Origin of the sequence: Bradyrhizobium sp. 215_C5_N1_1 (assembly GCF_052075935.1) — a bacterium.
GTDB lineage: Bacteria > Pseudomonadota > Alphaproteobacteria > Rhizobiales > Xanthobacteraceae > Bradyrhizobium > Bradyrhizobium barranii.
In genome coordinates this window covers 1,928,425-2,153,263 of the sequence record NZ_CP197228.1, presented here as the reverse complement: position 1 = coordinate 2,153,263, position 224,839 = coordinate 1,928,425, and the positions used below count along the sequence as shown (strand labels likewise).

Here is a 224,839-nt window from a genome sequence, read left to right as displayed (position 1 = left end):
CTACTCGCTGCGCGGCCGCAGCCCGGACGAGGAGATCACCCGCGACTTCGTGCTCGGCAAGGCGTCCGGCGAGACCGTGCCCGACCTCGTGCTGTGCGTGGCCGACTCGACCAATCTGCGCCTGACCATCCGCCTGCTGCTGGAGCTGAAGCGCACCGGCCGGCCGATGATCCTCGTGCTCAACATGTTCGACATCGCGAGCCGGCGCGGCATCACCGTCGACGTGGAGCGGCTCGCCAAGGAGCTCGGCGTGCCCGTGGTCACCTCGATCGCGGTGCGCAAGAGCGGCACGGCCGACCTGTTGGCGCTGACGGACGAGATCTCGGCGAAACTCGCCGCGGAGCCGCGGGAGAACAGCTGGCGCGCGCTCAGCGTCGCCGAGCTGCGCGCCACCCAGCGCGAGGCCGACCGCATCATCGCCGACTGCGTCAGCCTGCCAAGCCGGCCCGACACCTGGACCGCGCGGATCGATGCCGTTGTGCTGCATCCGGTCGGCGGCCTGATCGTGCTCGCTCTCATCCTGTTCGTGATGTTCCAGGCGGTGTTCGCCTGGGCGCAGCCGCTGATGGACCTGCTCAACAACGGCTTCGACGCGCTCGGCGAATTCGTGCACGCCACCCTGCCCGCCGGCCTGCTGCAGAGCTTCCTTCAGAACGGCGTGATCTCAGGCGTCGGCAGCGTCATCGTGTTCCTGCCGCAGATCATCATCATCTTCCTGTTCATCCTGCTGCTGGAAGACTTCGGCTACATGGCGCGCGCCGCGTTCCTGATGGACCGCATCATGGGCGGCGCAGGCCTGCACGGCCGCGCCTTCATTCCGCTGCTGTCGAGCTTTGCCTGCGCCATTCCCGGCATCATGGCGACGCGCGTGATCGACAACAAGCGCGACCGGCTGACCACGATCCTGATCGCGCCGCTGATGACCTGCTCGGCGCGCATTCCCGTCTATACGCTGATCATCTCGGCCTTCATTCCGGCCAGGGACGTCTGGGGCTTCATTAACCTCCAGGGCCTCGTGATGTTCGGCCTCTACGCCGCCGGCATCACCAGCGCGCTGGTCGTCTCGTTCCTGATCAAATTCTTCATGCTGCGCGACTATGCGCCGGCGCCGTTCATGCTGGAGCTGCCGGACTACAAGATGCCGCGGCTGAAATCGATCGCGATCGGCGTCTACACGCGGGCGAAAATGTTCCTGCACCGCGCCGGCACCACGATCTTCTCGATGATGGTGCTGATCTGGTTTCTGGCCTCGTTCCCGCAGCCGCCCGCGGGCGCCACCGAGCCGGCGATCGACTTCAGCCTGGCCGCGATCATCGGCAAGGCGCTCGAGCCCCTGCTCGCCCCCGTCGGCTTCAACTGGCAGATCGCGGTCGCGCTGATCCCGGGCATGGCGGCGCGCGAGGTCGCGGTCGCAGCCCTCGGCACCGTCTATGCGATCGAAGGCGGCAAGGAAGCGGCCGAGCAGATCGGCCAGGTGTTGGCGACGAAATGGTCGCTCGCGACCGCGCTGTCGATGCTGGCCTGGTACATCTTCGCCCCGCAATGCGCATCCACGCTCGCCGTGATCCGGCGCGAGACCGGAAGCTGGACCTGGATGGCCGTGACCTTCTTCTACATGCTGGTGCTCGCCTATGCCGCGAGCCTCCTGACCTACAACGTCGCGGTCGCGTTAGGGGCGGGATAAGGCCCCCTCAAACCAAAACTGCGAAAACAACCCCATGCACAGTAGACGTGGGTTGTGAAATCAATGGCTTACGCATTTGCAAAAACCACCCGGGCCAAGGACTAATGCGCGCCGGTTGCACCGTCGGGCAAAACACTGGCACAATGGTATCGTCGAAGAATTGCCAAGACCGGGATCAGGATCGGGATAGAGATCCGCTAGCGCGGATACCACTGACCGCGAGGGTCATACTGATGCGCGAAGGCGTAGCTCGGATTGACGCCGCAATAGGCACTGATCCCTGAAGCGGTTGCCATGCACTGCTCATAGGTCGCGAATTGGCAATTGCCTGGGTATCCCCAGATCCGCCCCTGCAAGCAGTAGCTATTAGGAACACCCGGGGCGACGTTGCCATGGCGATACTGGCGTTCGGCCGCGGACGAGATCGAGGCTGCCGACACCAGAATTGAGCTAACCGATAGAATTGCGAAAAGCGGGCGGGTCATCTTCATCTCCTGATTTAAGTTCCGTCGGATGCTGCGCGCCAACCTGCCTTCTGGCTGCGAACATCAAACCCAATTGGGCGCGCGCGGTCCCAACGAAAATCAACGGATCTAAGGCAGGGGGCACGAGGCCGCACACACGAATGCGGCTGCTGCCGCAGTAAGTCGTCTTGCATCCATAGTTGTCTCCGTGAGCTGGTGAAGTCCAGCCATCGAAGCATGGAAACCTTACGAGGCCTCACGTTGCGCTAGATCAAGGCGGCGTATCGCGACATGCCAAACCTCGTCCTGTCCGTTGGTACAATGAACCTTAGGACGATAGTCACTCGTCCCGCTTTCGAACAAGCTCGATATCAGGAACAACAAGAGCCGCGCGACACTGTCCCCGTTTCAGCACATGCTCCGCGACTGACGAACCCGATCGCTATGAGATTGAGGAGTTGGTCCAATGCTGATGCACGCAACCCCGGTCTCCCTTCCCCGCCCGCATTCTCTTAGCGAACTCGGAATGACCGCCGCCTCGAATCCGGTGGTCAGCCTGCGCGAATTCACCTACAGGCGCGACAGCGAGATCTACGGCGAGAAGGAGCCCGCCGAATACATCTACCAGGTCAAGTCAGGCACAGTACGAAGCTACAAGCTGCTGTCCGACGGGCGCCGGCAGATCAATGCGTTTCATGTTCCCGGCGACACCTTCGGGCTGACGAATGGCGGTGTCCATCGCTTCACGACGGAAGCGGTGACGGACACGACCGTGCGGCTGATCAGGCGGGAGAGCCTCGACGCTGTTGCCGGGAGCGACGGCACCTTGGCCGGAAGCCTGCTCCATATGACCACGACGAATCTCCGGCATGCCGAGGACCACATGCTGCTGCTTGGACGCAAGACGTCGCTGGAGCGGGTTGCTGCCTTTCTGATCGAAATGGACAGGCGGCTCACGGCCGCAGGCGTCCTCGCGCTGCCGATGTCGAGGCGTGACATCGCGGATTATCTCGGTATGACGCTCGAGACCGTCTCGCGATCTCTCTCGCATTTGCGCGCGCTTGGGATCCTCGGTTTCATCGACAAGAACCAGCGTCACATCGTGCTCTTGGACAGACAACAACTCGCCGGGTTCGACCGTCGGAACTGACGCCGGAAGCGGCGGACATCCTCGCGTTTTCGCGCTTCCCATGAAAAAGGCCCCGGTCCATGCCGGGGCCTGAAGTCACTGGGAAGACACAGGCTCAGTAGCGAGCACCATAACCAGCACCATAACCGCCGAAGCGATAGTTCACGCGAACCGTGACCATGTCGATATCCTGGGTGACACCGCTGCCGGTGAGGGTGAACCCACCGGGTGTGACCACGCCTGCGAAGGAGGTGTTGTCACGCCCCATCCAGAGGTGGTCGTATTCGACACCGACCGTCCAGTTCGGGCTGAAGCCATACTCCCAGCCGACACCCAGGGCACCGCCCCAGCGCGTGTGACCTGCCGAGGCGAGGCCGACGCCGGTGACATTGTTGAAGATGTCAAAGCGATTGCGCGTCACGGCGGCGCCGCCCTTCACGTAGAGCAGTGAGGCGTTCCATGCCCAACCGAGCTGAGCCGTGAACAGCCCGATCGCATCGGTCTTGCCCGTGGTCGAGATAAACGGATCGATCACGCTGACGCGTGTGTTCTTGATCTCGGCCCAATCACCCTGAGCTTCCAGGCCGAGCACGAACTGATTGGTCTGCCAGCGATACCCGATCTGTCCACCGACGAGGCCTCCGGAGCGATCGGCGCAACCACTTGCGACGTTGCCTGCGGGCGTTATCAAATCGACGCAACCGTGGCTCTGCCCCCAGCCTCCGTTGGCGCCGATGTAAAATCCGGTCCAGTTGTAAACCGCCACCACCGGTGCCGGCGGCGGCGCCTTGACGGCCATATCGGCCGCCATGGCCGGAGCCGCCATGCTCAGCGCCGCGAAGCCGATCGCCGCGATCGAAAGCTTTTTCATCGTTTCGTCCCCTTTGCTCAAATTTCTTTCGTCAGAAGCGAGCCCTAATGCAGGCTGGCGTGCATAAAGCTTGCGAACATCCTGAAGTTTACGCGCGAGGGGATTTTGGGCCCGTACCAAAATGGCAACACTCAAACGCCATCGCTATGCACAGAAGAGTGCTTAGTCAGTCTTTGAAGTGCCGTGCGCTCCAGCACCGTCCTGTTCGTCAGCAAGCCACGCGCCGATGCCGGAGGATGGGATCACCCGCTTCGGCAGGTGCGGGTTGATCGTGCCTGCAAAGACGGAAAGTCCCTCATCGCGCTTGGCGCGCGCAAACAGCTTGGCTTCATGCTCAGTCGCGAAGGTCTTCGTCTCGCGCGGACTTCGTTGTCTCGGCAGAACGCCTCGCCGTTGCACTTCGAAGGTGACGTACCAGGTCGGACTCATTGCGCACACCAACATGTCACCAGTCCCTGGACTCGCGTTGTGGTGCGGCTGTCATCCGCCTGTTTGATTCAGATCAAGCAGCGACTTGACTGCGAACGCTTGACGCGCCGGGTCGCGAACTGAGGGTCGGTTGACCCGTCGGGCAACACAGGAGCACGATGGCATCATCGGCTTCAGTGACATCCGGCTCCCGACCTTCTCCGTCCCGCGAATGGCGATGCGATACCGTCTTCGGGCTGGATCGGCGCCGTGATCAGGGCCGACCGCCACCCCATCAGCAGGGAACCCGGCGCCGATCTGAGAGTTCGTTCCAAGGCCGTTCGGCTTAACCGGGCGCGAGCCCTGGGACTCGCGCAGGGGCGGTGGCGCCCTTCTCTCGAAGCGTCAAAGGGGATCAATGAGCAGTCCATCCAGCACTGTTACGGACAGTGCGCCCCGAGAGCTGTCCAGAATATCGACCGGCAGCGCCGGGCTGGACGACATCCTGGGTGGCGGCTTCGACGCCAACCGGATGTATCTCTACGAGGGGCAGCCCGGCACGGGCAAGACCACCATCGCGCTTCAGTTCCTGCTGAGGGGGGTGCGGGACGGAGAGCGCGTGCTCTATATTTCGCTGTCCGAAACCAAGCGCGAGCTGGACGTCGTGGCGCAGCGGCACGGCTGGACGCTGGACGGCATCGACATCTTCGAACTGGTTCCGCCGGAGACGACGCTCGATCCGGAGCGCGAGCTCACGGTGTTTCATCCCGCCGAAATGGAGCTGAGCGAGACGACCGGCCTGATCTTCAGGGAAGTCGAGCGGGTCAATCCCAACCGCGTCGTGCTCGACAGCCTGTCCGAACTGCGCCTGCTTGCCCAGAACCCGCTTCGTTACAGGCGCCAGGTGCTGGCCCTGAAACATTTTTTCACCAACCGCAATTGCACAGTGGTCCTGCTCGACGATCTTTCGTCATCTCAGGACGATTTGCAGCTCCATTCCATTGCGCACGGCGTGGTGATGCTCGAACAGGTCGCGATCGATTACGGCGCCGAGCGGCGCCGGCTCCGCGTGATCAAGATGCGCGGCATCCGGTTTCGCGGCGGGTTTCACGATTTCACGATCGAGCGAGGCGGCCTGCAGATATTCCCCCGCCTGGTGGCGGCCGAACATCACAAGACCTTCGTCGGCGACTTCACCCCGAGCGGCAACGCCGAGCTCGACCAGCTCCTGGGAGGCGGCCTCGAGCGCGGCACCAATGCGCTGCTCATCGGCGCCGCCGGCGTGGGCAAATCATCGGTTGCGCTCACCTACGCGATCGCGGCGGCCGAACGTGGCGAGCACGCGGTGTTCTTCGCGTTCGATGAAGGCCGCGGCACGGTCGAAGCGCGCGCCCGGACACTTGGCCTGCACCTGCAAGAACACGTCGATTCGGGGCTTGTCCGGTTTCAGCAGATCGATCCCGCCGAGCTGTCGCCGGGTGAGTTCGCCGCAAACGTGCGAAAGAGCGTCGAGGCCGACAATGCCCGCCTCGTCATCATCGACAGTCTGAACGGCTATCTGGCCGCGATGCCCGACGAGCGATTTCTCATCCTGCAGATGCACGAACTCTTGAGCTACCTGGGGCAGCAGGGTGTGCTGACCATCCTGGTCCTCGCCCAGCATGGCCTCGTCGGTCCGATGGATACGCCTCTCGACATCAGCTATCTCAGCGATTCCGTGGTCATGCTGCGCTATTTCGAGGTCGGCGGAACGGTGCGGCGCGCTCTGTCTGTCGTCAAGAAGCGCAGCGGCCGACACGAGCATACCATCCGGGAATTTCGGCTTAGCAGCGCCGGCATCACGCTCGGCCCGCCCCTGAGGGAGTTCAGCGGCATCTTTTCCGGCAATCCGCATTATACCGGGGCACCTAAGCCCGAAGGGTCGGTTGAATGAGCGTTGAGCGAGATCACCATGTTCTCGTCTTTGCTCCGATCGGGCGCGACGGACTTGCCTCCGCCGAGCTGTTCCGGAGTTCGCACCTGGAAGCGACCAGCTGCCGCAGTCTGCCCGAACTCGTCAGCGAGATGGCAGCCGGCGTCGGCGCCGTTTTCGTTGCCGAGGAAGCTCTGTTCGGGAAAGACACCTCGCCGCTGGCACAATGGATCGAGAGCCAACCGCCCTGGTCCGACCTGCCCTTCGTCGTCCTGACCAGCCATCGCGAGCAGCCGGCCGTCCTTGCCTGGCGCCGCAGCATTGTCGCGCTTCTCCGTAACGTCTCGCTGCTCGAGCGGCCGGTTCAGCCAATGACGCTGACTAGCGCCGTTCAATCGGCACTGCGCGCGCGGCGGCGCCAATACGAAATCCGGGCTCTGTTCGCGGCGCGCGAACAGGCGGCTCAGGAGCTCGAGACGCTGGTGGTCGAGCGCACGCGGGCCCTTGCGGAAGCCGTCGAGCAATTGCGCGTCGAGATGGACGAGCGTGCCCGGGTCGAGGAGACGCTTCGGCAAGCCCAGAAGATCGAAGCCATCGGACAGCTGACCGGCGGGGTGGCGCACGACTTCAACAATCTGCTGATGGTGATCTCCGGCGGCCTCGACATGCTCGACCGCCAGACCGATCCGGACCGTCGTCGCCGGCTCATGGACGGGATGGTCCAGGCCGCCCAGCGCGGGGCCAGCCTGACCAGGCAGCTTCTCGCGTTCTCCCGCCGGCAGACGCTCCGGCCGGAGCCTGTCGACGTAGCCTCACAGATGGGCGGCATGCGCGAATTGCTCGATCGAAGCCTGAGAGGCGACGTCCATGTCGAGTTCGATTTTCCGGACACGCTCTGGCCGGTGGAGGTCGATCCCGGCGAGCTCGAACTCGTGATCCTCAACCTCGCCGTCAACGCCCGCGACGCCATGCCCAATGGCGGCACGATTCTCGTGCGCGGGGAAAATCTGCCCAATCTGAATGACGAGCAGATCGCCGGAGACTATGTGCGCCTGTCCGTCGTCGATACCGGTGTCGGCATGAGTCCGGAGATCCTGTCACGCGTTTTCGAACCATTCTTCACGACCAAGGAGGTCGGAAAGGGCTCGGGGCTCGGGCTCGCCCAGGTCCATGGATTCGCGACGCAGTCACGGGGGACGGTCCGCATTCGATCGGAAGTCGGCCGAGGCTCCAGCATCGAACTCTATTTGCCGCGGTCGCTCAGCATTCCTTCCAGGGAGCGACACCTGATCGATCTCAACATGGTGCGGCCGAAGAAGAGCAATCATGGCCGCATCCTTCTGGTCGAGGACGATGACGAGGTTGCCGCACTGGTGAGCGAGATGCTGGGCCAGCTCGGTTACGAGGTCACGCACGCGGCGAGTGGCGCGGCCGCGCTCGGTGCCCTGGCGGACGGCCGCGCCGTCGACCTCGTCTTTTCCGATGTCATGATGCCCGGTGGCATGAATGGGGTCGAGCTGGCGCGGGAGATCAAGAGAAGGCGAAGCGACATACCCGTGCTTCTGACCAGCGGATACTCCGAAGCCGCAGTTCACGACGCCGAATTGGCCGGTCTGCAGATTCTGCCGAAACCCTACCATATCGACGAGCTGGCCGCGGCGCTCAGCGCGGCAAAGGCAGAACCCGGGCGCGACATGGAGTCCAAGCGGTCCAGCCGCTGCTGACGCGTGCGGTGTCGCATCGCGAAAGCGATCGACGACCGGCCTCCAAAGCGGCTATCAGTCTCCATGGACCGCTTCAGCACCGACAGATTGACCGCCGAGAGGCTTCGCGAAGACCACCTCGACGACCTCGTCACGCTGCATCTCGATGCCGAGGTGTCCCGCTATCTCGGCGGCGTGCGTGCACCCGAGGTCACCAAGACCTATCTCGCGACCAACATGGCGCATTGGGACCAGCACGGTTTTGGGCTGTGGGTGCTGCGAACGAAGGACGGCGCCTTCGCCGGGCGAGCGGGCATCCGGCACATCCTCGTGGACGACATCGACGAGATCGAGATTGCCTACGCATTTAAGCGCGAGTTCTGGGGCCGCGGATTTGCGAGCGAGGTCGCAATCGCGCTGACGGACATTGGGCTGTCGCACCACGAACTGCCGTCTCTCATCGGCCTTGTCTATGTCAGCAACGGCGCATCCCGCCGCGTGCTGGAGAAGGCCAATTACATCCTCGAGAAGAGCACGACGCGTCATGGCAATGATGTCGTGATTTACCGCGCTCGGCGGTGAGATGCGTCTCGCAGGATGGGTAGAGCGAAGCGAAACCCATCCTTGCTTCCGGGCGCGTTGAAGCGTGATGGGTTTCGCTGTGCTCTCCCCGTCCTACGGGCTATCGCAAAGCCGCTTTACGCTCAGCCGGTGCGGAGCCGGACAACCGACTGCGGCAACGAAGCGAGAAACAGCACAACGCACACACACAGCAGGACGATGTCCTTGAACAGGAACTCGCCGGCCAGATTCCACGCCATCGGATCGGTTGAAAGGCTCCATGTGACGACGCCCGGCGTCGTGAAGAAGAACGACCACGTGATCGCGAAGGTCATCATGCCCATGAACGAACCCAGCGCCGACAAGACCGGACTGAAGCTGCCTGCCACGAGCAGCGCCGCGATCACGAATTCGGCGACACCGAGAACATAGGCCTCGCCCCTCAGGCCGAATACCGACAGCCAGGAGATGAACGGGCTGTGGCTGATGAACTGGGCGATACCCTGTGCGGATTGCAGTGTGAATTTCTGCATTCCAAACGATACGAATATGACCACCATGACCCAGCGCAGAATGGCGAGCGGACGATAAGAGCCTCCACCATTCTCCGCGACGTTGAATCCCATCATGCGACGATTTCTCCCCGGATTGCGCATCCATCTATTGGCGAACGAAGCGTCCGCTACGGGCTATTCGGAGGGGAGCGTCTGTCGTTACATCCGCGGCGGGGTTCCACGATCACAGCTGCGTGCAACGCGCGTGTTCGCGCCGCGGTCGAGACTCGCGCATTTCGGATCGACAGGCTCTAGCCGTCGCCGCAATTGCGGTGACAGTGCATTCAATTGATGCGCACGGGGTCTCCTGCTTCGAGTTAAGTGCACTGTCACCGGCTACCCGGGTGCCGGGCCGACAAGGCCTGACCGGCAGGTAAGGCCCGCAGATGACGAAAGCAGACAAGGCGGTTTATGCGGCCGTTGAGTTTTCTAGTCCTCGCGGCGAGCGAGAACTCTGTCAGCAGATCCGCACATTCACGGACAAATCAGTACGGGAGTTTTCGCCTGTGCCAGCACCTTGTTTGTCACGCTACCGATGAGAAGCATGGAGAGTCCGCTGCGGCCATGGGATGACATCACGATGAGATCGCAACCTTTATTCTCGGCTGCTGCGATGATGGCTTGATGGGGTTGCCCGTTCTCCACTTGAATCGGTTCGCAGGAAACGCCGGCCTCCTTGGCCGCATTTGCCGCGCGATCCAACGCGCTCGTGGCCTGTTCCTTGCGCAGCTCGGCATATGTTGCGACTGCTTCACGGAACCGCCCTGTCATTTCTGAAAACGGCTCCACAACGAAGATTAGAGATACCTTGGCTCCAAGGGATTTCGCCAGCGCCAACCCATGCGCCACTCCGTGCTCCGCTAGCTCCGACCCATCTGTCGGAATGAGAATATGCCGGTACATGCTTCACCTCCCGCCTGTCTGGACGTATCGCTGCCTTCCGAATGTAAGCTGGGCCCGCGTTTCGGATGCGGTCTTGAGATAGATCAATCTCTCGACCCAGCTCGTACGATGGATAGAGCGGAGCGAAACCCATCAACACGCCTGGATGGAACGATGGGTCTCGCTGCGCTCTACCCATCGTACAGGCCGCGAGCTACCGCTCGCCCGGCCACATCGCCATGGCCGCCTTCGCTACGCCTCTCAACTCCTCAGGCGTCGCGTCGTCCTTGGCCTGGATCGCCATGCCTTCGAAGACGCTGAGGTAGAACCGGCTCAGCGCATCGATGTCGGTTGCGGCAGGCAGTTCGCCGCTCGCGACCGCAGCCTCCAGCCGCCCGCGCAAATTGCCAAGCATGTCGAGCCGGACCTTCTTGATCTCGCGGGCAATGGTGGCCGGCCATTCGTCGCTGACGGCGCCCAGCACGGCCATGCAGCCGGCCGGCGCTCTCCGGGATTTCGGCAGGGTCTCGGCCGCCCCGATCAGCAGATTCTCGATGCCGGCGCGCGCGGTCGCGCCTTCCGCAAGCCGGTCCCAGACCGGCTGGCCCTGGGTCTCGACGTAATGCTCGATCGCGGCAAGGTAGAGTGCCTCCTTGCTTTCGAAGGCCGCATAGAGGCTGGGCGAGCTGACGCCCATGGCGTGGCAGAGGTCGTGCATCGAGGCTGCCGCAAAGCCCTTGCGCCAAAACAGCAGCATGGCGGCCTCCAACGCCGCGTCGCGATCAAATTCCCGTGGCCGACCTGCCATCGCCCGTCTTTCTGTAATGATCAACACATAATTCACTTGACCGCGGCAATCAAGACTCCACATATTCTGTGTCGATCATTACAGAATTGGAGAGATCACATGACACTGGCAGGAAAACGGGCCCTGGTGACGGGCGCAAGCAGGGGTATCGGTGCGGCCATCGCGAAGGCGCTCGCCGCGGAAGGCGCCGATGTCGCGATTACTTACGAGAAGTCGGCGGAGATCGCCGCCAAGGTCGTGGACGCGATCAAGGCGACGGGCCGGAAAGCCGTAGCGATCCAGGCCGACAGCGCCGATGTCGCTGCCGTTCAGGCTTCGGTCGACAAGACCGTCAAGGAGCTGGGCGGGCTCGACATCCTGGTCAACAATGCCGGCATTCTGCGATTGGGCGGCCTCAACGACATCTCGCTCGCCGACATCGACGCGATGCTGAACGTCAACGTGCGTTCGCCGATCGCCGCGAGCAAGGCGGCGCTGCCGCACCTTGGCAAGGGCGGCCGCATCATCACCATCGGCAGCTATTTCGCGGACCGCGTGCCCTCGCCGGCGCTCGGCGTGTACGCGGCGTCGAAGTCGGCGCTAACCGCATTCACGAAGGCGCTGGCGCGGGAGCTTGGCCCGAGGGACGTCACGGTCAACCTCGTGGCACCGGGCTCGATCGACACCGACATGAATCCGGCGCACGGCCCGACCGCCGAGACATTGAAGCAGTTCATGGCGCTCGGCCGGTACGGCGCGACGGATGACATCGCGAACGCGGTGGCGTTCCTGGCGAGCGCGAAGGCAAAATACATCACCGGCTCGACCTTGACCGTCGACGGCGGCGCGAACGCGTAGACATTCCGGCGCTTGGTGTTCGTCCAACAGGAGGTCGAGAAGCTGGCGATGACTGCGATGGCAAAATAAGATGATGTTCGCGATCATCATGGCGGGCGGCCGATGCCTCGGCCGCCCCGCGAGCGTTAGATGGAGCGTGTCGCGTGCTTCGTCCCTCGTCCAGCTTCGAGCATGACAGCACGACTGTCACTTTGGCTTGAACGTCAAAATGCCGTTTGCACTCATCGTTCGTACCCGTCATTGTTTCGCAACGCCGCCCGGATGTTGAGCGGGTTCCGGTGATCAAACGGGAGGCCTTGCCATGCAAGACGTCGAGAAGCGTGTCATTGGCAAGGTTATGTGGCGGCTTATACCGTTCCTGATCGTCTGCTATTTCGTGGCCTATCTTGACCGCGTCAATGTCGGCTTTGCCAAGCTGCACATGAACCAGGCGCTGGGTTTAAGTGAAGCAGCGTTCGGACTGGGCGCGGGCTTGTTCTTCGTCGGGTATTTCCTGTTTGAAGTCCCCTCCAACATCTTCCTGGAACGAGTCGGCGCGCGCGTCTGGATCGCCCGCATCATGATTACGTGGGGAATCGTCTCGGCGGCCTTCGCATTCATCCCATCGATATCGGCAGCAACGGGACTACCGACAACGGGCGTCTTCTACTCTCTTCGTTTGCTGCTCGGCGCCTGCGAGGCGGGATTCTTTCCAGGCATCATCTTCTATCTGACCCTGTGGTTCCCGGCGGTTTACCGGGCTCGGGTCATCAGCCTGTTCATGCTGGCGATCCCGATTTCGTCCATCATCGGATCGCCCATCTCCGGGCTTCTGCTCGGCGTGACCGGTTGGGGATTGGAAGGCTGGCAGTGGCTGTTCATTCTCGAGGCGCTGCCCTCGGTCGTGGTAGGCATCTGCGTCCTGCTCTATCTGACCGATTTTCCGCGCCAGGCCCGCTGGCTGCAACAAGACGAGATTGCCTGGCTGGAAGACGTGCAGGCCACCGAGAAGCGGAACAAGGAGAAGGTCGAACACCTGTCATTGGGGCAGGCGCTCACCGATTACCGCATTTTGTTGTGCGCTCTGGTGTACTTCTGCCTGAATGCTGCAAGTTATGGCGTGGCGTTCTTCCTGCCAACCATCATCAAGGGTTTTGGCGTCAGCGATACCCAGACCGGCCTGCTCGCAGCGCTGCCCTTTATTTTCGGGGCCGCGGGCATGGTGCTGCTTGGTCGTCATTCCGATCGGACCATGGAACGAAAGGGTCACGTCGCCGCGGCACTGTTGATGGCAGCGGTGGGGATCGGAGTGGCAGGTCTCGTTTCCAACTCCGTCCTTGTCATGGCATTGCTTTGCTTCGCACAGATCGGCGTCTCCGCGGTCCCCCCGATGTTTTGGCCGCTGCCGGCGAGCTTTCTAACGGGAGCATCGGCTGCCGCCGGCATCGCCGCGATCAACTCGCTTGGAAATCTTTCCGGTTTCGCCGGTCCTTACGCAATGGGCTACCTGAAGGATTTAACCGGCAGTTTTACCGCAGGTCTTCTGTTGCTGGCGGGTTGCGCGCTGGTGGGCGCAGTCGTAGTCGTGCTGCTACGCATCGATGCAAGGCGCGAGCAAGTGTCCGGCGAAATCGCGATGGCGCACTAGACGCGGGTGATCGTCGCTACCTGAAATAACCGAGCACGAGATCGATATCCGCGCTGCCCGCCACGGTGCCGTTGAGTTCGGCGTCGATGACGCGGCGGCAGGCCGCGATCGCGGCGTGATCGCCGAGATCGTTGGCGGCTTCGAGCACGAGCCAGGCGGCGTCGACGGAAGCCTTCTCGGGAGCCGAACCGCCGGCATCGACGGGCAGGCTCTTGTTCTTGCGAATTGCGGTGCCGAATTGAGGCAACATTGCAAATACTCCCCTCTCGCTCAGTGCACCTGGAGTTCGGGCTGACGGCCCGTATCGGCACCCGCGCCGGTCTTGCGCGACTGGTAGAACTTCAGAATGCTGCGCGACGTCTCGATCTTGAGCTTGCCGAACTCGCGCTCGCTGTCATGGAGCTCGCGCGCCGTGATCAGATGATCCTTGGCGCCGAGGAACAGCAGCGACATGGTCGTGTCCCACGAGAAGTCGAGCGCCTTGCACAGCACCAGAAGTATCTCGCGATTGCGGTCCATCATCGCGCGCTCGATCACGTCGACCGGAAGCGACGACAACAGCGACAGGCCGATCTGCACCTCGTCGAAACGGTGCTGGCGCGCATAGTTCGAGATCGAGTCCTGGTTGAGGTTGCCCTGGCGGTACTGCGTCGTCACCACGCGCTTGGCGACGAAATAGCTGCGCGAGGACGGACCGAACTTGGACTGGAGATCGCCGGTGACGTCGGTCACCGAGCTCTGGATCTGCGACATCATTTCGGGCCGCTCGCTCGCGAGGCGGCGGCGGACGTCTTCCGACGCCTTGGAAATGAGCTGCTGGAAGATGTGGCGCGGGACGTCCTTGCGCAGGCCGAGCTGCTCGGCGAGGATCGAGTCACCCTCGGCGCGCCGGACCATGTGCAGCAGGCCCGAGCCGGAGAAGCGCGCGCCCTCGTTTTTGGCGACGGAGGTCACGACCTCCTGGTCGCCGCGCTTGACCAGCACGTCGGTGACGGCTTCGCCGATCGACCTGCGCTGGGCGATCGCAAGCAGATGCGCCTGGCCCTTGGTCATGGCGCTCTCGACCAGCATCTTCTCGTCGATACGGCTGGAGTCGCGCAGCACCGGACCGGCCACGTCGATCTCGTCGTCGAGGGCGAGCTTTTCGATGACATTGAGCGGAGCGTGGTCGCAGGCCGACATCAGCTCGGAGAGCTGCGCCCGCGCGGCGACCTCGATCTCGTCGGCGAGCCGCCCGATGACCTCGCCGAACATGCTGATCTCGTCGTCGCTGTAGCGGCCGGTGATCAGGATGTCGGTCGCATGCCACAACGCCTTCGCCCGGCTCTCGTCGGTGCCGCGCGCGATCGCGTCGTCCAGATCCTGCAGAAGCGATTTCGCCCCGTTCATCTCGTTACCCCAGTTCTTGGTTAGCCATCCTGCTTGTGCTGGCAGGACGCCGAATTCCTCTGGGAACCGACACTAGAGATCAAACGCGAGAATCCAGTAAAGTCGGCAGATCAGTTTTGCCGAGCAAAATTCGTTAAAATGCGCGGGAATGGGTTTACCGGCGGGCAAGGGCCAGCGCTTGCCGAACAGGCTGCCGCGTTCACGGATTCGACGGCGTCAGCACCAGCGGTGGCTTCGGCTTGGGTTTTGCGGGCGGCGGGCCCGGCGCCGGCCTCACCTCGATCGGCGGTGGCAGCGGGGCGATCTGCTGGCTCGCGAGCGGCGGGCTTGTGAGTGGAGGACTTGGCGCTGCAGGGGCGGCCAGCGGCGCCTTCGGCGTCGGCGCGGCCTTTGGCTTCGGCGGCGCGCGGCGCGGATCGCGGCCGGGCAACGGCACGTCGGTCAGCGACGGCTCGGGCACCGGATCGGGCGAGACCAGCGTCGGCAGCGCCGCAGTCGCCGGCGGCGGCTCGCCACGCTCGATCGCGTCCAGCCGGCGCGTCTCGCGATCGATCGTGCGCACCGCGAGCCAGGACGACAGCGGCGCGAGATCGACGGTGCGGTTGAGCCTGTCGGGGGGACCCGCCGCGAACAACTGGATCTCCGGCGGCGCGCCCGAAAGTCCGGTCATGATCGGCGTCAGGCTGGCGCGGATGTCGGCCTGGTCGGCGGGAATATCGTAGCCGCCGGAGACGATGGCCCGCGCGTTCTTGGCTTCCAGCGGTGTCGCGCCGACGCGCAGGCGCCCGTCGCGGATCGTGAACGGGATCTGCGCCGAGGCGACCGCGATCGGACCTGCCAACAGCGCGGGTTCGACGAGCTGCCGCAGCCTGTTGTCGTCGGCAACCTGGCCGCCGTCGCTGGCGCGGATGGCGATCTCGAAGGCGCGCGGATTGAGGCCGCTGATTTCCGCGGCCTCGAGCGTCACCGTGCCATTGCCGGCGAGCGCACCGGTCAACGCCGCAACGCTGCGGCCCTGGCTGGTCAGGGCCATCTGCACCGAGGCGCGTCCCTTGGGCAATGCGAGATCGCGGTAGCGCAGCGCCGCCGCATCGACATTGCGCAGCTCGATACGTGCATTCAGCGCAACGCCATTGGCGCCATTGCGCGCGTCGAAACTCGCCGACATCTCACCGCCGCCGACACCGCCCTTGAGCGCGTCGAGCGCGAGCGACTGGCCATCGCTCCGGATCGTGCCGCCGACCGGGCGCAGCTCGATGCCGTCAGGCAACGTGCCGCGCAAGGCCTGGAAGGCGATGCGGCCGCGCCAGCCGCCGAGCAGCCCCGCACTCAGGGGATCACCGGCATCATGTCCGGCGGCGCCGATGGCCATTGCGAACGCGGGCGCAAGATCGAGCGCGTCGAGGCCGATTTCACCATCGACGCTCTTCTCCTGATCGAGCGTCACCGCGAGATGCCCGCGCAGATGCGAGCCGGCCGCACTGCTGTCGAGATCGTCGAAGGTCAGGCGGTTGCCGGAGAGGCCGACGCGCGAGGACAGGTTGACGCTCTGCACTGACTTGTCCGCCGGGCTGGTCCCGAACAGCGGCGCCAGATTGGCATTGCGCACGCGCAAATTCACGCTGGCCTTCGGCTGGAACGAATTGGGGTCCGACAATTCGATGCTGCCTTGCGCATCCGCATCCAGCCCGCCGCCACTGAGCTTTGCGTTCAATTGCAACGGCCGGCGCCAGGCGCCGCTCAACCGGCCCTCGAACTGCGAAGGGCCCTCGCCCACGGCGGCGACGCGATCGAGGCCCAGCAGCGCCAGCAATGCGCCGGCCTTCGGCGTCGAAATTTTCGAGTCCAGCGTGAAGTCGCTGTTGCGCAAGCGGTCGATGTCGATGCCGTTGACCGCCGCGACCGGCGTCTGCCCGGCCAGCGTCGCGGTAGCCTTGAGCTGCGGCGCATCGAGATCGAGCACGGCGCGCGCGTCGTTGCGATCGGCATGGTCGGCGTTCTTGTCGAGGCTGAGGTCGAGCTTCAGCCGCGTCGCGCCGGGCAATGACGGGATGGCGTCGAACCGTGCGCGCACCGAAGGCGCGATCGGCTCGAGCAGCGCGGTGAGCTCGCGCAGCGAATTGGCCGAGGATTTCAGCGCGAGCTTGCCGGTGGCATGAACGCGGTCGAAGCTGCCGCTCGCTTCGGTGGTCACGCCGCTCGCCTGACCAAACCGCAACTGCTCCAGCGACAGCGCCGCGGGGCCGTAGCCGAGTTTCGCCGTGAACGGTCGCAGCTCCTGTCCGGCCGACATCGCGCGGCCGACATCGAGCGCGAGCCTGGCTTCCTCCGGCCATTCGCCCTGCGGCCCCGCGAGCGCGCGCACGAAGCTTGCGGCGGCATCGAGGTCGAGACGGTCGGCCTTGAGCTCGGCGTCGATCCGCGAGCCCTTGCTCGCGCCGGTCTGGACGAAGGCGATGCGGCCCTCCACCGCGCCGCCCTCGATCTCGGCCTTCAGCCTGTCGACGGCGAGATGGTTGGCTGCGATGGTCACGTCGCCGGCAAGGCGCAGCGGCCGCGTGCTGCGACGGTTGATCTCGCTGCGGCCCTGGAGCCAGGCCACCAGCGTATCGGGGTCGGACGACTCGACGCTGAGCCGGCCGCTAAAGCTGTCGGCGCCAGGCGTTGCGCCGTTGAGCGAGAGCTGCGTCATGCCGGGCGCGCGCAGCTCGAGCCGCTGGAAAGTCCAGGACCTTCCGTCGGTCTGAAGCTCCGCCGTGATGTTCTGGAGCGGACGCCCGCCCAGCATGATCTGGTCGGAGTTGAACTCGATCTGCGCCGGTATCGGCGCCTGCGGGATCGCCGCAAGGCCCGCGCGCAGGGCCGGCAGGACGCGCTGCGGCTCGGCATCGTCCTTGCCCGCCAGCTTGTCGGCATCGACCTGGCGCGCCGACAGCACCGCGCGCAGCAGCGGCGAGGCGCCGAACCTGACATCGCCGACACCACCAAACTTGAGCGCATTGTCCTCGGCGCCGAAGCTCGCGTCGATCTGCTCGAATTTGGCGCCGGCCGGATCGGCCTTGAGCTTTGCCGTGAGCTTCCAGGGTGTCGGCCCCGCCGTGCCCGCCTTCTTGACAGGGGGCACAGCGAGCGTCAGTGCGCCGTCGAATTTCGGCAGGCGGTTGTCGAAGGCGAGCACGCCTTCGAGATCGGCCAAGATCGCGCGCTCGCCGGGATCGATGTTGAGGTGGAGACGGGTGGCGCTGCCGTCGGCGCTCGGGCCGGAGGAGACGCGGAACGGATAGCGCACCCCGGTGGCGGTGAAACTGCCGTCGCCGCGGACCGAGCCGGCCAGCGAGCGCACGTCGCCCGAAAAGGTGATGTCGTTCAATTCCAGCGTCGAGCGGCTGGCGGCATCGTGCAGGGCGATGCGGCCGGTGAGGTTCAGCCGTTCGATCGCAAGCGAGGCCAGATTGAAGGTGCCGCTCGCGGTGGACGGCAAATCGACCCGGCCCTTGGCATCCAGGCCGAGATCCACCGCCATGCCGTTGACGGTCAGCTCGGTGGCGCGCCATTCGCCGCGCATCAGCGAGCTCAGGCTGAACTCGACGTCGAGCTTGTCGGCGCGCAGGCGGCCGAGATCGTTGTTGCCGCCGAAGGTCACCGAGCGCAGCCGCAGCGTCGGCGCCGGCAGCAGCCGTGCATCCAGCTCGCCCGCCACCCGCACCGGCACGCCCATGATCGTGCCCGCCTCCGCCTCGAACTGGGGCCTGAACTGGTTCCAGTCGATGAAGTAAGGCCCGATCAGCGCGGTCAGCAGCGCAATGATGAAGGCAATCGCCAATCCGAGCAGCGTCGTCTGCACGGGTCTCCCCTCGGCCAAATCGGCCCGGGCCGAACCTGAGGGCCTCAGGCGCGCCGGAACAGCCCCTTATATAAGGGGAAGTGTGGCGAAGTCACAGCGACTGTTGCGCGCGGAGGTTAACGCTGGCGGCCGTCACCAGCTCGCCGGCAGGCGTTTCAGGCCGCGCAGCACGAACGTCGGGCGCCATTCCGGGTTCTCGACGTCGTCGATGCGCAGATCCGGCAGCCGCCGCAACAGCGTCGCGATGGCGATTTCGGCCTCGATGCGCGCCAATTGGGCGCCCAGGCAGAAATGGATGCCGCCGCCGAACGACAGCGGCTTGACGTTGGGCCTGGTGACGTCGAGCCTGTCGGGGCGATCAGGGTAGACCGCCGGATCGCGGTTGGCCGAGCCGAGCAGGCACAGCACGGTCTCGCCCTTTGGGATGCTCTTGCCGCCGAGATCCGCGATGTCCTCCAGCGCCACGCGTCCGGTCATCTGCACCGAGGAATCGTAGCGCAAGAATTCCTCGATCGCGTTGACCATCAACTCGGGCCGCGCCTTCAGGAGCGCGAGCTGATCCGGATTGCGGTGCAGCGCGAGCAGGCCGTTTCCGATCAGATTGACGGTGGTCTCGTGGCCGGCGCCGAACAGCAGGATGATGTTGGCGGTCAATTCCTCGTTGGTGAGCTTGTGGCCGTCTTCCTCGGCCTGCACCAGCTGGGTGGTGAGATCGTCGCCGGGATTGCGGCGGCGCAGCTCGAACAGCTGCTGGAAATACATCTGCGCCATCATGTTGCCGGCGTTGCCCTTCGCGATCTCTTCCGGCGTGAGGGGCACGGGGTCAAGCAGCCGCCCGCCATCGCGCGAGCTGTTGTAGAAGGTCTCGCGATGATCCTCGGGGATTCCGAGCATGTCGCAGATGATGGTGACCGGCAGGCGGAAGGCGAAATCCTCGATCAGGTCCATGTGGCCGCGCTCGATCACCGCATCGATGGCCTGGTCGACGATCGCCTGGATCCGCGGCCGCATGTCCTCGACGCGACGGGCGGTGAAGGCCTTCACGACGAGGCCGCGCAGGCGGGTGTGGTCGGGCGGATCGGATTGCAGCATCCAGTGGCTCATGCTGCGGAACACCGGCTCGTCCATGATGGCAGGGCTATAGCGGCGCTTGGAGCGCTCGACAAAATCCTTGCCGAAGCGCTTGTCGCGCATCACGAGGCTGACATCGGCGTGGCGGCTGGTGACGAACTGGCCGAACGGCGTCACATGGATCGGCTCGATCGTGCGCAGCCGGTCATAGTGCGGATAGGGATCGCGGATGAAGTCCGGCGACAGCGGGTTGAACAGCGGTCCGCCTGCGGGTTGCACTTGCTCGTTCATGGTGACCTCAATCGGTTGCCGCATGACACGAATACGCCGGCAGCCCCTTGCGCGCGCGGCGTAACCATCCCCAAGATTATAAACTCGATACATTGTTGTATCGAGTTGCATTCTGCCCTAACCTGCGCCGATGTCAAGGCTGAGAACCAGGCCGACCAGGGACCACACACGCGACAAACTGTTCGAGGCGGCCGCGCGCGTGTTCGAGGCGGACGGCATCGGCGGCGCCAGCATCGAGGCGATCGCGGCCGCCGCGGGCTTCACCCGCGGCGCGTTCTATTCCAACTTCAAGAGCAAGGACGAATTGATCATCGCCATGCTCGAGGATCACGTCGAGCAGTCGATCCGGCGCAACCTCGACATCCTCGCGCAGCACGACAATCTCGACGATTTCATCGCGGCGCTGAAGACGATGGATCGCAGCCGGCAAGACCCGCTCGGCCGCTCGCCCCTTCTGCACATGGAGATGATCCTGTTCGTCGCGCGCGCCGAGAAGCGCCGCCCGGAGCTTGCCAAGCGGCTGCGCGCGCGCCGCAAGCTGGTCGCCGACATCGTCGAGGCCACGTTGAAGAGCAACGGCAGGAACGACACGCTGAATCCGCCGTGGATGGCCTCCGTCGTGCTGGCGCTGGAAGACGGCTTTCGCCTGCACCGCCTGATCGATCCGGAGACAACGCCGGCCGACAGTTTTCTGCGCGCGATCACGGATTTGAGGCGCAGGACCGGATTGTCGTCGAACTAGCCTGGATCGCCGATATCAGGTCCACGACCGGACCGTCATCCGACCGGCGTTGAATTCTCCGACAACTCGCCGCCCGCCCCAATCGTGCGTTTTTGAAAACGTGCGCCTGATTGCAGCAGGATCGGACAAGGCATTGCCGCTTCGGGAAATACGCCGGGCCTCCGCGCCGCTAACCGGCTAGGCGCCGAGCGATTGGCGCAGGCGCGTGGGTTAGCAGCAATCTCTCGACAGGGACGGCAATCGCTCTGGCGCAGCCGACGATCCGATTGGCTAAACATCGCAACGTCACATCATGGGGACGGAGACAAACGATGGACAGGAAACGGCTTGCAATCGCGCCACGGCGGAAGGCCGTCTCGACGGCGCTCATGTACGGGCTTTCACTGACCGTGCGTTTCACCTCGCCGACGGCCGATGAGGCGCCGCCACAGATCGCACAAGACGCCAAGGTCTCGACGTCGATCCTGATCGATCGGGGCTGGACCAACAAACCTGCGCTGCCGGTCGCCCTGCGCGGCTGGCCATCGGGCCCGCGAAGCTGCCGCGCAGGATGTGAAGGCCCTGCGCTGCTGTCCTCGCTGCCGAACTGCACCGCGCCGTAAAGGCCCGGCGGTCTCCGTCTCACCTCTTCGCGTCATCATCGCTCGCAACAGGCTCTGCTCGCATCGAGCGGCGGCGATGGCGCGCGTTTCGAACCAACAACCCCAGAACCAAATCCAGGAGTGAACCACATGCGACTGCTCATCATTGGCGCCGGCTTCGCCGGCATGTACGCCGCCCTCTCCGCCGCCCGCCTGCGCGACATTCAGGGGGTCTCACCGGAAGAGCTCGAGATCGCGCTCATCGCACCGGAGCCGACGCTGGTGGTCCGCCCTCGGCTCTATGAGCCGAAGCCGGAAACCCTGACGGCGCCGCTGCTCGGTGTCCTCAAGGCGATCGACGTCGACTACATCCAGGGGAGCGCCGAGACCGTCAACACCGAGGCGCTGACGGTTCAGATCTCGACTCCCAAAGGCACCCGCAAGACCCTGTCCTACGACCGCCTGGTGATCGCCACCGGCAGCCGCCTCTTCCGACCCAACATTCCCGGCCTCGCCGAGCACGGCTTCAGCGTCGACTCGCTCGACGACGCGGTTGCTCTCGACAAGCATCTGCATGGCCTCGCCGACCGGCCGGCCGTCAATGGACGCGACACGGTCGTGGTCGCCGGCGGCGGCTTCACCGGCATCGAGGCGGCGACCGAGCTGCCCGCACGCCTGCGCGCCATCTTCGGACAAAACGCCAGGACGCGCGTGATCATCGTCGAGCGTAACGGCGCAATCGCTCCCGACATGGGCGAAGGCTCCCGCCCGGTCATCGAGCAGGCGCTGCGCAAGCTCGGCGTGGAGACAAGGCTCGGCACCGGCGTTGCCTCGCTCGACAAATCCGGCGTGACGCTGTCGACCGGCGAACACATCGAAACCGAGACGGTGGTCTGGGCAGCCGGCATTCGCGCCGCGCCCCTGACAGCGCAGATTCCCGCCGAGCGCGACAATTTCGGCCGGCTGCTGGTGGACCGCGATCTGCGCGTGCCCGGCATCGCCGGCGTCTTCGCCACCGGCGATGCCGCGCGGGCCGCATGCGACGACGAGGGCAATTACGCGCTGATGTCGTGCCAGCACGCCACGCGGATGGGCGCCTTTGCCGGCAACAACGCGGCCGCCGAACTCCTGCGCGTCCCGACCAGGCCGTATCACCAGAAGGCCTACGTCACGTGCCTTGATCTCGGCGAAGCCGGCGCGCTGTTCACGCGCGGCTGGGAGCGCAAGGTCGAGATGGTCGGCGACGTCGCCAAGAAGACCAAGCAGGAGATCAACACGGTCTGGATCTACCCGCCCCGTGCCGAGCGTGCCGCAGCGCTCGCGTCGGCCGATCCGGAGCGTGTGACGAGCCTCTAGAAGCACGAAACGATCACGGCCGCACCTCCCTGGCTGCGCGGCCTGCTCAACCAAGACCAGCCGGGAGCCCTACCTTGAAACAGGAGACCAACATGAACCTGCACAACACCTCATACCCCGCGACATCGAAGCCGGAAGAGCTCGTTCCATCGCGCTACGCGCTGAAGGTCGGCGAAATCGACGTGCTGGTGGTCAGCGACGGCGTGCTGCCGCTGCCAACCACGATGCTGGCGCACAATGCCGACCCGGCCGTCCGGGCGACCTGGCTGCACGACATGTTCCTCCCGCAGGACGCTTTCGACTGGGCGCTGAATGCGGTCGTGGTCCGCAGCGGCGACAAGACCATCCTGATCGATGCTGGACTGGGGTCAGACCCGGATCTGCACTTGCCGCGCGCCGGCCAGTTGATCAAGCGACTGGAAGCCGCCGGCATCGATCTTTCGTCCGTGACCGATCTGGTGCTGACCCACTTGCACATGGATCACATTGGCGGACTGCTCGTCGACGGGGTGAAGGAGCGGCTGCGCAAAGACCTGCGGATCCACGTGGCGGCCGCCGAGGTCAAATTCTGGGAGGCGCCCGATTTCTCCCACACCGCCATGCCGCCGGGCTTCCCGGACGCGCTTCGGGCGACCGCTAAGCGGTTCGTCAAGGAGTACGGAAGTCAGCTGCGGCAGTTCGATGAGCAGCACGAGGTTGCGCCGGGCGTCGTCGTTCGTCGCACCGGCGGTCACACCCCCGGACACAGCGTGGTTCGCGTGGCATCCGGCGGGGACGGGCTGACATTCGCCGGCGACGCCGTGTTTGCCGTCGGGTTCGATCAACCCGACTGGCACAACGGTTTCGAACACGACCCCGAGGAGGCGGCGCGCGTTCGGGTCGGTCTGTTGCGAGAGATTGCCGCGAGCGGCGAGATGCTGGTGGCAACACACATGCCGTTCCCCTCCGTCGGCCATGTGGCGGTCGCCGGCGACGCCTTCCGCTGGGTGCCGGTCTTCTGGGACTACTGATCGCTCGCTGAGCCAACGTGAGACCAGGGCGCGCATTCATGGCGGGCCCTGGTTTCGATGCGCGAATCGAGTCAGCGCGGCGCGCTGCCGATATCAGATCCGATCGTTGATCAGGACGCCGGACAACGACGGATCGTTCGCATCGGTCGTATCGCCTGCTTTCGTCGCGCTATAGGTCGAGTCCGCAAGCGAGCTTTTCAGCTGCTGGAGAAACTGTTGCAGCAGCTCCGCCGTCGAATTGCCGCTTGACGAGTCGTCCGTGCCGTTGACCGAGGGAGGCTCACCGGATGGCGGTGGCCCGTCCGGCGGCGGTCCACCCGCTCCGTGCGGTCCATGCGAGAGCGCCGCCTTGAAAATTCCTTGCAGCTCGGTGGCCTGCTCGTCCGTCAACTTGCCGGCCGACACTTGCTGCTGGATGAGGCCATTAATCTTCGACGCGAAGGCGTCGGGCGAAGATGTCCCGCCGCCGGATTGATCGCTTGCACCGGTTGACTGCAACGCGGAGCCGATGCTGCTGAGCGCGGCCGACAGCGCCGACTGATCCGACGCATCGATCGTGCCGGAACTGACTTCCGCTTGCAGCTCGTCTTGTAATTGTTGCAACGGTGATGAGCGGTGGTGATTGGAGGAGAGCGCAGAAATCGAGGTCATGGTGGCTTTCCGTGCTTTTGGCGGACCCGAGGTGACGTTGCCCCGAGTCCCATCCAGTCCTGAGTTCGCCCTGGCAGTTGGATTTGCCCGGTTGCGCGGTGGTAGGAACGGGAGCTGGCGCGGAGCATTTGGCAGGGCGCCGCGCCGGTTGCTCGATATTGCCGATCGGCAATTGGAAATATCCAGAAACAAAAATCCGACCAGCCGATCATCAGCTGGGGCTGGGGCTACCCGTTGAAAGGGATGACTGCCGGATTGTACGCGAACGCCCTGGAGCCGACTATGCCGACCGCTTCACCACGTCGCGACCGGCCGGCGTAACATCGAGCCGCCCCAGCATTGCCCTCGCCTGCTCGGCGCAGTGCTCGATCAACCAGCGTTCGAATGCGACCGGCGGCAGCGCGGGCGCGTAGAGGAAGCCCTGGACGACGTCGCAGCCGAGCTCGGCCAGCGTCTTGCGCTGGCCTTCGGTCTCGACGCCTTCGGCGACGACGGTCATGCCGAGGCCCTGTCCGACGCGCACCACGGCGGTGGCAACCGCGAGCGCGCCCGCGTCTCTCTCGATGTCGCGCATGAAACTGCGGTCGATCTTCAGCTCGCGGATCGGCAGATGCGCGAGCCGGCTGAGGCTGGAATAGCCGGTGCCGAAATCGTCCACGGAAAGCCCGACGCCGAGCGCGCGGATCGCGTTCATCGTCTCCAGCGCGGCGACGCTGTCCCGCATGAACGTGCCCTCGGTGATCTCGAGCATCAGCGCATCCGGCGGCAGATCGTATTCGGCGAGGGTGTCCTTGAGCCGCGCCGCCAGCGTGACGTTGCGGAAATTGATCGGCGACAGGTTCACCGACACGCTGGGAATGTTGAGCCCGGCGCGGCGCCAGTCCGCCATCTGCCGGCAGGCCTCACGCACCGACCACAGGCCGATCTGCTCGATCAGGCCGCACTCCTCGGCGAGCGGGATGAACTTCGCCGGCGAGACGTCGCCGAGCACGGCATCATGCCAGCGCGCCAATGCCTCGACGCCATGGACGGCACCGTCGCAACTGCGGATCTGCGGCTGGTAGCTGAGGGTCAGCGCGCCCTCGGCGATGGCGCGGCGCAGCGCGGCGATCAGCGCCAGGCGCTGCTCGGTGAGCCCGTTCATTTCGGCGCTGAAGATGCGATGGGTGGAGCGGCCGGCCTGCTTGGCCATGTACATGGCCGCATCCGCCTGCTGCATCAAGGTGTCGATGTCGGTCGCATGGTCGGGATAGAGGCTGATGCCGATGCTCGCCGACATCTGCAGCTGCCTGGAGCCAAGCCGCAGCGGCGCGGCGAGCGCCTCCGCGACCCCGGCCGCGACGCGCTCGGCGCTCTCGGCATTGCGCTGCGGCAGCAGGATGACGAACTCGTCGCCGCCGAGCCGTCCCAGCATGTCCTCAGGGCCGATCTGCTCGCGCAGGCGCTGCGCGAGCTGGATCAGCAGCTCATCGCCGGCAGCGTGGCCGAACGTGTCGTTGACGTCCTTGAAATGATCGACGTCGAGGAAGGCCAGCGCGACGTGGCTGCCGGTCGGGCAGGCATCGATGGCCGTGGTGATCAGGTGCCGCAGTTGCGCGCGGTTCGGCAGCCCGGTGAGAATGTCGTGATAGGCGAGCCGCGCGATCTCGGCGCGAGCTTCCTTGCGCTCGATCGCGAAGGCGCCGAGGTCGACGCAGGCGTTGACGATGCGGCGGTGCCAGTTGCTCGGCGCGCGCGTTTCACGGAAATAGAAGGCGAAGGTGGCGATGACCCGGCCGTCCTTGGCCTTGATCGGTGTCGACCAGCAGGCGCGCAGGCCCACTTCGAGCGGACGCGTCTTGTAGGGCTGCCAGCGCGGATCGGTGTCGAGATCTTCGGCCAGCACCGGTTCACCGTAGAAGGCCGCGGTGCCGCAGGATCCGACATTCGGACCGATCGCGATGCCGTCCAGCGCACGCGAATAGTCCTCGGGCAGGCTGGGCCCGCCGAGCGGATGGACGAGGCCTGCGGCATCGACGTGAAGCAACGAGCAAACCACGTCAGGCGCGATCTCCTCGACCCTTCGGCACAGCCTGTCGGCGATATCGGTGATCGGAACCTCGTCGGCCAGCGCACTCATGATGAGCTGCTGGAGCGAGCGCAGCTGCCTGGTCTCGGTGATGTCCTCGAGCAGCGCGAAGATGTGCCTGGCACGGCCCTTCTTGTCGCGGAAGACGTCGATACGGGCGCAGACCCAGATCTCCTCGCCGCCCTTGTTGTAGACCAGCGTCTCGATTTCGCCGCGGCGGCCGCCGGTCATCAGGCGCTTGACGAGCTTCGCGACGGCCTTCCGATCGGTGTGGCGGCCGGCGATCAGCGCGCCGGCGCGGCGGCCCTCGGCCTCCTCGCTGGTGTAGCCAAACAGCGTCCCGAAGGTGGAATTGACGTAGACGATGTTCTGGTCCGTGTCGGTGATGAGCACCGCGCGGTTGGTCTGGTCGGAGACGGCGTGGAGAAGCCCGATTCTGACGCGGCGCTCGGCCTCCGCGGTGACGTCACGCGCGAACACGACGTGATGGGTGGCGCCGCCACGCGTGACGGATGAAAGCGAGATGGCCGCCCGGATCCGGGTGCCGTCGCGCCGCACGAGGCTGATCTCGTCGCGGAACTCCGCGACCGGATCGGCCCGAAGGCATTTGAGCGTGAGAAGTTCGGCGTCGCAGCCGAGCACCTCGGCGCGCGCGAGTTTCCAGATCCGCTCTGCACCGGCATTGAAATGCGTGATGCGACGCGCGCTGTCGACGATGACGATACCGCCGTCGGCACATTCGAGCGCAGCCAGCAGCACGTCCGGAATTTCTGTCATGGGACAATCGGCGGCAGACATCGTTGGACCCGGATGCATCGGGAAGATGGCAAGGGGGGCCGAGGCTAGCGCCGCGATGGTGTCCAAGACGTTTTTGCAACCGGGTCGCGTCCGGCCAAGACGCGACATGCTTAACGGCTCGCGAAAGCTGCGAAGGCAATCCGATGCATCGGAACCTATTCGGCCGCGCTTGTGGGCTTGAGCTTGTGCAACCGGCCGGCCACCGCCCGCACCTTGCGTGGAGCGGCCTGCCAGACCGAGAGCGCAGACAGTCCGCTCACGACCATGGCGATGGCGAAGGCGAGCGTGTAGTCGCCGGTGCGATCATAGAGGAAACCCGTGAGCCAGGGACCCGCCGCGCCGCCGGCCAGGGCCGCCAGCATGATCGTTCCAAAAATGCTGCCCTGGTGCCTGCCCTGGAAGATCTCGAACACCACCGCGCCCATGATCGAGGTGAGGCCGTAGCCGAGCGCGCCTTGCGCGAACACCATGACATAGACCAGCCACAGCGACGGCTGGAATTTCAGCGCCATCAGCGCCGCGAAGCAGATCGCAAAGCCTGCGCAGCTGATCGCCCACACCCATTCCCGCCCGATCCGGTCGGAGACGTGGCCGAGCAGGATCTGGCCGGGAATGCCGAGCAGGCTGACGATGCCGAGCGCCCACACCGCGACACCGGGGCTGAAGCCGATGTCGAGCAGGAATTTGGTCTGGTGCACCTGCACCGCGTACCAGATGTACAGGCCGCTGAAATAGCCGAGCGCGATCCACCAGAAGCGCGCGGTCGCAACCGCGCGCTTGAGCGTCCAGTCGGTGCCGACCCAGACGGGATCGACGATGTTGGACACCGGTGTCGCCGCGCCCGCCGCCGGCGTGGCATCGCCGTCCGGCTGGAGGCCGATGTCTTCGGGCCGCTTGTGCAGGAACAGATTGATCGGCGCCAGCACGACGAGGATGAGCAGCCCCATCGCGGTACAGGCGGTGCGCCAGCCGGTCTCTTCGATCATGTGCTGCACCCAGGGCAGCAGCGTCACCGAGCCGATGCCGACGCCGGCAAAGGCAATGCCGATGGCGAAGCCGCGCTTGCGGATGAACCAGTTCGGCAGGAACAGCGACTGGCCGGAATAGCCGAGACACACCGAGCCGGCGCCGACCATGACGCCGATGGTCACGTAGAGATGCCAGGGCGTGCTGGTGAGTGGCGCGAGCAGCAGGCCGCCGCCCATCAGCACGACACCGAGTTCCATCACCGCGCGCGGGCCGGCGCGATCCATCAGGCGGCCGATCAGCGGGCTGACGATGCCCGACACGACGAAGCCGAAGGAGAACGCGCCGGCAGTGACGCCGCGTTCCCAGCCGAATTCGGAGATGATGGGAGGAAAGAACAGCGAAAACGCGGTGCGTGCGTTGACGCCGATCGCCATGGTCACGAAGGTCACCGCGACCACGACCCAGCCGTAGAAGAACGGAAGCCGCATGTTGTGCTTATTTCATCCCTAGATGGTGCTACCGACCATCCAGGGCCGTCTGGGTCAAGCGATTTTCACGAGATGCCCCTTTGGGCCGCGCGCTCAGGCCGCGTTGCGCTGCGAAGGCTGAGCGGTCTCGTCGAATGCGATCTGGTCGACCGGCTGCGGGCGTCCGAACAGATAGCCTTGCGCAAAATTGACGCCGAGCGCCGTCAGCCGCTCGAACTCCTCAGCTGTCTCGACGCCTTCGGCGGTGACCGACATGTCGAGGCCGCGTGCGAGCGTCACGATCGAGGCGATGATCGCGGAGCTGCGCGGCTGATGCGTGAGGTTGCGGATGAAGGACTTGTCGATCTTGATCTTGTCGAACGGGAACGTGGTCAGATAGCTCAGCGACGAATAGCCGGTGCCGAAATCGTCGAGCGCGAGCTCGATGCCGATGTGCTTTAGCCGCTCCATGAAGGCAAGGTTCTCGACGCCGCGTTCCAGCAGCACGGATTCGGTGATCTCGATCTCCAGCCGCTGCGGCGCCAGGCCGGAATCTGCCAGCGCCGCGCAGATCGTCTCGAACAGCTCGGCTTCCTTGAACTGGATCGGCGACAGATTCACGGCAACCATGAGATCGCACGGCCAGGCGGCGGCGTCCGCACAGGCGCGCCGAAGCACGAATTCGCCGAGCGGCACGATCAGCCCGGTTTCCTCGGCAAGCCCGATGAACTGGTCCGGCGGGATCAGGCCGCGGCTCGGATGCCGCCAGCGCACCAGCGCCTCAAAGCCGCGACGGCAACCGCTGGCGACGTCCATAAAGGGCTGATAGTGCACTTCGAGCTGGCACTGCGCGATGGCATCGCGCAAATCGCCTTCCAGCGTATTGCGAGCCTCGAGCTCGGCCGACATCGCCTCGTCGTAGATGGTGAAGCAGTTGCGGCCGGCCGATTTCGAGCGGTAGAGCGCGAGGTCCGCCTTCTTCAGCAGCTGCTCCTGGTCGCTGCCGTGGTCCGGTGCGATCGCGATGCCGATGCTGGTGCCGATCTCGACGCGATGGCCGGGCAGCAGGAACGGTTCGGCGACCAGCTTCGCGATCCGCGCGGCGAGCTCGGTCGCGCAAGTCCGCTGATCGTCGCAAGCCTCCTGGATGATGGCGAACTCGTCGCCGCCGAGCCGCGCCAGCACGTCGGTGGCGCGCAGCGCAGATCTCAGCCGCAGCGCCACCTGGCGCAGCAGCACATCGCCCGCACCGTGGCCGAGCGAGTCGTTGACGTTCTTGAAGCGGTCGAGATCGAGCATCAGGATCGCGAACGGCAGGCCCCGCACGCTCAACTGGCTGTTCATCATGTCGAGCCGGGTCAGGAAGAAGGCGCGGTTCGGCAGCCCGGTCAGGATGTCGGTCTGGGCGAGTTCCAGCACCCGCCGGTTCGCCAGCGAGAGCCGCCGCGAGTTGCGGCTTGCGAGCATCAGATAGGTCGCGAGCGACAGCGTCAGCAGCATGCCGACGACGATGACCGCAACCGCGCGGTCGTAGGCCGTCTCCAGCGAACCGCCGGCCGTCGGCATGGCGCGCACCTGCCAGTCGGTATCCCCGATCTTGAGGCTGCCCGACCAGTGCAGCGCCCGGGCGACGTCCCGCATCGACTGCGGCGACGTGGCGGCCGACGAATAGTCCGGCAGGGTCTGTTCCAGGCTGACGATCTGTCCCGTGAAGGGCGGATAGACGTTCACGCTGACCGCGGGGCTTGCTCCCGTGGTCACGCGAATGGACTGGATCAGCAGCGGCAGGTCGAAGACGCCGACGACGAAGCCCGCCAGATTGCGGCGCCGGTCCGCCACCGCCTCGCGCGAGGTTCCCTTGGCGTAGACGGGAATGGCAACGAGCACGTCGGGCTGCCGGCCGCCCTCCTTCGGTTCGTAGAGGCGCGTGCGAATGGCGGCGACGCGGTCGTTGTCGCGCGCGCGCTCGAGGGCTGCGCGGCGCTCTGGAACGGTCGCGTAATCCATGCCGTAGACCGACGACGTCTTCGGCTGGGTCGAGTAGAACACCGGGAAATATTCATCGGCTTGCGGCGCGGTCGCGAAGGTCTCGCCCTGGAGCGACTTGATGCGATAGCCGGACACGCCGTCCGTGGCCGCGGCGGCCTCGTATTCGGCGCGCTCTTTGCGGTTGACGCGCGGCAGCCAGGAGATGCGTAGCATGCCGGGATGACGTTCGAACAGCCGGGAGCTGAAGGTCTCGAATTCGCTGCGGGTGATTTCCTCGTTGGTCGATTCGAACAGCGTACGCAGCGCGACGAGCCTGGAGATGTACTCGCTCATGCCGTTCTGCATGACGATGGCTTCGGTTTCAGCGGCGTTCTCGAACTCGATCTTGTTGACGCGATTTTCCCATCGCGCCACGGCGGCGGCGCCGACGAGCGAAAACAGAAGACCGACGCCGATTGCGACGAGCGCAGGGCGATAGAGTCCGAGCAGCGGCGCGGCGCGCCACCATCCGGTCATACGTTCTCTATCCTGATCGTTCCGCCCCCGACCGCCCATCTTGATCCGCAAGTCCCCTCGTCGCGGCAACCCACTTCTGGTTGAGCTGCCGGAACGCTATCGGACCAGGATCGCGGTTAAGAACCGCACAATTTCGAAACCGGGTCGTCGCGCATTGCGTGGCTTAGTTAACGATTGGCCTGCAAGCAGGGCCCATTGTGCGAGCAATTTGCCGCTTTTCCCCGGAGTCCTACGGAGCACCGTTACATCAGGGGTTAGCGAGCTGTTCAGGACGACGGGACTATCGTTTCCGGCAGGTATTCCCTTATCCGGCAAGCATCCTCATGACACGATCGCGATCAGCGGCCTGCGTCGCTTTGGCCGTCGCGCTACTCGCCGCGGCCAATCCTGCAGCGAAAGGCGACGAGGTCGGCGTCAGCGACGATACAATCCTGTTCGGCCAGGCCGCCGCGCTCGAAGGCCCCTCCTCCGCGCTCGGACAGCGGATGCGGCAAGGCATCGTCGCGGCATTCACCGAGATCAACGAAAAGGGCGGCGTCCACGGCCGCAGGCTCCAGCTCATCAGCCGCGACGACGGCTACGATCCCGACCGCTCGGTGGCGCAGACGCTGCGGCTGATCGAGGACGACAAGGTGTTCGCGCTGATCGGCGCGGTGGGCACGCCGACCGCGATGGCGACGATACCGATCACCAGCACCAGGAACATCCCCTTCATCGGCCCCTTCACCGGCGCTGAATTCCTGCGCGACCTCGAGCTTGCGAACGTCGTCAACATTCGCGCAAGCTATGGCGCTGAAGCGGAGGCCTGGGTCAAGCACCTCACCGAGGATCGCCACTTCACCCGCATCGGCATCTTCTATCAGGACGATTCCTTCGGACGCGACGGTCTCGCCGGCGTGAAGCGCGCACTCGCCAGGCGCGGCCTCGAGCTCGCCGCCGAAGGCACCTTCGAGCGCAACACCCGCGCGGTCGGCGCGGCCTGGCGCATGATCAAGCGCGCCGAGCCCGAAGCCGTCGTCATGGTCGGGACCTACGGCCCTTGCGCGGAGTTCATCAAGCTCGCGCATCGCAGCGGCTTCCATCCGACCTTCGTCAACATCTCCTTCGTCGGCGCCAATGCGCTCGCCCGAGAGCTCGGCCCCGACGGCGAAGGCGTCATCGTCTCGCAGGTCGTGCCGTTTCCCTGGGATCGCTCGCAAAAGCTCGTCGCCGACTACCAGGCGGCGCAGAACGCGTTCGACCCGACGCTGACACCGGACTTCGTCTCGCTCGAAGGCTATCTCTCCGGCCGCCTCGCGGCCGCGGCGCTGGAGAAGGCCGGGCCGCAGCCGACCCGCGCGAGCCTCCTGCGCGCCATCAACGACGTCGGCCGCTTCGACATCAGCGGCAGCATCGTCACCGTCGGCGCGCGCATGACCGACGCGCCGCTGAAGGTGTTCTTGACCGTGATCCAGAAGGACGGGACGTTCAGGGCGGTGGACCGGCTGTAGGCTAGCCCCGACTAGCGCCACGAAAAAGGTGCGCTCCCTCCCCCCTTGCGGGGGAGGGTTGGGGAGAGGGGCAGCCCAGGAAAAGGTGCTTGTTGCCGACGATGCACCGCTCGGTGCGCGACGGAAAGAATCCCCGTGCGGCACCCCTCTCCCTGCCCCTCCCCCGCAAGGGGGAGAGGGAACGGAGAGAGCTGTGCTGTCGGCTAGTAAGTCTTCAAGGCCGCCGCGTCCAGCGGTCGGCGTTGACGGCGCCTTGCGGGACCTCGCCTTTGACGATCGCTTCGACCTGCCGCACCGTTTCCAGCGACTGGTATTCGATCGCCTGTGGCGTCAGCCCGCCGACATGTGGCGTCGCGATAACGTTGGGAAGCCTCGCCAGCTCCGGGCTCGGCATCTGGTCGGGCGCGCGGCCGACATCCATCGCCGCGCCGGCGATGCGGTTTTCGCGCAGCGCGCGTGCCAGCGCAGCCTCGTCGACGAGATTGCCGCGCGAGAGATTGATGAACACGGCATACTTCTGCATGCGCGCCAGCGCCGCCTCGCCGATCAAATTCTCGGTCTTCTCGTTGGCGATGGCGAGGCAGACGACATAGTCGGAGGCCCCAAGAAGCTCGTCGAGACTGACCTGTCGGATCGCGCTGTCGCTGACATCAGCGAAGGGATCGGAGACCAGCACCTCCATGCGCATCACCTTGGCGATTTCGGCGAGATAGCGCCCGATGCTGCCATAGCCGATGATGCCGATCCGGCTGCCGGCGAGCTGGCGGCCCATCCGCGCCTCGACCTCGCGGCCGGCCTGGTAATCCGCCGTCGCCCGCGAGACGCCGCGGGAGAGATCGACCATGTAGCCGATCGCAAGCTCGGCCACCGCCTGCACGAAGCCGGGACCGGCCCGCGTCACGAGCACGCCGGCTTGCGAGGCCGCATCGACATTGACGTTGCGGATGTCGACGGCACAGCGGACGAAGGCACGCAGGCGCGGCAGTTGCGCAAAGATCTCGCCGCGCCCTTCCGTCATGCGGTCGGCGACGATAATGTCGGCATCTTTCGCCGCACGCACGAGGGTAACCGCGTCCAGCGTATCGTCGCTCTCGTGCAGGATCACCTCGGCGGCTGCCCGCAGGCCGTTCAGGCTGCGGTCGCCGTAGTAATTGCGACGCATCTCCGGCGTATGGGCGAGCAACACTTTCAAGACGAGACTCCCTTAATAGCCGAATGCCCGCGGCAGCGCGGTCGAGAGCCATGGCACGAAGGCTATGACGAGCAGGCAGAGGAACAACAGGCCGAGATAGCCCATGATCGGCTTCACCGTCTGCTCGATCGGCACGTTGCCGATCAGGCAGGCGCCGTAGAGTCCGAGCCCGAGCGGCGGCGCGAACAGGCCGATGCCCATCGCGATGACCAGCACGACGCCGAAATGCAGGGGATCGACACCGAGCTGCACGGCCACCGGCAGCAGCAGCGGCCCGAAGATGATCAACGCGGCCGCGCCTTCCAACACCGAGCCCATCACGATCAGCACCGCGATCGCGAGCAGGATGAACAGCCAGACGCCTGAGGTCTTGGACAGTCCCAGCATGAAATCGCCGACCGCATGCGGCACCTGCTGCAAGGTCAGCGTGAACGCCAGCGACTGCGCCGCGGCGACGATGAACAGCACGAGCCCCGCGCGCGTCGCGCCCTGCACGAAGCTGTGTGCGGCCGACCTAAAGGTGAGCTCGCGGAACACGACGCTGCCGACGACGAGCGCATAGGCCACGGCAAACGCGGAGATCTCCGTCGCCGTCGCAAATCCGCTCTTGAAGCCGAAGAAGATCATGAAGATCAGGCCGAACGAGGCGATGGCGCCGCTCCACAGGCCCGACACCGGCATCTGCGGCGCAACGTCCTCGGTATCCGCCGGCCGCTTGCCGAAGATGATGGACACCGCGATCAGGACCAGCGCCATCAGCGCCGCCGGCAACAGCCCCGCGACGAACAGGCCGCCGATCGACAGGTTCGCGACGAAACCCAGGATGATCAGGTTGATGCAGGGCGGAATGGTCTCCGCCATCACCGCGGATGCGGCAAGCAGCGCCACCGCGCCGCCCGGGTTCTGCTTCGAGCGTCGCGCCGCCGGGATCAGCACCGAGCCGACCGCGGCGACATCCGCCATCTTCGAGCCCGAGATGCCGGAGAACAGCACCATCGAGGCCACCATCACGACATTCAGGCCGCCGCGCATACGGCCGACGCCGCGCTGTAGCAACTCGATCAGCCGCACCGACATGCCGTTGGCTTCCATGAGGTAGCCGACGAGGATGAAGAAGGGAATCGCGAGCAGCACGAAATTGTCGATGCCGCGCGCCATCTGCTGGGCGAAGATCACGCCGGGCAGCGCGCCTTCGACCCAGATGAAGATCAGCGCGGCCAGCGCCAGCGCAAAGCCGATCGGCAATCCGCCGAACAGGGTTGCGAAGAAGCCGATAAACATCAGCGTGCCCGCCGACGGCACCGTGGACGGCGACAGATAATCCCAGGCGAGATAGAGGCCGCTGACGATGACGACGGCAACGAGGCCCCTGACGATGTCGGGCAGCGGCCGCGCGCAGAGCTGGTCGATCGCGAACACCGTCATGAACAGCGCGCCGATGCCCATCGGGTAGAAGGTCAGCTCCAGCGGCAGGCCGGACCCGGTGGTCTGGCCTGAAGTCAACGATCCCAGCTTGATGGCGTTGTAGGCGACATAGCCGGAGATCAGCACGACCAGAAGCGCACTCGCGGCATCGACCAGCGTGCGCAGCCGCACCGGCAGCAGATCGCGGAAGAAGGACACGCCGACATTCTCGCCACGCGCGAGCGCGCTCGCTGCGCCGAAGAAGGCCGAGCCGACCATCAGGCCGCGCGCGACGTCGTCAGACCATTCGACCGGCGCATTGAAGCAGAAGCGCAGCAGCACCGACGCGCAGACGACCACGAGATCGGCGGCCAGGAGGATGGCCGCAATCGCGTCGCTGAGGCGAAGCAGCAGCGTAATGCTCCCGTGGCGGCCGCCCGAGAGGGGCACGGCGGCTGTCAACGCCATCTCAGACTTGGTCATCTCAAGCTTGCGTCGCGCGGATGATGTCGATGACCGGCTTGGACTCCGGCCGCGCCTTGATGAAGTTCTCGTGCTGCGGCGCGACGCGCTTCTTGAAGGCTTCGCGGTCGCATTCGGCCACCGTCACGCCCTTCTCGGTCAAAGCCGTCAGCGCCTCCTTCTCGACCGCAAGCCCATGGGCACGCGTGTCGGCCGCGGCCTTCTTGGCGGCATCGAGGAAACCCTCGCGCAGCTTCGGATCCATGCGGTTGTAGGTCACGTCGCTGAAGTAGATCGCGAGCGGCGAGAAATTGTGCTGCGTCAGCGAGTAGAATTTTGCCGTTTCGAAGAACTTGCTGGCCAGGATCGTCGGCGGATCGTGCTCCAGCCCGTCGAGCACGCCGGCCTGGAGCGCCGTGTAGATCTCGCCGAAGGCCAGGGGCGTCGCGGCGGCGCCCATCAGGCGCAGGCATTCCGTGATCACCGGATTCGGCAGCGTCCTGATCTTGAGGCCGGCGAGATCCTCCGGCGTCTTCACCGGCTTCCTCGCGAGCACGCTGCGTGAGCCGAAATTATAGGCCCAGGCGATGATGCGGATGTTGCCACTCTTGAGCAGCGCGTCCTCGATCGGCTTGGCGGCGCCGGAATCGAACGCCTTGGTCTGCTGCGGGAAGCTCGAGAACAGAAAGCCGAGATCGAAGGTGCCGACCAGCGGCACCAGGTTGGCGGAGATCGACGAACCCGATACCATGAGGTCGATGACGCCGAGCTTCACCGAATTGATGACGTCGATCTCCTGCCCGAGCTGGTTGTCGGGAAAGAAGGCGACCTCGACCTGCTCGCCGAGCCCGTTGCCCTTCAGGTTCTTGACGAGGTTGTCGTAGTAGACGCGGCCGTTGGCGTATTTCGGATCGTTCGGCAGCGAGGAGGAGCATTTCAGCTTCAGCGTCGCCGCTTCGGCGCGACCGATGATGGCGGGAGAGAGAACGAGGCCGGCGGTAACCGCCGTCGACGACTTGATGAACGTGCGACGGCTCACGGGCACGATGGTCATGGCGCGGTCTCTCCCCGAATATTCTTGTTTACGGCCGAGATCGCTGCCGCGGCCTGTTGCGCGGACTGTATGGCCAAAGCGACGGGGCAGGCAAGGGTTGCAGCCGGCCGTCGCAAAGCGGCGTGTCGCGAGCATCGACGGCATCGGCGCCGTCAAAACAACCATGTTTGTCCGGGATTCTCGATCGGATCGGCCTGGTGGCCGATGTGCGACAGGACGCTTCGCGCAACAGCGGGGATCAATCCAATTGGTGCATGGATCAATGCGCAATTCACATGGATGCCGCCGGAGCGATACCCGGCGGCTCCGGCAGACGCCCTGCCCCATTTTGCCGCAGCTTGCTGCGTGATCCAGTGCACAGACAGACGCGTGGCCGCGACCTAGAAAAGGTGACATCATCGCGCGCATTGCCGATGGAGGTGACACTATGCGCCGTCCAGTCCTTCGCAATTTGTTTCTTGCCTCCAGCCTTGTCGCGCTCGCGCAATTGATGACACCGACGGACGCCGACGCCGAGGCGCGGCTCGCACTCGTGATCGGTCAATCGGCCTATCGCACCGTGCCGGAGCTGCCCAACGCAGCCAACGACGCCAGGGGCATGACGGAGCTGCTCGGCAATGCCGGCTTCACCGTCACCACGGCGGCCAATTTGGCGCAGAACGAGATGCGCGCTGCGATCTCCGATTTCGCCGGCAAGGTCAGCGCCAGCGGCGCCGACACCGTCGCACTGGTGTTCTATGCCGGCCACGGCCTCCAGATCGACGGCGAGAACTATCTGGTGCCGGTCGATCTCGATCCCAAGCGCGAGGCCGATATTCCGCTCCAGGGCGTACGGCTGAACGATCTGCTCAACACGCTCGGCGCGCTGCCGACGCGGGCACGCATCTTCATGCTCGACGCCTGCCGCAACAATCCGTTCCCGGCGCTCAGCGGCGCCGGCCACGGGCTCGCGATCGTCGACACCAAGGCCGGTGCACCCGGCTCCTTCATCTCCTATTCGACCTCGCCCGGCGCGGAAGCAGAGGACGGCTCCGGCGTCGACAGCCCCTACACCACGGCCGCGCTGACCGTCGCCAAGCAGCCCAACCTGCCGATCGAGGAAGTGTTCAAGCGCATCCGCATCGCCGTGGCGCAATCGACCGACGGGCGGCAGATCCCCTGGGAAAGCTCGTCGCTGACGACCGACTTCAAGTTCTTCGGCGGCGAGAGCAGCGGCGGACAGCCTGCTCTCCCGGGCGCATCCGCCATGGCACTCGCCAGCGGCACGCGCAGCGTCGCGGACTGGCGCAAGGATTTGCAGGGCAAGGAGCCGAAGGCTGCCTATGAGCTGGTGATCGCCGACGACACCGTCGAGGCGTATCAGGCCTATGTCGAGCTCTACGCACAGGCCTCCTACACGCCGCGCCTGCGCACGATCCTGGAGCGCCGGCGCCAGATGCTGGCCTGGGAGCGCGCCACCGCCATCAACACGCGCGCTTCGTTCGAGGCCTATCTGGCGAATTGGGACAACAGCGACCTCGCCGCAACCGCGCGCCGGCTGCTGCTCCGCGTGCAGAACCGCAACTATGCCTTGCCGGTCGCGGCCGCAGCGGCCCCTGCTCCGGTCGCGGTCGCAATGGCCCCAACCTGCCCGTGCTCGGCGCCGTCGACACCGGCAACGCCGGTCAATCCGGCGGTGGCGCCCGTCATCAAGAAGCGCGTCGACGACACGCCGCCGAAGCGAAAGGTGGTCGAGACGCCGCCGAAGCCGCGCCGGCCGCCGCCCGACGAAGTGATCTACGAGCGCGCGCCGCCACCTGGCCCGCCACCTGAAGCCGTGGGCGTCGGAATTGGCGTCGGGATTGGTCTCGGCATGGGTATGGGCGGCCGTGGCGGAGGCGGCTACGGACGCGGCGACTACAACCGCGGCAGGTATTGAGCCCCAGTTCACCAAGCGAATGGATGTCCGCAGGCCCTGCCTGCGGACATTTCTGTTGATGGTGAGCGGCCAGCAACTCTCGTGCCCCGGACGGAGCGCAGCGCTCCCGGCGATGCGACGCATCGTCCGGTGCGGTGCGCTGCAGAGCCGGGGCCCATGTACCAGCGAACTGTGCGGCGCGATGGGTCCCGGCTCTGCGCAGCAACGCTGGGCGTTGCAGCGCGTCCGGGACACGAGAGTTGCGGATATTTCGCCTTCTGTGGCCTTCCGGAAGTACTGTAGGCTGATCTGCTGACGCCAGCCTTTCCGGGGATTCCATATCGATGCCGCACGACGCGCCCGCCAAGAGCTCATGGCCGCTGTTCCGGTCACTCGCGTCCTATGCCCTGCCCGGCGACCTCATGGCGGGCCTGACGCTGGCGGCGATTGCGATCCCCGAGCAGATGGCCACGGCGCGGCTCGGCGGTTTTGCGCCGCAGATCGGCTTCTTCGCGTTCATGGCGGGCTCGCTCGGTTTCGCGCTGCTCGGCGGCAACCGCTTCCTGTCCTGCGGCGCGGATTCCACGATCACGCCGATCTTCGCCGGCGGACTTGCCGCGCTCGCTGCCACCGGCTCGCCTGAGTATCAGGGGCTTGCGATCGCGCTGGCGCTGATGGTCGGCGCGATGATGCTGGCCAGCGGCGCTTTCCGCCTCGGCGGCATCGCCAATCTTCTGTCCGTGCCGGTGATGGTCGGCTTCCTCGCCGGCATCTCCGTCCACATCATCGTCTCGCAACTGCCGGGCGTGCTCGGGCTTCCATCACCAAGCGGGCCGACACTCGAACGCATCGGCGTGCTCGCGACCGAACTCGGCCGCACGAACCCCTTCACGCTCTGCATCGGGCTTGGTGTGCTCGCCGTGGTCTTCATCGCCGAGAGGGTCAGCGCGAAAATTCCGGGCGCGCTGATCGGGCTCGTCGCCGCGACGCTGGCCACAATCGCGCTCGGCCTCGAAAGCAAGGGCGTCAGCGTCGTCGGCGCGGTGCCGGGCACGCTGCCGCGGCCGACCTTGCCTGACCTGGCACCGGAGCTATGGGTGCGCCTGGTGCCGCTCGCCTTCGTCATCACGGTCGTGGTGATGGTGCAGACCGCGGCGACGACGCGGTCGTTCCCGTCCGATCCCGACAAGCCTGCCGATGTCGACCGCGACTTCCTCGGGGCGGGCGCCGGCAGCGTGCTATCCGGCCTGTTCGGCGCGTTTCCGGTCAATGCCAGCCCGCCGCGAACCGGGATCGTTGTCGAGACCGGCGGACAATCGCAGCTCGCGGGCCTTGCGGCCGGGGCAATCGTGCTGGCGCTGCTCGCGTTCGGGACGGGGCTGCTGCAGCACGTTCCGGACGCCGCGCTCGGCGGCATCCTGCTGTTCGTGGCGCTGCGGATCATCCGGGTGAAGCAGATCGCCATGATCTACCGGCAATCGTTCAGCGAGTTCCTGCTGATCGTCGCCACTGCCGCGCTGATCATCGTGCTGCCGATCCAGCAGGGCGCCTTCCTCGGCATCGTGCTGTCGCTGCTGCACGGCATCTGGAGCACGACGCGCGCGCGGCTCGTCGAGTTCGAGCGCGTGCCGGGCACCACGATCTGGTGGCCGGCGCATCCGCACATCACCGGCGAGCGCGTCGCCGGCGTCGCCGTGATTGGGCTCCAGGCGCCGCTGTCCTTCCTCAACGCGCCGGGTTTTCGCAGCGACGTGGCCAAGGTGCTCGGCACCTCGACGCCGCAACTGCTGGTGCTGGAGGCGAGCGGCATGGTCGAGATCGACTTCACCGCCGCGCAGATCCTGCTCGACGTCTTCAAGGCGTGCAGCGAACAGGGCGTCACCGTCGCGCTGGCGCGGCTGGAATCGGTGCGCGCGCAGAACGCGTTCGAACGTTTCAGACTGTTCGACGCCCTGCCCCGCGAACACGTCTTCCACAGCGTCGATGAGGCCGTGCGCAAGCTGGCAAAATAACCACCGCCTTCACTCGGTCCGCCGCCCCAAAGGGAGCGATACTTTTGGTCGCCGGCCAGTTCGCGGAGTGAGCCCATGGCCGCCGCGTCAAAGCTAGCACTTGATTTCCTGCCGCGACGGGCGACAATGATGTCGCGCCAGCTTCCGGTACCGAACTTCATATAAGACGGGGAAAACCCGCTTGGCCGCGGCTATACCGTCGCTGCGCGGGAGGGATCGTTATGACGGTAGGGTTCAAGCGCTGGCTGCAGCGCCGACATGATCCAGGCCGCCGATCGTATCGCCGTTACGATTGGGTGCGATGCAATCGCGCCGCTGCTCCGCGAAGAACGCCCCCTGGTTCGCGGCGAACTCGCCACCCCGGCGCTGCAAGTGGAAGGCCACCAAAGGATCATCGAGCCAATGCAATGCGCACGTTGTCGCGGGCGCATGCGTTGAGCCACGGAGGCGCGATAGACTGAAAGGCACTCCAGGCCGGCGTTAGACTGGCCAAAGGATATTAGCTCAGACACACCGAGGGAGGAATGCATGACGACGGTAACCCGACGTAACATCCTCAAGGGCGGCACGGCGCTTGTGGGCGGCATGGCCGGCATCCTGGCCACTGGCAGGGCTCCCGTTTTTGCACAGGGCACCACGGTACACTGGCTGCGTTGGAATGACTTCGTGCCAGCTTCCGATCAGCTATTGCGCAAGGAGCTGCTGCCTGCTGCCGAGAAGGCGCTGGGAATCAAGATCAATCTTGAGACTGTGAATGGCAATGACCTGCAGCCGCGCATCACCTCGGCGATCCAGTCGGGCTCAGGTCCCGACATCATCATGCTCTTCAATAACCACCCGCAGATCTATTCGGAGAGCGTCATCGACCTGTCCGACATCGCAGGTCGTGTGAGCGAGGCCGAAGATGGCTATTATGATCTGTGCAAGTCCAACTCCGCCGACGGCCAAAAATGGATCTCTTTGCCGTGGACCATCGTCGGCGCCATGATCGCCTACCGAAAATCCTGGTTCGATGAGATCGGCTCATCGACCTTCCCGGACACTTGGGAGAAGTATCGCGAGGTTGGCAAGAAGCTCAAGGCCCAGGGCCGGCCGATCGGTCAGACGCTCGGCCACACGTTCGGTGACGCGCCGACGTTCAGTTACCCGTACATGTGGTCGTGGGGCGGCACTGAGGTCGAGAAGGACGGCAAGACTGTCAACATCAACAAGAAAGAGGTCATCGAGTCCGTCAAGTTCATGACGGCTTTCTGGAAGGAAGCCCACGACGAGGGCGGGCTTGCCTGGGATGACACCAACAACAACCGTGCGTTCCTGTCGCAAACCATCTGCGCCACCCTCAACGGCGCTTCGATCTACATCGAATCGCTGCGCAACCCCGACAAATATATTACTGAAAAAGGCGCACAGCTGAAGACCGACATCCAGCACTCGCCGTTGCCCAAAGGCCCGGCCGGCCAATTCGCCATGCACACCTATTTCTCTCACGTCATTCCGAACTATTCGAAGAATCAGGACGGTGCGAAGGCGTTGTTGAAGTGGGTCCATACCAAGGCGAACTACGAGCCGTGGTTCGTCTCCCAGAAAGGTTTCGCGACACCGCCGACCCACGAATGGGAGAAACACAAGTTGTGGGAAGAGGACAAGGTCATGGCGCCCTTCAAGATCGCCGGCCTCCTGGGTCAGACGCCCGGGTACCCTCTGCCCTCATCAGGCAAGAAGGCTGCCGAAGTGCTCACCAAATACATCATCACAGATATGTACGCCAAAGCGATCCAGGGCGCTCCGGCGGAGGATTCCGTGAAATGGGCGGAAGTCGAACTCAAGAAGGTCTATTCTTGAAAGTACGTGCGCAGCACGTCGCACGGCTGCGAAGTGGCTGCCGCGCGCCCCGCGTCTCGGACTTGTACGGTGCGCCGTCTCTCTGTGAGGCGGCGCGATCAAAGTTTCGCATGACGCGTCTGTTGGCGTGCGCTTAGAGGTGAAGCGAGATGGCGATCGCCGAGACCCAAGTCTACATGCCGCAGGCGCCGCGGCCCAGAATCCGGCTGCTTGAGGACGAGCGTTGGCTCGCATTCGTGCTGCTGGTGCCGACCCTGGCGCTGCTCGGTACGTTCATCGCCTATCCGTTCTTGCGCGGCATCTTGTTGTCGGTGACCAACTCGCGCGTCGGCGTTCCAGGCGAGTTCGTCGGCCTCGCCAACTTCTACAAGATCTTCAATGACGGGATCTTTCGCACCTCCGTCTACAACACGTTTCTTTATACGGGCGTAACCACCGTCTTCAAGCTGGCGCTCGGGCTGTGGCTGGCCATGCTGCTCAACCGGAATTTCCGCGGCAAGGCTTTCACCCGTGCTTTCATCCTGCTGCCCTTCATCATCCCGACCGTGCTCTCGACTTTCGCCTGGAAGTGGATGTTCGACCCGACATTTAGCGTCCTCAATTGGCTCCTCTACCATCTCGGTTTGATCAGCGGTCGGATCAATTGGCTTGGCGATCCAGACCTCGCCATGATCTCGATCATCATCGTCAACATCTGGCGCGGAGTGCCATTCTTCGCCATCAGCCTGCTCGCCGGCCTGCAGACCATCAGTCCCGAACTTAGCGAGGCCGCCGCCATAGACGGTGCCAGGCCGTGGCAGCGGTTCTGGCACATCACCTGGCCCCTGCTGCTGCCCGTGACCATGGTCGTGGTGCTGTTCTCGGTGATTCAGACGTTCGCCGACTTCCAGATCGTCTATGTGATGACAGGCGGCGGACCAGCCAATGCAACGCACCTGTTCGCCACCTACGCCTATCAGATCGGCATCGGCACCGGCCTCCTAAGCGAGGGCGCTGCCATCTCGCTCGCCATGTTTCCGGTCCTGTTTCTGGTCGTTATCATCCAACTTCTCTACATCCGCCGCGTGGAGGTCCGCTGAGCCATGATCGAGGGCGCAAGGTGGCGAAAGTGGGCGTTCTTCTACGTCCCCATGGCGATGTTCCTGCTTTTCCTGCTGTTCCCGTTCTACTGGATGGTGATCACTTCGGTGCGGCCGGACGGCGAGCTTTACCGACCCTGGAATTCGATCAACTACAATCCGTTCTGGACCTGGAACCCGACCTGGGACCATGTCAGGTACCTGTTCGAGGAGACGCTGTTTGCATCGTGGCTGTGGAACACGACGTTCATCGCGCTCGCGTCAACCGCCATCTCGCTCGTGTGCGGCGTGTTCGCCGGCTATGCTCTCTCGCGGCTGAACTTTCCATTTGCAGGCAGCCTGGGCACCGGCATCTTCATCACCTATCTGGTGCCTCAAACGCTGCTCTTCATTCCGCTGGCAGAGATCATCCGCAACTATCGGCTGGGTGACACGCCCTGGTCATTGATCCTGACCTATCCGACCTTTCTCATTCCGTTCTGCACCTGGCTCATGATGGGCTACTTCAAGGCGGTGCCCAAGGAGCTCGAGGAATGCGCGCGCATTGACGGCGCCTCGCGCTGGCAGGCCATGCTCTACATCGTCATCCCGGTGGCGATCCCGGGCATCCTCTCGGCCGGCATCTTCGCTTTCACCCTGTCGTGGAACGAGTTCATCTACGCACTTGTCTTCCTGTCCTCGCCTGGACAGAAGACCGTGCCGGTCGGCGTCACATCGGAACTGATCCGCGGCGATGTATTCTTCTGGGGACCGCTGATGGCTGGCGCCCTGCTCGGATCGATCCCGGTTGCTATCGCCTATTCGTTTTTCGTCGAGCACTACGTCGCAGGACTGACTGGATCGGTGAAGGGCTGACAGCACCCCGGATCATCAGGAAAGTGGGCATGCGGAAGGCGGGTGGAGCGAATGGGCCAGGTCGTCCTCAAGGGGATCAACAAGTTCTACGACAGCGTGCACGCTGTCAAAGACGTCAATCTGCAGATCCGCGACAAGGAGTTCGTGGTGTTCGTCGGACCGTCCGGCTGCGGCAAGACCACGACGCTGAGAATGATCGCCGGGCTTGAAGCGATCAGTTCCGGCGACATTTCCATCGACGGAAACGTGGTCAATGAATTGGCGCCGATGGACCGCGACATCGCCATGGTGTTCCAGAACTACGCCCTGTACCCGCACATGAGCGTGCACGACAACATGGCGTTTGGCCTGAAGATGCGCAAATTCGAAAAGCCCGAGATTGACAAGCGCGTGCGGGAGGCGGCCGACATCCTCGGCATCGGTGAATTGCTAACGCGCAAGCCGCGCCAGCTGTCCGGCGGCCAGCGCCAGCGCGTGGCGTTGGGTCGTGCCATTGTGCGTCACCCCCGCGTGTTCCTGTTCGACGAGCCGCTGTCGAACCTCGATGCCAAGCTGCGGGTACAGATGCGCGTTGAGCTCAAGAAACTGCATCTCCGTCTCGGCACCACCGCCATTTACGTTACCCACGATCAGGTCGAGGCCATGACGCTGGGTGACCGGGTCGTCGTCATGAAAGACGGCGTGGTCCAGCAAGTGGGGGAGCCGCTCGAACTGTACAATCAGCCCGCCAACAAGTTCGTCGCCGGCTTCATCGGCTCCCCGGCCATGAATTTCGCCGCCGTTACGGTGACCGAGGCGAACGGATCGCTGATTGCCGAGAACTCCGGCCTGCGCATCAAGCTGCCGGACGAGACCGCGCAGCGGCTGCGCGGCCATATCGGACGCGAGGTCATGCTCGGCGTGCGGCCGGAGGACCTTACCGTGGCGGGTAGCGCTGATCTCGGCCACTCATGCTTCGATGCTGTGATTGAGGTGGTCGAGCAACTCGGCTCGGAAATCCTGCTCGATATGAAGGTCGGCGAGAGTATCATGGTGGCGAGCGTCGAGCCGACCGCGAGGGTGAGGGTGGGCGACAGGCTGCGCGTTGCCATGCGGCCTTCCAGGCTTCATGTTTTCGACGCGCAGACCGAGGCGGCCATCTAACCCCGGCAGAGGATCAATTCCACCGGTGAGCGGGAATTCGCCTTCTTGTCACCAGCTTCGATGACGCCCGGAGAGCGCGATGGCACTTGGCTCGTTGCCGGGCACACCGGATTTACGAGTACACGCCTCTAGGCCAGGGTCGGATGATCCCGCTGCACCGTCTCCCGGATCCAGCTAGCATGGATCGCGCGAAACAGGATTTGCGCGGTCTTGAGGTCGTTCGCTGTCATGCAGAGATCGACGATGCGATGGACTGCGTCATCGCGCATCAGCCCGTCGGAGATCTTCATCGCGATTTCCATCGCGACCTGGGCCGCGCGTTCATAGCGCTCACCTTCGCGCGTGTCGTTGCGCGCCGAACCGGCCGCGCTCGCGGCCGCGGCGTCACAGATCGCGCGGATGCGCTCGGCGGCCTCGATGTCGCCGAGCGGTCCTTCGATCGTCTCGTCCCAGATGTCCGCCGGCTTCTGCTTTGCGAACCACTTCATCGCCCCGTCACCAATGGTCTTCCAGCCGCCGTAGTTCCGCGCTCCCGCCTCGCCCAGCATAGAGAGGCCGATCGAGATCGGCGAGGCGATTTTTCCGCCACGTATTATCGATATGCAGTCAGGGCGTCCGACGTGGTCCGATGGCCTCGAACTGCGCCTTCTGCTCGTCGTTCAGCGTGGCGTAGAAATCCTCCAGCGCCGCGCGAACCGACTTGACGCCGTCGAGCATCGTGTCGAGCCGCTTGCGAACCGCCGCCATTCGCGCCGGCGGCGTCATCACGTCGCTGGGCTCGCAGGCCGCCTTGAGCGATGCGCTGACTTTGGCGCTGGTATCCTGGAGCACCTGTAGCGCAGCGCGCTGGGTGTCGTTGGGATGAAGCCTCGCCTCGATGTCAGTGCTGGGCCAATCGAGCGCAGCAGGCGTCGCGCAATTCTGGACCAGCGATCCGCCGGTGTTGTTGGAAGCCGTCGCACGACGCTGATCCTCGGCCAGCGCATTGAAGCGCGCCTTCTGCTCGTCGGTGAGCGAGCCGTAGAATCGATCGAGGGCGGGCTGAACGAGATCGACGGCTTTCTCCATCGCCTCGATGCGCTGCTGCATCGCCGTCAGCCGACCTGGCGCTGTCGCCGCGACCTGCGACGGGCAGGACGCGCGGATCATCTCGGACGCCTGGATCGATGCGTTGCCGAGTTCGTCGAGGCTTGCGCCTTGCGCCTCGGTCGGCTGCACCGCGGCGGCGATCTGGTCGATCGGCAGACCGACGATTTCGCGGCGGTCGCTGCCGCAGAGCCGATCCAGCGGGACGCCGCGCGCCTGGCGCCGTCCCTGCGGCCGCTGCGGCAGATAGGCCGAGAGACCGTTATAGCCATAGGGCCCGAAGATGCCGGCATAGATGTCCGGATAGCCGTAGCCCCAGAAGCCGAGACCGTCGCCCCAGATCGTGTAGTCGTAGAGATCGTTGTAGGCGAACGGCCAGAACAGCGGTCCGACCCAGCCATAACCGCCGCCCGCATGTTGCCACCACCCGCTGCTGGCGCCGTGCCAGCCGGCGAGTGCGGCCGCCGCCGCGATCTGGGCTCGCGCGGCCGGATTGCTGATCAGACGGCCGTTGCGGAAGGCGCTGGAATGCACGTTGAGGGCGTTGCGAAAATTCGCAGGACGGACGGCCGCATTGCGGATCTGGCCGAAGTTCGGGCCGCGATGTCGCGCGCCCGTTGCGAAGCGGGGCCCGCCATGATGCCCGCCGCCATGCACGTGTCCGAAGCCATGACCGCCAAAATGGCCGCCACCATGATGACCACCACCATGACCGCCGCCGTGATGGCCGCCGCCATGCCCGCCTCCGTGCCCACCACCATGGCCGCCACCGTGCCCGCCCTTGCCCAGAGCCGTGCCCGCCAGCATGCAGGCAAGCGCCATCACGGCAATTCCAATGACAGGTCGCAACATCGCATCCTCCCGCAGAGCCGCGCCATCGAGGCATCGGAAATTGACGGGATTGGAACCGGCCTGACTGCCGAAAGTTCCGCGACCGCGACGCAGCCGCCCGCGCGCTATGCCTCCGGCACGATCTTGCCGGGATTGAAGATATTCAGCGGATCGAGCGCCTTTTTCAGCGCCCGCATCGCGTCGAGCGCTTCGGGGCCGAGTTCCGCCTTGAGATATTTCTGCTTGCCCTGGCCGATGCCGTGCTCACCGGTGCAGGTGCCGTCCATCGCCTGCGCGCGCTCGACCAGGCGATGCATGAACTCCTCGCCGCGCGCCATCTCGTCGGCATCGTTGGTGTCACAGACCAGCGAGCAGTGGAAATTGCCGTCGCCGACATGGCCGACGATCGGCGACAGCAGGTTGAGGCGCTTGAGGTCTTCCTCGGTCTCGCCGACGCAATCGGCAAGCCGCGAGATCGGCACGCAGACGTCGGTCGCAACCACGCCGATGCTGTCGCCGGGCCGCAGCGCCTTCACCGACCAATAGGCGTCGTGCCGCGCCTGCCACAGCTTGGTGCGATCCTCCGGCTTGGTGGTCCAGGAGAAATCGCCGCCTCCGCAATCCTTTGCGATCTCGCCGAAGGCCTTGGACTGCTCGCCGACCTCGACCTCGCTGCCGTGGAATTCCATCAGAAGCAGCGGCGTTTCCGGCAGCGTCAGCTTCGAATAGGCGTTGCAGGCCTTCACCTGCGCGGCGTTGAGCAGCTCGATGCGCGCCACGGGAATGCCGGTCTGGATCGCCAGGATCACCGCCTGACATGCCCCGTGCACGGTCTCGAACGACACCGCACCGGCCGCGATCGTGTCAGGGATTCCGCGCAGGCGAATGGTCAGCTCGGAGATGATGCCGAGCGTGCCTTCGGCGCCGACGAACAGATGCGTCAGGTCGTAGCCGGCGGATGATTTCTTGGCGCGCGTGCCTGTGGTGATGATCTCGCCGTCGCCGCGCACGACCTTCAAAGCGAGCACGCTGTCGCGCATGGTGCCGTAGCGCACCGCGTTGGTGCCGGAGGCGCGGGTCGAGGCCATGCCGCCGAGCGAAGCATCCGCGCCGGGGTCGATGGGGAAGAACAGGCCCTGGTCGCGCAGATGCTCGTTCAGCGCCTTGCGGGTGACGCCGGGCTGGATCACGCAGTCGAGATCCTCGGCATGCACCGCGAGCACCTTGTTCATGTCGCGCAGGTCGATCGAGATGCCGCCGGCGGGCGCGTTGACCTGGCCCTCGAGCGAGGTGCCGGTGCCGAAGGCGATGACGGGCACGCGGTTCCTGGCGCAGATCCGCACCACGTCCTGGATGTCGGCGGTCTCCTGCGCCATCACCACGCCGTCCGGCGGCTGGTTGACGATCCACGTGGTGGTATGGCCGTGCTGCTCGCGAACGGCCTGCGAGGTGATGAGGCGGTTGCCGAACCGTGCGGCAAGCTGCTCCAGCGCGCTTGCGAGGGCTTTCGGCTCGACCCGCGGCGGATTATTGGTGATGGTCGTACCCACGGACATTCCTCCCGACAGAAGAACCGTGGCAAAGGACATCTGACCGGTCAAGTCAAGCGACCGCGCGCATAGCAGGAAAGACACATGCCGGAGACCGCCGCTGCCGAGCCGTTCCGCTCGTCGATCATGCAGATCGAGCCGCAATGGATCGACTATAACGGCCATCTCAACATGGCCTATTACAACGTGATGTTCGACCGCGCGATCGACCAGATGTGGTTACAGCTCGGGATCGGGCCGGGCTACATGAAGGAGCGAGGCGGCTCGACCTTCACTGCCGAATGCCATGTGCGGTATCTGCGCGAAATCCACCTCGGCGATCCCGTGCAGGTGTCGGTCTGGCTGCTCGAAGCCGACGACAAGCGGCTGCATACGTTCCAGGAGTTGCGGCACGCGACCGAAGGCTGGCTGTCGGCGACCTCCGAAAACATGTCGCTCCACATCGACATGGGCTCGCGAAAGGTGGCGGCCTTTCCGCCCGATATCCGGCAGCGCATCGCAGCCGTCGTGGGCGCCCACGGCGCCGTGCCGCGGCCCGAGGGCATCGGCCGGAACGTGGCGATGCCCTCGAAGCGGTAGTGCATGATCCGGAAAAGTGTGAAGCGGTTTTCCGGTAAGATCATGCACCCATCAGACCGCGCTATATCCTGTTGCGGCCGCGGGCAAGGCCCACCACGGCCGAGACCAGGAACAGCACGACCGCGATGAAGAAGATGATCTTGGCGATCTCGATCGAGGCGCCGGCGATGCCGCCGAAGCCCAGGATGCCGGCGATCAGTGCGATAACCAGAAACGTCACAACCCAGCCTAGCATGGTCAAACCCTCGTCTTGATGTCTGTCTGCGTCGGCGCGGCTGGCCGCGCCACCTGTCCAGACAATCTCGACGCGGGAACGATGGTTCCGGCCCACGCAAGCTGGAAATTCGCCCTCGCCGATGGAACAAATCAGCCCGCCGCGCACGTGGAAAACCTCGCCCCGGCGCCCCATATAGGCAGCAATCCCTGTTAAGAAGGCTCCCTTCCACCACCCCGCGGTGCCATCGTGGGGCCAATGATTCGCATGACCGAGCCGAGCAAGATCACCAGCGTACCCGACCACCAGCCCGCAGCCGGCGGCATCGCCGCGCGTGCGCGCGCCTCCGTGGGCCCGAAATATCTGTCCGGGCTCAATCCCGAGCAGCGCGACGCCGTGGAGACGCTGGACGGCCCGGTTCTGGTGCTGGCCGGCGCCGGCACCGGCAAGACGCGCGTGCTGACCACGCGCATCGCCCACATCCTCAGCCAGGGCCGCGCCCGCCCCGCCGAGATCCTGTCGGTGACCTTCACCAACAAGGCCGCGCGCGAGATGAAGCATCGGCTCGGCCAGATGCTCGGCCATGCGGTCGAGGGCATGCCGTGGCTCGGCACCTTCCACTCCATCGGCGGCCGCATCCTGCGCACCCATGCCGAGCTGGCGCAGCTCAAGTCGAACTTCACCGTGCTCGACACCGATGACCAGGTGCGGCTGCTCAAGCAGCTGCTCCAGGCCGACAATATCGACGACAAGCGCTGGCCGGCACGCATGCTGGCCGGCCTGATCGACGGCTGGAAGAACCGCGGCCTGACGCCGTCGCAGGTGCCGTCAGGCGAAGCCGCCGTGTTCGCCAACGGCAAGGGCGGCAAGCTCTATGCGAGCTACCAGGAGCGGCTGAAGATCCTGAACGCCGCCGATTTCGGCGATCTGCTGCTCGAGGACATCCGGATCTTCCGCGAGCATCCGGACATCCTGCGGCAATACCAGCAGCGCTTCAAATTCATCCTGGTCGACGAATATCAGGACACCAACGTCGCGCAATATCTGTGGCTGCGGCTGCTGTCGCAGGCGCCGACGTCTCCCTCCTTCACCTCTCCCCGCGTGCGGGGAGAGGTCGCATCGCAAAGCGATGCGGGTGAGGGGGACTCTCCGCAGACTGAACTCGTGGAGACAGCCCCTCACCCCGACGCTCTCAGCGCGAGCGAAGCTCGTCGCGACCCCGCAAGCGGGGCGAGGGAGCAGACGCCCCACGTCAAAAACATCTGCTGCGTCGGCGACGACGACCAGTCGATCTATGGCTGGCGCGGCGCCGAGGTCGACAACATCCTGCGCTTCGACCACGATTTCCCCGGCGCCAAGGTCATTCGCCTCGAGCGCAATTACCGCTCGACCGGCCACATCCTCGCCGCCGCCTCGCATCTGATCGCGCACAACGAAGGCCGGCTCGGCAAGACGTTGCGCACCGAGGACCATGACGGCGAGAAGGTCACCGTCACCGGCTCGTGGGATTCGGAAGAGGAAGCCCGCGGCATCGGCGAGGAGATCGAGCAGATCCAGCGCCAGGGCGACAAGCTCAACGAGATCGCGATCCTGGTGCGTGCCTCCTACCAGATGCGCGAGTTCGAAGATCGTTTCGTCACGCTTGGCCTGCCCTACCGCGTGATCGGCGGCCCGCGCTTCTACGAGCGCGCCGAAATCCGCGACGCGCTGGCTTATCTGCGGGTCATCAACTCACCGGCCGACGACCTCGCCTTCGAGCGCATCGTCAATGTGCCCAAGCGCGGCCTCGGCGACGCCACCGTGCAGATGCTCCACGACCACGCCCGCAAGCGCCGCATCCCGCTGTTCGAGGCGGCGCGCGCGGTGGTCGAGACCGACGAGCTGAAGCCGAAGGCGCGCGGAAGCTTGCGCGACGTCGTCGCCCAGTTCGACCGCTGGCGCGCCCAGCGCGAGGTCACCGCGCACACCGATCTCGCCCAGATCGTGCTCGACGAGAGCGGCTACACCGAGATGTGGCAGAAGGACCGTTCGGCAGACGCCGCGGGCCGGCTGGAGAACCTGAAAGAGCTGGTGCGCTCGATGGAGGAGTTCGAGAACCTGCAAGGGTTCCTCGAGCACATCTCGCTGGTGATGGACCGCGACAGCGGCGCCGACGAGGACGCGGTGTCGCTGATGACGCTGCATTCGGCCAAGGGCCTCGAATTCGACAACGTGTTCCTGCCCGGCTGGGAGGAAGGCCTGTTCCCGAGCCAGCGCACGCTGGACGAGCAGGGCCGCGCCGGCCTCGAGGAAGAGCGCCGGCTCGGCCATGTCGGCCTGACCCGCGCGAGGCGCCGCGCAAAGATCTACTTTGCGACCAACCGACGGATCCATGGCACCTGGTCGACCACGATCCCGTCGCGCTTCCTCGACGAATTGCCGTCCGCCAATGTCGAGATCACGGAATCCAAGGGCGGCTCGGCCTGGGGCGGCACCGGCGGCTACGGCGCCTCGCGTTTCGACGACATGGAGGCGTTCGGTTCCACCTATTCGACCCCGGGCTGGCAGCGCGCCCAGGCCAACCGCAACCGGGGCGGCGGCCGCAGTGGCGGCGGCCAAGGCGGCTTCGAGGAACAGGCCTCGTCGTTCTCCTCCTCATCCGGCCCGGATTTCGGCAGCTTCTCCTCACGCCGCCGCGGGCCGATGACGATCGAGGGCGAGCTGGTCGCCAAATCCACCGGCACCACCTCGGAATTTTCCCTCTCCGACCGCGTCTTCCACCAGAAATTCGGCTACGGCCGCGTCACCAAGATCGACGGCAACAAGCTCACCATCGCCTTCGACAAGGCCGGCGAGAAGAAGGTCGTGGACAGTTTTGTGCAGCGGGCGTGAGGCCTGATATGCCTCAGTACGTCGCCATCATCGAGGACGCAGGCCCGGACGACGCCGTCGGCTTGTGGTTTCCCGACCTGCCGGGCTGCATTTCCGGCGGCGACGACGTCGACGAGGCCCTGGAGAGTGCGCCCGAGGCGCTCGCATTTTATGCGCAGGAGCTGAGCGCGGACGGCCGCCAGCTTCCCCCGCCGCGGACATTGGACGAGCTCAAGGCCGACCCTGCTGTGGCCGACGACCTCAGGAAACACACGGTCGCCCTGATCGAATGGCCGCCCCTCCCTGAGGCCGAGTGAGGACTGTTCGCCGCACTGGCCGGACGTTCGACAGTTCTCACCCGAACGCCCCTTGACCACCGCGAACTTCCCCGTATCAGATGCGCCCATGGTCCGGGGCTCCATCACACTGATCTTGCTGGCATTGGTTATGCCGTCGCTTGCGGCGGCGGAGACCATGAGCTTTGGCGATTCGATCGGGCTCCTGGCCAAGAGCTGCGGCGCGGAAATCGTCGCCAATTGCCGCGGCGTCAACCCGGACTCGACCCGGCTGAAAGAGTGCCTGTCCCGCAACCGCGACGTGCTCTCCCAGCAATGCCAGAGCGACTATCTCGGCGCCTTCGATGCCATCCAGAAGCGCGTCGCCGCGCGCGTCACGGTGGCGAACGCCTGCCAGCGCGAGATCGTCAAGGTCTGCGGCGGCTCGACCAAGGAGACCAGCAAGTCGATCCCCTGCCTGGTCACGACGCCCAAGGGCATCAGCAACAACTGCCTGAAGGCCGTCGACGACGCGGGGTATCGGTGATGCGCGCGAACGGAATCGCCATCACGCTGGTCGTGGTCCAGGTCCTGGCCCTGCTCGCGGGCGCAGCAAGCGCGCAGACGGCGGCGCCGACGCGTGACGACATCGTCGGCAAGCTGAACCATTTCGAACAGGCCGCCGAGGTCGACCTTCCCGCGCTGAAGCAGCAGGTGATGGAGCGCGCCAAGGCCAGGATCAAGAACGATCCGGGTCCGGTGAACCGGCCGCTGATCGCGCCTGATCTCGCCAACCTGCCCGCCTTCAACGCGCAGATCCAGTTCGACGCCGACACGCCGATCATCCAGCCGACCTCCTACCAGACCGTCGGCCGCATCGCGGACGCGCTGGTTAACTCCTCGCTGCTGCCGTACACGTTCCTGATCGTCGGCCATGTCGAATCCAATGCGAAGACGCGCGAGGCCAATGCGATCCTGAGCCAGCGACGCGCCGATGCGATCCGTGACGTCCTGGTGAACACCTTCAAGATCTCGACCAAGCGGCTGCATCCGATCGGCCTCGGCGAGGAGCAGTTTCTCGACCGGGCCAAGCCGACCTCGGCCGCCAACGGTCAGTTGCAAATCCTGACCTATGCCAAGGTGCCGGAGGAGGCGCCTGCGCATCCAGCTGCGGCGCCTGGGCCTGCGGCGAAAAAGCCCGCCAAGAAGCGCTGAACGAGATCACCTCCCCTGACGGAACTCTTTGAAGTTCCGACCGTTTTGCGGCCTGTCGAAAGCGCAACAGCCATGCTTTGCGCGACACGCGAGCCGGTTTGTGCACTGCCCTATCAGGTGCTATAGCCTGTTCTCGCCCTTCCCAGACCCCATGCTGCACGAGACCGAGATGGCTGGTTATTTTCAACGCCAACTGGCCGATTACGTCGAATATCATCGCGATCCCTGGAACTGCGCGATGCACGTGGTCGGAATCCTCCTGCTCTTCACCGGCGCCGTGCTGCCGCTCACTCTCGTGCGTTTTCCCATCTTCGGGATCGAGGTGAGCTTGGCCGTGGTTGCGGCCCTGCCGGTGCTGGTTTACTGGCTGATGCTGGACGCCGGGATTGGGCTCGGCATCCTCGCCGCGATGATCGTGCTGCTTTCGGTCGCAACCGCAATCGGCAATCAGGCCTCGATCGTCATGATGTGGTCGATTTTTGCGCTGCTGATCGGATCTGGCGTCGCAGCGCAGATCGTGGGCCACAGGGTTTTCGAGGAACGGCAGCCGTCGATGGTCGACCACCCCGCGCATTTCCTGCTTGGACCGATGTTTGTCATGGCGAAATTATTCATTGCACTGGGCTTCCGTCGCGACCTTGCCGCGATTTTGGCGCCTGTTCCGACCAATTCCCTTTCAACCCGATAGCTCTAGAAGCGAAACAGTAAACCTTCTGCATGGCTCTCGTACTGGTTACCGGTGGCAGCGGCTTCATCGGACATCATCTCGTAGAAGCGCTCCGCGCCCGTGGGCAGCGGGTACGCGTTCTCGATGTCCGTGCGCCGGCCGCGGCGAACGCGGACGTTGAACACATCCACGGCTCGGTGCTGGACGGTACCGCGGTGGACGCGGCGATCGCCGGTGTCGATCAGGTCTATCACCTCGCCGGCCTGCCCGGCATGTGGGTCGCCAACAAGCAGGACTTCCACGACGTCAATTGCCGCGGCACCGAAATCGTGCTTGCCGCGGCGATGAAGCGCGGCGTGTCGCGCTTCCTGCACTGTTCGACGGAATCGATCCTGTTCCCCTATTCCGACCTCAACGGCGTTGCCGCCGAAGAGGCGCTGCAGCCGGCCGATGCGATGCCCGGCGCCTATACGCGGTCGAAGTCGCTCGCCGAGCACCACGCCGCGAAGGCGGCGGCCGCGGGCTTTCCGCTCGTGATCGGCACGCCGACCATGCCGATCGGCGCCGCCGACCACAACCTGACGCCGCCGACCGCAATGCTGTGGTACTTCCTCCAGAAGAAGGTGCAGCCGCATCTCAACTTCCTGGTCAATCTCGTCGATGTCCGCGACGTCGCGATGGGCCTTGTGCTGACCATGGAGCGCGGCCGCATCGGCCAGCGCTACATCCTCGGCGGCGACTGCGTCCCGCTCGGCAACATCCTGCGGATGATGTCGGCGATGAGCGGCCGCCGGCAGTTCCCGGTCGTCGTGCCCGGCAAGATCGCCGAGCTCTCCGCGATCATGCTCGAATCCATCTCCGATCGCATCACGCGCCGGCCGCCCAACGGCACCGCCGAGGGCGTGCGCATCGCGCTTGCCGCGAGCGACCTCTCGATCGGCAAGGCGCGCACCGAGCTCGGCTACGCGCCGCGCCCGATCGAACCGGTCTTGCGCGAAACCATCACCCATCTGCTCGCCCGCAACGGCCAGCGGCCCTCCGGCGCCATCGAGCATCACGCGCTTTCCTCGCGCGCGAGCTAAGGCCTCCGCCCAAACGCAAAGAACCTTCATGTCCTTCGATTTCAGCAAGCTTCTCTCCGTGGCCTGGGGTGGCTGGACCACGACCTGGCCGACCGAACTCCTGGCCTTGATCTGGCTCGCCTTTCTCGCCAGCTGGGTCGGCGCCTCGTTCTGGCAGGGCCGCACCCAGAAGCAGGTCATGACGCTGGAGTCGCAGCGCTATCGCCTGCCGATCCTGGTCGGCGGAATCCTGTACACGCCGTGGGTTGCACAGGTCCTGGGCTGGAAGCCGCTCTGGGTGCTCGGCAACACCGGCATCTACATCGCCGCGGTCCTCTCGGCCGCCGGCATCGCCTTCGCCTGGTGGGGCCGGCTGCATCTCGGAAAATTCTGGTCCAACACCATCACCCACAAGGAGGACCACCGCGTTATCGACACTGGCCCCTACGGCATCGTGCGTCACCCGATCTACACGGGACTGATTGCAGGCATGCTCGTCACCGGCATCGCGATCGGCCTCGTAACGACGATCCTCGGCGCCATCCTGATCTCGCTCGGCATGTGGCAGAAGGGCCGGATGGAAGAGGTGTTTCTGTCCAAGGAACTCGGCGAAGACGCCTACGGCGCTTATTGCCGCCGCGTGCCGATGATCATTCCGTTCCTATCGCCGCGGTGAGCGTCCTGAAGGCGCGGTCGCTGCGTTCCGCTTTCTCTGCACGAAGTTACTGCTAGTGTCGGACTTGCGCTCGATCCAAGCTTTACCATCAGTCGCTTGCTTGTCAGCCAAGCAAGCGACGATACGAAATATCTCGCAGGACGAGAGCGGGTCTGCGAGGGCATGCGCCTAGCCCTAGCCGGGGTGCCAGAGGAGTGATGTCCGTAAACTGACAACGCTACGGAGAAGCCGATTATGCAGTTGTCAAAGGTCGCCGCGTTGGCGCTCATCGCTAGCTGTCCAAGCCTACTGTCTGTATCTCGGGCGGCGGCCGTTTCTGAATGCTCAATCTCAGGCACACTAGCGGATTGGGGCGAGAACTCGACGGCCGACATTGACCTCACGTCCGGAGGAAGTTGCCAATTCCAATCAAGATACGCGGCACGGTGAGTGGCTCGGACATCTCTCAAAAGCCGTCACACGGCAAGCTGAAAAGGCTCAACCTGTCTACGTTCGAATACAAGGCGAAGGCCAAATATAAGGGTAGCGATACCTTTGCCATCAAAGCGACGGGTCAGGGACCGACAGCTTCTGGCACGTCGGTAATCACTGTGCACGCGACGATCAAATAGCGTTCCTCGCTCGATTGCATGGTGAACGCGGAAGCAACAGCCGCCCGATGTCTCGCGCCAATGGCACCACAATGAAAAGGGACCATCGGAGTAACCGATGGTCCCAAAAGCCTCAAAGGCTCTTCGCTGGCAAAGGCCTTGCCGTGTCTTGCCAAGTTGGGCTGCGAGCAGACTTGGCGGGCTGCTTGCAGGGTTGATGCTCGCTCTACGCTGGCCTTCTGGACCCTGGCCTCCTTGACGCTGGCCTTATGGACGCTGGTCCCGTCGGACACTGGTTGCCATCGGCTCTGGTCACGTCGGCGCTCGTCGCTCTCGGCGCTGGATGGTGCGAGAAACCGACTCGATCAACCAATGCCAATTGAACTGCCGACCCGACGAATAGTCTAGGTGTTGTTGTCTGTTCCTCTCGAAGAAATTTGGGTTAGCGAGGCTGCCAATTCCCGCATCGTTGGATGTCATTTCTAACGACGACCGGCAGCCCGCCGACCGAATTGCGAATGGCGCACGTCCTCGCGCTGGACCCGTCAGCGCGAGTTTTGCTTTTTCGGGGATCGCACCCTTCTGGCGGGTTTTGTCAATGCGATGTCAGCCACAGCAGGGTTTGCGACTGACGCTTCGAGAATTTCGTATTGAGCATGCTTCCAATGGACTTCCGCCTTTCCGTCGGGTTGCCCATCGGCGACCCAGAGGTGGTAGGCGCGCTCGCGAATTGCCTCTTCCAGATTTGGCATGGGATTTTCCTTGCGAATGATCCGCCCGGCCCCAGCCAAAAGACTTGCTCTCGTAGGGTTAATGAAATCTTAACGGGGCAGCGGAAGCCAAGCGTCGCGCGGGTGCCGCTAAAGGGCGGTCGGCGCTCATTGCGAGAGATCTCGGCAGCGCTCGCGGACGCAGGTCGCAACGAACGGTAATCCGCATGCGGCGACCGGCATCAAACTCATGCTTACCGAGGGTCGACGAGGCCGTGCACGGGCCGCCTCTTTGGGGGCTCGTGGCCCGATTGACACCAGCGCAGCGAAACTAGTCAGTCGATTGGCGCGAGCCGTTCGTTCCACCGCGCCGCAAGGTTTTTGATCTGCTCGAAATGCAGGATCGCCGGCTCACCCTCGCGGACGATTGTCGTCCGCTTGCGTTCCTTGGGTGGCAACGTCATCGCGCGCGATACTGCCGCGCGCAGTTTCATCGAGCCGTGATCTGTCAGGGTGACGAGTTCTTCCGGGTCAAGGGCCATGGGTCCACGCCTACGCTACCGGCTGGCCCGCAAGCCAGCACACGCGCCCCGAATGCCCAATTCTCCAGATAGCTCAACATGGTTAATAGTTCGTTATCGTTTGGCTCTGTCATTTGGATTGGCGCGCGGGTCACGCGGCGTCTTGTCCCGCAAGTCAAATGAGCCTCTCAGGCCGCACCAGCCCCTGTTTGGGTCGAACCCAATCCCACCCGATTTCAAATGCTAAAGGAGGTGGCTACCGCCAGGCTCGCAGCAGGGGTAGTTCGCCCGTGCCGCGCCGGTCCGCGCGGTAGCCCCCAGTGAGCCATTGCAGTCGCAATTGATCAGGCTACCGCTGCCAACCTGCCATCGGCATGCGGATTTGCGCAAAGCAGACGCTTGCGAATGGCCTCTTCAACGAGCGCGAGCGCTTCCTTGGCTTGTCGCGCTTCGGCTTCCGCAACTTCGGCGCGAAGCTCTACGGCCGTCAACTTATCCTTCTGAGCTTCAATGCAGCACTGGGCCAGCTCCAGCGCTCGGCAAGCATCTTGCAGCTTACGTTCGGTGGTTACGGTGAGTTCACGCTGTGCCCGCTCGGCGGCCTCCGCTCGCCCTTCGGCCAGCCGCAATCTTTCTATGGCGCTCGTGCAAAGTGATTGGGCACGGGCTTCGGTCTCGCGGGCGTGCTTCTCCATATCGCGGAAGACATCGGCCGCTTGATATACCAGATCGAGAGCTGTTGCTCCCTTATCTGGTGCCAGCGGTGAGGGAAAGCTCAAGATGCCCTCATCCCCTCCAACTGGCGCTCTGGAACTACGCTGCGCCATGCAGTTCAAGCTCGTCGCGAACACACATACACGGGCAGTATCATGAATAGCTATGGTTAACGGATGGTTAAACAGTTGCATGCCTGGAGATGTCGTAACGGCGCGCGGCGGGCAATGGCACCGAAAATCAGTCAGTTCTTTGGGCGTGCCTAGCGTAGCAGCAGAGGCTCGCGCCGGCGGCTGGACCGGCACATCGGCCGCTGACTTTCCTCTCCATGCAAATTTGGTCGGCTGCCATTCCTCGGGAATAGGCGCTGATCGAGTTCCGTAACGGTTGACCTTTTTGCCGCTACCCAGTTGGATGCGCGCGCAAAAAGGCACGACGACATCCCATCGTGGATCTGGAGAGGTCGACGATAAGGTCTGAGCCCGCGCGGGGCTTTGGGCGATCCGTCGTTGGACTGTGCCGTACGTTCAACAGGGGATTTCCATGACCTTTTCCAGCATCTTCGCGCAGTTCGTCGCGCTGATCGGCGGTGCCGCGCTGCAATGGCGGCGGCTGTCGGGGACCGCGCCCGCGCCGGCCTGGGGCCAGGCGCCGGCGATCCCCGAAGCGAAGCCGCAGGGGGCGCTGCCGACCTTGAAGATGCCGACGGCCAGGGGCTGGAGCGAGGGCCACAAGCCGACGGTCGCCCCCGGGCTCAAGGTCAATGCGTTCGCGGCCGGGCTCGACCATCCGCGCTGGATCGAGGTGCTGCCGAATGGTGACGTGCTGATCGCGGAGGCGACGCAGATCGCGGGCGCGCCGAGGTCGGTGTTTCACTATGCGATGCAGGCGACGATGCGGCGCGCCGCAGCGCTCGGCGTCAGCGCCAACCGCATCACGCTGCTGCGCGACAAGGACGGCGACGGCGTCGCCGAAGTGCGCGGCGCCTTCATGGAGAACCTCAGCCAGCCCTTCGGCATGGCGCTGGTCGGCAACACATTCTATGTCGGCAACACCGACGGCGTGATGGCCTTCCCCTATGTCGCCAATGCCGACCGCATCACCGCACCGGGCAAGCGGCTCACGACGTTCAAGCCGAGCGGCCACTGGACGCGCAGCCTGCTTGCAAGTCCCGACGGCAAGAAGCTCTATGCCGGTGTCGGCTCGCTCAGTAACATCGCCGAGATGGGCATGGAGGTCGAGGAAGGCCGCGCCGCGGTCTATGAGCTCGATCTCGCCGCCGGCACGCATCGCATTTTTGGTGCGGGCCTGCGCAATCCTGTTGGTCTTGCCTGGGAGCCCAATACGAACGTGCTCTGGACCGTCGTCAACGAGCGCGACGGGCTCGGCGACGAGACGCCGCCGGATTATCTCACCTCGGTGCGCGACGGCGGCTTCTACGGCTGGCCCTATTGCTACTGGGGCAAGACGGTCGACGATCGCGTGCCGCAGGATCCCGCGATGGTCGCCAAGGCGCTTCAACCGGACTACGCACTCGGCGGCCACACCGCTTCGCTCGGCCTGTGCTGGATGCCCGCAGGGACCCTGCCCGGCTTCCCCGACGGCATGGTGATCGGCCAGCACGGCTCGTGGAATCGCAGCACTCTCTCGGGCTACAAACTGGTGTTCATCCCGTTCGAGAACGGCAAGCCCTCCGGCCCCGGTCGCGACATCCTGTCGGGCTTCCTGTCCCCGGACGAGAAGGAATCCTACGGCCGTCCGGTTGGCGTCGTGATCGGACCCGACAAGAAGTCGCTGCTGATGGCCGACGACGTCGGCAACGTGATCTGGCGCGTCACGGGCGCGTAGAGGTTACGTCCCGACACAGAGCGTGGCGCGCTGCTTGCGTAGCAGCGCGATCACGGAGAGCGCCGTGATCAGGCCCGTCTTGGGATTCTCCGACGGGATGTTCTCGATCGACATCGAGAAGCGCGCCGAATCCGCCTCGACCTCGATGCGGTGAACGTTGCGCGTCACGGTCGGATCGGCCCAGATCTGCACGGAGGTGCGGTCGGGTCCGACGCCCGCGAGCGACAGCGCGACCGCGACATTGAGATTGGCCGGAAAGCCCTTTGCGGCCTCGCGCGCGGTGCCCTCGAACAGTTTGAGCGGCTCGCGCAGATTGTCGATATCGATGTTGTTGTCGACGATGAAGGGCGCGCCCTTCAGACCGTCGATCGGCTTGCGCGTCACCATCTTCACCGAATGAATGGTGCCGATTGCGGCGGCGTTGACGGCGTCCAGCCCGATCAGCGCGCCGGTCGGCACGATGATGCGGCCGCCATTGGCGCGGGCAAGATCGACGAGATCGAAATTGTCGAGCAGCCCGCCGACGCTGACGACGACCGCGGCCCTGCCGCGCTTCACCGCGGGCTCGACGATCGCGCGCAACTGGCTGCTCGGCGCGCATTCGACCACGATATCCGCGGCGTCACCGAGCTGATCGATCGGCAGCACGGATGGCGCACGACGCAGGCCGCCCAGAAACGCCTGATGCTTGGCGGGATCACGCACGGCGACAGCGGACAGCGTCAGCCCCTCGATACCCTGATCGAGCGCCGACGCGATCTTGGTGCCGATCGAGCCCAGGCCTGCGATGGCAACCCGCAATTCGTTCGAAGCTTTCTGTCCAGTCATCGCATCCCGCCTTCTCGCCAGGCCCATGTCATAGCCGCTCACGCCTCCCGCGCATAGCTGCGCAGGCGCGCCTCCAGCACCGCCAGCATGGCATCGCGGGCCGGGTCGCGCGAACCGCGCAGCCATGCGGCGGCAAGCGGCAGCCGGCCGATGGGGCCGCTCTGCTTCGGCCGCAGCGGCACGAAGCGCACGCCCGTCACCGCCATCCGCGTGGTCCAGCGCGGCACGATCGCAACACCGAGCTTCGTTGCCACCAGATGGATGATGGTCTGCTTCTCGTCGGCGACCTGCACGATGCGCGGCGTCAGCCCGGCCTGCTCGAACAGCTTGATGGTGAGGTCATGGCTGTGCGGCCGCGAGCGGCGGTCCGGCACCAGCATCGCCTCGTCGGCGATCTGCGCCAGCGTGATCGACTTGCGCTCGGCGAGCGGGTGGCGCTGCGGAAACGCGACGATCGCGGTCTCCTGGAGCAGATCGCGGAATTCGAGCCGCTTGTCCGCACTGTCGGGCGGGCGGACGAAGGCGAGATCGAGCGCACCGGTCAAAATCTTCGGCAGCAGCCGGACGGTCTTGTCTTCGAGCAGCTGCACCGCGATCTCGGGATGCTTGTCGCGGAAATCGCGCAAGAGCGGCGGCAGCAATCCCGCCGCCGCGCTGTCGATGGCGCCGACCCGCAGCCGCCGCGCGGCGCCCGCGCGCGAGCGGTTGCGCAGATTATTCTCGACCGCCTCGACCTTGGCGAGGATGGCGCGGGCATCGCGCAGCAGCGTCGAACCGTCTTCCGTCAGCGACACCGCGCGCGTGGTCCGTGCGAACAGCCGCGTTCCCAGATCTTCTTCCAGCAGCCTGATCTGCCGGCCGAGCGCGGAGGGCAGCATCTGGAGCTGCTGCGCCGCATGGCCGAAATGCAGCTGCTCGGCCGCCGCCACGAAGCATCGCAACTGATGCAATTCCATCCAAGGTCCTCTCGTCTCGCCAGGCGAGGATTATATCATTTTTTTGTATAAACCAGCGCCAATTGAGTATGCCTCCTTCCCCCGCCTAGGCTCGTTGCCGGCGTGGACCTCAGGGTCCGCCGATACAACAACAAGCCGGAACTCGAGGAGGCCAGGGTGGCGAGCGAGATTCAGACGCGCGTGCTGCGCAAGATCACTTGGCGCATCGTTCCCTTCATCATGCTGCTGTACTTCGTGGCCTTCATCGACCGCGTCAATATCGGCTTTGCCTCGCTGACGATGAACAAGGACATCGGCCTGTCGCCCACCGTCTACGGTTTCGGCGCCGGCATCTTCTTCTGGGGCTATTTCCTGTTCGAGGTGCCCTCCAACATCATCCTGCACAAGGTCGGCGCGCGGATCTGGATCGCGCGGGTGATGATCACCTGGGGCCTCGTGTCGGCCGCGATGGCGTTCGTGCAGGGCCCGACCAGCTTCTATGTGCTGCGCTTCCTGCTCGGCGTCGCCGAAGCCGGCTTCTTCCCCGGCATCATCCTCTATCTCTCCTACTGGTTCCCGGCGCGCCAGCGCGCCGCGGTGACCGCGCTGTTCATGGCGGCGGCGCCGCTGTCGACCGTACTCGGATCGCCCGTCTCCGGCGCGCTGCTGGAAATGGATGGCCTGTTCGGCTTCAAGGGCTGGCAATGGCTGTTCGTGCTGGAGGCACTGCCGGCCGTGCTGCTTGGCTTCGTTGTGCTGGCATTCCTCACCGACCGCCCGGAAAAGGCAAAATGGCTCGCGGACGACGAGCGGCGATGGCTGGTCGACGTCATGAATGCGGAAACCACGAGCAAGGCCGCGACCGCGAGCCACAGCATCTGGCGCGGGCTCGCCGATCCGCGCGTGCTGGCGCTCGCGCTCATCTATTTCGGCACCTCGGCAGGCCTCTACACGCTCGGCGTCTGGGCGCCGCAGATCATCAAGCAGTTCGGCCTGTCCACGCTCCAGGTCGGCTTCCTCAATGCACTGCCGGCAACCGCCGCCGTCGTCGCCATGGTGCTGTGGGCGCGGCATTCGGACCGCACCGGCGAGCGCACCTGGCACGTCGTGCTCGCCTGCCTGCTCGCGGCCGTGGGGCTCGCCTATGCCGGCCTTGCGACCGGCGTCGTCGCTGTGCTGGTCGCGCTGACGCTGGTGAACATCGGCATCTCTTCGGCCAAGCCGCCACTGTGGAGCATGCCGACGCTGTTCCTGTCCGGCCCCGCGGCCGCGGCCGGGATCGCCACCATCAACTCGATCGGCAATCTCGGCGGCTTCGTTGGTCCGGCCATGATCGGCTGGATCAAGGACCAGACCGGCAGTTTTGTCGGCGGACTCTATTTCGTCAGCGGCCTGCTCGTTCTCTCGGCGGTCCTGACCCTGCTATTGTCGCGCGCGCAGACCGCGCCCGTCGAACCCGTCCCGCAATCCCACTGACATCTCAAACGGAGCATCTTCATGCGCACTCATTCGATCGCAGCAATTCCGGCCGACGGCATCGGCCCCGAGGTCATCTCGGCCGGCGTCCGCGTGCTGGAGGCTCTGGCAAAACGCAGCGGCGACCTCGCCTTCAACGTCAAGACGTTCGACTGGGGCTCGGACTATTACAAGAAGCACGGCGTGATGATGCCGGCCGACGGGCTCACCGAATTGAAGAAGTTCGACGCGATCTATTTCGGCGCAGTCGGTGCGCCCGACGTGCCCGATCACATCACGCTGTGGGGCCTGCGCCTGCCGATCTGCCAGGGCTTTGATCAATACGCCAATGTGCGGCCGACCAAGATCCTGCCCGGCGTCGCCTCGCCGTTGCGCAATGTCGGCATTGGCGATCTCGACTGGGTGATCGTGCGCGAGAACTCGGAAGGCGAATATGCCGGCATGGGCGGCCGTGCCCACAAGGGCCTGCCGGAAGAGGTCGGCACCGAGGTCGCGGTGTTCACCCGCGTCGGCGTCACCCGCATCATGCGCTACGCCTTCCAGCTCGCGCAGTCGCGGCCGCGCAAATTCCTGACCGTGGTGACCAAGTCGAACGCGCAGCGCCATGGCATGGTGATGTGGGACGAGATCGCAGCCGAAGTCGCGACCGAATTCCCCGATGTGACCTGGGACAAGATGCTGGTCGACGCCATGACGGTGCGCATGACGCTGCATCCGAAGAGCCTCGACACGATCGTTGCGACCAACCTCCACGCCGACATCCTCTCCGATCTTGCCGGCGCACTCGCCGGCAGCCTCGGCGTCGCGCCGACCGGCAACATCGACCCGCAGCGCCGCTTCCCCTCGATGTTCGAGCCGATCCACGGCTCTGCGTTCGACATCACCGGCAAGGGCATCGCCAACCCGGTCGCGACCTTCTGGACCGGTGCCCAGATGCTGGAGCATCTCGGCGAGAAGGACGCGGCAATACGGCTGATGTCGGCGGTCGAGCGCGTCTGCGCGGCCGGCGTGCTGACGCCCGATGTCGGCGGCAAGGCGACGACGAAGGAAGTCACGGACGCCGTTATCGACGCGATCCACGGGACGAACGTGTAATCGCTACCCGACGTCATGGCCGGGCTTGTCCCGGCCATGACGAGTTGTGGATCAACTACTTCCGCCCTTGCGGCGGAGGCGCCGGCGCCGCCATCGCGGCCACAGGCTCGGGCGGCGTCAGATGGCGCGGGACGATGATGGACTGGCCGGGGGTGAGGGTCGCGTTCTCCGCCAGCGAATTGCTCTGCGCCAGCGTCCACAGCGGCACGCGGCGGGCGGCGGCGATGCTCTCCATGGTGTCGCCCGCGCGCACCGGCACCCGCACGCCGCTGTCCCACAATTCCACCGGCGTGTTCGGCGGCACGAGATAGCGCAACGGTACCGCATCGGCCTGGCTCTGCGCGGGGATGCGTGGCAGCTGCGTCACCATCTCGATGATCTGGCGATGGATGTCGTCCGACTTCTCGATGTTGATGTGCGAGACGCGGCTGTTCTCCTTGAGGTCGTAGCTCGCGTAATGGCCCCGATAGCCGGGCACGGCCACGACGTCGCCGCCGCCGAGCACGCTGTCGGAGAGGAAGATGTTGATGAAGCGCTCGACATTGAGCGGCACGTCGCCGGTCGCATGCGCGGAATCGATGGCGATGACGAGGCTGATCCGGATGTTCTCCTTGGCCGCCATCTCGGAGATCACGACCGAGCACAGCCCGCCCATGGAGTGGCCGATCAGCACGATCGGCGCCGGGCTCTCCTTGTAGCTGGAGATGACACGATCGCCGATCCATCGGCAGATGGTGAATTCATAGACGTCGGCCGAGAAGCCGGCCTTCGTCAGCTTTTCGCTGAGCCGGTCCATGCCGGTCGAGAAGATCGGCCCCATGGCGCCGCGGAACAGGTAGATCTTTGGCGGCGGCAGCGGCTCGACCGGCGGAGCGGGAGGCGGCGGCGCAGCGGTCGTGACCGCGGGGCGCTTCGGCTTCGCAGGTGAGGCAGCGGCCATGCCGGTGCCTAGGGCGAGCAGCGCAACCGCTGCCAGCACGACTAGCCGCCTCAAATCGATCATCCGTCCAGCAGTCCCACCATGGGAGGCAAAGGCCTCCTCCGCGGGCTTAGTGACCACCGATTGGGTGGATTTTGGGGCACGGAACCGGGCCCGTGACGCCCGTCGGTCGAGGTTCTCATCCTGCCCCTTACATCCCCGGCATCAATTGAAGGGAATCCATGGCTGGGCTTCGCAGGTATCAAGGATCACCGAGCTCTGGACTCCCTTGTAGGCGTCATCGTCGAAAAAGACCGAATAGGCGGGGTGTCTGTCAGACGGACCAGCGCCCTGCCTCAGGCAGACGAAATACGCCCCCGGCCCGTGGTCAGTAGGGCGGACGGCGGATGTCTCGAGTCCCCCGGTCAGCTTGACTTCGGCGGCTGCCTTCCTGACGCCCTCCTGCACCGCCTTGGCACCAGGCGGACGCGGAGGATGATAGACAGGAGGCAAATTCCCGCTCGACGCGCATCCCGCCAGCAGCAGCGTCAAGATGGCGGACAAGGCCGCCAGAGAACTGCGGCGGCCGAAGACGGACCTTCGCTGGCCGCACGCCAACTCATATCGTGAATGCATCGCTTGTCCCCAGTGCCGCGCTCGCTGCGCGCCTCATCCCTGGGTCAGGACGAGATAGAGGCAGCCGGCGACCGTGGGCAGGAACGCGACCAGGGCCGTCATCCAGAAGCCGGGCTCGAGCATCGAGTCCTGGTCATCCCTCTCGTCGACTGCACGCCGATCTGCATTCGTCCGGCTCCACGCCTCATCGGCCGTGAACAGGGGAACGCTGCTCGCGCGCGCATCGTCGCGTGCTGCGCTTTGGCGCAAAGCGCGTTGGGAAAGGCGAGTTATTCCGGATGTCAGCATGTCATTGACTCTGATCGGCTACCAATATGTCGGGCTCGGATGTTGCGGGGCGCGCGGCCGCATCACTGTGTCAGCGCCTGATCTGAATTCGCTCCGGGCACAGGCGGCGGGGCCGGATTGTTGGCCGGGCTCTCCTTGGCGCCGGAATCGGTCCAGGCCGGCGGCAGGCCGAGCCCCTGCCCCGCGATGCCGGTGATGCCGGGAAACCGTCCGAACGCTTCGCAGGCGACGTATTTGGGTGCACCGCCGAGGCGCACGGGAATGCTGTCCATCGGCGGCAGCGCAGGGATGCCGCCGAACGGCGATTCTCCGGTCGTAACCAGTTTTGCGAAGTCCGTGCCGAAATCGGCGGCGAGATCGTAGGCATCGCCCTCATTGGCGACCCGCGGAGAGTTGGTAATCGAGTTGGCGCCGCGCGCCCAGACCATGGCCGCCTTCTGAAATCCTGCAAAATCGCGCGCCTCCGCCTCGACCGACAGGCTGCCGAGCCCGACCGGAAGCCTCGGCACCGGTACAGGCACGCCGGGCAGCGCAACGGTCTTGGCAATCGACAGGGCCTTCGATGCGCCGGAGGCGGTCGGGCTGGTCGGCGCGGCATGTGTCACGGTCGCCTGCACCGTGAGATCGGCATCGTCATCGGATGAGACGATACGGAAGCGCTCGCTCAAGCGGAGACACAGCTCGCGGCTGATGGCGTTCGCAACCAGGCGACGTTCCTTTTCGTTCAAGACGACATCCGTGCGCGCGGGAAAGACGGTCGATGCGATCCGGATCGTCTTCGCCGCCAGGACATCCTGCTTGTTCACGCGGATTTTCGATCGCGTCACCAGCCCGTTCGCTTCCGACATCCGGTCGTAGCTCCTGAGCGAGCCGGCCTGTTCGAGCGGCGCGGTCGCACACCCTCCGAGCGCAAGCGCGGCACCCATCAGGGCCGTCCGTGGAAAGCGCATGGTCCCATTCCCGCATCGGCAGTTTATTAGAGAGATCGCTCTAATAATCACTTCTCACGCCTCGCAACATCCGTCAACATAAATAGATGGAACTCTCTAATTTTGATTTTCTCGTGGCGAACCGTCGTGCTAAACGGGGCGAGTGTGAGTGGAGATGTCCGGTTTGAGGAAAGTCGACCCCGTTAAGCATGAGCAGAAGCGCGGGGAAATCCTCGGCGCGGCGATCCGCTGCTTCATCCGGGACGGCTTCCGCGGCGCCAGCACGACAGATATCTGTACCGAAGCCGGCATCAGTCCGGGCCACCTCTATCACTACTTCGCGAGCAAGGAGGCGATCATCGAGGCGATGATCGACCTCGGTCTCGCGCGGTCGGCCGAGCGGTTTGAAAAGATTCTCGCGGCCACCGACGTGATCGAGGCACTGCTCGTCGATATCGAGGAAACCAGCCTGCGGTTTCGTCCCGCCCAGATCCTCAATCTGGATGGTCTCGCGGAGGCCGCCCGCAATCCTGAATTCGCTGCGATCATCGAACGCCACACCGCGGCGGTCCGCCGCATGTGGAGCGACTTCCTGCGCCGCGCGCAGCAGCAGGGACGGGTGGATCCTGGGTTAGATCCGGACGCGACGGCAAACATCCTGATCGCCCTCGTCGACGGATCCCGCGCCATGCCGATCCGCAATCCGAAGCTGGATATCAAGCAGAGCGTAGAGCATCTGAGAACGATGCTCGCGCGCTTCCTGAACCCGCCCGACGCACAGAGCGCTGCGATCAAGCCCCGCATTCAGAAGACCGGTCGTCCCCTGAAGCTGGTCAGGAAGCGATAGAGCCCGACCCTAGAGCGGCAGGAGCCGGTTCAGCAATTCCAGCAGCGTGCGCTGCTCGGCCGCGCTGAGCGGGACCAGCATCTTTTCGTTATAGGGCTCTGTCAGCCTTGCCCCCTCGGCAATGAGCTTTGCGCCCTTCGGCGTCAGCATCAGCTCGACGGCGCGACGATCCGCCTTCGAGCGGTTGCGCTTGATGAAGCCGGACGATTCGAGCTCGTTCAGGATCTTGATCAGGTTCGGCAGGCGCAGCCGAAGCAGGCTGGCGAGGCTGCTCGGCGGCACGCCGGGATTGTCACGAATGACGGCGAAGATCGCATAGGTCGCCGGCGTCAGGCCCAACGCGGCGAACTCCTCGTAAAAGCCTTCGAAAAACTTCAACTGCGCGAGGCGCAGCATGAAGCCGGGCGTCCGCCGGAGCGCGCGCAGGTCCAGCGATTTCTCCGGCTGCTGATCGGACTTCAACCCGGGTCTTACGGTTTTCGAACTCATGATCCTCAATCCGCGGCGGCCAAAGCCGAATTGACACTCTCAAAAATAGCTATAAAATATAACTATTATTTAGCGGCACCAAGACCGCGCATGGGAGGGACACAATGAACAGCAAATTCCTGCACAAATTGTGCATTTTGGCCTCGATGCTGGTTGCCGCGCCGGGCTTTGCCCAGGATGCCGTGAAGATCGGCATCCTGAACGACCAATCCGGTCCGTTCGCGAGCTATCAGGGGATCGGCTCGGTCGTCGCCGCAAAAATGGCGGTCGAGGATTATGGCGGCAAGGCCGCCGGCAAGCCTGTCGAGGTCGTCGCGGCCGACCATCAGAACAAGACCGACATCGGGATCGGCATCGCCAGACGCTGGTACGAGAATGACGGCGTCGACGCGATCTTCGACATCCCCAACTCGTCGATCGCGCTCGCTGTCGCCGGCATGAGCGCCGAGAAGAACAAGGTCTTCGTCGGATCGGGCGCTGGCACGGTTCTGTTGACCGGCGAAAAATGCACGCCCAACACCGTGCACTGGACCTACGACACCTATGCCTACGGGCGCGGCCTCGGCAAGGCGATCGTGCAGCAGGGCGGCAAGAAGTGGTTCTTCATCACCGCCGACTACGCGTTCGGTCACGATCTGGAGAAGCAGGCCGCGGAGGCCGTGAAAGCGTCCGGCGGCGAGGTGCTCGGCAGCGTGCGGCATCCGCTGGGAACGGCTGACTACGCCTCCTTCCTGCTCCAGGCCCAGGCTTCGGGCGCGAACGTCGTCGGCTTCGCCAATGCCGGCGACGATACCATCACCTCGATGAAGCAGGCCGCCGAGTTCGGGCTGACCAAGGACCACAAGCTGGTCGGATTGATCCTGGGGATGAACGGCCTTCCCTCACTCGGACTGAAGTTTGCGCAGAGCGCGCAGATCATGAACCCGTTCTACTGGGATCTGAACGACGGCACGCGGGCTTTCGCCAAACGCTTCGCCGAGCGCATTCCCTCGAAGGCTTATCCCAACGACATGCAGGCCGGCGTCTATGCCTCGGTCATTCACTACCTCAAGGCGGTCGACAAGGTCGGCGGCGCCAAGGACGGCAAGGCCGTCGTCACCGCGATGAAGGAGATGCCGACGGACGATCCGCTGTTCGGCAAGGGCTACATCCGCCAGGACGGACGCAAGATCCACCCGCTCTATTTGCTCCAGGTCAAGGCGCCCGAGGAGTCGAATTCGGCCTGGGACCTGCTGAAGGTCGTCGCCACGATCAAGGGCGAGGACGCATTCCGCGCGGAGAGCGAAGGCAAGTGTCCGCTGACCACGCAATAACGGCCGGGAGCTGACCATGAGCGGCATTGCATCCAGTCCGATCGACCCGTTCGCGCCTGACTTCCTGATGGACCCCTATCCCGCCTATGAAGCGCTGCGCGCGCTCGGGCCTGCGTTCGCGCTGGAGCGGTATGGCGTGTGGGCCATGGCAGGCTATGCCGAAGTCGAGCCGGCCCTGAAGGACTGGAAGACGTTCATCAGCGGCGAGGGTGTCGGGCTTCACGGGATGAATCCTGCCCTGCCGAAACCGCTGACACTCCAGATCGATCCTCCCGATCATGACAAGGGCCGCCGCGTCCTCGGCCGCACCCTGTCACCGGGCGTCGCAAGGAAGCTGCGCGAGACGTTTCAGCTAGAAGCGGAGAAGAAGGTCTCGGAGCTGATCGACAAGGGCACCTTCGATGCCGTGGCCGATCTTGCGGAGGCCTATCCCATGAAAGTGTTTCCGGATGCGATCGGCATCCGGCCTGACGGCCGCGAGAAGCTGCTGGCCTGGAGCACGTTCGTGTTCGACAGCTTTGGCCCGGAGAACGTAATGCTGGCCGCATCGCGCAAGGCGGGCCTCGCCGCTCAGAGCTGGATCATGGAATGCTGCGCCCGGGACGCGTTGCAGCCCGACGGGCTGGGCATGATGATCTACCAGGCGGCCGACGACGGCGAGATCACCGAGCACGAAGCAACGCACCTGGTGCGGCCGTTCCTCACCGCCGGGATCGACACCACCGTCAATGGCATCGGGAATACCCTGCTGGCACTCGCCACGCATCCGGATGAATATCGCAAGCTGCACCACAAGCCGGAACTGGCGCGCAACGCCTTCGAGGAGGGGTTACGCTACGACTCACCGGTGCAGACGTTCTTTCGCACCACCTCGCGCGACGTCGAGATCGGCGACGGCGTGATCCCCGCGCACCGCAAGGTGCTGCTGTTCATGGCCTCCGCCAACCGCGATCCGGCGCGCTGGGACAAACCCGACCGCTTCGATGTCGAACGGAGTGCGACCGGACATGTCGGCTTCGGCGCCGGCATTCACGCCTGTGTCGGCCAGATGATTGCACGTCTGGAAGGCGAATTGATCTTCGGCGAGCTTGCAAGGCGCGTGAAGACCATCGAGCTCACGGCAGAGCCGAAACGCAGGCTCAACAATTCCCTGCGCGGACTGGAGAGCATCCCGGTCCGCGTGACCGCCGCTTAGGCGGCATCACGCGGTGCTGCGGGCGCGACGCGCCCTCAGTTCCTGGCCGGCGCCGTTGCCGCCGCGGAGCGTGCCTGCCGCGGGGCCCTGGGTGCGCCGGGTTCGGCGACCGGACCTGCCGGGGCGCGCGAGCGCAAGATGGCGGCGTCGATCTCGCCGATGACGCGGCGCTGGATCGCCTCGTTCTTGTCGATCGAGATGTGGCCGACGCCGGTGCCGCGGACGTCGACATTGTCGAGCTTGCCGCGGAGACCAGCCGCAGCGCGCACAGGCTCGCCGGGACCGTCGCCGATATAGATGTTGATGTAGCGTTCGGCGCCGGTCGACAGCCTGGTCTTGAATACGGAATCGAGGCCGATCGCTAGCTTCACGGGCACGCCGAGCTGGTTGAGCTTGGCGATCATGTCGGGCAGCGCGGTCGCGCCGGAGGAATGGCCGACCAGGACAATGGTCTTGACCCGACCGGCCCTGTAGTTGGCCGCGGCCTCATCAGCGAGCGAGGACCAGGACACGAAGTTCGCGACGGTCACCTGGACGCCCTGCGCCTGGAGGCGGGAGCCGATCGTATCGAGCCCGAGCGAGAAGATGTTGAGCACGCCGCGGAGCAGGTAGACATGGGTGGTCGCGGCCGCGGACTGGCTCGGCGCCGCCCTGGCGGTGGACGGGCTAATGGCAACAGCTGACAGCAGGAGCAGGCAGATCGCCCACACACGGAGGGCGGGCAACTGGCTGGCGCCGGCGGTGTGACGGCCGTTCGGTCTCATCTCGATGTTTTCCCTGGGGACGATACGCTTTGCGATTGGCCGGAATCGTAGCCACGGCCTGCTCGCAGACGCAACAAAGAGGCGCGTGAGCGGCAATCTTAGCCACAAGCCGTGACCCTCGCGCAACACTTGCCCGGAACCTGCCACCGAAGGGACTGTTTTGAGACCATTTTTCTCCGGCCAATTGCGGCCGGGCAAGTGCATTCCTATTTCAGGGCTCCGCTGACCTCCTCCCGGACGGTTCCAGCCTCCCCTCCCCAGTCTTTACCTTTCAGCCCTGCGGCCATCATGTCCTCCATCATTTCCGTCGCCAATTTGTCGAAGACCTATGGGTCCGGCTTCAAGGCGCTCAAGAACGTCAATCTCGACATCAAGCGCGGCGAGATTTTCGCGCTGCTCGGCCCCAACGGCGCCGGCAAGACCACGCTGATCTCGATCATCTGCGGCATCGCCAACCCAAGCGAAGGCACGGTCCTCGTCGGCGGCGAGAACATCCAGACCTCGTACCGCAAGGCCCGCTCGCTGATCGGCCTCGTGCCCCAGGAATTGCACACCGACGCCTTCGAGAGCGTGTGGGCGACGGTGAGCTTCTCCCGCGGCCTGTTCGGCAAGCCGAAGAACCCCGCCCATATCGAGAAGGTGCTGAAGGACCTCTCGCTCTGGGACAAGAAGGACAACAAGATCATCACGCTCTCCGGCGGCATGAAGCGCCGCGTGATGATCGCGAAGGCGCTGTCGCACGAGCCGCAGATCCTGTTCCTGGACGAGCCGACCGCCGGCGTCGACGTCGAGCTGCGCAAGGGCATGTGGGAGGTGGTGCGCACCCTGCAGCAATCCGGCGTCACCATCATCCTGACCACGCATTACATCGAGGAAGCCGAGGAGATGGCCGACCGCATCGGCGTCATCAACAAGGGCGAGATCGTGCTGGTCGAGGACAAGGCGACGTTGATGGAGAAGCTCGGCAAGAAGCGGTTGACGCTGCATCTGCAGGGCAAGGTCACGACGCTGCCGGACAGCCTCAGCCATTACGAACTCGACGTCTGCGACGGCGGCGCGACGCTCGTCTACGACTACGACACCAAGGGCGAGCGCACCGGCATCACCAGCCTGCTCAGCGACCTCCGCAACGCCGGCATCCGCTTCAACGATCTCGACACGACGCAATCGTCGCTCGAGGACATCTTCGTCGACCTCGTGAGGACGTCATGAATCATCGCGCCATCCGCGCCATCTATCTGTTCGAAATGGCGCGCACCTGGCGTACGCTGCTGCAAAGCATCGTCTCGCCTGTCGTCTCGACCTCGCTCTATTTCGTGGTGTTCGGTGCCGCGATCGGCTCGCGCATCAGCCAGGTCGAGGGCGTCAGCTACGGCACCTTCATCGTGCCGGGCCTGATCATGCTCTCGGTGCTGACACAGAGCATCGCCAACGCTTCCTTCGGCATCTACTTTCCGAAATTCACCGGCACGATCTACGAAATCCTGTCAGCGCCAATTTCCTATGGCGAGATCGTGCTCGGCTATGTCGGCGCCGCCGCGACGAAGTCGATCATTCTCGGCCTGATCATTCTCGCCACTGCCGGCCTGTTCGTGCCGCTGCACATCCATCATCCGGTCTGGATGCTGACCTTCCTGGTGCTGACGGCAGTGACGTTCAGCCTGTTCGGCTTCATCATCGGCATCTGGGCCGACGGCTTCGAAAAGCTCCAGATGATCCCGATGCTGGTGGTGACGCCGCTGACCTTCCTCGGCGGCAGCTTCTATTCCATCGACATGCTGCCGGCAGGCTGGCGCACCGTGGCGCTGCTGAACCCGGTCGTCTATCTGATCTCGGGCTTCCGCTGGAGCTTCTACGAGATTGCGGATGTCAGCGTGTCCGTCAGCATCTGCATGACGACGGCGTTCCTGGTGATCTGCCTCGCCGTGATCTGGTGGATTTTCCGCACGGGCTACCGGCTGAAGAACTGACCGCAGATCCGTAGCCCGGATGGAGCGCAGCGAAATCCGGGACGAGCGTCACCTCACGCACCAGCGGCCCCGGATTGCGCTTCGCTCCATCCGGGCTACGGCGCTACCTCACCTGTAGCAGTGGAAGCGATGGTAGCCGTCATAGTAGCCGCGGCAGCGGTAATGGCGGTGATGCGGAATGCCGAACACGCCCTCCACCGCACCCACGGCCCCTCCAACACCGGCGCCGACCGCGCCGCCAACGACGCCACCGACAGGCCCGGCAATCCGGTTGCCTTCATAGGAGCCCTCCTGGGCGCCGCGCACGATGCCCTGGGCGTGGCCGGCTTGCGGCAGCGACAACAGCGCGAGCAGGATGGCGGTGGCTGCGAACAGCAGGCGGACGGGCAAACCGGCCGGCAATTGCGCGGCGGCGATACGGGCTTTGTTCATCTTCGGTCCCAAGGGAATTAAAGGGGAGAGGGCAGCGGAAGCCGCCCGTCGAGGGCAGCCACAATCAACGCCTGAAGCGGCCGAATGGTTGCGCCTTTGTGACGAATTGTCGGCGTTGTGACTGCTTGGCACGCTCGCGAAAATGTCAGCGCCACCGCCAGCCACGCGGCACAAAGCGGCCTTGCTTACGCCCGGCATCGCGTTAACGATGGAGGGGCAGCCCGCTGGAACGAAAGCCGGATTGCAGGCATATTGCACGCCGGGGGACGGAGAGCCGCGGCGCCTAGCGTGAACAGGCCGGAGGCCAGAACTCAAATGCGTTTCCAGATGCGTTCTTTTTTCATCGCTTTTTCCTCATTGATGTTTTTGAGCGCGGGCACCGCGCAGGCCAAGGTCGAGATCACCGTCGACAAGGACAATCAGCAGATGACCGTCGCCGTCGACGGCGTCGCGCGCTATCACTGGCCGGTGTCGACCGGCATCCCCTCGCGCGAAACGCCGGGCGGCGCCTTCCGCGCCTTCCGCATGGAAGAGGATCACTACTCCAAGGAATTCGACGACGCGCCGATGCCGCACGCGATCTTCTTCACCAAGGTCGGGCACGCCATCCACGGCACCGACTCGGTCGGCCGCCTCGGCTCGCCGGCGTCGCACGGCTGCGTGCGACTGTCGCGCCAGAATGCCTCGACGCTCTATGCGCTGGTGCAGCAGCAGGGCGTGCTCAACACCACGGTGACGCTGACCGGCTCGGCCCAGGTGGCTCTGGCCCGCAACCCGCGCGGCCGCAACCCCACAGCAGTGGCCCGCGCGCCGCAGCCGGCCGAAGAGCAGTACGCCACTTCAGGCGATCCCGTGAATCTCGCACCGCCGGCGCAGCCCGCCCGCCGCTACATGCCGCAGGACGACAATTACATCTACCCGGCCGACGGCAGCGACACCGGCACGCGCTATCCCGCGCCGCGCTCGGCCAGCCGTCCGCTCTATGACGCACAGGTCTACCAACAGCAGCAGCCGCAGCAGTACTACAATCAAGGCTACGGCCAGCAGGGCTACTATCAGCCACAGCCCCGGCAATACTATCAGCCGCGCGGTTACTATCAGAACTGACGCTACCGGAACGCGGCGTTGCCGCGTTCGACGATCTTTCGCGCAGCATCGACGAAGGCGCGCGCGACCGGCTCGAGGATCTCGGGCCCGGTCGCGGCGAGATCATCCGACGGCGTATGAAACGTCCGATGGCGCCCGGCCATGCCGAGGAAATTGGCGTAGCCCGCCGCATGCACGTCGCGCAGCTCACCGACCGCCTGCTTCTCCGTCACCAGACGCTTGGCCTCGACTTTTGCAAAAGCCTCGTCGGTCAGCGCGACGGCGGATTTGCTCAGCACGAGATAACGCTCTTGCTCGGGCCGATCGGTGCGCGCGCCTTCCGCGAAGGCATAGCAGGCGTTCGACGAACCGAAATGAATCCACGCCAGCGTGTCCTTCGGTGCCGGCGCTCCGTGCTTCAAAAACAGCTCCATGCCGCCATGGCCGATCTCGTGGCCGGCGGTGGCGATGAACACAAGATGCGCCGGCCATTTCTCGGCGGCGACGGTGCGCGCCAGCGCGAGAAAATTGGCGATGCCGGGGCCGCGCTCGCAGACGCACGAGTACCAGCCGGTCATCGGCGTGGAGACGACGATGACCGGCCCACGGCCGGCCCCGATCTCGGCGATGACGTTGCGGCCAACAACATCGCGCTCGTAATGGCCCTTGACGTCAAAGGTCACAGGCGCACCTGAGGCGAGCGCGCGCTCGAACACCGCTCGCGACGCCGCGCCGACCACGATCACCGGCACGGGCCAGGGTGCATCCTCCTGCGTGACGTTATAGGCGAAGCGGTCGTCGGCGGGATTGCCGATCATCAGCAGGATGGCCGCCGGCTTCCTTGCCGCGGCTTCCTCGATCGCCGCACGATGGGTCGGCCCCAGATAGGCGCCCCGATCGAACGGCAGATCGAGCAGAAGGATCCTGCCGGTAACATCGCCGTCGCGCGCGAGCGGCGCGGCGAGATGGAAGCTGGCCTTGTCCTCCGGCGGCCACCAGAATGGCGTCGCCTCGACAGAGATGCCGGCGGCTTCGGCGCTGGCCCGCTCGACGACATATTGCCGCCCGAGCACGACGGGCTGGAAGCTGATTTCGAAACCCGCCTGCTTCATCTCGCCGGCGATCCAGTCGGCCGTCGCGCGATCGCCCGCCGAGCTGAAGCGGTGCAGACCGAAGGACGCATAGCGCGCCACATCTTCGTAGAGGCTCGCACCCGAGAGCACATCCTTGGCTAGCGCCTGTCCGACCATGAGAATCGCCATCGTTGCGATGAAGATAAGCCGCATATGAATGGCTCCCTTTTTTGAGAGCCAGTTTCCGCCTTCCCCGGCCGCCGTCAAGCACCTGTCGACCACGAAGCTGGACGAACCGGGCGAAGATTTCATAAGCTCCTCTTTTCACTTGGGCTGCGAACCTTGATGCCGTCACGTGCCGCGACAATCCTGATCGTGCTCTCGGTTCTCATTGCGGGACGAGCCATGGCCTTTGATCTCGAAGCGCATCGCGGCGGGCGCGCGCTGTTGCCGGAAAACACCCTGCCGGCCTTCGCCAACGCGCTGTCGATGGGCGTGGACACGCTGGAGCTCGACGTCGGCGTGACCGCGGATGGCGAGGTCATCATCTCGCATGAACGCGGGCTCAATCCCGACCTCGCGCGCGATGCAGGCGGCGCCTATGTCGCCGCGCCCGGCACACCGTTCGTGAAGCTGCGGCTCGAAGAGGTCAGGGCCTATGACGTCGGCCAGATCCGCCCCGACAGTTCCTACGCGAAGCAATTCCCCGACCAGCGGGCCGTGCCGGGGACACGCGTTCCCACCCTGGGCGAGCTGTTCGCGCTGGTACGCAAGGCCGGCAACACGCGCGTGCGTTTCAATATCGAGACCAAGATCGATCCAAACCATCCGGACGAGTCGCTCGATCCGCAAGGCTTTGTCGCAAAGCTGCTCGGGCTGATCGAGGCCGAGAGATTGTCCGATCGCGTCATGATCCAGTCGTTCGACTGGCGGACCCTGCTGCTCGTCCAGCAACAGGCGCCCAACATTCCGACGGTCTACCTGACGCTCCAGCGCGGCTCGGGCCAGACGGTGGCGTTGGACAAGGCGACGAACTGGACGGCGGGTTTCAGCCCGGCCGATCACGGCGGCTCGCTGCCGCGGACGATCAAGGCTGCGGGCGGCGCGGTCTGGTCGCCCTATTTCGGCGATGTAACCGAGGCGGTCGTCTCGGAGGCACACACGCTCGGACTGCGCATCGTGGTCTGGACCGTCAACAAGCGCGAGGACATGGCGCGCATGATCGAGCTCGGCGTCGACGGCATCATCTCGGACAGGCCGGACCTGCTGCGGCAAGTCGCGGGCGAGAAGGGAATTGCATTGCCGGCGGGAACGCCGGTCGTGCCGTGAAGTCTATCCGCCGTCATGGCCGGGCTTGTCCCGGCCATCCACGTGTTGCGGCATCGTCGGAAGAACGTGGATGCCCGGGACAAGCCCGGGCATGACGACCTCTCGTAAATCTGCGCGCCGTACCTTTGGCGTCCCTACTCCCCATCCCGCAGACGCCGGTACAGCGCGCCCAAAATATTGGAATAATCATCCGTCCAGACCCGCACCCGGTCGTCGGCTTCGGTCTGCTCCCATGACTTGGAGGAGGCGAGCCGGCCGACGTCGGCCTCCTCGCGCGCGGAGATGACGACGTCGGTCGAGAAGATGTAGTCCCCGTCGCGTCCGGAATCCTCGTTGAAGACCCAGCTCTTCAGATCGTTGGCATCGGCGATGCCGACCACGACGGTCTCGAGATCGAGGTGCCGGTTGGAGACGTGCATCACCACGGCACCGTGCGGCGCCAGCTTGTCCTTGTAGATATTCATCGCCTCTTCGGTGGCGAGATGAATCGGGATCGCATCCGACGAATAGGCGTCGACGATGATCAGGTCATAAGCGCCGTCGGGCTCTTTCGCGAAGGTGAGGCGAGCATCGCCGATCACCGGCTTCAGGCCCGGCATGCAGCTCGATATGTAGCGAAAGTTCTTCGGGTCGCTCGCCGCGTCGACCATGGACTGGTCGATCTCGAAGAAGGTCCAGCTTTCGCCGGGCTCGGCGGCACAGGCGAGCGTGCCCGATCCGACGCCGATTGCAGCGACCTTCAGCGGCGCGCCCTTGCGCTCGCGGAGCGCGGTGATGGCCTGACCGATCCCGCCGTCCTTGTGATAGTAGGTGATCGGCTCGGGCCGGCCGACGACCGGCGTGCCGTCATTGTTGCGGAAGCGCTCGGCGCCGTGGATCGTGGTGCCGTGCATCAGCACATGGAAATAGCCGCCGGGCGTCACCACGATCTTGTGCACGCCGAAGAAGCTGCGCACCGTCGTGACGCGGCCTTCGTCCGCCGGATAGACGCGGATCAACGCCAGCGCGAGCGCGGCGGTGGCGAAGATCTTCCAGCGGCTGGCGTTGAGCGCGAGCGCCAGAAGTGCTGCGAGCACGCCGACGGCCCCCGCGACCCAGACGCGATGATCCTCGAACCAGGTCGAGAGATCGCCGGTCATGTAAGACGGCGCGACCAGCGCCACCGCAAGCACGGCGAGTGCCAGCCAGTACCATCTGACGATACCCGCCAGCCGCTCGTTCGCCGGCGGCCGGCACAGCGCGGCGAGCGCGACCAGGATCGGGTATTCGGCGATCCAGGAGAAGGTGAATGGAGCAACGAGGCCGGCAAAGAGTCCACCGACCATGCCGCCGAACGACAGCGCGACATAGAAGCCCGTGAGATATTTGGCGGCCGGGCGTGTCCGCGCCAGCTCGCCATGGCAGGCCATGGCGATGACGAAGAAGCACAATTGGTGGCCGCCGAGGGTCAGCAGCAGATTCTGTTCGCCGCCGAACGCCAGCAGGACGATGACGCCCGCGATCGCGACCGGCTGGAGCATCAGCATCCATTTGTGCGGCAGCAGCGGCCGCGACTGGAACACCACCACCCAAGTGAGTAGATACAGCGACAGCGGCAGCACCCAGAGCAACGGCGCCGCCGCGACGTCGGTCGAGATGTGCGCCGTGACGGCGATCAGCAGCCCGGACGGCACCGCGGCGAGGAAGATCCAGCGCAGCCGCGTCACGAAGCCTGGCGCCGGCGCATTGATGTCCTCGGTTTTTGCGTCGACCACGGCCAGCTTCGGCGAACGCAGCAGCAGCACGCCGCAGGCGGCGATCAGGAGGATCAGGAGGCCATAGCCAAGGGTCCAGAACCGGTTCTGCGTGTGCAGCGTGAAAATCGGCTCCAGCAGGAACGGATAGGACAACAGCGCGAGGAAGCTGCCGATGTTGGAGGATGCATAGAGGAAATAGGGATCGTGTCCGGCAGGATGGCCGGTGCGGACGAACCAGGCCTGCAGCAGCGGATTGTTGGCGGCGAGCGCGAAGAACGGCAGGCCGATCGAGACCACGAACAGGCCGAGCAGCCAGAACGCATAGCCCGACGCCGGTGGCTCGCCATAGGCGGTGGCGATGCCGAGCGGCAGCGTGGCGAAGGCCAGCGCCAGCAACACGAGATGCACCACCACGGGAACGATCCGGCTCCTGATCTGCATCAAGAGATGCGCATAGGCATAGCCCGCCAGCAGCAGCGACTGGAAGAACACCATCGCCACCGACCACACTGCCGGCGAGCCGCCGAGCCGCGGCAGCACCATCTTGGCGAACAGCGGCTGCACCGAGAACAGCAAGAGCGCACTGACGAAGATCGCGGCAGTATAGACCGTCAGCAGCAGCCGGTTGCGCGACGAGGAGGGCTGCTCCGTGGCGGCGGGTTGCACGATCGAATCCATGGAAGCTCCGGCTTAAACCCCGGCGGGCGCCGGACGCGCGCAATGGAGCACAAGGCGCATGAACGGGCAATAAAGGGTCTCGTGATGTTGCAGCGACGATTGCTTGATATACAGATGTCATTCCGGGTCTGGTCTTTCGGACCATCCCGGAAAGACCGCGGAACATTTTGAATCCTTCATGAGCGAAACCGACGTCATCATCATCGGCGCTGGCCATAACGGCCTCACCTGCGCGGCCTATCTCGCGATGGCGGGCCTGCGCGTGCGCGTCGTCGAGCGCCGCAAGGTGGTCGGCGGGGCCGCGGTCACGGAGGAGTTTCACCCCGGATTCCGCAACTCGGTCGCGGCCTACACGGTGAGCCTGCTCAATCCGCAGGTGATCCGCGACTTGGGGCTCACTGAACAGGGCCTGCGGATCGTCGAGCGGCGCGCCCAGAATTTCCTGCCCGCGCCCGACGGCAGCTATCTGCTCACCGGCGAGGGGCGGACGAAGGAATCCGTCGCGCGGCTGAGCACGCACGACGCAAGCGCGCTGGACGGGTTCTCGCGCGAGCTGGAAGACATCGCCGACGTGCTGCGGCAATTCGTGCTGCGTGCGCCGCCGAACCTGCTTGACGGTTTTGGCACGAACGCGATCCGCGAAGCGGTGAACGCGTTGCAGAGCGCCAACATCCTGCGTGGGTTGACGCTGGAGCAAAGCCGCAGCCTGCTCGATCTCTTCACCCGCTCGGCCGGCGAGATACTGGACGAGCGCTTCGAGCACGATCTGGTCAAGGCGCTGTTCGGCTTCGATGCCATCGTCGGCAATTATGCCAGTCCGTACGCGGCGGGCTCGGCCTATGTGATGCTGCACCACGCCTTCGGCGAGGTGAATGGCAAGAAGGGCGTCTGGGGCCACGCCATCGGCGGCATGGGGGCGATCACGCAGGCGATGGCGCGCGTCGCGCAGGGCCGCGGCGTCACGATCGACACGGATGCGGGTGTGCGCGAGATCATCGTCGAGCGCGACCGCGCGGTGGGCGTAGTGCTGGACAACGGCACCTCCATCCGCGCGAAATATGTCGCGGCCAACGTCAATCCAAAGCTGCTCTACACGCGGCTGATCGCGGCCGACGCGCTGCCCCCGGACTTCCTCGCGCGCATCCGGCACTGGAAGAACGGCTCCGGCACCTTCCGCATGAATGTGGCGCTGGACCGCCTGCCCTCCTTCACCGCGCTCCCGGGCGACGGCGATCACCTCACCTCCGGCATCATCCTCGCGCCAAGCCTCGGCTACCTGGACCGCGCCTATCTCGACGCGCGCGCGCTGGGCTGGAGCCGGGAGCCTGTCGTCGAAATGCTGATCCCCTCCACGCTCGACGACACGCTCGCACCGGCGGACAAACACGTCGCGAGCCTGTTCTGCCAACACGTCGCGCCCGAACTGCCCGACGGAAAGTCCTGGGACGACCATCGCGAGGAGGTCGCCGATCTCATGATCGCGACGGTGGACAAATACGCACCTGGCTTTGCGGCAAGCGTGCTTGGCCGCCAGATCCTCTCCCCGCTCGACCTCGAACGGCAATTCGGCCTGCTGGGAGGCGACATCTTCCACGGCGCGCTGACGCTGAACCAGCTGTTCTCGGCGCGGCCGATGCTGGGCCATGCCGACTATCGCGGGCCCCTGAAGGGCCTCTATCATTGCGGCTCCGGCGCCCACCCCGGCGGCGGCGTCACCGGCGCGCCCGGCCACAACGCCGCACAGGCGATTTTGAGGGATCACCGCTCGCTGTTCGGAAGCCGTGGATAGGTCTGTGGAAAGGGCTGTGGACAGGCTGTTGGCAGGGCTGTGAGAAAGCAGTGGGTCGCCTGCGCGCGGCAGGCCCGGCGCGCCCCGTACAAGGCGGTGGAAAAGCTGGGGACGAGTGGCGGGATAAAGCCGTGGACAACTTGGGGGAAACGAGTGGAAGGCCTGTGGGCATTTCCGGGCCGCCCCCCAAAACGACCTCGCCCGCCGGGGGCAACTCCCCGTGCGGGCGATCGTCAGGTAACAGCCTCTAAAGAAAAACAGCCCCCGCCAGGAAATGGGAGGCGGAAATTACTTCAAGGAACTGCTAATCGAACCGAACTTGTCGTTCAAGCTGGTGCCCAGGCTGTTCACCACGGTGATGATCGCCAGCGCGATGCCCGCTGCGATCAGGCCGTATTCGATCGCGGTTGCACCGGATTCGTCCGACCAGAACTTCAAAACCATGCTCTTCAAGACTCGCCTCCGTTTCAATTCCAAGGTGCGTTGGCTGGATCCAACACCCGGAAATCTACGGGATACAACCTGCAGTCAGGTTAAATCGGAACCTGCAAGTTATGCGGAAAATTGGGAACAAAAGTTCCAAAAATTGAACTGACGGAACCCTAGAATGCAGCTTTCTCCCACTCATCGCGCCTGCTTTTCGATCGGCACCGAGGCCGCGGCCAAGCGCGTCGTCGACGTGCTCACGGAGGTCTTTTTCGACGGCGATGCGGCGGTCGCCGCCTTCGAACGGCCGGACGGACAGTGGGACGTCACGCTCCATTTCGCCGAGGCGCCCGATCAGGCATGGCTGCGGGAACTCATTGTAACTTCGGCAGGAAACGAGATCGCGGACACGCTCATCTTCGACATTGTCGAGGCCAAGGACTGGGTCAAGGCGAGCCTCGAAGATCTCGTCCCGGTGCCGGCCGGGCGCTTCGTCGTGCACGGCAGCCACGACCGCGACCGCGTCGCGCCGAACAAGCTTGCCATCGAGATCGAGGCAGCGCTCGCCTTCGGCACCGGCCACCACGGCACCACACGCGGCTGTTTACTGTTGCTTGACCACGTCCTGAAGAGTTCCCGGCCGAGGAGCCTGCTCGACCTCGGCACCGGCACCGGCGTGCTGGGCATCGCCGCAGCGAAGGCGCTGCATCGCGCGGTGCTCGCCTCCGACATCGACCCGCCGTCGGTGCGGGTGGCGGCAGAGAACGCGACACTGAACCACGTCGGCAACCAGGTGCGGGTGATCCGCGCAACCGGATTTGCCGCACCGGACTTTGCCAGATGCGGCCCGTTCGACCTGGTCCTGGCCAACATCCTTGCCAATCCGTTAAGGCAATTGGCCGGCCCGATGGCGCGGCACCTCGCGCCCGGCGCGCGCGTCATCCTTTCGGGCCTCTTGACCCACCAGGCCCCCGCCGTGATCGCCGCCTACCGCGCACGCGGCCTCGTGCCGCTGCGGCACCTGCGGATCGAGGGGTGGAGCAGCTTGTTGCTGAGGAAGATGGGGTAAGGCCAGCGTAGGTGCCGTCGGGTGGGCAAAGCGACTTGTCCGCCATAGCTCGAAGAGCGACGGCGGAACACCACTACTCCGCCGGCTTCTCGTCCCGGCGCGTCGCGCGCTTGCCCTGCAAGGCGCGCCTGGCGCGGCGCTCGGCGAAACGGTCGATCATCTGGCTGATGAGGCCGCGCGGCTTCTTCGGTGTCGTTGCGGCCGGGGCGCGGTGGGCCGGCGGCGAAATCTTCTCAAACATGAACGCTGGCATCGTGTGTCCCCTCGCCGTTGAGATGAACCACCCGCTCGAATTTCCCTGTTATCCGGACGAAGCGCAACTGCTGCATCCTGTACTCCACTCAATTCGAATGGACCATTTTCAAGCACGGTCCGTGCCAGATGCGACCCCAAATGCGTCTACATTGCGGACTGATCCTCATGATCCTAAACTGAGCCATGTTCGAAGCACACTTCCAGACATTCGAGGAGCCCGAGGCCGGCGTCGCATTGACGGCGCGCCTGGCCGCGCTCCGTGAAGAACTCGCCCGCCGCAAGCTGACCGGCTTCGTCGTTCCGCGCGCCGATCAGCAGCAGAACGAGTATGTGCCCCCCTCGGAAGAGCGGCTGGCCTGGCTGACCGGCTTTACCGGTTCCGCAGGATTGGCGGTGGTGCTGACGCATGAGGCCGCGGTCTTCGTCGACGGCCGCTACACGATCCAGGCGGCCAAGCAGGTCGACGCAAAGGCCTGGGCGGTGGAATCGCTGATCGATCCGCCGCCGGAGAGCTGGGTATCGACGCACCTGAAGGCCGGCGACCGCCTCGGATTTGATCCGTGGCTGCACACTTCTTCGGCAGCCGAGCGCCTCGCCGCCGCCTGCGCCAAGGCCGGCGCCGAGCTGATCGCCGTCGACAGCAACCCGGTCGACGCGATCTGGCAGGACCGGCCGCAGCCGCCGCTGGCCCCTGTCGCCGTGCACAGCCTGCAAAATGCCGGGGTCGCCGAGGCCGAGAAGATCACGCAAATCAAAAGCGAGATCGCCAAGCTCGGCGTCGACGCGCTGGTGCTCTCCGACAGCCACGCCGTGGCCTGGACCTTCAACATCCGCGGCGCCGACGTCGCCCATACGCCACTGCCGCTGTCCTACGCGCTGGTGCCGAAGGACGGCCGGCCGACCGTGTTCATCGACCACCGAAAACTCTCCAATTTGACCCGCGACCATCTGGAACAGTCCGCCGACGTGCGCGAGCCCGATGCGATGGCACCGACGCTGATGGCGCTCGCCAAGAGCGGCGCCGCGATCGCACTCGACAATGCCACCGCGGCCGACGCGCTCAGCCGGCTGATCGCAAGCGCCGGCGGCAAGCCGGTGCGCGGCAGCGATCCGATTGCGCTGCTCAAGGCCGTCAAGAACGCGACCGAGATCAAGGGCACACGGACGGCGCATCGCCGCGACGCCGTGGCGCTGGCGCGCTTCCTCGCCTTCGTCGACCGCGAGGCATCAAGCGGCAAGCTGACCGAGATCGACGCGGTCGAAGCGCTTGAGACGTTCCGCCGCGACACCGGCGCGCTGAAGGACGTCTCGTTCCCGACCATATCAGGCACCGGCCCGAACGGCGCCATCGTGCACTACCGCGTCACCCGCAAGAGCAACCGGCGCATCGCGCCGGGCGACCTGCTGCTGATCGATTCCGGTGCGCAATATGAAGACGGCACCACCGACGTCACCCGTACCATGGCCGTGGGCGAGCCGACGGAGGAGATGCGCGACCGCTTCACCCGGGTACTGCGCGGCCACATCGCGATCGCGCGCGCGGTGTTTCCCGACGGCACGACCGGCGCGCAGCTCGACACGCTGGCGCGGCAATATCTCTGGGCCGCCGGCGTCGATTTCGAGCACGGCACCGGCCACGGCGTCGGCAGCTATCTCAGTGTGCACGAAGGACCGGCGCGGATCTCGAAGCTCGGCACGACGCCGCTGAAACGCGGCATGATCCTCTCCAACGAGCCCGGTTATTACAAGACCGACGGCTTCGGCATCCGCATCGAGAACCTCGAGCTGGTGGTCGCCGCCGACATCGAGGGTGCCGAGAAGCCGATGAACGCGTTCGAGACGCTGACCCTGGCGCCGATCGACCGGCGCCTGGTCGATGTCGCGATGCTGGGCAAGGACGAGCTCGACTGGCTCAATGCCTACCACGCGCGCGTCCGCGCCGAGGTGCGGCCGGCACTGGACGAGGCGACGAAGGCCTGGCTCGATCAGGCCACGGCGGAACTGACGTAGAGCTCGGCCTGCGGGGCACGATGCATAGCTCTACGCGATTTGCGCAACGCTGTTTCCCCACCCATCGCTGTCATTCCCCGCGAAAGCGGGGAATCCAGTATTCCAGAGACAGCAAACGCATGCGGAAAGGCCGCGGCGTACTGGATCACCCGCCTTCGCGGGCGATGACACCGCCCTTAAGGCACGAGCAACGCGCCCAATCGGTCGCCATCGTGCCCTCATCGTAACCGTCCCGAAATCCGAATAGCCGCATTCCGAAACGCCGATATCCGTCTTGCGCGAGCACGCTACAGTCGATTCGACTTCGAAAGACGGACGACTATGCACGGCATGATCAGCAGGCCGCCGGACGCGGCGACGAAAAACATCGCGACCTCGCGCGTGGTGTTGCTGCTGCTGGTCGTCATGACCGGGATCGCGCCGATCTCGCTCTACATCCTGGTTCCGGCGCTGCCAGTGCTGGCGACGACGTTCGGCCGCGACATCTCGATCGCGCAGATGACGGTGTCGCTGTACATGGTCGGCATCGCGCTGTCGCAGCTCATCATGGGACCGCTGTCGGACAGGTTCGGCCGGCGTCCGGTGCTGCTTGGCGGCCTCGCGCTGATGGTCGCGGCGAGCGTCGCCTGCATCTTCGCCGAAACCCTGCCGCAACTGATCGCAGCGCGCTTCTTCCAGGCGCTCGGCGGCGCCTCCGGCATGGTGGTGAGCCGCGCCATCATCCGCGATATCTACGAGCGCGACCGCGTCGCCTCCATGATCAGCCTCGTGGTCGCAGCGCTCATGATCGGCCAGATGGTCTCACCGCTCACCGGCGGCCTGATCGAGACCGCATTCGGCTGGCGGGCAATCTTCTACGCCGTCACGATCGGTGCGATCGCGGTCGCAATCGGCATCGCGATCGCGCTGCCCGAAACCCGCCGCGATCGCGCGGTCGGCAGCGGCGGGTTTCGCAGCGACGTCGGCACCCTGATCAAGAGCCGCGCCTTCATCGGCTATGTGATGTGCCAGGTGCTGGCGTCCCAGATTATCTTCACCTTCGCCGGCGGCGGCCCCTACATCGTGGTGACGCAGATGGGCCGGACCAGCGCCGAATATGGCGCCTGGTTCGCGACAACAGGCTTTGCATATCTCGTCGGCAATCTGCTCTGCGTGCGCTTCGCGCCGCGACACTCGCTGGAAAGACTGATCTGGTTCGGGCTCGGCCTGCAACTCTGCGGCAGCCTGTTGAACCTGCTCTGGAGCTTCACCGGCTGGAACGAGGCTCCGAGCTGGCTATTCGGCACGCAGATGATCGTGATGGTCGGCAATGCCTTCGTGATGGCGAACTCCGCCGCCGGCGCCATCAGCATCCGCCCTGAAGCCGCCGGCACCGCATCAGGCGCGATGGGCTTCCTCCAGCAGGGCATCGGCGCGCTGATGTCGCAATTCGGCGCCTATCTCGGTGGCCATTCCGCAACGACGCGGCCGCTGACCTCGGCGGTGCTGGCGATCTCGCTGCTCTGCGCCTGCATGATGATCTTCGTCGTTCCTCGCCGCGAGGTAGTGGTGAGCGAGGAGTTGATCGAGCAGGCGGAGGAGGAAGAGACGGGGATGATGTGAGGGGAGCGATTGGCCTCGCGCCAATCTCGGTGTCATTCCCCGCGACCCGGCTACGCCAAGGCTTCGCCGGGGCTGAGGTCCAGGGCCGCCGAAGCTTTAGCGTAGGCGGCAAGCGGGGAATCCAGTACGCCGCGGCCCATCGGTTCTATCACAGCCGTCTCGGAGTACTGGATCGCCCGGTCAAGCCGGGCGACGACAGCGGAGTGAGTGGCGCGAGCGCGCCCCTCTCACTCCCCGATCAGCGTCAGCCACTCGTCCTCAGTCAACACCTTGACGCCGTGCTTGTTGGCTTCCGCGAGCTTGGAGCCCGCGCCCGGGCCGGCGACGACGAGGTCGGTCTTCTTCGACACCGAGCCCGACACCTTCGCCCCGAGACGCTCCGCGGTCGCCTTGGCCTCGTCGCGCGTCATCTTCTCCAGCGATCCCGTGAACACCACCGTCTTGCCGGCGACGGCGGAGTTGCTCTTCGGCTTCTCGGCGTCGATGATCTCGACTTCCTTGGTCAGCCGCTCGACGATGCCGCGATTGTGGCTCTCGCCGAAATAGTCGGCGATGCTCTTGATCACGGTGTCGCCAATCTGATCCAGCGCGTCCATCTCGGCCATCGCCTCCTCGTCGCCCTTGGCGACCTTGAGACAGGCGTCGTGGAAGGCGTCCCACGAGCCATAGCCGCGTGCGAGCGCCAGCGCCGTGGTCTCGCCGACATGACGCATCCCGAGCGCATAGACGAAGCGCTCCAGCGCGATTCTGCGCCGGCTTTCGATGGCGCCGAACAGGTTGCGCACCGACGTTGCGCCGTAGCCCTCGATCTCCTCGAGCTTCAGCTTCGCATTGCGCTTCTCCAGCGTGAAGATGTCGGCGGGCTCCTTCACCCATCCCTCGTCGAAGAAATACTGGAGCTGCTTCTCGCCAAGACCGTCGATGTCGAAGGCGCGCCGCGACACGAACAGCTTGAGGTGCTCGATCTTCTGATAGGGACAGGCGAATTCGCCCGTGCAGCGGGCGCGCGAGCCCTCTTCGCCGGCCGCCGTCTCCTCGCGCGTGACGTCGGTGTGCAGCGGGCACGGGCACTTCGTCGGGAAGTGGAATTCCTTTGCGCTCTTCGGCCGCTTGTCGAGGACGACGTCGACCACCTGCGGGATGACGTCGCCGGCACGCTGGATCACGACGGTGTCGCCGATCCTGATATCGCGCCCCTCGCGCAGCACCTCGCCCTTGTTGCCGATGCCCTTGATGTAGTCCTCGTTGTGCAGGGTGACGTTCTGCACGATCACGCCGCCGACGCCGACCGGTTCGAGCTTGCCGACCGGCGTGAACGAGCCGGTGCGGCCGACCTGGATCTCGATGTCGCGCAGCACCGTCACGGCGCGCTCGGCCGGGAATTTGTGCGCGATGCCCCAGCGCGGCGTGCGTGAGACGAAGCCGAGCCGTTCCTGCCAGTCGATGCGGTCGACCTTGTAGACGACGCCGTCGATGTCGTAATCGAGCTTTGCGCGCTGCTCCTCGATCGACTGATGGAACGCGAGCAACTCCTCGACGGAATGACAGAGCCTGGTCAACGGATTGGTCTTGAAGCCGCAGCGCTCGAACCAGCCGATCATGCCGCTCTGCGTACCCTCCGGCATCGCGCTCATCTCGCCCCAGGCATAGGCGAAGAAGCCCAGGGGGCGCGAGGCGGTGATGGTCGGGTCCTTCTGCCGGAGCGAGCCTGCGGCCGAATTGCGCGGATTGGCGAACGGCGCCTCGCCGGCCTCGACCTGCTTCTTGTTGAGTGTCAGGAAGGCCCTCTTGGTCATGTAGACCTCGCCGCGCACCTCGCAGATGTCAGGGACGTTGCGGCCTTTCAGCTTCTGCGGCACGTCTTCGAGGGTGCGGATGTTGGCGGTGACGTCCTCGCCTTCGGCGCCATCACCGCGGGTCGCCGCGGTGACGAGCTCGCCGCCCTCGTAGCGCAGCGACATCGAGAGGCCGTCGATCTTCGGCTCGGCCGAGAAATCGACCTTGTCGTCGTCGAGCTTCAGGAAGCGCACGATGCGGCCGACGAAGTCGCGGACGTCCTCTTCGGCAAACGCGTTGTCGAGCGACAGCATCGGAACGGAATGCCGGACTTTCCTGAAGCGACCCGACGGTGCCGCGCCGACTTTCTGGGACGGCGACTCCGCGCTGACGAAATCCGGAAAGCGCTTTTCGATCGCGTTGAAGCGCTGGCGCAACGCGTCGTACTCGGCGTCGGTCACGGTGGGCGCGTCGTCTTGATAATAGCGCCTGTCGTGCTCTTCGAGTTCGAGTGCGAGCCGCATGTGCTCGACCTTGGCCTGCGCCTTGGTGAGGTCGGCGACGTCGCGAAGCGGCCTTGCTTTGGATTTTGCTGCTCTTGCCATGGTGCTTGGATACGACGGAGCGGGCGGGAGGGTAAAGGCGGTTGGTCTCGTGCCCCGGACGCTGCGCAGCGCGGAGCCGTGCGCTGCAGAGCCGGGGCCTGTGTGGCGGCATTCCGTGTCCCGGCTCGCGCTACGCGCATCCGGGACACAAAGTCTAACTCGCCGCCTTGAGCAGCCGATCGGCGGCCGCCCTCGCCTCGGCCGTGATCTCGGCGCCGGCGAGCATGCGGGCGATCTCCTCGCGGCGGTGGTCGGCGGCCAGCGCATTGACGCGGGTGGCGACGCGCTTGCCCTTGTCGAGGGCGTCCTTGGAGATCAGCAGATGCTGGCCGGCACGGGCGGCGACCTGCGGGGCGTGGGTCACGGCCATCACCTGCACCTTGCCGGCAAGCCGCGCCAGCCGTCCACCGATGGCGTCTGCGACCGCACCGCCGACCCCGGTGTCGATTTCGTCGAACACCAGCGTCGGCGCCGAGCCGCGGTCGGACAGCACGACCTTGAGCGCCAGCAGGAAGCGCGAGAGCTCGCCGCCGGAAGCGACCTTCATCATCGGACCCGGCTTGGTGCCGGGATTGGTCTGCACCCAGAACTCGACGCGGTCGAAACCTTGCGGGCCCGGCGCGGCCTCATCGGTCTCGACCTGCGTCATGAACTTGGCGCGTTCGAGCTTGAGCGGCGCGAGCTCGGCGTTGACCGCCTTGTTGAGCTTGTCCGCCGACTTCTGCCGCGCCATCGACAGTTTCTTGGCGGCAGCGGCATAGCGCGCGTCGGCCTCGATTGCCGCCTGCTCCAGCTTCTTCAACCGCGAAGCACCGGCATCGATCAGGACGACATCGGCGGCGTATTTGGCGGCAAGCGCGGCGAGGCCATCGACCGGCGTCGAATATTTGCGCGAGGCGGCGCGTAGCGCGAACAGCCGCTCCTCGATGCGCTCGAGCTCACCCGGATCGAAGTCGGTCGCGGCGAGCGCGGCCAGGAGATGCTGGTCGGCTTCCTCCAGCGCGTTGATCGCGGTGTCGATCGCCTTCACGGCGGGCTCGACCAGCGCCGGCGAGTTGACACCGCGCCGCTCCAGCCGGCGCACCGCGGCCGACAGGGAGGCGACCGGCGAATGATTGCCGCCGACGGCTTCCTGCGCCTCCCGCAAATCGGAGGCGATCTTCTCGCCCTGCATCATGGTTGTGCGGCGACCGGCGAGCGAGGTCTCCTCGCCTTCCTTGGGCGCGAGCTGCTTCAGCTCGTCGGAGGCGTGGCGCAGATAGTCGGCCTCGCGCGCGGCGCGCTCCATGGCGGCGCGGTGCTCTTCCAGCGCGGCGCTGGCCGTGCGGCGCGCGTCCCAGAGCGCTTCGACCGCGGTGACGTCCTTTTCGAGCCCGGCAAAGGCGTCGAGCAGGCGGCGGTGGGTGGCGGCATCGACCAGCGCGCGCTCGTCATGCTGGCCATGGATCTCGACCAGGGCACCACCGACCGCCTTCAGCGTCTGCACGCTGATCGACTGGTCGTTGATGAAGGCACGGGTGCGGCCGTCGGCGAGTTGCACCCGGCGGAGAATCATCTCGCCGGTATCATCCAGGCCGTTCTCGGCCAGAATCCTCGTCGCGGGGTGATTTTTGGGGATATCGAAGACGGCGGTGACTTGCCCCTGCTCCGCGCCATGGCGCACGAGCCCGGCGTCGCCGCGGCCGCCAAGCGCCAGTGCAAAGGCATCGAGCAGGATGGATTTGCCCGCACCGGTCTCACCGGTCAAAACCGCAAGTCCGGTGGCGAATTCGATATCGAGCCGCTCGATCAGGACGATGTCACGGATCGACAGACGCGCCAGCATGGAATCAAATTTCCTAGCCGAGACTATAGGCCTATCTTCTTGAAGGCCCTGCTCATCCAGGAACCCTGATTCTCGCTCGGCTCGAGACCCCCGGATTTTACAAGATTATAGGCGTCCTTGTACCAGCGGCTGTCAGGAAAATTGTGGCCAAGCACCGCGGCTGCGGTCTGCGCCTCGGCGACGATGCCGATCGTCATATAGGCCTCGGTGAGCCGGAACAGAGCCTCCTCGACATGGCGGGTGGTCTGGTACTGCGTGACGACGGCCTTGTAGCGGTTGATCGCGGCCGTGTAGTCGCGCTTCTGCATGTAATAGCGGCCGACATTCATCTCCTTGCCGGCGAGCTGGTCGCGCGCACCCTCGATCTTGGCCTTGGCCGAGGTCGCATATTCCGAGTTCGGATATTTGCGGTTCACCTCTTCCAGCGCGGCGATCGCCTTCTCGGTGCGGGCCTGGTCGCGGCTGATGTCCGGGATCTGATCGTAATGGGAGGCGGCGATCAGGTATTGCGCATAGGCCGCGTCCGGGCTGCCGGGATGCAGCGTGACGTAGCGGGTCGCGGCGCCGATGCAGCCGTCATAGTCGCCGCCCTGGTAGGAGGCATAGGCCGACATCAACAGCGATTTGCGGGCCCAGTCGGAATAAGGATGCTGGCGGTCGACCTCTTCGAACTTCTTGTTCGCCCCCTTCATGTCCTTCTTCTCGTTCATGAGGTACAGGCCCTCATTATAGATCTTGTCGGCGGGCTCCTCGGTGAAGGTGTCGTCCTTGGCGGTGAACTTGTCCCAGAGCGCGCCGGTGCCGCAGCCGGCCAGCGGCAGCGCGAGCACCAAGAAGGTGGCGGCTTGAAGCAGCCCGCGGACTCCAGGCGAGACCGAGAGATATCCGCGCGTCATACGCTGTGCCGACATGAATTTAAGCCCTGACGCCCTGTGATGCGGTGTCCGCCAGCCCATGAACCCCGTCATGGGCGCGAAATGTAGCCGTGGCGCCTGCCATGCGACCACGCCGTGTAACCGAAAAACGATCTCGAACCAACCGGATAGGCAGGCATTTCGCCCGGATTAAGGCGAACGCGCCGCAATCCTAGCCGATCATCGTTACCAGGAGTTTCCCGGGAGCCGCCGCCAAACGCCGGCGGCAACAGAACGCCAGTGGCGACAGGTCTCTTCAGGACACGTCCGGCCCGTAGGCTGCGGCGATCCGCCCGCCGACGATGCCGCGACCGACTTCGCCCACGGGACGCGTGGCGCGGCGGACCGCCTCGCCCTCGACCACCCGCCAGGCGGTACGGTCGGCGAGCAGCGCGGTCAGGACAGCGTGGTTGAGCTTGTGACCGCCACGCACCGAGCGGTAGGCGCCAAGCAGCGGCAGGCCGGCCAGCGCGAGATCACCGATCACGTCCAGCACCTTGTGGCGGGCGCATTCATCGGCGTAGCGCAGGCCCTCGGTGTTGAGCAGCCGCTCGTCGTCGAACACGACGGTATTGTCGAAGGAGGCGCCGAGTGCGTAACCCGCGCTCCAGAGCCGGGCAACGTCGCACATCAGGCCGAAAGTCCGGGCGCGACCGACTTCGCGGCGGAAGCGCTCCGGGCTCAGGTCGAAGCCGTAGCTCTGCTGGCCGATGACGGGATTGGTGAAGTCGATCTCGATATCAACGCGGAACCCGTTGGCGTAGGGCCGGATCTCGCCGAAGGAGTCACCGACCTTGGCCGAGATCGGCTTCAAAACCTGAATGAAGCGGCGCTGTGCCGGCTGGCTGACGATGCCGGCCTGGTCGATCGCGGCAATGAAGGCCGCGGCGCTGCCGTCCATGATCGGCACTTCCGGTCCGTCGATCTCGATGGTGGCGTTGTCGACGCCCATGCCCCGCAGCGCCGCAAGCACGTGCTCGGCGGTCGAAACCAACGGGCCGTCACGATCGCCGAGGACGGTGGCGAAGTCGGTCGCGATCACCTGGTCGGCGGTCGCCTGAATCTCACGGTCACTTCCCTCGAGGCCGGTGCGGACAAAAACAAACCCCGCATCGACGGGCGCAGGCCCAAGCGTGAGAGTGACGGGAAGCCCGGAATGAACGCCAACGCCGGCCACTGTGGCTTGCGCACGAAGCGTTGTTTGCCGGCTAAATTTCATCAGGAATCCGCCCCACTACGACCCACTGCGACTTATACTAGGCCCGCTTGGCCGGCCAGTGCCGACGGTTGCGAATCTCCGTATCCCCAAGTCACGGCAAACCATAGTCACAGCCTCAAACAGCGCCAACTCACGCTTTTTTACCGATTGTTACCCCAAACCTGCCGTATTCGCGCCAAGGCTTAACCAAATTGCGCCGGAGTTTGGGACCGTTATCGGCAGTTTTACTGAACCACCAAATGCGTAATTAATGATTTAAAATCAGTTGTTTGATGCCGCAATCCGGGCATGCACGGGACCAAAGGAAAGGTCCCGGCAAGCTTCCCGCCGGGACCTTTTTTCGTCAGCCCTATTGTAACAATCCTCAGGTCGCCTGACGCCTCAGGAAGGCCGGGATATCAAGATGGTCGTCACCCTGTGGCGCCGGCGCAACAGGCGCCGGGCGGCCATGCATGTCCAGGCCCTGAGGCGCAGGACGGCGGGCATACTCCGATACCGGCTCGCTCGCCGCGATCTGCTGCGCCACGCTCTTCTGGGGCCGGCGATCGGGCAGCGGCGGCATCGCGGGACCGGCGGTGCGGGCTGCGACCGGCGCCTCACTCTCCTCGTCGCGGCGGCCGAGGCCGACATTGGCGAGGCGCTGGAGCAACGACAGGCGGGTCTTCTGCGGGGTCTCTTCTTCAACCTCGCCGCGGGCCTGGCGAAGCTCGGCCTGGGCCGGCATCGGCAGTTCGTCGATACGCGGCATCCGCGGTGCACGGACCGGCCCACGCTCGGCCTGCGGCGGGATGAAGGTTTCCGGCGTCATCGGCTCCTGCATCGCGACCGGGGCCATGTCAGGCTCCGGAAACAGCGTCGGCTTCTGCGCGATCGGGCGTACCGTGACGTCGCCATAGGTCTGCATCGGCGCGGGCGCCTGCGGGACCTCGGCAACGGCAGCCGCGATGGCGGCCAGCGCGGCGCGCTCGACATTCGGACGCGGCGCGGTCGGGGCGGCGGCCGGGATCTGGGCTTCCAGCTTCTGGGCGCGCTCGGCCATGCGCTGATTGTCGGCGCGCAGACGCGCGGTCAGGTCGGCGAGACGGCTCTCGGCAGCGGCCGGAGCAGCGGGAGCCTGCTGCACCTGCTGGATCTGCTGCGGCGCCGCGTTCGCGACCGGGGCGCTGGTGGCCTGGGTGTTGCGGGCGATCGTTGCCTGCTCGATGCCGGTGGCGACGACCGAGACGCGGATCAGGCCGTCGAGCGCTTCGTCGAAGGTCGCGCCGACGATGATGTTGGCGTCCTGATCGACTTCCTCGCGGATGCGGGTCGCGGCTTCGTCAACCTCGAACAAGGTGAGGTCCTTGCCGCCGGTGATCGAGATGAGGAGGCCCTTGGCACCCTTCATCGAGCTATCGTCGATCAGCGGGTTGGCGATCGCGGCTTCAGCGGCGGTCAGCGCGCGCTTGTCACCCGAAGCTTCGCCGGTACCCATCATCGCCTTGCCCATCTCGCGCATGACGGCGCGAACGTCGGCGAAGTCGAGGTTGATCAGACCTTCCTTGACCATCAGGTCGGTGATGCAGGCAACGCCGGAGTAAAGCACCTGGTCGGCCATCGCGAAGGCGTCGGCGAAAGTGGTCTTCTCGTTGGCGACCCGGAACAGGTTCTGGTTCGGGATGATCAGGAGCGTGTCGACGACCTTGTGCAGCTCGTTGATGCCGGCCTCGGCGGTGCGCATGCGGCGGCCGCCCTCGAAGTGGAACGGCTTGGTCACGACGCCGACGGTGAGGATGCCCATGTCGCGCGCGGTCTTGGCGATGACGGGAGCAGCACCGGTGCCGGTGCCGCCGCCCATGCCGGCGGTGACGAACACCATGTTGGCGCCCGAGAGATGGTCGCGCAGTTCATCGATCACCTCTTCCGCCGCCGCCGCGCCGACGTTCGGCTGCGAACCCGCGCCGAGGCCTTGCGTGACCGCCGTGCCCATCTGCACGATGCGCTGCGCCTTCGACATCGTCAGCGCCTGCGCGTCGGTGTTGGCGACCACGAAGTCGACGCCCTGGAGGCCCGCCGTGATCATGTTGTTGACGGCGTTGCCACCGGCGCCACCGACGCCGAACACGGTGATCCGGGGCTTCAATTCGTGAATATCAGGAACATTGATGCTGATGGTCATGTTTGCCTCTCGATCACGCGCGCGTGGGTTCGCCCCGGCCGGCGGCCGCGGGAGTTGGTGAAATGCGAAGGTTGCGGAACCGGTTCATCAGAAGCCCTCGCGTAGCCATCGTCCGACCTTTCCAAAATAACCGCCCGTCCCTGTCTTGACCTGCTGCCGCGTATGCCGCGGTTCGACATGCTCGTGATGAACATATTGCGGGTAGACGAGGAGCCCGGCCGGCACCGCGAACGCGGCGTTCTTCGCCTCGTTGGGCAGCCGGCCGAAACCGAGCGGACGTCCGACCCGCACGGGCCGGCCGAGAATCTGTGTGCCGAGTTCGACGAGGCCGGTCAGCTGCGAGGCGCCGCCGGAGAGCACGACGCGGCCGTTGGGCTCTGAGGCGAAGGGCGAATCCTTCAGCTTGTCCCGAACCATTTCGAAGACTTCCTCGGCACGGTGCTTGACGATGTTGGCGATGGTGGCGCGGGAGACGATCTGCGGCAGATCCTGCTCGTCACCGGCTGTCGGTACAGACATCAGCTCACGCGAGTCCGATCCGCCGGTGATGACGGTCCCATATAACGTCTTGATTCGCTCGGCATCGGCAATGGTCGCGGAGAGTCCGCGCGCGAGATCCATCGTGATGTGTTGCCCGCCGACCGCAAAGCCCGCCGCATGCACGAAGCGGCCGCCGGAATAGACCGCGATGGTGGTGGTGCCCGCGCCCATCTCGACGACGGCGGCGCCGAGGTCGGCTTCGTCGTCGGTCAGCACCGACAGGCCGGCCACATAGGGGCTCGCCGCCATGGCTTCGACATTGATGTGGCAACGCTCCACCGCCAGCATCAGGTTACGGGCAACGGTGGCCTCGCAGGTGACGACGTTCATGTCGACGCCGAACTGATGCGCGACCATGCCACGCGGATCGCGGATGCCCTTGACGCCGTCGAGCGTATAGCCGACCGGCAGCGCGTGCAGCACGGTGCGGCCCTCGCCGGTGGCGTGGCGCATGCCGGTCGAGGTGACGCGGCTGACATCGGCGGGCGTCACCGCGCCGCCGCGGATGTCGGCCGCAGCTTCGACCAGCTGGCCGGAGAGCCGGCCGCCGGAGACCGACAGCAGCACGGACTCGACCCGCACCTTGGCCATCTTCTCCGCCAGCCCGACGGCCTGGCGTACCGCCTGCTCGCATTCGGCAAGATCGATCACCGCGCCGGCCTTCATGCCGCGCGACTGGATCTGGCTGTAACCGATCAGCTCCACCGCGTGGGTACGGTCGCGCAGGGCTTCGCTCGGCGCCGACGGCCTCAGCCGCGCAATCATGCAGGCGATCTTGCTGGTGCCGATATCGAGGCAGGCGACGATGCCGCCGCGCTTGTGCGGCATCGGGCGCGTCTTCGGGGTCTGGGTGCGATCAAGACCGGTCATGCGGCGTCCCCGGCCTTCTTTTTCTTCTTGTCCTTGAACAGGTCCTCGCGCGCCTTGGCGGCGTCGTCGGACAGCTGCACCACCAGGCGATCGGGCAGGCGCATGTCGACGGCGACGATGTCTCGGGAGAACAGCTTGTCCTCCTTGTCGAGCCTGGACAGCGTCGCGAGGGCGTTGCCGACGTCCTGCTCGGGCAGACGGATGTCGAGGCCATCCTTGAGCCTCAGGTTCCAGCGCCGCTCGCCGACATAGATCGCGGCCTTGGTCACCGAATTGATCTGCGGATAGCGCGCCAGCAGCGCCAGGAAATCGCGCGCCTGGGTGTCGGCGCCCTTGCCGACCACGAGCGGCAGCGACAGGAACCGGCGCGAGACGTAAGGCTCGAGCACCGCGCCGTCATCGGCGATGACGGAGAGCCGGCCGGCCTCTTGCCACAGCGCGAACGCCTGGCGCTCGGTGATGTCGATCATGAGCCGGCCCGGATAGAGCTTCAGCACGGTCGCATCCGCGATCCAGGGATTGGCCTTGAGCTTGTCGCGCACGACGTCGGCGTCGAGGAACAGCAGCGAGGAGCGGCCGCTGACCCCGCCGACCGCGAGGATCTCGTCCTGGCTGAGCTGCTTGCGGCCGTTGATCACGACAGAGGTAATGCGGAAGCCCGCGGAATTGGCCAGCGCGTTGCGGGTGTCGCTGACTGCCGCGATGAAATCCTGGAGGTGGCCGCCCCTGACGATGCCGAAGCCGCAGCTTCCGACCAGCAGCAGAACGGTCATGGTGATCCCGATCCGGCGCGGCGCATAGCGCTCGACCAGCGCGACCACGCGCGGCGGCGGCTCGCGCTCGACGACGGGCTTGGCTTTGGTCTTGGACCTGATCTTGTTCTGGGCGGCAGCGCGCTTCTCGTCGCGCTTGTCCTGCACCCACTCGCGCAGAAGCATGACCGCTCCGATAGCGGCCGCCTTCAGGTCAGCTTGGGGCCTCAGCGATCTCAGAAACGACCGAGTGAGGCTTCCTGCACCATCCATTGCACGAGCTCGTCAACAGTTAGCCCGCGACATCGCGCGGGTCCTGGCGAACATGACGTCTCGGACTTGCCGGGCCGGGTGCTGGTCTTCAGAAGAAGAAAACCTCTCCCCTTCAAAGCGTTCGCTGGAGGTGACATCACCCGCAACAGCCCACGCGCCGGCAGCCAAAGCGTCATATGCGCCGCCAGCGTTAACCTTCGGACGTCCTGGTAAACAAAAGGTAAACTTCGTTAACGCGGGATGCGTTTTGCCCAGGCGTGTGAGGCATTTATGCCGCGATGTCCGGCATTTTACCGGTTTTGGCTTCCAAAATCGGCCATTTCGCCGGTTCGGCCGTTAACCAGTCCTAATTATTTTCTTACGCCCCGCCCGGCGAGCTCGACCAGGCCGCGCAGGAAGTCGACGAACGCGATGCCTTCGGCTTTCAGCGCCTTTGGGTAGAGCGAGGACTTGGTCAACCCGGGCAGCGTGTTGGTCTCGAGATAGATCAGGCCCCTGTCGGAGACGATGAAGTCCGAGCGGGAATAGCCGGTGCAGGACATCGCGCGATGCGCCAGCATCGCCTGCTCCTTCAGCGCAGCGGTGATCTCGGGCGAAAAACGCCCGGGGCAGATCTCCTGGGTCGACTTCAGGAGATATTTTGCGGCGTAGTCGAAATTGCCCTCGCCCGGAATGATTTCGATCGGCGGCAGCGAGATGATCGAGCCGTCGGGGCGCTCCAGCACGCCGCAGGTCGCCTCGACGCCTGCGATGTAGGGCTCGATCACATAGTCTTCGTGCTTCGCGGCATTGCGGACCGCGACGAGATCCTGCTTCGCATTGACGAAGATCAGGCCGTAGCTCGAGCCGTCGCGCGCGGGCTTGGCGATCAGCCGGCCGTATTCGGCGAAGGCCTCGTCGATGTTCTCAAGCGCAACGTTTTCCGGCGGCGTCACGCCGCCGAGCGCGGCAAAATGCTTGGCCGCGATCTTGTCGAAGGCGAGATGCGAGGAGGCCGAGCCCGAGCCGGTGAAGGGCACGCCGCGCGCCTCGCACATCACCTGCAATTCGCCGTTCTCCGCGCGCCCGCCATGCAGGCCGAGCACCAGCACGCGGCCTTCCGTCTTGGCCTGGTCGAGCGCCTGCCCCAGCGGAATGCCCGATGTGCCGGGCTTGAACTCGTCCTCGAATGGACGGGCGTGTTCGAGCAGTTGCTTCGACTGCACGACATGCACCTTGTCCTCGACGTCCCACCACCAGAGATCGGCCTCGGGCAGCGCCTGATGTAACGCCTGGGCTGAGGCGACCGAAACCAGACGCTCCCGGTTGGAGCCGCCGAAGAGGATGGTGATGCGCATGTTCTCTCGTCGCCTGTCCAGGTTAGCCGGGAATTCCAATCCGCTTGATTTCCCAATGTAGCCCAATTCCGGAGTTTGCCTTCACCCGTTCGCGCACGGTCTCGCCCAGCGTCTCGATGTCGTGCGCGGTGGCATCGCCCGTGTTGATCAGGAAATTGCAGTGCATCTCCGAGACCTGCGCGCCGCCGACGCGCAGGCCGCGGCAGCCGGCGGCGTCGACCAGCTCCCAGGCGGAATGGCCGGGCGGGTTCTTGAAGGTCGAGCCGCCGGTCTTTTCGCGGATCGGCTGCGCGGTCTCGCGGTGGTTCTGCACCTCCGCCATGCGCGCGCGGATCGCATCAGTATCCCTGATCTCGCCGCGAAAGCGCGCGGAGGTGAAGATGATGGAGGGGTCGACGCCGCTGTTGCGGTAGACGAACTTCATGTCGGCGTTCGAGAACACGTGCTTGCTGCCGTCCCTTGCAACGCCGGTCGCCTCGATCAACACGTCCTTGGTCTCGCCGCCATTGGCGCCCGCATTCATGCGCAACGCACCGCCGATGGTGCCGGGAATACCGAAATAGAATTCGAGCCCGCCGATATTGGCGGAGGCCGCCACTTCCGCCACGCGCTTGTCGAGCGCGGCAGTTCCAGCGGTGACGACATCGCCGCTCGCGCTCGCCTCGCCAAAGGCGCGCGGCGCCAGCCGAATCACCACGCCCGCAATGCCACCGTCGCGCACGATCAGGTTGGAGCCGACGCCGACGACATAGACGGGAATGTCGGACGCAAGATGCGCGAGGAAGTAAGCGAGATCGTCCTCATCCGCCGGCGTGAACAGCACCTGCGCGGGACCACCGACGCGAAACCAGGTGAGCTCGGCGAGCGACTGGTTGGCGAGCAGTCGTCCGCGAAGTTGCGGCATTGCGGCTTTGAGCTCGGGTGTGATGTCGGGAAAGCTCATTGGACGTACGGAAGGTTTGGAAACCAGACACCACGATGAAGCATCGTGCCCATGTTTGGAACAACATGGTCTTGATCAAGTTCATCAATGCTTCGCACGTCCGTCCAGCTCTCGATCATCGGCTCTTCTATCGGTCGTCCCTTCAGAACCTGCCTTGCTTCGGCTAGAAGATACATCGCATCTTGCCAATCCCGAGCGGTGATACCGAAGCCACCGGGAACATCTCTTAGCTGCAGCCAGAGTACTCTCATCCGAGCGCCTTCAACTGGTCCGGCAGCGCATACGCCCATTGCGTGATGTTGCCGGCACCAAGACACACGACGAGATCGCCCGACTTCGCCAGGCCCTTGACGATACCTGCAAGCTCCGGCGCTGCCGGCAGCGGGATCACCTCGCGGTGGCCATGGGCGCGCAGGCCGGCTACGAAATGATCGCGGTCGATGCCGTCGATCGGCGCCTCGCCGGCGGCATAGACATCGGCGACAACAACCGCATCCGCATCGTTGAAGCAGGTGCAGAATTCCTCGAAAAGCGATTGCAGGCGGGTGTAGCGATGCGGCTGCACCACGGCGACGATCTTGCCGTTGGTGGATTCCCGCGCCGCCTTCAGCACTGCCGCGATCTCGACGGGGTGATGACCGTAATCGTCGATCACCGTGACGCCGTTCCACTCGCCGGTCTTGGTGAAGCGGCGCTTGACGCCGCCGAAGCCTGCGATCGCCTTGCGAATCGCCTCGTCCGACACGCCGAGTTCGCGCGCGACCGCAATCGCGGCCGTCGCGTTCGAGGCGTTGTGGCGTCCCGGCATCGGCAACATGAGATCGGCGATCTCGTGCACGGCGCCGGTCTTGCGATCACGAAACGCGACCTTGAACTTGGAGCCACCGCCCATCGGGGTGAGATCGACGAGCCGCACATCGGCCTGCGGATTCTCGCCATAGGTGATGATGCGGCGATCCTCGATCTTGCCGACGAGGCTCTGCACGACGGGATGGTCGATGCACATCACCGCGAAGCCGTAGAACGGCAGGTTCTCGACGAAATGCCGGAACGCGTCCTGCACCGCCTCGAAGGTCTTGAAGTGATCGAGATGCTCAGGGTCGACATTGGTGACGATCGCGACATCGGTCGGCAGCTTCAGGAACGTGCCATCGCTCTCGTCCGCTTCGACCACCATCCAGTCGCCGGCACCGAGGCGCGCATTCGAGCCATAGGCATTGATGATGCCGCCATTGATCACGGTGGGATCGAGGCCGCCGGCATCGAGCAGCGTTGCGACCATCGTGGTCGTGGTGGTCTTGCCATGGGTGCCGGCGATGGCGACGCAGCTCTTCAGCCGCATCAGCTCGGCCAGCATCTCGGCGCGGCGCACCACGGGAATGCGGCGTTCGCGCGCCGCCATCAGTTCCGGATTGTCGCGCTTGATCGCGGTGGAGACGACGACGACCGCAGCGCCGTCGACATTCTCGGCCTTGTGGCCGACCGAGACCTTTGCACCTGCCTTGCGCAGACGGTCGAGATTGTAATTGTCGGAGGCGTCCGAGCCCTGCACGACATAGCCGAGATTGACCAGCACCTCGGCGATGCCGCTCATGCCGATCCCGCCGATCCCGACGAAGTGGATGGGTCCGATCTCGCGCGGCAGTCTCATGCTCTGTTCCCTGACCTTGCCGCCGGAAAGGCGGCATCTGGCGAAGGTCACGGCCAAATCAGCCGCGCCGTTGTTACTGGATGCCCCGCTTTGGAAGGCCAAGACAAGGGCTTTTTCGCGTCAGATTCCCGCGACTTTGACCACCAGATCGGCCAACCGTTCGGCCGCATCGAGCCGCCCCGCCCCCTTCGCGGCTGCGGCCATGGAGGCAAGACGCGCGGGCTCGGCGGCGAAGGCGGAGATCTCGGCGGCGAGCCGGTCGGAGGTGAACTCGGTCTGCGGGATACGGATCGCGCCGTCGACCTTGGCCAGCACGCCGGCATTGGCGAACTGGTCCTGGTCGATCGAGCCGGGCAGCGGCACCAGGATCGAGGGCCGTCCGATCGCGGCGAGTTCGGCGACCGTGCCGGCGCCGGAGCGCGACACCACCAGATGGTTGGAGGCGAGCCGCGCCGGCAGATCGGTGAAGAACGGCGCGAGCCCGGCATTGATCTTGAGCTTGTCGTAGACCGCGCGCACGCGCGCCATGTCCTCGTCGCGCACCTGCTGGGTGAGGACGAGCCGGCTCCACAGCGCAGGCTCAAGGCGCTCGATCGCACCCGGGACGATGTCGGCCATGATGCGCGCGCCCTGGCTGCCGCCGACGACGAGCAGGCGCAGCGGTCCGTTCGCTTCAGGCGCGACATAGGGCACGGCGGCTGCGGCGAGGATCGCCGGACGCATCGGCGTGCCCACGGTTGTGGTCTTGCCTGCCAGCGCCGGATCGCGGTCGAGCACGCCGGGCAAGGACGTCGCGATGGCGCGGACGCGGCTCGACAGGAACCGGTTGGCGCGGCCGAGCACCGCATTGGCGTCGTGGATGATGCTAGGCACGCCCGCAAATTTCGCGGCGACCAGCGGCGGCAGCGTCGGATAGCCGCCGAAGCCGACGACGGCGACGGGCTTCAATCGCCTGATCAGGCCGTAGGCGGACAGCGTGCCTGCGGCGAGCGTGAGGCCGGCATAGGCGAGCTGCAATGGATTGCGGCCACGCGCGGTCTCGCTCGAGACGACGTCGATCATGTCCTTGCTGAACAGCCCGCTATAGCGCAGGGCCCGCTCGTCTGTGACGAGGCGGACGCGAAAGCCGCGCCGGATCAGCTCGACACCGAGCGCCTCGGCCGGAAACAAATGGCCGCCAGTGCCGCCCGCGGCGAGAAGAATCAGGGGGGAAGTGTCCATGGTAGCGGTATTTACAGGGAAAAAGCGCCTATTGCGAGCCGTGCTCGTGCCCCGGGCGCAGCGCAGCGCGCCGCACTTCGCGGCGTGGTGCGCTGCTGAACCGGGGCCCATGGGTGCGGCATTCTGGGTCCCGGCTCTGCGCTCCGCTTCGCTACGCTTGTCCGGGACACGAGAGGGTCACGCGTAACTGCGCATCGCCTCGGCGTGGCCGCTCGCCTCAACTTCAGTCCGCGGGCGCAGCCGCGTCAGCGCCAGCATCATGCCGACACCATAGGCCAGCGACACGATCGAGGAGCCACCATAGGAGATGAAGGGCAGCGTCATGCCCTTGGCGGGGATGAGCTGGAGGTTGACCGACATGTTGATCGCGGCCTGCACGCCGAACAGGATCGCAAGGCCGGACGCCGCAAAGCGCGAGAACATGTCCTCATTGGCGTAGGCGCGCGACAGCGTGCGGATCACGACGAAAGCGAACAGCGCCAGCATCGCGAGGCACAGGATGATGCCGAATTCCTCGGCGGCAACCGCGAACACGAAGTCGGTATGACTGTCCGGCAGGCTGCGCTTGGCGATGCCCTCGCCCGGCCCGAGCCCGAACCATCCGCCGTTGTAGAAAGCTTCCATGGCGGTATCGACCTGGAAGGTGTCGCCGGAAGCCGGATTCATGAAACGCTTGATGCGGCCGGCGACGTGCGGGACGAACAGATAAGCGCTGAACAGACCGGCAGCGGCGGCGCCCGCCAGGCCGAACACCCAGATCATGCGCATGCCCGCGATGAAGAACAGCGAGCCCCACACCATCAGGATCAGCATGGTCTGACCGAAATCGGGCTCCATCACCAGCAGCGAGACCAGCATCAAGAGCAGCACCAGCGCCATCGAGGTCGCCGGCATCTCCGGCCGCCTGGTCGATTCCGCGAACAGCCAGGCGGCGATGACGACGAACGACGGCTTTGCAACTTCGGAGGCCTGGATGTTGACGCCGAGCAGCGTGATCCAGCGCCGCGATCCCTTCACTTCGGGGCCGATCGCGAGCGTCAGCACGATCAGGATGATGCTGGCCGCGAAGATGATCAGGGCCGAGCGGCGGATCGCGCGCGGCGTCAGGAAGGACACCCCGAGCAGCACCAGGCAGGACGGCGCCAGGAACATCACGTGCCGGCTGAAGAAGTGGAACGGATCGAGCCCGATGCGGGTCGCGACCGGCGGGCTCGCCGCCAGCGACAGGATCACGCCGGTGAGCATCAGCGCCAGGATGGCGCCCATCAGCGGCTTGTCGACGGTCCACCACCACTCGGAAAAGGGGGTGCGTTCTTCACGGGAGAGCATGGGCGGCCGCTTTCGGACAGAGGTCGGTCCATTGGTCGCCGAGGTTGGTTACCGGGGGGTTAAGGAAACGCGGATGTTTGGAGATAGGAGCGAGCGCCGACCTCACATGCTCGTCATGCCCCGGCTTGACCGGGGCATCCAGTACGCCGTGGCCTCCCGGCTCAAGCACCGCCTCTGGGATACTGGGTCGCCCGGTCAAGCCGGGCGACGACAGCGGAGCAAGGAGTAGCCGCGCCCTACACCACCGGCTTCACACCCGGCAGCGCCTGTACCAGCTCGCGGAACTTGGTGCCGCGGATCTCGAAATTGCGGTACTGGTCGAAGGACGCGCAGGCGGGTGACAGCAGCACCACTGCATCCGCGAGGCCCGAGGCTTCGGCATCGCGCGCGGCGTGCTCGACGGCGATGTCCAGCGTCTGGCTGATCTCGTGCGCCACCTGCGTGCCCAGCGTTCCCGAAAACTCCTGCGCGGCCTCGCCGATCAGATAGGCCTTGCGGATGCGTGGGAAGAAGCCGGTCAGGCCAGTGATGCCACCCGCCTTGGGCTTGCCGCCGGCGATCCAGAAGATTTCCGAAAAGGACGACAGCGCATGCGCCGTGGCATCCGCATTGGTGCCCTTGGAGTCGTTGACGAACAGCACGTTGCCGCGGCGGCCGACCTGCTCCATGCGATGCGCGAGGCCGGGAAAGCTGCGCAGGCCGTTCTGCAGCACATCGAGGCTGATGCCCATCGCGAGCGCGGCGGCGGCGGCGCAGGCCGCGTTCTGCGCGTTGTGCTGGCCGCGCAGCGAGCCGATGCCGCCGAGCTTTGCGACCTCGCTCCGCGCGCCGCCCGCGGTGCGCACGATGGTGCCGTGCTCGACATGGATGCCGGAGGCCAGCGGGTTCTTGACGGAGATCCGCACCACGTTCTTGCCGGCACGGTCGAGCCGGTCGGCGATGTCGCGGCAGAAGCCATCGTCGACGCCGACGATCGAGGTGCCACCCGCCTGCACGCCGGCGACGAGACGCTCCTTCACCGCAGCGTAATGCGCGAGGGTGCCGTGACGGTCGATGTGGTCCTCGCTGACATTGAGCAGGATGCCGACGGAGGGATCGAGCGAGGGCGTGAGGTCGATCTGGTAGGACGACATCTCGATGACATGGACGCGGCCCGTGCGCGGCGGCTCCAGCGACAGGATCGCGGTGCCGATATTGCCGCCCATCTGGGTGTCGTAGCCGGCGACCTTTGTGAGATGCGCAATCAGCGCCGTCGTGGTCGACTTGCCGTTGGTGCCGGTGATCGCGACGAATGGCGCGTTCGGCGCGTGCCGCCGCCGCTCGCGGCAGAACAGCTCGATATCGCCGATCACCTCGCAGCCGGCCTCGCGCGCCTTCAGCACGCTCCAGTGCGGCACCGGATGCGTCAGCGGCACGCCGGGCGCGAGCACGAGGGCTGCGAAATTCGCCCAGGAGACGTTGCGCAAATCGGCGGTGACGAAACCCGCTTGCGCGGCCTTGGCGACGTTCTCGGCACTGTCGTCGGCGGCAATCACCTCAGCGCCGCCCGCTTTCAACGCGTGACAGGACGCAAGCCCCGAGCCGCCGAGGCCGAACACCGCGACCGTCTTGCCGGCGAAGGATGTGACCGGGATCATCGATCGATCACCGCAGCTTCAGCGTCGACAAGCCGGCGAGCGCCAGCATCACCGAGATGATCCAGAACCGGATCACGATCTGCGGTTCGGTCCAGCCGAGCTGCTCGAAATGGTGATGGATCGGCGCCATCCGGAAGATGCGTTTGCCGGTGAGCTTGAACGACACCACCTGCACGATGACGGAAACCGCTTCCAGCACGAACAGGCCGCCGATCACCGCGAGCACGATCTCGTGCTTCACCGCGACCGCGATTGCGCCGAGCATGCCGCCGAGCGCGAGCGAGCCGGTGTCGCCCATGAAGATCGAGGCCGGCGGCGCGTTGAACCAGAGGAACCCGAGACCGGCGCCCAGCAGCGCGCCGCAGAGCACCGCGAGTTCGCCGGTTCCCGCGACATATTTGATCTGGAGATAGTCGGCGAACACCGCGTTGCCGGCGAGATAGGCGATCATCGCAAAGCTCGCGGTCGCGATCATCACGGGAACGATGGCAAGACCGTCGAGACCGTCGGTGAGGTTCACCGCGTTGCCGGCGCCGACGATGACGAAGGCGCCGAACACGACGAAGAACCAGCCGAAATGCAGCACGGTGTCCTTGAGGAAGGGAATCGTCAGCGCGGTCGACGCGGGATCGCGGTTCAACCGCACCAGCGCATAGCAGGCGACCAGCGCGATGGCTGCCTCGATCAGCAGGCGCAGCTTGCTGCCGAAGCCCGTCGTGGTCTGCTTGGTCACCTTGAGGTAATCGTCATAGAAACCGACGAAGCCGAAGCCGAGCGTCACCGCCAGCACGATCCAGACATAGGGGTTGAGCGGATTGGCCCACAGCACGGTGCCGACCGTGAGGCCGGACAGGATCATCAGCCCGCCCATGGTGGGCGTGCCTTTCTTGGCGAGATGCGATTGCGGGCCGTCGGTCCGGATCGGCTGGCCCTTGCCCTGACGGATGCGCAGATGGTCGATGATCCAGGGCCCGAACAGGAACACGAACAGCGCGCCGGTGACGACGGCGCCGCCGGTGCGGAAGGTGATGTAGCGGAAGACGTTCAGGAAGGTGCGAACGGCACCGAAGCCGGGAAATGTGTTGGAGAGCTCGATCAGCCAGTAAAACATTCAGACGGTCCTATGGCGCCTTTGCACGCGGCCTTGGTGTTGGCCTTGACTTGCCTCACGCGCATTCGCGGGTCTTCTTCATGGGTCGGGCGACCTCTGGGAAAACGGACGGCTTCGCGCCGCAAAGGGTGGGATTCGGGAACAGCGCCTTCCAAGCAGTTTACGCCTTTGCCTGCAAGGCGGCCACTAGGCCCGGCACAAACTTGTTGACCCAGAACATCTTCTTGCTGCCCTTGACAACCACGACATCGCCTGCCCTCAGCAGATTTGCGACCTCGCCCGGCTTCAGCGTGACGGGGTCGTCGTGCCAGCCCAGGCCCTTGCCCGCCGGCAACACCTCGTAGAGATGGCGCATCAAGGGACCTACGCAGTAAACGCCGTCGATGCCGTCGAGATGCTTGGCGAGGGCCGTATGGTAGCTTGGTGCGTCATCGCCCAGTTCCAGCATGTCGCCGAGCACCGCAATGCGACGGCCGCCGGTCACGTTGCGCGCCTGGAGGCTTTGCAGTGCAGCAGCCACGCTGGCCGGATTGCCGTTGAAACTGTCGTCGATCACGGTGACGCCGCCAATCGCCTGCTCGACGCCGCGGCCGGTCATGATGCCGACCCGGTCGAGCTTGATCGCGAGCGTCGCCGCATCGAGGTTCGCGGCGCGGATCGAAGCGAGCGCCGCAAGCGCATTCTGCACGCGGTGCGGTGCGCCCGGCGTCAGGCTGAAGGCGATCTCCTTCTTGCCGAGCGCGGCCACGACCTGCCAGCTCTCGCCATGCGGCGCGTGCGCGACCTCGTGCACCTCGGTTTTCTCGCCGAACCGTACGACCTTGCCCTTCCAGTCCGGCGCCTTGATCCCGGCAGGCAGCACCAGCACGCCATCCTCGGGCAGGCCGAGCGCGATCGACACCTTCTCGCGCCTGATGGCTTCGAGCGAGCCGAGCTTTTCCAGATGCACCGGCTGAACGTTGACGACGAGCGCGACGGTCGGCCGCGTCAGCTCGCTGAGCCGCGCGATCTCGCCGGTCTGGTTCATGCCCATCTCGACGACCCAGAGGCTGGCGTCAGGCCTCGCATTGCACAGCGTCAGCGGCACGCCCCAGAAATTGTTGAAGCTCGATGGGCTGGCATAGGCGCCGGGGTAGGCTGCAAGGAATTCCTTGGTGCTGGTCTTGCCCGCGCTGCCGGTGAGTCCGATCACCGGTCCGTTGAAACGGGCGCGTGCGGCGCGTGCGAGGCCCCAGAGACCATCGATCAGCGTGTCCTTGACGACGATCTGGGGAATGCGGATGCCGGCGATCTCATGCGGCACGATCATCGCGACCGCGCCCGATGCTTCCGCCTTGTCGGCGAACTCCCAGCCGTCGCGCGCGCTGGCGAAGGCCGAGATAAAGCCGCCGCTCGGCGTACCGCTGAGCGCGACGAACAGGCAGCCCGGCTTCACCAGGCGGCTGTCCTGGGTGACGAAGTCGATCGGCGTGTCCGGAAATGATCCCGCAGCGCCCAGCGCACGCGCCACTTCGGCAACCGTCCATATTGGCGCGCTCATGCATCCCTCGACGCTAATGCGGCGGCGACCGCCTCGTGATCACTGAAGGGCAGCACCTCGCCGCCGACGATCTGTCCGGTCTCGTGGCCCTTGCCGGCGACGAGCAGCGCATCGCCGTCTTCCAACTCCTCGATCGCGGTGCGGATCGCCGCGGCACGGTCGCCGATTTCGCGGGCACCTTTTGCAGTCGCGAGGATTTCGGCGCGAATGGCTTCCGGCTTCTCGCTGCGCGGATTGTCGTCGGTGATGATGACGCGGTCGGCGTTCTCGGCCGCGATCTCGCCCATGATCGGGCGCTTGCCGGCATCGCGATCGCCGCCCGCGCCGAACACGACGACCAGCCGGCGTTTTGCGTAAGGCCGCAAAGCCTGCAACGCCTTCTCCAACGCGTCGGGCTTGTGGGCGTAGTCGACGAAGATCGGCGCACCGTTGCGCTCGCCGACGCGCTCGAGCCGACCCTTGGCGCCTTCGAGATGTTCGAGGCTCGCAAACACGTTGGCCGGATCGCTGCCGGTGCCGATCGCCAGACCGGCCGACACCAGTGCGTTCTCGATCTGGAATTCGCCGGCCAGCGGCAGCCGGACCGCATAACGCTTGCCGCGATGTTCGACGGCAAGGACTTGCGAAAAACCTTCGACCTCGGCCGCGGCGAGACGAATGCCCGCGCCTGCCCCGTCGCCGTTGCGGCCGACCGCCATCACGCGCAGGCCGTGCGACCTGGCAGCATTGATTGCTTCCGCCGAGCAATCATGGTCGGCGGAGATCACCGCCGCGCCATCCGCCGGGACCAGTTCGCGGAACAGGCGGAGTTTTGCTGCGAGATAATGCGCGACGGTTGGATGGTAATCCATGTGGTCGCGCGAGAGATTGGTGAAGCCGCCGGCGGAGACACGCACGCCGTCGAGGCGGTACTGGTCGAGCCCGTGCGAGGACGCCTCGAAGGCGAGATGCGTCACGCCTTCGCGCGCGATCTCATCGAGCTGCCGGTGCAGCGCGATCGGATCCGGCGTCGTCAGCGAACCGTAGACGGTGCGCCTGGGCGAGACGAGACCGATGGTGCCGATGCTGGCGGAGGCATGCCCCAGCCGTTCCCAGATCTGGCGCGTGAACGCGGCGACCGAGGTCTTGCCGCTGGTGCCGGTCACCGCCGCGATGGTCGCCGGCTGTGCGGGGAAGAATTTGGCCGCGGCCAGCGCCAGCGCGCGGCGCGGATTGGCCACCGTGACGAACGGCACCTTGCTGCCATCAGGTGCATGGTCGCCGACGATCGCCACCGCGCCTGCTGCAATCGCGGCATCGACGAAGCGCGCGCCGTCGGTCTTGCTGCCCGCGAGCGCGAAGAAGAGATCACCTGACTTGACCATACGGCTGTCGAGCGCAACGCCGGTCACATCGAGCGCCGCGACAGCGGGCTCGATTGCGGCATCATTGCCTGGAACGTCCTGACCTAGGAGGTCGCGCAGCTTCATGGTCTTCCAGTCGACATGCCGTCCGGAAAGCCGGATCTTCGGAAAAGCCCCGACTCAGCAGCGGCGACGGCCCACCCCCGTTGATTACTGGGTTGTCCTGGATGCTGCAAGAATAAGGCGGTCGGACGGCGGTAGGTCAAACCGTGGCTCGATGCCCAGAAGCGGCGCGATCCGCTCGATCACCTTGCCGCCGGTCGGCACCGCGTTCCAGCCCGAGGTGATGAAACCATGCGTTTCGGGCAGCGCCTGCGGCTCGTCCAGCATGATCAGGATCTGATACTTTGGATTGTCGGAGGGCATGATCGCCGTGAAGGAGTTGAGCACCCGCTTCTTGGCGTAGCGGCCATTGATGACTTTCTCGGACGTACCGGTCTTGCCGCCGACATAATAGCCCTTGACGTCTGCCTGTCTCGCCGACCCGACCTCCGCATTGAGCCGCATCAGATACCGCATCTTGTCGCTGGTCTCTTGCTTGATCACGCGCTTGGCCATCGCCGCCGCTTCAGCTTCGCTTCGCTTCATGAAGGTCGGCGGAATCAAATAGCCACCGTTCATCAGCGCGTTGATGCCCATCACCGCCTGGAGCGGCGCCACCGACAGACCCTGGCCGAACGCGATGGTGACCGTGTTCAGCTCACTCCAGCGGCGCGGCACCAGCGGAGCCGCGCTCTCGGGCAGCTCGGTGCGCAGCCGCGTCAACTGGCCCATCTTGGCAAGGAACGCCTTGTGCGCCTCGACGCCCTGGCCGAGCGCGATCCGCGCAGCGCCGATGTTGGAGGAGTAATAGAACACTTCCTTGGTGTTGATGAAACGTCCGAGCGAATGACTGTCGTGGATGGTGAACTTGCCGTAGTGCAGGTTTCCGCGTGCATCCCACGACGAGTTCAAATTGATCTTTCCGGAATCGAGCGCCATTGCCAGCGTGAACGCCTTGAAGGTCGAGCCCATCTCGTAGACGCCCGTGGTCAGGCGGTTGATGCGGTCGGGGTCGTGCGCTTCCTTCGGATTGTTGGGATCGAAATCCGGAAGCGAGACCATCGCCACGATCTCGCCAGTCTTGACATTCGAGACGATGCCGGAGGCGGCCTTGGTGTGGTACTTCTCCTTGGCCTTCAAGAGCTCGTCGCGCAGCGCGTGCTCGACGCGCAGATCGACCGACAGCTCGATCGGCTTTTGCAGCCGGTCGGTAGCAAAGCCTGCGCGGTGGAGATCGGCGAGCCCTTGATTGTCGAGCCACTTCTCCATGCCGGCGATGCCCTGGTTGTCGATGTTGACGAGACCGATGAGGTGGGCGACCTCGTTGCCGGTCGGATAGACGCGCTTGTTCTCGCGCAGGAAGCCGATGCCGGGAATGCCGAGCTTGTGGATGTCCTGCTGCTGCTTCGGCGTGATCTCGCGCTTGAGCCAGACAAAACCCTTTCGCGCCGACAAGCGCTCGCGCACCTCGGCCTCGTCGAGGTCGGGCACGGTGGCGGTGAGAAGCTCGATCGCCTCGTCCTTGTCGATGATGCGGCGCGGCTCGCCGAACAGGCTCGCGGCCTTGACGTCGGTCGCGAGGATCGCGCCGTTGCGGTCGACGATGTCGGGCCGCGCGGTCGCGACCACCTCTTGCGCGGCAGCACGGCGCGCGCTGTGGGCGTCGGCACCGATCGCGAACATCACGAGCCGGCCGCCGATCAGGACGTAGACCGAGGTAAAGGCGATCATCGCGAGGCCAACGCGCGCGCGCGCCTTCGCGGCGCGGTCAACGTTGCGCCCGTAGAGCAGGCTGCGGATCAGCCGCTGCCGCCAGGGCTCGGGCGGCTTTTGAGTTGGCTTGGCCGGGGTCACAGCGCTCATTGCTTGTCCTCGGGTTGAGGCACGGAGCCCGTCACCGTATCCGGATCGCTCGCGGCTTCGATGGTGTTGAGCATGGCCCCGATCGGATCCGGCTCGCCCGGCCTGAACATCCGCGGCGGACGCTCCGGCAGGTTCTTCAGCGAGTCATATTGCGTACCGTTGACCGGCTTGAGCGGCAGATGCCGGTCGGACAGGCCCTGCAGGCGCAAGGGCGCATCGAGCTTGGCCCATTCGGAGCGCAGCGCCGCGATCGCATCGCGCTGCTCGCGGATCTCCGCATGCAGCCGCAGCACCTTTTCGGTGCGCGCCGTGGAGTCCATCTTGATCCGGTAGACGTAGGCCGCCGCGAAGATCAGCGCGCCGATGACGAGGAGGTGGATGAAGCGCATGCGCTAGCCGCCCCTCATCACGTCGGAGAGCTTTGGCCAGGACGAGGTCTCGCCGTCGTCGTGCGCGGGCGCATCGGTACGTTCAGCGGCGCGCAGCTTTGCGGAACGCGCGCGCGGATTATGCGCGACTTCCTCCTCACCCGCGATCACCGGCCGCCGGGTCAGCAGCTGGAAGCTCGGCGCGGTTTGCGCCACTTCCGGCAGATGCCGCGAACCGCCGCCTGTCTTGCTACGCTCGGAGAGGAAATTCTTGACGATGCGGTCTTCCAGCGAATGGAACGAGACCACCACGAGGCGGCCGTCCGGCCTGAGCACGCGCTCGGCCGCAGCGAGCGCGGTCTGGAGTTCCTCGAGCTCTTCGTTGACGAAGATGCGCAGGGCCTGGAACGTTCGCGTCGCCGGATGAATATCGCCGGGTTTCGAGCGCACGACCCTGCCGACGAGATCGGCGAGCGCGCGCGTTGTCGTGAACGGCGTCTCCTGCCGGTCGGCGACGATGGCGCGGGCGATGCGGCGCGACTGCCGCTCCTCACCAAAGAGATAGATGATGTCGGCGAGATCGCTTTCCGAGGCGCGCGCGACGATGTCGGCCGCCGTCGGCCCCGCCTGCCCCATCCGCATGTCGAGCGGACCGTCGAGACGGAAGGAGAAGCCGCGGCCGGCCTGGTCGAGCTGCATCGAGGAGACCCCGACATCCATCACGACGCCGTCGACGGCATCGACGCCCTGCGCCGCACAGACCTCGGCGAGATTGGAGAAGCGGTCCTCGACCAGCGTCAGCCGGCCCGCGGAGCGTTCGACCAACTCAGCCCCGCCGGCGATCGCCGTGCGGTCGCGATCGATCGCAATCAGCCGGGTTCCCGGCACGTCGAGGATGGCGCGGCTGTAGCCGCCGGCGCCGAAGGTGGCGTCGACATAGATCCCGCCCGCGCGCGGCGCGAGATGATCGACCGCCTCGCGGCCAAGAACGGGGATGTGCGGAACCGAACTCATGCGCCACACCCGCAGAGCGTCCTTGCGAGATCTGGGACGAGCGAGTCCATTACGCCTCGAATAATTCCGCGTCGCGGCGGTTCCACGACCCAACCCTCGTCCAGCATGGTTACCGAGCCCGGTCATCCCGGGCCGCAAACCCAGTGTTCCCAGTGGAATTTGTCGGGCAGCCATGGGATTTCGAGCCAAAATACGCTTTGGCCGCCTCCGGACGCGGGTCGGCTCTTCAATCCTCAGTAACGGCCCTTAGCGTTAAGAAAGCGTTGATCGGCTTGTTACAAGTCGAAAAGGTGACGCGTCGGTGATGCTCCATCCACACACATGCGCCAAAATGCATCCATTAACCGCGCCGCGCGATTGCGCGCGGCGGAGGGTAAAGGAATAGTAAAGAGAAGGGCTTGGCCCACTCTCTGTCCGACTTGAGCTGTCTATGTCGTCCGGTCCTTCCACGCCGTCTGGATCTGATTCGAAACGTCAACGCGTTCTCCCGGTTCCCAAGGCCGCGGCGAACACGCGGACGTTCGAGCCGGATTCCTCGATCGTCTCCGACATCATCCCTTCGCCGAACCATGGCGACCGCAACAAGGGACGGCAGCCGGATATGATCCTGCTGCACTACACCGGCATGCCCGACGTCGAGGGCGCGCTGGCGCGGCTGTGCACGGCGGGCACCGAAGTGTCGGCGCATTACGTCGTGCTGGAGGACGGCCGCATCGTGCAATGCGTGCCCGAGGCCAAGCGCGCCTGGCACGCGGGCGTCTCGTCCTGGGCCGGCGAGGACGACATCAACTCCTGCTCGATCGGCATCGAGATCATCAATCGCGGCCATGACTGGGGCTATCCGGAATATCCGTCGCGCCAGATCGCCGCCGTGATCACGTTGTGCCGCGGCATCATGCTTCGCCGCAACGTCGCCGCGCACCGGGTGCTCGGCCATTCCGACGTCGCGCCGGCGCGCAAGAAGGATCCCGGCGAGAAATTTCCGTGGCATTCGCTGGCCAATTCCGGCGTCGGACACTGGGTGACGCCCGCGCCGGTCGTGCGCGGCGAGAGCCTGATGCTCGGCACCATCAGCGACGAGGTGCTGAGCCTGCAGCAGGCGCTCGCCCGATACGGCTACGGCGTGCCGCTCACCGGCAAATACGACGCCGCGACGATGGAAGTCGTCACCGCCTTCCAGCGCCATTTCCGCCCGGCGCGGCTCGATGGTGTCGCGGATCACTCGACGCTGTCGACATTGCAGGCGTTGCTCGCAAGCCTGCCGACGGATGCGACGGCAGTCGCGGCGAAGTAACGGCGCAAGCCACACACTCCGGTCATTGCGAGCGCAGCGAAGCAATCCAGACTGCCTCCGCGGAAAGAGTCTGGATTGCTTCGTCGCTTCGCTCCTCGCAATGACGGAATGCGTGGCGACTACTCCATCTCCCGCATCCGTCGCGCATAGAGCCGCCGCAACGGCTCCAGCTGCGTCGCCGCCGTCGCGGCGACATACGCCTCGCGCGCTTCGTCCTTGCGCCCAAGCCGTCGCAACAGATCCGCGCGCACCGCAGGCAACAGCTCGTAGCCGCCAAGCCCGCCGCGCGCGGTGATCGCGTCGACGAGATCGAGCGCGCGCGCCGGGCCGTCGACCATCGAGACTGCGGCGGCGTGGTTAAGCTCGATCACCGGCGACGGATTGATGCGCAAGAGCACTTCGTAGAGGCCAGCGATCTGCGGCCAGTCGGTCTGCTCGTAGCTCGGCGCACGGGCATGCAGCGCGGCGATCGCGGCCTGCACAGCATAGGGCTGCGGGCGGCCAGGCACGCGGAGCGCGTCGTCCACGAGACGCAGACCTTCCTCGATCTGCACACAATTCCAGAGCGAACGATCCTGCTCTTCCAGCAGAACGACGTCGCCGGCTGTGGTCTCGCGCCCGGCACGGCGCGCATCGTGCAGTAACATCAAGGCGAGCAGGCCTTTGATCCCGGCGCGATCCGGCATCAGCCGGTCGAGCAACCGGCCGAGCCTGATCGCTTCGACCGCGAGATCGGGCCGCATCAAATCCGCGCCCGAGGTCGCAACATAGCCTTCGGTGAAGACGAGATAGATCACGGCGAGCACGCCGTTGAGCCGCGGCGCAAGCGCGGCGTGCTCGGGCACTTCATAAGGAATGCCGGCGAGCCTGATCTTCTGCTTGGCGCGGACGAGGCGCTGCGCCATCGCATCCTCGCCGACGAGAAAGGCGCGCGCGACCTGCGCCATGGACAGCCCGCAGACGGTGCGCAGCGTCAGCGCGACCTGGACCTCGATGGCGAAGGCTGGATGGCAGCACGTGAAGATCAGCCGCAGCATATCGTCATCGAACGTTGCTGGCGGCTCGTCGCGCGCCTGCGCGTTGAACTCGAGCTCATGCACGAGCGCCCGCTGCTTGCCGCGGAACACGGCCTGCCGCCGGATGCGATCGATCGCCTTGTTGCGACCGACATTGACCAGCCAGGCGCGCGGATTATCGGGCACCTCGCCCGCCGACCAGCGCTCCAGCGCGACCGCGAAGGCATCCTGGAGCGCGTCCTCGGCGAGATCGAAATCGCCGACGAGGCGGATCAGCGTGGCAAGCACCCGCCCCGCCTCGTCGCGAAAAATCCGAGCGATGTCGGCAGGACAGATCACTTGTAGATCATGACCGGCCTGACTTCGATGGATCCCTCTTTGGCCTCGGGAATCCGAGCAGCCAGTCCGACGGCGGTGTCCAGATCCTTGGCCTCGACCAGATAGTAGCCGGCGAGTTGCTCGCGAGTCTCCGCGAAGGGACCGTCGGTCGTCAGGGTCTTGCCCTCGCGCACGCGCACGGTGGTCGCCGTCGTGGTCGGCTGAAGCCCGTCGCCGGCCTTGAAATGGCCGCTCTGGACGATGGACTGCGTGTAAGTGCCGTACTCCGCCGACAGCGCCTGACGGTCCGCGGGGGACATGTTGATCATTTTCGCTTCGTTCCGGTAGATCAGCAGTAGGTACTGCATGGCTTACTCCTGTTGTTCGGCCTGATTGCCGACATCCAGTCGAACGGGGCCAACATCAAACGACATCCTCGGGATAATTATTCGATATCAGGGGACGAGATCATTTGTAGATCATCACGGGCCTGACTTCGATCGAGCCGTCCCTGGCTCCGGGAATCCGCGCGGCCATCGCGATCGCTGCGTCGAGGTCTCTCGCCTCGACGAGATAATAGCCGCCGAGTTGCTCGCGGGTCTCGGCGAACGGACCATCGGTCGCGAGTACCTTGCCGTCGCGAACGCGAACGGTGGTCGCAGTCGAGGTCGGCTGGAGCCCGTCGCCGGCCTTGAAGTTGCCGCTCTGGACGATGGACTGGGTGTAGGCGGAATACTCCGCCAACAGCTTCTGGTAATCTGCGGGGTCCATCTTGCTCTGTTGAGCTTCGTTCCGGTAGATCAGCAGCAAATACTGCATCGCTTAACTCCTGTTGCTCGGCTGGATTGCCGGCATCCAGTCGAACCGGGCCCACGCCCAACGACATGTTCAGGATAAATTATTCGCAGCCGGCGTGCGCGGCGATCTCTGCTTGACGGAACCGTCACAAATGCCCCATGCGTAGCCGGTCAGTCGGCCGGACGGCCGCTCCGGCAGGTGCCGAAAGGCCGCCGGGGAGGAAAGTCCGGGCTCCCTTGACATACGGTGCCGGATAACGTCCGGCGGGGGCAACCCCAGGGAAAGTGCCACAGAGAACGAACCGCCCGCCGACGCCCCTTCGGGGCTCTGGCGCGGCAAGCCCTCGGGCCTGCCGTGCCGTAGCAGCGCAAGCTGCGTAGGCAGGTAAGGGTGAAAAGGTGCGGTAAGAGCGCACCGCGGCTCCGGCAACGGAGCCGGCATGGTAAACCCCACCGGGAGCAAAACCGAATAGGGACGGCGTAGCGGGCTGTTCGCGCAAGCGATAACGCCGCGGGGCGATGTCAGGCCCGCCGTCCGGGTAGGTTGCTCGAGGCCATGTGCAAACATGGTCCCAGAGGAATGGCCGTCACGTATCGTTCGCGCAAGCGGACGGTGCCTTACAGAACCCGGCTTACAGGCCGGCTGATATCTTGCAACGAGGGGTTCGATGCTGACCGCATCGAGCCCCTCACCATTTTGACCCGGCTGTCATTCCGGGGCGTGCGCAGCACGAGCCCGGAATCCATTCATCCACCGACTCTGCCGCCTGATGGATTCCGGGCTCTCGCTTCGCGAGCCCCGGAATGACGGCTGCGAACTAAGCGACAATCTCGTTCAACACGCCCATCAAAGCCTCGGGCGCCGTCACGTTCGGCGCATGACTCGCATCGAGCTCGAAATAGCGCCAGCCCTCCTCGTTCTTCGTGCGCTTCGCGAACTGCCCGAACACATCGCCCGGCGGAATGCGCCTGCAATAGATGTAGCTGCGCGGCATCGCCGGCTCGCCATGCTCGAGCTTGAGCCTCGTCTCGAAACATTTGATCGGCATGTTGATGCGGCGCGCATTGAGCCAGTCGAGATCGGCCTGCGGCGTATCCGGCGGCGGTGGATTCGGCGGGATGCGGTAGCCGTCGCCCGCGGCAGTCGCCTTGCGCATCGGCTCGCGGCCGCCCTCGTTGAGATCGAACAGCGACTGGCCGTCACGCGGCACGAAGGCGTCGAGATAGATCAGTTGCGTGACGCGCTCGCGCGCGCGGTCGGCAACACCGGTCGCGACCATGCCGCCATAGCTGTGGCCGAGCAGCACGATGTCGTCGAGGTCCTCGAACTTGATGACGTTGAGGATGTCCTGGATGTGCGTATCCAGATCGATCGCGGGACTGGCCAGATGCGCGCGCTCGCCAAGCCCGGTGAAGGTCGGCGCCACCAGGCGGTGGCCGGCCTGCGCCATCAGCGGATGCATCTTCTTCCAGGCCCATCCGCCGGACCATGCGCCATGACAGAGCAGAAAAGTCTTCGCGCGTGCGGCCATCGGCATTTCCATCGTTCTTGTTTCTACGATGGAGTGTAGCCGCCGCGCGCGCGATGTAAACGCTGCGGCCCCTCAGGCCGCGCGGGTGTTCACCTTCACGAGGACGGGCGCGACGGCCTCGCGGCGCAGCTTGCCCGCCTCAAAACCATGCATGCCGATCTGCCATTGCAGGCCGACGATGGCGCCCTTGGTCGGTTGCAGCAGCGCGAGCGAAGCGAACAGCGTTACCGGCAACCACACGGCCAGTTGCAGCCAGACCGCCGGCGCGTAGGCCGTCTCGACCGCGAGGATCGCCGGCACCACGAGATGGCCGACTACGACCATCACCAGATAAGCCGGGAAGTCATCGGCGCGCTGGTGAAACAGCTCCTCGCCGCAATGGTCGCAGCTGTCGGCCACTTTCAGGAAGCGCCCGAACATATGTCCTTCGCCGCAGTTCGGGCACTTGCCCAAGAAGCCGCGCCACATCGCCTTCGTGAGAGAGACTGAACCGGTTGCCATGACAGCACCTCTTCCTTTTCGCTGATCCATACAATAATATCTTGTATCCATACATTCAAAGGATATGGGCCTAAATTGCATGGATTGGACCCCTACAATCTCGGAGCTGAGCGGGCCGCGCTACCAGCGCATCGTCGAGGCCATGGAGGCCGACATCGCCGCGGGCCGGCTGGTGCGCGGCCAGCAGCTGCCGACGCAGCGCGCGCTGGCGAAGGCCCTCGGCATCGACCTCACCACGGTGACGCGTGCCTACACCGAGGCGCGGCGCCGCGGCATCATGGAAGCCCGGGTCGGACAAGGCTCATTCGTATCCGAGACCAGCGCGCGCCGCGCGGTCGACATGCCGCACCCGGTCGCGATCGACCTCTCGATGAACGTGCCGCCGCATCCGCTCGAAGCGCAACTCGATGAGCGGATCATTGCCGGGATGGAAGCCATCCGCGCGCAATCGGGCCTGACGGCGCATCTCAACTATCAGCCGCCCGGCGGCAGCGCGCATGAGCGCGAGGTCGCGGCCCGCTGGATGCGTGCACGCGTTTCGCACGCACACGCCGACAGGCTCGTGATCTTTCCCGGTACGCAGACGATCCTGTTCAACCTGCTCGCTCAGCTCGCGCGGCCCGGCGACGTCGTGCTGACGGAAGCCCTCACCTTCCCCGGCATCAAGGCCGCCGCGGCGCGGCTCGGCGTCAAGCTCGTCGGTGTCGCCATGGATGATGGCGGCATCCTGCCCGATGCGCTGGCGAAGACCTGTCGCGCGCACAGGCCGAAGGCCGTCTATCTCATTCCGACGCTGCACAATCCGACCACCGCGACGCTTTCCGCCGAGCGGCGCAACGCCATCGCAAAGATCATCAGCGATGCCGATACGGCGCTGATCGAGGACGATGCCTATGGGCTGCTCGACCGTTCGGCATCGCCGATCGCAAACCTCATTCCGGAGCGGACCTATCTCGCGACCACGCTGTCGAAATGCATCGCGCCGGCGCTGCGCGTCGCCTATCTCTTGACGCCCGACGACGCCGCGCAGCGCGACATGCGTGCCGGCCTGCAGGCCACCGTGCAGATGCCGGCGCCGCTGATGGTCGCGCTGGTGACGCATTGGATCGAGAACGGCATCGCCGATCGCATCATCACCGCCATCCGCAACGAGGCGATCGGCCGCCAGCAGCTTGCGCAGCGCGCGCTGAAAGGCATTCAATTCCTGGCCAAGCCCGCCGCCCATCATCTCTGGCTGCGGCTGCCGGAGGGCCGCCCCGACGTCGCCGCGCATCTGTTGCGGAATGGACTTGCAGTCGTCGCCGGCGACGCTTTCACCGTGGACGGAACACCGCCGCATGCCGCGCGCGTCTCGCTCGGCGCCGCGCGCAATCGATCGGAGCTGACGGAAGCGCTGCGCATCCTGGTCGGCGCGCTGCACAGGCCGGCCGACACGAGGCAGATCGTCTAGGCTCTTCTTATCGGTGGTGACGGCGGTGGCGCGGGCGAACGACCGGCGTCACGCCTGACGAATAAGCCGCATAGGCCTCGCTCGGTGCCACTGTCTCGCCACGAGCCGCGCGCGCCGCAGGCGTGAGCTGGCCGCCGTTCAGCACATCGCGGTCGGGATGGGCGGCCTGATAGGCCGCGGGTTCGGAGAACTGCGCCTGCGCCATCGTCGGCATCAGGGCCGCCGCAGACAGCAGCGCGGCTGCAACGGCAATCTTCGTGCGGGTCATGGTCGTTCTCCATCATCTCGTTCGGGGAAAGGCCAATGAGAGCGCATCATGGCGTCGGGCAGGCCCCCGGATTGAAGTATGGTCATCATGTAGGCCTGCCTTTGGCGAAAGCCCGCGGTTGGGGATCACGCTTGCGTGCGGTTTTGGAATTGACCTGCACGGCCGCAGCCGTGCTATGCGGGCGTTGGCGATCAACAGTTCGGGATCGCCCATTGCGACAAGGACAATCTGTTGGAAACGCTCACTTATGCGCTGCTGCTGTTCGGCGCGCTGGCCGGCGGCTTCGTCTCGGGACTGGCCGGCTTCGGGACCGCGCTGATGGCGCTCGGCATCTGGCTCTACGTCCTGCCGCCCTCGCTCGCGGTGCCCCTGGTGCTGATCTGCTCGGTGATCGCGCAGACCTCGACGCTGCCGTCGATGTGGAAGAGTTTCGACCTGTCGCTGGTCTGGCCGTTCCTGATCGGGGGCCTGATCGGCGTGCCGCTCGGCACCATGCTGATCGCCTCCGCCGATCCAAAAGTATTCAAGCTGAGCGTCGGCGTGCTGATCCTGATCTTTTCGACCGCTCTCTATCTCAACAAGAGGCCCCTCGCCGTGACGTTCGGTGGCCGCATTGCCGACGGCGCGATCGGCTTTGCCGGCGGCATTCTCGGCGGCCTCGCCGGATTGTCCGGGCCGCTGCCGATCCTCTGGGCCAATATCCGCGGCTGGAACAAGCACGAGCGGCGCGGCATCTTCCAGCTCTTCAATTTCACCGTGCTCGCGACCGCGCTGGTGTTGCAGACGGCGTCGGGTCTCGTCGAATTCAAGGTGGTCTGGCTCGCGCTGGTCGCCTTCCCGGGCACGCTGATCGGCGCCTGGGCCGGCGCCCGCGTCTATCACGCACTGAACGACAAGCATTTTGGCGACGTCGTGCTCGGCCTGTTGTTCCTGTCGGGCCTCACCCTCGTCTGGAACAGTATTGCCGCGCTTTAGGTGCGCGTCCTCTTCGCCGCGAGCGCCATGCCGCCGGCGACGCCGACACCGAGCACGTAGATCCAGCCCGAGGTGAAATCGAACAGATGCGTGTTGAGCAGTGAGGACAGCATGTTCTGCACCACGACCAGCATACCGATCCAGCAGGCTAGCCCCTCGCCGCGAAACATCAAGAGGTGCGCGATCCACAGCGCGTAGAGGACCAGCACGCCGACCATCCCCCACTGCACGGCATTGCTCAGGGGCTGATTGTGCGGGTTGCTGACGATCTCGCCGCGCAGCGGGTCGTCGTGCGGATTGGCGGCCACGCCGGCGAACAGACCGCGGATCGAGCCGGTGCCGTGGCCGATCAGCGGCGCGTCGGCGATGAACCCAAGGGACTTCCGCCAGTATTCGAGACGCGAGCCCATGCCGCTAATCGAATTGTTGTCGGCCTCCAGGCTCCTTTCATAATCGCTCTGGAACTTGCCGACGGTCGCGCGCAGATGCGGCGAGACGGCCCAGAGCGCTACGGCGATCAACGCCGTCGCAGCGCCGGCAACGAGCGCCACCCGCCAGCGCAGATGCAGCAGTGCAAACACCACGAGCAGGACCGGCAGCGTCACCAGCGCCGTGCGCGAGACCACGACGAACATCATGTTGGCGAGGAAGCCGAGCGCCAATACGGCGAACAACGCCGCGATCCGAACGCGGCCCTGCTGGACCAGCGTCACGATCGGGTACACCAGCGCGATCGCACAGAGCGCGAATTCCTGGCTCTGGTCGATATAATTGCGCACGGCGATCCCGCTCTCGACCTGGTAGGGCCCGCGCGACAGATAGAGCTTCAGCGAGAGCCTGGGATCGATCGCGACAGTGAAGGAGTACAGCATGAGCAGCGTGCAGGAGACCAGGAACGCCGCAAAAACCCATTTGCCGTAGGGCCAGCGCTCGAACTGGTAGATCAGCAGCGGGATCACCAGCAGTTTTGCCGGCGGCCCGAGCGCGTGCAGCCGCTCGGCCCAGGGCGCAACCGACCAGAGCGTGCCGACGAGTGCCAGCACGAACAGCGCGATCGGCAGCAGGCAGATCGGGCGCAGCAGCGAGCGCGGGAGTTCGCGAAGGTCGATGAAAGCAAAGGCGATCAGCCAGGGCACGAGCGCAAAAGTCACGCCGGTGGTGCTCCAGGGCAGCAGCAACGCGACCAGCGCGACGAAGCGGGCCGGTGTGCGGTAGCGCGCCGCCCAGATCGCGGAGAGCCAGGACGCTCGTCCTTGCTCGTTCAACACCTCGGTCATTGCTGTCCCTTGCAGATTCGCGGCCCACCCACGGCGCGGCAAACTAGCCGGAGCCGTGGGTGGGCGACAAGCGCGCGTCCGTTCAATCTGCTACGCGGGCTCGCGCATTGGAGGCACAACCGGCTCGGGATTTGCCGGCTTCGCGACCTTCTCCTGTGCCGGCAGCGCAAGGCGCTTTCTGAACTCCCGGAGCAACAGCCACACGCTCAGGGCGGCCTGTAGCGTGGTCGTCGCGATCGACAAATACCAGACATGCTCCATCCGGAAGCCCGGCCACGTCGAGAGCCAGATCGACGGCAGGGAATAGGTGAGAACCCGCGTCGCCGAGGTCCACAACACCGGCTTGGTGTTGCCAAGCCCCTGAAACATGCTGGAGCAAGTAAAGATCAGCCCCTGCGCCACCATGTTGAGCGAGACGAGGCGCAGAAACAGCGACGCAACCGCCATCGTCTCCTGATCCCTGGAGAAGCCGGCAAGCAACAGACCGGGCGCGAACTGCGCGAGTATCATGAAGACAATCATCACGGCGGTCGCGATAAGCGACGCCTTGACAAAGGTCTCCCGCACACGTGCTCCATTGCCGGCGCCGAAATTCTGGCCGGCGATGGGCCCTGCAGCGAGGGCGATGGCGAGCGCCGGCATCTGGATCAGCCCGAGGAGACGCGTCCCGATGCCAAACCCCGCCTGCGCCGCCGGGCCAAAAATGCTCAGCACGTAATAGCCCACGGCCATGATGATGAAGATCATCGCAAATTCCCCGCCTGCGGGCAGGCCGACATTGAGGATTCTCTTCCACTGCCGCAGCTGCGGCCGCCACTGCTCGGGGTGAAACGCGACGTAGCGCTCCAGCTTGAGGAAATAGCCGAACAGCATCAGCACGCCGACGAAGACGGCGATCGAGCTGGCAAGGCCGGCACCGGCGACACCGAGCGCATGTCCGGTGCCCCAGCCCGTGATCAGGACCGGCGCCAGCGCGATGTTGATGACCACGGCCAGCGCCTGCACCAGCATGCTCGGCCGCACGATGCCGGTCGCCCGCAATGCGGAAGCCATCACTTGCGTGGCGAATTGCAGCGCCAGCGCCGGCATAAACCAGAGCAGATAAACGGTACCGGCTTCGACCGTAGCTTCGTCGGCTGCAACCGCGCGCATGTAGGGGCGCGACAGCGCGAGGCCCGCGACCAATGTCAGGATCCCGAACAGCACCGACAGGACGACCGACTGGTTGAAGACCAGATTGGCGTCGTCGCGGTCCTTCCGCCCCACGGCGTGCGCCATCAGCGCAACCGTGCCGACGCCGAGCACCTGCATCAGCGCGTTGACCAGAAAGCCCGCATTACCGGCCGCCGCGACGCCGGCGATCGCCGCCTCGCCCAGACCCGAGACGAAATACAGATCGACGAGCTGACAGATCATGATCGTGATCATGCCGACCACGATCGGAGGCGCCATGCTCAGGATGTGGCTCACGATGGAGCCGCGCGTCAGGTCCTTCATCTCATTCCATCCTTAACGGCGTGACCGCGGGACTTTCGTCCCGCTGCCGCGCGCCTCTCATTCCGCCGCCGCGATGCGCCCGAGCTCCACCACCTGGCGCTCGAACAGACCGCGATAGATGCCGCCGGGCTTGCTCGCGAGCATGGCATGGGTGCCTTGCTCGACGATCTCGCCGCGGTCGAACACCAGGATCCGATCGAGGCTGCGCACCGTCGACAGCCGGTGCGCGATCACGATCGAGGTCCGGCCCTTCATCAGCCGCTCCATCGCCTGCTGGATCAGCGCCTCCGATTCCGAATCGAGGCTCGAGGTCGCCTCGTCCAGGATCAGCACCGGCGCATCCGCCAGGAAGGCGCGCGCCAGCGCCACGCGCTGCCGCTCGCCGCCCGACAGCTTCACGCCACGCTCGCCAACCAACGTGCCGTAGCCCTTCGGCAGGCGCAGGATGAAGTCGTGCGCGTTCGCCAGCCGCGCCGCGTGCTCGATCGCCTCCAGGCTGGCACCGGGCCGGCCATAGGCGATGTTCTCCGCAAGCGTGCGGTGGAACAGGATCGGCTCCTGCTGCACGATCGCGATCTGGCTGCGCAGCGATTGCTGCGTAGCGAGCGCGATGTCCTGCCCGTCGATCAGCACGCGACCACCGGAGACGTCGTACAGCCGCTGCACCAGCTTGACGAAGGTCGTCTTGCCGGAGCCGGAGCGGCCGACCAGGCCGACGCGCTCGCCGGCGCGGATCGTGACCGACAGTCCGTCATACAGTGGCGCGCGATGGCCGCCATAGTGGAACGTGACGTCGTCGAATACGATCTCGCCGGCCTCGATCGCGATCGGTCGCGCACTGGCCGCATCGGCAATCCCGATCGGCTCGCCATGGATCGCCACCAATTCGTCCATGTCGTTGACCGAGCGCTGGAGGTTGTTGATGTGCATGCCGACGTCGCGCAGATAGGCGTGGATGACGTAGTAGCTCGTCAGCACATAGGTGACGTCACCGGGCGACGCGTGCCCGGACATCCACAGCAGCACCGCGCCGCCGATCACGGACGCACGCAGGCATAGCAGCAGCGAGAGCTGCGCCATGGCCGTGTAGTTGTAGCGAAACCAGGTCCGCCGCACGCGCACGCGCCAGCGGTTGATGACGCGGGCGAGCCGCGTATCCTCGCGCGCTTCGGCGCCGAAGGATTTCACTACGGCGTTGCAGGTCAGCGCGTCCGCCAGCGTACCGCCGACCTTGGTGTCCCAGGCGTTGGAGACGCGCGCGGCCGGCGCGATGTAGCGCGTCGAGAACAGCACGGTGATGGCGACGTAGAAAAGCGCGCCCACCGCGATCACCGCGCCGAGCGACGTCCAGTGCAGGCCGATCAGGACCATGGAGCCGATCAACACCAGCAGAGACGGCGCCAACGCCATCAGGATGGTGTCGTTGAGCAGGTCGAGCGCCCACATGCCGCGGGTGACCTTGCGCACCGTGGAGCCGGCAAAGGAGTTGGCGTGCCAGTCGGTCGAGAAGCGCTGCACGCGCGTGAAGGCCTCCTGGGCGACATCCGACATGATCTTGAGCGTGAACGGGACGATCGCCTGGAGACCGATCAACCTCAGCACCACGGACGCCGCTCCGAGCGCCACGATGGCGCCGAACGCAACCAGCGCCGCGCGGCGCGCGTCGGGATCGGACGAGCCGCGCGTCAGCGCATCGACCAGATGTCCGGAGAATACCGGCATGAACAGGTCGGCGATGGTTGCGCCCAGCAGGCCGCCGGCCACGATCAGGCCGCGTCCGGGCTGCTTCAGCCAGTGCCGGAATACGAAGGGCAGCACCACGCGTATGGCCGCGGGCCTTTTTGACAGAGAGGTCATGACATTATCCGGCCGCTTTCGGCGCAGGCCGGCTCCATCGACGGACGCAAGTCCGCCACGGAGGGCTGACCGGCGTCACTCACAACTGATTTTGACTTGGGAAGTGGAGAGATCGGGACTCGTGACCCGATCGAATCTGGCGGAAGAGGCCTCTAACAGGCCGCCGACATACCGAACCAGAACATCGAACGCGGGCGTACGATCTGCGAGTGCGACGAAATCATGCAAATCTCTCCCTGGCTCGATTGAATGAGGTGCGCTTTATAGATGTATCGTTTCCGGTTTGCAACGGGGCCCCCGCGAATTCACGGACGAGTGTTGCAATTTGGTGCGTGGCGCCTTGGTCCGGCATCGCCGCCGCCTCAATCTCCGCTGTCATGCCCCGGCTTGACCGGGGCATCCAGTACTCCGCGGCGATAGTTAGCTCACACAACTTCCGCTGCGGAGTACTGGATCGCCCGCCTCCGCGGGCGATGACACCTCGTAAGCCGCTTGCCTAATGCGCGTCGCCGCCACCGGTCATCGAGGCCGGTTTGCTCAGCAGCGTGACCAGCAGGCTGAGGCCGAGATAGAACAGCGTCAGCGCGAAGAAGGCGTCGCCAAAGCTCATCACCACGGCCTGGCGGTGCACGATCTGGCTGAGCTGCTTCATCGCCATCAGCGTGGAATCGCCGAGCCCCTGGAATTTCTGCATGAACATGGTCAGGGTTTCGGTCGCGGTCGCATTGCCCCAGGTCACCCGCTCCTGAAGGCGGGTGATGTGCAAATCGGTGCGGTTGTTGAGCACGGTGTTGATGACGGCAAGGCCGACCGCGCCGCCGAGATTGCGCATCAGGTTGAACAGGCCGGAGGCGTTCTTCACCCTGTCGGGCGCCAGCGTTCCGAGCGCGATGTTGTTGGTCGGCACCATCGCGAACATCATGCCGATGCCGCGCAGGATCTGCGGCACCAGCAGCTCGTAGAAATCGTAGTCGCGCGTGATCCAGGTCATCTGGTAGGAGCCGATCGCGAACACGATGAGGCCGAACGCGATCATGTAGCGCATGTCGACCTTCACCATGAGACGGCCAACCAGCGGCGCGACCAGGAACATGGTGATGCCCGAGACGAACATGGTCTCGCCGATCATCAGCGCGCTGTAGCCGCGCACTTCGGCGAGGTAGCGCGGATAGATGTAGGTCAGGCCGTAGAGCCCGATACCGATGCAGAACTGCAGGACGCAGCCGACCGCGAAATTGCGGTTGGAGAAGGTGCGCAAATTGACGATCGGCTCGGCCGCGGTGAACACGCGCCAGAAGAAGGCGATCGCCGAGACCGCGCAGATCCAGGCGCAGATCGCGACGGACGTGTCCTGCATCCACTCATGTTGCGGACCTTCCTCCAGCACATATTCCAGCGTGCCGAGGAAGCCGGCCATGAAGAGCAGGCCCCACCAGTCGAAGCGGTCGAGCAGCTCGAAATGCGGCTCGTCGAAATCGACCAGCGCCAGCACGCCCAGCGTAATGCCGATGCCGGGCACGACGTTGATGAAGAACAGCCAGTTCCACGACATCAGATCGGTGATGTAGCCGCCGACCGTCGGGCCGATCGTGGGAGCCAGGGTCGCAACAAGCCCGATGATGGGACCGACGATGTGGAATTTGGAGCGCGGGAATACAGTATAGGCCGAGGCGAACACGGTCGGGATCATGCCGGCGCCCAAAAAGCCCTGAAGGGCACGCCAGAGGATCATCTCCTCGATCGTGGTGGCGAAGCCGCAGAGCAGGCTCGAGGCGGTGAAGCCCGCGGCCGAGATCGCGAACAGCAGCCGCGTGCCGAAAGCGCGCGACAAAAAGCCCGACAGCGGGATCGCGATCACCTCGGCGATCAGATAGGCGGTCTGGACCCAGGCGACCTCGCTGGAGCTTGCCGACAGGCCTGCCTGGATTTCACTGAGGGACGCCGAGACGATCTGGATGTCCAGGATCGACATGAACATCCCGAACACCATGATGATGAAGGCGAACAGCCGCTTCGGCGCGATGCGCTCCGAGTCGGGGTTCGCCATCATGGCGGGTGAGGCGGTGGTGGCGTTGGCCATGGTCTGACCTCGCAGCGCTCGATTTGTGGCTACTGCGGGTGGATCGCGGTGGGATCGTCGAGATCGATCTCGCTGTCGGCGTCGGCGGCGCCCTTGTTGGTATCGACGGTCGCATAGACCGACATGCCGGCGCGGAGCAGGTTCTGCTTCGCCACCGACTTCGGCACGCGGATGCGGACCGGCACGCGCTGCACGATCTTGGTGAAGTTGCCGGTGGCGTTGTCGGGCGGCAGCAGCGTGAACACCGAGCCGGAGCCCGCTGCGATGCTGTCGACGATTCCGGAGAACTTGCGCATGCCGTAGGCATCGACCTTGATCGTCACCGGCTGGCCGGGACGGATGCGCTTGAGCTGGGTTTCCTTGAAATTGGCGTCGATATAGACGTCGTCGAGCGGCACGATGTTGCCGAGACGCTGGCCGACCGCGACGAAGTCGCCGGCGCTGACCAGGCGGTTCGAGAACGTGCCGTCGACCGGCGCGCGCACCGCGGTGAAGGCGAGATCGCGCTCGGCCTTGGCGAGCGAGGTCTTGAGCTCGGCGAGCTGCGCCTGCGCTTCGGCCTGCTGCGCCTTGGTGACGTGGACATTGCTGACCGCGACGTCGTAGGCGGCCTGGGCGGCCTTGACCGCGGCGGCGCCCTGGTCGCGTCCGGCTTCCGAGCTTTCGAACGTGGCGCGCGAAGCAAAGCCCTTGCTGCTCAGCGCCTGCTGGCGCTCATAATCGAGATCGGCGCGCTTGAGGCCCGCCTCGGCCGAGACGAGCTGCGCCTTGGCCTGTGCAACCTGGCTGTCGAGCGCTGCAATCTGGCGGCCGATGCGATCGATGGTGGCCTGCTGGGTCGCGATCCTGGTCGCGGCGGCATCGACCGCGATCTTGTAGTCGCCGTCATCGATGCGGAAGACGACGTCGCCGGCGCGCACGGTCGTGTTGTCGCCGGCGAGGATCGAAGAGATGTGGCCGGCAACGCGCGCGCCCAGCATGGTGTTGTTGGCGCGGACATAGGCGTCGTCGGTGGAGACGTAGAAGCGGCCGACCAGCGTGTAGTAGCCGGCATAGCTCGCGGCCGCGAGCGCCAGCACGAGGCCAACACCCATCAGGACGAATTTGCGCTTGCCGGGCTTCGGCGCGTCGGCGGCAGCGGGTGCAGCCGGCTTGTCGGTCACGGGCGTCTCCGGCGCCTCATTGGTGCGGCGCTTGGTTTCCTCGGCCACATGAGAGCGCAACTGCTCGGCAAGGGCGACGGATTTCTCGGTCGCAGCTTCACTGCCGGCATGCCCCGGCGTCGTCTCCACCGCTTCCTGGCGAAGGACGCGCGCAGCCTGGTCTCTCGATACGGCCATAAAGGCCTCCCCAACAAAAAAAGCGGCGACCAGGGACGGCCCTCCTGCGGCCGGTTCCCTTTCGCCCATTCCAAATATCATTGACCGAACGGTTCGGTCAACATAGATAATATTCCCGGGCAGGACCCTACTGGCCCGAATCCTTTATTTGGGTTTCATGGGTCGGGCCCGATCCAGAAACCTTCCGAGACGCTGAACCAATGGTTGTAGCCGGCCGCGAACATCTCCACGTCGTCCAAGAGGAGGACAGCTCCAAGCGCCGCCAGATCCTGGACGGAGCCCGCAAGGTGTTCATGGATCTCGGTTTCGACGGCGCCAGCATGGGCGAGATCGCGCGCGCGGCGCAGGTCTCCAAGGGCACGCTCTACGTCTACTTCGCCGACAAATGCGCGCTGTTCGAAGCCATCCTCGAGCAGGAGGCGCTCCAGCACGGCCAGGTCGTTTTCAATTTCGATCCCGCGCGCGACGCCGAGACCACGCTGAAGGATTTTGGCCAGGCCTATATCCATCTGCTGTGCCGGCCCGGCGGCGGTTCGGCGATCCGCACCGTGATGGCGATCGCCGAGCGCATGCCTGACGTGGGCCGCCGCTATTATCTGCGCGTGCTGGACAAGACCATCAACCGGCTCTCCGAATATCTCAAAATCCATGTCGCCTCCGGCGACCTCAAGATCGACGATTGCGATCTGGCAGCGTCACAGTTCATGGAGCTGTGCAAGGCCTCGCTCTTCCTGCCGTTCGTTTTCCAGGCCGCGCCTGCGCCGTCGGAAGAGCGCATGACCGAGGTCGTCGACAGCGCGACGCGGATGTTTCTGGCGGCGTACCGCGCGAAGTAGCAGCGGCGTGCCACTCGTTGCGCAGCCCGCTGCCGCGGCATTATATTAAGCGCCATGTCCCGTGATCTTCGCCCGCCTGTCGATATCCTCCATTACGAGATCGTCCAGGAACAGGCCTCAGCGCTTGGACGGATGGGCAGTGCACTCGAACAGAGTCTTGCGCGCCTGCGCGAATTCGACGCCGCTCACGCGCGCTCGGAAGTGCCGGCCTCAATGCAAGCGGCGCGGCGCAAGCTGGTGATGGAAGCCGGCCAGGCGCTCTGGATGCTCGTGGTGCAACGGGAGGCGACCGGCTTGCGCGACAGCCGCCATATCATGCGGACCTACAACGTTCCGGGCGAGGTGCAGCGGTGCATGGGGCTGGTCCCCGCACCGTCGAAGCCGGCCTCGAAGTGACTGTCCGGCACCCAGGGACTAGGCCCCGATCTCTTCCATCTTGCGCCACCCATGCAGGACGCGGCGCCCCTCCCGGGTGAATGCGAAGCAATTGCCGCCGCCGGCCGCCTGATCGTGAACGCGATCGATGGCATGACCGGCTTGGTGACAGAACAGCAGCGTGCCGACGGCACCGTGGCCAACGAAGAGAACGTCGCCCGGGCGATTGCGGGATAGCACCGCCTCGGTCTCGCGCACGATGCGCGCCTGCGCATCGACGGCGCGCTCCCAGCCGCGGACGTTGAGATGTGGCTGCGCGAAAAACTGGTCGGCGACCTCCTCGAACTCGGCCGGTTTCAGGAAGCCGGTCGCTGAACGGTCGTTCTCATGCATGGCCTCGCGGATCTCGATCATGAGTCCGAGGCGGCCCGCGATGATCTCCGCGGTCTCGATCGCCTTGCGCTCGGCGCTCGAGACGATCTGCGTGGTGCTCGCGAGCCAGCCCGCATTCGCCGCGGTCTCAGTGCGCGCGCGACCGACCGAACTCAGGCCCCATTGCGGCACGGGCACCGTGGGATCTATTTGCACCTGCGGATGGGTGAGATAGCGGACGATATCGGCGGGCATCTTACTCGTCGGCGTACTCGTCCTCTTCCTGCTTGCGCGTCGCGCTCTTGCGCGTTCCGAGCGAGCCCGTGACATAGGGATCACGCCGACCGGCGTAAGGGTTGCGCTGCTGGGCGCGGCCGGCGACCTCGTCGCCCGAGACGGCGGCGGGCTGGCAGATCAGGCGGCGGCTGGCGCGGCGCATCAGATCCACGTGGATATGATCGTAGTGATAGACGTTCGAGCCCGGCGCCAGCACCGTGGTGAAATGCGCGCACGCGCCCGACTGCACGTCGCGCAAAAACCCCTGCTCTTCCGGCATGCCGCGCCAGCCGTCCTTCACGGTGACGCGGCGGCCGTCGGCGAGCACGAAGGCGGCGATGTCGAGCGCGTTGCCGAAGGCGTGCTCGGAAATGTGGGCGTGCGAGTTGCCGTTCATGCCGCGGCAGGAATAGGCGGAGATCTGCTTGATCTCGACGACGCGGGCGCCGAACCAGCGCATCGCCGATGGCTGCACGGTGTCGGCGAGCCAGCGATCGAGCTCGGACACGATCGGACAGGCGAGCGTCGCGGTCGGCTTGATCGCGACGGGGCCGACGGCGATGACGGGATTGCCCTGCGCCGGACCAAGACGCGGCAAAGGTTGCTGCGCGGGCGCCTGCGAGTACGGCGCCGGCCGCGCCGGATAGCTCGGCGCATTCATGTAGCGTGCGGCGCCCGCGGCGTCGGTGCCTTCGGGCGGCAGGTCGATTTCGTCCTCTTGCTGGGCCACGCCGGGCGCGTTCAGCGACATCGGGCCGGGCGCGTTGCCGTAGCCGGAGGGCTGGCGCACCGCGCTCTCGGGATAGTTCGACCGCTGCGGATAGGAGGATGACGGATAGTTCTGGCTCTGCGGAGGGTTCGATCGCGGCTGCGTCACCGGCCATCGCGGCTGGCCGCCGACACTCCCCGGCGGACGCAGTTCCTCGTCGGCAAAGCCATAGCTGCCCGAGGCTTCGCCGATGGCGGCGACCTTCAACGGGAACTCGGCGCCGCACATGCCGGGGCCCGAGATCGGCTCGATGCGGACGAGATCCGGCCCCTCTTTCACCGCGCCCGATTTCAGGCATGCGGCTTCGGCCTCGGCCCGCCACGGTTCGCGTTCGGCCTGGAAAAAGCCGCGTCCGCAACCCGCAAGCGAAACAAGGACGATGGAGCCGACGAGATACAAACGAACTCCGCGCGTCATGCACGCACGTTCGGTGAATTTACTTAAAGACTCTTCAACGTGTTGATTTCAGTGTTCTTTAACCATACCGGCACGCACGCGCGTACGCCGCCAGGCAGCAGCGGAAGCAAGGCTGACTTTTTCGGAGAGAGACTCTCTGTTAACCATGATGCGCTCGCACGGGGGACAGCAGCGGGAGCGACCTTATGACGTTCGCCGGGAGACTGAGCGTTATCACCGCGTGCCTCGCCATGGCCTTTGTCGGCGCCATCGTGCTCGGCATGATCTAGAGACATCACCGACCGCATCACGGGCTTGCCCGGCGGCGCCGGATCATCCGGCCGCCGGGCCTATTGCCGTGCTCAGAAATTCGAACAGGACGATCCCGTGACGCCGCCAATCTTGAAGTCGTGGCAGACGAGACCGGGATTATCAGGATCGGGATAGCCGTCGTCCTTCTCGCGAACCGTATGACTGAAGCGCCAGCCCCGCGTCCGCATGCAGCGCTTGTATTGCGCCGAAGTCGCCGTGCCGTTCTGCGGCGCGCCGAGTTGCGCGTCGCAGAACGCGCTGTCGACATGCAGCGCATCGTCGCCGCGCTGCTGCTTCAGCCTGTTGTTCCAGATGTCGGTGTCGGCGTGGGCCGGGACCGCGCTGCCGATCAGCAGCGCGGCGATGAGGCCGAGACGTTTCATGGTGGCTCTCCTTGCATGCGTCGTCAGCCATCGGTCGCGTGCAAGCGAGATGCAGGTTCGGTGCGGGACGATTACAAATTGGACAGGGGATCTTTCTTTTCCTTCTCCCCTTGCGGGAGAGGGTAAGCAGCACGCCTGCCCGCGAAAGACTACGACCTTGCCCCCCACTGCTGTGATGTCGTGATCACCTTCTGCTGCCGCTCCTCGACGCGCGTCCAGTCGTTGCCGGAGCACCAGAAGCGGCCGAGCGCGCAGGCTTCGACGCGAAGCCTGCCGGAAGCCGTCAGCGTCATCGTCCCATAATAGGTGCTGCCGCTGGAACGGCTGTAGATGCTGCCGGTCCAGGAATCGTGCGTTTTCGGCTTCATGTTGACGAGCACGCTTTCGCCCCGGCTCGAGGCTTCGGTCAGCGCATAGCCGCACAGCGCGGCGCCGCAGCGTTCGACGCGAACCGTGCCCTTCGCGCCTGGGCTCTCCCATTCGCCGAGCGGCGAATAAGCCGGCTCGTCATCGCTGCGCTGGGCGATCGATGAAGTCTCGTCGGGCCTCGGAGCGACGGCCGTCACCTCCATGCGCGGCGGATCGAGCATGACCGTCTTCGGCGGATCCATGCGCGGCAGCTCAACTCTCGGCGGATTGGGGCTCGGCGCCTCGAGTCTTGGCGGCGGCAAGACAACGGGCTGCGATGTGGCCGCGGCCATGACGGGGGCGGGCGGCGCGGGTGGTGCCACGACGACGGCCGCTGGCGCCGGCCTGACCGGAGCTGCCGGACAAGCCGGTTGCGACGGCGCGACTACGGGCAGCGGAGCAGGTGTCGTATCGGCATCGATCGTCCGCCGGAGGCTGCGATTGGATGAAACCGACACACAGGAAGCAGACCGGCAATTCCGCGGCGCCTCGACATGAAACCGGTGGCCGCCGATCGAGAAGGTGTAGGCACCGGCATGCGCTGAAGACGCCATCGCCACCAAAGCGATCAATGTGCCAAGCGATGTCGCAAGCCGCTTCATCGGTGCCTCCCTCTGTGTCGCCACGAGGTTACGCAGGACGACCCGCCGCTGAATGTGCGCTGCCTCACCCAGCCGGCACGGATCGTTGTGACGTCCATCACAGAAGTCGGGACAGGCCCGGCGTAGGGTCGAACCACGCTTCATCCACCAGCGACACCAGTTCAGACCGGCACAATTTTCAGAGGTTGCCATGAACAAGCTCACCATCGCCGCCACCGCGCTCTTCCTCGCTTCGACCGCCGCCGCGCATGCCGGCAACTCGATTGCGTTCCAGATCGAAGGCCAGCACATCCGCATCGAGACGCCGCGCAACTGCGCCTCGCTCGACTGCGTGACGATCGTTGCGCCGGGCCTGTCGGACAAGCCGATCAAGCTGAACAACATCAATCTCAAGGGCCTCGGCGGCTCCAAGGACGACGACGACGACACCACGCCAGCTCCGTCCACGACGACCGCACAGCCGGCGCCGGCTCCGGTGCAGCAGCAGCCCGTGCAACAGGTGCCGGTGCAGGCGGCCGCGCCTGCTGTCGCCACCCCCGCGGCTCCGACTGTTGCCGCCGCTCCGGCCGCCGGCTACGACAACACCGCGCAGACCGCGCCCGCCGCGGCTCCCGTTGCCGCGCCTGCACCGGTCGCGATTGCGCCCGCTCCGGCTCCGGTGGCCGCCGCGCCGGCGTCGGCCGCCAATACGCCGATCGGCGTCTGGGCGACCGAAGAGAACAAGGGCAATGTCCGCGTCGAACATTGCGGCGCCAATCTCTGCGGTTACGCCATGAAGTCCAACGAGCGCATCCTGATCAACATGAAGCCCGACGGCGCGAAGTGGAGCGGCCGCATCCACGATCCCGACTCCGGCCGCAACTACGACTCCACGATCGCGATGAAGGGCCCGAATGCGATGCGCGTGCAGGGCTGCGCCTTCGGCGGCATGTTCTGCGGCGGCCAGACCTGGAAGCGCGTCAGCTGACATCAACGATGTCATCCTCGACAGGTGCACAATGATCGTCATGCCCGGGCTTGTCCCGCCTGCGCGGCCGAAGCCGCTTCGGCGAGGCGAAGGCCCGGGCATCCACGTTCCCGGTAACGCGCGTTAAGACGTGGATGGCCAGGACAAGCCCGGCCATGACGCAGTAGAGAGGGCCGAGCTCATTCGCTCGTATCGCAGGTCGTTTGAACGTTCGCCCCGTCCATGCGACACATGTTCATCCACCATTCAGCTAACCCCAGCTGATATCGGCCGATCTCGCCTCGCGTTCTCACCGGGACTTCCTCGTGACATCAATGGTGGCTTGGCGCCGCTTCGTCTTTGCGCTTCCGTTGCTGGCGTTGCCGCTGGCCGGCGCGAGCGTGGCGCTCGCATCCGATGCAATCGAGCTTGCGCAGGCCCAGCCCCAGGCGCAGCCAACGCCCGCCCCCTCCCCGACGCCGTCGGCTTCACCTGCGCCCGCCACGGACGCGCAACCCGCCGCCGTCGAGCCCATCGGCAACGTCGCGACCGTGACGGGGATCGCGACCGTGGTCCGCGACAGGAACTCGTATCCGCTGCGCGTGCGCGACGACATCTATCTCAACGACGTCGTGCAGACCTCGTCGAACTCCTCGCTCGGCATCACCTTCAACGACGCCACCACGTTCAACCTCTCCGCCAGCGCGAAGATCACCATCGACAATTACGTCTATGAGGACGGCGGCAAGCAAAATTCGGCGATCTTCGACATCGGCAAGGGCACCGTTGCCTTCGTTGCAGCAGCCGTGGCGAAGACCGGCGACATGAAGATCGCGACGCCGACCGCAACGCTCGGCATCCGCGGCACCACCGGCGTCGTCGACGTTCCCGAAGGCGCGGCGGCCAGTGCTGCGAATAACGTCAACATCAAGCTCTATCCCGACGCCGACGGCCGGGTCGGCCACATCGAGGTCAACGATCGCACCAGCGGCACGCGACTCGGCGCCTTGACGCAGGCCGCAAGCGGTTTTGCGATCCGCCCGGGCGCCGGAGGCACAGGCGGCATGCGCTTTGCCGCCGTGCCGATCACGATCGCTCCGCAGCAGATCACGCGCGACCGCGGCTTCGTCAGCCAGGTGCATCTGGCGCAGACCACGGGCCGGCAGATCGTCACCGAGCAGCGCGACTTCCGCCGTGCCAATCCGACCGCAATCAGCCGCATTCCGCGGCCGACCCAGCCACCGCAGCAGCAGCAATTGCGGCCGGCGACAGCACCCGGTCAGCAGCCGCAGCGGCCGAACGGCCAGCCCGGCCAGAACAACCGTCCGGGCCAGCAGCAGCCGGGCACGCCGGGCCGCCAGGGCGCGCAGTCGCCGCAGCGGCAAGGACAAGGCGGCGCCGTGCAACCGGGTACGCCGCGCGCGGGCCAGGGTCAGCAGCAGCGAGGCCAGCAGCAGCAGGGCCAGCAGCAACCAGGTCAGCAGCAAGGTGCGGGACAGCCGGCAGGTGCGCCGCGTACTGGACAAGGCACGCAGCCCGGCGGCGCGTTGCAGACGCAGCCACAGCGAAACGGACAGACCCCGGCGCAGCCCGGCGGAGTCGTGCCGTCACAGCCGGGCACGGCGCCGCAGCCGCAAACGCCGCGCACCGGATTGCAGCCGGGCCAGCCGCCTGCGGCTCAGCAGCCAGGCGGCATCCAGCGCCAGGGCGGATTCCAGCAGCGCCTCCCCGCCGCGCAACGTCCCGCAGCACCGCGCAGACCGGCGCCCGCTCCGAAGGAGAAGAAAGAGCGGCGGTGAACGGTGCCTCCCCTCACCCTGAGGAGCTTGCGAAGCAAGCATCTCGAAGGGCGAGGCCACAGTCGGGCCGCATGGTTCGAGACGCGCGACGCGCGCTCCTCACCATGAGGGTCGACGTCGAGTGCGCGGCCCTCTCCTCCGTCATTGCGAGCGAAGCGAAGCAATCCAGAATCTTTCCGCGGAGAGACTCTGGATTGCTTCGCTGCGCTCGCAATGACGACTTGGAGGGAACTAAGGCTCCCACAAACTTGCTAGCTCGCGGATGTTTCCAAACTCGCGAGCAAAGCAGCGTAAAGACAACTCACGCTTCGCCGCGCAACCAGGCCTTCACCTTCTGCAACAGGCCATGACGCAGCTCGTCGACTGAGGCGACTTCAGCGGGTGTCAGGGTTTGCAAAGCTGCATCGATGTCGTCGGTTGCTGGCGCCGGCTCGGGCACCGGCGTAGACGCCAGCCCGGCCGCCGCGAGCGCGATCGGACCGACCTGCACCAGGAACGCGCGCTCATATTCGCGCGACAGGCGCGCGAGCGCATCCTCCAGCGTCAGCCAGTCGACCGCCTTGATGTCGTTCATCAGCTTGCGAACGGGACCGCCCTCGGCCTCCATGCGCCAGAAATGCACGACCTTGGAGCGCCCTCCCGACTGGTAGACGAGCGTGCCGAGGAATTCGTGGATGGCCACATCGTGGCCGGTCTCTTCCAGCACCTCGCGGTGCGCGGCTTCCTTCGGCGTCTCGCCGTCGTCGAGCTTGCCCTTGGGCAAAACCCATTCGTTGCGCTTGCGCTGGCGCACGACCGCAACCAGCGGCGGCGCGCCACGCCGCAGCACAATACCACCCGCCGCCATCACCGGCGCCCGCGCCATCACAAGATTCCGTGTCGATCCAATCGGCCCGCCGACGATATAGGCTGCCGACGCGGCGGATTGAAGGCTAGTTCTTCTTCAACAGCGCTTGACCTGCGCGAATGCGGGTGCCCTCGCCGATGCCGTCGCAGAAGTTGAAATCACCGGGCGCCAGGATGATGATGGTGGAGCCGTGCTCGAACCAGCCGAGCTCCTCGCCCTTGGTCACGTTGACGTCGCAGGGGAAATTGACCGGGCCGCGAGTCTGCGCGTTCAGCACCATGTCGAGGAAGTGCAGGCGGATGCTCGCGACCAGGATCGCGGCGACCGGCACCAGCGTCACGGCTTCGCCGGTCGACAAATGCGTGCGGATCACCGCGCGCTCGTTCTTGCAGAACAGGCGCTCGACCCGCTTCAGCGCGATCGGATTGACGTTCCAGACGTCGCCATGGATCAGCGTGACGCGTTCGATATGCGCATCATAGGGCGCATGGAAGCGGTGATACATGCTCGAGGTCAACCGCAGCGTGACGAAGCTTCCGTTGCGGTGCTGATCCACGAGCGCTGAGTCACCGAGCAGGTCGAGCAGCGAATAGGGCGCACCCTTGACCTGGAACAGCTCGGTGTCGGCGATCCGGCCATGGGCGCCAACGATGCCGTCCGAGGGGCTGGCGACAATGGAAGGGTCTGGATCGAAGGGCCGCAGCCCCGGCTTGAGCTCCCGGGTGAAGCAGTCGTGCAGGCTCTTGAAGTGGGTCTTGCGCGCCTCCGACAGATCGAGGTCGGAAAACAGCTTCCACAGCGCGATCGAGAAGTCCCGGACCAGGGGATTCTCGATCTTGGAGAACCGGCCCATGAAGCGGGTCAGGGCCGCGCGGGGGATGCGGTTGGTCAACAGGAAGTTGAGGTCTTCCTGCTGGGTGAAAGAGGCGATGAGGGCTTTGACTGTCATGAATCTGTCAGCTCGCAGTATTAGCGCTTGTTGTCATGGAAACGACACTCCCGATTCTCTCATTTTCCGTGGCCGCCGCAGCGTCCGCTGCCGCCGCCTTCCCGAAGCTCAAGGCGCGCATCGCACTCTCCCGCGCCAAGCACCGGTCGCTCGCCGGGCACTCCAAGATGTCGCGCCGGGTGGCCAAGCTGCTCCCGTTCTACGAGTTCGAGGGCGATCAGTATTTCGGCTGCGACGGCGCGCCTGATAACGTGGTGAAGCAGCGCAAGGACGCCTTCTTCCGCCTCGCCGGCCTCTACGCCGAGCGCTACCCCAGGGGCCGCGCGATGACGAAGGAAGCGGCGGAAAAGATCTCCGACCTGCACTTCACCGAAACCTACCGCGTGCCGTTCCAGTTCTCGCGCCTCGTCCGCGAGCATCTGGGCACCTCGACCTTCATGGAATCGTCCAGCGGCGTCACCGTCACGGATGTCGACGGCAACACCTCTTACGACCTCACCGGGTCCTACGGCGTCAACATCTTCGGCAACGACTTCTACAAGGAGTGCATCGAGGGCTCGGAGAAGCGCGCGCATGCACTCGGCCCCGTGCTCGGCCCCTACCATCCCGTCATCCTCGAGAATGTGCAGCGGCTCTGCCAGATCTCGGGCCTCGACGAAGTCTCGTTCCACATGTCCGGCACCGAGGCCGTCATGCAGGCGGTGCGGCTTGCGCGCTACCACACCAAGCGCACGCATCTCGTTCGTTTCGCCGGCGCCTATCACGGCTGGTGGGGCGACGTACAGCCCGGCGTCGGCAATCCGATTCCCGCGCACGAGACCTACACCCTCGCCGAGATGTCCGAGAAGACATTGCACGTGCTGCGCACGCGCAAGGACATCGCCTGCGTGCTGGTCAATCCGTTGCAGGGCCTGCATCCGAACGGCAACGCGCCCGGCGATTCCTCGCTGGTCGATTCCTCCCGCGGCGGAAACTTTGACCGCGCGGCGTATACCGAGTGGCTGAAGAAGCTGCGCGAAGTCTGCACCGAGCGCGGCATCGCGCTGATCTTCGACGAGGTCTTCGTCGGCTTCCGTCTCGCCGCCGGCGGCGCCCAGGAGTACTTTGGCGTCAAGGCCGACATGGTGACCTACGGCAAGAGCCTTGCCGGCGGCCTGCCGGTCGGCGTCGTCTGCGGCAAGAAGGAATTGATGCGCCGCTTCCGCGACGATCGTCCCGCCGACATCTGCTTCGCCCGCGGCACCTTCAACTCGCATCCCTACGTCATGACGGCGATGGACGAGTTCTTGAGCCGGCTTGCCAGCCCGAACTTCCGTGCCATCTACGACGGCCTGGACACGACCTGGAACGGCCGTGCGCAAAAGCTCAACCAGATGATGACCGATGCCAACCTGCCGGTGCGGTTCGCCAACTTCTCGTCGATCTGGACGGTGAAGTACACCACCCCGTCCCGCTACAACTGGATGCTGCAATATTACCTGCGCGCCGAAGGCCTGTCGCTGAGCTGGGTCGGCACCGGACGGCTGATCTTCAGCCTGAACTACACCGACGCCGATTTCACCGAGGTCGCCGAGCGCTTCGTCCGCGCGGCCGAGAAGATGAAGGCCGACGGCTTCTGGTGGCACGACGGCGTGCTCACCAACAAGAATATCAAGCGGCAGATTTTGAAAGAGATGCTGGCCAAGCGTTTTGGGCGCTGAGGCTTTCCCACTCTTAACCCCGAGCACCGCCCTCCCTTCTCCCTCGCCCCGCCCTTGTCCGCCGAAGCCTTGGCGAAGGCGGATGCGGGGCCGCGACGAGCTACGCTCGCGCTGAGAGGGTCGGGGTGAGGGGGAGTCTCCGCGCATGCGGTGAGAGTTGATCAACGATCCACTAGCAGTCCCCCCGCGGAGAGCCCCCCTCACCCGGCTTTGCGCTACGCGCAAATCCGACCTCTCCCCGCAAGCGGGGTGAGGTGAAGAGAGCGCTGGGCTCCGCTGAGTCACTTTAAAGGTATCCCCAAGACGTGGATGCCCGGCACGAGGCCGGGCATGACGCAACCATCAGACATCGGAGTGTTGTGTGAGAACAGCGCGCTCAGGCGTGCTGCTCTTCGAGCGTGGGCTCGGAGATGAGGCCCAGCGTGTGCTCGGGGTTGAGGTGCAGGCCGGGATCCATCAGCTCGCCGCGCATCAAAGCGAGCGGCGCGCTACGATAGAGCATCAGGTCGTGGAAGGGATCGGTCAGGATCTTGGTCATCCAGACCAAGCCGGTCTCGATGTCGCGGATGAAGAACAGGTGGACGGTGCGGAACAACAGACCACCGCCGCCGATCACGAGCCAGATCTTGGCGACCTGCCGCATGAAATCGGTCGCGCTCGCCCAGGGCGTGAACAGGCCGAACAGCGTCGGATCGACAACCAGCACCAGCGGCGACAGCGCCCAGATCGCCATCAGCACCACCTTGCGCTGAAGGTTGTAGCCGACCTTGATGTCCTCCTTGTACTCGTGCGTCGCCTGGTTGATGTGGTCGTAATCGTGCGGCTCGAAGAAGAAGTGACCGGCCTGGCGCGAGGTCATCGACACCAGCCAGCCGACCAGCGCCGAGATCATGGGATCGACGAACAGCCAGACATAGGCGAAGAGAAAGCTCAGCGCGCTGACGAAGTGCAGGCTCTGATTGATGCGGCTGTGGTGATAGTAGCGATGGTCGTCCCAGCGCTGGATCCGCAGCTGCTCGAGATAATTCTTGATCATGCTCTCCCCCAAAATGCTTTCGGGTTCAGGATTTACAGGGATTCGATGTAGGCCGTGTGACATCATCATTTTGTCATGTGACGATGTGCAGCGGCGCGATGACGCACGCGAACGCGTGAGCGGCGGCTTGAGCCGCCGCTCACACAGCCCAACTTAGGCTGCTTTGGCGACGTCGACCTTGCGGAAGCGCACCAGCGAGAAATGGCCGAGCGGCGGAATCAGGCGGCGCTCGGCGAGCTCGATGCCCTTGGCACCGGAGAGCCACTTCGCATAACGCGACCAGGCGAACTCGGCGGTGCGGAAGCCGAGCGGACGCACCACCGGCTGGAGCTTCTGCTCGATGAAGCGGCGCATGCCGGTATCGGCGCTGACGCGGGTGAGGATGATCAGCTCGCCGCCCGGGCGCAGCACGCGGGCGAATTCGTCGAGCGCCACTTCCGGGTTCGGCACGGCGGTGACGACATATTGCGCCATCACGACGTCGAAGGAATTGTCGGGGAATTCGAGCTTCTCGGCGTCCATCACCGCGAGGCCCTCGACATTCTTCAGATTGCCCTCGGTGACGCGCTGGCGCGCCTTGTCGAGCATCGCTTCCGAAATGTCGGTGCCGAAGATGCGCAGATGCGGCGCGTAGAGCGGCAGCGAGATGCCGGTGCCGACGCCGACCTCGAGCACACGGCCCCCGATCTTGTTGGTGGCCGCGATCGCGGCCTGCCGGCCCTTGGCGAACACGCCGCCGAACACGAGATCGTAGACGGGCGCCCAGCGGTCATAGGCCTGCTCAACCGTGCCACGGGTGAGGTCGAGCTGCTGGGTACCGTCAAGGTTCATGATCTTAGCCATCGATGAGGTTCTCGCTGTGGGTCAAACGTTGCAGATCAGCCGCGCACCGGCCGCCGCGCCATGACCGGCGAGGCGCGCAGGATGCGGCTGGGCTGAAGTGAGGTGAGGTTTCCGACGAACTGCCGCGCGCTGTTTTCCCAGGAACGCTCCAGCGCGAAGTTACGGCAGGTCTCGCGCGACATGGTGAGCGCGCGGAGGCACGCGGTACGCAGATCATGGTCGATCGCGCCGATCGGATGATCGGCGATGACGTCCTTGGGGCCCGTCACCGGAAACGCCGCCACCGGCGTGCCGCAGGCGAGCGCCTCGAGTTGCACCACACCGAACGTGTCGGTCAGGCTCGGGAAGACGAAGACATCGGCGGCGGCGAGATGCGCGGTCAGATCCGCGCCCTTCTTCTCGCCGAGGAAGACGGCATCCGGATATTTCTTTTCGAGCGCCGCCTTCTGCGGGCCGTCGCCGACGACGACCTTGGTGCCGGGCAGGTCGAGCGAGAGGAACGCTTCGAGATTCTTCTCCACGGCGACGCGGCCCATGGTCATGAAGATCGGACCCGGCAGGTCGAGCTTGGCCGGACTGTCTGGATGGAACAGCTCGGTGTTGACGCCGCGTGTCCAGAAGCCGAGTCGCTTGAAGCCGCGTTCGGAGAGCTCCTGCCGCAGCGAAGGCGTCGCCACCATGGTCATGGCGGCAGCGTCGTGGAAGTGGCGCAGCACGGCATAGCCGACGGCATCAGGGATACCGGTCCGCACCGAGACGTATTCGGGAAAGCGCGTCGTGTAGGAGGTGGTGAAGGCAAGGCGGTTGCGGCGGCAATAGGCGCGCGCGGCCCAGCCGATCGGCCCCTCGGTCGCGATGTGCAAGGCTTCCGGCGCCGCCTTCTCGATCCGCCGCGCGATCTCCTTGCCGCTCGGCAGCGCGATGCGCAGGCCCGGATAGGTCGGCAGCGGCCAGGACCGAAAGCCGTCCGGGGTGAGGAAGTCGATCTCGACGTCGAGCGCCTTGGCCGCGTTCGCCAGCGAGGTCAGCGTCCGGACCACACCGTTAACCTGCGGATGCCAGGCGTCAGTCGCGATTAATACCCGCATGGGGAAATCCCGAGAGTTTGATGATTCTCGGCTTAGGACCATCAACCACGGATATTTCAGGCGTGTGACGTCACAGAAGTGTCGGCCCGCTGTTTTGTTGGTTAACGGGTCCGCGCCGCCACGAAACCGTCATGAAACAAATCCTTTCCGCCATGAAACCGTTTTCGGTTTTCCGCGCAAAGCTCCCGAAACGTTTTGTCGTTAGTGATTTGGGCAACGGAGCACCGAAACGGTGCCGCGGTGGTCAAGAAACACCGATCAAACAGGGGCGATCAATGATCAATCTGGACACGTTCAAGACGTATTCGCGCGCCGTTGCGCTCAGCGCCATCGCGATCTCCGCAATCGCATTTGCCGGTCCGGCCAAGGCTGCGCCCGTGCAGCTCTTCCCGTTCTTCCAGCCGCTGCCGCCGATGGCCGCGCCGCAGCCTTACCAGCCCTATCAGGCCACGCCTTACCAGGCCGCGCCGTCCGAGGATCAGGACGCGGTCGAGATGCCGGCCCGCTTCCGCCGCCAGACGGTTTCCTACGCGACGCGCGAGGCGCCGGGCACCATCATCATCGATACGCCCAACACCTATCTCTATTACGTGCTCGGCAATGGCCAGGCCGTTCGCTACGGCATCGGCGTCGGCCGCGACGGCTTCACCTGGTCCGGCGTGCAGTCGGTGACCAAGAAGGCCGAGTGGCCGGATTGGACCCCGCCGCCGGAAATGATCGCCCGCCAGCCCTATCTGCCGCGCCACATGGCCGGCGGCCCCGGCAATCCGCTCGGCGCCCGCGCCATGTATCTCGGCGGCACCATCTACCGCATCCACGGCACTAACGCCCCCGACACGATCGGCAAGCACGTCTCGTCCGGTTGCATCCGCCTGACCAACGACGACGTCACCGACCTCTACTCCCGCGTCAACGTCGGCACCAAGGTGATCGTGCTGCCGATGACCGAACGCCGCGCGGACCTCGGCGCCGCGACGCGCTAACGCGACAGGACATTGTGACGCAAACGGCCCCGGAACCCACCGGGGCCGTTTTCGTTTGCATCATGCTCTCCGGGCGGCCTCGCCTGGAGAAGCACTGTTCGGAGGCGCGGATGCGATCACACCTGCAAATGTCGCCAGGTCCATGGCTGCGCTCGATCGCAGGTGCCGGCGCATTGACGCTGCTCCTGTCTGCGCCCTCGTCGCTCGCCCAGCAGCCGGCGAACGACGAGGCGGCCCAGCAGGCCTTCAACAATTCCTGTCGCACCTGCCACTCGGTGAAGGATGGCGACAATCGCCTCGGTCCCAATCTCAACAAGGTCGTGGGACGCAAGGCGGGCTCGCTGCCGAACTACAACTACTCCCCGTCGATGAAGGACGCCGGCTTCGTCTGGGATCCGGACAAGCTGACCCGCTTCATGGTCAAGCCGGACGAGGTCGTGTCCGGCAACAAGATGCAGCCCTATGGCGGCGTCTCCGCGGAGGACGCGGCCAAGGTGGTCGCGTATCTGCAGGCGGTGGGCGGGCAATAAGATTGCGGAGGCGCTACGTGCCGGTCGGCTCATACCGTCGCTCCACATGGAACGATTTCGCGGTAATGAGCCAAGTGCCCTCGATGCAGTGATACGCCAGATAATCAACGTACTGGCGCACATCGATCCGAACGCGAACCTTCACCAGTGCCTGCGCTGACGACGCCAGATCGATCAGCAATATCTCCTGAAGGCGCGGGGCATTCTTGGATTTGGGCGACGGGGTCGAAGCCAGCATCGCTCTCTAGTCGCCAACGGGCAGGATCCGCAATTCAGCGTCGCGAAATCCGTGGAGTTGCGCAGTCGGCGCAAAGACGCGGTCGAACTGCGAAGCATCGCTGTCGTACATCAGCGTGAAGTAACGTTCGACGGCCTCCAGCAGAGGCGCAAGGTTCGGGCTCTCGGTCATGGCTCACTCCATCAGCAGCAAAGTCGGAGCAATCCATCTCACGGAAAGCCAAGGCATGTCCTTGCGAACTGGGCTAGTCTCGGCGGCTCGGGCGCAATATTGCGCCCTTCTCGATCCCACAGGATGCGGTTCATGCCAAAATGCGAACTAGATGCGATCGACCGGCGCATCGTCACCGAACTCCAGGCCAACGCACGACTGAGCAACATCGAACTGGCGGACAAGATCGGATTGTCGCCATCACCCTGCCTGCGACGAGTGCGGCGGCTGGAGCGGGACGGCTATATCGACGGCTACCGGGCCTCCTTGCGGCGTGGCCGCCTCGGGCTCGGCTTCTCGGCCTTCCTCGGCGTCAAGATCAACGGCCATGCCAACGACCAGGCGCTGGGCTTCGAACGGACCGTTGTGGCGATGCCCGAGGTCGTTGCCTGCCACCTCGTCTCCGGCGAAGCCGACTATCTCCTCGAAATCGTCGTGCCCGAGCTCGAGGACTACCAGCGCTTCCTCGTCGACAAGCTGCTCAACCTGCCCATCGTGCGGGAGGTTCGCAGCAGCATTGCGATCCAGACGCTGAAGGCCGGCGCGCCGCTACCGCTGGCACATCTCTTATAGCCATGATCAGACTGCTCACGCCCGCCGACGCGGCTCTCTACCGTGCGATCAGGCTGGAAGCGCTCGTAACGCATCCCGAAGCTTTTGGCAGCACGTTCGCACGCGAGCAGGAAAAGCCCCTCACCTGGTTCGAGGCGCGCCTTGCAGCGTCGGACGTTTTCGGCGCCTTCGTCGCGCACGAGCTCGTCGGCGTTGCCGGCTTCCATCGGCAGGACGGCGCGAAGACCGAGCACAAGGCTCTTCTCTGGGGCATGTATGTGCGGCCCCATGCGCGAAAATCCGGCGCGGCGCGGCGCCTTGTCGACGCGGTCGTGGCACATGCCACAGGGCAAGTTGAACAGCTTCAGCTGGCCGTCGTCAGCGAGAACGCCGCCGCCATCCGCCTCTACACCGCTGCCGGCTTTGTCGAATACGGCCGTGAGGTGAAAGCACTGAAGCACGCCGACCGATACTACGACGAAATCCTGATGGCATTGTTCCTCAACGACAGCGGTCAATGACTGACGCCATCCGTATCTCGCCGGATGGCGCCCCGCCGCTCCGAAACCAGCCTCAGCCAGGCCGCCGAATGAAACGCGCTCATCAGCAGATACATCGGCACCATCCCACTCAGCACGGAGCCGTACCCGGCGGCACACAGCATGTCCGCCGGGCCGCCGAGCACGGCCGTCAACACGGCCATGATCGCGAAGGTCGGCGTTGCCGCCAGAGCCAGCCATCTGGCGAGGTGGCGTGCGGCCACCACGCCATCGCGGCTCGCGCCGGTGGCCACGTTGGCGGGACTAGTCACGGCCTTCCGCGGCCTCCTCGCGAAAAGCCTTCTCGCCGGCCGTCGAGATCTCCACCCATTTCTTGTCGGGCGCAGCGCCTTCCGCGTAGCTGTCGTGCCAGTTCCACCATTTGTAGGTTGGCGTCTGCGGATAGCCCTTTGGCGAGTCCTCCCAGACCTCCTGCCGGCCGAGCGGCGTGATGTCGAGATAGTTCCAGGTGCCGCCCATCTGCTCGTCGCCGCGGCTCTTGACGAAATAGGTGCGGAAGATGCGGTCGCCGTCGCGGTAGAACACGTTGGTGCCGTGCCATTCGTCCACGCCGAAATCGGCGTCGAAACTGTCGGTGACGGTGACCCAGGGCATGGTCCAGCCCATCCGCTGCTTCAGCCTGATGATGTCGGCCTGGGGCGCGCGCGAGGCGAACACGAGCGTGGTGTCGCGGGCGTTCAGATGCGAGACATGGGCGACCTGGTCGGCCACCATGGAGCAGCCCCGGCAGGCTTGATCGGGCCAGCCGAGCACGCCCGGCTCGAAGAAGGCCCGGTAGACGATCAGCTGCCGCCGGCCCTGGAACAGATCCACCAGACTGATCTTGCCGCCGGGCCCCTCGAACGCATAGGTTTTGGTGATTTCCATCCACGGCATGCGCCGGCGCTCGGCGGCGAGGGCGTCGCGGGCACGGGTATGCGTCTTTTCCTTCACGAGCAGTTGCTGACGGGCGGCCTCCCAGTCCTGCGGCGACACCACCGGCGGTGTTTGCATGGCGGCCTGTCCGTTAGTTCCTGCGTTGTCTACTGATGTCATCATGGCTCTCCATTCCTCTTGTCCGGGCGGTCCTTCCGCGTCGCGCTATGACGGACGCGGAACCGCTCGACCCTCGCCGCACATTGTCGGTCGTCAACGATTTCTGGCACCAAGCGGTTGCGCGGTGGGAGTAACAAGTGTGGCGGGATTTGAATGGACTCGCTGATCACGGCCGCCGCGCGCGCGTTAGAGGCCGGCGATCCGCTCGGCGCGCTGAACCGCGTTGCGCTGCGCAACGATGCACCGTCGCTGGCGCTACGCGGCATCGCGATGGCGCAGCTCGGCGATCTCGCGAAAGCGAAGACGCTGCTGCGGAGTGCCGCGCGCGCGTTCGGTCCAAGAGAGGCGGTGGCGCGCGCGAGATGCGTGGTGGCCGAAGCCGAGATCGCGCTCGTCTCGCGCGACCTGAGCTGGCCGGTGAAAACGCTCGCGGCGGCCCGCGCGACGCTCGAACAGCACGGCGATCTCGCCAATGCAGCCCATGCGGGCCACATCGAGGCGCGCCGCCTCCTCCTCGTCGGGCAGCTCGACGAAGCCGAGCGCACGCTGGCCGAGCTCAGCCCCTCCCCGCTCCCGCCTGCATCGCAAGTCGTCCGCGAGCTCGTGGTCGCCGGCATCGCCATCAGACGATTGAGAGCGAAAGATGCGCGCGCCGCGCTCAACCGCGCGGCTCTCGCAGCGCGGCAGGCGAAGATCCCGGCGCTCGTGGCCGAGGTCGACAGCGCGAACCTGATCCTCGACACGCCGGCGGCGCGCCTGATCGCGCGCGGCAGCGAACACCCGTTGTTGCTCGGCGAGGTCGAGAGACTGGCGACCTCGACGGCGCTCGTCGTGGACACCTTTCATCATGCCCTGCGCAGGCAAGGCCGCGTCGTATCGCTCGGAACGCGGCCGGTGCTGTTCGCGCTCGCCCGCCTCCTGGCGCAGGCATGGCCTGCCGACGTCTCGCGAGAGGCGCTGATATCAGGCGCGTTCCGGGCGAAGCACGCCGATGAATCGCATCGCGCGCGGTTGCGCGTCGAGATCGGGCGCCTCCGCACCCAGCTCAAGCCGCTGGCCGACATCAGCGCGACGAAGCAAGGCTTCGTGCTGGCGCCGCGCAAGACGCGCGACGTGCTCGTGCTGGCACGTCCCGTCGAGGAGAAGCACGCCGCGGTGCTCGCCTTCCTCTCCGACGGCGAGCCCTGGTCGAGCTCGGCGCTCGCGCTGGCGCTGGGGACGAGCGCGCGCACGGTGCAGCGGGCCCTCGAAGAGCTGGCGCGATCGAACAAGGTGCAATCGTTCGGACTCGGCCGGGCACGGCGCTGGATGACCCCGCCCGTCCCGGGTTTCCCGACAGGCTTGTTACTCCCCGGACCGCTCCTGAAGGCGTAAATTGGATCACATCACAGGGATCAAGCACATGAAGCGTTCAGCCGCCGAGATCGTCAGGGAGTACGGACCTTTTGCGGGTGTCGAGGCCGTGCATGGCGTCACCTATGACGGCACCCATGTCTGGTTCGCATCCGGCGACAAGCTGAATGCGGTCGATCCGGCCAACGGCAGGATCGCACGCTCCATCGACGTCGCCGCGCATGCGGGGACGGCGTTTGATGGCCGGCACCTGTTCCAGATCGCCGAGGATCGCATCCAGAAGATCGACGCTGCCACCGGCAAGGTGATCAGCACGATTCCGGCCCCGGGCGGCGGCGGCGATTCCGGATTGGCCTGGGCGGAGGGCTCGCTGTGGGTCGGTCAGTATCGCGAGCGCAAGATCCATCAGGTCGATCCGGAGACGGGAAAGATCCTCCGCACCATCGAAAGCAAGCGCTTCGTGACCGGCGTCACCTGGGTTGACGGCGAGCTCTGGCATGGCACCTGGGAGGGCGAGGAAAGCGATTTGCGGCGGATCGATCCCGAGACCGGCAAGGTGCTGGAGCAGCTCGACCTGCCCGCCGGGACGATGGTGTCAGGATTGGAGTCCGACGGCGGCGACCGCTTCTTTTGCGGCGGTGGCGATCGCGGCAATGTGAGGGCGGTTCGCCGCCCGAGGCGCAGCTAGGTGCGCGATGACGGATGCGCGGCACCGATGCTGCCGCAACCGTTAATCTGTTCGCCCCAATTCCACCCCACCGGTGCGCTCTAGCGCCCCCCTCGCCTGCCCTGTAGACTTCCGGCCCTGGGCGGCTTGGGGGATTGATGCGACTGACGCTGAACTTGAAGACTATCCTGATCGCCGTGGCGGTGCTCGCGGCGTCGTTTTTCGTCAGCCTGAAGGCGATGGACTGGCTGTCGCCGCGCGCGGCGACGACTGCGCCGCCGGTCGCACAATTGCCACCGCTGCCGCCGGTCGCGAAGAGCTCGATCGTGGTGGCGCCGGTGGCGATCGCGATATCGGCGATCCGCGAACAGGCCGAGAAAGCCGCGCCGCGCAATTTCGCCGGCAAGGCCGATAATCCAATCTCGCAGATCCTGGAGAATGCCGACATCGGCTGGTCCGCCGTGCGCGGGCCGATGGCGGCTGCCGGCGACAAGGACGTGCTGACGATCTCGACGCCGCTCAACGGCAAGCTCAACGTGACGGGCTCGCTGTCGTCGAAAGCCACCGGCGCGCTTGGCGACGCGCTGGGCAGCGTGCTCGGCGGCGACGCAGCGAAACGGATCGGCGCGGTCAACATCAAGAATTTGAACGCCAGCGCCGAGATCAAGGGCAACGTGGTCGTCACCTCGCGCCCGAAGCTCGCGGCCAACTGGCATCTCGAGCCAAATCTCGGCGCCCAGGTCAATCTCGGCGACACCAACCTCAACGTCTCCGGCGCCAAGGTCAACGTGCCGGCGCAGGTGAAGCCGCTGATCGACAAGAATGTCGGCGAGCAGATCAACATCGTCTCCGAGCGCATCCGCAACGATCCCTCGCTGCGCGACAATGCGAAGCTGCAATGGGCCAAGGCCTGCCGCTCGATCCCGCTGCAGGGCTCGGGCTCCTCGGCCGCGCTGCCGCCGCTCTGGCTCGAGATGAAACCGACCCGTGCCATCGCGGCGCAGCCGCGCGTCGACGCGCAGAACGTGACGCTGCTGCTCGGTCTCGAGCTCGAGACGCGCGTGACCTCGACGTCGACCAAACCGGACTGTCCCTTCCCCGACAAGATCTCGATCGTGCCGCCGACCGGCACCGGCGTGAACATCGGCGTGCCGATCGACGTGCCCTTCACCGAGATCAACAAGCTGATCGCGGCGCAGATGGTCGGCCACACCTATCCCGAGGACGGCTCCGGCCCGGTCGACGTCACCGTGAAAGGCGTCAACGTGGTCCCGTCGGGCGATCGTCTCCTGATCTCGCTGCTGGTGCGTGCTAAGGAGAAGAAGAGCTGGCTCGGTCTCGGCGCCGAAGCGACCGTACACATCTGGGGCCGGCCGATGCTCGACCAGGCGCAGCAGACGCTGCGGCTCGCCGACATCCAGCTCGCGGTGGAGTCCGAGGCCGCCTTCGGCCTGCTCGGCGCGGCCGCGCGCGCGGTGGTGCCGCAGATGCAGCAGGCCTTGGTGCAGAAAGCGACGCTCGATCTGAAGCCGATCGCCGCCAATGCGCGCGAGAAGATCGCGGCCGCGATCGCCGACTACCAGAAGAGCGAGGATGGCCTCAAGGTCGACGCCAAGATCGACAGCCTGACCCTCGCCGACATCGCCTTCGATTCCAAGACGCTGCGCATCGTCGCGGAAGCCGGCGGCTCGCTGAACGTCTACGTGACGAAGCTGTCGGGGATGTAGTGCGTCTTCACGCGCCGGACCCGCGCGCGTCGCTTGCGCCGCTGGCATTCTCGTCGGAGGATGCTAAGCTGTTTCCCGCAACCTCGAACGAGGTGCTGACAGCACTGCAGGGGACAACGCGAGGACAACATGGAAGCCGGCATGGTCACGCCTGCGCCGGCGCTGGTGCGCTTTTCCGGCATTCAGAAGACCTACGATGGCGAGCACCTCGTGGTGAAGAACCTCGATCTCGAAATCAGGAAGGGTGAGTTCGTCACCCTGCTCGGCCCGTCGGGCTCGGGCAAGACGACAACGCTGATGATGCTGGCCGGCTTCGAGGTTCCAACCCATGGCGAAATCTACCTCGCGGAACGGCCGATCAAGAACGTGCCGCCGCATAAGCGCGACATCGGCATGGTGTTCCAGAACTATGCCTTGTTCCCGCACCTGACGATCGCGGAGAATATTGCCTTCCCGCTATCCGTTCGCAACACGGCCAAGGCCGAGGCGCAGGAGCGCGTCAACGCGGCGTTGCGCATGATCAAGATGGAAACCCTGGCGCACCGGCGGCCCGGGCAGCTGTCCGGCGGTCAGCAGCAGCGCGTGGCGCTGGCCCGCGCGCTGGTTTTCAATCCGCAGCTCGTACTGATGGATGAACCCCTTGGCGCCCTCGACAAGCGCCTGCGGGAGCAGATGCAACTGGAAATCAAGCAGCTGCACGAGACGATGGGCATCACCGTCGTCTACGTCACCCACGATCAGAGCGAAGCGCTCACCATGTCGGATCGCATCGCCGTGTTCAACGACGGCATCGTGCAGCAGATCGACCGGCCCGACGCGCTGTATGAGCATCCGGTGAACAGCTTCGTCGCTCACTTCATCGGTGAGAACAACGTGCTGTCCGGCACCGTCGAGACGGTCGAGAAGGAATATTGCCGCGTCACGCTGGCTGGTGGCGGCGCCGTGACCGCACGGGCGGTCAATGTATCGGGCGCGGGCGCGTCGACCTCCCTGTCAGTGCGGCCGGAGCGGATCGCCATCATCCCGGACGGCACCTCCAGCGAGGGACCGAACCGACTGCCGGCCAAGGTGCAGAACACCATCTATCTCGGCGACCACGCGCTTGCCGTGCTCGATGTCGCCGGCAACGGGGAGTTCATGGTCAAGCTTCAGCCGGGGACGCATGACGGATTGAGACATGGCAATCTAAGATCTGGTGAAAGCGTATTCATCACCTTCCGTCCCGAGGACTGCCTGGCCCTCGATCCCGTCTGATCCGGACCGGCATCGATCAAGCTCAACGCAACGCAGATGAAGAAGGAACAAGGACCATGCTGAAGCGCAAGACTGGCAAGATTGCTCTGGGGTTCGCCGTGGCGTTCAGCGCCAGCGCCGCGCTGGCCACGGTCGCGCAGGCGCGTGACCTCACCGTCGTGTCGTGGGGCGGCGCCTATCAGGATGCCCAGAAGAAGGTCTATTTCGAGCCGTTCAAGAAAGCAGCCGGCGTCGCGATGAACGACGAGTCCTGGGACGGCGGCGTCGGCGTGTTGCGCGCCAAGGTGCAGGGTGGTGCCGCCACCTGGGACCTCGTCCAGGTCGAGAGCGACGAACTCGCGGTCGGCTGCGAGGAAGGCCTGTTCGAGAAGATGGATTATTCCAAAATCGGCGGCGAGGCCGCCTATATCCCGCCGTCGGTCAATCCCTGCGGCGTCGGCGCCATCCTCTACGATTTCGTTCTCGGCTACGACAAGGACAAGCTGAAGGACGCCCCCAACGGCTGGGCCGACTTCTTCGACACCAAAAAGATTCCGGGCAAGCGCGCCTTGCGTCAGGGCCCGAAGACCACGCTGGAGATCGCCCTCATGGCCGACGGCGTCGCACCGAAGGACGTCTACAAGGTGCTGGCGACCGACGAGGGCGTCGAGCGCGCGTTCAAGAAGCTGGACACCATCAAGGGCGACATCGTCTGGTGGAAGGCCGGCGCCCAGCCGCCGCAATTGCTCGCCTCCGGCGAGGTGGCGATGACCTCGGTCTACAATGGCCGCATCGACACCGCGAACAAGAACGACAAGAAGAATTTTGGCATCGTATGGGACGGAGCGCTCTTCACCCTCGACAGCTGGGTCATCCTGAAGGGTAGCCCGAACAAGGACGCGGCCTACAAGTTCCTGGACTTCGCAGGCAAGGCGGAGAACCAGTCAAAACTGTCGCAGAACATCGCCTATGGCACCTCGAACAAGGACGCAGCCGCCCTGCTCGCGCCCGCCGTTCTCAAGGACCTGCCGACAGCGCCTGACAACATCAAGAACGCGGTCGAGATCAACGTTGGCTTCTGGCTCGAGAACATCGACCGCCTGACCGAGCGCTTCAACAAATGGGCCGCGAAATAACGCGCCCCGCAAGATTCGATCCAAGGCTCGATCCAAGGCTCGACCAATGACGGATGCGCGCTTGACCGGCGCCAATGCGTTGACCGAGGTGCCGCTCAAGCGCCGATTGAGGCGTGCGGAGCGGACACGTCAGGTCAAGGCATTGGCGCTGGTGCTGCCGCTTCTCGTCTTCCTGCTCTTCACCTTCGCAGGCCCGATCGCCGGCATGCTGTGGCGCGCGGTCGATGACCGCGAGGTGCGTCAGGTTCTGCCGCAAACCATCGCTGCTCTCGCCGACTGGGACGGCAAGGACCTGCCGGATGAAAAGGCCTTTGCAGCGCTGGCAAGCGACATCCTGGCGGCGCGCGCTTCCGGCATCATCGCCATCGCGGCCAAGCGGCTCAATTACGCCCTGAACGGTTTTCGTACGATCCTGACCAGCACGGCACGTAATCTGAAGGCGCAGCCGGAGCCCGGCACCGCCAGGGAGACACTGGGCAAGATCAACCCGGCCTGGCGCGAACGGGCCACCTGGACGACGATCAAGGATGCCGGTGGCCCGGTGACCGGATTCTATCTGCTGGCGGCGCTCGACCTGACGCGGAACGTCGATGGTGCGATCGTCGCGGCCGCATCAGACCAGGCGATCTACCGCAACGTCTTCGCCCGCACCTTCCTCATCAGCTTCAGCGTCACGGTACTCTGCCTGATCCTCGGCTTCCCGGTCGCTTACCTACTGGCAACGCTGCCGCCGGGCCGGTCGAACCTGCTGATGATCTTCGTCCTGCTGCCGTTCTGGACGTCGCTTCTGGTCCGCACCTGCGCCTGGATCGTCTTGTTGCAGAGCAAGGGCGTCGTGAACGACAGCCTGCACTGGCTTGGCATCATCGACGAGCCGTTGCGGCTGATCTACAACCGCTTCGGTGTCTGCGTGGCCATGACCCACGTTCTCCTGCCGTTCATGATCCTGCCGCTGTACAGCAGCATGAAAGCGATCTCGCCTGCGTACATGCGTGCCGCCGCCTCGCTCGGCGCGCCACCGACCACTGCCTTCCTGCGGATCTACCTGCCTCAGACCCTGCCCGGCATCGGCGCGGGAAGCCTGCTCGTCTTCATCCTGGCGCTCGGCTACTACATCACGCCGGCCCTCGTCGGCGGCGCCGCCGATCAGATGATCAGCTACTTCATCGCGCTCTACACGACCGAGACGGCCAATTGGGGCCTTGCTTCGGCGTTGGGTGCGGTGCTGCTGCTGGCCACTCTTCTGCTCGCTCTCGTCTACGGCAAGCTGGTGCAGGGACAGCAAGTCACGGGAGGGATGAAGAATTGAGCGATCATTCTTCCCTCCGCACGCCCAGCCAGCGCATCGCGTGGACCGCGACCATCATCATCTCCACGCTGGTGTTCATCTTCCTGATCGCGCCGATCCTTGCGATCATGCCGCTGTCCTTCAGCTCGGGCTCGTACCTCACCTATCCGCTGCCGGGCCTCTCCTTGCGCTGGTACGACGACTTCATCAATTCGCCGCGCTGGATGAATTCGCTGAAGAACAGCATGATCATCGGCGTCGCCTCAACCCTGCTGTCGATGGTGCTTGGCACGCTGGCCGCGCTGGGGCTGGCGCAGTGGAAGAGCCGGTTCAAACCGCTCGTGCTGGCTTTCGTGCTGTCGCCGGTCGTCGTGCCCGGCGTCATCACCGCGGTCGGCCTGTATTTCTTCTTCGCGCCGATCGGACTGACCGGCAGTTATCTCGGCCTGATCCTGGCCCACACCGCGCTGGCGACGCCCTTTGTGGTGATCACGGTCGGCGCGACGCTGCAAAGCTTCGACACCAATCTGGCACGCGCCGCCGCCTCGCTCGGCGCCTCGCCGCTTTATGCGTTCCGCCGCGTGATCCTGCCGCTGATCCTGCCCGGCCTGGCGTCAGGTGCGCTGTTCGCCTTCGCGACCAGCTTCGACGAGGTGGTGATCGTGCTGTTCATGGCAGGTCCGGAGCAGCGCACCCTGCCGCGCGAGATGTTCAGCGGCATCCGCGAGAACATCAGTCCGACCATCACGGCAGCGGCGGTGGTTTTGACCACAGTGTCGGTCATCCTCCTCGCCACCCTGGAAGGCCTGCGCCGTCGCAACGAACGGCTCAAGGGCAGCGGCGCGTGACAGGCGTGCCAGTCCTTCAGACTTGGGACCCGGGCAACCTGCCGTTGACGGGCAGGATGGGAATTATCATGTCGAGTATCGCGACATTACCGATTTGTTCGCAACATTTACGCCATGAGCAAGCGAGACCTTGGTGACGTTCCCTGCCAACGACTTCGGACCAACAGCAGCGAATGAAGTCTGTTCATCGGCCCAACGCGGAAGTCCTGCGACGTCCGCGTTCGCGCCGCGATTAGAGGCATAGCGGACTTCACTGCGTCCCCGATTTATGAGTACACGCCCTAGTTGCGTCGGATATGATCTTTCGCGCCGCGGAGCTTGGCCGCGTAGTCAAACGCGGCGCACTTCCCCAGAGAATTCCTCAACTGTTCAAGCTCGGCGAAGCGGGCGATGTCTTCGTTTATTTCTGGCACGGCGTGCTTGAAAGCATCGTAGGCAGCGCGCATCAGTTGCTCGCGCCGCTGATATTCCTGGAACCCTCCGCCCAAACTGGTTTGGTAGGTGCGGCACTCTGTATCGTCGCTATCGCTACCGCGGCAGCGAAGCATTGCGGCATGCATGTCGAAGCTGAAGTTCTGTTTGCTCGCATAGGTCAGGTGCGTGCTCGACAGGTGCTGCATCACCTCTTCGTTCGAGAACGGGGTATACTCAAGCAGCACATCGTCAAATTGGCCTGTTCCTTGTCCGATGCGCAGCTTGGCGCGAGCGGGCATTAGACCATTGAAGTAGGTGCCTTCATTTGTGAGGTTATCGACTTCCATCGGACGGGTTGTGAAATTGGTGTAGCTGTTTGCGAGCTCGCTGGTCAAAGTGAAGTAGCGTGTCGCGAATTTCTTGACCAGATCATCCATGAGCAAATTAAGAAACACAATGCGTTTGCGGAGGCAGCTGCGCAGGAAATCCTGGTATTCGCCTTTATCGATAAAGTTCATGAACTCGACGTAGTGAACAAACTTGGCAATGTTGCTGATCCTCGTTTCGGCCTCTGCGAGTGCGAAGAACTCGTCCCGGATCTTCTCGAGATCCTGCGGGAAAACGCGATGGGCAGAATTACTGACGAACTTCTGCATGTTTGACTCGATCAGCGCATAATGATCGTTCAGGCGTTCGTCGCGGACGATGTGTTGAATGGTCACAGGTAGGGCGTTCAAAGCATGCAGGATTGCTGCAGCTGTTTGATTTAGAGCGTCGAGCCGGTCACGAATATCGTTGAGCAGATCAATCTGTTGTCTGAGTAGAGCGCGTTCTTTTGCTGCATTGAACAACGACGCAAAGACACTGAAAGCTGTGCTCGCAGCGAACGAGACAGGATTGAAGTTTCCCGAGATCTTTAGAAGGCTCTCAACACTGACGTGGACGCCATCGACTTCAACATTGACGGGGATGCTGCCAATGTTGACGGAATTGCCGTTGAAATCAAACATGTTGCCCCTCACCTGAAATGTTTAAAGGTAAACTTTGGCCCGCCCGCTGTTCGGGTTGCGGATCGTCACTATGATCATTTCTCCGAGGGACCACAACTCCGGCGAGAGACTTGAGCTGCGATGATCGGGCGAAACGAAACCCGCTCGTTTCCGAAGCGGGGCATGATGTGATGACGTGCCGTTCAAATGGGGGCTGGTCTACGCCGCATGCTTGTCAACGTTCGGCACCTCCATCTGCTTGTCCGGCGCGATCGCGTAGTGCTACACGCCGGCTTCGCGGCGCCGCTCGATCGTCTCGCCTTTCTTGAGGGAGTCCCCCTCACCCGCATCGCATCTTCGATGCGCTGCAGCCTCTCCCCGCATGCGGGGAGAGGCGAAGGAAACACCGCCGCGCCCTGCTTATTTCTCCACCCCCTCACGCATCTTTGGCTTAGCTGCCGCGACCGATTGTCGCTAGAACTGTCCCTGCAACAACGCCCCAACAACAACACACAGGGAGAGACATATGCAAAAACTCATCGCCGCGGTTGCGGCCGGCCTCGCTCTCGCCGCCTCGTCAGGCGCGGCGCAGGCGCAGATTTCCGACGATGTCGTCAAGATCGGCGTGCTCACGGACATGTCGAGCCTCTATGCGGACGCGACCGGCAAGGGCTCGCTCGCCGCCGTCGAGATGGCGGTTGCCGATTACGGCGCCAAGGTCGCGGGCAAGCCGGTGCAGGTGGTCGCCGCCGATCACCAGAACAAGCCCGACGTCGGCGTCAACATCGCCCGCAACTGGTACGACAACGACAAGGTCGACGCGATCTTCGACGTGCCGACATCCTCGGTGGCACTGCCGATCTCGGCGCTGACGCGCGAGAAGAACAAGATCAACATCAACTCCGGCGGCGGGTCATCGGACATCACCGGCGTCGCCTGCTCGCCCAACACCGTGCACTGGACCTACGACACCTATGCCCTGTCGAACGTCGCCGGCAAGGCGATGGTGAAGCGCGGCGAGGACACCTGGTTCTTCGTCACCGCCGACTACGCCTTCGGCATGGCGCTGCAGCGCGACGCCGCCAACGTGGTCAAGGAGAGCGGCGGCAAGGTGCTCGGCGAGGTCCGCCATCCGCTCAATTCCTCGGACTTCTCGTCCTTCCTGCTGCAGGCCCAGGCCTCCAAGGCCAAGGTGGTCGCGCTGGCGAATGCCGGCGGCGATACCACCAACGCGCTGAAGCAGGCGGCCGAATTCGGTCTCGTTCAGGGTGGCCAGAAGATGATCGCGCTGCTCCAGGAGATCACCGACACCCATTCGCTCGGCATCAAGGCGACGCAAGGCCTGATCGTCACCGACGCGTTCTACTGGGACATGAACGAGGAGACGCGCGCCTTCTCGAAGCGGTTCAACGAGAAGGTCGGTCATATGCCGACCATGATCCAGGCCGGTCTCTACTCGGCGACCATGCACTATCTGAAGGCGATCGAGGCCATCAAGACCGACGAGGCGCCGAAGGTGATGGAGCAGATGCGCAAAACGCCGGTCAACGACTTCTTCGCCAGGAACGGCAAGATCCGCATCGACGGCCGCATGGTGCACGACATGTATCTGTTCGAGGTGAAGAAGCCGGAGGAGTCCAAGGGCGAGTGGGACCTCTACAAGCTGATCGCCACCGTCCCCGGCGACGAAGCCTTCCGTCCGCTCGACAAGGGTGGCTGCCCGCTGGTGACGCACTGAACGTCTTCTCCCTCTCCCCGCTTGCGGGGAGAGGTGAAAGACGAAAGACACGACAGCGCGCCCGGTGAAAACCGGGCGCGCTTCGTTTCGGCCGTCACGTGAGCAGCATTACTCCGAGTACTTGAACTCGGGCATGTTCTTCAGCTCGTCCTTGCTGGCATTGAACACGGCGTGGTCCGGATACCATTTCGACGTGGACGAGGCGGTCGTAGCCGTCGTCGTCGTGGTCTTCTCGGTGCCGGTCGCAGCGCCGGTGGTCGTGGTCGCCGCAGGCTTCGCGCCCGTGCCGGTGTAGGCGACGGCCTCGTTGACGAACTTCAGCTTCTCGTAGGGGACGGCGACCAGATGCTCGCCCATGCCGAGGAAGCCGCCGACGCCGATCACGGCAATCTTGATGTTGCCGCTCTTGTCCATCAGCAGGTCGTTGATCGAGCCAATGTTCTCGTTGGCGTCGTTGTAGATCTTCAGGCCCGACATCTTCGAGGCACGCCACTCGCCCGACGCAGTCGTCGTCGTTGTGGTGGTGGTGGTGGTGGCCGCGGGCGCTGCCTTGTCGGTGGTGGCGGTCGGGTTTTGCGCGAACGCAACGGTCGCAAGCAGTGCGGTGCCGGCAAGGCCGGCGGCGATCGATTTCATCAACATTGTTGTCCTCTCCTTCAGCAGAAAGCTTATGCGGAGAGAACAGCGGCGATCATCCGCAGTTCCTTTTCTGCGGCAATTTCGTCACGCGATGATGGCGCTGCGCTGCGATGAAAGTTCCTGCGTCACTCAGGAACGTTCGATGAGGAACGTTCCTGATGCACAGTTCCCCGCCGACGATCATGCGCCCTGGGTGAAGCACGATCGCGGCGAGGAACGCGCCGACCTGCGTCGCTCAGGTCAGCTCTTGAAGTCGATTAGAAGTGCGGAGAAATCCGAACCGCCGAATGAGCTGCCGTTGGCGCCGTAGGACGCGCTCGACGATTGCGACTGCTGGAGCGCCTGGAGGAATTGCTGGAGAATGTCCGCCGTGGTCGTGTTGGTCGACGTGCTGCTGGTCGAGTCCGTCGAGGACGAATCCGACGAGCTGTCATCCGGCGGCGGACCGGGCGGCGGTCCGCCCGCACCACCCGGACCACCGGGGCCACCGGCGCCGCCGGGCCCCTTGGCGAAAGCGGACTGAAACACGTTCTTCAGTTCGTCCGCCTGGTCCGAGGTCAGCGTCCCGTTCGACACTTCGTTGGCGATGAGATCGTCGATCTTCGACTTCATCTCGTCCTTGGAAGGACGCGTGCCGCTCGACTGATCGCTGGATCGGCTCGACTGCAAGGCGGTGTCGATATCGGTCAGCGCCGTCGAGAGCGCCGACTGGTCCGACGACGAGATCGTGCCGTCGGAAACGTCCGATTGCAATTGCTGCTGAAGCCGCTGCAGGGGCGACTGGTAGTTACCGGCGGAGGCCGCCGAAATCGAGGTCATAATGGCTCCGTGGCTTTTGCGGGGTTTCGTAAGCGACACCGCCACGGTATGGTTAGCGGCCTTAACGAGACCTTGCCGCTTCCCTGCCCGGGTATTGCCTGCTGTTGCGCCCGGACAGGCAGAAACAATCCGAAACAAAAATCTTCGCCTTTTGGCCCGAATCTTGGACAAACAAAGCGCATGGCCAATCCCAACATCCTGGTCGTCGAGGACGACCGCGAAACCCGGACGTTGATTGCAAAGTACCTGCGCAACAACGCCTGCAACGTCACCACCGTGAGCGATGGTCGGGAGATGTCGCGTGCCTTGGCCGATCACAGGGTCGACCTCATCATCCTCGACGTCATGCTGCCCGGCGAGGACGGCTTGAGCCTGTGCCGCAAGGTACGCTCGGAGGCGCAGACGCCGATCATCATGCTGACCGCGCGCGGCGAGGACGTCGATCGCATCGTCGGCCTCGAGATGGGCGCGGACGACTATCTGCCGAAGCCGTTCAACCCGCGCGAGCTGCTCGCACGCATCAACGCGGTGCTGCGCCGCCAGGCCGCAGCCCAGGCGGCAAGCTCGATCGAGGGCGCCTCCACGCTCGTCTTCGAGGGCTGGCGCATCGATCTGCGCCTGCGCGAATTGCGCAATCCGGAAGGCGCGCGCGTCGCGGTGACCAGCGCCGAGTTCGATCTTTTGCGGACGTTCTGCGAACGGCCCGGCCGCGTGCTGTCGCGCGACAGCCTGCTCGACCTCACGCAAGGGCGCAACACCGGCTCGTTCGAGCGCTCGATCGACGTGCTGGTCAGCCGCATCCGCCGCAAGATCGAGCCCAATCCGGCCGATCCCACCATCATCAAGACGGTGCGCTCCGGCGGCTATCTGTTCACGCCCAGAACCGAAGCGGCCGGGACTGAAGCAGCTGGCAATGAAGCGGTCGCGGCGACCCTGGGCAGTTAGTGGAGCGGTCGTCATGACGCCGTTCCGCTTCTTCCACCTCAAAAGCATCGGTGGACAGATCGCCGCGCTGGTGGTGGCGTCGATCGTCGCGCTGCATCTGATCCTCACCGCCAGCTTTCTGATCAGCCGGCCGGACCGGGCCGAGCCGCCGCCCGACGCCGCCCATCAGCTCGCGGACGCGGCGCTGCTGCTCAACGGCACGGATGCGAGCGAGCGGCCGCGCATCCTCGCCAATATCGTGCGTGCGTTTCCGAAGGCCGGCATCGAGCTCCTCGCGCCGGGGACCTTCTCCGTCGCCGACGACAGGGAGGGCCCGCATCTGCGCAACGTGCGCCGGCATCTCGGCCATCAGTACAAGGTGGTCGCGCTGCCCCCGAATTTCGGCGTGCACCGCGTCGCGGTCGAGCTTCCCGACGGCAGCGTGATCGCAGGCCGCGTCGAGCAGGGCCCGCATCCGCCGCGGTTCTGGGGCGGCCCCTGGATGATAACGCTGCTGTTCGCGCTGATCAGCGTCACGATGCTCGGCCTGTGGGCGGCCTACGCGCTGGCCGCGCCGCTGTCCTCGTTTGCCAGGGCCGCCGAGAATTTCAGCCTGGACGGGGCGGCCGATCCGCTGCCCGAGCGCGGCCCGGAGGAGATCCGCTCGGTCGCGCGCGCGCTCAACCGCATGCATGAGCGGATCGCGCGGCTGATGTCGGATCGCACCCGGATGCTGGCGGCGATCAGCCACGACCTGCGAACGCCGATCACCCGGCTGCGCCTGCGCGCCGAGTTCATCGAGGACGAGGGCAACCGAAGGCGCATGCTGATCGATCTCGACCAGATGCGCTCGATGCTGGAATCCGTGTTGTCGCTGCTGCGCAACGACCGCAAGATCGAGGCGGTGACGCTGGTCGACATCGCGAGCACGCTCCAGGTCATCGCCGACCAGTTCGGCGACATGGGCCATGTCGTGCACTATGACGGCCCCGCTTCGGCTACGGCCGCCGCGCGGCCCGACGAGCTGCATCGGGGCGTCACCAACCTCGTCGAGAACGCGGTTCGCTTCGGCGCCGAAGTGACGATCCGCCTCGACGTATCAGGCACCAGGCTCGTCATCGACGTCGAGGACGACGGCCCCGGCATCTCGGATGCGCGCAAGCAGGAGATGCTGGAGCCGTTCGCGCGCGGCGACGACGCGCGCACCATGGACGAGCACACCGGCTTCGGGCTCGGCCTGTCGATCGCGCGCGCCATCGCGATCGCTCATGGCGGCGAATTGTCGTTGCACGACCGCGCGCCGCACGGGCTGATCGTGCGGATGCAGTTGCCGGTATGGCAGCAGCCGCGGCGGGCGGCGTAAGGCACGCCTCAGGCGGCGAGCGGCGGATGCTCGATCGGGTGCTCATCGAAGATCGCCACCGCCTCAAAGCGGTAGCCGCAGGCGTGGCATTTCCAGAGATAGGAAACGCGGCCTTCGCCCGGCTCGATCCAGTCCGGAGACGGGATCGGTGCCCCACATTGCGCACAGGGGTTCTGCTTGGGGATGTCGCCGATGTCTGCTCGGGTCATGGACGTTCTCCCGAATTTTGAATAGCGATTTTTGGGCGAATGCACGAATAGACAGACCTGCTGTCGCGTAACGCACATCGCCAAGTGCAATCCTAACCTGGGTTTGAGTCGTAAAAACGACGGCCCCGCGAAAATCGCCGCTGGCGGCGTTTCGCCACATCATCGCCGTGTTCCCACGGCCTAACGCGCACGGGTGCAGGTTCGTTCTGCCGAGGAATAATTCAATGAAAATTTTGCGTATTGCCGTGGTCGCTGCGGCCGGGCTGATGTTGCCCCAGGCCGCATTCGCGGGCGAAGCCGAATATGCCGAGATGGTCGCGGCCCATGCCCGCGCCAACGGCGTGCCGGAAGCGCTGGTGCATCGCGTCATCATGCGCGAGAGCCGCTATCAGCCCGGCCTGATCGGTCGCGGCGGCACCATCGGCCTGATGCAGATCAAGCTCGCGACCGCCCGCGGGGTCGGCTACACCGGCGACGCCGCCGGCCTGCGCGATCCCAACACCAACCTCACCTACGCCGTCAAATACCTCGCCGGCGCCTATCGCGCCGCCAACGGCGACCACGCCCGAGCCGTGCGTTATTTCGCGGGCGGCTATTACTACGTTGCAAAGCGGCAGCGTCAGGAGGCCATGCAGGTCGCCAATATGGGCGACACCTGGCTCGAGCCGAACGGCAATCCGCAGCCGATGCTCGGGACGGCGCCGCATAAGAAGCTGGCCCAGCGCGTCAGCAATGCGCGGGCGCAGGTTCCCAACCACTAGCCACCGTCATTCCGGGGCGATGCGAAGCATCGAGCCCGGAATCTCGAGCTTCCCCGGTGCGCAATTGCGCACCCGGGGTTCGGTCCGGCGGACCGCGCCGGAATGTCAGCCCTGTGGCTAGCGCGTTGACCACCCCGTCCCGCTGGCATACATTAGAGCCGTTCCGAGGGGTGCTCCGAGGAGGAGCTGAGATACCGCTAAATGGGTCAGAAGGCCCAGGACCGCGGTGACCCTTTGAACCTGATCCGGGTCATGCCGGCGAAGGGACAGGGATGTTGCAGACCACCAAGCGACCGGATTCCCCGGTATCCATCATCGGCGCAGGCATTGCAGGTGCCTGGCAGGCGCTTTTGTTCGCGCAGGCCGGCCATGCCGTGACGCTACACGAGCGCGGTGACGCCGCGATGACCGATTCCACCAGCCATTGGGCCGGCGGGATGCTCGCGCCCTGGTGCGAGGCGGAGGTCGCCGAACCCATCATCTCCAGGCTCGGCCAGCGCTCCCTGGACATCTGGCGGCGCGAGCTGCCGGACACCCCCTTCAATGGCTCGCTCGTCGTCGCCCACCCGCGCGAGCGCAACGATTTCGAGCGCTTTGCGCGGATGACCGAAGGCCACCGCCGGCTAGATGCGACCAGCCTTGCCGAGCTCGAGCCGTCGCTGGAGGGCCGCTTCCGCGACGCGCTGTTCTTCCCGACCGAGGGCCATGTCGAGCCGCGCCGCGTGCTGCCGAAGCTGCACGAGCGCATCCGCGCCGCCGGCGGCATCATCAAGTTCTCCAGCGACGTCTCCGCCAAAGACCTCGACGGTATCGTGATCGACTGCCGCGGCCTCGGCGCGCGCGACGAGCAGCCGGAGTTGCGCGGCGTCAAGGGCGAGATGATTTTGATCGAGACCGGCGAGGTGCGGCTGGCGCGCCCGGTGCGGCTGATCCATCCGCGCTGGCCGCTCTACGTGATCCCGCGCGAGGACAATCTGTTCATGCTGGGCGCGACCTCGATCGAGGCCGAGGACACCGGCGTCAGCGTGCGCTCCGCGCTGGAGCTGCTGGGTGCGGCCTATGCCGTGCATCCTGCTTTCGGCGAGGCCCGCATCGTCGAATTCGGCTCGGGCTTGCGCCCCGCTTTCCCCGACAATCTGCCGCGCATCGGCATTCGTGGCGGCCAGATCAGCGTTAACGGGCTCTACCGCCACGGCTTCCTGATCGCACCGGCGCTCGCCGAGCTGACGCTGCAATACGTCCAGCGCGGCCAGATCGACAATGAGGTGATGCAATGCGCGTGATCGTCAACGGCGAGCAGCGCGAGGTGAATTCCGCAAGCGTCGACGCGCTGGTGGCCGAGCTCGACTACGAGGGCACCCATTTCGCGATCGCGCTCAATTACGACGTCGTGCCGAAAAGCCGCTGGGCCGAGACCCACCTCAAGGCCGGCGACGAGATCGAGATCATCACGCCGCGGCAGGGAGGGTGAGGGAGATGATGGCACGCTCTCTCCACTTGTCGTCCCCGCGAAGGCGGGGACCCATAACCACAGGGAGCGGTTATGGCGGCCGGTCTCTCCCCACGTGCCCCAAGAGAAATCACGCGGTATGGGTCCCCGCCTTCGCGGGGACGACAGTTGAACTTGAGGAGACACCTCGGACATGGTGACCTTCTACGGCAAATCCTTCCCCTCCCGCCTCCTGATCGGCAGCGCGCTGTATCCCTCGCCTGCGATCATGCAGGCGGCGATCCGTGCCTCCGGCTCGAACATCGTCACGGTATCGCTGCGCCGCGAAGCCGCCGGCGGCAAGACCGGGGACGCATTCTGGAATCTGATCCGCGAGCTCGACGTCAGCGTGCTGCCGAACACCGCCGGCTGCCGCAGCGTGCGCGAAGCCGTGACCACCGCAAAACTCGCGCGCGAATTGTTCGGCACATCCTGGATCAAGCTGGAAGTGATCGCCGACAACGACACGCTGCAGCCCGACGTCGTCGGCCTGGTCGAAGCCGCCACCATCCTGATCAAGGACGGCTTTGAGGTGTTCCCCTATTGCACCGAGGATCTCTCGGTCGCGAACCGCCTGGTCGATGTCGGCTGCAAGGTCGTCATGCCCTGGGCCGCGCCGATCGGCTCGGCCCGCGGCATCACCAACCGCGACGCGCTGAAACTGCTGCGCGAGCGCCTGCCTGATATCACGCTGGTGGTCGATGCCGGCATCGGCGCGCCGTCGCATGCGGCCGAGGCGCTCGAACTCGGCTACGACGCCGTGCTGCTCAACACCGCCATCGCTAAAGCCGCCGATCCCGTCGCGATGGCCAATGCCTTCCGTCTCGGCTGTGATGCCGGCCGCACCGCCTACGAAGCCGGGCTGATGAACGCCCGCGACTTCGCTTCCCCCTCCACCCCTGTCGTTGGGACACCATTCTGGCATGCCGTATCCTGATCGCTTCTATCCCGTCGTCGACAGCCTCAAATGGGTCGAACGCCTGACCAAGCTCGGCGTCGGCACCATCCAGCTGCGCGCGAAAGACCTCAACGATGCCGACGCGCTCCAGATCGTCACCGATGCGCTGGCGATCACGAAGGACACGCAGGCCAAGCTGGTCGTGAACGACTATTGGCGCGCGGCCGTCGTCGCCGGCGCAAAATATCTGCACCTCGGTCAGGAAGACCTGGCGGAAGCGGACCTCAAGGCCATCCGCGAGGCCGGCCTGTCGCTCGGCATCTCCACCCATGACGACGCGGAGCTAGAGACCGCGCGTGCCGCAGAGCCCGACTACGTCGCGCTCGGTCCGATCTTCTTCACCACGCTCAAATCGATGCGCTTCGAACCGCAGGGCATTCCGAAGATCACGGAATGGAAGAAGCGGATCGGCAGCATCCCGCTGGTCGCGATCGGCGGCATCAAGTTCGAGCACGCCGCGGAGATCTTTGCCGCCGGCGCAGATTCCATCGCCGTCGTCAGCGACGTCACCCAAAACGCCGACCCGGACGCGCGAGTCAAACAATGGCTTGGCGATTCCGCCAAAGCCGCCTGAACGAGAGATACAACGGAGGATCCCATGAACATCCGCTCCAACCCCGACAAGACCGTTCCCGCCGTCACCACCGGCCCGCTGCCCTCGTCGCGAAAAATCTTCGCGTCTCCGGACGCTGCGCCCGACATCCGCGTGCCGTTGCGCGAGATCATCCTCTCCGAGGGCGCCGGCGAGCCCAACCTGCCGGTCTACGACACCTCGGGCCCCTACACCGACCCGACCGTTACCATCGACGTCAACGCCGGCCTGTCGCGCAACCGTCTCGCCTGGGTCAAGGAGCGAGGCGGCGTCGAGGAGTATCAGGGCCGCGATATCAAGCCGGAGGACAATGGCAACGTCGGCGCCTCGCATGCCGCAAAGGCCTTCACCGCGCACCACAAGCCGCTGCGCGGCCTCGACGGCCACAAGATCACCCAGCTCGAATTCGCCCGCGCCGGCATCATCACCAAGGAAATGATCTACGTCGCCGAGCGCGAAAACCTCGGCCGCAAAAAACAGCTCGATCGCGCGGAGGCAGCGCTGGCCGACGGCGAAAGCTTTGGCGCCGAAGTCCCTGCCTTCATCACCCCGGAATTCGTCCGCTCCGAGATCGCGCGCGGCCGCGCCATCATCCCCTGCAACATCAACCACGCTGAGTTGGAGCCGATGATCATCGGCCGCAACTTCCTCACCAAGATCAACGCCAATATTGGCAACTCCGCCGTGACGTCGTCGGTGGAAGAGGAAGTCGACAAGATGGTGTGGGCGATCCGCTGGGGCGCCGACACCGTGATGGACCTCTCCACCGGCCGCAACATCCACACCACCCGGGAATGGATTCTGCGCAACGCGCCGATCCCGATCGGCACCGTGCCGATTTACCAGGCGCTGGAGAAGTGCGAAGGCGATCCCGTCAAACTGACCTGGGAGCTCTACAAGGACACGCTGATCGAGCAGTGCGAGCAGGGCGTCGACTACTTCACCATCCACGCCGGCGTGCGCCTGTCCTATATCCACCTCACCGCCAACCGCGTCACCGGCATCGTCAGCCGCGGCGGCTCGATCATGGCGAAGTGGTGCCTGGCGCATCACAAGGAGAGCTTCCTCTACACCCATTTCGACGAGATCTGCGACCTCATGCGCAAGTATGACGTCTCGTTCTCGCTCGGCGACGGCCTGCGCCCCGGCTCGATCGCGGATGCCAACGACCGCGCGCAGTTCGCCGAACTCGAGACGCTCGGTGAACTGACCAAGATCGCGTGGGACAAGGGCTGTCAGGTCATGATCGAGGGCCCCGGCCACGTGCCGATGCACAAGATCAAGATCAACATGGACAAGCAGCTCAAGGAGTGCGGCGAGGCGCCGTTCTACACGCTTGGACCGCTGACCACCGACATCGCGCCGGGCTACGACCACATCACCTCGGGCATTGGCGCCGCCATGATCGGCTGGTTCGGCTGCGCCATGCTCTGCTACGTCACGCCGAAGGAGCATCTCGGCCTGCCTGATCGCAACGACGTCAAGGTCGGCGTCATCACCTACAAGATCGCTGCGCACGCCTCCGACCTCGCCAAGGGCCACCCGGCCGCCCAGCTCCGCGACGACGCGCTCTCCCGCGCCCGTTTCGACTTCCGCTGGAGCGACCAGTTCAACCTCGGCCTCGACCCCGACACCGCCAAGAACTTCCACGACGAGACCCTGCCGAAGGAAGCCCACAAGGTCGCGCATTTCTGCTCGATGTGCGGACCAAAATTCTGCTCGATGAAGATCACCCAGGACGTGCGGGACTATGCGGCGACGCTGAACGACCCGAACAGCGTGGGCATGTCGATGAGCGGCACCGCCGAGGACGGCATGGCGAAGATGAGCGCGAAGTTCAAGGAGATGGGCTCAAGCGTGTATCTGGATGCGGAGAAGGTGAAGGAGAGCAATCGGGTGCTGTGAAGGATATCCCTACTCCATCGAACTCAGGGGCCGGGTGAAAGTCCGGCCCCTCTCATTATGAGACTATCTTGTAACTAGAGCCTCCTACCATCGCTCTTTGACCGAGCGCCTTCGCGGAACGGCTAGCCTTAGCGTCCGCTAGCTCAACTCCAGCGCCCGCATTAGAACTTGATTGGCATTCTCGAAATTTTGGCGTTGATCCCGAATTCCGTAGGCCCACTTTTCGCCGTGGAATAAATTATTCCTCAGCCGATACGTGATCAACAATAACGCCGCAATCATGTCCTTCGGAGTTGGCTGTTCTTGGCTCAGAGCCTCCTCGACCAACTTCCGGCAATCGCTCCGTCCAAATCTTAGTCCTTCGAAGAGATCACCGAAGGTTCCATTCAAGAAATAGCGAGACCTGAAATAGTGAAACGCACCTTCAAATGGATCGCGCTGGAGTCCTCTCGTCGAATCCCAATCCTCTACTTTCCTAACAAGACCCACAGCGTTTGCCCGCGCGTTCATTACCTGTAACTCAAACAGGCCCCATAGAAGAGAAAAGTGCGCAATGGCAGCCCGTTCTCGCTCATTCAGTTGAGCGTAGCCAAGAGCACGATTTGCGAGCCAATTTTCGGGATCAATCACGTTAAGCACTCCAGTCGAGTTAGCAAGCGCAGCCCGGATGAGCGCAGCGATATCCGGGGTCTTTGCTTTCCCGCATATCGCTCCGCTCATGCGGGCTACAACAGCTCAAGCTAAGAATTCGGTATCGAAGACTCATCGAATGGAGACGTACTCGGCTAGGTTAACTCCCTTTCGAATTTCGGTTCCGTACGATTCGTGGATGCCAGCTCTGATAGCGACCTCCTTACAAGATATTCCTTCGAGTTGACTCGCCCACCGAATGCCGAACAGATGAATAGCTATCACTTTCTTGCCTTCTTCGGCGGTGTCATAGTCTTGGCGCAACTGATCCGCCAACTCTTGAACGATCACGGAGAGCTCCCTCTTAATCTTTTAGTGCGCTTGTTGGTGTCACGGGTTGAATGGACGCATTTGTGACCGGCTGAGCTTTCTTATGCAACTGGCAAACCTAGAAGCTGTCGACTTGCCTGAAATCCCCCACCGCCTCCCCGATCAGCTCCGCCCCAACCTCCGCCTCGTCTTCGTCGGCACCGCCGCCAGCACGCGCTCGGCCGCGGTCGGACACTACTACGCCCATCCCGGCAACCGGTTCTGGCGCGCGATCCATGAAGCCGGCATCACGCCGCGGCGGTATCAGCCGGGCGAGTTCGCCATGCTGCTCGAACTCGGGATCGGCTTCACCGATCTCTCCAAGTCGGGCGCCGGGATGGATCATCAGATCGCGACTGAAACGATCGACGTGCCCGGCTTCAGGGCCAAGATCGAAACATATCGGCCGCGGACGATTGCGTTCACGAGCAAGAAGGCCGCGAGCTTGTTTTACGGCAGGCCGTCGAGTGGGATCGCGCTGGGGCGGCAGCCGCGCGAGGAGAAGCTCCCCGACGTGTTCGTGCTGCCCTCGCCGTCCGGCGCTGCGTCCGGTCACTGGACGCTGGAGCCTTGGCGGGAGCTTGCGGCGTGGATCGCTGCGTTGGACGCTCAACCCCCACAGACCTCATCCTGAGGAGACCGCGCAGCGGTCGTCTCGAAGGATGGCCGCAGGCGACATCCGGGCCTGCATGGTTCGAGACGGCGCTTCGCGCCTCCTCACCATGAGGAGTTAGAACACCCGTTGCCGCCCTAAAGATCGAAATTGGTCGGCAGCATGACCACGTCGCGAATGGTCATGCCGCGCGGCCGTGTCAGCATGAACATCACGACCTCAGCCACGTCACTGGCCTCCAGCAGGCTACCCGTTTCCCTGGCTTCCTTCAGCTTCTCCGGCGGCCAGTCCGCGAGCAATGAGGTGACGACCGGGCCGGGCGAGATCGAGCCGACGCGAATGCCGTGCTTGAAGACCTGGCGCCGCACCGTCTGGACGAAGCAGTTGATCGCCCATTTGGACGACGCATAGACCGGCTCCCAGGGCGTCGGAAAATGCGCCGCCAGCGAGCTCGTGACGATGATGTCGCCGCTCCGGCGCGCGATCATGTGCGGCAGCACGTCGTGCACGTTCTTCATCACGACGTTGACATTCAGGTTCAGCATCCGGTCGATGGCCATAGTGTCGGCATCGACCAGATCGCCGCCGACATAGGTGCCAGCATTCGCATGCAGGATGTCGAGCTGGCCTGCCTTCTCCAGGACGCGCGGCAGCAACGATGCGCAGTCCCTGGGATCCAGGAGGTCGACGACCAGCGGGATCACGGCGTCGCCATGCCTGTTGCTGAGCGCCTTCAGCGCGGCCTCGTCGCGGTCGACCATCACCACGCGCGCGCCCGCGGCCAGCATTGCTTCAGTGCTCGCCAACCCGATGCCCGACGCGGCCCCGGTCACGGCAGCAACCTTGCCTTCCAATTCGTTTCCCATGGGATCACCATCCTGCTGATGGTCGTCAGTATAGCGATGCAAGGCGAATTGGCGATGCGGATGGTTGGCTTCGTAGGGTGGGCAAAGGCGCTCTTGCGCCGTGCCCACCATCTCTCAACAAATCCGGAAGAACGGTGGGCACGGCGCGCGAAGAGCGCGCCTTTGCCCACCCTACGGCACCGTCACCCCGCATACGCCCTATCGAGGTCCGCGATGATGATCTTCCGCATCTCCATCATCGCCTGCATGACGCGGTTCGCTCTGGTACGGTCGGGATCGCCGAGGTAGCGGCCGAGCGCCGACGGGATCACCTGCCAGGACAGTCCAAATTTGTCCTTGAGCCATCCGCATCGGGATTCCTCGCCACCGTCGGCAGTGAGGCGGCTCCAGAAGTAGTCGACCTCGGCCTGCGTCTCCACGCTGATGAAGAACGAGACCGCCTCGGTGAAGCGGTATTGCGGCCCGCCGTTGAGCGCGTGGAAGCGCTGGCCTTCGAGTTCGAACACCGCCATGAGGTCGCTGACGGTCTCGACTTTTGCGTTGGGGAACACCGCTTTGTAGAAGGCGACGGCTTCCTGGACGTTGTTGGCGAACCAGAGGAACGGCGTGATTGACGTCATGAAATTGTATCCTTTCGTCTTGGACCGGACGCGCGACCATCGCTGCAAGGACGAGCGGCGGAACGGTGTTCCGACACGGGCGCCGGACTTTTTACGGCGCCCCTGTCGGAACCCGAGCCGGCCGTTCGTCCTTTGAATGCAACGCCGATCACCCCGGAGCCGCCAGATGCCCACCATCACAGCCTTCGAAAACTCACCCGACCGCGGCAAGGGGCAGGCGCGCGACATGCGCGTTCGCTGGGCGCTCGAGGAAGTGGGCCTGCCCTGCGACGTCCGCCTCGTGTCGTTCGCGGCGATGAAGGACCCCGCCCATCTTGCGCTGCATCCGTTCGGGCAGATTCCGACCTATGAGGACGGCGATCTCGCCTTGTTCGAGTCCGGCGCGATCGTGCTCCATATCGCCGAACGCCATGATGGATTGTTGCCAAAGGATGCGAATGCGAGGAGCCGCGCGATCGCATGGATGTTTGCCGCGCTCAACACGCTGGAGCCGCCGATCGTCGAGTTCGGGATGACGATGCTGTTCGAGCGCGACAAGGGCTGGTACGAGGAGCGGCTGCCGGTCCTGAAGGATCGGGTCCGTATCAGGCTCGGCGAATTGTCGCGTCGCCTCGGCGAGGCCGAGTGGCTCGACGGCGCGTTCAGCGCCGGCGATCTCATGATGGTGACGGTGCTGCGCCGGTTGAATGCATCTCGCCTGCTGGAGGAATATCCCGACCTCTCGGCCTATGTCGCCCGCGGCGAAGCGCGGCCTGCATTCCGGCGGGCGTTCGATGCGCAACTGGCGGTGTTCACCGCCGCATCGACCAGCAGATAGAGGCCGCGCCTCTCACTGAAGCGGTACATCACCCCGAATTAATACGTCGAACGGGCGACGCCGGGCGTCCTCCGATCGAATGACGCTGCGCACAATGCGCAAGGACAGTTGCCAGCCCGTCGCTCCGGCGATACGACTTGAGGTGGAAGAGCCTGATATCAACCGGCCCGCAGGAAGGCACCGCCATGAGCGACGATCTCTCCGGCGTCTGGGATGGCAGCTACATTCAACCGGGCACCGGAATGGTCACCTTCACCGCAACTCTGGTCGAAACCGGCGGCGCGCTCAGCGGAAGCGTGACCGAGCCCTGCTCGAACCCGCGATGCCCGCTGCGCACCCACAACGCCTCGATCGCGGGTCAGCGCTCCGGCAACGCGGTCTCGTTCGTCAAACACTACGAGCCGCCCGGCCACGGCTACGACACGGTCCATTACGAAGGCACGGTGAACGCCGAGGCGACCGAAATCGACGGGCGCTGGCAGCTGCAGGGCTCTTCCGGCGCGTTCCTGATGATCCGCGCCAGCAAGGCCGCGCAAGCGGCCACGACGGAGCAACACGCCAAGGTGCCATCGCGCTGAAGGGAGCGACCATGCTGACCCTCTATTCCTATCCGGAACTGTTCGGCGTCGCCGACAACAACGGCTACGGCCTCAAGGTCTACGCGTTCCTGAAGCTAGCAGGCGTGCCGTTCGTGCACGAGCACGTCTTCGATGCCTCTGCCGCGCCGCGCGGGCAGCTGCCTTACGTCGTCGACGACGGCGAGACCATCGGCGACAGCGAGACAATCATTGCGCATGCGATCGCCAAATATCGTCTGAGCATCGATGCCGCGCTGTCGCCGGACGCACGGCGGACCAATCATCTCGTCACCCGCATGCTGGACGATCTCTACTGGGTGATGTCGTATTCGCGCTGGAAGGACGATCGGTTCTATCCGGCATTCCGCGACGCCTTCATCGCGCAGCATCCGCAGATCGACGCGGCCGGATTCGAGAAAGCCAAGGCCTACAACGCGCAGCGCTATTATTACCAGGGCATCGGCCGCTACACGCCCGAACAGGCCTACGCGCGGGGGCTTGCCGATCTGCAAGTGCTGGCCGAGATCGTGCCTACGGCAGGCTTCGTCCACGGCGCAGCGCCGACCAGCTGTGATGCCGGCATCTACGGCTTCATCGCCAACATCTATTATTTTCCGATCCCGACGCCGCTGAAGGCCTTCGTCGATGCGCACGCCAATCTCGTCGCGCATTGCGAGCGGATTCATGCGGCGGTGAGTTCGTAGTTCGTAGGGTGGGCAAAGGCGCGCTCCTTGCGCGCCGTGCCCACCATGCATCCGCATTTGCGGTACGAATGGTGGGCACGCTTCGCTTTGCCCACCCTACGCCTCGCGCCTTACCGCATCGTGATCGCGAGCCCGCTCAGATCCGCATTCGCCATCAGGCCGGTCTGGTAGCCCGACAGCTCCAGCACCGCGCCCTTCTGGTTGGTCAGCACGATGGCGCGAGCGCCACGGCCGACGGCAAGACCGGCACCGGCCGCGCCATAGACGCCGGCGACGTCGGAAGGACGGTTGATGTTGGAGACGCGGCCACGCAGCACGGTCTTGGAGCCGCCGAACACGAGGCCGTAGTCGAGCCCGCCGGTCGAGAGCCCATACGAGCGACCGCGGAAGTTCAGCACGCCCGAGCCGCCCGAACCGCCGATGATCCAGCCCGCCTTGTAGATCGTCAGCACCACGGTGCCGCCGTCGGCCAGCGCCGAGGTCGAAAGGCCGGCCAGAGCGGCAATGGCGACCAGCGCGGCGCGGAAGGTGGTAGCGAGCTTCATGGGGCGTCTCCGGGGGCTATTTTTCAAGGGAGGATTCGAATCAGACGCAGCGAATGTATCCGATGGATCGCGGCGGCAACATGATGGAGCAGCCGTGAGGCGTCTGCCGCAGCAGCGCATTCAACTGTCATCGCCCGGCTCGACCGGGCGATCCAGTACGCCGAGACGGCAATGAGATGCGAAGAAGCCGAGGCGTACTGGATGCCCCGCCTGCCGCCTACGCTAAAGCTTCGGCGCCCCTGGACCTCAGCCCCGGCGAAGCCTTGGCGTAGCCGGGTCGCGGGGCATGACGGCGGAGTTTGAGGCCGCCTACCGGCACCACCGCCATGATGCCATTCTGCCCCTGTTTTGCCCGACGGAGCAAGCGAATTGTTCGGCTATACCGAATTTGAAACGCTCACGATTTCTACGGTGCATGGGGTTGTTTTCGCGTTTTTGTTTTACCAGCCTTCCCCAATGCCGATTGCAACTCCCCCGCATGTCGCTACGCTCGTGTGGGCGACGCGACCGTTCCATCCGAGGTGATCCCATGTCGATCCAGCATTTCGCACCCCCGCCGCACGTCAAGGCGCCGCCGCTGTCCTTTGCCACGCGTGTCGGCGATCTCCTGTTCGTCTCCGGCATTCCCGGCTTCGACGGCAATGGCGCGCTGCCGGACGGTTTCGAGGCGCAGTTCGCCAACGTCGCCGTCAACATCAAGCGCGTGCTGGACGAGGCCGGCGCGACGGTCCGCGATCTCGTCAAGGTCAACGTGCTGCTCACGCGCGCTTCCGACGTCGCCGCGATGAACGCACTCTATGCCGGCGCGTTCGGCCCGCCGCCCTACCCGGCGCGCACCACCTGCGTCGTGCAGGCCCTGCCCGACCCGAAAATGCTGATCGAGATCGAGGCAATTGCATCACTGGCGAAGTGAGCCACGCTTAGCGTATGTGTCTTGGCGCATGTGTCTTGGCGTATGAGTCTTGGCGTATGTGTCTTGTCGGGCACTCGGCCGAACCAAGTGCACGGCTCCCTCTGACATATCCGTGAAACGGCCGCCCCTCGGCTTGCCAAGGACCTGCTTTTACCGCACGGATTTTCGGGTCCCACATCCCCACAAGGAGATTTTTCATGCGTCGCGTTCTCGCCCTCTGTGCCGTTGCCGGCATCGCCACCTCCGTGTTTGCCGTGCCGGCGTCGGCGGCGGTCGGCTATTACGTGATCCGCTGGGACAACACCGGCATCTGCCAGGTCTGGAACGAGGACCTGAAGTACAAGCCGTTCCAGTGGGGCGCGTCGACCTACAAGGTCGTCAGCAAGCCGGTCCCGACCTTCACCGCGGCTTCGGATCTCCAGATCAAGCTGCGTTCGGAGCGCCGCTGCACGCTCTGAGCGTCACGCGACCAATTTGATTTTGAGGGCGGGCCGCGCGAGCGACCCGCCCTTTTCCTTTGCAGGCGCGCGCTGGTTTTCCGGCTCAAATGACGCATTTCCTGCGCGCACGCTTTGAACCTGATCGGCCGGCGGAGCTACTCACAACTTGTCCGGGGCGCATCCCCAAAAGCGCCCCACACCATGCCTCCCCGTCATTGTCGGGAGGCGCATCACATCTTTCATTTGAGGAGCTGATCATGCGTCGTATTTCCGTGCTGTGCGCTGCTGCCGGTCTTGCCGTCACTGCCTTCGTCGCCGCGAGCCCTGCCGAAGCCAGCTATCACCTGATCCGCTGGCAGGACACCGGCTTCTGCCAGATCTGGGACGAGAGCATCCCGACCGCGCCGTGGCCCTCCGACTACGCCCGCGTCAGCACGACCGTGCCGACCTTCGTCGACGCACTCGTGCTGAAGGATCACGCGTTGAAGAGCGGTCACTGCACCTGGTAAGATTTCGATCGGCGGATCGACGAGCGGGCAAGGGCGCGACGCGTTCTTGCCCGCTCTTTTTTTGCCTGCACAGAGCGGACCGACGAGGCGCAGCGACAGCGCGCCCTCACGCGTCCTTGTGCGCGCCGGGATGGATCAGGATGTCGCGCGCAGCGGCGAGGTCGATGAAGGCTTGCGCGCTTCCGCCCTGGTCGGGATGCTTGCCCTTGGCGGCGCGACGGTAGGCCTGGTTGATGTCGTCGCAGGTGAGCTGCACGGCAAGCGGCAGGCCGAGCATCCTGCGGGCACGATCTTCGCTCGAGAGCTTCTTCGGCATGGCGTTGCGGCGGCCGAAGCGTGGCGCGGTGAGATCATGGACGACCTCGAGGATCACGCCGATGCGGCGCTGGGCCGCCAGCGTGACGCTGTGATCGTCATTGTCCACGGCCTGGCGCAGCACCGGAAGCGCCTGCTCGGCCGCCTGGCGCAGCGTGGCATCCGTGCTCATGCGCACGATCTCGGCGACGAGCCGGCCCGCCTCGGCCCAGCCGGCCGGCTGCGCCGACCGCAGGCGTTCGAGAGCGAGTTTCCAGGATTCAAGCCGTCCCATCATGCGCGCAACGTTTAGCAATGAAGATCAGTATGCCAAGGCGGCCGTTTCCGACCCCTTAATTTCGAGTTAGCCTTTCATGAAACTTCGAAACGAATCCAGGGGGAAATTGTCATGGCATTGCTCGCAAACCATATCGCCGTCGTCACGGGCGCCGGATCCGGCATCGGCCGGGCGATCGCGGCCGGCTACGCCCGCGAGGGCGCGCGAGTGGTGCTGCTCGACGTCAACGCCGACACGGTCGCGGAGGCCGCGCAGGAGATCCGCAAGGCCGGCGGCAAGGCCGAGAGCTTTGCGCTCGATGTCACCAAGCGTGACGACTGTTTTGCGCTCGCCAGGCAGGTCGCCGACAAGGTCGGGCAGGTCTCGATCCTCGTCAACAATGCCGGCATCACCCGACGCAACGCCTTCACCGCGGACACGGAGACGGTGGCGAAGGACTGGAACGACATCATCTCGCTCAACCTCAACGGCGTCTTCAACGTGACGCAGGCGTTCCTCGCGCCGCTGCGGGCCGCCAGGGGCCGCATCGTCAATATCGGCTCGATCCAGTCCTTCGTGCATCTGCGCACGCCGAGCTCGGCGGCGTATACGACCTCGAAGCACGGCGTGCTCGGCTTCACCAAGGCGCTCGCGGCCGAGCTCGGCAAGGAAGGCGTGCGCGTCAATGCGATCGGGCCGGGCTTCATCGAGACCAACATCAACGCCAACGTGCGCGCGACCAATCCGGCGCTGGTGCAGGCCTTCGTCGATCACACCCCGCTGGCGCGCACCGGCAAGCCCGAGGACATCGTGGGCCCCGCGATCTTCCTGGCGTCGGATCTGTCGGCCTATGTCACGGGGACGATCGTGATGGTGGACGGCGGGTACCGGACGGTGTGAGCGGGCGCGCAAAATCGGCCCGCATCGCTATGCATCCCGTGCCAATCGCGGCACCTTCGCGGCAATCCCAAGGTCAATTGGTGCGATCGTCCGCGATTAACCACTCGTTAACCAAACCCGCCCACCGTAGATCTACGGCTAGGGGGCCGTTGGTTCTCGATCGCTTCCAAAGATGGAAGCGGGCGTTGATCGGGAGGTGTGTTGATGACCACTGTTCATGTCGCTGCGTCCGATCCGGGCGCGCAATTTCTTGCCCCTAACCAAATCGTTCCGCTGCTGATCGGCGCGACCGTCGACGAGGTCGAGCGCGAGCTCGTGCTCCAGACGCTCGCACGCTGCGACGGCAACCGCACGCGCGCATCGCGCGTGCTCGGCCTGTCGGTGCGCACGTTGCGCAACAAGATCAGGATCTATGCAGCGTCCGGCATCGACGTGCCCGCGTATCACGACTAGCACGCGGGCACGATTGGTGTTGATCAAGCCCGGCGCAAGGCGTCGGCGGAATTGCTGCTGTCGTCAAACGCCGCTAAGTAGCTTGCTTCCGGTCAAGGGAGCAGCGGCGTGGCAGACGAACAGAAACGGCAGGGACCGCAAGGTCCGCGCGGACGGCAGGGCGAACCCGGACGGCCAGGGCCGCAGGGGCATCCCGGCCGGCGCGGCCCAGACGGCCAGCGCGGCAAGCCGGGACCGCAAGGCAAGCCCGGGGCGGCCGGAAAGGCCGGAGCGCAAGGCAAGGCCGGCCTGCCGGGCAAGCCCGGCGAAGCCGGTGCTCGGGGCGCGGCCGGGCCGCAGGGGCCGCAAGGCCCTCGCGGCGAGCCCGGACCGCCCGGCCAGCTGCCGTCGATCGAGCAGGTGCTGCCGTGGCTCGATCAACTCTTCGACGCCTGGGACGAGCGCCGCCGTCAGCGCGAGCGTGAAGCTGCCGAACGCGAGGCGCTGGAAGCCGCCGTGCACGAGGTTGAAGAGGCGATCGTCGATGACGAGGCCGACGACGGCGAAGGCGAAGGCGAAGGCGACGATCACCGGAAGAAGAAGAAAAAGAAGAAGCACGGCCACAAGGACTAGCCGGGCGGAAGTTGCTTCGACGCCCCGGAGGACTCATCCTTGCGCGGCAGCATGCCCATGCGCTCGAACTGCCAGCGCATGGCGCGGTACCAGAGATAGCCGACCAGCGTGCCGAGCAGCGTCAGGATGACAAGGTTGACGCTGCTGTAGGAGCCGCTCCACCACATCATCCATGCGGTCCACAGCACGGTGAAGGTGACGGCACCTGCTCTGAGAGGAATAAGGGGGCGGCTCATGGTCGTGCTCCGGGCTGTCAAAACCCCGGCGGACGTCATCGCAATTTGAGGCCGCTCTCACCGTGAGCCAGATCACGGAATGGACGCAGGACCGCCTAACCGAACCGCAGCCGCGAACGCTCCTTGGCCTTCTCCGCCTCGATCTCACGGTCGCGCGCCGGCGCATGGGTATGCAGTGAGGTCAGGAGCTTTCGCGCAGTCGCCGACACTTCCGCGACCGCAAGCTCGAAGGCCTCTTCATTGGCCTGAGACGGCTTGTTGAAACCGGAAAGCTTGCGCACGAACTGGAGCGCGCTGGCGTGGATCTCGTCCTCCGTCGCGGGCGGCTCGAAGTTGAACAGCGTCTTGATGTTGCGGCACATGCAGGCTCTCCCGTAGCGGTGTTCCCCTGAGGACGATTGGCGAGGCCGAAATCCTACATCCCGGGCGCAGCCGTGTCATAGGCAGGACCAGCCATATCTGATCCGCAATTATTCCCCTTGCGCGCCGCACCATCGGGGAATGTTTTTCGGGGGGCGATGATGGGTCCGGTCTCGATCCTCCGTGACCAGCTGATAAGATCGCGTCCAACGCGGCCGACCATGAGCCGCATGGGGAGAGAAACATGAAAACGTCTTGCGCGGCGCTAGCGGCCATCCTGCTGTCCATCGCAACGCCGGTTATGGCCGCCGATTATCCAGCGCCGAAGCAAGGCGACTGGATCGCCAAGGACTTCAAGTTGCACACCGGCGAGACCATGCCGGAATTGAAGCTGCACTACACCACTGTCGGCGAGCCCTCTGGCCAGCCCGTGCTGGTGCTGCACGGCACCGGCGGCTCGGGCGCGAGCATGCTGTCGCCCGCCTTCGCCGGCGAGCTGTTCGGTGCGGGACAGCCGCTCGATGCGTCCAAATATTACATCATCATCCCCGACGCGATCGGCCACGGCAAATCGTCAAAACCGTCCGACGGCATGAAGACGAGCTTCCCGAAATACAATTACGACGACATGGTCGAGGCGCAGCATCGCCTCGTGAAGGAAGGCCTCGGCGTCAAACATCTGCGGCTCGTGATCGGCAATTCGATGGGCGGCATGCAGACCTGGCTGTGGGGCGAGAAATATCCGCAGGAGATGGACGCGCTGGTGCCGATGGCCTCGCAGCCGACCGAGATGGCCTCACGCAACTGGATGATGCGGCGGATTATGCTCGACACCATCAGCAACGATCCCGACTACAACGGCGGCAACTACACCAGCCAGCCGCGCATGATGAAATACGCCATCACCGCCTACGGCATCGCCAGCATCGGCGGCACTCTGGCCTATCAGCAGCAGGCGCCGACCGCGGCCAAGGCCGACAAGATCGTCGACGAACGGCTGGCGACACTGATCACGGCGGATGCCAACGACTTCCTCTACCAGTGGGGCTCCTCGCAAGACTACAATGCCGGCGACAAGCTCGAGCAGATCGAGGCGACGCTGCTGCTGATCAACTCCGCCGACGACGAGCGCAACCCACCGGAGACCGGGATCACGGACGCGGCAATGAAGCGGGTCAAGAACGGCAAGCTGTATCTGATCCCCGCGAGCACCGAGACGCGCGGCCACGGCACCACCGGCAACGCGAAATTCTACGTCGAGCAGGTCAGGCAATTGCTGCAAACCGCGCCGCAGCGGACGATGTGAGCCGAGCAGCAAGACCGCATGTCGAACGCTCGCTTTCGCAAGGCTGCGCTGGCGCTTCCCGGCGTCATCGAGGGCGCACATCACGGCCATGCCGACTTTCGTGTCGGCAAGCGCGTGTTCGCGACGCTGGGCTATCCCGATGAAAAATGGGGCATGGTGAAGCTCACTCCCGACCAGCAGGCCGTGCTTATCGACGCGGAACCGGAGATGTTTCGTCCGGTCCCCGGCGCCTGGGGCAGGAGCGGCAGCACGAATGTGAAGCTGGCGAAGATCGATCAGGTCACGTTGCGGAGCGCACTCGAGATGGCATGGCGCAATGTCGCGCCTAAGTCGCTGCTTGCATCGCTTGAGACGCGATAGGAAGGACCGTACGTGCAGGTTCGCACTGTGCGCCTGGCTGGCCGCCCATACCGCAACGCATCATATGCGGCGCCTCTCGCGCCGCATATTATTTGAGCATGCATTGCGCTGACAGCTCGGGCTTAATCGCATCAACGATACGAATCGAACGCGACGCGATCGCGCGCAGTCGGCGCGCGACGCAGGGAGGAGTTCGCATGCACAGGCTCGCGCTGTGCGTTTGGTTGGCCGCGACGATGGCGCAGACGAGCGCCGCGTTCGCGTTCGACAACGGCCAATACGACCACGTGCCGCCCGACATCCGCGCCTGGTTCAAGAGCGTGATCGCGCCGAACGGCGTGCCCTGCTGCGACATCTCCGACGGCCATCGCACCGACTACGATGTGCGAGGCGGCACCTATTGGGTACCGATCGAGGGACAGTGGATGGAGGTGCCCGAGCGCGCCATCATCCGCGATCGCGGCAATCCGGTCGGCCAGGCCGTGGTGTGGTACGTCCACCATCGCGGCGCGATCATCATCAGTTGCTTCGTGCCGGCCGATGCGGTGTAGGCCGCTCAGGCCTTGAGGTCTCGCCTGGGCGAGGCCTCGACATATTCGATGTCATCGCCGAAATCGTCGAGCGCGGCACGAACGGATTTGGCGTCGGCCTCGGCGACGGTGAAGATCGCGGCCAGGTTTTGCCGCTTCTGTCCCGGAAACAGGCTCTCGGCGGCGTAGCCGGCATCGCCTAGGGTCTTGATGATCTTGCGCCGCCGGCGCTGATCGACATGGTCGTGGAATTTGAATTGCACGGACATGCTCAGAAGCTAGCCGTTCGCCGCACCCATTCAAGGTCGCAGAATCTATTTTTGCCTCTTTCGCGCCGGCTTCGCCTTTGCAGTTTTCTTGGCAGTTTTCCTGCCCGATTTCTTGGCCGCTTTCGCGCGGCCGAGTGCAGCGGCAACATCCAGCAGGCCGGCGCCGTATTCCGGCGTAAAATCCTTGCCTCGCATCGCCGGCAATTTGATCGCTGTCGCGATCAGGCGCCTGGCGACCGCAAGCCCGGACGCCCTGGATTTCGGCTTGTTGATGTAGACGAGCGCGGCGGCGCCCGTCACATGCGGTGTTGCCATCGATGTCCCGGGCCAGGAATCGTAGCTGGTATGGTCGGCGAAGCTTGCCTTCACCCGGGGCACCGTCGACAGGATGTTGACGCCCGGCGCCACCAGCTTGATATGCTTCCCCGAATTGGAGAACGAGGCGCGCCGATGGGACTCGTCGACGGCGCCGACTCCGATCGTGTCCGGGTAGCCCGCCGGGTATTCCTTCGGATTGCCGTCCTCGAACTCGTTCCCCATCGCGGTGGAGATGATGACACCGGCCTCGATCAGTTCGGCGAAGGCCGTCGCTTCCGTCTTTGAATGGTCCTCGCCGCCAATGCTGAGGTTGATGACCTTGATGTTGGAATCGAGCGCGGCCGCAAGCGCCTTGCTGTAGAAATCGAAGTTGAAATTCTCGTCGTCGCATGCGCGCTTGGGATCGTCGAACACCTTCCAGCAGTGCAACCGGCAATTGGCCAGGCCTGCGATACCGACCGAGTTATTGACCACGGCCGCGATCGTGCCGCTGACATGGGTGCCATGACCGAGAAAATCACGCGGTCCGTTGCCGTCGTGCCTGTAGTCCTCGATCGCGTCCACGAGATCGGGATGTCCGGCGTCGACGCCGCTATCGAGCACAGCGACATGAACCCGCCCCGCACCTGGCCGCGGTCGATCGAACCATCTGATGGCGCGAAGGCCCCACTGCCGGATCTTCATGGGATCGGCGGCGGCACTGAGCCACCGGTTGGGAACGGGTTCGACCAGATCCACCGCCCTGGAGGCGCGCAGGCGCTTCAGGATGCCTGCATCGACCTTCCCGTCCTTCAACTGCACGATCTGAAATCCGGCCAGAGCCTCCCGCGGCGGCGCCGTTGCGGAGCGTGCTATCGAGCGATGGACCGCGGCCAAAGCCATCGCCTGGGGCTGCGCGGGCGCCTCATCGTCGCCGACCACGAACAGCGGCTTCATCGACTGAAGCCCGAAATTGTCGCGCAGGAAATCGATCGGACCTCTGACGTCATCGGGCATCGCAGCCATCAGCGCGCGTGACGTTGTCGCCTGAAGCGAGGCTGCCGCGATCTGCCGGGCAGCGGCCGGCTTCAACCGAACGATCAATTGTCCCGGGACATGCTTGCGACGGCGTGGCCGATCGCCCGCGACCCGCATTGCCTGCGTTGGGGCCATGACGAATTCCTCGCTTGAAAAGCAACAAAGTACGACACCCGTTATAAGCGAAATTTCTGGTCTACGCCACCTGCGTCATGCCGTGGCTACACCGGGCCGCACCTGCTATTTCGGGGATAGCGGTCGAGCCGGAGAATGCTATCCTGTGCCCCTCAATCAGGGAGACCTTCGTGACCGATCTCTGCGCCGAAGACCTCGCCACCATCTATGCCAAGCCGAGCCCGCGCGTGATCGCAAAGGCGCGTCCCGCGATCGATGCGCATGCGAAGAAATTCATCGAGATGTCGCCGTTCTGCGTGCTCGCTACGTCAGGCGTCGACGGCAGCGTCGATGCATCGCCGCGCGGCGGAGGGGTTGGCTTCGTCCATGTCGCCGGCCCCAACCAGGTGCTGATGCCTGACCGTGCCGGCAACAACCGGATCGACAGTTTTCGCAACGTCGTCGAAGGCTCGGGCTTCGTGCATCTGCTGTTCTTCGTCCCCGGCATCGACGAGACGCTGCGTGTCGGCGGACGCGGCACGCTCTCGGCCGATCCGGACCTGCTCGCATCGATGGTGGAATTCGGCAAGCCGCCGCGCGCGGTCCTGAACGTCGCGGTCAGCGAAGTCTATTTCCACTGCGGCAAGGCGCTGATGCGCTCGAAGCTGTGGTCACCGGAGAAGGTGCAGCGCTCGGTGATGCCCAGCATCGGCCAGGTCATTCACGACCAGACGGGCCTGGGGGAGCCGGAGAGCCAGGAGATCGTGGAAGAGCGCTACAAGACGCAGTTGTAGGTGAGAGCGTTCGCCGCTCGAAAGAACCGTCATGCCCGGGCTAGACCCGCCTGCGCGGCCGAAGTCGCTTCGGCGAGGCGAAGGCCCGGGCATCCACGTCTTCGTCGCGCGGCCAAACGTGGATGGCCGGGACAAGCCCGGCCATGACGAAGGAGAGAGCCGGTGCCGGAGCTTAGTGGCCCTCGCCCTCGAGCCCGCCGACGTGCTTCTGCGTGTAGAGTTCGAGGCCGATGCGGCCGATCAGGTCGAGCTGGGTTTCGAGGAAATCGATATGGTGTTCCTCGTCGCTCATCAGCTTCTCGAACAGGTCACGGGTGACGTAGTCCTTGGCGCCGTTGCAATAGCCGGCGGCCTCCTGGTAGAGCGCCCGCGCGCTCATCTCGGCGGCGAGATCGCACTCGATGATCTCCTTGACGTTCTGGCCGATGCGCAGGGGGTCGAGCACCTGCATGTTCGGGAAGCCGTCGAAGAACAGAATCCGCTCGGTGAGCTTGTCGGCGTGCTCCATCTCCTCGATGGACTCCTTGCGCCAGACCTTGGCCATGTCCCGCAGGCCCCAATTGTCGAGGAAGCGGTAGTGCAGCCAGTATTGGTTGATTGCAGTCAGCTCGTGGCGCAGCGCCTTGTTGAGATAGTCGATGACTTTTGCGTCGCCCTGCATGATGCACTCCAAATCTTGCGTCCAAATCGGCCCTAACCGACTTTAGAACGCTTCTAAATCAGTTTAAGGACGAGAGCAACCGGCCACGGGGACGCAGCCGGGGAAAAGCTCAGCCGAAATTGCGGAAGTTTTCAGCAGGCCGCGAGGGCGAACCGGGGGAGTTCCGCCGTCTCGTCATTGGCGGCCACGGTGTGGCTGTGCGGGCAGCCCGAGCAGCAGGACTTGGCGCAGGGGCCAAGAGTTTCGTCGATGATGGTCTTGATGGTACGGGCGCAGCGGCCGCATTCGGCGCTACAGCCGAGGCATCCATAGACCTGCTTGGCATGACGTACGGCGTCGTCGGACTCGGCGACCGCGGCGCGGATGTCGTCATCGCTCAGCACGTTACAGGAACAAACGATCATGGAAGCGGCAGGCCCTTCGGTGATGCGTCATCATCGATATTTAAGGGGCCGTCCGGATGCAAAGGGAAAAACCGGTATTTGAAGCTATTCCAAACTAGCCCGGAAACAGCCTAGAACGGCTCTAAAATAGGGAGTTGCACTGGATCAAGATCTTGGCGGACCTAGTCACCGCCACCGCCTCCACCACCATCGCCGCCACCTCCGCAATCCCCGCCACTGCTACCGCTATCGCTGCTGGAACAGCTGTCGCTCGAGCTCCCCGAGCTGTCGCTGGAAAACCAGCTCCCCAGCGAGAAGCCGTCGCTGGCCGCTGAATAGCCGTCGCCGCTACTCCCTCCGTCACTACCAGCACCCGCGCGCGAGCGCCGGCCGCGGTTCTGGAGATGGGCGAACCAGCCATAGCCAATCGCGAAAATGACCCCGGCAGCGATCAAAGTATTCATCATCGCGTTGCCCATCGTCGTCTCCCTCGCGGACCTGCGATCCATTAATTGGTCGTCCTCGGCGAAGGTGCCGTTCATTGATCATTCAAACGAAGTATGGAACTTTACCCCCAAAGAGTTCCCGCCTGTTTGTGCGAAAGGTCACGCCAATGAAGAAGTTCTTACTGACGGTCGCCGCCGTCGCCACCCTGGCCCTCACGGCCGGGACACCGGCCCACGCTCAGCGTGGTGTCGCCGCCGGCGTGGCCGCCGGGATCATCGGTGGCGCCATTGTCGGCGGCGCGCTGGCTTCTCCGTATTATTACGGACCCGGTCCGGGCTACTCCTATGGGCCCGGCTACTACCCGCCCCGCTACTACGCGCCGGGTCCCGGCTATGTCGCGGACGACTACTACGGTGACGGCTGCGTCTGGCAGAGGCAGCGCTTCTGGGATGGCTACGCCTGGCGCACCCGCCGCGTCAGAGTCTGTGGCTGAGGCGCGCTGAACCGGTTCACTACGGACGCGCCGTTCATCTCCGGGCCTGAAAAAGACCGCTTTTTCTCGTCACAGCTCCGTGCGCGTTTACCGTGGATTGACCAATTGCGCGCTTCCTAGCTGCACGGTCGATTTCATCAGAGTGTGCGTGAACCTTTGAAACCCGGGCGCTCCTAACAAGGGACGTCCATCTCCCAGGAGAGCCAAGAGCATGAAGAAGACTTTTGTTGCCGCCCTCACGGTTGCGACGATCGCCGGTTCGCTGGTGACCGCCACTCCGTCCGCGAAGGCCCATGACGGCGTCGGCGCCGGCATCGCAGCCGGCCTGATCGGTGGCGCCATCGTCGGCGGCGCCATCGCGTCGAGCCGTCCCGCCTATGGCGGACCGGTCTACATTGCCGAGCCCCCGCCGCCCGCGCCCTGCTACTGGCAGCGCCAGCGCTATTGGGACGGTTACGGCTGGGTCGTCCGCCCGGTTCGCGTTTGCTACTGATCTGATCGCAAGATCCGATCGCATGGCGCATCCGCGCCGCGATCGAAGCCCGGCCGAGCACCTCGGCCGGGCTTTTTCTTTGGCGAAGAGTTAAGGCCGCTACCGCGCCGCCTGGATCGAGCGCAGCACCTCTTCGCTCGGCCAGCAATCGACCTTGAGGCCTGCCGACTTCTGGTAGGCGCCGAGCGCCGCGCGCGTCTGCATCCCGGCCTTGCCGTCGATCTTGTCCTTGTAGAGCCCAACGCGCGTGAGCCCGCGCTGCATGGTCTCGACGTCCTTGGTGCGCAACTGCTTGGAGGCCACCCATTGTGTCGCGAACGGCAGCGGGCTCGTCATGCGGTCGCCGAGATGGCCGACGAACAGCACGTAGAGGTCGGAGAAATTGTACTCCTTGATGACGAAGTAGTTCTTCGTCGTCAGGAACGATGGGCCGTAAATGCCTTCCGGCTGCAGCAGCGAGGCCGGCTGCGCCTGCTCGGCAGCGCTCAGCTTCTCGCCACGCACCGGCACAAAACCTTCGCGCAGCCACTGGCCGATCGGCTTCGTCACCTCGGGCACGCCGCTGGTGCAATCGACCTTGGCCGGCGCCTGCACCTCGTAAGCCCAGCGCACGCCGCTCTGCCAGCCCTTGTTGACGAGCTGCTGCGCGGCCGAGGCCAGCGCATCCGGCACCGAATGCCAGATGTCGATGCGGCCGTCGCCGTCGAAGTCGACACCGTGCTTGTAATATTCGGACGGCAGGAATTGCGTGAGCCCGGTGGCACCCGCCCAGGACGAGCGCATGTCCTTGCGCGTCACCACGCCCTCGCCGAGGATCTTCAGCGACAGGATGAACTCGTTCCGATAGGTGTCCTTGCGTCGCCCGACATAGGCCTGCGTCGCCAGCACGCGCACGAGATCGTAAGGCAGCGTGTAGCGGCCGTAATCGGTCTCGCGGCCCCAGATCGCGAGCATGATGGTGGCCGGCACGCCGGATTTCTTCTCGATCTCGCTCAGCGCCGGACGATATTTTTGCAGCAGCCGCTGCCCCTCGCCCGCAAGCCGCGCGATCGAGGCTTCCTTGACGTAGTCGGCCGGCACCTGCACGAACTCGGCCTGCGACGGTGCGCCGGTCGCGGGCCGTCCGGGCAGGATCAAATCGGGCAGCTTGTAATCAGGCTCGAGCCCGCGCGTCTGCTCATCGAATGTCGCGCGCGACACGCCGGCGGCCTGCGCCTCCGGCCAGAGCGAGGCGATGAACTGCGTGAAGGCGGCATCGGCGGCGCGGGCGGGCGACAGGCCGCAGATGATAGCGATCACCGCAGCTATGAGCGCCCGCCGCATCATGCCGAAATCACCGCGTCAGCTTCTTGTACTTCACGCGGTGCGGAATGATGCTGTCCTGGCCGAGACGGCGCATCTTGTCCTTCTCGTAGTCCTGGAAGTTGCCTTCGAACCATTCGACGTGGCTCTCGCCTTCGAAGGCCAGGATGTGGGTTGCGATGCGGTCGAGGAACCATCGGTCATGGCTGATGATGACGGCGCAGCCGGCGAAATCTTCCAGTGCCTCTTCGAGCGCGCGCAGCGTATCGACGTCGAGATCGTTGGTCGGTTCGTCGAGCAGCAGCACGTTGGCGCCGGACTTCAGCATCTTGGCGAGATGCACGCGGTTGCGCTCACCGCCGGAGAGCGCGCCGACCTTCTTCTGCTGGTCGGCGCCCTTGAAGTTGAACGACGAGCAATAGCCGCGCGAGTTCACTTCCTTCTTGCCGAGCAGGATCAGCTCGTTGCCGCCGGAAATCTCCTCCCACACGTTCTTGTTGCCGTCGAGCGCGTCGCGCGACTGGTCGACATAACCGAGATGCACGGTCTCGCCGACCGTGATGGTGCCCTTGTCCGGCGTTTCCTGCTTGGTGATCATCCTGAACAGCGTGGTCTTGCCCGCGCCGTTGGCGCCGATCACGCCGACGATGCCGCCAGGCGGCAGCTTGAAGGTAAGATCGTCGATCAGCAGGCGATCGCCATAGCCTTTGCTGAGCGTTTCGAAATCGACGACGTTGGCGCCGAGCCGCTCGGCAACTGGGATGATGATCTGCGCGGTCTGGGTCTGCTTCTCGCTCGCCTGCTTGAGCAGATCCTCGTAGCGCTGGTAGCGCGCCTTGGATTTGGCCTGACGCGCCTTCGGCGAGGACGCGACCCATTCCTGCTCGCGGGCGATCGTCTTCTGATGCGCAGCGTCTTCACGGCCTTCCTGCTCGAGCCGCTTCTGCTTCTGCACCAGCCAGGACGAGTAGTTGCCCTCGTAGGGAATTCCCTTGCCGCGGTCGAGCTCGAGAATCCAGCTCGTGACGTTGTCGAGGAAGTAGCGGTCGTGGGTGACGATCAGGATCGCGCCGGGATAGTTGCGCAGATGACCTTCCAGCCACGACACGGACTCGGCGTCGAGATGGTTGGTCGGTTCGTCGAGCAGCAACAATTCCGGCTGATCGAGCAGCAGTTTGCACAGCGCGACGCGGCGGCGCTCACCGCCGGAGAGTTTCGTCACATCGGCATCGTCGGGCGGACAGCGCAGCGCGTCCATCGCCTGGTCGACCTTGCTGTCGAGATCCCAGAGGCCCTGGGCCTCGATCTCGTCCTGCAGCTTGGTCATCTCGTCGGCGGTTTCTTCCGAATAGTTCATCGCCAGCTCGTTGTAGCGATCGAGAATGGCCTTCTGCTTGGCGACACCCAGCATGACGTTCTCGCGCACGGAGAGCGCCGGATCGAGATGCGGTTCCTGCTCGAGATAGCCGACGCGGGCGCCCTGGGCGACCCAGGCCTCGCCGTTATACTCCTTGTCGAGGCCAGCCATGATCTTGAGCAGCGTCGACTTGCCCGAGCCGTTGACGCCGAGCACGCCGATCTTGGCGTCCGGGTAGAACGACAGATGAATGTTATCGAGCACCTTCCGGGTCGGGTAGCTCTTGGTCAGGCCCTGCATGAAATAGATGAACTGGCGCGCCATCGGTCCCGTGAAACCTTCGATTTGAGGAAATTTGCTTGCCGCCGATGTAACGATCCCGCCCCCAAAGGGCAATGTTTTCCCTCCGTTCACCACGGTTGAATACGGGATGGACACCATCCGGCCGCCGATCCGGACAATTGAAACCATTTTTTAATAAAGTGGGCCAAAGCTCGTCATGGCGCCGAAAAAGACGCCACCCGCGGCAGAAGCGACGGGGAGAACAGCGAGGCCACATCATGGCTCTGATCGAGACCAATTCCATCGCCGTTCCGGCACGAGCCGGTAGCGCTTCCGGACTCGTCACGGAGATCAAGGGCTTCTGGAAGCGTTTCTTCGCTACCGCTTTCAACCCTTACCGCCCCGAGCTGCACTACATGCGTGGTCCCGGTCCCGCCTGGCGCGCCAAGCACGGCATTGATACGCCGTTCCGCCTCAAGCAACGCGACCTCTGAACCCTTCCCCCCTATCGGATCTCCTATCGGATTTTTGAACACGTCAGCTGCTTGCGCGCAGGCGTGATTGCGCGCAACCATGGCCAGGTTCCGACGATGGCGCTCCCCGCCTGGCGCCGTCACCTCTCGCCATGGATGAAAGCTGATGACGCGGCTGCGCTGTGCAATTCTCGACGACTATTTCAACCTCGCCCTCGACGTCGCCGACTGGCAAAAACTGTCCGATCGCGTCGACGTCACCGTGTTCAGCCATCCCTTTGCCTCGGAGCAGGCCGCGGCGAGCGCGCTGGCCGATTTCGAGATCATCTGCGCGATGCGCGAGCGCACGGCGTTCCCCAAGAGCCTGTTCGCGTCGCTGCCGAAGCTGAAGCTGCTTTTGACCTCCGGCATGCGCAACGCCTCGATCGACATGGAGGCTGCGAAGGCGCAAGGCGTTGCCATCGGCGGCACGCAATACTCCCGCGATCCGACCGCGCCGCTGACCATGGGCCTGATCCTCGAACTGACCCGCGGCATCGGCCGCGAGAACGCGCGCATGCATGCCGGCGAGCCCTGGCAGAGCTTTGCCGGTGTCGAGATCGAGGGACTGACGCTCGGCGTCGTCGGGCTCGGCAAGCTCGGCAGCAAGATGGCGGGCATCGCGAAAGCATTCGGCATGAACGTGATCGCCTGGAGCCCGAACCTCACGCCGGAGAAATGCGCGGCGGCCGGCGTCGGCTACGCCACCAAGGAGGAGCTGTTCGCCAAGGCCGATATCATCACCATCCATGTGGTGCTGAGCGATCGTTCGCGCGGACTGGTCGGGGCTGCCGATCTCGCGCGGATGAAGCCGACGGCCTTCCTCGTCAACACCGCGCGCGGTCCGATCGTGGACGAGCAGGCGCTGCTCGAGGCCTTGCAGCAGCGGAAGATCGCGGGCGCCGGCATCGACGTATTCTCGGTCGAGCCGCTGCCGGTCGACCATCCCTTCCGCAAGCTCGACAATCTCGTGCTGACGCCGCATCTCGGCTACGCCACCGAGGACGGCTTGCGCATCCATTACGGGCAGATGGTCGAGGCGATCGACGCCTTCACCGGGGGTCGCGAGCTGCCGCGCAAGCTGGCCTGAAACGAAAAGGGCGTGCCGACGGCACGCCCTTCACTGATCTGAATTGTCTCGTAGCGCTTAGCGCACGGTGACCGGCGCGGGCAGCGGCGGCACCACCGTCGGCTGGGTGCCTGGGACGGGGCCAGCCTGGGCAGCCATCGGAGCCGGACCGGCAGCGCCCGACGTCGGCGCAGCGGAGGCGGTCGCCGTTCCTGGCGGCGGGCCACCCGGCATCACCACCACGCGGGTGCCGACTTTGACGCGGTCGAACAGGTCGGAGACGTCCTCGTTCAGCATGCCGATGCAGCCCGACGACACGAACTTGCCGATGGTCGAAGGCTGGTTGGTGCCGTGGATGCGGTAGACGGTCGAGCCGAGATACATCGCGCGTGCGCCGAGCGGATTGCCGGGGCCGCCGGCCATGAAGCGCGGCAGATAGGGCTGACGCTCGATCATCTCGGTTGGCGGATGCCAATCCGGCCACTCGGCCTTGCGGGTGATCTTCTGCACGCCGGTCCAGGTGAAGCCGTCGCGGCCGACGCGGACGCCGTAGCGGATCGCACGGCCGCCTCCGAGCACGTAATAGAGGTAGGTGTTCGGGGTATCGACGATGAGCGTTCCAGCCGGCTCCTTGGTCGCCAGCGAGACTTCCTGGCGGCGCAGGTTCGGCGACAACTGCGCGGGAGCAGCGTCGGGCTGCTCCTCGGGCGGCAGCGAAGCGATCGCCATCGGCCGGCCATCGTTGCCCACGGGCGGCTGGCCGGACTGAACCGTTCCGGTCGCGGCGGGACCACCGACGGCCTCCGGCGGACGCAGGCCGTCCCTGCCGGGTGCCTGACCCGGGCGATCGGCATAGATCACCGCGGGCGGGCCGGCGGGGCGGCCATAGCGGGGATCGTCGGGCGACATCACGGGGCCCTGCGGCGGCGCCGCCGAATAGACCGGCGGAGCGCCAGCCGGACGGCCATAGCGCGGATCATCGGGCGACATCACCGGCCCCTGCGGCGGGGCGGCGGAATAGACCGGCGGAGGGCCAGCCGGGCGGCCGTATCGCGGATCGTCGGCCGGACCAGGCGGCGGCAGCGACGCCTGCGGCATCGCGTCGTCTTCATCGTCCAGCGAGTCGAAATTCGGCGTGCGGTCGCCGGGGCGATATTCGGCCGGAGCGCCATAGCTCGGCGCCTGCTGGACCGGATAGCTCTGAGCCTGTGCGAGCGAGGTTCCCGCCGCAGCGACTGTTGCGGCAGCGCATATCGTCAGAAAATGTTTGATCATCATCGCTCTTGTATAGTCCCCGAGCCCATCCGGACCGTTAACGGCCAGATGACCGAAGATAGCGGCACATTCAAGACATTACAGGCTGATTTGTGCCTGAGTTAGCGATTTGTGATGCAGGCACACACAGTTGCCTCGTTGCATCAGGGGGCGGAAATCGCATCGAGCTGTAGATTGCCGGAGTCTCCGGCCCCGAATTTAAGGGAACGGCGCGGAGGCGTTGCGATATGTTCGAATCAGCCTGATTCGCCTCCGCTTTGAGCTTCTGTCCCGGCGTGGCGAACGGCAATCAGTACCGTCACCGCGTTCAGATGGCTCTTGGGTCCCGGCCGCCACCCGCCGGGGCGGAAATTCGTAACCCGTCCGATGCTTCCCGGCTTTCGCTTCCTGTTTGCCGCGATCCTGCTGTCAACCTCCATCCTGGTGTTCGGCCTAGGTGCCGCCGCGCTGCTGCGGGCCACCCACGAGCAGTATGTCAGCAACCCCTCCTGGCGGAACGGCCCGCAGGAAAAGGTGTTTGCGCAAAGCCCAGAGCCGGCCCAGCCGGTGCTAGCGGCGCTCCGCGCCGAGCCGGAGGCGGCCGCCGAGCCCGCGCCATCGCTGCGCGACCGGGTGCCGACCATCGGCTTGCCGGTGAACGAGCCCGAACAGGTGGCCGCCCTGACGACCGAGGCCAACGTGCCGCCGCAGGTCACCGAGGCCGCGCCTCCGGCCGCCGAGCCGGTGCAGGCCGAGGCCACGACGGAAGCCATCGCGCCGGCTCCTGCCGACACACTCACCCCGGCCGACACAACGGCATCGATCCCCGAGCCCACGCCTGCCGTGACCGCCAGCGAACCGGCGCCGGCCGATCCCGATCCCGGTGCGGCCCTCGCCTCCCCGGCGCCCGACATTGCCCCGGCCAAGGTGGCCGCGCTGAACGATCCGGCGGCGCCGGCCTTGAAGGATGCGCCGGCGAAGGCCAAGGGGGACACCAAGGGAGACGCGAAGGCGGACAGCAGCGCCCCGGACAGCAAGGCGGCCAAGCGCCAGGCGAAGGCGAAGAAGCGGCACCGCATGGTGCAGCGTCCTCCGCCCCAGCAGTTGCGGCAGAGCTATGATCCGTTCGGCCAGCAGCAGATGCTGGCGACAACGGCCACGCGCACGCGCCAGTAAGGCTACGCCGGCCCGGTCGCGACCGGCGGGCCGCCGGCCTGGCCCCACTCCGACCACGAGCCGTCATAGAGCGCGGTGTCGGTGATGCCGAGGCGATAGAGTGCGAGCGTCAACACGCCGGCGGACACGCCCGAACCGCAGCTCGTCACGATCGGCGCATCGAGCCTGACGCCGGCGTTCGCGAAGGCGGCGCGGAGATCGTCGAGCGGCTTCATCTCGCCGGTCGCGGCATCGAACAGCTGATTGTAGGGCACATTGCGCGCGCCGGGGATGTGGCCCGAGCGGATGCCCGCGCGCGGCTCAGGCGCGCGGCCCTCGAAGCGGTCGGCGGCGCGTGCGTCGATCACCTGCTCTGCGCTGCTTTCGACGTTGGCGATCAGCTGCTGCATGCTGCGCACGCGTTTTGAGTCGTAGCTCGCCCTAAACGTCGCGGGCTTCGGCTTTACCTCGCCGCTCTCGACCGGATGCCCCTCGGCGCGCCACTTCTTCAACCCGCCATTGAGAATGCGTACATTGCTGTGGCCGAAGGCCAGGAACATCCACCAGGCGCGGGGCGCAGCGACCCATCCGCCGGCATCGTAGAGGACGACGGTGTCGGCATTGGAGATGCCGAGTTGGCCTGCGTCACGGCCGAACTGCTCGGCGCTCGGATACATGTGCGGCAGCGGGTTGGAATGATCCGACACCGCGTCGACGTCGAAGAACACGGCGCCCGGCAGATGCGCGGCGAGATAGTCGTCCTTCGGCAGCGGCAGCACGCCCGGCAGCTTGAAGCTGGCGTCGAGGATCTTGACGTTGGCGTCGCCAATGTGGGCGGCGAGCCATTCGGTGGAGACGAGGGGGTCGGTGACGGTCATGCGAGGTCTTTCTTGTCATTCCGAAGTTGAAGCAATGCGCATCAAACTCCGCTGTCAACGCCCGGCTTGACCGGGCGATCCAGTATTCCAGAGGCGGTTGTGATTGAGTCGAGACGCTGCGGCGTACTGGATTCCCCACTTCGCGGGGAATGACAGCGGAGATTGACGCGACAGCGCAGCACTTCTCACCCCTTCTTCTTCGGCTCCCACTGCTCCACCGGACCGCCGGCATCGCGCCAGGCGGCGTAGCCGCCGGCGATGTGGGCGACGGGCTTCAGGCCCATGTCCTTGGCGGTCTTCGCCGCGAGCGCGGAGCGCATGCCGCCGGCGCAATGGAAGACGAATTTCTTGTCTTCCTGGAAGATCGGTTTTGCGTAGGGGCTCTGCGGATCGATCCAGAATTCGAGCATGCCGCGGGTGCAGGCGAACGCGCCGGGGATGCGGCCGTCGCGCTCGATCTCGCGGGGGTCGCGGATGTCGACGATGACGACATCGCCGTTCTTGGAGATCTCGATGGCCTCCTTGGCGTTGAGCGTCTCGATCTCGGCATTGGCCTCGTCGATCAGCGCCTTGATGCCGCGGGTGATGGTCTGGGGCATGTGGTTCTCCCTCTTGTCGGCCTCTGCGCGGCCGTCCGGACTGACGGCGCGTACAGCTAGTGCGTCAATTCCTTCATCGCACCCTCGAGCCCCTCGATCGTGATCGGGTACATGCGGTTGGCAAAGATGCGTTTGATGATGGTGGTCGATTCCGAATAGTCCCAGTGCTTCTGCTGCACCGGATTGAGCCACACCGTATGCGGATAGGTGCGGATGATGCGGTCGAGCCAGACCGAGCCGGGCTCCTCGTTGACATGCTCGACCGAGCCGCCGGGCACCATGATCTCGTAAGGCGACATCGATGCGTCGCCGACGAACACGACCTTGTAGTCGTGCGGGTATTTGTGCAGCACATCCCAGGTCGGCGTGCGGTCGGTAAAGCGGCGCTTGTTCTGCTTCCACACGCCTTCGTAGAGGCAGTTGTGGAAGTAGAAATACTCCATGTGCTTGAACTCGCTCTTCGCCGCCGAGAACAGCTCCTCGACCTGCTCAATATGCGAATCCATCGAGCCGCCGATGTCGAAGAACACCAGCAGCTTCACCGCATTGCGCCGCTCGGGCCGCATGTGCACGTCGAGATAGCCGTGATTGGCGGTCTCGCGGATCGTGGTGTCGAGATCGAGCTCATCAGGCGCGCCGGTGCGCGCGAATTTGCGCAGGCGCCGCAGCGCCACCTTGATGTTGCGGATGCCGAGCTCGACATTGCCGTCGAGATCCTTGAACTCGCGCTTGTCCCACACCTTCACGGCACGGTTGTTGCGGTTCTTCTCCTGGCCGATGCGGACGCCTTCGGGATTGTAGCCGTGGGCGCCGAACGGCGAGGTGCCCGCGGTGCCGATCCACTTCGAGCCGCCCTGGTGCCGGCCCTTCTGCTCCTCGAGCCGCTTCTTCAGCGTCTCCATGAGCTTGTCCCAGCCCATCGCCTCGATCTGCTTCTTCTCCTCCTCGCTGAGGTATTTTTCGGCGAGCTTCTTCAGCCACTCCTCGGGGATCTCCGCCTTCTCCATGGCGTCGAGCAGGCTTTCCAGCCCCTTGAACACCGTGCCGAAGACGCGGTCGAACTTGTCGAGGTTGCGCTCGTCCTTCACCAGCGAGGTGCGCGACAGATAGTAGAAATTCTCGACCGAGTAGTCCGACAGATCAGCGTCGAGCGCCTCCATCAGCGTGAGGTATTCGCGCAGCGTCACGGGGACCTGCGCATCGCGCAGAGAAGTGAAGAATTGCAGGAACATGGGTGACAGATTGCCCGTCGGGGGGCGAACGTCAAGGGGCCGAGCCCGCCGCGGGACGCTGGACCGGTCGGCTTTTTGCTCTAGAATTGACCGTCTCACGGGGTTGTTTTGGGGACGTTTGCAATGGGAATTCTCGCAGCGCTCATCATTGGCGCGATCGCCGGCTGGCTTGCCGGCAAGATTGTCCATGGGGCGGGATTTGGCCTGATCGGCAACATGGTCGTCGGCATCATCGGCGCGCTGGTTGCGAGCTGGGTGCTGCCGCAACTGCATATTGCGCTGGCCACCGGCACGGTCGGCGCCATCGTGGATGCCACCATCGGCGCGGTGATTGTGCTCGTCATCCTTTCGCTGATAAAACGGGTCTGAAAGCCTGACCGAACCAGGAACGGCCGCCATGAGCGGCCGTTCCGTTTGTTGGACCAGGGCGATGCCCGGCCGACGACCAACAAGGACGCGCGATGAAATTTACCGGCACCAAGGACTATGTTGCGACCGACGATCTCAAGGTCGCCGTCAATGCCTCGATCGTGCTGGAGCGCCCGCTGCTCATCAAGGGCGAGCCCGGCACCGGCAAGACCGTGCTGGCGGAGGAAGTGGCGAAGGCGCTGAACGCGCCGCTTTTGACCTGGCACATCAAGTCCACCACCAAGGCGCAGCAGGGCCTCTACGAATACGATGCAGTGTCGCGCCTGCGCGACAGCCAGCTCGGCGATGCCCGCGTCTCCGACATCAGGAACTACATCAAGCGCGGCAAGCTGTGGGACGCCTTCACCGCCGAGCAGCGCCCGGTGCTCTTGATCGACGAGATCGACAAGGCCGACATCGAATTCCCGAACGACCTCTTGCTCGAGCTCGACCGCATGGAATTCCATGTCTACGAGACCGGCGAGACGATCAAGGCGAAGCAGCGCCCGATCATGATGATCACCTCCAACAACGAGAAGGAGCTGCCGGACGCCTTCCTGCGCCGCTGCTTCTTCCACTACATCAAGTTTCCCGACGCCGACACGATGGGCCGCATCGTCGACGTCCACTTCCCCGGCATCAAGAAGCGCCTGGTCGAGGAAGCGCTGCGCATCTTCTTCGAAGTGCGCGAGGTGCCCGGTCTGAAGAAGAAGCCCTCAACCTCCGAGCTGCTCGACTGGCTCAAGCTGCTGCTCAACGAGGACATGAGCGTCGAGCAACTGCGCGAACGCGACCCGCGCAAGCTGATCCCGCCGCTGCACGGCGCGCTGCTCAAGAACGAGCAGGACGTGCACCTGTTCGAGCGGCTGGCGTTTTTGAGCCGGAGGGAGGTTTGATCTGCAAGCGCGCAGAGACAACCTGACCGCAATTCCTACCGCTACTCTGGGCCGCGCTTCCCCGCGTCATCTCGGATTCGGATGACCGTCAAGGCGGAGCTGATAAACGAAATAGGTTGGGGTACAGAACCCGATCTTTCGGCTTCTCAAGTTATTCAACGCCGGGGCCCTGACGTTGAACCTTGCACTCGTGACAAAATCCGGCATCTGCTGGCAAATATAGTCCTCGCGGCAAAACCGCGACGGCGAGCATGTGTTCAGGAGGCCGCGGCCGACGCCAGCGGCGAAAATGCCGCTGTCGAAATATCCCTTGGCCATCTGCTCAAAGCCCTTGCCTCCGACGATCGCGCAGATTTCCTCGGGCACGCTGCCCGGCCGGATCACCGCCAGCGACGCCTCCTCGGGCTTGCAGGGACGCGTGACGCGGCCCAGCGGCACGCCGATCTTCGTTGGACGGCAGTTGTAGCCGTAGCCGCTCAATTTTCCTTCCGACAGCTTGTAGACGAGTTCTTCCTTGCTGACGCGGTCGCTGAACGCGCGCAGGTTGAAGCCGAGCGGGTTGTTGGCGGCGGTCTTCGCTGTGGAGTCCTCGATGACGTTTGAGCGGCAGCTCAAACCCGCGGCGACATTCTGTGCCGCGGGCACGCATTGGCCGAGATTGGAGGAAGTCGCAGCGTTCGTCACCAACGCCTGACAAGTGAGGTTACGCGTGGCATTGCAGCTCCATTTCGCGGCCTGCGCCAGATCCGCATTCAAAGGGCACGGCATGTTGTCACCGGCGACAACATAGGCCGGATTTCCGCTTTCCCAGGCCGCCGGGGGCGCCGAAGGATGCGGGCGAAAACTGTTCGGCGCCTGACCGAGCGAAACCCGCTCGACATAGTCCTTGCGGCGAACAAGTTCCGCGTAGACATGGGGCGAGAACGGCAATTGCAACTGGTTACCGTCAAGCGCGCTCCTGATCGCGTCCGCGTCGCGGCCGAAATCGAACCGGTCCACGCCGAGAAGATGGAATCCGGCGGTCGAGGATGATTGATGGCAGCCCATGCAGGACGACGTGTTCAGGCGTTCGAGCAGACCCGCGCCGGATTGCACGAATTTTGGTGACCTCCCGGGGACACCCGCCGCCGCGACGATCCGTGCCGCCTGCTCGCTGCCGATTGCGAGATCGAAGGGACGATTGGCCATGCGCGCGCTGCCGGCAGTGGAAAAACTCAGTGCGATGTCGGCCTCCAGGCTCTCCGGTATCCTGAAGGTGCCGTTGTCGATCTCGGCGATGTGGCCGGCGAGATAGTCCTGCAACTGCTTCTGCTTGGCGGGATCCTTCAGGATTGCCTGCACATCAGGCGTATTTTCCAGCCGTGTCGGCTGAAACTTGCCATCCCTCAGCGCGAAGATCCGCATCCAGTAGATCGCCTGTCCGGCGAATTTGCGGTTCTCCATGTTTTCGAGGTCTGATGGGAAGCGCACCACCTGCGCATTGATCTCCATCTGCTTGAAGATGAGTCGCGAAAAATCCAGCGGCCCCTGCAGCAGGCGTTGGGCAACCACTGCCGGATCGTCAGCATCGATCCCGGCGACGCGCCAGAGCGAGGCGACGTCCTGGCAATTCCTGCCGTCATCCGCGTAACTGAACACCATGTTCACGGTGAACGGCATGCGCGACGCGTAAGTCTTGCCGTTCATCCTCACTTCGTAGCCGAGCCGGTAGATGAAGCGCAATTCGCCGCAATGCGCGGAATCGAAATCGCGGCGGTCCATCCGATTGACCACACCCGACAGGAAGAACAATCCGTCGCTGGAACCGAGCCATTTCTCGTTAAACACGCGCGCAACATTGCCATTCAGCCGCAGCGTCTTGCCAGCGTCCGTTTTGGCCGACTTCGGGTCGTAGGTTTTCAGGATCTCCTTTTCCCAATCGATGCCGAGTCCCGCTGTGATACGCGTGATGTCGGCGGACATCACGGCAGCGAACTGCGCGTAGGTCCCACTGAATTGAGACAAATCGCTCGCCCGCGTCGGGCCGTCGGCGACCGACGGCTGCAGCAGCTTTTGCGCGGCGTGAACTTTCCTGAACAGGGTCACCAGCGAAAGCGCGGATGAATTGTCATGATCGAGCACCGCGAGCAGAGGTTCCTGGCTGATCAGGGTCGTCACCTCTGCGGAAGCCCGGGGAGACTGGGCAAAGCAGGGAGAGATCGTGAGGATCAAGAAGCAGAGTATTGAGATGAAGCGCATCTGCTGTTTCTACTACGTCAAGGCGCATCCTGCAATTTAAGGGTGAATGTCCCGAGGAGCCCGCGCTCGAGGAAAGAGGGAAAGCGCACGCTCTCCACATCGTCATTGCGAGCGCAGACACACCGCAGCATCCTCGCGGCGCATTTCGCCCGAGCTTTGCTGTCTCCGTCACGCCCTCCAGGAAAGAGGGCGCAGGGAAGGCCGGGTGCCGGCTGGCACCCACGGTCCGCTGTGCGAAAGCACACGCAGAAGAACTGCACAGCGGCATACAGGTGAAGCCAAACACACGGCCTTCCCTGCGCAGTGGTCGGACGGCGTATGCCGTGCTCTCCCGGGAGCCGAGTTCGTTCTGGCCTCCCTCACCCCTGCGAAAGTCGCCGACACCGCGCCGGTTGACGCAAATGCCGCATCCGCAAGAGCTTGACCGTAGCAGCGACGGCCAGGACCACACGGTTTTGCCGTACGCACACAGCGCCGCTCGTCCGCACGAAGCCTCAGGGCTCACGGAGAGCAATCCGCCCTGCCCTTAGCCTCTCGCGCCCGACGCTGCCGCGTCCACCGCAACCCGGCCCGCGTTTCGAACGACTCGCGAACCGCCCCTCTTCCTCGGGCCGGGCTGTTTCGATGTATGCCGCAATTCCGAATTTCGGTAAAGTGGAATATTTTTGCGAGGAGGGATTGACGGGTGGCGGGGTGTTTTGCCCGACGGGCAAACTTGAGAAGATCGTAGCCCAACACGCGGCGAGTAACCGAGGCTACGCCCCCTTGGCTCGCTTGATCTCATTCACAACCTCCGGGTCGCTTAAGTCGCGGTGCCACCAATGGTTTACGAGATCCAGTGGCCGTTCCCTGCGACGCCTGTTGTCTGCGGCTGCGAGCAACTTGATGAGGAGCCGAAACACTCGAGGCAACTCAAACTCTGGTAGCGTCGAGAGCTTCGCCAATTGAATCTTGAGGTTAGGCATCGCGATCAAGACACACGGAGTAAGCGTCCGCTTCAGCCGCGACTCGGCAATTGCACCTGCCACATCGTCTGGCTTCGGCCCTGCCTGCAATATGAAGTTACTTAAGCCACGAAGCAGCCTGCGTTTGTCGTCCTTGCTCCGCGCGTTGAACCAAGCGTCCCCCTCCGAATCGCTTGCGACCCCCTGCGCCAGTTGGTTCAACAAGATTTCTTCGTCCACATTCAACATCGTGCCACCCATGGCAGCGCTGCACCCCAGCCCACGACAAAGTCATGGTGATTGCTGCAAAGGAGATAGCTCGCCTCCTCGTCACAGACATAAATCTCGAGCGCCGGACAGTCCTCCAGAACCCGAAGCAGGTCCGCACCACACGAAAATTTCCAAATCGATCGGGCGCCTTCCAGAAACATCAAACATTGGTTCGTCCCCACGTATTTCGGAATGAGCTCCCAACCATCGGGCCTTTGCCTCCCTTCGGATGTGGCTTGATCCCACGGCGCGCGGCTCGTCACGTCGACACCGAGTCGCTCCAGCACCCTGATCACGATGGCTCGGCTATCAATTTCGTTCAGCACCTCGGCCTGCACACCAGTGCTGCGAAGCGCAGCAATTACACGATCAAAGGTCATCATTCCGCGATACTCATTGCCGATTTCCCCTTCACGTGCGCAGCGGATTGCCAGGCTTGAAGGGAGACAGGTTTTCGGGTCGCGGTAACACAGACGGCGCATCGCCTGCCAAGCCATACACATCGATGCCCTTCAGCAAGCCACCACTCGAATAGATGAATATTCCACTTTGGTGATCACCATCGTTCAGCAGGAATTCACCGAGAATCTCAGCGCCGGGCGGCGCTTCAGCATGTCCCTTGATTTGGAAGTTGATGCTGGCACATCCACATCGACATCTCCAAGGCGTGACCTCAGCCAGCTTGAGCTGATCCAGATATTGCCTGGCTTCTTCCGTGCCATGCTCCAGCATCCAGCGCGCAAGATCGCGCTCGGCATCTGTGAGAGGACGATTGTGCTCTGTGCTCAAATGACGTCGTCCAAATGCGCAGGGATCGTAGCCCGGACGGAGCGCAGCGAAATCCGGGGAATGCAGGCAGATCGATACAGCTATCCCGGATTGCGCTTCGCTCCACCCGAGCTACGGGACCTTCGGATAGATGCACTGAGATCAGGGAAGACTTCGGAGAATGGCTGGACCTTGGCGATATCAGCTTTTTTCAGCCTCGGATTTTCGCTGACCTCGCGCAGATCTTTCCGGGTGTAGCCCGATCTCTTTCTGGCGTTCGACATAGCCGCTTCTCATAATTAGCGACCGCAGGGTGGGTAAAGCGAAGCGAACCACATCCTATGGGCTACGAGCTTTCATCAGGGGTTTTGATCGCTACCTGCCAAGAACTGGCGCTCGGGAGAATTCTGACTTCTCCATTTCGACGAACCAGTATGGGACCATTCCCGGCGAGAGTTGAACTAGGGTTGCCCGTTTCAACAAACTCCTTCGAATCATAGAAGAAGAGCCATCCCTCCTCTACTTCTTTGGTAAACTCATCAAGCACAACAAACTCATCGCAAACCTTTGCGGCAATGGCCGCCACGGTATTTCTTGCTAGCAACTTGGCTTCACCATAATCGATCATGTTTCAGTCCGTTCTCAGGGACCGTAGGGTGGGTTAGGGTTAGGGTTAGCGTCAGCGTAACCCACCTCTTTTATTTCCGCATCGAGAGAAGTGGTGGGTTACGCTTCGCTAACCCACCCTACGTAGCTGTGCCTACGCTACCGCCGCGTCCGGAATCCGCGCGGATTCCATCGGCTGCTTGCCGCGGATCAGGTCCGAGGCACGATCCGCGATCATCATGGTGGAGGCGTTGAGATTCGCCGAGATCATACGCGGCATCACGGAGGCGTCGATGACGCGGAGGCCCTCCAACCCGTGGACGCGGAGCTGGTCGTCGACCACCGCCCACGTGCTGTCCGCCGGGCCCATGCGGCAGGTGCAGCCGGGGTGGAAAGTGGTGGTGCCGCGTTCGGTGGCGGCGGCGAGGAATTCGTCGTCGGTGTTGATGTTCGGACCCGGGAAATCCTCGTAGGCGTAATAGGGCGACAGCGGCGCGCTCTTCAAAAGCCTGCGCGCGAGCTTCATGCCGCCGACGATGACGCGGCGGTCGAGCTCGGCGTCGAGATAGTTGGTCTGGATGATCGGCGGCGCGAACGGATCAGATGAGCGGATGCGGACATAGCCGCGGCTCTCCGGGCGTTGCTGCCAGGAGGCGACCGTCATACCGGGCTCGTCCTCGAGCTGGCCCTGCACGCCTTCCTTGTAGCTCGCCGGCGTGAAGGTGAGCTGGAGGTCGGAACTGTCGGCGCTCTCGCCGGAGTGCCAGAAGCAATACACCATGGTCGGCGAGAGCGAGAGCAGGCCGCGGCGCGCGGTCGCCCATTTCAGCGCTTCGATCCACAGCGAGAAGCCGCGGCGGAGCTCGTTGATGGTCTTGATGTCCTTCACGCGCGCTACGGTGCGCGGGGCGTAATGATCCTGCAGACCTTCGCCGACCGGCAGCGCGTGGCGCACCGCGATGCCGTGCGCGCCGAGCAGATCGGGTGAGCCGATTCCGGAGAGCTGGAGCAGCTGCGGCGAATTATAGGTGCCGCCGGAGAGGATCACTTCCTTGTTGGCACGCACTTCCACCGGCGTGCCGCCGCGGCCGCCCTTGGTGTAGCGCACGCCGACGGCGCGCTTGCCTTCAAAAATGATCTCGGTCGCGTGCGCGTGGGTGTGCACATGCACGTTCGGGCGCTTCATCGCGGGCTTGAGGAACGCGGTCGAGCCGGAGACGCGCAGGCCCTTGTCGATGGTGCGCTGGCAGTAGGAGACGCCTTCCTGCTTAGCGCCATTGTAATCGGGGTTGCGGGGAATGCCGAGCGAGACCGCGCCTTCCATGAAGGCTTCGCAGAGCGGATCGCGCCACTCCATGGTCGTGACGGTGAGGTTGCCGTCGCGGCCGCGATAGGTGTCCTCGCCCTCGCCGACCCGCTTTTCCAGCCGCTTGAAGTAAGGCAGCACGTCGGCATAACCCCAGCCGCGATTGCCCATCTGCGCCCAGGTATCGAAATCCATCCGCTGGCCGCGATTGTAGATGTGGCCGTTGATCGAGGACGAGCCGCCGAGCGTCTTGCCGCGCGGCGCATAGATGCTGCGCCCGCCGGTGTAGGGCCCCGGCTCCTGCTGGTAGGCCCAGTTGATGCTCTTCATGTGGAACGTCTTGATGAAGCCCGCCGGCAGATGGATGTAGGGATGCCAGTCGCTCGGGCCCGCCTCGAGCACGCAGACGCTCACGTTCGGATCTTCGCTGAGCCGGCTGGTCAGTACGCAGCCGGCGGAGCCCGCGCCGACGATCACATAATCGAATCTGTCCATGGTGCCTCGGCCGCTCAGCGCGGCTTGTCGTTGAGTTGATAGTTCAAATGCGTCCGCACCGTCGGCCATTCGGCGGCGGTGATGCTGTAAACCACGGTGTCCCGCAGCGTACCGTTCGGCGTGACCTGGTGGCTGCGCAGAATGCCGTCCTGCTTGGCGCCCAGGCGCTCGATGGCGCGGCGGCTCTGATGGTTGAAGAAATGCGTGCGGAATTCGACCGCGATGCAGTTCAGCGTCTCGAAGGCGTGGGTCAGCAGCAGAATCTTGCACTGCGTGTTGAGCGGCCCGCGCTGCGCGCTCTTCGCATACCAGGTCGAGCCGATCTCGACGCGGCGGTTGGCGGCATCGATGTTCATATAGGTGGTCTGGCCGACGATCTTGCCGCCGGCATCGAACACGGTGAACGGCAGCATCGAGCCTGCGGCCTGGAGGCCCAAGCGGCGGTCGATCTCCTTGGCCACGTTCTCCGGCGTCGGGATCGCGGTGTACCAGATCGTGTAGAGCTCGCCGTCCTTCACGGCCTCCACCAGCCCCTCGCGATGCTCTTTCGACAGCGGCTCGAGACGGGCGTGCTGCCCACGCAGGGTGACGGGATCAGGCCAGGGCATTTCTCTCTCCATAATGACTGCCGTCCTTCCGGGGCGCGACGACGTCGCGAGCCCGGAATCCATAATCACCGCTCGGGGTTATGGATTCCGGGCCTGCGTGCTGGCGCACGCATCCCGGAATGACGACCGACGCATCGGCACGGCTGCTCAGATACAATCACTTATTCAGAAAGTTCAACGGCAAACCGCCGCGCGGCCAGTCCATGGCGATCAGCTCGCCCTTGCCCGACAGCGTGATGTAGGCGGTCTTCAGCCCCTCGCCGCCGAAGGCGATGTTGGTGGTGACGCGGTCGCCGGTCGGGACCTGCTCCACCAGCGTACCATCAGGCGCGATCACCGAGATGCAGCCGGAGACCAGGGTGGCGACGCAGACATTGCCGTTCGCCTCTACCGCGAGCGAGTCGAACATCTGGTAGCCGCCGAGGCCGCAGATCGGCTTGCCGCGCTCGCCGCGATAGATCACCTCGCGCGGCTTGAGCGTGCCGGGCGCGGAGAGCTCGTAGGCCCAGAGCCGCCCCGTCGGCGTCTCCGCGATGTAGACGGTGTTCTCGTCCGGCGACAGGCCGATGCCGTTGGCCGGCAGAACGCCATGCACGACCTCGACGATCTCGGTCATGCCGGGCTTGAGATAATACATGCCGCCGACATCCATCTCGCGGGCGCGGCGCTTGCCGAGATCGGAGAACCAGAGGCCGCCGTGCTTGTCGAAGACGAGGTCGTTCGGCCCGCGCAGATCGTGCTCGCCGCATTTGGTCACGACGGTCTCGACCTTGCCCGATTGCAGATCGACGCGCTGGATCGAGCCGCCGAGATAGCCGTCCGGCTGCGGGCCGGGCATGATCATCTTGCCGGTCGGAATCCAGGAGAAGCCGCCATTGTTGCAGATGTAGATCTTGCCGTCGGGGCCGAGGGCTGCGCCGTTCGGGCCGCCCGGCACCTTGGCGACGACCTCCTTGCGGCCGTCGGGATGGATTCGGGTCAGGCGCTGGCCGCGAATCTCCACCAGCACGACCGAGCCGTCCGGCATCACCACGGGCCCTTCGGGAAATTCGAGGTCGGTGGCGAGAACGCGAACGTTGGTCATGGGGACCCTCCCGGCTGCTTGTTATGGCTTGCACGGGATGTCCGGCACGGGCCCCACACGCAAGATTTGCCTGCGGTTATGACAAAGTCGCCGGGGCTTGCCAAGCAAGCGGGATGGTATGCCAGCGTTGCAACGTAAAGCGCGATGACATATCGCGCCTTAGGTCTCGTTTGAGCATGATCTCTTCGGAAAACCGCTGCGCACTTTGCGCGAACGCGGCCCTTCGGGTCCGGATCGTGCTTACTCCCGCACTGGTATCCAAATCTCGAAGCCGCCATTGCCGGTCGCGGGATCGAATTTCTCGTCATAGCGCTCGAAGTTCGGCGCATCCGCGGCCTTCAGGCCGGACGCCGGCAGCCACTGATTCCAGATCGTGTTGACGGTGCGGCGGATCGAGGCGACGTGCTCGGTGTGGGTGAACACCGCGTAGCGCTGCTCGGGAATGCGGATGCGACCGAAGCGGCGCGGCAGGTCGGAGAAATCGGCGACCTCGACACCGGCGATGTAGTCGAAATTGCCGGAATCATCGCCGTTGCAGCAGACGCCATAGGCGACTTGAGATTTTCCCTGGCCGACGCGCGCGGGAATGTCGGCGACTTCCTGATGGAAGCGGTGCCACAGTCCCGGAATGGCGGCGCCGTTGTCGCAGGAGATGCGCTCGGCGGGGCCGGCGACGAGGAAGGCCTTCGCGGTTTCGAAACGCGGCGGGACCAGATGATCGAGCATGGTGGAGTCCATGAGGATCGGCTCCTGAAGCTTGAGTTTATCGAGGCACGTTGCCGCCCGCACCGCTTCGGGTGTGGTGCCAAACTGGTCGCGGAACGCGCGGGTGAACGCTTCGTGCGAGCCGTAATCGGCCTCCAGCGCCAGCGACAGGATGTCCGGCGCGCCGTTCGCAAGACTGCGCGCCGCTTCCGTCAACCGCCGCGCGCGCACGTAGCGCATCACCGGAAGCCCGGTGGCTGCGGCAAACGCCCGCACGATGTGGAACCGCGACACGCCAGATATCGCAGCAATCTCGTCGAGCGTCATCGGCTCGGCCAGATGGCTCTCGATATACCAGAGCGCGCGCTGGGCTGGGTTCATGCGTCAAGGGCCCTCGTTCGAAGCCTGGCGATGATGCGCTGACGGCCACCGCCTCGCTTGATCGGCATTGCTGTCCTCGCATGAGAATAGTTCCGGAATAGCCACTGGCAACGCCCCGGCATTCGCAGCTACACTCGTTGCAACCGCTCACCAGAAAGAGGAACCGCGTCATGGAAATCACCGATGTGCGGGCGCACCATATCCGCATCCCCTATGACGCCGGTGTCGCGAGCTTTCGCCAGGGCGCGTCCGCAATCTCCGCGCTCGACATGGTGCTGGTCGAGGTCACGACCGATGCCGGACTGACCGGCTGGGGCGATGCCTTTGCCTATGTCTCCCCGCGCACCACGCGAAGCGCCGTCGAGGAGATGATCGCGCCGCAGGCCCGCGGGCTGAAGGTTCCCGATGCCGCCGGCATTCCGGCGGTGATGGAACAGATCCAGCGCAACCTGCATCTGTTCGGCCGCTACGGCATCACGATGTTCGCGATATCAGGGCTCGACATCGCGCTGTGGGACTTGGCTGCGAAGATCGAGGGCGCGCCGCTGCATCGCCTGCTCGGAGCAAGCAAGCGCTCGAACATCCCCGCCTATGCGAGCCTGTTGCGAATCGGCTCGCCTGAGAACATCACGGGCGAATGCAAGAAGGCGCTCGCGCTCGGCTATGGCGCCATCAAGCTGCACGAGACCACGACGCCGGCGGTGTTTGCCGCGCGCGAGGCCATCGGGCCCGGCATCCCGCTGATGGTCGACATGAACTGCCCGCTCACAGGCGAGCAGGCGATCGCATTCGCGAAGGCGTGCGAGGACGCGCAGCCGATGTTTCTGGAAGAGCCGGTCTGGCCGCCGGAGGATTTTGCCACACTCGCCGAGGTCCGCCGCAAGGGCGGGCTCGGCGTCGCCGCCGGCGAGAACGCCTGCACGGAGTATCAATTCCGCCAGATGATGAATGCAGGCGCGGTGAGCCACGCCCAGCCGTCGGTGACCAAGGTCGGCGGCATCACGGAATTTCTGAAGGTCGCCGCACTCGCCGATCAGCTCGGCGTCAAAATCGTCCCGCACTCCCCGTATTTCGGTCCGGGCCTGCTGGCGACATTGCACCTGCTGGCGACGCGCGACGACGGGTTGGTCGAGATGTTCTATCTGAAACGCGAAGCGTGCCTCTGGGGCGGCCGCGCCGATGTCGATGCCACCGGCCAGGTCGCGGTGCCCTCGGGACCCGGGCTCGGCTATGAGCCCGATCGCGGCGTGATGGAGCGCTACCGCGTGGCGTGACGGCGACGCCTATTTCGCCGCATCCTTCGGTGGCGGCGCGTCCTGCTTCTTCTTCAGATCGTCCGCGATCTTCACCTGTGCAGCCTGGAGATCGGCCAGCGTCTTCTGCAGGCCGGCCACAAGCGTCTTCAGCGCGTCGATCTGGCGGTTGGCGGCATCGTGCTTCTGCTGATGATCGAGCGTCAGCTTGGTGATCGTCTTCTGCAGGAAGTCGACGTTGCTCTGCAGGCAGCTCGTGCGCCGCTCCATGGTCTTCTCGACGGTACAGATCTCGATGCCGGGCACGTCTTGCGCGCGGACCGGCGCAATCGCCAGCGGGGCGAGCAACAACATCGCGAAACAGACGTCGGCGCTTCGAAGCAGCATGCAGGTTCCTCGTCCAAATCAATCACGGCAATGTGCGCTTTTTGCTCGCCGACGCCGGAGGCTACCACACTCGTACCGCATTCTCGCGTTGAGCTTGGCTTGTTCCCTTGGACGGGGATCAGTGAACCGTGCGCGGAAGAAAGTGGGCGCTCTTTCCGCGACTTTGATTAGGGGAGATTTTTGGAATGGCAACGCGCGATAGACGTCTGGCGGAATTCGATGGCGCCGGCGAACCGCCACCTGGCCTGCCGGTGGAGGTGCTGTGCGAGGACCACAGCGGAACGTATCAACTGCCGTTCGCCTGCCGCTATGTCGAGGGCCGCTGGCAGAACGACGCGGCCGGCGTCCCGGTGGAGGCCACTGTCATCGGCTGGCGCGTGCCGCGCGCCAAGCACTCGGGCTTCGCCTGACGAGCGGCGTCTGTCTCAAAATGCAACGGGGCCGCGCTCTGCCTTAACGAACGGAACGCGGCCCGAACGAATCACGTCCGAATCAGCCGAAACGCCGTGTACGCGGCTGTTCACGGCTAGATGTCGCAACAAGCCCGCACGCGTATACAATATCTGCGCAGCATATGGGCCGGCCCGAGCCGGCCACGGGTGCTAAAAGTTAACGGCTTCAAAGACATGGCTGCCGGGTGCGGCAGCCCGGGCCTCGCTCCCAAAACAGGCAGGCGGGCGCCAAGCCTGCCTAATATTCGACCTCGAGCTCCTCGATCTCGGCCGGCTCGTCCTTGGCCGCCGCGATCCATTCCTTCATCTCGGGCATGGCCATGATGGTATCGGCATAGGCCTTCAGCGGCGGCTCGAGGTTGACGTCATAGGTCACGAAGCGCGTCACCACGGGGGCATACATCGCATCCGCCATGGTGCGCCTCGCGCCGAACAGGAAGGGACCGCCTGATTTCTCCAGGCAGTCGCGCCAGATGGACCAGACGCGGTCGATATCAGCCTGCGCGCGCGACCAGATCTTGAAGCCGGGGAAGTGCCCCTTCAGATTGACCGGCAGCGAAGCGCGCAATGTCGTGAAGCCGGAATGGATTTCGCCGCAGATCGAGCGGCAATGCGCCCGCTGGACGCGGTCATCAGGCAACAGACCGGCATCCGGCATCGCCTCGTTGAGATATTCGGCGATCGCCAGCGTATCCCAGACCACGGCGCCGTCGTGGCGCAGGCACGGCACCAGGATCGACGACGACAGCAGCAGGATTTCAGCGCGCGCCGACGCATCGTCCGGCGCGGTGACGATCTCCTCGAAATCGAGCCCGGAAAATTTCGTCAGCAGCCAGCCGCGCAGCGACCAGGACGAATAGTTCTTGCTGCTGATCGTCAGTGTCGCCTTCGCCATATGGCCCATTCCCTACGCCTGTGACTTGCACGCCGCCCGGCCCGCGGGAGTGCTCATGACCTGTGCTTCCCGCAAAAGGAGGAGCAAGCGATGTGCCAGTTTTGAGGGCGGTAGGGCTCCCGTTTGGCTTCGATATTGCATGACAGCACGGGAGGGTGGGCGTTTCAGTATGATGTCGATGTATTATCAGGCCTTTCAGAACCATATGGACCTCACCGCGCCGTGGCGGGCGGGAGCTTCGTCCGCGCTCAGATTCCTCAATCTGGTGCCGCAGGGCCTATCGGACCAGGTCGTCGGCCGGCTCTCCGCCGCGCTGGAGCTGATCTCCCGCTCCACCCTCACCTATCACCGTCCAGCCTACGGCATCGACAGCGTGATGGTGGGCAACCGTGAGGTCGGCGTCACCGAGGAGGTCGCCTACGCGACGCCGTTCGGCTCGCTGCTGCACTTCAGGAAGGACGGCGTGCCGGAGCAGCCGCGCATGCTGCTGGTGGCGCCGATGTCGGGCCATTTCGCCACGCTGCTGCGCGGCACCGTGAAAACGCTGCTGCAGGATCACGACGTCTACATCACCGACTGGCACAATCCGCGCGACATTCCACGCCGCGAAGGCCGCTTCGGGCTCGACGATTACACCGATCATCTCATCGACTTCCTCGGCCAATTGGGCCCGCGTCCGCACATGGTCGCGATCTGCCAGCCCTCGGTCTCGGCACTGGCGGCCGCCGCGGTCATGTGCGAGGGCAACCACCCCTCGCGGCCTGCGACGCTGACGCTGATGGCAGGCCCGATCGACACGCGCATCCAGCCGACCAGGGTCAACGAGTTCGCCAAGAGCAGGCCGATCGACTGGTTCGAGCAGAACCTGATCAACTACGTGCCGGTGCAATGCCGCGGCGCGCTCCGCAAGGTCTATCCCGGCTTCGTGCAGCTCACGGCGTTCGTCTCGATGAATCTCGAGCGCCACATCAAGCAGCACATGGATCTCGCCAACCATATCGCCAAGGGCGAGAAGGAGAAGGCCGCGAGCATCAAGACCTTCTACGACGAATATTTCGCCGTGATGGACCTGCCGGCCGAGTTCTACATCGAGACCGTGCGTGACGTGTTCCAGGAGCACCTGTTGCCGCAGGGCAAGTTGATGCACCGTGGCCGTCCCGTGAACACCAAGGCCGTCAGCCGCATGGGACTGATGACGGTCGAAGGCGAGAAGGACGACATCTGCTCGATCGGCCAGACGCTCGCCGCGCAAGACCTCTGCACCGGTGTGCGCGCCTATCGCCGCGTCCACCACATGCAGGCCGGCGTCGGCCATTACGGCGTGTTCTCGGGCAAGCGGTGGAATAACGAGATCTATCCGCTGCTGCGGGATTTCGTGCACGTGAATTCCTGACTGTCATTCCCTGTCCCCAGACTGGGGGCAAACGGCACGTGCCTAATGCACTTGCTCGACCAGCTCTTTCGCTTCCACGACTTCAGAAAGATTTCGCTCCGCATCGAATTCGGCCAGCACGGGAGCGAGCATTTCGGATGCCCCGCCTGCTCGGCCATTTCTCTTGTGCAGGCGAGCAAGTCCAAGGGCGCTGCGCAGCTCGAAAGTCTTCGTCTGCTGGTGTCGTGCGATCTCAAGCGCTCGGTTGAGGGAAGCTTCGGCACTGGCTTCGTCCGAAGGATCAAGACGCGACAAAAGCTCGCCGCGGGCGCGATGCAGCTCGGCATCAAGCCAATGCTGGCCGGATTGCCCGGTCCACGCGATCAATTCGCTCAAGATTTCCAGCCCGGTTTCGAGTTGGCCCGACGCTGCGTTCGCCAAGGCGACATGCATCCCCCAAAACGGCTCACAGAGATAGCAGTCATTCTCGTGCAGCAAAGTCCAGCCGCGACGCATTTCCGTCAGTCCGGTCATTTGGTCGCCTGCACGCCACTTGGCGAGGCCATTCAGATAGGTGCCGGCGGCCACATACAACGGCATCGTGTGGTCGCGCGCGAGACCGAGCGCCAGGATCGTCTCCGTTTGCTGCAACATGCCTCCGCATAGTCCGTCGAACACAGCGCGATGAACCAGCGCGTTGGCCTGGGACAGCGCCCGCTTTTCTCCCGAAGCACTCACCGCTTCGGCGGCGAGGCGGCGTGCGCGCGCGATCTTGCCAAGCGGCCAAAGCACCAGGGCAAGAAACCTCATGATCACGAACGGGAGATCCAGTGCCGAAGCCCTGAACGTCGCGGGATCCGGCTCGGCACCATAGATCTCGAGTGCCTGCTCGAGATGCATCCTCGCGTTCAAGTAGTCACCGCCGAACCAGCAGGTGACCCCGCCCGTCCAATGTGCAACGACGGCGGCCACCGGTGAATCCGGTCGTCGGTCGGCGGCGCTCCTGATGGCATCCGCCAGCTCCAGCATCGGAGCGAGTTCGCCGTGTGTCAGGCAAGCATTGAAAAGACCCGAATGGACCGGCGCGAGTTCGACGGGATCATTGATGTCGGCAGCGAACTGTCGGGCACGCGTCCATGCGGCTACCGTTTCGGGAGCGCTATGGCCGAGGCTGCCTCGCAATGCACGGCCATACTCGATTTGAAGATGCAGCCTGCTCATCATCCGGCGGGGATCATCCGGCACCTCATCGGCGGACGCAATCGCCTTGCCGAGATGCGCGATCGCCTCGGAATAGGCCGAGCGCTTCAGCGCTTGCTGGCCCGCCTTGCGCCACCATTCGAGGGCGATCTCGCTCAGCCCCGCCTCGGTGAAGTGGTGTGCCAGAACTTCCGGCTCAGTCTCGGCAACGACGGGAAACTTCTCGCGCAGGACATCGCCGATCCGCTTGTGAAGCACCTGCCGTTTGCTCTTGAGCAGGCCTTCATAGGCCGCTTCCTGAACGAGAGCGTGCCTGAAGCTATAGTTTGCGTCGGGCGGTGTCCCGCGACGCACCAGCAGTTCCGCCTCTTCGAGTTGCCCCAGCGCAGCGCTCAGCGTCAGATCATCGCGTCCTGTCACATATCTTAGCAGCGCGTATGAAAAGTCGCGGCCGATGGCGGCGCCTATCTGCGCTACCTCCTTGACGGGAGCCAGCCGGTCGAGCCGCGCCATCAGCGAATCCTGCAGCGTCGCGGGAATAGCGAGCGGCGGGAGCGGACTATCGAGGCGATAGCGTCCGGAATCCTCGACGAGCAGTCCGGACTCCAGCACCATCTTGGTCAGTTCCTCGACGAATAGCGGGATGCCGTCCGTCTTGTCGATGATCTGCTCCATCATCTCGCGCGGCAGCTGGCGGCCAACGGTCACCTGCTCGACCAGCGCACGCGTGTCCTGCCGGTCGAGCCGGTCGAGCCGCAACAGGCTGACGTTGGCGAGGCCCGACCAGGAGGGCTCGAACTCTGGCCGGGTTGTCATGAGCATGAGTATCGGCAGTCCCCTGATCCGGTCGACCCCGAGATCGAACAGTTCAAGTGTCGTGGCATCGGCCCAATGCATATCCTCGCAGATAACCAGCAGGGGTTGCTCTCGCGCCAACCCCTCGAGCTGATCGAGAAGCGAGGCAAATGTCTGTCGCCGCTGCTGCGCCGGGCTCAAACCAAGCGGCGGATAATGGTCGCCGGTTGGAATCGAAAGGAGAGCCGCAATGAGCGGTGTCGCCCGGGCGACCTGTTGCGTTCCAAGCGCCAGCATTGCCTCAAGCTTGTCGAGCTTTTGCCCCGGCGTGTCGTGCGAGCGGATACCGGCTGCGCGCTCCAGCTGCGCGACAAAGGGATGAAGCGCGCTGTTGGTGTGGTAGGGCGAACACTGATATCGCACCCGGCGGTGCGCCCCCAACGCGGGATTTTCGCACAGCGTTGCGACGATGCGCGACTTGCCGATGCCTGCTTCGCCGGAGATCAACACCATCTGGCCCTGCCCCTGCCATGCCAACCGCTGGCGCGAGAGCGTGAATTCGATCTCCTCCCTGCGACCGACAAAGCCGATCGAACGCGCCGCGCGGACCGCCTCGAAGCGACTTTCCGATGCGGCCGCCCCCTCGACCGCCCAGACCGCGATGGGTTCGGCTATCCCCTTGACCTCGCGACGGCCGAGATTGCGAAAAGTGAAGAGATCGCCAAGCAGCCGCCGCGTCGACGAGGCGACGACGACCACTCCCGGTTCCGCCAGGCTCTGAAGCCTGGCTGCAAGGTTTGGTGTATCGCCGACCGTTGCGTGCTCCTCCGACGCATCGCCGCTGATGAGGTCGCCGACCACCACAAGCCCGGTCGCGATTGCGATCCGCAGTTCAACCCGTTCGGTGGCGCCCGTCCTCAGTCGCCCGACCGCAGCGATGGTGTCGAGGCCCGCTCGCACTGCGCGCTCCGCATCGTCCTCGTGGGCGCGGGGATAGCCGAAATAGACCAGTATGCCGTCACCGACGAACCTGGCGATCCTGCCGTCATAAGCAGCGATGACGCTCGCGCAGGCGGCGCGGTAGGCCCGGATCACTTCCCACATATCCTCGGGATCGAGACGCGCGGAGAGCGCAGTCGAGCCGACCAGGTCGCAAAACATAACGGTCAGGTGACGCCGCTCGGCGTCGTGAGGAGGAGCCGGCGATGCGATCAACGCGGCTGGATCGAGGTCGGCAATGGCACGCAGCATTTTGCGGCGATGGCCAAGCAGGACTCCGAGCTTATCGAAGTCCTCGGCCATCAGTTCGGGAAGGACGCCTATGTCGATCCCATTTTGGACAAAACGCTCTGCGTATTGTCCAAGCCCCAGCTTCTCGAGCCACTCCGCAATCTGCATTGGCTCCACCGATCGTGCGGTTGGCGGTTAGCAGAATTTTGGACCACGGCGCGGGGACAATATCCCAACGCCACCATGATGGCACGTCTTGTTTGTTGCGCGATAACTTAGGTTGCTCAGTACCGATGCCGCTTCCAAGCAAGGACATTGCTCGATGCAAACGGTCGCGCTACTAAAAATCGTCTGCACGCAGCGTTGAACGACAGAAGTTGCGATGAGCCGTCAACCACTCGCCTTCAGACCTGACGTCAGCACTGGCACTGGTGCCCACATCACGACGCCAAGCAGACGTTTTTCCGTGAGCACAATTGTCTTCATTCTTCATCCTTGGGCACTACGTAGTTGCGCGCCATCGTTCCCGCCGCAACTTGAAGCGAAGACCCAACGACCCAACAGCCGGCGAGAAACGCTATCAGCGCATTGGGTAGGCTTTGATCAAGGACAAGGATGCTGACGGACAGAGTTGCTGCAATCGCCGCGCCGAACGTACCGGCCGCACTCATGATCTCAGCAACCTCAGAGCCGTTGTATTCTTCCGAGGTGCTCGAAATCGACCTCCGAGCGACAGACCGGGACAAATCAATTCCAACATAATAGCTGAGAGCTCCGTAGAGCATTGTTAGCAGCACGATCCAGCCGCTTTCAAAAAGCCCGCCTTTCTGACGCAACAGGGTCGCACCCACATAGAGGCCGCAAGAGGCCCCAACGGCTGCTAGCCCAATTCTTTCGAGGAGATGGGCCGACTTGATAAGACTGGAACGGGCGATCCCAAGATTACCGGCGTACCTCGTTAGGGAAAATGCGCTGAAAACTGCGTTGCCTATCTTCATTGGGGGCTCCTCAATAAGTAGCAGCCTACCGGCCGACCCCGATTAGAAGCTGCGTGGACGCGCTTCGCGATGCCCTTGATTCCAATTTCCAAAAGATGTGGCTGAGTGATGGGGCTGGCTTGCTCGTAACCAAGACGAGAGCCAGTCCAAAGCTGCGAGCTCGCGGCTTCGCAGGCATTGCATCTCACCCGTGTCTGTCAGTCAGCTCTGGGTGCAGCAATTTCTTGGGGGAGAGTTAGCTCGAAAAGAGAGTGATGGACTATGAGACTGTTCACATACTCCTGTTCCCTGTCGCTCCATCCAGTCACGATCTCAGGAGGACTAAGTTTGCATCGTTGCATACGCGGGAGCGCAGAAGCGCGAACTGACAGGCGCCGTGAGTTCGCAAGCTGTCCCGCGTTGCGCCACGTCAGATGGCGATCTCGCTGGCGAAGCGGCACTGATTTGGATTCTGATTTTGACGCGAAAACGCTCTACTCGTCCCGCCCGCCATGGGTTTCGCGGCGCCATGCGCCCGGACTGACGCCGACCATCTGGGTGAACACCCGCGTGAAATGGCTTTGATTGGCAAATCCGGCCGAGATCGCAATCTCGGACAACGGCAGGTTGCGGACGGTCATCAGCTGCGTGGCCGCCTTCACGCGCTGGCGCAGCAGCCATTGATGCGGCGGCAGGCCGGTGGAGATCCGGAATGCACGTGAAAAGTGGCTGACCGAAAGGCCGAGCTCGGTCGCGATCTGCTCCAACGCGACCTTGCCTGAGAGATCGGAGTCGAGCCGGTCGCAGGCGCGCTTCACCTGCCATGGCGCGAGGCCACCACGGTTAGGCTCTGCGACAGGCTTCAGCCCGCCATAGGTCTGGGCGACGTGGGCGGTGAGCGCGAGCATCATGTGATCGACGAAAAGCTGGTTGGTCTCGTCAGGCCGACGCAGTGCTTCCTGCAAGCTGGCGCCGATATGACGGATGACCCCGTCGTCATGGCCCACACCGGGCTCGTAACTGAGCTCGCCAATGCGCGGCGCGCCGGGTTGCCTTGCCATGTCGTGAAGGGCCGAGCGCGGCAGATAGAAGAAGAGCGAGTGAAACGGCTTGTCGATCACATAGCGCGGGTCGCGCTTGAGGTCGTACAGATAGGTCGCGCCCGCACGAATATCCTCCCTGGTGACGTAGCGGCCTTCCTCCCAACATTCGCAAGCGGGATAGTCGCGGAGTTTCAGGCTGACGAGGTAAGCATCTTCAGCCGGCAACGAGCCGGAAAGTTCGGACGTCGGCTTGTCATTGCGGACTTCGGTGACCGCAAGCTCCGCGCTGCGCAGCGAGCGCGTGATCAGAACCGGAGCTTCCTTCACGTGAAGGCCCCGCCCGAGCCTCTGCCCGTAGACGCCTGCTTGTGTCATTATCAATATTCCATCCGTGAAAGGCACGTCTGCGTCGGCCTTTCCGAGTCGATGCATTATCGGAGATCGACGACCGACGGTCCAGCTTCGCCGGATTAGCATATAGATTGTGGCAGCCGGTCGCACTCCGTCGCGACGAGGTGAATTCATTGTGATTTCAGCACGATTTCACAGGCTTGGCATCGCGAAGGACAACACCGTTAACGTGTGCGGCAGATCATGGCACGATTTTATCGTGCGTTCTGGAAAGCATCCGCTGCGCGCCTTTGCGCCGCTAGGCCGACCATTCCTCGCCCCAGACCTGGACGACGTGGCCGGGCGAGACTTCGCGATACTGCCGGACCGGCGGCTGATAATCCGGTGCGCGCACCGGGCTTCTGATCTCGTCGTTCGAGGTCTCGCGCTTCGTGCCGCGGCGCGATGGATCGGGCACGGGCACCGCGGCCATCAGCTTCTTTGTGTAGGGATGCTGCGGATTGCCGAACAAGGCTGCGCGCGGGCCGGTCTCGACGATCTCGCCGAGATACATCACCGCGACGCGATGGCTCATGCGTTCGACCACCGCGATATCGTGGGAAATGAAGAGATAGGCAAGGCCCATGCTGGCCTGGAGGTCGAGCATCAGGTTGACGACCTGCGCCTTGACCGAGACGTCGAGGGCGGAGACCGCTTCGTCCGCAACGATTAGCTTCGGCCCGAGCGCGAGCGCGCGCGCAATGCAGATGCGCTGGCGCTGGCCGCCTGAGAATTCGTGCGGAAAGCGCGCGGCCATATCCGCGGTCAGGCCGACGCGTACGAGCAGATCGGCCACCTTGTCTCGTGCCTGTGAGGCAGTCGCGAGACCGTTGGCGAGCAGCGGCGCTGCGATCGCCGTCCCCACCGACATGCGCGGATTGAGACTCGCGAACGGATCCTGGAATACGATCTGCATCTGCTTGCGGAAGTCGCGCAAGGTCCGGGCGTTCATGGCGAGGACGTCCTGGCCGTCGACCAGGACGGTGCCGCTGTCCGGCTCCGTCAGCTTGAGGATGGAACGGCCTGTCGTCGATTTGCCGCAACCGGATTCGCCAACCAGCGCCAGCGTCTCGCCGGCGCGCAGGGTGAAGGAGATGTTCTCGACCGCGTGGACGCGGCCCGAAACCTTGCCGAACAAGCCGGAGCGGATCGGAAAGCGTGTGGTGAGGTTGGAGACTTCGAGCAGCGGCCGCTCGGCGGTTGAGACCGTTTCAGGTGTCTCCGTCGGCTCGTCCGAGGTGCCCGTCACCTTGTCGACGATCGGAAACCGCATCGGCCGCGTCCGCCCGCCCATCGAGCCGAGGCGCGGTACGGCCGCGAGCAGCGCGCTCGTATAGGGATGCGAGGGCGCAGCAAAGATGCGCGCGGTCGCATCGGTCTCGACCGCCTGCCCGCCATACATCACCACGGTACGGTCCGCGATCTCCGCGACCACGCCCATATCGTGGGTGATGAAGAGGATCGACATCCCCTCCTCCTGCTGGAGCTCCTTCAGAAGCTCCAGGATCTGCGCCTGGATGGTGACGTCGAGTGCCGTGGTCGGCTCGTCGGCGATCAACAGCTTCGGCTTGCAGGCGAGCGCCATCGCGATCATCACGCGCTGGCGCATGCCACCGGAGAAACGATGCGGATGCTCGTGGAAGCGTGATGCCGCCGCGGGAATGCGGACGCGATCGAGCAGACGGATGGTCTCGGCCTCCGCCGCCGCGCGCGACAGGCCGCGATGCTGGATCAGCGCCTCGGCGATCTGGAAGCCGATGGTGAGCACCGGATTGAGGCTCGTCATCGGCTCCTGGAAGATCATGGCGACATCGTTACCACGAACATCCGTCATGCTCGCTTCGGACAGCGTCAGCAGATCGCGGCCCGCGAGCGTGACGCGCCCCTCGACCCGGCCGCTCTCCTTCGGAATGAGCCGCATGATGGAAAGCGCGGTGACGCTCTTGCCCGAACCGGACTCGCCGACGATCGCCACGGTTTCTTTGGCCGCGATATCGAACGACACGTCGCGGACGACGGGAATCCATTGCCGCTCGCGCAGAAAGGACGTGGTCAGGCCCGCGACCGACAACACGGGCGCCTGCGCTTCGGCAACGATCGGATCAGGCCTGCTTGCGCCGGTGCTCATGCGATTGCCCTAATAGCCGCGACTGCGATCGACGCGCCCCGGCAGATCTTCGCCGCGGCGGTGGCGCGCGATGACGTCGAGCACGAAATCGACGGCCGTATCAGGCGTCGTCATGCTGGCATTGTGCGGCGTCAGCAGGATGCGCGGATGGCTCCAGAACGGATGGCCGGCCGGCAGCGGCTCGGGATCGGCAACGTCGAGCACCGCACCGGACAGTGCGCCGCTGTCGAGCGCCGCGAGAAAATCGGATTGGACGAGATGCGGGCCACGCCCGACATTGACGAGCCCTGCTCCGCGCGGCAGGCGCGCGAACAGATCGGCATTGAGGATGCCGCGGGTCTCGTCGGTCAGCGGCAGCAGGCAGACGAGAATGTCGGCCTGCGCGAGAAACTCTGGCAAGGTGTCCGTACCGGCGTAACAGGTGACGGCTTCAATCGCGCGCGGCGAACGATTCCAGCCGAGAAGCGGAAAGTCGAACGCCTTGAGCCGGTCGAGCACGGCCTGGCCGAGCTGGCCGAGCCCCATCACGCCGACACGACGACGTTTGGCCGGCGTGATCCGGATCTCGCGCCAGACCTGCTCCTTCTGTTGGCTGATGAAGTGCAGGAGATTGCGATGCAGGGCGAGCACGGCCATGGTGACGTATTCCACCATGGTCTCGGCGATGCCGGGCTCCAGCATGCGGACGAGCGGTATGTGCGGTGGAAGTTTTGTGGCATCGAACTGATCCACGCCAGCACCGACCGAAAAGACCAGCTCGAGATTGGGAAAGGTCGTCGCGATGTCGTCCGGCGGTACCCACGCCACCAGGTAGCGCACCTCTGCGGGATCGCCGATGTCGGGCCAGAGCCGGAACGACACATCGGGCGCGCGCTCGGCGAAGAAGCGCGCCCATTCGGCGCCGCGAACCATGTTGGCCTTGTAGAGAACCGTCATGCCACCAGCACTCTCAGAACGGGCTGACCGGCGCGAGACGCCGGCCGTCGATCATGCGCTTGTGGCTGTAGGCCGCGGGATCGACCAGCGGCGTCGCGCCGGTCACGATGTCGGCGGCGAGCTTGCCGGCCGCAGGACCGATGCCAAAGCCATGGCCGGAGAAGCCCGTCGCGAGGAAGAAGCCGGGCAAGGCATCGACCGGCGAGATCACAGGAATGGTGTCCGGCGTGCAGTCGATCGTGCCGCCCCAGGCTTCCGCGATCTCGATGTCCTTCAATTCGGGATTCGACTTGATCAGCGAAGCCAGCGCCGCGTTGACCAGCGACATGTCAGGCGCCGGATCGCGCACACGCTCGGTCTCGAACGGCGACGGCTTGTCCAAACTCCAGCTCGTGCCGCGCACGATCTGGTCGAAGAACGACTTGCCGAACGACAGTTTCAGCCCGTTCTTGCGATGCAGGTAGGTCGGCCAGAAGGTGCGCGCGTAGCGGAACAGGTCTGGCGACAGTTCGACCGTGCCGCGGCCGCGCAGCGCCAGTGTAAAGCCGCCGTCGAGGCGGCGACGGATACAGTAGAAGTCGGTGCCGAGCGCGCCGGACGTGATCTCCGGTCCCGGCGTGGTTCGGCATGCGGTGGCGTTGACGAGACCGATCGGCAGCTCGATGCCGTGACGGCGGCAGAACAGCGACGACCACGCGCCGCCCGACAGCAGCACGGACTGGGTGCGAATGGTGCCCTTCTCGGTGACGACGGCGCTGACCCGTCCGCCCTGCGTTTCCAGCCCGCGTGCAGCGCAGCCCTGGTGGATGGTCACGCCGTGCTTGCGTGCAGCGGTGGCGAGCGCGGGCACGGCCATCGACGGCTCGGCGCGCCCGTCGCTCGGCGTGTGCAGACCGCCGACCCATTTCTCGGAATTGCCGGGCAGGCGCTCGGCGACTTCCGCCGGCGTCAGGACGGTCGAGTGGACCTGCATCTCGCGCGCCGTTGCGGCCCATCGCTCCCAACTGGCCAGCTCGTCCTTGCTTTTGGTCAGGAACAGCACGCCGGTGCGGCGGAAGCCGGCATCGACACCGGCGTCGTTCTGCATGTCCTCCCACAGCCGGAGCGCCTCGCGGGCCAGCGGGATCTCCTCACGGGCGCGGCCCTGCTGGCGGCACCAACCCCAATTGCGGCTCGACTGCTCGCCGCCGACATGGCCTTTCTCGACGAGGGCGACGGAGAGACCCTTCTTTGCCAGATGGTAGGCCGCGGACACGCCGATGACGCCGCCGCCGATGACGACGACGTCCACCTGCGCCGGCAGGCGTTCGTCGCTGTTTATACGGGTGAGCGGCGGGGACATGGGACACTCCAGCTATTCAGTTCGATCGAAGCAAGTCGGCTCGGGGGCAGGCTCGTCATGGGATATTCATTCGCGGATCGAGCGCGTCGCGCAGGCCGTCGCCGAGGAAATTGAAGCTCGTCACCGCGAGCGTGATGGCGACGCCCGGCACGATCGCAAGCCACGGCGCGCTGGTGAGATAGATCTGCGCGTTGTTGAGCATGTTGCCCAAACTCGCGGCCGGCGGCTGGACGCCGTAGCCGAGGTAGCTGAGATAGGATTCCAGCAGGATCGCCTTGGCGACGTTCAGCGTCGCCGCGACCACAATTGGCGCGATCGCATTGGGCACGAGCTCGCGAAACATGATCCGCAGGTTCGACGAGCCGAAGGCGAGCGCAGCAACCGCAAACTCACGTTCTCGCAGCGAGCGCACCTGGGCCTCGACGACGCGGGCCACCCACATCCAGGCGGTCGCCGCGATCAGGACGGTCGTGGTGATCAGGCCGGGCTCGGTAAGCGCCGCCAGCGCCAGCAGGAGAAAGATCGTCGGGAAACACAGCACGGCGTCGACCAGCCGCATCAGGACCGCGCCGACCACGCCGCCATAGAAGCCGGCAAAGGCGCCGACGGCGATTCCCACCGCCATCGCGATCACCATCGCGACGATGCCGATCGTGAGCGAGACGCGTCCGCCCATCATCAGTCGCGCCAGCACATCGCGGCCAAGTTCGTCGGTGCCGAGGATATGCGCACCCGACAAGGGCGGCGCGAACCGCTTCATGATGTCGATATGGGTGTCGTCGAACGGCAGCAGATAGGGACCGAACGCCGAGCCGAGGACGAGAACCAGAATGATGACAGCCCCCGCAAGCGCAAGCCGGTGCCGGCGAAAGCGCCGCCATGCGGCCTGGCCGGGCGCGAGCTGAGCGGTCGAGAGGGTCGCAGCCGTCATTCCTAGCCCACCCGGATGCGCGGATCGACGACGGCATAGAGGATGTCGGCAAGCAGCGAGCCGATCAGCACCATGGTCGCCGAGAACATCAGGATGCCCATCACCACGGGATAATCGCGGTAGCCGATGGAATCCAGGAACAGCCGGCCCATGCCGGGCCAGGTGAACACGGTCTCGGCGACCAGCGCACCGCCGAGCAGCGTCGGAAACTGGAGGCCGGCCACAGTGATCATCGGCAGCAGGGCGTTGCGCAGCGCGTGCACGGTGAGGATGCGCCATTCCGGCATGCCCTTGGCGCGCGCGGTTCGGATGTAGTCCTGGTTAATCACCTCGAGCATGGAGGAGCGCATGAAGCGACCCCACATCGCGGTCTCGACCAGCGCCAGCACCAGCGCCGGCGCAATCAGATGATGCAGCAGGTCGAGGAAGGAGCCATCGCCGACCGTTTGGCGATTGCCGGCCGGCAGCCAGCCGAGCTTCACCGAGAACACGTAGATGGTGACCAGGCCGAACCAGAAGGTCGGGATCGACAGCGCGATCATGGCGCCGACGGTCGCCAGCGTATCGAACAGCGAATAGCGGCGCAGCGCGCCTAGCACGCCGATCCAGCAGCCGAGCAAAACCGCGATGATCGTCGCCGTCGCCATCAGCTCCAGCGTGGCGCCGAGATGGGAGGAGATCACAGACAGCACCGCCTCGCCGTCGCGATAGGACTTGCCCCAATCGCCTCTCAGCATACGGCCGAACCAGTCGAGATACTGGATCGGCAACGGGCGATCGAGGCCGAGCTGCCTCGTGACGCGGTCGAGGTCCTCCTGCGTCATCTGCGCGGACGCCGCGTATTGCGACAGCGGACCGCCGGGGGCCAGATGCAGGATGGCAAACCCGATCGCGGAGACGATCACGAGCAGCATGATCGCCTGCGCCAGGCGGTTGACGACGTAACGGGCCATCTCAGGCGATCCAGCGAGCCTGAGGCATCAGGCCCAGTACCATTCGCGGATGTTCCAGCAATTGATGGACGTGTTGATGTTGGGACGGAAGCCCTGCAGCCCCTCCTTCACGCCCTCGGCGATAAAACCCTGGAACAGCGGCAGGATGGCGAGGTCGTTGCGGATCAGCTTTTGCAGATCGCCATAGGTCGTCTTGCGCTGGGCGAGATCGAACTGTCTGGCGCCCTCGGCAAGCAGACGATCGGCCTCGGCGCTGTTGTACTGATAGGTGTTGAAGCCACGGCCGCCCTTGGCAGGGATAGCGCCGGAGCCGAAGCGCGGCGTCACGTCGGGGTCGCTGCCGAGCATGAAGTTCACGGACACCAGCACCGAATTGAACTTCGACTGCTGCCAGAAATCGCCCCAGATCACGGCGGCCGGCATGTTG

General features: G+C 64.7%; 215 protein-coding genes, 1 other RNA gene, 1 pseudogene and 1 riboswitch (2 of these 218 running past the window's edge). Of the genes and pseudogenes, 93 read left to right on the top strand and 124 right to left on the bottom strand.

The window, feature by feature from the left end:
* Positions 1-1,684, top strand: the 3' portion of a protein-coding gene (gene feoB, locus AB7G19_RS10085) for a ferrous iron transporter B (RefSeq protein WP_085399734.1). 188 nt of this gene lie to the left of the window's left edge; the window shows 1,684 of its 1,872 coding nt (coding positions 189-1,872); its start codon lies beyond the left edge, outside the window; the stop codon is at positions 1,682-1,684.
* A gap of 197 nt (positions 1,685-1,881) precedes the next feature.
* Here feoB and AB7G19_RS10080 read toward each other — a convergent pair whose 3' ends face one another.
* The gene (locus AB7G19_RS10080) at positions 1,882-2,169 is read right to left on the bottom strand and encodes a DUF3551 domain-containing protein (RefSeq protein WP_441267759.1); all 288 of its coding nucleotides are present in this window, start codon (positions 2,167-2,169) and stop codon (positions 1,882-1,884) included.
* Positions 2,170-2,674: 505 nt separating this feature from the next.
* On the opposite strand from AB7G19_RS10080, the gene AB7G19_RS10075 reads away from it, so the two are divergent.
* Positions 2,675-3,298, top strand: a complete 624-nt coding sequence (locus AB7G19_RS10075) for a helix-turn-helix domain-containing protein (RefSeq protein ID WP_244623079.1) — start codon at positions 2,675-2,677, stop codon at positions 3,296-3,298.
* A gap of 94 nt (positions 3,299-3,392) precedes the next feature.
* Here the strand turns inward: AB7G19_RS10075 and AB7G19_RS10070 are convergent, their stop codons facing one another.
* Positions 3,393-4,148 (bottom strand): outer membrane protein, encoded by a 756-nt coding sequence (locus AB7G19_RS10070; protein ID WP_085399736.1) that lies wholly within the window; start codon positions 4,146-4,148, stop codon positions 3,393-3,395.
* A 162-nt stretch (positions 4,149-4,310) separates the two neighbouring features.
* On the bottom strand, positions 4,311-4,577 hold the full coding sequence (locus tag AB7G19_RS10065) for a hypothetical protein (protein WP_063981607.1): 267 nt from the start codon (positions 4,575-4,577) through the stop codon (positions 4,311-4,313).
* A gap of 397 nt (positions 4,578-4,974) precedes the next feature.
* Here AB7G19_RS10065 and AB7G19_RS10060 point away from each other — a divergent pair, with 397 nt between their 5' ends.
* The 3 genes from AB7G19_RS10060 (at position 4,975) to AB7G19_RS10050 (ending at position 8,753) form a co-directional block, all read left to right on the top strand.
* Positions 4,975-6,489 carry an ATPase domain-containing protein gene (locus AB7G19_RS10060; RefSeq protein ID WP_063981606.1) on the top strand — a complete coding sequence of 505 codons (1,515 nt, stop codon included), beginning with the start codon at positions 4,975-4,977 and terminating at the stop codon, positions 6,487-6,489.
* Positions 6,486-8,192 carry a response regulator gene (locus AB7G19_RS10055; protein WP_085399737.1) on the top strand — a complete coding sequence of 569 codons (1,707 nt, stop codon included), beginning with the start codon at positions 6,486-6,488 and terminating at the stop codon, positions 8,190-8,192. Before AB7G19_RS10060 ends, AB7G19_RS10055 begins: the two co-directional genes overlap by 4 nt.
* Before the next feature lie 63 nt (positions 8,193-8,255).
* Positions 8,256-8,753: a GNAT family N-acetyltransferase gene (locus AB7G19_RS10050; protein WP_085399738.1), complete on the top strand. Its 498-nt coding sequence runs from the start codon at positions 8,256-8,258 to the stop codon at positions 8,751-8,753.
* Positions 8,754-8,875: 122 nt separating this feature from the next.
* Here the strand turns inward: AB7G19_RS10050 and AB7G19_RS10045 are convergent, their stop codons facing one another.
* From AB7G19_RS10045 to AB7G19_RS10035, 3 genes are all read right to left on the bottom strand, one after another.
* On the bottom strand, positions 8,876-9,361 hold the full coding sequence (locus AB7G19_RS10045) for a YkgB family protein (protein WP_085399739.1): 486 nt from the start codon (positions 9,359-9,361) through the stop codon (positions 8,876-8,878).
* Positions 9,362-9,760: 399 nt separating this feature from the next.
* On the bottom strand, positions 9,761-10,189 hold the full coding sequence (locus AB7G19_RS10040) for a universal stress protein (protein WP_063981602.1): 429 nt from the start codon (positions 10,187-10,189) through the stop codon (positions 9,761-9,763).
* Positions 10,190-10,382: 193 nt separating this feature from the next.
* Entirely contained in the window at positions 10,383-10,925 is a 543-nt protein-coding gene (locus tag AB7G19_RS10035) for a TetR/AcrR family transcriptional regulator (RefSeq protein ID WP_244623078.1), read from the bottom strand.
* 150 nt (positions 10,926-11,075) lie between these two features.
* Here AB7G19_RS10035 and AB7G19_RS10030 point away from each other — a divergent pair, with 150 nt between their 5' ends.
* Both AB7G19_RS10030 and AB7G19_RS10025 read left to right on the top strand, forming a co-directional pair.
* Positions 11,076-11,813: a 3-oxoacyl-ACP reductase family protein gene (locus tag AB7G19_RS10030; RefSeq protein WP_085399741.1), complete on the top strand. Its 738-nt coding sequence runs from the start codon at positions 11,076-11,078 to the stop codon at positions 11,811-11,813.
* A gap of 301 nt (positions 11,814-12,114) precedes the next feature.
* On the top strand, positions 12,115-13,440 hold the full coding sequence (locus AB7G19_RS10025; RefSeq protein ID WP_085399742.1) for an MFS transporter: 1,326 nt from the start codon (positions 12,115-12,117) through the stop codon (positions 13,438-13,440).
* Between the two features lie 16 nt (positions 13,441-13,456).
* On the opposite strand, the gene AB7G19_RS10020 is transcribed toward AB7G19_RS10025, so the two are convergent.
* The 4 genes from AB7G19_RS10020 to AB7G19_RS10005 form a co-directional block, all read right to left on the bottom strand.
* Positions 13,457-13,690 (bottom strand): hypothetical protein, encoded by a 234-nt coding sequence (locus AB7G19_RS10020; RefSeq protein WP_063981598.1) that lies wholly within the window; start codon positions 13,688-13,690, stop codon positions 13,457-13,459.
* A gap of 20 nt (positions 13,691-13,710) precedes the next feature.
* Positions 13,711-14,829: a DUF2336 domain-containing protein gene (locus AB7G19_RS10015; RefSeq protein WP_085399743.1), complete on the bottom strand. Its 1,119-nt coding sequence runs from the start codon at positions 14,827-14,829 to the stop codon at positions 13,711-13,713.
* A gap of 199 nt (positions 14,830-15,028) precedes the next feature.
* Complete coding sequence (locus AB7G19_RS10010) at positions 15,029-18,673, bottom strand: AsmA family protein (RefSeq protein WP_135214119.1); 3,645 nt, start codon at positions 18,671-18,673, stop codon at positions 15,029-15,031.
* Between the two features lie 132 nt (positions 18,674-18,805).
* Entirely contained in the window at positions 18,806-20,035 is a 1,230-nt protein-coding gene (locus tag AB7G19_RS10005; protein ID WP_085399745.1) for a cytochrome P450, read from the bottom strand.
* A 130-nt stretch (positions 20,036-20,165) separates the two neighbouring features.
* On the opposite strand from AB7G19_RS10005, the gene AB7G19_RS10000 reads away from it, so the two are divergent.
* The 4 genes from AB7G19_RS10000 to AB7G19_RS09985 all read left to right on the top strand — a co-directional run bounded on the left by AB7G19_RS10000 (position 20,166) and on the right by AB7G19_RS09985 (position 23,724).
* The gene (locus AB7G19_RS10000) at positions 20,166-20,777 is read left to right on the top strand and encodes a TetR/AcrR family transcriptional regulator (protein WP_085399746.1); all 612 of its coding nucleotides are present in this window, start codon (positions 20,166-20,168) and stop codon (positions 20,775-20,777) included.
* 311 nt (positions 20,778-21,088) lie between these two features.
* A complete protein-coding gene (locus AB7G19_RS09995) occupies positions 21,089-21,379 on the top strand; it encodes a hypothetical protein (protein ID WP_071910478.1) in 291 nt (96 codons plus the stop codon).
* A gap of 129 nt (positions 21,380-21,508) precedes the next feature.
* Positions 21,509-22,714 carry an NAD(P)/FAD-dependent oxidoreductase gene (locus tag AB7G19_RS09990; protein WP_135214118.1) on the top strand — a complete coding sequence of 402 codons (1,206 nt, stop codon included), beginning with the start codon at positions 21,509-21,511 and terminating at the stop codon, positions 22,712-22,714.
* A 92-nt stretch (positions 22,715-22,806) separates the two neighbouring features.
* Positions 22,807-23,724, top strand: coding sequence for an MBL fold metallo-hydrolase (locus AB7G19_RS09985; RefSeq protein WP_041953298.1), 918 nt, complete (start codon positions 22,807-22,809; stop codon positions 23,722-23,724).
* 93 nt (positions 23,725-23,817) lie between these two features.
* On the opposite strand, the gene AB7G19_RS09980 is transcribed toward AB7G19_RS09985, so the two are convergent.
* The 4 genes from AB7G19_RS09980 to AB7G19_RS09965 form a co-directional block, all read right to left on the bottom strand.
* On the bottom strand, positions 23,818-24,375 hold the full coding sequence (locus AB7G19_RS09980) for a hypothetical protein (RefSeq protein WP_085399748.1): 558 nt from the start codon (positions 24,373-24,375) through the stop codon (positions 23,818-23,820).
* A 280-nt stretch (positions 24,376-24,655) separates the two neighbouring features.
* Positions 24,656-27,241: an EAL domain-containing protein gene (locus AB7G19_RS09975; protein ID WP_085399753.1), complete on the bottom strand. Its 2,586-nt coding sequence runs from the start codon at positions 27,239-27,241 to the stop codon at positions 24,656-24,658.
* A 155-nt stretch (positions 27,242-27,396) separates the two neighbouring features.
* Entirely contained in the window at positions 27,397-28,698 is a 1,302-nt protein-coding gene (locus AB7G19_RS09970; protein ID WP_085399749.1) for an MFS transporter, read from the bottom strand.
* 93 nt (positions 28,699-28,791) lie between these two features.
* On the bottom strand, positions 28,792-31,182 hold the full coding sequence (locus AB7G19_RS09965; RefSeq protein WP_085399750.1) for a bifunctional diguanylate cyclase/phosphodiesterase: 2,391 nt from the start codon (positions 31,180-31,182) through the stop codon (positions 28,792-28,794).
* Positions 31,183-31,505: 323 nt separating this feature from the next.
* Between AB7G19_RS09965 and AB7G19_RS09960 the strand changes: the two genes are divergently transcribed.
* A complete protein-coding gene (locus tag AB7G19_RS09960) occupies positions 31,506-32,672 on the top strand; it encodes an ABC transporter substrate-binding protein (protein ID WP_085399751.1) in 1,167 nt (388 codons plus the stop codon).
* A gap of 214 nt (positions 32,673-32,886) precedes the next feature.
* On the opposite strand, the gene AB7G19_RS09955 is transcribed toward AB7G19_RS09960, so the two are convergent.
* The 3 genes from AB7G19_RS09955 to AB7G19_RS09945 are packed head-to-tail and all read right to left on the bottom strand — an operon-like array spanning position 32,887 to position 36,784.
* Positions 32,887-33,864 (bottom strand): hydroxyacid dehydrogenase, encoded by a 978-nt coding sequence (locus AB7G19_RS09955; protein WP_085399490.1) that lies wholly within the window; start codon positions 33,862-33,864, stop codon positions 32,887-32,889.
* A gap of 12 nt (positions 33,865-33,876) precedes the next feature.
* Positions 33,877-35,751 (bottom strand): TRAP transporter large permease, encoded by a 1,875-nt coding sequence (locus AB7G19_RS09950; protein ID WP_224517443.1) that lies wholly within the window; start codon positions 35,749-35,751, stop codon positions 33,877-33,879.
* Position 35,752: 1 nt separating this feature from the next.
* Complete coding sequence (locus AB7G19_RS09945; protein ID WP_028147675.1) at positions 35,753-36,784, bottom strand: TRAP transporter substrate-binding protein; 1,032 nt, start codon at positions 36,782-36,784, stop codon at positions 35,753-35,755.
* Positions 36,785-37,211: 427 nt separating this feature from the next.
* On the opposite strand from AB7G19_RS09945, the gene AB7G19_RS09940 reads away from it, so the two are divergent.
* A complete protein-coding gene (locus AB7G19_RS09940) occupies positions 37,212-38,702 on the top strand; it encodes a caspase family protein (protein WP_085399491.1) in 1,491 nt (496 codons plus the stop codon).
* A 323-nt stretch (positions 38,703-39,025) separates the two neighbouring features.
* Positions 39,026-40,693, top strand: coding sequence for a SulP family inorganic anion transporter (locus AB7G19_RS09935; protein ID WP_085399492.1), 1,668 nt, complete (start codon positions 39,026-39,028; stop codon positions 40,691-40,693).
* A gap of 234 nt (positions 40,694-40,927) precedes the next feature.
* Here the strand turns inward: AB7G19_RS09935 and AB7G19_RS09930 are convergent, their stop codons facing one another.
* Complete coding sequence (locus AB7G19_RS09930; RefSeq protein ID WP_161495774.1) at positions 40,928-41,101, bottom strand: hypothetical protein; 174 nt, start codon at positions 41,099-41,101, stop codon at positions 40,928-40,930.
* 120 nt (positions 41,102-41,221) lie between these two features.
* Here AB7G19_RS09930 and AB7G19_RS09925 point away from each other — a divergent pair, with 120 nt between their 5' ends.
* From AB7G19_RS09925 to AB7G19_RS09910, 4 genes are all read left to right on the top strand, one after another.
* Positions 41,222-42,535, top strand: coding sequence for an ABC transporter substrate-binding protein (locus AB7G19_RS09925; protein WP_063981582.1), 1,314 nt, complete (start codon positions 41,222-41,224; stop codon positions 42,533-42,535).
* Between the two features lie 149 nt (positions 42,536-42,684).
* Complete coding sequence (locus tag AB7G19_RS09920; protein ID WP_063981581.1) at positions 42,685-43,614, top strand: carbohydrate ABC transporter permease; 930 nt, start codon at positions 42,685-42,687, stop codon at positions 43,612-43,614.
* A gap of 3 nt (positions 43,615-43,617) precedes the next feature.
* Positions 43,618-44,469 (top strand): carbohydrate ABC transporter permease, encoded by an 852-nt coding sequence (locus AB7G19_RS09915; RefSeq protein WP_085399493.1) that lies wholly within the window; start codon positions 43,618-43,620, stop codon positions 44,467-44,469.
* 51 nt (positions 44,470-44,520) lie between these two features.
* On the top strand, positions 44,521-45,612 hold the full coding sequence (locus AB7G19_RS09910; protein ID WP_063981580.1) for an ABC transporter ATP-binding protein: 1,092 nt from the start codon (positions 44,521-44,523) through the stop codon (positions 45,610-45,612).
* A gap of 128 nt (positions 45,613-45,740) precedes the next feature.
* Here the strand turns inward: AB7G19_RS09910 and AB7G19_RS09905 are convergent, their stop codons facing one another.
* The 3 genes from AB7G19_RS09905 to AB7G19_RS09895 form a co-directional block, all read right to left on the bottom strand.
* Positions 45,741-46,100 carry a hypothetical protein gene (locus AB7G19_RS09905; protein ID WP_085399523.1) on the bottom strand — a complete coding sequence of 120 codons (360 nt, stop codon included), beginning with the start codon at positions 46,098-46,100 and terminating at the stop codon, positions 45,741-45,743.
* 118 nt (positions 46,101-46,218) lie between these two features.
* Positions 46,219-47,550 carry a Spy/CpxP family protein refolding chaperone gene (locus AB7G19_RS09900; protein ID WP_085399494.1) on the bottom strand — a complete coding sequence of 444 codons (1,332 nt, stop codon included), beginning with the start codon at positions 47,548-47,550 and terminating at the stop codon, positions 46,219-46,221.
* 104 nt (positions 47,551-47,654) lie between these two features.
* Entirely contained in the window at positions 47,655-49,079 is a 1,425-nt protein-coding gene (locus AB7G19_RS09895; protein ID WP_085399524.1) for an FAD-binding oxidoreductase, read from the bottom strand.
* Positions 49,080-49,163: 84 nt separating this feature from the next.
* On the opposite strand from AB7G19_RS09895, the gene AB7G19_RS09890 reads away from it, so the two are divergent.
* Positions 49,164-49,658: a thioesterase family protein gene (locus AB7G19_RS09890; RefSeq protein ID WP_028147665.1), complete on the top strand. Its 495-nt coding sequence runs from the start codon at positions 49,164-49,166 to the stop codon at positions 49,656-49,658.
* Positions 49,659-49,719: 61 nt separating this feature from the next.
* Here the strand turns inward: AB7G19_RS09890 and AB7G19_RS09885 are convergent, their stop codons facing one another.
* On the bottom strand, positions 49,720-49,893 hold the full coding sequence (locus AB7G19_RS09885; RefSeq protein WP_008556598.1) for a DUF1328 domain-containing protein: 174 nt from the start codon (positions 49,891-49,893) through the stop codon (positions 49,720-49,722).
* A gap of 237 nt (positions 49,894-50,130) precedes the next feature.
* Here AB7G19_RS09885 and AB7G19_RS09880 point away from each other — a divergent pair, with 237 nt between their 5' ends.
* From AB7G19_RS09880 to AB7G19_RS09850, 7 genes are all read left to right on the top strand, one after another.
* Complete coding sequence (locus AB7G19_RS09880) at positions 50,131-52,743, top strand: ATP-dependent helicase (RefSeq protein ID WP_085399495.1); 2,613 nt, start codon at positions 50,131-50,133, stop codon at positions 52,741-52,743.
* A gap of 8 nt (positions 52,744-52,751) precedes the next feature.
* Positions 52,752-53,039, top strand: coding sequence for a type II toxin-antitoxin system HicB family antitoxin (locus tag AB7G19_RS09875; RefSeq protein ID WP_085399496.1), 288 nt, complete (start codon positions 52,752-52,754; stop codon positions 53,037-53,039).
* An 88-nt stretch (positions 53,040-53,127) separates the two neighbouring features.
* Positions 53,128-53,544, top strand: a complete 417-nt coding sequence (locus tag AB7G19_RS09870) for a hypothetical protein (RefSeq protein WP_085399497.1) — start codon at positions 53,128-53,130, stop codon at positions 53,542-53,544.
* A complete protein-coding gene (locus AB7G19_RS09865) occupies positions 53,544-54,212 on the top strand; it encodes an OmpA family protein (RefSeq protein WP_085399498.1) in 669 nt (222 codons plus the stop codon). Before AB7G19_RS09870 ends, AB7G19_RS09865 begins: the two co-directional genes overlap by 1 nt.
* Before the next feature lie 151 nt (positions 54,213-54,363).
* Positions 54,364-54,900, top strand: coding sequence for an Mpo1 family 2-hydroxy fatty acid dioxygenase (locus AB7G19_RS09860; protein WP_085399499.1), 537 nt, complete (start codon positions 54,364-54,366; stop codon positions 54,898-54,900).
* Positions 54,901-54,929: 29 nt separating this feature from the next.
* Positions 54,930-55,961: an NAD-dependent epimerase/dehydratase family protein gene (locus AB7G19_RS09855; protein ID WP_085399500.1), complete on the top strand. Its 1,032-nt coding sequence runs from the start codon at positions 54,930-54,932 to the stop codon at positions 55,959-55,961.
* 28 nt (positions 55,962-55,989) lie between these two features.
* Positions 55,990-56,616, top strand: coding sequence for a methyltransferase family protein (locus tag AB7G19_RS09850; protein ID WP_063981571.1), 627 nt, complete (start codon positions 55,990-55,992; stop codon positions 56,614-56,616).
* A gap of 1,135 nt (positions 56,617-57,751) precedes the next feature.
* Here AB7G19_RS09850 and AB7G19_RS09845 read toward each other — a convergent pair.
* From AB7G19_RS09845 to AB7G19_RS09835, 3 genes are all read right to left on the bottom strand, one after another.
* Positions 57,752-57,958 carry a DUF2934 domain-containing protein gene (locus AB7G19_RS09845; protein ID WP_135214115.1) on the bottom strand — a complete coding sequence of 69 codons (207 nt, stop codon included), beginning with the start codon at positions 57,956-57,958 and terminating at the stop codon, positions 57,752-57,754.
* A gap of 293 nt (positions 57,959-58,251) precedes the next feature.
* Positions 58,252-58,458: a hypothetical protein gene (locus tag AB7G19_RS09840; RefSeq protein ID WP_028147657.1), complete on the bottom strand. Its 207-nt coding sequence runs from the start codon at positions 58,456-58,458 to the stop codon at positions 58,252-58,254.
* A 323-nt stretch (positions 58,459-58,781) separates the two neighbouring features.
* Positions 58,782-59,216 (bottom strand): hypothetical protein, encoded by a 435-nt coding sequence (locus AB7G19_RS09835; protein WP_244623074.1) that lies wholly within the window; start codon positions 59,214-59,216, stop codon positions 58,782-58,784.
* Positions 59,217-59,694: 478 nt separating this feature from the next.
* Here AB7G19_RS09835 and AB7G19_RS09830 point away from each other — a divergent pair, with 478 nt between their 5' ends.
* Positions 59,695-60,999 (top strand): PQQ-dependent sugar dehydrogenase, encoded by a 1,305-nt coding sequence (locus tag AB7G19_RS09830; RefSeq protein ID WP_085399503.1) that lies wholly within the window; start codon positions 59,695-59,697, stop codon positions 60,997-60,999.
* Between the two features lie 3 nt (positions 61,000-61,002).
* Here AB7G19_RS09830 and AB7G19_RS09825 read toward each other — a convergent pair whose 3' ends face one another.
* Together AB7G19_RS09825 and AB7G19_RS09820 are read right to left on the bottom strand one after the other, a co-directional pair.
* Positions 61,003-61,827, bottom strand: coding sequence for an aspartate dehydrogenase (locus tag AB7G19_RS09825; protein WP_085399504.1), 825 nt, complete (start codon positions 61,825-61,827; stop codon positions 61,003-61,005).
* 38 nt (positions 61,828-61,865) lie between these two features.
* Positions 61,866-62,783: a LysR family transcriptional regulator gene (locus AB7G19_RS09820; protein WP_085399505.1), complete on the bottom strand. Its 918-nt coding sequence runs from the start codon at positions 62,781-62,783 to the stop codon at positions 61,866-61,868.
* 156 nt (positions 62,784-62,939) lie between these two features.
* Here AB7G19_RS09820 and AB7G19_RS09815 point away from each other — a divergent pair, with 156 nt between their 5' ends.
* Together AB7G19_RS09815 and AB7G19_RS09810 are read left to right on the top strand one after the other, a co-directional pair.
* A complete protein-coding gene (locus AB7G19_RS09815; RefSeq protein WP_085399526.1) occupies positions 62,940-64,238 on the top strand; it encodes an MFS transporter in 1,299 nt (432 codons plus the stop codon).
* 21 nt (positions 64,239-64,259) lie between these two features.
* Positions 64,260-65,333 (top strand): tartrate dehydrogenase, encoded by a 1,074-nt coding sequence (locus AB7G19_RS09810; protein WP_085399506.1) that lies wholly within the window; start codon positions 64,260-64,262, stop codon positions 65,331-65,333.
* Positions 65,334-65,388: 55 nt separating this feature from the next.
* Here the strand turns inward: AB7G19_RS09810 and AB7G19_RS09805 are convergent, their stop codons facing one another.
* The 4 genes from AB7G19_RS09805 to AB7G19_RS09790 all read right to left on the bottom strand — a co-directional run bounded on the left by AB7G19_RS09805 (position 65,389) and on the right by AB7G19_RS09790 (position 68,102).
* Positions 65,389-66,336 (bottom strand): LysM peptidoglycan-binding domain-containing protein, encoded by a 948-nt coding sequence (locus tag AB7G19_RS09805; protein ID WP_085399507.1) that lies wholly within the window; start codon positions 66,334-66,336, stop codon positions 65,389-65,391.
* Between the two features lie 141 nt (positions 66,337-66,477).
* A complete protein-coding gene (locus tag AB7G19_RS09800; protein ID WP_245343992.1) occupies positions 66,478-66,804 on the bottom strand; it encodes a hypothetical protein in 327 nt (108 codons plus the stop codon).
* 117 nt (positions 66,805-66,921) lie between these two features.
* On the bottom strand, positions 66,922-67,176 hold the full coding sequence (locus tag AB7G19_RS09795; RefSeq protein WP_085399508.1) for a hypothetical protein: 255 nt from the start codon (positions 67,174-67,176) through the stop codon (positions 66,922-66,924).
* A 62-nt stretch (positions 67,177-67,238) separates the two neighbouring features.
* The gene (locus tag AB7G19_RS09790) at positions 67,239-68,102 is read right to left on the bottom strand and encodes a DUF3313 domain-containing protein (protein WP_085399509.1); all 864 of its coding nucleotides are present in this window, start codon (positions 68,100-68,102) and stop codon (positions 67,239-67,241) included.
* Between the two features lie 178 nt (positions 68,103-68,280).
* On the opposite strand from AB7G19_RS09790, the gene AB7G19_RS09785 reads away from it, so the two are divergent.
* Positions 68,281-68,952, top strand: coding sequence for a TetR/AcrR family transcriptional regulator (locus AB7G19_RS09785; protein WP_085399510.1), 672 nt, complete (start codon positions 68,281-68,283; stop codon positions 68,950-68,952).
* Between the two features lie 9 nt (positions 68,953-68,961).
* On the opposite strand, the gene AB7G19_RS09780 is transcribed toward AB7G19_RS09785, so the two are convergent.
* Positions 68,962-69,441, bottom strand: a complete 480-nt coding sequence (locus tag AB7G19_RS09780) for a MarR family winged helix-turn-helix transcriptional regulator (protein WP_085399511.1) — start codon at positions 69,439-69,441, stop codon at positions 68,962-68,964.
* 104 nt (positions 69,442-69,545) lie between these two features.
* Here AB7G19_RS09780 and AB7G19_RS09775 point away from each other — a divergent pair, with 104 nt between their 5' ends.
* Both AB7G19_RS09775 and AB7G19_RS09770 read left to right on the top strand, forming a co-directional pair.
* Positions 69,546-70,754 carry an ABC transporter substrate-binding protein gene (locus AB7G19_RS09775; RefSeq protein WP_441267758.1) on the top strand — a complete coding sequence of 403 codons (1,209 nt, stop codon included), beginning with the start codon at positions 69,546-69,548 and terminating at the stop codon, positions 70,752-70,754.
* Positions 70,755-70,770: 16 nt separating this feature from the next.
* Entirely contained in the window at positions 70,771-71,949 is a 1,179-nt protein-coding gene (locus tag AB7G19_RS09770) for a cytochrome P450 (RefSeq protein ID WP_085399513.1), read from the top strand.
* Between the two features lie 35 nt (positions 71,950-71,984).
* Here the strand turns inward: AB7G19_RS09770 and AB7G19_RS09765 are convergent, their stop codons facing one another.
* On the bottom strand, positions 71,985-72,713 hold the full coding sequence (locus AB7G19_RS09765; protein WP_085399514.1) for a hypothetical protein: 729 nt from the start codon (positions 72,711-72,713) through the stop codon (positions 71,985-71,987).
* 288 nt (positions 72,714-73,001) lie between these two features.
* On the opposite strand from AB7G19_RS09765, the gene AB7G19_RS09760 reads away from it, so the two are divergent.
* Together AB7G19_RS09760 and AB7G19_RS09755 are read left to right on the top strand one after the other, a co-directional pair.
* Positions 73,002-73,925 carry an ABC transporter ATP-binding protein gene (locus AB7G19_RS09760; protein WP_028147643.1) on the top strand — a complete coding sequence of 308 codons (924 nt, stop codon included), beginning with the start codon at positions 73,002-73,004 and terminating at the stop codon, positions 73,923-73,925.
* A complete protein-coding gene (locus AB7G19_RS09755; protein ID WP_028147642.1) occupies positions 73,922-74,683 on the top strand; it encodes an ABC transporter permease in 762 nt (253 codons plus the stop codon). Before AB7G19_RS09760 ends, AB7G19_RS09755 begins: the two co-directional genes overlap by 4 nt.
* Before the next feature lie 108 nt (positions 74,684-74,791).
* Here AB7G19_RS09755 and AB7G19_RS09750 read toward each other — a convergent pair whose 3' ends face one another.
* Positions 74,792-75,115: a hypothetical protein gene (locus tag AB7G19_RS09750; RefSeq protein ID WP_085399515.1), complete on the bottom strand. Its 324-nt coding sequence runs from the start codon at positions 75,113-75,115 to the stop codon at positions 74,792-74,794.
* A gap of 327 nt (positions 75,116-75,442) precedes the next feature.
* Between AB7G19_RS09750 and AB7G19_RS09745 the strand changes: the two genes are divergently transcribed.
* Positions 75,443-76,222, top strand: a complete 780-nt coding sequence (locus AB7G19_RS09745) for a L,D-transpeptidase (protein ID WP_085399528.1) — start codon at positions 75,443-75,445, stop codon at positions 76,220-76,222.
* A 2-nt stretch (positions 76,223-76,224) separates the two neighbouring features.
* Here the strand turns inward: AB7G19_RS09745 and AB7G19_RS09740 are convergent, their stop codons facing one another.
* Positions 76,225-77,487 (bottom strand): hypothetical protein, encoded by a 1,263-nt coding sequence (locus AB7G19_RS09740; RefSeq protein WP_085399516.1) that lies wholly within the window; start codon positions 77,485-77,487, stop codon positions 76,225-76,227.
* Between the two features lie 132 nt (positions 77,488-77,619).
* On the opposite strand from AB7G19_RS09740, the gene AB7G19_RS09735 reads away from it, so the two are divergent.
* A complete protein-coding gene (locus AB7G19_RS09735) occupies positions 77,620-78,603 on the top strand; it encodes a glycerophosphodiester phosphodiesterase (RefSeq protein ID WP_085399529.1) in 984 nt (327 codons plus the stop codon).
* Positions 78,604-78,737: 134 nt separating this feature from the next.
* Here AB7G19_RS09735 and AB7G19_RS09730 read toward each other — a convergent pair whose 3' ends face one another.
* Positions 78,738-81,017, bottom strand: a complete 2,280-nt coding sequence (locus tag AB7G19_RS09730; RefSeq protein ID WP_085399517.1) for a spermidine synthase — start codon at positions 81,015-81,017, stop codon at positions 78,738-78,740.
* Between the two features lie 178 nt (positions 81,018-81,195).
* On the opposite strand from AB7G19_RS09730, the gene AB7G19_RS09725 reads away from it, so the two are divergent.
* On the top strand, positions 81,196-82,806 hold the full coding sequence (locus AB7G19_RS09725) for a phytoene desaturase family protein (RefSeq protein WP_085399518.1): 1,611 nt from the start codon (positions 81,196-81,198) through the stop codon (positions 82,804-82,806).
* 288 nt (positions 82,807-83,094) lie between these two features.
* Here the strand turns inward: AB7G19_RS09725 and AB7G19_RS09720 are convergent, their stop codons facing one another.
* Positions 83,095-83,250 (bottom strand): Flp family type IVb pilin, encoded by a 156-nt coding sequence (locus AB7G19_RS09720; RefSeq protein ID WP_094183922.1) that lies wholly within the window; start codon positions 83,248-83,250, stop codon positions 83,095-83,097.
* 163 nt (positions 83,251-83,413) lie between these two features.
* Between AB7G19_RS09720 and AB7G19_RS09715 the strand changes: the two genes are divergently transcribed.
* Complete coding sequence (locus AB7G19_RS09715) at positions 83,414-84,301, top strand: 50S ribosomal protein L11 methyltransferase (protein WP_085399519.1); 888 nt, start codon at positions 83,414-83,416, stop codon at positions 84,299-84,301.
* A 73-nt stretch (positions 84,302-84,374) separates the two neighbouring features.
* On the opposite strand, the gene AB7G19_RS09710 is transcribed toward AB7G19_RS09715, so the two are convergent.
* Entirely contained in the window at positions 84,375-84,554 is a 180-nt protein-coding gene (locus tag AB7G19_RS09710; RefSeq protein ID WP_028147633.1) for a hypothetical protein, read from the bottom strand.
* 185 nt (positions 84,555-84,739) lie between these two features.
* Between AB7G19_RS09710 and AB7G19_RS09705 the strand changes: the two genes are divergently transcribed.
* Both AB7G19_RS09705 and AB7G19_RS09700 read left to right on the top strand, forming a co-directional pair.
* Positions 84,740-86,566, top strand: a complete 1,827-nt coding sequence (locus AB7G19_RS09705) for an aminopeptidase P family protein (RefSeq protein ID WP_085399520.1) — start codon at positions 84,740-84,742, stop codon at positions 86,564-86,566.
* A gap of 321 nt (positions 86,567-86,887) precedes the next feature.
* The gene (locus AB7G19_RS09700; RefSeq protein WP_085399521.1) at positions 86,888-88,168 is read left to right on the top strand and encodes a multidrug effflux MFS transporter; all 1,281 of its coding nucleotides are present in this window, start codon (positions 86,888-86,890) and stop codon (positions 88,166-88,168) included.
* A 227-nt stretch (positions 88,169-88,395) separates the two neighbouring features.
* Here the strand turns inward: AB7G19_RS09700 and ligA are convergent, their stop codons facing one another.
* From ligA to rsmH, 20 genes are all read right to left on the bottom strand, one after another.
* Positions 88,396-90,549: an NAD-dependent DNA ligase LigA gene (gene ligA / locus AB7G19_RS09695; protein WP_085399285.1), complete on the bottom strand. Its 2,154-nt coding sequence runs from the start codon at positions 90,547-90,549 to the stop codon at positions 88,396-88,398.
* Positions 90,550-90,703: 154 nt separating this feature from the next.
* On the bottom strand, positions 90,704-92,374 hold the full coding sequence (gene recN, locus AB7G19_RS09690) for a DNA repair protein RecN (protein WP_085399284.1): 1,671 nt from the start codon (positions 92,372-92,374) through the stop codon (positions 90,704-90,706).
* A gap of 23 nt (positions 92,375-92,397) precedes the next feature.
* Positions 92,398-93,285: an outer membrane protein assembly factor BamD gene (locus tag AB7G19_RS09685; RefSeq protein ID WP_085399283.1), complete on the bottom strand. Its 888-nt coding sequence runs from the start codon at positions 93,283-93,285 to the stop codon at positions 92,398-92,400.
* A gap of 259 nt (positions 93,286-93,544) precedes the next feature.
* Positions 93,545-94,507 carry a UDP-3-O-acyl-N-acetylglucosamine deacetylase gene (lpxC, locus tag AB7G19_RS09680; protein WP_085399282.1) on the bottom strand — a complete coding sequence of 321 codons (963 nt, stop codon included), beginning with the start codon at positions 94,505-94,507 and terminating at the stop codon, positions 93,545-93,547.
* Between the two features lie 364 nt (positions 94,508-94,871).
* Complete coding sequence (gene ftsZ, locus AB7G19_RS09675; protein ID WP_085399281.1) at positions 94,872-96,665, bottom strand: cell division protein FtsZ; 1,794 nt, start codon at positions 96,663-96,665, stop codon at positions 94,872-94,874.
* A gap of 87 nt (positions 96,666-96,752) precedes the next feature.
* The gene (gene ftsA / locus AB7G19_RS09670; protein WP_071910400.1) at positions 96,753-98,075 is read right to left on the bottom strand and encodes a cell division protein FtsA; all 1,323 of its coding nucleotides are present in this window, start codon (positions 98,073-98,075) and stop codon (positions 96,753-96,755) included.
* A complete protein-coding gene (locus tag AB7G19_RS09665) occupies positions 98,072-99,100 on the bottom strand; it encodes a cell division protein FtsQ/DivIB (RefSeq protein ID WP_085399280.1) in 1,029 nt (342 codons plus the stop codon). Before AB7G19_RS09665 ends, ftsA begins: the two co-directional genes overlap by 4 nt.
* A 350-nt stretch (positions 99,101-99,450) precedes the next feature.
* Complete coding sequence (locus tag AB7G19_RS09660) at positions 99,451-100,437, bottom strand: D-alanine--D-alanine ligase family protein (RefSeq protein ID WP_085399279.1); 987 nt, start codon at positions 100,435-100,437, stop codon at positions 99,451-99,453.
* A gap of 22 nt (positions 100,438-100,459) precedes the next feature.
* Complete coding sequence (gene murB, locus AB7G19_RS09655; RefSeq protein ID WP_085399278.1) at positions 100,460-101,380, bottom strand: UDP-N-acetylmuramate dehydrogenase; 921 nt, start codon at positions 101,378-101,380, stop codon at positions 100,460-100,462.
* A complete protein-coding gene (locus AB7G19_RS09650; RefSeq protein ID WP_135214113.1) occupies positions 101,377-101,631 on the bottom strand; it encodes a hypothetical protein in 255 nt (84 codons plus the stop codon). The genes murB and AB7G19_RS09650 overlap by 4 nt, the downstream gene beginning before the upstream one ends.
* Positions 101,628-103,031 carry a UDP-N-acetylmuramate--L-alanine ligase gene (gene murC, locus AB7G19_RS09645; RefSeq protein WP_085399289.1) on the bottom strand — a complete coding sequence of 468 codons (1,404 nt, stop codon included), beginning with the start codon at positions 103,029-103,031 and terminating at the stop codon, positions 101,628-101,630. Before murC ends, AB7G19_RS09650 begins: the two co-directional genes overlap by 4 nt.
* A 120-nt stretch (positions 103,032-103,151) precedes the next feature.
* Positions 103,152-104,252: an undecaprenyldiphospho-muramoylpentapeptide beta-N-acetylglucosaminyltransferase gene (murG, locus tag AB7G19_RS09640; RefSeq protein ID WP_085399277.1), complete on the bottom strand. Its 1,101-nt coding sequence runs from the start codon at positions 104,250-104,252 to the stop codon at positions 103,152-103,154.
* Positions 104,253-104,429: 177 nt separating this feature from the next.
* Positions 104,430-105,581: a putative lipid II flippase FtsW gene (gene ftsW, locus AB7G19_RS09635; protein ID WP_063981538.1), complete on the bottom strand. Its 1,152-nt coding sequence runs from the start codon at positions 105,579-105,581 to the stop codon at positions 104,430-104,432.
* A 236-nt stretch (positions 105,582-105,817) separates the two neighbouring features.
* The gene (murD, locus tag AB7G19_RS09630; RefSeq protein WP_085399275.1) at positions 105,818-107,218 is read right to left on the bottom strand and encodes a UDP-N-acetylmuramoyl-L-alanine--D-glutamate ligase; all 1,401 of its coding nucleotides are present in this window, start codon (positions 107,216-107,218) and stop codon (positions 105,818-105,820) included.
* Between the two features lie 7 nt (positions 107,219-107,225).
* Positions 107,226-108,329, bottom strand: a complete 1,104-nt coding sequence (mraY, locus tag AB7G19_RS09625; protein WP_014492955.1) for a phospho-N-acetylmuramoyl-pentapeptide-transferase — start codon at positions 108,327-108,329, stop codon at positions 107,226-107,228.
* Between the two features lie 160 nt (positions 108,330-108,489).
* A complete protein-coding gene (locus AB7G19_RS09620; protein WP_085399274.1) occupies positions 108,490-109,869 on the bottom strand; it encodes a UDP-N-acetylmuramoyl-tripeptide--D-alanyl-D-alanine ligase in 1,380 nt (459 codons plus the stop codon).
* On the bottom strand, positions 109,866-111,338 hold the full coding sequence (locus AB7G19_RS09615; protein ID WP_085399273.1) for a UDP-N-acetylmuramoyl-L-alanyl-D-glutamate--2,6-diaminopimelate ligase: 1,473 nt from the start codon (positions 111,336-111,338) through the stop codon (positions 109,866-109,868). The genes AB7G19_RS09620 and AB7G19_RS09615 overlap by 4 nt, the downstream gene beginning before the upstream one ends.
* A gap of 84 nt (positions 111,339-111,422) precedes the next feature.
* On the bottom strand, positions 111,423-113,177 hold the full coding sequence (locus AB7G19_RS09610) for a peptidoglycan D,D-transpeptidase FtsI family protein (RefSeq protein WP_071910386.1): 1,755 nt from the start codon (positions 113,175-113,177) through the stop codon (positions 111,423-111,425).
* Positions 113,174-113,566, bottom strand: a complete 393-nt coding sequence (ftsL, locus tag AB7G19_RS09605) for a cell division protein FtsL (protein WP_014492951.1) — start codon at positions 113,564-113,566, stop codon at positions 113,174-113,176. Before ftsL ends, AB7G19_RS09610 begins: the two co-directional genes overlap by 4 nt.
* Positions 113,567-113,569: 3 nt before the next feature.
* Entirely contained in the window at positions 113,570-114,559 is a 990-nt protein-coding gene (gene rsmH, locus AB7G19_RS09600; protein WP_085399272.1) for a 16S rRNA (cytosine(1402)-N(4))-methyltransferase RsmH, read from the bottom strand.
* Between the two features lie 430 nt (positions 114,560-114,989).
* Between rsmH and AB7G19_RS09595 the strand changes: the two genes are divergently transcribed.
* Positions 114,990-115,853: an N-acetylmuramoyl-L-alanine amidase gene (locus tag AB7G19_RS09595; RefSeq protein ID WP_193560871.1), complete on the top strand. Its 864-nt coding sequence runs from the start codon at positions 114,990-114,992 to the stop codon at positions 115,851-115,853.
* Between the two features lie 119 nt (positions 115,854-115,972).
* Here the strand turns inward: AB7G19_RS09595 and AB7G19_RS09590 are convergent, their stop codons facing one another.
* From AB7G19_RS09590 to AB7G19_RS09580, 3 genes are all read right to left on the bottom strand, one after another.
* A complete protein-coding gene (locus AB7G19_RS09590; protein WP_094183898.1) occupies positions 115,973-117,208 on the bottom strand; it encodes an RNA polymerase sigma factor in 1,236 nt (411 codons plus the stop codon).
* On the bottom strand, positions 117,205-117,555 hold the full coding sequence (locus AB7G19_RS09585; RefSeq protein WP_063981533.1) for a YciI family protein: 351 nt from the start codon (positions 117,553-117,555) through the stop codon (positions 117,205-117,207). The genes AB7G19_RS09590 and AB7G19_RS09585 overlap by 4 nt, the downstream gene beginning before the upstream one ends.
* 100 nt (positions 117,556-117,655) lie before the next feature.
* Positions 117,656-118,006 carry a YciI family protein gene (locus tag AB7G19_RS09580; RefSeq protein WP_063981532.1) on the bottom strand — a complete coding sequence of 117 codons (351 nt, stop codon included), beginning with the start codon at positions 118,004-118,006 and terminating at the stop codon, positions 117,656-117,658.
* Between the two features lie 149 nt (positions 118,007-118,155).
* Between AB7G19_RS09580 and rnpB the strand changes: the two genes are divergently transcribed.
* Positions 118,156-118,635: RNase P RNA component class A (gene rnpB / locus AB7G19_RS09575), an RNA gene on the top strand.
* 167 nt (positions 118,636-118,802) lie between these two features.
* On the opposite strand, the gene AB7G19_RS09570 is transcribed toward rnpB, so the two are convergent.
* Both AB7G19_RS09570 and AB7G19_RS09565 read right to left on the bottom strand, forming a co-directional pair.
* On the bottom strand, positions 118,803-119,516 hold the full coding sequence (locus AB7G19_RS09570) for an alpha/beta fold hydrolase (RefSeq protein WP_085399286.1): 714 nt from the start codon (positions 119,514-119,516) through the stop codon (positions 118,803-118,805).
* Between the two features lie 72 nt (positions 119,517-119,588).
* Positions 119,589-120,047 carry a DUF983 domain-containing protein gene (locus AB7G19_RS09565; protein WP_071910384.1) on the bottom strand — a complete coding sequence of 153 codons (459 nt, stop codon included), beginning with the start codon at positions 120,045-120,047 and terminating at the stop codon, positions 119,589-119,591.
* A 49-nt stretch (positions 120,048-120,096) separates the two neighbouring features.
* Between AB7G19_RS09565 and AB7G19_RS09560 the strand changes: the two genes are divergently transcribed.
* On the top strand, positions 120,097-121,467 hold the full coding sequence (locus AB7G19_RS09560; protein WP_167767958.1) for an aminotransferase-like domain-containing protein: 1,371 nt from the start codon (positions 120,097-120,099) through the stop codon (positions 121,465-121,467).
* Positions 121,468-121,474: 7 nt separating this feature from the next.
* On the opposite strand, the gene AB7G19_RS09555 is transcribed toward AB7G19_RS09560, so the two are convergent.
* A complete protein-coding gene (locus tag AB7G19_RS09555; protein WP_085399270.1) occupies positions 121,475-121,735 on the bottom strand; it encodes a hypothetical protein in 261 nt (86 codons plus the stop codon).
* Between the two features lie 231 nt (positions 121,736-121,966).
* Between AB7G19_RS09555 and AB7G19_RS09550 the strand changes: the two genes are divergently transcribed.
* Positions 121,967-122,710: a sulfite exporter TauE/SafE family protein gene (locus AB7G19_RS09550; RefSeq protein WP_071910378.1), complete on the top strand. Its 744-nt coding sequence runs from the start codon at positions 121,967-121,969 to the stop codon at positions 122,708-122,710.
* Here AB7G19_RS09550 and AB7G19_RS09545 read toward each other — a convergent pair.
* The 5 genes from AB7G19_RS09545 to AB7G19_RS09525 all read right to left on the bottom strand — a co-directional run bounded on the left by AB7G19_RS09545 (position 122,707) and on the right by AB7G19_RS09525 (position 130,761).
* Positions 122,707-123,987 (bottom strand): O-antigen ligase family protein, encoded by a 1,281-nt coding sequence (locus AB7G19_RS09545; protein ID WP_085399269.1) that lies wholly within the window; start codon positions 123,985-123,987, stop codon positions 122,707-122,709. The two genes, AB7G19_RS09550 and AB7G19_RS09545, sit on opposite strands and share 4 nt — an antisense overlap.
* 90 nt (positions 123,988-124,077) lie before the next feature.
* Entirely contained in the window at positions 124,078-125,484 is a 1,407-nt protein-coding gene (locus tag AB7G19_RS09540; RefSeq protein ID WP_085399268.1) for an MATE family efflux transporter, read from the bottom strand.
* A gap of 57 nt (positions 125,485-125,541) precedes the next feature.
* Complete coding sequence (locus AB7G19_RS09535; RefSeq protein WP_085399267.1) at positions 125,542-127,341, bottom strand: ABC transporter ATP-binding protein; 1,800 nt, start codon at positions 127,339-127,341, stop codon at positions 125,542-125,544.
* Between the two features lie 496 nt (positions 127,342-127,837).
* Positions 127,838-129,421 (bottom strand): DHA2 family efflux MFS transporter permease subunit, encoded by a 1,584-nt coding sequence (locus AB7G19_RS09530; RefSeq protein ID WP_085399266.1) that lies wholly within the window; start codon positions 129,419-129,421, stop codon positions 127,838-127,840.
* Between the two features lie 29 nt (positions 129,422-129,450).
* Positions 129,451-130,761: an HlyD family secretion protein gene (locus AB7G19_RS09525; protein WP_085399265.1), complete on the bottom strand. Its 1,311-nt coding sequence runs from the start codon at positions 130,759-130,761 to the stop codon at positions 129,451-129,453.
* Positions 130,762-130,961: 200 nt separating this feature from the next.
* Between AB7G19_RS09525 and AB7G19_RS09520 the strand changes: the two genes are divergently transcribed.
* Together AB7G19_RS09520 and AB7G19_RS09515 are read left to right on the top strand one after the other, a co-directional pair.
* Positions 130,962-131,597, top strand: coding sequence for a TetR/AcrR family transcriptional regulator (locus AB7G19_RS09520; RefSeq protein ID WP_085399264.1), 636 nt, complete (start codon positions 130,962-130,964; stop codon positions 131,595-131,597).
* 54 nt (positions 131,598-131,651) lie between these two features.
* Positions 131,652-131,993 (top strand): DUF6665 family protein, encoded by a 342-nt coding sequence (locus tag AB7G19_RS09515; protein WP_085399263.1) that lies wholly within the window; start codon positions 131,652-131,654, stop codon positions 131,991-131,993.
* Between the two features lie 18 nt (positions 131,994-132,011).
* Here the strand turns inward: AB7G19_RS09515 and AB7G19_RS09510 are convergent, their stop codons facing one another.
* The 4 genes from AB7G19_RS09510 to AB7G19_RS09495 form a co-directional block, all read right to left on the bottom strand.
* Positions 132,012-132,599 (bottom strand): histidine phosphatase family protein, encoded by a 588-nt coding sequence (locus tag AB7G19_RS09510; protein WP_085399262.1) that lies wholly within the window; start codon positions 132,597-132,599, stop codon positions 132,012-132,014.
* Between the two features lies 1 nt (position 132,600).
* Positions 132,601-133,806 carry an extensin-like domain-containing protein gene (locus AB7G19_RS09505; RefSeq protein WP_135214108.1) on the bottom strand — a complete coding sequence of 402 codons (1,206 nt, stop codon included), beginning with the start codon at positions 133,804-133,806 and terminating at the stop codon, positions 132,601-132,603.
* 341 nt (positions 133,807-134,147) lie between these two features.
* On the bottom strand, positions 134,148-134,480 hold the full coding sequence (locus AB7G19_RS09500; RefSeq protein WP_085399260.1) for a hypothetical protein: 333 nt from the start codon (positions 134,478-134,480) through the stop codon (positions 134,148-134,150).
* Positions 134,481-134,629: 149 nt separating this feature from the next.
* Positions 134,630-135,490 carry a DUF2147 domain-containing protein gene (locus AB7G19_RS09495; protein WP_085399259.1) on the bottom strand — a complete coding sequence of 287 codons (861 nt, stop codon included), beginning with the start codon at positions 135,488-135,490 and terminating at the stop codon, positions 134,630-134,632.
* Between the two features lie 190 nt (positions 135,491-135,680).
* On the opposite strand from AB7G19_RS09495, the gene AB7G19_RS09490 reads away from it, so the two are divergent.
* Complete coding sequence (locus tag AB7G19_RS09490) at positions 135,681-136,457, top strand: DUF2147 domain-containing protein (protein WP_085399258.1); 777 nt, start codon at positions 135,681-135,683, stop codon at positions 136,455-136,457.
* 314 nt (positions 136,458-136,771) lie between these two features.
* The gene (locus AB7G19_RS09485; protein ID WP_167767975.1) at positions 136,772-138,235 is read left to right on the top strand and encodes a FecR domain-containing protein; all 1,464 of its coding nucleotides are present in this window, start codon (positions 136,772-136,774) and stop codon (positions 138,233-138,235) included.
* A gap of 301 nt (positions 138,236-138,536) precedes the next feature.
* Here the strand turns inward: AB7G19_RS09485 and AB7G19_RS09480 are convergent, their stop codons facing one another.
* Together AB7G19_RS09480 and asd are read right to left on the bottom strand one after the other, a co-directional pair.
* Entirely contained in the window at positions 138,537-139,100 is a 564-nt protein-coding gene (locus tag AB7G19_RS09480; protein ID WP_085405121.1) for an NUDIX hydrolase, read from the bottom strand.
* Between the two features lie 67 nt (positions 139,101-139,167).
* A complete protein-coding gene (gene asd, locus AB7G19_RS09475; RefSeq protein ID WP_028153179.1) occupies positions 139,168-140,031 on the bottom strand; it encodes an archaetidylserine decarboxylase in 864 nt (287 codons plus the stop codon).
* A 35-nt stretch (positions 140,032-140,066) separates the two neighbouring features.
* Between asd and AB7G19_RS09470 the strand changes: the two genes are divergently transcribed.
* Positions 140,067-141,731, top strand: coding sequence for an aminotransferase class III-fold pyridoxal phosphate-dependent enzyme (locus tag AB7G19_RS09470; RefSeq protein WP_085405122.1), 1,665 nt, complete (start codon positions 140,067-140,069; stop codon positions 141,729-141,731).
* A gap of 376 nt (positions 141,732-142,107) precedes the next feature.
* Here AB7G19_RS09470 and AB7G19_RS09465 read toward each other — a convergent pair whose 3' ends face one another.
* From AB7G19_RS09465 to AB7G19_RS09455, 3 genes are all read right to left on the bottom strand, one after another.
* Positions 142,108-142,767, bottom strand: coding sequence for a hypothetical protein (locus tag AB7G19_RS09465; protein WP_085405123.1), 660 nt, complete (start codon positions 142,765-142,767; stop codon positions 142,108-142,110).
* A 153-nt stretch (positions 142,768-142,920) separates the two neighbouring features.
* Positions 142,921-143,610, bottom strand: coding sequence for a class I SAM-dependent methyltransferase (locus AB7G19_RS09460; protein WP_063981512.1), 690 nt, complete (start codon positions 143,608-143,610; stop codon positions 142,921-142,923).
* Between the two features lie 35 nt (positions 143,611-143,645).
* Positions 143,646-144,698: a glycosyltransferase family 4 protein gene (locus tag AB7G19_RS09455; RefSeq protein WP_085405124.1), complete on the bottom strand. Its 1,053-nt coding sequence runs from the start codon at positions 144,696-144,698 to the stop codon at positions 143,646-143,648.
* A 275-nt stretch (positions 144,699-144,973) separates the two neighbouring features.
* On the opposite strand from AB7G19_RS09455, the gene AB7G19_RS09450 reads away from it, so the two are divergent.
* A complete protein-coding gene (locus AB7G19_RS09450; protein WP_085405125.1) occupies positions 144,974-145,681 on the top strand; it encodes a L,D-transpeptidase in 708 nt (235 codons plus the stop codon).
* 110 nt (positions 145,682-145,791) lie between these two features.
* The gene (locus tag AB7G19_RS09445; RefSeq protein ID WP_085405126.1) at positions 145,792-146,211 is read left to right on the top strand and encodes a c-type cytochrome; all 420 of its coding nucleotides are present in this window, start codon (positions 145,792-145,794) and stop codon (positions 146,209-146,211) included.
* Between the two features lie 13 nt (positions 146,212-146,224).
* On the opposite strand, the pseudogene AB7G19_RS09440 reads toward AB7G19_RS09445, so the two are convergent.
* Positions 146,225-146,620, bottom strand: a pseudogene (locus AB7G19_RS09440) (nuclear transport factor 2 family protein).
* A gap of 132 nt (positions 146,621-146,752) precedes the next feature.
* Here AB7G19_RS09440 and AB7G19_RS09435 point away from each other — a divergent pair.
* Both AB7G19_RS09435 and AB7G19_RS09430 read left to right on the top strand, forming a co-directional pair.
* Entirely contained in the window at positions 146,753-147,232 is a 480-nt protein-coding gene (locus tag AB7G19_RS09435) for an Lrp/AsnC family transcriptional regulator (RefSeq protein ID WP_085405314.1), read from the top strand.
* Between the two features lie 2 nt (positions 147,233-147,234).
* The gene (locus tag AB7G19_RS09430) at positions 147,235-147,732 is read left to right on the top strand and encodes a GNAT family N-acetyltransferase (RefSeq protein ID WP_085405127.1); all 498 of its coding nucleotides are present in this window, start codon (positions 147,235-147,237) and stop codon (positions 147,730-147,732) included.
* Here the strand turns inward: AB7G19_RS09430 and AB7G19_RS09425 are convergent.
* The gene (locus tag AB7G19_RS09425) at positions 147,726-148,022 is read right to left on the bottom strand and encodes a hypothetical protein (RefSeq protein WP_085405128.1); all 297 of its coding nucleotides are present in this window, start codon (positions 148,020-148,022) and stop codon (positions 147,726-147,728) included. The two genes, AB7G19_RS09430 and AB7G19_RS09425, sit on opposite strands and share 7 nt — an antisense overlap.
* Positions 148,015-148,809, bottom strand: coding sequence for a DUF899 domain-containing protein (locus tag AB7G19_RS09420; protein WP_085405129.1), 795 nt, complete (start codon positions 148,807-148,809; stop codon positions 148,015-148,017). The genes AB7G19_RS09425 and AB7G19_RS09420 overlap by 8 nt, the downstream gene beginning before the upstream one ends.
* A 150-nt stretch (positions 148,810-148,959) precedes the next feature.
* On the opposite strand from AB7G19_RS09420, the gene AB7G19_RS09415 reads away from it, so the two are divergent.
* The 7 genes from AB7G19_RS09415 to AB7G19_RS09385 all read left to right on the top strand — a co-directional run bounded on the left by AB7G19_RS09415 (position 148,960) and on the right by AB7G19_RS09385 (position 157,058).
* The gene (locus tag AB7G19_RS09415; protein WP_085405130.1) at positions 148,960-150,180 is read left to right on the top strand and encodes a helix-turn-helix domain-containing protein; all 1,221 of its coding nucleotides are present in this window, start codon (positions 148,960-148,962) and stop codon (positions 150,178-150,180) included.
* A 28-nt stretch (positions 150,181-150,208) separates the two neighbouring features.
* A complete protein-coding gene (locus AB7G19_RS09410; RefSeq protein WP_085405315.1) occupies positions 150,209-150,847 on the top strand; it encodes a Vgb family protein in 639 nt (212 codons plus the stop codon).
* Between the two features lie 137 nt (positions 150,848-150,984).
* Entirely contained in the window at positions 150,985-152,553 is a 1,569-nt protein-coding gene (locus AB7G19_RS09405) for a DUF4403 family protein (RefSeq protein WP_085405131.1), read from the top strand.
* Positions 152,554-152,682: 129 nt separating this feature from the next.
* Positions 152,683-153,807 (top strand): ABC transporter ATP-binding protein, encoded by a 1,125-nt coding sequence (locus AB7G19_RS09400; protein ID WP_085405132.1) that lies wholly within the window; start codon positions 152,683-152,685, stop codon positions 153,805-153,807.
* Between the two features lie 56 nt (positions 153,808-153,863).
* A complete protein-coding gene (locus tag AB7G19_RS09395; RefSeq protein ID WP_071910318.1) occupies positions 153,864-154,922 on the top strand; it encodes an ABC transporter substrate-binding protein in 1,059 nt (352 codons plus the stop codon).
* Between the two features lie 46 nt (positions 154,923-154,968).
* Positions 154,969-156,231, top strand: coding sequence for an ABC transporter permease (locus AB7G19_RS09390; protein ID WP_085405133.1), 1,263 nt, complete (start codon positions 154,969-154,971; stop codon positions 156,229-156,231).
* Complete coding sequence (locus AB7G19_RS09385; protein WP_085405134.1) at positions 156,228-157,058, top strand: ABC transporter permease; 831 nt, start codon at positions 156,228-156,230, stop codon at positions 157,056-157,058. Before AB7G19_RS09390 ends, AB7G19_RS09385 begins: the two co-directional genes overlap by 4 nt.
* 281 nt (positions 157,059-157,339) lie before the next feature.
* On the opposite strand, the gene AB7G19_RS09380 is transcribed toward AB7G19_RS09385, so the two are convergent.
* On the bottom strand, positions 157,340-158,482 hold the full coding sequence (locus tag AB7G19_RS09380) for a hypothetical protein (RefSeq protein WP_085405135.1): 1,143 nt from the start codon (positions 158,480-158,482) through the stop codon (positions 157,340-157,342).
* A gap of 505 nt (positions 158,483-158,987) precedes the next feature.
* On the opposite strand from AB7G19_RS09380, the gene AB7G19_RS09375 reads away from it, so the two are divergent.
* Positions 158,988-160,199, top strand: a complete 1,212-nt coding sequence (locus tag AB7G19_RS09375; RefSeq protein ID WP_085405136.1) for an ABC transporter substrate-binding protein — start codon at positions 158,988-158,990, stop codon at positions 160,197-160,199.
* 108 nt (positions 160,200-160,307) lie between these two features.
* Here AB7G19_RS09375 and AB7G19_RS09370 read toward each other — a convergent pair whose 3' ends face one another.
* The gene (locus AB7G19_RS09370; protein WP_085405137.1) at positions 160,308-160,841 is read right to left on the bottom strand and encodes a PRC-barrel domain-containing protein; all 534 of its coding nucleotides are present in this window, start codon (positions 160,839-160,841) and stop codon (positions 160,308-160,310) included.
* A 237-nt stretch (positions 160,842-161,078) separates the two neighbouring features.
* Positions 161,079-161,657, bottom strand: coding sequence for a hypothetical protein (locus AB7G19_RS09365; protein WP_085405138.1), 579 nt, complete (start codon positions 161,655-161,657; stop codon positions 161,079-161,081).
* 180 nt (positions 161,658-161,837) lie between these two features.
* Between AB7G19_RS09365 and AB7G19_RS09360 the strand changes: the two genes are divergently transcribed.
* On the top strand, positions 161,838-162,602 hold the full coding sequence (locus tag AB7G19_RS09360) for a response regulator (protein WP_085405139.1): 765 nt from the start codon (positions 161,838-161,840) through the stop codon (positions 162,600-162,602).
* A gap of 13 nt (positions 162,603-162,615) precedes the next feature.
* Complete coding sequence (locus AB7G19_RS09355) at positions 162,616-163,944, top strand: ATP-binding protein (protein WP_085405140.1); 1,329 nt, start codon at positions 162,616-162,618, stop codon at positions 163,942-163,944.
* Between the two features lie 8 nt (positions 163,945-163,952).
* Here AB7G19_RS09355 and AB7G19_RS09350 read toward each other — a convergent pair whose 3' ends face one another.
* Positions 163,953-164,153, bottom strand: coding sequence for a hypothetical protein (locus AB7G19_RS09350; RefSeq protein ID WP_028153771.1), 201 nt, complete (start codon positions 164,151-164,153; stop codon positions 163,953-163,955).
* A gap of 224 nt (positions 164,154-164,377) precedes the next feature.
* Between AB7G19_RS09350 and AB7G19_RS09345 the strand changes: the two genes are divergently transcribed.
* The 6 genes from AB7G19_RS09345 (at position 164,378) to thiC (ending at position 169,858) form a co-directional block, all read left to right on the top strand.
* A complete protein-coding gene (locus tag AB7G19_RS09345; protein WP_085405141.1) occupies positions 164,378-164,914 on the top strand; it encodes a lytic transglycosylase domain-containing protein in 537 nt (178 codons plus the stop codon).
* A gap of 156 nt (positions 164,915-165,070) precedes the next feature.
* A riboswitch (TPP riboswitch) is annotated at positions 165,071-165,199 on the top strand.
* The gene (locus AB7G19_RS09340; protein WP_085405142.1) at positions 165,187-166,197 is read left to right on the top strand and encodes an FAD-dependent oxidoreductase; all 1,011 of its coding nucleotides are present in this window, start codon (positions 165,187-165,189) and stop codon (positions 166,195-166,197) included. Its footprint overlaps the riboswitch before it by 13 nt.
* Complete coding sequence (thiS, locus tag AB7G19_RS09335; protein WP_441267757.1) at positions 166,188-166,385, top strand: sulfur carrier protein ThiS; 198 nt, start codon at positions 166,188-166,190, stop codon at positions 166,383-166,385. The genes AB7G19_RS09340 and thiS overlap by 10 nt, the downstream gene beginning before the upstream one ends.
* Before the next feature lie 172 nt (positions 166,386-166,557).
* Entirely contained in the window at positions 166,558-167,340 is a 783-nt protein-coding gene (locus AB7G19_RS09330) for a thiazole synthase (RefSeq protein ID WP_085405143.1), read from the top strand.
* Positions 167,327-167,935 carry a thiamine phosphate synthase gene (locus AB7G19_RS09325; protein WP_085405144.1) on the top strand — a complete coding sequence of 203 codons (609 nt, stop codon included), beginning with the start codon at positions 167,327-167,329 and terminating at the stop codon, positions 167,933-167,935. Before AB7G19_RS09330 ends, AB7G19_RS09325 begins: the two co-directional genes overlap by 14 nt.
* A gap of 24 nt (positions 167,936-167,959) precedes the next feature.
* Positions 167,960-169,858 (top strand): phosphomethylpyrimidine synthase ThiC, encoded by a 1,899-nt coding sequence (gene thiC, locus AB7G19_RS09320; protein WP_085405145.1) that lies wholly within the window; start codon positions 167,960-167,962, stop codon positions 169,856-169,858.
* Between the two features lie 138 nt (positions 169,859-169,996).
* Here thiC and AB7G19_RS09315 read toward each other — a convergent pair whose 3' ends face one another.
* Positions 169,997-170,488, bottom strand: a complete 492-nt coding sequence (locus AB7G19_RS09315) for a hypothetical protein (protein ID WP_135214818.1) — start codon at positions 170,486-170,488, stop codon at positions 169,997-169,999.
* A gap of 132 nt (positions 170,489-170,620) precedes the next feature.
* On the bottom strand, positions 170,621-170,839 hold the full coding sequence (locus AB7G19_RS09310) for an HTH-like domain-containing protein (protein ID WP_085405147.1): 219 nt from the start codon (positions 170,837-170,839) through the stop codon (positions 170,621-170,623).
* Between the two features lie 82 nt (positions 170,840-170,921).
* Between AB7G19_RS09310 and AB7G19_RS09305 the strand changes: the two genes are divergently transcribed.
* The gene (locus AB7G19_RS09305) at positions 170,922-171,491 is read left to right on the top strand and encodes a mismatch-specific DNA-glycosylase (RefSeq protein ID WP_094184514.1); all 570 of its coding nucleotides are present in this window, start codon (positions 170,922-170,924) and stop codon (positions 171,489-171,491) included.
* Positions 171,492-171,607: 116 nt separating this feature from the next.
* On the opposite strand, the gene AB7G19_RS09300 is transcribed toward AB7G19_RS09305, so the two are convergent.
* Together AB7G19_RS09300 and AB7G19_RS09295 are read right to left on the bottom strand one after the other, a co-directional pair.
* Positions 171,608-172,336, bottom strand: a complete 729-nt coding sequence (locus AB7G19_RS09300) for an SDR family oxidoreductase (protein ID WP_085405317.1) — start codon at positions 172,334-172,336, stop codon at positions 171,608-171,610.
* Positions 172,337-172,518: 182 nt separating this feature from the next.
* A complete protein-coding gene (locus AB7G19_RS09295; protein ID WP_085405148.1) occupies positions 172,519-172,956 on the bottom strand; it encodes a VOC family protein in 438 nt (145 codons plus the stop codon).
* A 166-nt stretch (positions 172,957-173,122) separates the two neighbouring features.
* On the opposite strand from AB7G19_RS09295, the gene AB7G19_RS09290 reads away from it, so the two are divergent.
* The 3 genes from AB7G19_RS09290 (at position 173,123) to AB7G19_RS09280 (ending at position 175,055) form a co-directional block, all read left to right on the top strand.
* The gene (locus AB7G19_RS09290) at positions 173,123-173,773 is read left to right on the top strand and encodes a glutathione S-transferase family protein (RefSeq protein ID WP_085405149.1); all 651 of its coding nucleotides are present in this window, start codon (positions 173,123-173,125) and stop codon (positions 173,771-173,773) included.
* Positions 173,774-173,958: 185 nt separating this feature from the next.
* A complete protein-coding gene (locus AB7G19_RS09285) occupies positions 173,959-174,351 on the top strand; it encodes a hypothetical protein (protein WP_085405150.1) in 393 nt (130 codons plus the stop codon).
* Between the two features lie 11 nt (positions 174,352-174,362).
* Positions 174,363-175,055, top strand: a complete 693-nt coding sequence (locus AB7G19_RS09280) for a glutathione S-transferase family protein (protein ID WP_085405151.1) — start codon at positions 174,363-174,365, stop codon at positions 175,053-175,055.
* Between the two features lie 110 nt (positions 175,056-175,165).
* On the opposite strand, the gene AB7G19_RS09275 is transcribed toward AB7G19_RS09280, so the two are convergent.
* Positions 175,166-175,600, bottom strand: coding sequence for a hypothetical protein (locus tag AB7G19_RS09275; RefSeq protein WP_085405152.1), 435 nt, complete (start codon positions 175,598-175,600; stop codon positions 175,166-175,168).
* 529 nt (positions 175,601-176,129) lie between these two features.
* Here AB7G19_RS09275 and AB7G19_RS09270 point away from each other — a divergent pair.
* The 3 genes from AB7G19_RS09270 to AB7G19_RS09260 all read left to right on the top strand — a co-directional run bounded on the left by AB7G19_RS09270 (position 176,130) and on the right by AB7G19_RS09260 (position 177,462).
* Entirely contained in the window at positions 176,130-176,513 is a 384-nt protein-coding gene (locus tag AB7G19_RS09270; RefSeq protein WP_085405153.1) for a RidA family protein, read from the top strand.
* Between the two features lie 197 nt (positions 176,514-176,710).
* Positions 176,711-176,971, top strand: a complete 261-nt coding sequence (locus tag AB7G19_RS09265) for a hypothetical protein (RefSeq protein ID WP_085405154.1) — start codon at positions 176,711-176,713, stop codon at positions 176,969-176,971.
* Between the two features lie 239 nt (positions 176,972-177,210).
* Positions 177,211-177,462: a hypothetical protein gene (locus AB7G19_RS09260; protein WP_085405155.1), complete on the top strand. Its 252-nt coding sequence runs from the start codon at positions 177,211-177,213 to the stop codon at positions 177,460-177,462.
* A gap of 106 nt (positions 177,463-177,568) precedes the next feature.
* On the opposite strand, the gene AB7G19_RS09255 is transcribed toward AB7G19_RS09260, so the two are convergent.
* A complete protein-coding gene (locus tag AB7G19_RS09255; protein ID WP_085405156.1) occupies positions 177,569-178,054 on the bottom strand; it encodes a molecular chaperone DnaJ in 486 nt (161 codons plus the stop codon).
* Between the two features lie 111 nt (positions 178,055-178,165).
* Between AB7G19_RS09255 and AB7G19_RS09250 the strand changes: the two genes are divergently transcribed.
* The 3 genes from AB7G19_RS09250 (at position 178,166) to AB7G19_RS09240 (ending at position 179,998) form a co-directional block, all read left to right on the top strand.
* A complete protein-coding gene (locus tag AB7G19_RS09250; protein ID WP_085405157.1) occupies positions 178,166-178,933 on the top strand; it encodes an SDR family NAD(P)-dependent oxidoreductase in 768 nt (255 codons plus the stop codon).
* 204 nt (positions 178,934-179,137) lie between these two features.
* Entirely contained in the window at positions 179,138-179,386 is a 249-nt protein-coding gene (locus AB7G19_RS09245) for a helix-turn-helix domain-containing protein (RefSeq protein ID WP_071910270.1), read from the top strand.
* Positions 179,387-179,494: 108 nt separating this feature from the next.
* A complete protein-coding gene (locus AB7G19_RS09240; protein ID WP_085405158.1) occupies positions 179,495-179,998 on the top strand; it encodes a collagen-like triple helix repeat-containing protein in 504 nt (167 codons plus the stop codon).
* On the opposite strand, the gene AB7G19_RS09235 is transcribed toward AB7G19_RS09240, so the two are convergent.
* Together AB7G19_RS09235 and AB7G19_RS09230 are read right to left on the bottom strand one after the other, a co-directional pair.
* Complete coding sequence (locus AB7G19_RS09235) at positions 179,995-180,234, bottom strand: hypothetical protein (RefSeq protein WP_028152311.1); 240 nt, start codon at positions 180,232-180,234, stop codon at positions 179,995-179,997. The genes AB7G19_RS09240 and AB7G19_RS09235 overlap by 4 nt on opposite strands.
* Positions 180,235-180,329: 95 nt before the next feature.
* The gene (locus tag AB7G19_RS09230) at positions 180,330-180,596 is read right to left on the bottom strand and encodes a DUF2277 domain-containing protein (RefSeq protein ID WP_085405159.1); all 267 of its coding nucleotides are present in this window, start codon (positions 180,594-180,596) and stop codon (positions 180,330-180,332) included.
* 242 nt (positions 180,597-180,838) lie between these two features.
* Between AB7G19_RS09230 and AB7G19_RS09225 the strand changes: the two genes are divergently transcribed.
* From AB7G19_RS09225 to AB7G19_RS09215, 3 genes are all read left to right on the top strand, one after another.
* A complete protein-coding gene (locus AB7G19_RS09225; RefSeq protein WP_085405160.1) occupies positions 180,839-181,900 on the top strand; it encodes an alpha/beta fold hydrolase in 1,062 nt (353 codons plus the stop codon).
* An 18-nt stretch (positions 181,901-181,918) separates the two neighbouring features.
* The gene (locus AB7G19_RS09220) at positions 181,919-182,260 is read left to right on the top strand and encodes an MmcQ/YjbR family DNA-binding protein (protein ID WP_085405161.1); all 342 of its coding nucleotides are present in this window, start codon (positions 181,919-181,921) and stop codon (positions 182,258-182,260) included.
* 197 nt (positions 182,261-182,457) lie between these two features.
* Positions 182,458-182,811, top strand: coding sequence for a hypothetical protein (locus AB7G19_RS09215; RefSeq protein ID WP_028152315.1), 354 nt, complete (start codon positions 182,458-182,460; stop codon positions 182,809-182,811).
* 5 nt (positions 182,812-182,816) lie between these two features.
* Here the strand turns inward: AB7G19_RS09215 and AB7G19_RS09210 are convergent, their stop codons facing one another.
* Both AB7G19_RS09210 and AB7G19_RS09205 read right to left on the bottom strand, forming a co-directional pair.
* Complete coding sequence (locus tag AB7G19_RS09210) at positions 182,817-183,059, bottom strand: hypothetical protein (RefSeq protein WP_085405162.1); 243 nt, start codon at positions 183,057-183,059, stop codon at positions 182,817-182,819.
* Between the two features lie 45 nt (positions 183,060-183,104).
* Positions 183,105-184,529, bottom strand: a complete 1,425-nt coding sequence (locus tag AB7G19_RS09205) for a S8 family peptidase (protein ID WP_085405163.1) — start codon at positions 184,527-184,529, stop codon at positions 183,105-183,107.
* Positions 184,530-184,699: 170 nt separating this feature from the next.
* Here AB7G19_RS09205 and AB7G19_RS09200 point away from each other — a divergent pair, with 170 nt between their 5' ends.
* Entirely contained in the window at positions 184,700-185,302 is a 603-nt protein-coding gene (locus AB7G19_RS09200; protein WP_028156299.1) for a pyridoxamine 5'-phosphate oxidase family protein, read from the top strand.
* A 172-nt stretch (positions 185,303-185,474) separates the two neighbouring features.
* Here the strand turns inward: AB7G19_RS09200 and bfr are convergent, their stop codons facing one another.
* From bfr to AB7G19_RS09185, 3 genes are all read right to left on the bottom strand, one after another.
* A complete protein-coding gene (gene bfr / locus AB7G19_RS09195; protein WP_014492874.1) occupies positions 185,475-185,963 on the bottom strand; it encodes a bacterioferritin in 489 nt (162 codons plus the stop codon).
* Positions 185,964-186,094: 131 nt separating this feature from the next.
* On the bottom strand, positions 186,095-186,367 hold the full coding sequence (locus AB7G19_RS09190) for a (2Fe-2S)-binding protein (RefSeq protein ID WP_063981474.1): 273 nt from the start codon (positions 186,365-186,367) through the stop codon (positions 186,095-186,097).
* 161 nt (positions 186,368-186,528) lie between these two features.
* Entirely contained in the window at positions 186,529-186,825 is a 297-nt protein-coding gene (locus AB7G19_RS09185; protein WP_085405318.1) for a hypothetical protein, read from the bottom strand.
* A 134-nt stretch (positions 186,826-186,959) separates the two neighbouring features.
* Between AB7G19_RS09185 and AB7G19_RS09180 the strand changes: the two genes are divergently transcribed.
* Together AB7G19_RS09180 and AB7G19_RS09175 are read left to right on the top strand one after the other, a co-directional pair.
* Positions 186,960-187,286: a hypothetical protein gene (locus AB7G19_RS09180; RefSeq protein ID WP_063981473.1), complete on the top strand. Its 327-nt coding sequence runs from the start codon at positions 186,960-186,962 to the stop codon at positions 187,284-187,286.
* A gap of 211 nt (positions 187,287-187,497) precedes the next feature.
* Entirely contained in the window at positions 187,498-187,779 is a 282-nt protein-coding gene (locus AB7G19_RS09175; protein WP_071910256.1) for a hypothetical protein, read from the top strand.
* 99 nt (positions 187,780-187,878) lie between these two features.
* Here the strand turns inward: AB7G19_RS09175 and AB7G19_RS09170 are convergent, their stop codons facing one another.
* Entirely contained in the window at positions 187,879-189,105 is a 1,227-nt protein-coding gene (locus tag AB7G19_RS09170; protein ID WP_085405164.1) for a lytic murein transglycosylase, read from the bottom strand.
* Positions 189,106-189,112: 7 nt separating this feature from the next.
* A complete protein-coding gene (ettA, locus tag AB7G19_RS09165; protein ID WP_085405165.1) occupies positions 189,113-190,762 on the bottom strand; it encodes an energy-dependent translational throttle protein EttA in 1,650 nt (549 codons plus the stop codon).
* Positions 190,763-190,998: 236 nt separating this feature from the next.
* On the opposite strand from ettA, the gene AB7G19_RS09160 reads away from it, so the two are divergent.
* Both AB7G19_RS09160 and AB7G19_RS09155 read left to right on the top strand, forming a co-directional pair.
* Positions 190,999-191,214, top strand: coding sequence for a hypothetical protein (locus tag AB7G19_RS09160; protein ID WP_085405166.1), 216 nt, complete (start codon positions 190,999-191,001; stop codon positions 191,212-191,214).
* A 145-nt stretch (positions 191,215-191,359) separates the two neighbouring features.
* Positions 191,360-192,322 (top strand): D-2-hydroxyacid dehydrogenase family protein, encoded by a 963-nt coding sequence (locus AB7G19_RS09155; RefSeq protein ID WP_085405167.1) that lies wholly within the window; start codon positions 191,360-191,362, stop codon positions 192,320-192,322.
* Positions 192,323-192,379: 57 nt separating this feature from the next.
* Here AB7G19_RS09155 and AB7G19_RS09150 read toward each other — a convergent pair whose 3' ends face one another.
* Positions 192,380-193,576, bottom strand: a complete 1,197-nt coding sequence (locus AB7G19_RS09150; RefSeq protein WP_071917197.1) for a L,D-transpeptidase family protein — start codon at positions 193,574-193,576, stop codon at positions 192,380-192,382.
* Between the two features lie 366 nt (positions 193,577-193,942).
* On the opposite strand from AB7G19_RS09150, the gene AB7G19_RS09145 reads away from it, so the two are divergent.
* Positions 193,943-194,731, top strand: a complete 789-nt coding sequence (locus AB7G19_RS09145; protein ID WP_063981468.1) for a hypothetical protein — start codon at positions 193,943-193,945, stop codon at positions 194,729-194,731.
* Between the two features lie 2 nt (positions 194,732-194,733).
* On the opposite strand, the gene sseA is transcribed toward AB7G19_RS09145, so the two are convergent.
* The 3 genes from sseA to AB7G19_RS09130 all read right to left on the bottom strand — a co-directional run bounded on the left by sseA (position 194,734) and on the right by AB7G19_RS09130 (position 197,419).
* The gene (sseA, locus tag AB7G19_RS09140; protein WP_063981467.1) at positions 194,734-195,588 is read right to left on the bottom strand and encodes a 3-mercaptopyruvate sulfurtransferase; all 855 of its coding nucleotides are present in this window, start codon (positions 195,586-195,588) and stop codon (positions 194,734-194,736) included.
* A 185-nt stretch (positions 195,589-195,773) separates the two neighbouring features.
* Positions 195,774-196,187 carry a rhodanese-like domain-containing protein gene (locus AB7G19_RS09135; RefSeq protein WP_028152329.1) on the bottom strand — a complete coding sequence of 138 codons (414 nt, stop codon included), beginning with the start codon at positions 196,185-196,187 and terminating at the stop codon, positions 195,774-195,776.
* A gap of 56 nt (positions 196,188-196,243) precedes the next feature.
* The gene (locus AB7G19_RS09130) at positions 196,244-197,419 is read right to left on the bottom strand and encodes a vWA domain-containing protein (protein ID WP_028156289.1); all 1,176 of its coding nucleotides are present in this window, start codon (positions 197,417-197,419) and stop codon (positions 196,244-196,246) included.
* Positions 197,420-197,542: 123 nt separating this feature from the next.
* On the opposite strand from AB7G19_RS09130, the gene AB7G19_RS09125 reads away from it, so the two are divergent.
* On the top strand, positions 197,543-197,788 hold the full coding sequence (locus tag AB7G19_RS09125) for a GlsB/YeaQ/YmgE family stress response membrane protein (RefSeq protein WP_063981466.1): 246 nt from the start codon (positions 197,543-197,545) through the stop codon (positions 197,786-197,788).
* A gap of 92 nt (positions 197,789-197,880) precedes the next feature.
* Positions 197,881-198,723, top strand: coding sequence for an AAA family ATPase (locus AB7G19_RS09120; RefSeq protein ID WP_063981465.1), 843 nt, complete (start codon positions 197,881-197,883; stop codon positions 198,721-198,723).
* Between the two features lie 66 nt (positions 198,724-198,789).
* On the opposite strand, the gene AB7G19_RS09115 is transcribed toward AB7G19_RS09120, so the two are convergent.
* The 9 genes from AB7G19_RS09115 to AB7G19_RS09075 all read right to left on the bottom strand — a co-directional run bounded on the left by AB7G19_RS09115 (position 198,790) and on the right by AB7G19_RS09075 (position 208,128).
* The gene (locus tag AB7G19_RS09115; protein ID WP_063981464.1) at positions 198,790-200,880 is read right to left on the bottom strand and encodes a hypothetical protein; all 2,091 of its coding nucleotides are present in this window, start codon (positions 200,878-200,880) and stop codon (positions 198,790-198,792) included.
* A gap of 836 nt (positions 200,881-201,716) precedes the next feature.
* Complete coding sequence (locus tag AB7G19_RS09110; RefSeq protein ID WP_283017515.1) at positions 201,717-202,166, bottom strand: DUF5958 family protein; 450 nt, start codon at positions 202,164-202,166, stop codon at positions 201,717-201,719.
* A complete protein-coding gene (locus AB7G19_RS09105) occupies positions 202,148-202,558 on the bottom strand; it encodes a hypothetical protein (protein WP_063981463.1) in 411 nt (136 codons plus the stop codon). Before AB7G19_RS09105 ends, AB7G19_RS09110 begins: the two co-directional genes overlap by 19 nt.
* Positions 202,559-202,586: 28 nt before the next feature.
* Positions 202,587-202,964, bottom strand: a complete 378-nt coding sequence (locus AB7G19_RS09100; RefSeq protein ID WP_084794989.1) for a hypothetical protein — start codon at positions 202,962-202,964, stop codon at positions 202,587-202,589.
* A gap of 325 nt (positions 202,965-203,289) precedes the next feature.
* The gene (locus AB7G19_RS09095) at positions 203,290-203,571 is read right to left on the bottom strand and encodes a YrhB domain-containing protein (RefSeq protein ID WP_084794987.1); all 282 of its coding nucleotides are present in this window, start codon (positions 203,569-203,571) and stop codon (positions 203,290-203,292) included.
* Positions 203,572-203,703: 132 nt separating this feature from the next.
* Entirely contained in the window at positions 203,704-205,350 is a 1,647-nt protein-coding gene (locus AB7G19_RS09090; protein WP_063981461.1) for a GMC family oxidoreductase, read from the bottom strand.
* 14 nt (positions 205,351-205,364) lie between these two features.
* Positions 205,365-205,958, bottom strand: a complete 594-nt coding sequence (locus AB7G19_RS09085) for a GNAT family N-acetyltransferase (protein WP_028147003.1) — start codon at positions 205,956-205,958, stop codon at positions 205,365-205,367.
* A gap of 157 nt (positions 205,959-206,115) precedes the next feature.
* On the bottom strand, positions 206,116-207,042 hold the full coding sequence (locus AB7G19_RS09080; protein ID WP_063981460.1) for an SMP-30/gluconolactonase/LRE family protein: 927 nt from the start codon (positions 207,040-207,042) through the stop codon (positions 206,116-206,118).
* Between the two features lie 240 nt (positions 207,043-207,282).
* Positions 207,283-208,128, bottom strand: coding sequence for an AraC family transcriptional regulator (locus AB7G19_RS09075; protein ID WP_063981459.1), 846 nt, complete (start codon positions 208,126-208,128; stop codon positions 207,283-207,285).
* Positions 208,129-208,298: 170 nt separating this feature from the next.
* On the opposite strand from AB7G19_RS09075, the gene AB7G19_RS09070 reads away from it, so the two are divergent.
* Positions 208,299-209,402, top strand: a complete 1,104-nt coding sequence (locus AB7G19_RS09070) for a mandelate racemase/muconate lactonizing enzyme family protein (RefSeq protein ID WP_063981458.1) — start codon at positions 208,299-208,301, stop codon at positions 209,400-209,402.
* Between the two features lie 9 nt (positions 209,403-209,411).
* Here AB7G19_RS09070 and AB7G19_RS09065 read toward each other — a convergent pair whose 3' ends face one another.
* Positions 209,412-209,768: a hypothetical protein gene (locus AB7G19_RS09065; RefSeq protein ID WP_063981457.1), complete on the bottom strand. Its 357-nt coding sequence runs from the start codon at positions 209,766-209,768 to the stop codon at positions 209,412-209,414.
* Between the two features lie 185 nt (positions 209,769-209,953).
* Between AB7G19_RS09065 and AB7G19_RS09060 the strand changes: the two genes are divergently transcribed.
* Positions 209,954-210,178 (top strand): hypothetical protein, encoded by a 225-nt coding sequence (locus tag AB7G19_RS09060; RefSeq protein ID WP_041953164.1) that lies wholly within the window; start codon positions 209,954-209,956, stop codon positions 210,176-210,178.
* Positions 210,179-210,458: 280 nt separating this feature from the next.
* Here the strand turns inward: AB7G19_RS09060 and AB7G19_RS09055 are convergent, their stop codons facing one another.
* A complete protein-coding gene (locus AB7G19_RS09055; protein WP_063981456.1) occupies positions 210,459-211,115 on the bottom strand; it encodes a glutathione S-transferase family protein in 657 nt (218 codons plus the stop codon).
* Between the two features lie 169 nt (positions 211,116-211,284).
* Between AB7G19_RS09055 and AB7G19_RS09050 the strand changes: the two genes are divergently transcribed.
* The gene (locus AB7G19_RS09050) at positions 211,285-212,508 is read left to right on the top strand and encodes a polyhydroxyalkanoate depolymerase (protein ID WP_187387949.1); all 1,224 of its coding nucleotides are present in this window, start codon (positions 211,285-211,287) and stop codon (positions 212,506-212,508) included.
* A 42-nt stretch (positions 212,509-212,550) separates the two neighbouring features.
* Here AB7G19_RS09050 and AB7G19_RS09045 read toward each other — a convergent pair whose 3' ends face one another.
* The 9 genes from AB7G19_RS09045 to AB7G19_RS09005 all read right to left on the bottom strand — a co-directional run.
* Entirely contained in the window at positions 212,551-215,880 is a 3,330-nt protein-coding gene (locus AB7G19_RS09045; RefSeq protein ID WP_441267756.1) for an adenylate/guanylate cyclase domain-containing protein, read from the bottom strand.
* Between the two features lie 314 nt (positions 215,881-216,194).
* Positions 216,195-216,710, bottom strand: coding sequence for a hypothetical protein (locus AB7G19_RS09040; protein ID WP_063981455.1), 516 nt, complete (start codon positions 216,708-216,710; stop codon positions 216,195-216,197).
* Positions 216,711-217,183: 473 nt separating this feature from the next.
* Positions 217,184-218,107, bottom strand: coding sequence for a helix-turn-helix domain-containing protein (locus AB7G19_RS09035; protein ID WP_063981454.1), 924 nt, complete (start codon positions 218,105-218,107; stop codon positions 217,184-217,186).
* A 274-nt stretch (positions 218,108-218,381) separates the two neighbouring features.
* Positions 218,382-220,250: an ABC transporter ATP-binding protein gene (locus AB7G19_RS09030; protein ID WP_094184520.1), complete on the bottom strand. Its 1,869-nt coding sequence runs from the start codon at positions 220,248-220,250 to the stop codon at positions 218,382-218,384.
* 9 nt (positions 220,251-220,259) lie between these two features.
* Complete coding sequence (locus AB7G19_RS09025) at positions 220,260-221,186, bottom strand: 2-hydroxyacid dehydrogenase (RefSeq protein WP_063981453.1); 927 nt, start codon at positions 221,184-221,186, stop codon at positions 220,260-220,262.
* Between the two features lie 13 nt (positions 221,187-221,199).
* The gene (locus AB7G19_RS09020) at positions 221,200-222,528 is read right to left on the bottom strand and encodes an NAD(P)/FAD-dependent oxidoreductase (protein WP_063981452.1); all 1,329 of its coding nucleotides are present in this window, start codon (positions 222,526-222,528) and stop codon (positions 221,200-221,202) included.
* A 55-nt stretch (positions 222,529-222,583) separates the two neighbouring features.
* Complete coding sequence (locus AB7G19_RS09015) at positions 222,584-223,459, bottom strand: ABC transporter permease (RefSeq protein ID WP_063981451.1); 876 nt, start codon at positions 223,457-223,459, stop codon at positions 222,584-222,586.
* Between the two features lie 2 nt (positions 223,460-223,461).
* The gene (locus tag AB7G19_RS09010; protein WP_063981450.1) at positions 223,462-224,412 is read right to left on the bottom strand and encodes an ABC transporter permease; all 951 of its coding nucleotides are present in this window, start codon (positions 224,410-224,412) and stop codon (positions 223,462-223,464) included.
* Positions 224,413-224,439: 27 nt separating this feature from the next.
* A protein-coding gene (locus tag AB7G19_RS09005) for a peptide ABC transporter substrate-binding protein (protein WP_063981449.1) crosses the window boundary here: on the bottom strand, positions 224,440-224,839 show its end. 1,292 nt of this gene lie beyond the right edge of the window; 400 of the gene's 1,692 nt are visible here — the last part of the coding sequence; its start codon lies beyond the right edge, outside the window; its stop codon occupies positions 224,440-224,442.

Coding starts and splice junctions, on each gene's coding strand:
- AB7G19_RS09500 (WP_085399260.1), bottom strand. CDS start 134,480: ATGAAACGTCTCGGCCTCATCGCCGCGCTGCTGATCGGCAGCGCGGTC.
- AB7G19_RS09845 (WP_135214115.1), bottom strand. CDS start 57,958: ATGCCAAATCTGGAAGAGGCAATTCGCGAGCGCGCCTACCACCTCTGG.
- AB7G19_RS09325 (WP_085405144.1), top strand. CDS start 167,327: ATGCCGTATCCTGATCGCTTCTATCCCGTCGTCGACAGCCTCAAATGG.
- AB7G19_RS09870 (WP_085399497.1), top strand. CDS start 53,128: ATGGTCCGGGGCTCCATCACACTGATCTTGCTGGCATTGGTTATGCCG.
- AB7G19_RS09130 (WP_028156289.1), bottom strand. CDS start 197,419: ATGTTCCTGCAATTCTTCACTTCTCTGCGCGATGCGCAGGTCCCCGTG.
- AB7G19_RS09125 (WP_063981466.1), top strand. CDS start 197,543: ATGGGAATTCTCGCAGCGCTCATCATTGGCGCGATCGCCGGCTGGCTT.
- AB7G19_RS10060 (WP_063981606.1), top strand. CDS start 4,975: ATGAGCAGTCCATCCAGCACTGTTACGGACAGTGCGCCCCGAGAGCTG.
- AB7G19_RS09075 (WP_063981459.1), bottom strand. CDS start 208,128: ATGAACCCAGCCCAGCGCGCGCTCTGGTATATCGAGAGCCATCTGGCC.
- AB7G19_RS09480 (WP_085405121.1), bottom strand. CDS start 139,100: ATGGCGCGGGCGCCGGTGATGGCGGCGGGTGGTATTGTGCTGCGGCGT.
- ftsA (WP_071910400.1), bottom strand. CDS start 98,075: ATGACCGGTCTTGATCGCACCCAGACCCCGAAGACGCGCCCGATGCCG.
- AB7G19_RS09925 (WP_063981582.1), top strand. CDS start 41,222: ATGACGACGGTAACCCGACGTAACATCCTCAAGGGCGGCACGGCGCTT.
- AB7G19_RS09685 (WP_085399283.1), bottom strand. CDS start 93,285: ATGTCGGCACAGCGTATGACGCGCGGATATCTCTCGGTCTCGCCTGGA.
- AB7G19_RS09340 (WP_085405142.1), top strand. CDS start 165,187: ATGTTGCAGACCACCAAGCGACCGGATTCCCCGGTATCCATCATCGGC.
- sseA (WP_063981467.1), bottom strand. CDS start 195,588: ATGACCGTCACCGACCCCCTCGTCTCCACCGAATGGCTCGCCGCCCAC.
- AB7G19_RS09430 (WP_085405127.1), top strand. CDS start 147,235: ATGATCAGACTGCTCACGCCCGCCGACGCGGCTCTCTACCGTGCGATC.
- AB7G19_RS09145 (WP_063981468.1), top strand. CDS start 193,943: ATGCTTCCCGGCTTTCGCTTCCTGTTTGCCGCGATCCTGCTGTCAACC.
- AB7G19_RS09265 (WP_085405154.1), top strand. CDS start 176,711: ATGCGTCGCGTTCTCGCCCTCTGTGCCGTTGCCGGCATCGCCACCTCC.
- AB7G19_RS09535 (WP_085399267.1), bottom strand. CDS start 127,341: ATGACCTCTCTGTCAAAAAGGCCCGCGGCCATACGCGTGGTGCTGCCC.
- AB7G19_RS09620 (WP_085399274.1), bottom strand. CDS start 109,869: ATGAGCGCGCCAATATGGACGGTTGCCGAAGTGGCGCGTGCGCTGGGC.
- AB7G19_RS09400 (WP_085405132.1), top strand. CDS start 152,683: ATGGAAGCCGGCATGGTCACGCCTGCGCCGGCGCTGGTGCGCTTTTCC.
- AB7G19_RS09055 (WP_063981456.1), bottom strand. CDS start 211,115: ATGGCGAAGGCGACACTGACGATCAGCAGCAAGAACTATTCGTCCTGG.
- ettA (WP_085405165.1), bottom strand. CDS start 190,762: ATGGCGCGCCAGTTCATCTATTTCATGCAGGGCCTGACCAAGAGCTAC.
- AB7G19_RS09510 (WP_085399262.1), bottom strand. CDS start 132,599: ATGCCCGCCGATATCGTCCGCTATCTCACCCATCCGCAGGTGCAAATA.
- AB7G19_RS10015 (WP_085399743.1), bottom strand. CDS start 14,829: ATGAACGGGGCGAAATCGCTTCTGCAGGATCTGGACGACGCGATCGCG.
- AB7G19_RS09910 (WP_063981580.1), top strand. CDS start 44,521: ATGGGCCAGGTCGTCCTCAAGGGGATCAACAAGTTCTACGACAGCGTG.
- AB7G19_RS09275 (WP_085405152.1), bottom strand. CDS start 175,600: ATGAAGCTCGCTACCACCTTCCGCGCCGCGCTGGTCGCCATTGCCGCT.
- AB7G19_RS09020 (WP_063981452.1), bottom strand. CDS start 222,528: ATGTCCCCGCCGCTCACCCGTATAAACAGCGACGAACGCCTGCCGGCG.
- AB7G19_RS09855 (WP_085399500.1), top strand. CDS start 54,930: ATGGCTCTCGTACTGGTTACCGGTGGCAGCGGCTTCATCGGACATCAT.
- AB7G19_RS09915 (WP_085399493.1), top strand. CDS start 43,618: ATGATCGAGGGCGCAAGGTGGCGAAAGTGGGCGTTCTTCTACGTCCCC.
- AB7G19_RS09155 (WP_085405167.1), top strand. CDS start 191,360: ATGACGCGGCTGCGCTGTGCAATTCTCGACGACTATTTCAACCTCGCC.
- AB7G19_RS09300 (WP_085405317.1), bottom strand. CDS start 172,336: ATGGGAAACGAATTGGAAGGCAAGGTTGCTGCCGTGACCGGGGCCGCG.
- AB7G19_RS09025 (WP_063981453.1), bottom strand. CDS start 221,186: ATGACGGTTCTCTACAAGGCCAACATGGTTCGCGGCGCCGAATGGGCG.
- AB7G19_RS09705 (WP_085399520.1), top strand. CDS start 84,740: ATGTTCGAAGCACACTTCCAGACATTCGAGGAGCCCGAGGCCGGCGTC.
- AB7G19_RS09015 (WP_063981451.1), bottom strand. CDS start 223,459: ATGACGGCTGCGACCCTCTCGACCGCTCAGCTCGCGCCCGGCCAGGCC.
- AB7G19_RS09495 (WP_085399259.1), bottom strand. CDS start 135,490: ATGAAGCGGCTTGCGACATCGCTTGGCACATTGATCGCTTTGGTGGCG.
- AB7G19_RS09235 (WP_028152311.1), bottom strand. CDS start 180,234: ATGAGCCGCCCCCTTATTCCTCTCAGAGCAGGTGCCGTCACCTTCACC.
- AB7G19_RS10030 (WP_085399741.1), top strand. CDS start 11,076: ATGACACTGGCAGGAAAACGGGCCCTGGTGACGGGCGCAAGCAGGGGT.
- AB7G19_RS10045 (WP_085399739.1), bottom strand. CDS start 9,361: ATGATGGGATTCAACGTCGCGGAGAATGGTGGAGGCTCTTATCGTCCG.
- AB7G19_RS09900 (WP_085399494.1), bottom strand. CDS start 47,550: ATGTTGCGACCTGTCATTGGAATTGCCGTGATGGCGCTTGCCTGCATG.
- AB7G19_RS09160 (WP_085405166.1), top strand. CDS start 190,999: ATGGCTCTGATCGAGACCAATTCCATCGCCGTTCCGGCACGAGCCGGT.
- AB7G19_RS10055 (WP_085399737.1), top strand. CDS start 6,486: ATGAGCGTTGAGCGAGATCACCATGTTCTCGTCTTTGCTCCGATCGGG.
- AB7G19_RS09110 (WP_283017515.1), bottom strand. CDS start 202,166: ATGGGTGGCACGATGTTGAATGTGGACGAAGAAATCTTGTTGAACCAA.
- AB7G19_RS09750 (WP_085399515.1), bottom strand. CDS start 75,115: ATGAACAAAGCCCGTATCGCCGCCGCGCAATTGCCGGCCGGTTTGCCC.
- AB7G19_RS09220 (WP_085405161.1), top strand. CDS start 181,919: ATGTCGAACGCTCGCTTTCGCAAGGCTGCGCTGGCGCTTCCCGGCGTC.
- AB7G19_RS09580 (WP_063981532.1), bottom strand. CDS start 118,006: ATGCAGTATTTGCTGCTGATCTACCGGAACGAAGCTCAACAGAGCAAG.
- AB7G19_RS10040 (WP_063981602.1), bottom strand. CDS start 10,189: ATGTACCGGCATATTCTCATTCCGACAGATGGGTCGGAGCTAGCGGAG.
- AB7G19_RS09810 (WP_085399506.1), top strand. CDS start 64,260: ATGCGCACTCATTCGATCGCAGCAATTCCGGCCGACGGCATCGGCCCC.
- AB7G19_RS10000 (WP_085399746.1), top strand. CDS start 20,166: ATGTCAAGGCTGAGAACCAGGCCGACCAGGGACCACACACGCGACAAA.
- AB7G19_RS09065 (WP_063981457.1), bottom strand. CDS start 209,768: ATGCTGCTTCGAAGCGCCGACGTCTGTTTCGCGATGTTGTTGCTCGCC.
- AB7G19_RS09295 (WP_085405148.1), bottom strand. CDS start 172,956: ATGACGTCAATCACGCCGTTCCTCTGGTTCGCCAACAACGTCCAGGAA.
- AB7G19_RS09660 (WP_085399279.1), bottom strand. CDS start 100,437: ATGCGCATCACCATCCTCTTCGGCGGCTCCAACCGGGAGCGTCTGGTT.
- AB7G19_RS09415 (WP_085405130.1), top strand. CDS start 148,960: ATGGACTCGCTGATCACGGCCGCCGCGCGCGCGTTAGAGGCCGGCGAT.
- AB7G19_RS09555 (WP_085399270.1), bottom strand. CDS start 121,735: ATGACCCGCACGAAGATTGCCGTTGCAGCCGCGCTGCTGTCTGCGGCG.
- AB7G19_RS10075 (WP_244623079.1), top strand. CDS start 2,675: ATGACCGCCGCCTCGAATCCGGTGGTCAGCCTGCGCGAATTCACCTAC.
- AB7G19_RS10025 (WP_085399742.1), top strand. CDS start 12,115: ATGCAAGACGTCGAGAAGCGTGTCATTGGCAAGGTTATGTGGCGGCTT.
- AB7G19_RS09215 (WP_028152315.1), top strand. CDS start 182,458: ATGCACAGGCTCGCGCTGTGCGTTTGGTTGGCCGCGACGATGGCGCAG.
- AB7G19_RS09095 (WP_084794987.1), bottom strand. CDS start 203,571: ATGATCGATTATGGTGAAGCCAAGTTGCTAGCAAGAAATACCGTGGCG.
- AB7G19_RS09885 (WP_008556598.1), bottom strand. CDS start 49,893: ATGCTAGGCTGGGTTGTGACGTTTCTGGTTATCGCACTGATCGCCGGC.
- AB7G19_RS09795 (WP_085399508.1), bottom strand. CDS start 67,176: ATGCTGACATCCGGAATAACTCGCCTTTCCCAACGCGCTTTGCGCCAA.
- AB7G19_RS09720 (WP_094183922.1), bottom strand. CDS start 83,250: ATGGTTTTGAAGTTCTGGTCGGACGAATCCGGTGCAACCGCGATCGAA.
- AB7G19_RS09545 (WP_085399269.1), bottom strand. CDS start 123,987: ATGACCGAGGTGTTGAACGAGCAAGGACGAGCGTCCTGGCTCTCCGCG.
- AB7G19_RS09460 (WP_063981512.1), bottom strand. CDS start 143,610: ATGGCTAAGATCATGAACCTTGACGGTACCCAGCAGCTCGACCTCACC.
- AB7G19_RS09990 (WP_135214118.1), top strand. CDS start 21,509: ATGCGACTGCTCATCATTGGCGCCGGCTTCGCCGGCATGTACGCCGCC.
- lpxC (WP_085399282.1), bottom strand. CDS start 94,507: ATGAAATTTAGCCGGCAAACAACGCTTCGTGCGCAAGCCACAGTGGCC.
- AB7G19_RS09805 (WP_085399507.1), bottom strand. CDS start 66,336: ATGATCGATTTGAGGCGGCTAGTCGTGCTGGCAGCGGTTGCGCTGCTC.
- AB7G19_RS09830 (WP_085399503.1), top strand. CDS start 59,695: ATGACCTTTTCCAGCATCTTCGCGCAGTTCGTCGCGCTGATCGGCGGT.
- AB7G19_RS09360 (WP_085405139.1), top strand. CDS start 161,838: ATGGCCAATCCCAACATCCTGGTCGTCGAGGACGACCGCGAAACCCGG.
- AB7G19_RS09245 (WP_071910270.1), top strand. CDS start 179,138: ATGACCACTGTTCATGTCGCTGCGTCCGATCCGGGCGCGCAATTTCTT.
- AB7G19_RS10070 (WP_085399736.1), bottom strand. CDS start 4,148: ATGAAAAAGCTTTCGATCGCGGCGATCGGCTTCGCGGCGCTGAGCATG.
- AB7G19_RS09525 (WP_085399265.1), bottom strand. CDS start 130,761: ATGGCCGTATCGAGAGACCAGGCTGCGCGCGTCCTTCGCCAGGAAGCG.
- AB7G19_RS09490 (WP_085399258.1), top strand. CDS start 135,681: ATGAACAAGCTCACCATCGCCGCCACCGCGCTCTTCCTCGCTTCGACC.
- AB7G19_RS09980 (WP_085399748.1), bottom strand. CDS start 24,375: ATGACCTCGATTTCTGCGCTCTCCTCCAATCACCACCGCTCATCACCG.
- AB7G19_RS09570 (WP_085399286.1), bottom strand. CDS start 119,516: ATGGCCGCACGCGCGAAGACTTTTCTGCTCTGTCATGGCGCATGGTCC.
- AB7G19_RS09770 (WP_085399513.1), top strand. CDS start 70,771: ATGAGCGGCATTGCATCCAGTCCGATCGACCCGTTCGCGCCTGACTTC.
- AB7G19_RS10065 (WP_063981607.1), bottom strand. CDS start 4,577: ATGAGTCCGACCTGGTACGTCACCTTCGAAGTGCAACGGCGAGGCGTT.
- AB7G19_RS09410 (WP_085405315.1), top strand. CDS start 150,209: ATGAAGCGTTCAGCCGCCGAGATCGTCAGGGAGTACGGACCTTTTGCG.
- murC (WP_085399289.1), bottom strand. CDS start 103,031: ATGAGACTGCCGCGCGAGATCGGACCCATCCACTTCGTCGGGATCGGC.
- AB7G19_RS09965 (WP_085399750.1), bottom strand. CDS start 31,182: ATGACCGGATGGTGGCGCGCCGCGCCGCTGCTCGGACTCTATCGCCCT.
- AB7G19_RS09050 (WP_187387949.1), top strand. CDS start 211,285: ATGATGTCGATGTATTATCAGGCCTTTCAGAACCATATGGACCTCACC.
- AB7G19_RS09650 (WP_135214113.1), bottom strand. CDS start 101,631: ATGAGAGTACTCTGGCTGCAGCTAAGAGATGTTCCCGGTGGCTTCGGT.
- AB7G19_RS09820 (WP_085399505.1), bottom strand. CDS start 62,783: ATGGAATTGCATCAGTTGCGATGCTTCGTGGCGGCGGCCGAGCAGCTG.
- AB7G19_RS09920 (WP_063981581.1), top strand. CDS start 42,685: ATGGCGATCGCCGAGACCCAAGTCTACATGCCGCAGGCGCCGCGGCCC.
- AB7G19_RS09485 (WP_167767975.1), top strand. CDS start 136,772: ATGGTGGCTTGGCGCCGCTTCGTCTTTGCGCTTCCGTTGCTGGCGTTG.
- AB7G19_RS09380 (WP_085405135.1), bottom strand. CDS start 158,482: ATGTTTGATTTCAACGGCAATTCCGTCAACATTGGCAGCATCCCCGTC.
- thiC (WP_085405145.1), top strand. CDS start 167,960: ATGAACATCCGCTCCAACCCCGACAAGACCGTTCCCGCCGTCACCACC.
- AB7G19_RS09985 (WP_041953298.1), top strand. CDS start 22,807: ATGAACCTGCACAACACCTCATACCCCGCGACATCGAAGCCGGAAGAG.
- AB7G19_RS09455 (WP_085405124.1), bottom strand. CDS start 144,698: ATGCGGGTATTAATCGCGACTGACGCCTGGCATCCGCAGGTTAACGGT.
- AB7G19_RS09880 (WP_085399495.1), top strand. CDS start 50,131: ATGATTCGCATGACCGAGCCGAGCAAGATCACCAGCGTACCCGACCAC.
- AB7G19_RS09950 (WP_224517443.1), bottom strand. CDS start 35,751: ATGACCAAGTCTGAGATGGCGTTGACAGCCGCCGTGCCCCTCTCGGGC.
- AB7G19_RS09210 (WP_085405162.1), bottom strand. CDS start 183,059: ATGTCCGTGCAATTCAAATTCCACGACCATGTCGATCAGCGCCGGCGG.
- AB7G19_RS09435 (WP_085405314.1), top strand. CDS start 146,753: ATGCCAAAATGCGAACTAGATGCGATCGACCGGCGCATCGTCACCGAA.
- AB7G19_RS09905 (WP_085399523.1), bottom strand. CDS start 46,100: ATGAAGTGGTTCGCAAAGCAGAAGCCGGCGGACATCTGGGACGAGACG.
- AB7G19_RS09465 (WP_085405123.1), bottom strand. CDS start 142,767: ATGATCAAGAATTATCTCGAGCAGCTGCGGATCCAGCGCTGGGACGAC.
- AB7G19_RS09405 (WP_085405131.1), top strand. CDS start 150,985: ATGCGACTGACGCTGAACTTGAAGACTATCCTGATCGCCGTGGCGGTG.
- AB7G19_RS09180 (WP_063981473.1), top strand. CDS start 186,960: ATGAAGAAGTTCTTACTGACGGTCGCCGCCGTCGCCACCCTGGCCCTC.
- AB7G19_RS09875 (WP_085399496.1), top strand. CDS start 52,752: ATGCCTCAGTACGTCGCCATCATCGAGGACGCAGGCCCGGACGACGCC.
- AB7G19_RS09260 (WP_085405155.1), top strand. CDS start 177,211: ATGCGTCGTATTTCCGTGCTGTGCGCTGCTGCCGGTCTTGCCGTCACT.
- AB7G19_RS09665 (WP_085399280.1), bottom strand. CDS start 99,100: ATGGATGGTGCAGGAAGCCTCACTCGGTCGTTTCTGAGATCGCTGAGG.
- asd (WP_028153179.1), bottom strand. CDS start 140,031: ATGACAGTCAAAGCCCTCATCGCCTCTTTCACCCAGCAGGAAGACCTC.
- AB7G19_RS09960 (WP_085399751.1), top strand. CDS start 31,506: ATGACACGATCGCGATCAGCGGCCTGCGTCGCTTTGGCCGTCGCGCTA.
- AB7G19_RS09450 (WP_085405125.1), top strand. CDS start 144,974: ATGATCAATCTGGACACGTTCAAGACGTATTCGCGCGCCGTTGCGCTC.
- bfr (WP_014492874.1), bottom strand. CDS start 185,963: ATGCAGGGCGACGCAAAAGTCATCGACTATCTCAACAAGGCGCTGCGC.
- AB7G19_RS09700 (WP_085399521.1), top strand. CDS start 86,888: ATGCACGGCATGATCAGCAGGCCGCCGGACGCGGCGACGAAAAACATC.
- AB7G19_RS09755 (WP_028147642.1), top strand. CDS start 73,922: ATGAATCATCGCGCCATCCGCGCCATCTATCTGTTCGAAATGGCGCGC.
- AB7G19_RS09540 (WP_085399268.1), bottom strand. CDS start 125,484: ATGAAGGACCTGACGCGCGGCTCCATCGTGAGCCACATCCTGAGCATG.
- AB7G19_RS09390 (WP_085405133.1), top strand. CDS start 154,969: ATGACGGATGCGCGCTTGACCGGCGCCAATGCGTTGACCGAGGTGCCG.
- AB7G19_RS10080 (WP_441267759.1), bottom strand. CDS start 2,169: ATGACCCGCCCGCTTTTCGCAATTCTATCGGTTAGCTCAATTCTGGTG.
- AB7G19_RS09395 (WP_071910318.1), top strand. CDS start 153,864: ATGCTGAAGCGCAAGACTGGCAAGATTGCTCTGGGGTTCGCCGTGGCG.
- AB7G19_RS09305 (WP_094184514.1), top strand. CDS start 170,922: ATGCAACTGGCAAACCTAGAAGCTGTCGACTTGCCTGAAATCCCCCAC.
- AB7G19_RS09865 (WP_085399498.1), top strand. CDS start 53,544: ATGCGCGCGAACGGAATCGCCATCACGCTGGTCGTGGTCCAGGTCCTG.
- AB7G19_RS09290 (WP_085405149.1), top strand. CDS start 173,123: ATGCCCACCATCACAGCCTTCGAAAACTCACCCGACCGCGGCAAGGGG.
- AB7G19_RS09170 (WP_085405164.1), bottom strand. CDS start 189,105: ATGATGCGGCGGGCGCTCATAGCTGCGGTGATCGCTATCATCTGCGGC.
- murB (WP_085399278.1), bottom strand. CDS start 101,380: ATGAGCTTTCCCGACATCACACCCGAGCTCAAAGCCGCAATGCCGCAA.
- AB7G19_RS09060 (WP_041953164.1), top strand. CDS start 209,954: ATGGCAACGCGCGATAGACGTCTGGCGGAATTCGATGGCGCCGGCGAA.
- AB7G19_RS09730 (WP_085399517.1), bottom strand. CDS start 81,017: ATGGATTCGATCGTGCAACCCGCCGCCACGGAGCAGCCCTCCTCGTCG.
- AB7G19_RS09505 (WP_135214108.1), bottom strand. CDS start 133,806: ATGACGCGCGGAGTTCGTTTGTATCTCGTCGGCTCCATCGTCCTTGTT.
- AB7G19_RS09285 (WP_085405150.1), top strand. CDS start 173,959: ATGAGCGACGATCTCTCCGGCGTCTGGGATGGCAGCTACATTCAACCG.
- AB7G19_RS09350 (WP_028153771.1), bottom strand. CDS start 164,153: ATGACCCGAGCAGACATCGGCGACATCCCCAAGCAGAACCCCTGTGCG.
- AB7G19_RS09270 (WP_085405153.1), top strand. CDS start 176,130: ATGTCGATCCAGCATTTCGCACCCCCGCCGCACGTCAAGGCGCCGCCG.
- AB7G19_RS09850 (WP_063981571.1), top strand. CDS start 55,990: ATGTCCTTCGATTTCAGCAAGCTTCTCTCCGTGGCCTGGGGTGGCTGG.
- recN (WP_085399284.1), bottom strand. CDS start 92,374: ATGCTGGCGCGTCTGTCGATCCGTGACATCGTCCTGATCGAGCGGCTC.
- AB7G19_RS09530 (WP_085399266.1), bottom strand. CDS start 129,421: ATGGCCAACGCCACCACCGCCTCACCCGCCATGATGGCGAACCCCGAC.
- AB7G19_RS09765 (WP_085399514.1), bottom strand. CDS start 72,713: ATGAGACCGAACGGCCGTCACACCGCCGGCGCCAGCCAGTTGCCCGCC.
- AB7G19_RS09560 (WP_167767958.1), top strand. CDS start 120,097: ATGGATTGGACCCCTACAATCTCGGAGCTGAGCGGGCCGCGCTACCAG.
- AB7G19_RS09515 (WP_085399263.1), top strand. CDS start 131,652: ATGTCCCGTGATCTTCGCCCGCCTGTCGATATCCTCCATTACGAGATC.
- AB7G19_RS09010 (WP_063981450.1), bottom strand. CDS start 224,412: ATGGCCCGTTACGTCGTCAACCGCCTGGCGCAGGCGATCATGCTGCTC.
- AB7G19_RS09970 (WP_085399749.1), bottom strand. CDS start 28,698: ATGCGGCTTCCGTTCTTCTACGGCTGGGTCGTGGTCGCGGTGACCTTC.
- AB7G19_RS09940 (WP_085399491.1), top strand. CDS start 37,212: ATGCGCCGTCCAGTCCTTCGCAATTTGTTTCTTGCCTCCAGCCTTGTC.
- AB7G19_RS09975 (WP_085399753.1), bottom strand. CDS start 27,241: ATGTCTGCCGCCGATTGTCCCATGACAGAAATTCCGGACGTGCTGCTG.
- AB7G19_RS09740 (WP_085399516.1), bottom strand. CDS start 77,487: ATGCGGCTTATCTTCATCGCAACGATGGCGATTCTCATGGTCGGACAG.
- AB7G19_RS09225 (WP_085405160.1), top strand. CDS start 180,839: ATGAAAACGTCTTGCGCGGCGCTAGCGGCCATCCTGCTGTCCATCGCA.
- AB7G19_RS09040 (WP_063981455.1), bottom strand. CDS start 216,710: ATGAAGATAGGCAACGCAGTTTTCAGCGCATTTTCCCTAACGAGGTAC.
- AB7G19_RS09840 (WP_028147657.1), bottom strand. CDS start 58,458: ATGGCCCTTGACCCGGAAGAACTCGTCACCCTGACAGATCACGGCTCG.
- AB7G19_RS09345 (WP_085405141.1), top strand. CDS start 164,378: ATGAAAATTTTGCGTATTGCCGTGGTCGCTGCGGCCGGGCTGATGTTG.
- AB7G19_RS09775 (WP_441267758.1), top strand. CDS start 69,546: ATGAACAGCAAATTCCTGCACAAATTGTGCATTTTGGCCTCGATGCTG.
- AB7G19_RS09105 (WP_063981463.1), bottom strand. CDS start 202,558: ATGATGACCTTTGATCGTGTAATTGCTGCGCTTCGCAGCACTGGTGTG.
- AB7G19_RS09735 (WP_085399529.1), top strand. CDS start 77,620: ATGCCGTCACGTGCCGCGACAATCCTGATCGTGCTCTCGGTTCTCATT.
- AB7G19_RS09280 (WP_085405151.1), top strand. CDS start 174,363: ATGCTGACCCTCTATTCCTATCCGGAACTGTTCGGCGTCGCCGACAAC.
- ftsL (WP_014492951.1), bottom strand. CDS start 113,566: ATGCGCTTCATCCACCTCCTCGTCATCGGCGCGCTGATCTTCGCGGCG.
- AB7G19_RS09355 (WP_085405140.1), top strand. CDS start 162,616: ATGACGCCGTTCCGCTTCTTCCACCTCAAAAGCATCGGTGGACAGATC.
- AB7G19_RS10005 (WP_085399745.1), bottom strand. CDS start 20,035: ATGAACGAGCAAGTGCAACCCGCAGGCGGACCGCTGTTCAACCCGCTG.
- AB7G19_RS09585 (WP_063981533.1), bottom strand. CDS start 117,555: ATGCAGTACCTACTGCTGATCTACCGGAACGAAGCGAAAATGATCAAC.
- AB7G19_RS09445 (WP_085405126.1), top strand. CDS start 145,792: ATGCGATCACACCTGCAAATGTCGCCAGGTCCATGGCTGCGCTCGATC.
- AB7G19_RS09860 (WP_085399499.1), top strand. CDS start 54,364: ATGCTGCACGAGACCGAGATGGCTGGTTATTTTCAACGCCAACTGGCC.
- AB7G19_RS09230 (WP_085405159.1), bottom strand. CDS start 180,596: ATGTGCCGCAACATCAAGACGCTGTTCAACTTCGAGCCGCCCGCGACG.
- AB7G19_RS09090 (WP_063981461.1), bottom strand. CDS start 205,350: ATGGACAGATTCGATTATGTGATCGTCGGCGCGGGCTCCGCCGGCTGC.
- ftsW (WP_063981538.1), bottom strand. CDS start 105,581: ATGCTCTCCCGTGAAGAACGCACCCCCTTTTCCGAGTGGTGGTGGACC.
- AB7G19_RS10050 (WP_085399738.1), top strand. CDS start 8,256: ATGGACCGCTTCAGCACCGACAGATTGACCGCCGAGAGGCTTCGCGAA.
- AB7G19_RS09725 (WP_085399518.1), top strand. CDS start 81,196: ATGAGCGAAACCGACGTCATCATCATCGGCGCTGGCCATAACGGCCTC.
- AB7G19_RS09255 (WP_085405156.1), bottom strand. CDS start 178,054: ATGATGGGACGGCTTGAATCCTGGAAACTCGCTCTCGAACGCCTGCGG.
- AB7G19_RS09035 (WP_063981454.1), bottom strand. CDS start 218,107: ATGACACAAGCAGGCGTCTACGGGCAGAGGCTCGGGCGGGGCCTTCAC.
- AB7G19_RS09825 (WP_085399504.1), bottom strand. CDS start 61,827: ATGACTGGACAGAAAGCTTCGAACGAATTGCGGGTTGCCATCGCAGGC.
- AB7G19_RS09790 (WP_085399509.1), bottom strand. CDS start 68,102: ATGGGTGCCGCGCTTGCGCTCGGAGGGTGTGCGACCGCGCCGCTCGAA.
- thiS (WP_441267757.1), top strand. CDS start 166,188: ATGCGCGTGATCGTCAACGGCGAGCAGCGCGAGGTGAATTCCGCAAGC.
- AB7G19_RS09370 (WP_085405137.1), bottom strand. CDS start 160,841: ATGTTGATGAAATCGATCGCCGCCGGCCTTGCCGGCACCGCACTGCTT.
- AB7G19_RS09175 (WP_071910256.1), top strand. CDS start 187,498: ATGAAGAAGACTTTTGTTGCCGCCCTCACGGTTGCGACGATCGCCGGT.
- AB7G19_RS09935 (WP_085399492.1), top strand. CDS start 39,026: ATGCCGCACGACGCGCCCGCCAAGAGCTCATGGCCGCTGTTCCGGTCA.
- ligA (WP_085399285.1), bottom strand. CDS start 90,549: ATGGCAAGAGCAGCAAAATCCAAAGCAAGGCCGCTTCGCGACGTCGCC.
- AB7G19_RS09715 (WP_085399519.1), top strand. CDS start 83,414: ATGCAGCTTTCTCCCACTCATCGCGCCTGCTTTTCGATCGGCACCGAG.
- AB7G19_RS09085 (WP_028147003.1), bottom strand. CDS start 205,958: ATGCCCTGGCCTGATCCCGTCACCCTGCGTGGGCAGCACGCCCGTCTC.
- AB7G19_RS09070 (WP_063981458.1), top strand. CDS start 208,299: ATGGAAATCACCGATGTGCGGGCGCACCATATCCGCATCCCCTATGAC.
- AB7G19_RS09945 (WP_028147675.1), bottom strand. CDS start 36,784: ATGACCATCGTGCCCGTGAGCCGTCGCACGTTCATCAAGTCGTCGACG.
- AB7G19_RS09565 (WP_071910384.1), bottom strand. CDS start 120,047: ATGGATCAGCGAAAAGGAAGAGGTGCTGTCATGGCAACCGGTTCAGTC.
- rsmH (WP_085399272.1), bottom strand. CDS start 114,559: ATGAGTTCGGTTCCGCACATCCCCGTTCTTGGCCGCGAGGCGGTCGAT.
- AB7G19_RS09250 (WP_085405157.1), top strand. CDS start 178,166: ATGGCATTGCTCGCAAACCATATCGCCGTCGTCACGGGCGCCGGATCC.
- mraY (WP_014492955.1), bottom strand. CDS start 108,329: ATGTTTTACTGGCTGATCGAGCTCTCCAACACATTTCCCGGCTTCGGT.
- AB7G19_RS10035 (WP_244623078.1), bottom strand. CDS start 10,925: ATGCTGCTGTTTTGGCGCAAGGGCTTTGCGGCAGCCTCGATGCACGAC.
- murD (WP_085399275.1), bottom strand. CDS start 107,218: ATGATCCCGGTCACATCCTTCGCCGGCAAGACGGTCGCGGTGTTCGGC.
- AB7G19_RS10020 (WP_063981598.1), bottom strand. CDS start 13,690: ATGTTGCCTCAATTCGGCACCGCAATTCGCAAGAACAAGAGCCTGCCC.
- AB7G19_RS09780 (WP_085399511.1), bottom strand. CDS start 69,441: ATGAGTTCGAAAACCGTAAGACCCGGGTTGAAGTCCGATCAGCAGCCG.
- murG (WP_085399277.1), bottom strand. CDS start 104,252: ATGGACACTTCCCCCCTGATTCTTCTCGCCGCGGGCGGCACTGGCGGC.
- AB7G19_RS09185 (WP_085405318.1), bottom strand. CDS start 186,825: ATGGGCAACGCGATGATGAATACTTTGATCGCTGCCGGGGTCATTTTC.
- AB7G19_RS09030 (WP_094184520.1), bottom strand. CDS start 220,250: ATGAGCACCGGCGCAAGCAGGCCTGATCCGATCGTTGCCGAAGCGCAG.
- AB7G19_RS09420 (WP_085405129.1), bottom strand. CDS start 148,809: ATGATGACATCAGTAGACAACGCAGGAACTAACGGACAGGCCGCCATG.
- AB7G19_RS09330 (WP_085405143.1), top strand. CDS start 166,558: ATGGTGACCTTCTACGGCAAATCCTTCCCCTCCCGCCTCCTGATCGGC.
- AB7G19_RS09045 (WP_441267756.1), bottom strand. CDS start 215,880: ATGCAGATTGCGGAGTGGCTCGAGAAGCTGGGGCTTGGACAATACGCA.
- AB7G19_RS09150 (WP_071917197.1), bottom strand. CDS start 193,576: ATGATCAAACATTTTCTGACGATATGCGCTGCCGCAACAGTCGCTGCG.
- AB7G19_RS09610 (WP_071910386.1), bottom strand. CDS start 113,177: ATGAGCGCTGTGACCCCGGCCAAGCCAACTCAAAAGCCGCCCGAGCCC.
- AB7G19_RS09785 (WP_085399510.1), top strand. CDS start 68,281: ATGTCCGGTTTGAGGAAAGTCGACCCCGTTAAGCATGAGCAGAAGCGC.
- AB7G19_RS09120 (WP_063981465.1), top strand. CDS start 197,881: ATGAAATTTACCGGCACCAAGGACTATGTTGCGACCGACGATCTCAAG.
- AB7G19_RS09710 (WP_028147633.1), bottom strand. CDS start 84,554: ATGCCAGCGTTCATGTTTGAGAAGATTTCGCCGCCGGCCCACCGCGCC.
- AB7G19_RS09760 (WP_028147643.1), top strand. CDS start 73,002: ATGTCCTCCATCATTTCCGTCGCCAATTTGTCGAAGACCTATGGGTCC.
- ftsZ (WP_085399281.1), bottom strand. CDS start 96,665: ATGACCATCAGCATCAATGTTCCTGATATTCACGAATTGAAGCCCCGG.
- AB7G19_RS09615 (WP_085399273.1), bottom strand. CDS start 111,338: ATGAAGCTGCGCGACCTCCTAGGTCAGGACGTTCCAGGCAATGATGCC.
- AB7G19_RS09890 (WP_028147665.1), top strand. CDS start 49,164: ATGCCGGAGACCGCCGCTGCCGAGCCGTTCCGCTCGTCGATCATGCAG.
- AB7G19_RS09595 (WP_193560871.1), top strand. CDS start 114,990: ATGTCGTCCGGTCCTTCCACGCCGTCTGGATCTGATTCGAAACGTCAA.
- AB7G19_RS09135 (WP_028152329.1), bottom strand. CDS start 196,187: ATGCCCCAGACCATCACCCGCGGCATCAAGGCGCTGATCGACGAGGCC.
- AB7G19_RS09080 (WP_063981460.1), bottom strand. CDS start 207,042: ATGACCAACGTTCGCGTTCTCGCCACCGACCTCGAATTTCCCGAAGGG.
- AB7G19_RS09375 (WP_085405136.1), top strand. CDS start 158,988: ATGCAAAAACTCATCGCCGCGGTTGCGGCCGGCCTCGCTCTCGCCGCC.
- AB7G19_RS09470 (WP_085405122.1), top strand. CDS start 140,067: ATGGAAACGACACTCCCGATTCTCTCATTTTCCGTGGCCGCCGCAGCG.
- AB7G19_RS09745 (WP_085399528.1), top strand. CDS start 75,443: ATGCGTTCTTTTTTCATCGCTTTTTCCTCATTGATGTTTTTGAGCGCG.
- AB7G19_RS09995 (WP_071910478.1), top strand. CDS start 21,089: ATGGACAGGAAACGGCTTGCAATCGCGCCACGGCGGAAGGCCGTCTCG.
- AB7G19_RS09520 (WP_085399264.1), top strand. CDS start 130,962: ATGGTTGTAGCCGGCCGCGAACATCTCCACGTCGTCCAAGAGGAGGAC.
- AB7G19_RS09205 (WP_085405163.1), bottom strand. CDS start 184,529: ATGGCCCCAACGCAGGCAATGCGGGTCGCGGGCGATCGGCCACGCCGT.
- AB7G19_RS09190 (WP_063981474.1), bottom strand. CDS start 186,367: ATGATCGTTTGTTCCTGTAACGTGCTGAGCGATGACGACATCCGCGCC.
- AB7G19_RS09365 (WP_085405138.1), bottom strand. CDS start 161,657: ATGACCTCGATTTCGGCGGCCTCCGCCGGTAACTACCAGTCGCCCCTG.